This is a genomic window from Polymorphospora sp. NPDC050346 (assembly GCF_040655695.1).
Classification (GTDB): Bacteria; Actinomycetota; Actinomycetes; order Mycobacteriales; family Micromonosporaceae; genus Polymorphospora; species Polymorphospora lycopeni.
Map to the genome: position 1 here is coordinate 15,464 of NZ_JBFAKM010000014.1, position 189,615 is coordinate 205,078.

Consider the following 189,615-nt stretch of genomic DNA (forward strand, 5'->3'; position numbering starts at 1 on the left):
CCGGGAAGGAGAACCTTCCCGGGCGCCGCCGGTGGACCGAGGTGGGTCAGGAGATACGGATCTTCATCGAAGTGCCGTTCTCTTCCACGACCCGGATCTTGACACCGGTCGCCGGGAGCTTGACGCCGTGGTTCGGCAGCTCGTCGTAGAAGTACTTCTTGGTGTCGTCGAACAGCGGGGCCGCGGCCTGGCCACGGATGTACTGCGGCTGGCTGTTCAGGTGCAGCGTGAAGGAGTCGGCCTTCCGCAGGCTGAACGTCGCGTCGTAGACCTGGACCCGGGCCCGCCACGGCTGGCCGGTCAGATTGTAGATCGGCCGCGGGTGGGCGTCGATGTAGAGGTTACGACCCTCACCCGGGTGGGCGAAGGTGTCGTTGTCGGCCCACCGGGTGTTCCAGTACGAGATCAGGAGACCTTCCTGGTACGCGTAGTGGTCGACGTAGTCCGGCCGGGTGTTGGCGTAGCCGAAGAAGTACGGGCCGGTTTCGAGGTACTTGTCGTAACCGGTGTACGTCCGGTGGCCGGCGATGTAGAAGTTGTCGAACAGGCGGGTGTCGCTCTCGCTGACGATCGCCCACTCACCACCCAGGGTCCAGCCCGGGGCACCGCTCTCGGCGCCCTCGGTGGACAGCGTCGCGCCGTCGGCGGTCACGGTGATCGCGTCACCGAAGAAGCCACCGTCGGCCACCGCGGCGTCGGTCACGTAGCGGAACCGGAACGGAACGACCTTGCCGGCACCCTCGTTGAGCGGGATGTTGATGTTCGCCCACTCGCCGCCGGAGCTGCCGTCGAGCGCCGGCCGGCTGCCGCCGTCGGTGCCGCCCGGCGTGCCGTTGACCGTGAACGGCAGGGCCGTCCAGGTCGAGCCACCGTCGAACGAGGCCTCGAAGTAGAGGTAGTCGTAGCCCGCCTCGATGTCGTAGCGGCCCTTGAGCGACACGGACGCGGACGTCTTGCCGGTCAGGTCGATCGAGGTCGCCAGCGAGTCGTTGCGGTCGTTCTCGTTGCCCGAGAAGAACTGCTTCGTGCCCTCGAACGGTGCGCCGAGGTCGAAGGAGTATTCCCGCTGCGGGAGCACCACGACGACCGACTGCGCCTTGTTCGTGTTGTAGGCCTGTGGGCCGAGTTCCAGCGTGCGTTTCTGGCCGGCCACCACGACCTCGTAGTCGAGCCAGCCGAGCTGGAGCTTGTTCCACGCGCCGAGGTCACCGCCGCGCTCGCCGATGCCGCCGTCGCCCGGGGCGCCGAGGCGGCTCTGCGCCATCAGCGTCCAGTGCTCGTTGTTGTTGTCGCCGCCGCTGAGGACGTTGTAGTCGTCCGGCAGACCGAGGTCGTGCGCGTATTCGTGGTAGAAGACGCTTCGGCCACCGTTTTCCGGCTGGATCGTGTAGTCACCGATCCAGATCCCGGTGCTGCCGATCTGGGTGCCGCCGAGCGGGTTCGTCGCCGGGCCGTCGAGGCCGACGAGGTTGTTGTACGCGTACCAGCGGTGGCTCCAGATGGCGTCCTCGCCCTGCCAGGGGTCACCGTCGGCGGCGTCGCCACCGGCGTGGACGATCTGGAAGTGGTCGATGTAGCCGTCGGGCTCGTTGAAGTCGCCGTCGCCGTCGAAGTCGTAACGGTCCCACTTGTCGAACTCGCGCATGTCCGCGGCGATCTGCGCGTCGGTGCGGCCGGCGGCCTTCTGGTCGGCGACCCACTGGTTGGCGGCGTCCTTGACCAGCGCCCAGACGTTGGAGCAGACGTTGCTGCCACACAGGTCGCGGCCGTAACGGGCCTCGTTGTAGTTGACCTTGACCCAGTCGGTCACGGTGCCTTCGACGCTGTAGCGGCCGGAGGACTGCGCCTCGAAGTACTGCTTGACCGACTCGGTGCCCGCGCCCTCGCCGAAGTAGAGGTCGCGGAAGTAGTCGGCACTGAAGTCGGAGCGCCACACGGTCGAGTTGTCGACCGCCCGGTTGGGGGCGGGGATCTCGTTGTGGAGTGGACCGTCGAAACGGATCGGCCCCGGCACGTTGGGGTTGCTGTCGATGTCGGGGTAGCTGGGGTGCCGGTCGTTGCCGAACTCGGCCAGGATCACGAAGATCCGGTCGGTCTTCTCACGGGACAGCTCGACGTACTGATCGGTGGTCTGTGCTCCGGCCTTGCGGGCGCCGGCGCTGCGGCCGGCCGGCCCGTTGCCGGCGGTCTCGCCGACCTTGACGACGGTGCTGCCGTTGCGCTTCTCCGGCGTCGAGCGGCCGGTCAGAACGTCCGTGAGACCCTGCTGGCGCAGTTCACGGCGCTTGTCTTCGAGCGGGTTGGGCAACTCGTCGTGGAAGGGCGCGGGATCCGAAACCGACGGGGATGCGTCCGGCGTCTGTGCCGGGGGCGCGGCATAGGCCGGCGAGCTGAGCGCGAAGCTCGACGTCGCCGTCAGCGTGAGCCCGAGCAGCCCCACTGCGACTCTGCGCACGTGGTACCTCCGGTTTGAGGGAACCGACCCGACGGGGGTTAGAGGGGTCGGGGGACGGCCCTGTTTTATGGGGCCATTGAGAAACCTAAACACTGATGGGGATCGTGGGAAGTCACCGACGTCAGTTTGTTGCAGGAAATTCGCAGTCGCTGCCCCATATGTCACATCCATCGGATGTTCAGTTCCGTACGGCTGGCCCCCGGAGGTGTCTCTGCCTGCCAAAAGACCGACGGTGAGTGAGTCCTCAGTCAGGACCCACTCACCGTCGACGATGAAAATCAGTCTTCGTCGGACTTTCCGGACTGCATCCCGGAGGAAATCAGATCCATGACCGCCGAGTCCTGGAGCGTGGTGACGTCGCCGAGTGACCGGTTTTCCGCCACATCACGCAGCAGCCGGCGCATGATCTTGCCGGAGCGGGTTTTCGGCAGTTCCGGTACGAGCATGATCTGGCGCGGCTTTGCGATCGGGCCGAGGGTCTTCGCGACGTGATTGCGCAACTCCTGGATCAGGGCCTCGCCCGCGTCGCCGGAGGTGTCCACACTGCCCCGCGGGATCGTGAAGGCCACGATCGCCTGACCGGTCGTCGGGTCGGTCGCGCCGACCACCGCGGCCTCGGCGACCGAGGGGTGGCTGACCAGCGCCGATTCGACCTCCGTCGTGGAGATGTTGTGGCCGGACACCAGCATCACGTCGTCGACCCGGCCGAGCAGCCACAGGTGCCCGTCACTGTCCTTCTTGGCCCCGTCGCCGGCGAAGTACATCCCCTCGAACCGCGACCAGTACGTCTCGACGAACCGGTCGTCGTCGCCCCAGATGGTGCGCAGCATCGACGGCCACGGCTCGCGCAGCACCAGGTAGCCGCCGCCCCCGTTGGGCACCGACTGCCCCTGGTCGTCGACCACGTCGGCGGCGATTCCCGGCAGCGGGCTCATCGCGCTGCCCGGCTTGGTCGCGGTGACGCCGGGCAGCGGCGAGATCATGATCGCGCCGGTCTCGGTCTGCCACCAGGTGTCGACGATCGGGGTCCGGGCCCGGCCGATGTTCTCCCGGTACCACATCCACGCCTCGGGGTTGATCGGCTCACCGACGCTGCCGAGCACCCGCAGCGACGACAGGTCGAAGCCGGCCGGGATGTCGTCGCCCCACTTCATCATCGTGCGGATCAGGGTCGGCGCGGTGTAGAGGATGCTGACCTTGTAACGGTCGACGATCTCCCAGAAGCGGGCCTTCGACGGGGTGTCCGGGGTGCCCTCGTACATGATCTGGGTGGCGCCGTTGGCCAGCGGCCCGTAGACGATGTAGGAGTGGCCGGTCACCCAGCCGATGTCGGCGGTGCACCAGTAGACGTCGGTCTCCGGCTTGAGGTCGAAGACCGCGTGGTGCGTGTACGCCACCTGGGTCAGGTAGCCGCCGCTGGTGTGCAGGATGCCCTTGGGCTTGGCTGTCGTGCCGCTGGTGTAGAGGATGAACAGCGGCTGCTCGGCGTCGAACGGCTGCGCCTCGTGCTGGTCGCTGGCCGTCTCGACGGTCTCGTGCCACCACAGGTCCTTGTCCGTCCAGGCCACGTCCTGTCCCGTACGACGTACGACCAGCACGTGCTCCACCGTCGGCGACTTGGCGACCGCCTCGTCGACGGTCGGCTTCAGCGCCGACGGCTTGCCCCGGCGGTAGCCGCCGTCGGCGGTGATGACGACCTTGGCGCTGGCGTCGGCGATCCGGCTGGACAGCGCGTCGACCGAGAAGCCGCCGAAGACCACGCTGTGGGTCGCCCCGATCCGGGCACAGGCCAGCATCGCGACCGCTGCCTCGGGGACCATCGGCATGTAGATCGCCACCCGGTCGCCGGCGGTGACGCCCAGATCGGTCAGCGCGTTGGCGGCCTGGCTGGTCAGCCGGTGCAGTTCGGCGTACGTGATGGTGCGGGTGTCGCCCGGCTCGCCCTCCCAGTGGATCGCGACCCGGTCGCCCCGGCCGGCCTCGACGTGCCGGTCGAGGCAGTTGTAGGCGACGTTGAGTTGCCCGCCGACGAACCACTTCGCGAACGGTGGGTTCGACCAGTCGAGGATCTCGTCCCACTGTTTCGCCCAGTCGAGCCGACCGGCCTGGCGGGCCCAGAACGCGAGCCGGTCCTCGGCCGCCTCGTCGTAGGCGGCGGCGGTGACGTTTGCGGCGTCGGCGAGTGCCGCGGGGGGTTCGAACTGCCGCGTCTCCTGAAGCAGGTTCTCGAGAGTCTCGCTCATGCGTAAGGCTCCTCGTGCGTCACGTGATTTGCGTCTCCATCGCGAGGTTAGTTGCGATGTCCGGACCGGTGCGACAGCAGGCGGGGCCGGAGGCGGGACGGCGCGCCGAGTGGCCGCTGCCGCGCGCCGGCCGGTCCGCCGCTGCCGCCGACGTGGGGCGGGGTGGGTGTGGTCGTCGCGGTGGTCGATGTGGGCGGGGCCGGGCCGATGCGCGGGTGCTGCGCGCCGGTTGGCCACACCTGATCGAATCTTGCCACTTACGAGCGCAATCACGCAGCCCTTGTTTCGTACCCGAACCGCTGGCCACCGACGGACCCGGTTAGCGTGGCAGCGTGACCGCCGACCCGCTCGCCCCGCTTCTCGCCCTGGCCGACGTCGCGCCGGCCGTCGACCGGGCCCGCGAGCGGGTCGACCAGGCTCTGCGACACCGCGCCCTGCGCCGCCACGGCGGCCAGGTCGCGGCCGAGATCAGCCTGCGGTCCGCGGTCGCCAGCGCAGCTCTGGAGGGGTACGTCCACGAGCGGGAGGCCGTTCGCGCCGGCACCGTCACCGACCCCGTGGCGCAGGGGGCGCTCCGGGTCGCCGGCGCCCTGCCCGGTCTCGCCGACCTCTGGCCGAAGGCGCCCCGGCAGGTGCTCGCCCGCCTGCACGTGCTCGCGGCCCGCGGCGCCGTGGCCGAGGACGCCCTCGGCCGGCCGGCGGGCGGCGCCCCCGACGAGCCGGCGGCGGCGGCCCGGCTCGACGCCCTGTCCGCCCTGGTCACCGGCGGCACCTCGGTTTCTCCGTTGGTGCTGGCCGCCGTCGTACACGGGGAACTGCTCGCGCTGCGGCCGTTCGCCGGCCCGTCCGGCGTGGTCGCCCGGGCCGCCGCGCGCCTGACCCTGCTGTCCACCGGCTTCGACCCGCGTGGACTGGTCGCCGTCGACGTCGGCCACCGCGAGCGGGAACCCGAGTACGTCGGCGCGGCCGGCGCGTTCGCCACCGGGACGCCGGACGGGGTGCGCGCGTGGCTGCGGCACTACACCGCGGCGATCGAGGTCGGGGCCGACCAGCTCACCGTCGTCGGCGACGAGGTGCTCGCCGCCGGATAGCGGGCGGTGTGCGGCGGCCCCGGACGGGGTCAGGCCGAGGCGGTGCGGGTCCGGCGGTGGCGGCCGTACCAGGCGATGCCGATCGCCACCCCGACGCCGACCCCGATCGCCGCCGCGGCGACCGGTACGGCCGGCCGCTCACGCAACCGGCGGTGCAGCGGGATCGGGTGGCGGAACTCCAGCACCGGCCACGAGTTTTCCGACGCGAGCTTGCGCAGCGTCCGGTCGGGGTTGACCGCGGTCGGGTGGCCCACGCACTCCAGCAGCGGAATGTCGCTCGACGAGTCGGAATAGGCGAAGCACTCGGCCAGGTCGTAGCCGCGCGCCTTGGCCAGCTCACCGACCGCGTCGACCTTGGCCGGGCCGGCCGCGTAGAACTCGACCTCGCCGGTGTAACGCCCCTCGGAGATCATCATCCGGGTGGCGATGACGTCGGGCACCCCGAGCAGCTCGCCGATCGGCCGGACCATCTCCTCGCCGGAGGCGGACACGAGGACGACATCCCGGCCGGCCGCCTGGTGTTCCTCGATCAGCGCGGCCGCCTCGGCGTAGACGTAGGGGTTGATCAGCTCGTGCAGGGTCTCCGCGACGATCTGTCGGACCTGGTCGACCTGCCACCCCTTGCACAGGGTCGCCAGGTAGTCGCGGGTGCGCGCCATCGTCTGCTCGTCCGTGCCGCCCAACCGGAACATCAACTGGGCGTACGCGGACTTGACCACGTCTCGTCGCGTGATCAGGCCGTCGCGGTAGAACGGCCGACCGAACGCCAAGGCACTGGACTTGGCGATCACGGTCTTGTCGAGATCGAAAAACGCGGCACTTCGGCCCACGGCGCGCAAGTCTAGCCGGATGGTCTATGGTCTGCGGGTGCACGGGGGGCATGGTCGTCGCCCCGTCGGCCTGCGAATCCTGATACGCAGGTCAGCGATGTGGCGGCCGTCGATCCCGGGCCCGGTGTCAGCCGGTGCCGTGTGTTGGGGTAAACGCCACTCGACGCGCACCGGTCCACTCAGGCATGCTTGTAATCGCGACAGAGTTCTGTGTGATCGGCTCGTCCGACTGGCCCTCAGCGGTTGCACCCCCCGTGACCGCTGAGTGGGTTCGGCTCGACCCCCCCGGAGCCGAACCTCAAGACGACCCCCGTCTCCCCCCGACGGGGGTCGTCCCATTTCCCGGGGTAGCGCTCCCACGCCGCCTGACGCGGTGCCGAATCGGGTAGCGCAACATTGTCGATCATGAGTCTGGTGCGTCCCCCGAAGGGTACTTCGTCACCGCTCCGATAGCAGATCCACCATCGACCCTCGGCGTTGTCCACAGGCGGGTCGGTTATCCACAGGTACGCCATCGCAGGCCGCACCGGCCGCCCCCGCTCCGCCACGGTTGTGCCCTACCGCACCCGACCGTTGGAGGAGCGCGATGCCACCCCGTACGTCCGTCCGCCCCGCGCCGCGGCTCCCGCTCGTGGTGACCTCCGACACCGACCTTCTCGACGACCTGCTCCGGCTCGCCGCCGCCGGCGGCCGCGAGGTCGACGTGGCCACCGATCCCGCCGCCGCCCGGTCGCGCTGGAGCACCGCCCCGCTGGTGTTCGTCGGCCATGACCAGGTTCAGCCCTGCCTGCGCGCCCGGCTGCCCGGCCGCCCCCGGTTGGTGCTCGTCGGCCGCTCCGGCGCCGACAACACGGTCTTCGAGATCGCCCAACTGATCGGCGCCGAGCACGTGGCACTGCTCCCGGCGGCCGAACCCTGGCTGGTCGACCGGTTCGCCGAGCCCGTCGTCGAACGCGCCGCCGCCGGCCGGATCGTCGCCGTGGTCGGCGGCCGCGGTGGCGCGGGCGCCAGCGTGCTCGCCGGCGGCCTGGCGATCACCGCCTCCCGGGCCGGCCTGCGCACCCTCCTCGTCGACGCCGACCCCCTCGGCGGCGGCCTCGACCTGGTGCTCGGCTGGGAGCAACTGGAGGGACTGCGCTGGCCGGCGCTCACCCGCGCCGACGGCCGGGTCGACGTGCCCGCCCTGGTCCGGGCCCTGCCGAGCCGGGGTGACCTGGTGATGCTTTCCTGGGACCGCGGCGACCTGCTGGACCTGCCCGCCGAGGCGATGGCCGCCACCATCGACGCCGGCCGGCGGGGCCGCGACATCGTCGTGGTCGACCTGCCCAGGCAGTTCGACGACGCGGCCGTCGTCGCGCTCCAGGCCGCCGACCACGCCTTCGTGATCGTGCCCGCCGAACTGCGGGCCACCGCCGCCGCGGCCCGGGTCGCCGCCGCCGCGGCGGTGCACAGTGCCAACCTTGCCGCCATCGTGCGCGGCCCGGCACCCGGCCGGCTGAAGGGCCGGGAGATCGCCCGCGCCCTCGGAATGCCGCTGGCCGGGACGCTGCGCCCCGAGCCCGGCCTGTGCCGGGGGCTCGAACGCGGCGAGGCCCCCGCCGCCACCGGACGCGGCCCGCTGGCTGAACTGTGCCAGCGGATCGTCGCCGAGGTCACCGGCACCGACGCGGCGGCGGCATGACCGGCATCCGGCCCGCCCGGCCGTCCGCCCAGGGCACCGACCTCGCCGTACGGGTCCGGCGGCACTTCGTCACCCGGGGCGCCGACGTGACGCCCGCCGCCGTCGTCACCGCCGTACGCGAGGACGGCGGTGCGGCGGTCCTCGGCGACAACGCGCTGCTGCGCCTGGCCACCCGGGTGCACGACGATCTCGTCGGTGCCGGCCCGCTCGCCCCGCTGCTGGCCGACGCCGAGGTCACCGACATTCTCGTGAACGGAATCGACGTCTGGGTCGACCGGGGGCGAGGACTGCGCCGGGTGGCGGTGCCGCTCGGCGGGGTCGACGACGTACGGCGGCTGGCCCAGCGCCTCGCCGCCGCCTGCGGGCGCCGCCTCGACGACGGGGCGCCGTACGCCGACGCGCGGCTGCCCGACGGCACCCGGCTGCACGCCGTGCTGCCGCCGGTGGCGGTCGCCGGGCCGTACCTGTCGCTGCGTACCTTCCGGCAGCGCCCCTTCACCCTCGCCGAACTCGTCGGCTGCGGCACCGTGCCGGCCGAGGCCGAGCCGCTGCTCGCCGGGATCGTGGCCGGCCGGCTCGCCTACCTGGTGACCGGCGGGACCGGCTCGGGCAAGACGACGCTGCTGAACACGCTGCTCGGCATGGTGCCGTCGCACGAGCGGATCGTCCTGGTCGAAGATGCCGCCGAGCTGCGTCCGGTCCACCCGCACGTGGTCGCACTCCAGGCCCGCACGTCCAACGTGGAGGGAGTCGGGTCGGTCGGCCTCAGCGACCTCGTACGTCAGGCCCTGCGGATGCGCCCCGACCGGCTGGTCGTCGGTGAGTGTCGGGGCGCCGAAATCGTGGACCTGCTCGCCGCGTTGAACACCGGGCACGACGGCGGAGCGGGCACCCTGCACGCCAACGCACCCGCCGACGTACCCGCCCGGCTGGAGGCACTCGGCCTGCTCGGCGGCCTGCCCAGAGCGGCTTTGCACGCCCAGGTCGCCGCCGCGCTCCAGGTGCTGATCCAGGTACGCCGTACCCGCGACGGCCGGGTGCTGGAGGCGATCTGCCTGCTCCTGCCGGCCGGGCCGGACCGGCTGGTGACCGCCGTACCGGCCTGGCGCAACGGGCCGGGCGCAGGCCCGGGCGCACCCCTGCTGGCCCGGCTGTTCGCCCAGCGTGGCGTCGCCGCTCCCGCCACCATCGACGGTGACCGCGCATGAACGGATGGCTCACCGCCGTCAGCCTCCTCGCGGCCGCGACCGTGGTCGGCTGGCCCGCCAGGCAGGGACGGGTCCGCTGGGCCGGACTGGTCGGTCACCGGGCAGCCCCTGCGGCCCGGCGGCTCGGCCGCCACCTGACCCTCGACGCCCTGCCACCGGGGCGGGCGGCCCTGCTCGCCGCGGTGGTGGTGGCGGTGCCGGGCGGGCTCGCCGGCGGACCGGTCGCCGCGACGGTCGCGGCGGTCTACGGCTGGCTTGCCGCACGCACCGTGCTGCGCGGCCGGGCCGCCCGCGAAACCGCCCGGCGGCACCGGGAAGCCCTCGACGACCTGTGCGGGCTGGCCGCCGACCTGCGTGCCGGGCTGCCGGCCGCCACCCTGCTGGCCCCGGCCACCCCACCCACCCGCACGGCCGCGGCCGCCACCTCGCGTGAGCGGGCCACCCGCAGCGACGACCGGCTCTCCCGGCTGACCGGTGCCGCGGCCCGGCTCGCCGAGCAGACCGGTGCGCCCCTGGCCGAGCTGATCGAACGGATCGAGGCGGACGCACGGGCCATGGATCGTGCCCGGGCCGCCGCGGCGGCGCAGGCGGCGGGTGCCCGGGCCACCGGCTACCTCCTGGCCGGGTTACCCGTCGGCGGTATCGCTCTCGGCTACGGCATCGGCGTGGACCCGCTCGCCGTCCTTCTGCACACCCCGATCGGTGCCGCCTGCGCACTCGGCGCGGTCGCGCTCCAGTTCGCCGGACTGACCTGGACGGACCGGCTGGTGAACCCACCGGAGCGGACCAGCGGCCCTGGCACCGTGGAGCAAAGCGGCACTGCCGCCGCCGCGTCCGCCCCGGACGGTGCCCACGACACCCCGGTCCGGGCAACGGCCGGCGCGGCGGCACGCCCGACCACCCGTAACGGCATTCCCGGCCGGGTGCCCTGATGTCGGCACCGATCATCGCCGCCGGCTGCCTCGCCGTGATCGCCCTCCTGGTCGTGTTCCCCGGCCGGCCGGCCCGTACGGCGACCAGGCGCCGGCTCGTCCAGGTGCTCGGCGATCCTCACCCGCGGGCTCCACGGCGCCCCGATGTCGTCCGCGCCGGTGCCGTGCTCGGTGGGCTGGCCGCGGCGGTCGTACTCGGTGGCTGGGGCGGACTCGTGGCCGGTGTCGCCGTCGCCGTCGGGCTCGACCGGGCGCTGCGCCGCCTCGAACCGGCCGCGCAGCGGGCGAGACGGCTGCGCGAGCTGGCGGACCTGCCGCTGGCCGCCGATCTGCTCGCCGCGGCGCTGCGATCCGGTGCGCCGGTGGACCGGGCGGTCAGCGCCGTGGCGCAGGCCCTGGACGGTCCGCTCGGCGTCCGGCTGACGGCGGTCGCCCGGTCGCTGCGGCTCGGTGCCGAACCGGAAGAGGCGTGGGCGCACCTCGCCCCCGTGGCCGGTGCCGAGCGGCTGGCCGCCGCGGCGGTGCGATCGGCGGGCAGCGGCGGCGCCCTGGCCGGGGCGCTGACCCGGCTCGCCGACGACCTGCGGGCAGACCGGGCGGTCGCCGCCGAGGCGGCGGCCCGGCGGGCGGGCGTGCTCATCGTGTTGCCGCTCGGGCTGTGCTTCCTGCCCGCCTTCATTCTCGCCGGCCTGGTGCCGGTGATCGTCGCCGTGCTCGACGACGTGCTGTAACCCGACCGAGGAAAGGGAACCCGTCATGCGCAAACTCATCGCCCGGCTCCAGGGCGACGCCGGAATGAACACCGCCGAGTACGCCGTCGGCACTCTCGCCGCCGTGGCCTTCGCCGGCATCCTGCTCAAGGTGCTGACCTCCGGCAACGTCCAGTCCGCGCTCACCGCCGTGATCGACCGGGCGCTCAAGTGATCCGGCGCCGGTCAGGTGGCCGCGACCGAGGCTCGTTCACCGTCGAGGCCGCGGCCGGGCTGCCGGCGCTCCTGCTGTTGCTGCTGGTCGGACTCACCGCGGTCGACGCGGTGAGCGCGAAGGCGCAATGCGTCGACGCGGCGCGGGAGGCGGCGCTGGCCGCCTCCCGCGGCGAGCCGGGAACAGCGGCGGGGGAACGGGCCGCCCCGCCGGGCGGAGCGGTCTCGGTGTCCGTCCGGGGCGACACGGTCGTGGCGACGGTGCGGGCGCCGGTACGCACCCTCGGCGCACGCCTGCCACGCCTGACGGTGACCGCCACCGCTGTCGCCGCTGTCGAGCCCGACCTGCCGGAGCCGGCCCCATGACCGCCGCCGGTCCGCGGACGTACGCGGCCCCATCCGATCGGGGGAGTGCGTCGCTGTGGTTGCTGGCCGTCGGCCTGCTGCTCGTGGCGGCCGGCATCGCCGGTGCCGCGGTCGGCGCCGCCCGGGTCGCCGGCCGGCAGGCGAAGGTGGCGGCCGACCTGGGGGCGCTGGCCGGGGCCACCCGGACTCTCGACGGAGCCGGTCCGGCCTGTGCCCGCGCCGCGATGATCGTCGAGGCGAACGGCGCCCGACTCGTCTCGTGCACGCCCGACGGTCTCGACCTCCTCGTCACCGCCGACGTGGTCGTGCATCCGATGCCCGGCCTGGCCCGGACCGCCAGTGCCACGTCCCGGGCCGGCCCGGTCCGCGCCGGCCCGGGCGGCCCGCCATGAGGTGCGGGACGACCCGGCCACGGGACGGCCGACTGCGGTGGCCCGACGGTCTACTCCGGAAGGTGCGCCAGCACCACGTCGAGGACCTTCACCGCCTCGGCCTTCGCCAGCGGGTTGTTGCCGTTGCCGCACTTCGGCGACTGGACGCACGACGGGCAGCCGGTCTCGCAGCGGCATCCGGCGATCGCGTCACGGGTCGCCCGCAGCCACGAGGCCGCCGTCCCGTACGCCCGCTCGGCGAACCCGGCACCGCCCGGGTGTCCGTCGTAGACGAACACGGTCGGAGCCTCGGTGTCGGCGTGCGCCGCGGTCGACAACCCGCCGATGTCCCACCGGTCACAGGTGGCCACCAGCGGAAGCAGGCCGATGGCGGCGTGCTCGGCGGCGTGCAGCGCACCCGGTATGTCGGCCACGTCGACACCGGCCGCCGCGAGGGCCGGCGGGGAGAGGGTGAACCACACCGCGACGGTCCGCAGCTCGCGGGTCGGCAGATCCAGCGGGCGGGTGTCGATGACCTCGCCCGAGCCGATGCGCCGACGCTGGTACGACACGACCTGGCTGGTCACGTCGACCTCGCCGAGGAACAGTCCGACCGGTCCGGCGTCCACGTAGGACCGGACCGAGACCACGGAGAGGGAGGTGACGTCGCGGGCATGGGTCGACCAGTCGGGCTCCTCGGCGTGCACCAGCGCGCAGGCGTCGTCGAGGTCGAGTTCGTCGACGACGTACGACACGCCCTGGTGCAGATAGACCGCGCCGGGGTGGACCAGGAAGTGCGCCGACGCCGGGTCGACGGTGCCGAGCAGCCGTCCGGTCGCCGACTCGACCACGCACAGCGGTGCGCCCCCGGTGCCGCGCAGGTCGACTTCGGGTCGCCCGCTGTGCCGCCAGTACCAGCCCGTGGGCCGCTGCCGCAGGGCGCCGGCCTCGACGAGCGCCGTCACCGCGTCGTTCGCGCCGGGGCCGAAGAGTTCCAGGTCGGCCGGTGTCAACGGGGCCTCGACCGCGGCACAGCAGAGCTGCGGGCCGAGGACGTACGGGTTGGACGGGTCCAGCACGGTCGACTCGACCGGGCGTCCGAACACCGCTTCGGGGTGGTGCACCAGGTAGGTGTCGAGCGGGTCGTCACGGGCGACCAGCACGGCCAGCGCCTCACCACCGGCCCGCCCGGCCCGGCCGGCCTGCTGCCACAGCGAGGCCCTGGTGCCCGGATAGCCGCAGATCAGCACGGCGTCGAGGCCGATCAGGTCGACGCCCAGTTCCAGTGCGTTCGTCGAGGCCAGGCCGAGCAGTTCGCCGTCGAGCAGGGCGCGTTCCAGCGACCGCCGCTCCTCCTTGAGATAGCCGGCCCGGTAGGCCGCCACCCTGTCGCCGAGGCCCGGGACCGCCTCGTCGAGCGATCGCCGCGCCATCGTCGCCACCACCTCGGCGCCCTTGCGCGAGCGGACGAAGGCCAGCGTGCGTACCCCGGCGGCGACCGCGTCGGCGAGCAGGTCGGCTGTCTCCCGCAGCGCCGACCGGCGTATGGCGTCCGGGGCTGGTTCGTCGCCGTCGGCGGGCCGCCCGTCCCCCTCCCGCAGGGCCGGCCGCCGGGTCGCCGGCACCACGACCCCGTCCCCGTCCGGCCGGTCGGCGGGCAGGAGTGGCGGTTCCCACAGCGCGAAGGTCACCCCGCCACGGGGCGAGGTGTCCTCGACGACGGCCTCGACGGGCAGGCCGATGAGCCGCCCCGCCGCCGCGGCCGGATCGCCCGAGGTCGCCGACGCCAGCACGAAGACCGGGGTACGTCCGTACCGGGCGACCTGGCGGCGCAGCCGGCGCAGCACGTGTGCGACGTGCGAGCCGAAGACACCGCGGTAGGTGTGGCACTCGTCGACGACGACGAACGCCAGCCGGCGCAGGAAGCCGGCCCAGCGGGCGTGGCCGGGCAGGATGCTGTGGTGCAGCATGTCCGGGTTGGTCAGCACGAACCGGGAGTGTTGCCGGATCCACTCCCGTTCGGTGCGTGGCGTGTCGCCGTCGTACGCCGCCGGGCGTACCCCGGAAAGGGCCAGGCCGTCGACGGCGCGCAACTGGTCGGCGGCCAGCGCCTTGGTCGGTGCGAGGTAGAGCACGGTGGCTCGCGGGTCGGCGAGCAGCCGGGACAGGGCCGGCAGCTGGTAGGCCAGTGACTTACCCGACGCGGTGCCGGTGGCGACGACGACGTGGTGGCCGTCGTATGCGAGTTCGGCCGCCCGCGCCTGGTGCTGCCAGGGTGCGGCGACGCCCCGCCGGGTGAGGGTGTCCCGCAGTTCCTCCGGCACCCACCGGGGCCATTCGGCGGTGACGCCGGCCCGGGCCGGCATCCGCTCGACGTGGGTGACGGCGGAGTCCCCGGTGCCGCTGTCGGCCCGCGGTCGCAGGTGCCGCAGCAGGTCGGGCGGCGTCACGGCGGCCGTGACCGGCGGCCGATCCGGGCCGCCCGCCGCGGATAGTGTGGCTGCGGAGGTCACGCCCTGCACTCTCGCACTGGTGTGCGGATATGGGAAATGGTCGCGCGGGGTATATGACGCGACGGCACCGGGTTGAACCTCGTGCGGACCCGTCCGCCCACCCGATGGTTAGATGCCAGGAGCGTTCCTGGCGGAGGAGGATCCATGGACAGGCCGATGGACAGTGAGGGGCAGTCCAGAGATGCGATGTCGCTCACGACCCGCACCGTTGACGCGCATACGGTGTTGGAGGTCGGCGGCGAGGTCGATCTTGTCTCCGGCACCCGGCTGCGGGAGCGGTTCCTCCAGCTGATCGACGGCGGGTCACGCAGCATCGTGGTCGACCTGGGTGGGGTGACGTTCATCGACTCCACCGGGTTGGGGGTGCTGCTCGGCGGCCTGAAGCGACTGCGTGCCGTCGGGGGCACGTTCAGCCTGGTCTGTGACAAGGAGCCGCTGCTCAAGATCTTCCGGATCACCGCCCTCGACCAGGTCTTCCCGATCTTCGCCACTGCGGAGGAGGCCCTCAGCGCCGGTCAGGCCGGTCCGGCGGCGTGATGTCGACGGTTCGACTCTCGTTCTCGCCAGCCCCGGTGCACGTACGGACCGCGAGGCTGGTCGGTGTGGCCGTCGCCCGTCGGGCCGGGGTGGCCGAGGAACTGCTCGACGAGGTACGTCTCGCGATCGGCGAGGCGTGCACCCGGGCGGTCGCCCTGCACCGCCAGTACGGGCTGCCCGACCTGGTGTTGATGGAGATGTCCGACGACGTCTCCTACACCGTGCGGGTGATCGACCGGGCGCCGATCGAGGCTGGGCTGGGGCTGGCCGCGCTACCGCCGGACGAACTCGCCGACGAGTCGCTGACCGACGAGGCACTCACCGTCGGAGTGGGATTCGCCCTGCTGGCGGGCTTTGTCGAGGACCTTCAGGTGCGTCCGGTCGACGAAGGGATCGGCACCGAGGTCCGGATGGTGTGGCCGGTGGGGCGGTAACGCGGGACCCTCCGACCGACCGCCTCGGAAGCCGAAGCCGATGGCGCCGCTTCTCGCAACCGGTACTACAGCGAAAAACATCACCGTGTCACAGTGGGTGGACGGTGTGACCTCCACCACGGTCTGCCGCTACAGTACCCGGGGTTATCAGCAACAGCCTGGCCCGCAGCCCGCGATGCCGGGTGAGTCGATGCTCCACGCGTGGAGTCGCCGGGCCGGTTCGTCCGCCGGGTCGGCGCGAGCGTTCGGTACAGGAGGACATAGATGTCCGGGACCTTGGCCGCCGAGGGCGGCGGGTTGTCCCTTACCGGCGAGAATCTCTCGTACGTAATTGTCGCCGCGGTAATCGCGTTGGTGGCGCTCGGCTTTGCCGGTGCGCTCGTCAAGGCGGTTCTGGCGACCGGTAGGGGCACCACCAACATGCAGGAGATCGCCGGGGCCGTCCAGGAGGGCGCCTCGGCATACCTGTTCCGCCAGTTCAAAACCCTCGGCATTTTCGTCGTCATCGCCGTGGTGCTGCTTTTCCTGCTGCCGGTGCACGGCGCGGGCGACAACGAGACCCTGGTGAAGATCGGCCGGTCGGCCTTCTTCGTCGTCGGTGCGGCGTTCAGCGCCTTCATCGGTGGGGCCGGTATGGCGCTGGCGACCCGGGCCAACCTGCGGGTGGCCGCGGCGGCGCGGGAGAGCAGCGGTGGCCGCGAGGCGGCCATGCAGATCGCGTTCCGCACCGGTGGTGTGGTCGGCTTCCTCACCGTCGGCCTGGGCCTGCTCGGTGCCGCGGTGGTCGTGCTGATCTTCAAGGCCGACGCGGCGACCGTGCTGGAGGGCTTCGGCTTCGGTGCCGCGCTGTTGGCCATGTTCATGCGGGTCGGCGGCGGCATCTTCACCAAGGCGGCCGACGTCGGCGCCGACCTGGTGGGCAAGGTCGAGCAGGGCATCCCCGAGGACGACGCGCGTAACCCGGCGACGATCGCCGACAACGTGGGCGACAACGTCGGCGACTGCGCCGGCATGGCCGCCGACCTGTTCGAGTCGTACGCGGTGACCCTGGTCGCCGCGCTGATCCTGGGCCGGGCCGCGTTCGGCGAGCAGGGGCTGGTGTTCCCGCTCATCGTGTCCACCGTTGGTGTGATCATCGCGATCATCGGCGTCTTCATCACCCGCCTGCGGGCGTCCGACCGTAACGGGATGGTGGCGATCAACCGGGCGTTCTACGCCTCGGCGGTGCTGTCGGCGGTCCTGGTCGCGATCGTGTCGTGGCTCTACCTCCCGTCGACCTGGCCGGCGCTGCTCGGCGACGACTGGCGGTCGGTGCTGGACCTCGACGCCGACGAGAGCCTTCCGTTGAGCCCGCCGCTGGTGGCCATCGGGGCGGTCGTCATCGGCATCGTGCTGGCGGCGGCGATCCAGGCGCTCACCGGCTACTTCACCGAGACGCACCGGCGTCCGGTGCAGGACATCGGCAAGAGCTCGCTGACCGGGCCGGCGACCGTCGTGCTGGCCGGCATCAGCGTCGGGCTGGAGTCGGCCGTCTACTCGGCGCTGCTGGTCGGCGCCGGCGTCTACGGCGCGTTCCTGCTCGGCGGCGGCTCGCTGACCCTGTCGCTCTTCGCGGTGGCGCTGGCCGGCACCGGCCTGCTGACCACTGTCGGCGTCATCGTGGCGATGGACACCTTCGGCCCGATCTCCGACAACGCGCAGGGGATCGCGGAGATGTCCGGCGACATCGACGAGCAGGGGGCCCGTACGCTCACCGAACTCGACGCGGTGGGCAACACGACGAAGGCCATCACGAAGGGCATCGCGATCGCGACGGCCGTGCTGGCGGCGACCGCGCTCTTCGGCTCCTACACCAGCAGCGTGCGGACGGCGTTGGACTTCCCGACCCAGGAGGAGTTGGACGCCTTCGTCTCCGAGCTGCTCAACGTGGCCAACCCGGGCAACCTGGTCGGGCTGATCGTCGGCGCGGCCGTGGTCTTCCTCTTCTCCGGGCTGGCCATCAACGCGGTGTCCCGGTCGGCGGGCGCGGTGGTCATGGAGGTCCGCCGGCAGTTCCGCGAGTTCCCCGGCATCATGGACCGCACCCAGCGTCCGGAATACGGGCGGGTCGTCGACATCTGCACGCGGGACGCCCAGCGTGAGCTGCTGACCCCCGGTCTGTTGGCGATCATGGCACCCATCGCGGTCGGCTTCGGTCTCGGTGCCGGCGCGCTGGCGGCCTACCTGGCCGGCGCGATCGGTGCCGGCGTGCTGATGGCGGTGTTCCTGGCCAACTCCGGTGGCGCCTGGGACAACGCGAAGAAGCTGGTCGAGGACGGTGCGTACGGCGGCAAGGGTTCGGAGTCGCACTCCGCGACGGTCATCGGCGACACCGTGGGTGACCCGTTCAAGGACACCGCCGGCCCGGCGATCAACCCGCTGATCAAGGTGATGAACCTGGTCTCGCTGCTGATCGCCCCGGCGGTCGTGACCCTCAGCATCGGTGACGACGCCAACCACCCGGCACGGATCGCCATCGCCGCGGTCGCCGTGCTGGTCATCGTGGCGGCCGTGGTGTTCAGCAAGCGCAAGCCGATCGCCATCGGCGACAACGCGGGCGGGCCGGGCAGCACCGGTGACGGTGCTCCGGACCAGAAGCCGGAGACGGTCACCGCCTGAACGGATCGACGGTTGCGGGACCCCTTGCCGGATGCCGGCAGGGGGTCCTGTCGTCTCGCCCGGACGGCACCCGGTCGTCGTCCGGCCGTGATCACACTGCTCCTGGCTGGCCGTCAGGCCGTACGCTGCTTCGCATGCGTAGGTCCCGGGCGACGACCGTCGGTGTCTTCACGGCGGTGGTGGCCGCGTTCGCGGTCCTGGCCGGCTGCTCCTCCGCTCCGGCGCCCAGGGCCTGGGCGGCCGCCGTCTGCGACGCGCTCGGCCCGTGGCGAACGGAGATCCACAACCTCACCAGCCGGACCCAGCAGCAGATGACCGCGATGACCACGCCGGCACAGGCCAAAGAGAACCTGGTACGCCTGCTCGGCGGCGCCGAGCAGGCGAGCGAGACCGCCCGGTCCAAGGTCGAGCAGGCCGGGGTGCCCGACGTGGAGCAGGGCGAGGTGGTCGCCAGGGGCTTCGTCACGTCGCTCACCGCGGTTCGCGACGCCTACGGCCGGGCCAGGACGACGATCGACGCACTGGCCACCACCGGGGCGCCGGAGACCTTCTACGCCGGTGTCCGGGCCGCCGTCGACGTGCTCAACAAGGAGTACGACGAGAGCGCGCTGGACACCAGCAGGCTCAACTCCGAGGAGCTGACGCAGGCCTTCGACGAGGTCCCGGAGTGTCGCTGACGCCTCCTCCCGCGGGGATGCCGGGGTCGTCGGACCCGGTTCGGCAGCTCTCGCTGTTCGGGGTGGAGGCGGCGGAGCCGTCGCCGGCCGACCTGGCCGGCCTGCTGGCCGGGCCGGGCGAGGTGGTGCGGATGGGTGGCACGGCGCGGGTGTCGGTCGCCGTTGACGCGGCCTGGCGGGTGCACGTGCTGGTCGCCGAGTTCGCGGCCCGTGGGCTGGCGGCGACCTGGGAGCCAGCGCCGGACGACCGGCTCGTCGTGCGTACGTCGTACGCGACGACTCTCGCTCCGCTCGGGCGGGCCTGGCTGCGGGGTGCGGTGAAGCAGCCGCCGGGTGGCCTGCATCTCAACGGGCGGCGGCTGCGGCTGTGGGTGGCGGCGGCCGGCGCGGTCGAGCCGACCGGGTTCGTGCTGCGTCTGGGTGCCGGCGACGAGGGCTGCTGGGAGCCGGTGGGAGGTGCGCTGGCGGCGGTCGGCCTGCCGGCGGCCCTGATCGGTGGCGGGGGTGGTGGTCCGGCATACCGGATCACCGGGCGTCGGCGCCTGCGTCGGCTGGCGGAGATGGTCGGTGACCGCCCGCCAGCCGCCCCGGTGGCCGAGTGGCCCGACCCAACTGTCTAATTCACGACAGTAGATGGTTGTTGCGGGTCGGGGTGCGGTTACGCGGGATTCGGTGTCATCTGCCCTGATCGCGGGCGGTCCTCGAACACCAACCGCATCCGTACGGTGGCTTTCCGTAGCCTGGTGAGATCGGCCTACCTCCGGTGCGGTGGGCGCCGTCACGTTGTTCATAGGTGTACGGTGTCGCCGTCCGTCGGATGAGCCACGGGCGGCGCTCCACACCCGGTCAGGGGCGGTTTGTGAGGGAGGTTTGACCGCCCGCGCGGCCTCGGAACGGAACGCGGGTTACGTTGGACGTCTGCCTGCACGGCGGGTCAGCCGGGCGGCACACGAGGTCGAGGTCAGGGAGAGACGTGCCGAGTAACGACAGGAGCAACCGTCTGGTCATCGTCGAGTCCCCGGCGAAGGCCAAGACGATCTCGGGCTACCTGGGCCCGGGGTATGTCGTCGAGGCCAGCCTGGGCCACGTCCGTGACCTGCCCCGTAACGCCGCCGACGTGCCCGCCAGGTTCAAGAAGGAGCCGTGGGCGCGGCTCGGCGTCGACGTCGACAACGGCTTCACCGCGCTCTACGTCGTCTCCGCCGACCGGCGCCAGCAGATCGCGAAGCTGACCAAGCTGGCCAAGGAGGTCGACGAGGTCTTCCTCGCCACCGATGAGGACCGCGAGGGCGAGGCGATCGCCTGGCACCTGGTCGAGACCCTCAAGCCCAAGGTGCCGGTGAAGCGGATGGTCTTCCACGAGATCACCAAGCCGGCCATCCAGGCGGCCGTGGCCAACCCGAGGGAGATCGACCGCCACCTGGTCGACGCCCAGGAGGCCCGCCGGATCCTTGATCGGCTGTACGGATACGAGGTCTCCCCGGTCCTGTGGAAGAAGGTCATGCCGCGGCTGTCGGCCGGCCGGGTGCAGTCCGTGGCGACCCGGATCGTGGTCGAGCGGGAGCGCCAGCGGATGGCGTTCCGCAGCGCGGAATACTGGGACATCCTGGCTACCCTGGCGGTCGACGCGAAGGACGTCGGTGAGGGCCCACGCACCTTCCACGCCACCCTCGTCGCTCTCGGCGGCGACCGGATCGCCACCGGCAAGGACTTCGAGCCGACCACCGGCCGGGTCAAGCCCGGCGCGTCCGTGGTGCACCTCGACGGCGATGGCGCCCGCGGGCTGGCCGCCCGCCTCGACGGCCGCCCGTTCACCGTCACCCGGGTCGAGGAGAAGCCCTACCGGCGTCGGCCGTACGCGCCGTTCATCACCTCCACCCTGCAGCAGGAGGCGGCCCGCAAGCTGAGGTTCTCGTCACAGCAGACGATGCGTACGGCGCAGCGGCTCTACGAGAACGGCTACATCACCTACATGCGTACCGACTCGGTCAACCTGTCGGAGACCGCGATCGCCGCGGCCCGCCGGCAGATCACCGAGCTGTACGGCGCCGGCAGCGTTCCGCCGGAGCCGCGCCGCTACACGGGCAAGGTCAAGAACGCCCAGGAGGCGCACGAGGCGATCCGCCCGGCCGGCGACAACTTCCGCACCCCGGGTGAGGTGGCGAACGAGCTGTCGACCGAGGAGCGAAAGCTCTACGAGCTGATCTGGCGGCGGACGATCGCCTCGCAGATGACCGACGCGGTCGGCATGTCGGTGTCGGTGCGGATCCGCGCGGTGTCGACGGCCGGCGAGGAGGCCGACTTCGGCGCCACCGGCAAGACGATCACCGAGCCGGGCTTCCTGAAGGCATACGTCGAGTCCAGCGACGACGAGAGCGCCGAGGCCGAGGACGCCGAGCGCCGGCTGCCGAAGCTGGCCAAGGACCAGCCGCTCACCGCCGACGAACTGGCTCCGACCGGGCACCACACGTCGCCGCCGTCGCGTTACACCGAGGCGTCGCTGGTCAAGGCGCTGGAGGAGCTGGGCATCGGCCGCCCCTCGACGTACGCGTCGATCATGCAGACGATCCAGGACCGTGGTTACGTCGTCAAGCGCGGCCAGGCGCTGATCCCGTCGTTCCTGGCGTTCGCCGTGGTCGGGCTGCTGGAGCGGCACTACCCGCGGCTGGTCGACTACAACTTCACCGCGGCGATGGAGAACCAGCTCGACGAGATCGCCGGCGGCGACTCGGCGGCGGTGGACTTCCTCACCTCGTTCTACTTCGGCAGCGAGGTGGCCGGCGACGACTCGATCGCCCGGGCCGGCGGCCTGAAGCGGCTGGTCACCGAGAACCTCAGCGAGATCGACGCGCGTAGCGTCAACTCGATCCCGCTGTTCCGCGACGACGAGGGCCGCGACGTCGTGGTCCGGGTCGGCCGCTACGGGCCGTACCTGCAGCGGGCGTTGCCGGGTGCGGAGGCGGCGCCGGTCGTCGAGGGCGAGGGCGGCGAGGGGCCGACCGGTGACCGGGCGTCCATCCCCGAGGGGGTGGCACCGGACGAGCTGACCCCGGAGAAGGTCAACGAGCTGTTCCTCGGCGGGGGCGGCGAGCGGAAGCTGGGCGAGCACCCCGACACCGGTGAGCCGATCGTGCTCAAGTCCGGCCGGTTCGGGCCGTACGTCGCCAGCGGGGACCGCAAGGCCTCGCTGTTCAAGACGCAGTCGCCGGACGCGCTGACGCTCGACGAAGCGCTGCGCCTGCTGAGCCTGCCCCGGCTCGTCGGGGCGGACCCGGAGGGGGCGGAGGTGTTCGCCGCGTCCGGTCGCTACGGCCCGTACGTCAAGCGCGGCGACGACTACCGGTCGCTGGACTCCGAAGACAAGATCTTCACGGTCAGCCTCGACGAGGCGCTGGCCCTGCTGGCCGCGCCGAAGACCCGGCAGCGCCGGGCGGCCGCCCCGCCGCTGCGGGAGATGGGCGTCGACCCGCTGACCGACAAACCGCTGGTCATCAAGGACGGCCGGTTCGGGCCTTACGTGACCGACGGCGAGACCAACGCCTCGCTTCGCCGGGGGCAGACGCCGGAGGCGCTGACCATCGAGCAGGCGTCGGAGATGCTGTCGGAGAAGCGGGCGAAGGGGCCGGCGCCGAAGAAGGCCACGGCGAAGAAGACCGCCGCGAAGAAGGCGGCGGCCGACGGCGGCACGCCGGCGAAGAAGGCGGCACCGCGCAAGGCGGCCAAGAAGACCGCGGCGAAGAAGACGACGGCCAAGGCGGCACCGGCCAAGAAGGCGGCGCCGAAGAAGGCGGCCGCCGGGCAGCCGGCGGCGGAGTGACCGGGCGCCGTCAGGCGCCCAGCACCCGTGCCGTGTAGTCGTTGGCGAAGATGCGGCGCGGGTCGAGCCGGTCGCGTACGGCCAGGAAGTCGTCGAAGCGGGGATAGGCCGGCCGCAGCGACGCGGCGTCACGGTAGTGCAGTTTGCCCCAGTGCGGTCGACCGCCGAGTGCCTGCGCGACCTGTTCGAAGGCCCGGAAGTACGGCTCGTACGGCATGCCGACGTACTGGTGCACGGCGACGTACGCCGACTCACGCCCGTAGCCGTGCGACAGCCAGATGTCGTCGGCGGCGGTGAACCGCACCTCCACCGGGAAGAGCACCTTGAACGGCAGCCCGTCGACGATCTTCCGGAGGGCGGCCAGGGCCTCGGGCAGGGCGGCGCGGGGCAGGCCGTACTCCATCTCGGTGAACCGGACCCGGCGCGGGGTGCAGAAGACCCGGTCGGAGCGGGCGGTGTAGGTGCGGGCGGTCAACGCCCGGGCCGAGACGGAGCTGAGCGTCGGCGCGAGGTGGGGCACGGCACGGCCGAGCCGGCAGACGCCGGCGAACACGGTGTTGGACAGGAACTCGTCGTCGAGCCAGCCGCGCAGCCGGGGCAGCGGCTGATCGTCGGCCGGCACCCGGTTGTTCGTCTTGACCTGGACCCGGTCGGTGTACGGGAACCAGTACATCTCGAAGTGGTCGTTGCCGGTGACGTACGTCTCGAGTTCGGCGAGTACGGCCGGCAGCGGGGCGGGCCGTTCGTGGGCCCGGAGCACGAACGCGTCGGCGCAGCGCAGGGTGACCTCGACCAGCACCCCGACGGCGCCGAGGCCGACCCGGGCGGCGGCGAAGACGTCCGGGTTCTCCGTGGCCGAGCAGCGCAGCACCGCGCCGGTGCCGGTGACCAGGGTCAGCGCCTCGACGAAGGTGGACAGGCAGCCGTAGCCGGCGCCGGTGCCGTGGGTGCCGGTGGCCAGCGCGCCGGCTATCGTCTGTTCGTCGATGTCGCCGAGGTTGGGCATGGCGAGCCCGTGCTCGGCGAGCAGTTCGTTGAGCGCCCGCAGTCGGGTGCCGGCCCCTACGGTGACCAGCCGGGCCGACCGGTCGACCCCGACCAGGCCGGCGAGCCGGGTGAGGTCGACGCGGTGTGCGTCGGTGCGGGCGATGTCGGTGAACGAGTGTCCGGAGCCCACCGGCTTGATCCGCTGGCCGGCGACGGCGGCGGCATTGACGGCGGCGACTACATCATCGACGCTGCCCGGTATGAGTACCGAGGCGGCGGTGGCGTGCTGGTTGCCGGCCCAGTTCGACCAGGTGTTGCCGGTCGTGGACCCCGTTGTGGCGGTGCCTCGCATGGGACCCTCCGGAGTCCGCACAGAGAACGTGAGTAGCCTTCATATCAGGCCCACTGATATGAGTAAACACCGTCGATGCGGGTCGTTCGTTGATCCTGGTGACGTTCTCATCCGGAACGACCGACGACCGATCTTTGAAAGGGAGTGGCGACGAGTGGCGACATCTACCGTCACCGCCGGACCCCTGCGCCGGGTGCCGGTGCAGGGACGCAGCGTGGCCCGGGTCCAGCGGATGCTCGACGCCTGCGCCGTCCTGGTCGACGAGGTCGGCTACGACGGCCTGACCACGACCCTGCTCGCCGAGCGGGCCGGGGTCGCGATCGGGTCGGTCTACCAGTTCTTCCCCGACAAGCGGGCCATCGTGCAGGCGCTGACCCTGCGCAACATGGAGGCGTACCTCCAGCGGCTGTCCGCCAGATTCGGCCAGGGCGACCTCGAGAACTGGTGGGACGGCGTGGACGCCGGCATCGACGAATACATCTCGATGCACCGGTCGCTGCCCGGCTTCCGTACCCTGCACTTCGGCGACATCGTCGACGTGCACCTGCTCGACGACGAGCGCGACAACAACGCGGTCATCGCCGAGGAGTTGGCCCGGGTGCTGGTCGAGCAGTTCGGGGTGGCCGACGAGCCGCGCCTGCGCTTCGCGCTGGAGATCGCGGTCGAGTCCGCCGACGCCCTGATCAAGCTGGCGTTCCGGCGCGACCCCGAGGGCGACGACGAGGTGCTCGGCGAGGCCAAGGCGCTGATCAGGGAATACCTGCACCGGCACGTCGACGTCAGCACCACCTGACCGGCCGGCGGGCCGTGCCGCCCGCCCGGCCACCCGCTAGAGAAACGCCTGGTCCTCGCCCCGGTAGGTCGGGACCGTGTCCACGATCCGGTCGTCGTCGACCAGGTGCAGCTCGCGTACGTGCTCACTCAGCTCACCGGCCTTGGCGTGGCGGAACCACACCCGGTCGCCCACCCGCAGCGAGTCGGCGGCCGCCCCGGTCAGCGGCGTCTGCACCTCGCCGGCCCCCTCGGTGCCGGTCAGCCGCAGCCCGGCCGGCAGCCACGGTGTCGGCAGCCGGCTCGCCTCGGCCGGCCCGGACGCGATCCAGCCGCCGCCGAGCACGGTCGCCACCTTTGGCGCCGGGCGACGTACGACCGGCAGGGCGAAGAACGCGGCGGGCGCCGGCCGCCACGCCCGGTAGGCGTCGAACAGCGTGGGCCCGAAGAGGCCGGAGCCGGCGGCGACCTCGGTGACCGAGCTGTCGGCACCGGTCGCGGCGACGCTGCCGGTGCCACCGCCGTTGACGAACTCCAGGTCGGCGTGGTCGCGTACCGCCGCCACCGCGGCGGCCCGGCGCCGCACCAGTTCCCGGTACGACCGGCGCTGCACCGCCCGGATCGCCGTACCGCGCAGGGCCTGCCCCGGCGGCATGTCGCCCAGCCCGGCGATCTGCGCCTCGTACGCCATCAGCCCGACCAGCCGGAACCCGGGGCGGGCGGTGATCAGCGCGGCGAGCGTGCCGGCCGCCGCGGGCGTGTGCACCGGCGAACGGCGTACCCCCAGGTGCAGCCGCCCACCGAGCGGCCGCCAGGAGGCGTCGAGTTCGAGGCAGACCCGGATCTCCGGCCGGCGGGCCGGGGGAGCGGCGGCGTCGACCGCGTCGAGCTGCTCGGCACTGTCGACGGTGATCGTGACGGCGGCGGCGAGGTCGGCGTCGGCGGCCAGTTCGGCGAGCGCCTGCCGGTCCGCGCTCGGGTACGCCACCAGCACGTCCCTGGTGACGCCGGTGCGGACCAGCCAGATCGCCTCCGCCACCGTGTACGCCATCACCGTCTGCCAGCCCGGCGTGGCCAGCGCGCGGCTGAGCAGGGCCCGGCTGCGTACGGACTTGCTGGCCACCCGTAGCGGCTTGCCGGCCTGCCGGGCGAGCGTGGCGGCGTTGGCGTCGAAGGCCGATAGGTCGATCACCGCGATCGGCGGGTCGAGGTGCGCGGTCGCCCGGTCGAGCCGGTCGCGCAGCAGGTCACGTTCGGTGGGCACGACAGCACGCTAGCGGGCCGCCGATCAATGCGAAATACCTTCGTGTATTAATCATCGTCGCGCCGCTTCGGCCGGCCGATCAGGGGAATGTCGGGGACCGGCCTGATGGGCCCCGCCGTTAGAGTGTCATCCGGGGGAGCCCAGCGATGGGCCGGCACGCGGAGGTACGGCCATCGACACGCAGGCGAGCGGCTCGGCAGACGGCGATCAGACCGGAGACAACAGGTCGGCATCCACCGGGAAGGCGAAGTCCTCGGCCGGGATGGAGATGTCCGGTCTGCCGGCGTTACGGTCCGTGCTGCGGATCCGCCCGTTCCGCCGGCTCTGGGCCGTGCTGGGGGTCGCCTCCCTGGGCGACTGGCTCGGCCTGCTTGCCACCTCGGTCTTCGCCGCCACCCAGGTCGAGAGCGACGCCGCCAAGGGCCTCGCGTTCGGCGGCGTCATCGCCGTACGCCTGCTGCCGGCCCTCGTCCTCGGCCCGATCGCCGGCATCCTCGCCGACCGCTTCGACCGCCGCTACACGATGGTCATCTGTGACCTGCTGCGGTTCGTCCTGTTCGCCTCCATCCCGCTGGTGGCGCTCCTGGGCGCGAGCGGCGGCGTCACCGTCACCTGGGCGGCCGTCGCCACCTTCCTGATCGAGGCGGTCACGCTGATCTGGATCCCGGCCAAGGAGGCCGCGGTCCCCAACCTGATCCCGCGGGCCCGGCTGGAGGTCTCCAACCAGCTCACCCTGATCACCACGTACGGCATCACCCCGGTCCTGGCCGCCGCCGTCCTGGCCGCCCTCGACCGGACGGTCCGGGGCATCTCCTCCGGCGAGCCGCCAGCGTGGGTCGAACCCGCACAGCTGGCGCTCTACTTCAACTCGCTGTCCCGGCTCGCCACCGCGCTCGTCGTCTTCTTCGGCATCAAGGAGATCAGCGGCCGGGGCGGCCGGCCGGACGGCCCCGGCCAGAGCGTGATGAAGCAGTTCGTCGAGGGCTGGCGGTTCATCGGCAAGACCCCGCTGGTCCGCGGCCTCGTCCTCGGCATCTTCGGCGCCTTCGCCGGCGGCGGCATCGTCATCGGCACCGCCCGCTTCTTCACCAACTCGCTCAGCGCCGGTGACGCCGCCTTCTACCTGCTCTTCGGCTCGATCTTCGTCGGCCTGGCGATCGGCATCGGCCTCGGCCCGATGGTCATCCGGGAGCTGTCCCGGCGCCGCTGGTTCGGCATGAGCATCGTGCTCGCCAGCGCCTCGGTGCTCCTGCTCGCCGCGGCGATCCACCTGTCGATGGCCATCCTCGGCGCGATCCTGGTCGGCGCCGGCGCCGGCATGGCGTTCCTGGCCGGCACCACCCTGCTCGGCGGCGAGATCGCCGACGAGGTCCGGGGTCGCGTCTTCGCCGTCGTGCAGACCGGTACCCGGATCGTGCTGATGCTCGCCATCTCGCTCAGCAGCCTGCTCGTCGGGGTCGGCGGCTCCCGCGAACTGCGGATCGCCGATCTCGGGATCTCGATCTCGTCGACCCGCCTCCTCCTGCTCGCCGCCGGTGTCTTCGGCATCTTCGCCGGCATCAGCGCCTTCCGGCAGATGGACGACAAGCCCGGGGTGCCGGTGCTGCCCGACCTGTGGGGTTCGGTCCGGGGGCGGCCGCTGTCGGTCGGCGAGTCGTTCGCCCGCAGCGGCCTGTTCGTCGTCTTCGAGGGCGGCGAGGGTGCCGGCAAGTCGACCCAGGTCAACCGGCTGGCCGCCGCCGTGGGCGAGCACGGGCACGAGGTCGTGGTGACCCGGGAACCCGGCGCCACCGACATCGGCGTGCGGATCCGTACCCTGCTGCTCTCCGACGGGACCGGCCCGTCGGCCCCCTCGCCCCGCGCCGAGGCGCTGCTCTACGCCGCCGACCGGGCCCACCACGTCGCCACCGTCGTACGGCCCGCCCTCGCCCGGGGCGCCGTCGTCGTCAGCGACCGGTACGTCGACTCGTCACTCGCCTACCAGGGGGCCGGCCGTACCCTGCCGGTCGACGAGGTCTCCTGGCTGTCGTCGTGGGCGACCGGCGGGCTCAAGCCCGACCTGGTCGTCCTGCTCGACGTCGACCCGGCGGTGGGGCTGGCCCGCGCCGCCGGGCGGGGCACGGCCGCCGACCGCCTGGAAAGCGAGTCGGTCGCCTTCCACGAGCGGGTCCGGTACGCCTTCCTCGACCTGGCCGCCGCCGACCCGAAGCGCTACCTGGTGCTCGACGCCGCCCTGCCGGCCGACGACATCGCCCGGGCGGTCGCCGCCCGGGTCACCGAACTGCTCGCCGGTCACGGGACCGATCCCGGCGACCGGAGCCGCGCGGACGGCGAGACCGAACCCGCCCGGCCGCCGAAGCCGCCCCAGGACGATCGGATGTCGATGGCGGACAACGCGGTGGAGGCGGGCCGATGAGCCTCGGCGTGTTCGCCGAACTCGTCGGCCAGGACGAGGCCGTCGAAACCCTGCGCCGGGCCGCCGCCGACGCGGCCGGCATCGTCCGGGCCGCCCACGAGGACGGTGCCGACGGAAACGGCACGGCCGGCCCGGGCACCGGCGCGATGACCCACGCCTGGATCTTCACCGGGCCGCCCGGTTCGGGTCGCACAGTCGCCGCCCGGGCCTTCGCCGCCGCCCTCGAATGCGTCCACGGCACCGGCTGCGGCGACTGCACCGGCTGCCACACCACGCTCGCCGGCACCCACGCCGACGTACGGTTCGTGGTGCCCGAGGGGCTGTCGATCGGTGTCGGCGAGATGCGTGCCCTGGTGCTGCGCGCCGCGAGCACCCCGGCCGGCGGCCGCTGGCAGGTGGTCGTCGTCACCGACGCCGACCGGCTCACCGAAGCGGCCGGCAACGCCCTGCTCAAAGCGGTCGAGGAGCCGCCACCACGGACGGTGTTCCTGCTCTGCACGCCGTCCACCCACCCCGACGACATCTCCGTCACCATCCGCTCCCGGTGCCGGCTGGTCCCGCTGCGCCAGCCTCCCGCCGAAGCGGTCGCCGCGGTCCTCGGGGCCCGCGACGGGATCGACGCCGAGGTCGCGCGGTGGGCCGCCGCCGCGGCCCAGGGCGACGTGGGCCGGGCCCGGCTGCTGGCCCGCGACCCGGAGGCCCGCAAGCGCCGCGACGCCGTGCTCGCCGTACCCCGCCGGCTCAGCAGCGTCGGCGCCTGCTTCGACGCCGCCTCGGCACTCATCGAGGCCACCGAGGCCGAGGCGGCCGCCTCGGTCGCCGAGTCCGACGCCGCCGAACGGGCCGCACTGGAGACCGCGCTCGGTGCCGGTGGCACCGGCCGGGGCGCCGCCGGCGCGGCCCGTGGCTCCGCCGGGCAGATCAAGGAACTCGAACGCCGGCAGAAGTCGCGGGCCACCCGCGCCCAGCGCGACGCCCTCGACCGGGCCCTGGTCGACCTGGCCGGTTTCTACCGCGACGTGCTCACCACCCTGCTGCGCGCCCCGGTCTCCCCGGTGCACACCGACACCGCACCGCTTGCCGAGGCGGCCGCCGAGAAGTGGACCCCGGAGAGCACGCTGCGCCGCCTGGAGGCGGTGCTCGCCTGCCGGGAGGCAATCGGGGCCAACGTGAAACCCCGCATCGCCGTCGAGGCGATGATGCTCGCCCTCTGGCGCGGCTGACCGTCCGCCGGCCATCCCGGGCTCGACGGCCACGGGGTATCGCAACCGCAGCCCGACCGGTACGGTTCGGTGCCGTACCGCAACCGGAGCGGCACATCGGGTGAGGAGCCTGTGCATGGCGCGCGAGATCGACGAGGCATGGATCGAGGAGGCGGTCGAGCGGCACCGCCGCATCGAGTCACTCCGGGCCGAGTTCGACAAGGCGGTGCAGGGCGTCGAGGTGACCGTGCGCTCGCCCGACGGGCTGATCGAGGTCGTCGTCACCGCCGCCGGCGTCATCACCGATATCCGCATCCCCGGCACGCTGCACAACCGGGCCAACACCGAGGTCGCCCGCTCGATCCACGCGGCGGTCACCGCCGCGGCCGACGCCGCCCGCTGGGCCCGCGAGAAGCTGCACGCCGAGACGTTCACCGACTACCCGCCGCTCGGGAGGTCCTGAATGGACAGCCTGCGGCAGGCTGCCGACCGGTTCGACGCGGCGGCCGGCAACCTGACCGACGCGGCCCGCCGCATCGCCGTCACCGGAGCCACCGGCGCCGACCTCGGCCCGCCCGGCCCCGGCCGGCTCGGCGACCTCACCCGTGACCTGCGCGACCAGTGGCTCGTCGCGGCCGGCGCCCGCTGCGACGAGGCCACCACCGCCGCCACCCGCCTCGCCGAGGTCGCCGACACCCTGCGCCAACTCGCCGGCCACTACGCGGACACCGACGACGCCGCCCGCCGGCGGCAGCCCGAGGAGACCTGATGGACGCGCTCGACCAGCTCGTCCGGGCCGGCGCCGGACTGCTCGTCCGGGTCGACGACATCCTCGCCCGGTCCGGTGCCCCGGACGGCGACCCGGTCTGGCCACTGCTGCGCCGCCTACGGGCCCTGCCCGGTGAGGCGGTCCGCGCGGTCGCCGCGTTCGACCCGGCACCGCTGGCCACCGCCGGGTCCGCGCTGCACGACCTGCGCCCCGGCTACGCCCGCGGCCACGCCGCCGTCGCCCGCGGCATCGACTGGACGGGCGGCGGTGCCGACACCTTCGAGGCACACCGCATGGCGCTCGCCACCCACCTGTCCGACGACCCGGACGGGCTGGCCGGCCGGCTGGCGGCGACGGCGGCGTACGCCGAAGCGGTCGCCGAATGGCTGGCGCGGAGCAGGGCCACGCTGGCCCGTACCCTGGCTACCGTGCTGACCTGCGCCGAAGCGGTCACCCTGACGGCGCCGGCTCCGGCCGGATCCGGCCCGGACAGCGACGACGCGCTCGCCGCGGCGCGCGTCGGCACCGTCCTGCTCCAGGCCGTGGCCGACGTGTACGAAAGCGGCGAGGCCCTGCTCCGGCGGCACGCGTCCGGCCTGGCCGAAGTGCCCTACCGGGCCCCTGCGGACCCGCCGCCCGGCCACCACACCGACCTCCGCCTCCCGCTCTGATCCAGGTCCGGTCCGGCGGGGAGTCTCGACGCGTACGGTCGATCCGGCCAGTGGCGCGGACCTGCCGATAGAGTCGATGGGCGCCGGACGTGACCCGGTCGTGGGCGGAGGGGTTGGCGCTGTGTACGTCACGCGGGTGCGACTCACCAATGTTCGAGGTTTCCACGGCGAACGGGCGGTCGATCTCGATCTCAAGAGGCCGGACTCGACCCACGCCGGTTGGACGGTGGTCGCCGGCCGGAACGGATCGGGGAAGACCTCGCTTCTGCGTGGCATCGCGTTGGCGATCAGCGGACCGGCGGTCGCCCGGACCCTCGTACCCGGATTCGAAAACTGGATCTCGGTCGGCCGGAAGTCCGCCGAGGCCGCTGTGCGGCTGGTCTACGACCGCAATCTCGACCGGACCGGCGGCGCAGGGGATCGGCCGTCGGGGGAGGCGTTCTGGGCCGGCCTGGAATGGGTGGCGCCGGCCTCCAACGAACATGGCCCCCGGCGCGGCGCGCAGCCCGCGTTGAGCGAGTTCGAGGCGGAGGCGACCGCCGAACTGGCTCCCCGCGAGGGCCCCTGGCAGGACAACCCCACCGGCTGGTTCTGTGCCGCCTACGGTCCCTTCCGACGATTGGTCGGTGGCTCCGGCGACGCGCAGCGACTCATGCTGACGCCCGGTCCGGTGGCCCGGCTCGCGACGCTTTTCAACGAGGACGCATCGCTGGCCGAAGGCGTTTCCTGGCTGATCGAGCAGCATCTGCGCTCCTTGGAGGAACGACCGGGTGCCGAGGAGATAAAGAACGTGGCGCTCGAAATCCTGCGCGACGGTCTGCTGCCCGACGGATACGGAGTCGGGCGGGTCGATTCCGAAGGTCTCTGGGTGACCAAGGACGGAAACCGTTTCCCGCTGCGGGAGATGAGTGACGGTTACCGTACCGTCGCGGCTCTCGTCGTCGACCTGATCAAACAGATCCACGAAGCGTACGGCGAGCTGATGGCGAAGTCGACGGACGGCAAGGTGACGATCAACGCCCCCGGCGTGGTCATCATCGACGAGATCGACGCGCACCTGCACGTCTCCTGGCAGAAGCGGATCGGGGAGTGGCTGAAGGCGCACTTTCCCCGAGTGCAGTTCATCGTGACCACGCACAGCCCTTACATCTGCCAGGCGGCCGATCCGGGCGGTCTGATCAGGCTGCCCGGCCCCGACGAGATGCGTCCGCCGTGTGTCGTCGACCAGGACCTCTACGAGCGGGTCGTCTTCGGTAGCGGTGACGACGCGGTGCTGTCGGACCTGTTCGGCCTGGAGACGCCGTACTCCGAACGGGCGGAGGCCCTTCGGCGGGAGTTGGTCCGGCTCGAGATCGCGGTGCTCGCCGGAACGGCGGAAGCGGCGCAGGTCGAACGATATCGCGATCTTGCCAGGACGCTTACCAGTTCCCCGTCGGCGCGGGTCGACGAGGTGGCGGCGCGGCTTCGTCCGGCCGGTGAGCCGGAGGCATGATCAGGATTACCCGGCGCCGGCTGCCCGATGCGGTCGGCGGGCGGATGGCCGCGCTGAGCCAGGACATTCTCGCCGTCGAGCCGGCACGCCGGGTCGCCCGGGCACGGGAACTGTGGAAGGCGACGACGGTCCGCAACACCGTACGTCAGCCGCTGCGCGAAGTGCTGGCGGAAATGTCGCCCGGTCGCGAGCACTGCATGTACTGCGGCGACAACCACGGCACCGACATCGACCACTTCGAGCCGGTCTCGCGCAGTCCGCTGCGCACCTTCGACTGGCTGAACCATCTGCTGGCCTGCTCCACCTGCAACAGCCACGGGAAGCGGGACGCGTTTCCGATCGACGAAGCCGGCCGGCCGCTGTTGATCGACCCGACCACCGAGGACCCGTTCGAGCACCTGTTCCTGTCGCTCACCGTCGGCCTCTACAGCCCCTTGACGCCGAAGGGCGGCGCGACGATCGAGGTGTGTGGCCTCAACCGGCCGCTGCTGGCACGCGGCCGGATGCAGGCCCTGCGGGTCGTGATCCTCTGCCTGGAAAGGTGGGGGACCGCCTATGCCGCCGATGACCGGTCGGCGATGGATGAAGCGGTGCTGACCGTACGGGAGCAGCCGTTCGCCGATGTGTGCCAGGCGATGCTGCGCCAGGCGGTCGCGCCAGGCGCCGATAACGCCTTCTCGCTTCCGGCCCCGCTACTTCCGCTGCTACGCAGCCCCGAACTGAGGGCCGCGCTGCTGCTGATCTGACCCCCAGTAAGCCCTTCGGGCAGCACCTCCAGTAAGCCCTTCGGGCCGCACACCGGGGACGTGTGCGGCCCGAAGGCGGGGGAAGGAATCAGGTCGTACGGCGCCGCCGGGTGGCGACGAGCAGACCGCCGCCGCCGGCGAGCAGCAGCAGGCCGGCGCCCGCCACCACCCCGACGTTCACGCCGGTGACCGGCAGGCCGCCGCCACCACCGGCGTTCGGCGGGGGCGTGGACGGGCTCGGGCTGGCCGCAGGTACGGGGGCCACGGCCGCGGCTTGGAGCAGGCCGACCCCGACGTCGACGACGCTGCGCCGTTCGGTGTTTCCGTTCGTGTCCCGGCTCGGCGGGCCGCTCAGCACCTGCAGGCGCAGCGAGGCGGCGTTCGCGTGCACGGCCTGGTCGGTGATCCGCTGTTCGAGCTTGCCGACGGACAGGCGGACGAGCGCGAGGTCGCCGCCGAGCACGGGCAGCCGTTCCGGAATGCCACCGATGATCTCTCCGGCGGGGGGCAGGTCCGGCAGGCCGGGCAGCCCGGGTACGCCGGGCAGGGCGAGCGGTCCGGCGGCGGCGCCGGTGCGGGCCTGGTCGGGGTCGAGTTCCTTCAGCAGGCCGTCGAGCGGGTTGCTGCCGACCAGTGGCACGTCACCGGATTCGGCGGCCGCCCGTGCCCCGGGCAGTCCGAGGGTGCGGGCCGGCAGGGCCAGGTCGACGTATTCGCCGGGCGACTCGATCCGGGCCGAGGCGATGCCGGCGGCGGAGACCTCCAGGATGGGCGCGTCGTACTGCACGGTGGCGCTGTCCCGCGTACCGGCGGTGGTGACCCGCAGCGTCGGCGGCTTGATCACCTTGACCACGATCTCGGACGACGAGCCGGCGAAGAGCCGCACCTCGCTGACCCCGATCGAGGCGGCGCCGACCGAGCGGACCGCGCCGCCCTCTTCGGCGAGGCCGGTGGTGCTGGTGCTCGACAGGTTGTTCGGCACGCTGACCAGGGCCCGACCGAACGGGCCGGGCAGCACCTTGGCGCTGGCGATGCTGGCCGACGACAGTGTCGTCTGGCCGACCTTCTTTCCGCAGGCCATCGCTTCGTCCCACTGGGCGTGGGCCTTGAGTTCGCCGACGCCGAGCGACAGCACGCCGAGGTCGGCTCGGGCCAGTGAGCGGGTGGCCGGCTCGGCGTTGGTCGGCGGGGCCTGCTGGTGCAGCGGCCGGGTCAGCGGGCCGAGCGGCAGGTCGATGCCGAGCAGGTCGGCTTCGAGCAGCCGGGCCGCGGCACCCGAGTTGACTTCGGCCTGGGCGTTGAGCCCGGAGTTGGCCGAGGCCAGCCGTACGTCGGCGACCGGGCCGAGAGGCAGGCCGAGCGGACGCAGGTCGAGCAGGCCGAGCTTGACCAGTTCGGCGCTGGCGAGGGCGCCGTACGCGGCGGGAGTGGCGCACACGGGGTCCGCGGCCGCGGGCGTTATCGCCAGGGCGGGGCTGACCAGGGCGCCGGCGAGACCGGCGACGGTGAGTCCGGCGAGGCGCCGGCTGTGCTTGGGCAGGGTGGTACGGGCGGACTGGGCGTCCGTCATCGACATCCTCCGGTGACCGGGAACCAGGGGCGACGGCATACGGCGGTATGCCGTCGGCACCGCGTCAGACGGTGTCTACTGATCGATCCCAACGACGGCCCCGCCCTCGGGTTGCGGACAAAAAGTAAGTCCCATTCATACGGTCAGCACGGATAGTCCGAATGGTCAGTGTTCTCCGGTTGCCCGTGTCCGTCGTAGGGTGTGGTGCATGGGGATGCTCTGCGCCGTCAGCTTCAACCGATACGGGCGCCTCTACTACCTCGACCCCGGCGACCTGCACCCCGTCGTCGGTGACAAGGTGCTGGTCCCCACCGACGACGGCACCGAGGTCGCCGAGTGCGTCTGGGCCGCCCAGTGGGTCGACGAGGAGACCAGCGGGTTTCCCCGGCTGGCCGGCATGGCCACCGAGAGCGACCTGCGCCGCGACGAGACGCAGCGCAAGCGGAAGGCCGAGGCCAAGGTCGCCGCGAAGCGGCTGATCCGCGAGCACGGGCTGCCGATGAAGGTGGTGGCGGTCGACCACACGCTCGACCAGGCCGGCGGCCCGTCGGCGGGTGGTGGCGCCCGCACCACGATCTACTTCACCGCGCCGCACCGGGTCGACTTCCGGTCCCTGGTCCGCGACCTCGGCGCCACCCTGCACTGCCGGGTGGAACTGCGGCAGCTCTCCGCCCGCGACTCGGCCCGGGTCCAGGGCGGCATCGGGTCCTGCGGGCGCGACCTGTGCTGCGCCACCTTCCTCAACGACTTCGAGCCGGTGACCATCCGGATGGCGAAGGACCAGGACCTGCCGCTCAACCCGCTGCGGATCTCCGGCGCCTGCGGCCGGCTGATGTGCTGCCTGAAGTACGAACACCCGCTCTACCAGCAGTTCCAGGCTTCCGCACCGTCGATCGGGTCCCGGGTTTCGACGCCGGAGGGCGACGGGCGGGTGGTGGCGCACAGCGTGCCGCGCGACTCGGTCACGGTCCGGCTGGACGCCGACGGCTCCCGCTGCTCGTGCAGCCGCGCCTCGGTCTGCGGTCCTCGAAAGGCCCACGACGAGCACTACGGCTGAACCGGGCGCCGGGGCCGGTGATCAGCGGATCGTGAACGGCTCCTCGGCGAGCCGTACGGTGAGCGGGGTTTCCGGCTCCAGCCACGGCGCGTCGTACGGGCCGTCGGGGTTGGGCCGCCAGCGGCGGCAGACCTTGTCGACGGCGACCGGATAGCCGGTCAGCGTGCCGTCGGCCGCGATGTGCAGCCGCAGGAAGCTCTTGGCGTCCTCGATGCCCTGCCCGGCGAAGAGTTCGTTCAGGTTGACCTTGAACTTGCTGGCGACCAGCAGGTACGCCGCCGTCACCTGGCTGGCCACCAGCCCGGCCACCGGCGCGTAGAGCAGGGCGGCGACGAGCAGTGGCAGCGGCCACGCCCAGTCGTGGAACGGCAGCCGCAGCCACAGCAGGGTGCCGCCGATGGCGAGCGCGATGTGGGCCAGGCCGTGGGCGGTGCCGAGGATCCAGTGCGGCGTACGGCGGCTGCCGGACGCGCTCGGCGGCTTGGCGAACAGGGCCGCGCCGAGCAGAGTCGTGATCAGCACCAGGGCCAGCGGGATGCTGAAGAGCCGCTGTTCGGTGCCGCTGACCCGCTCTTCCGCGAAGCTGGTCATGGCGAGCAGCAGCAGGGCGTGGAGCACGCCGAGCAGGGTGGTGAAGCCGGGGTTGCGCAGCGGCAGCTTGCCGAAGATGCCCCAGCCGAGCCGGCGGGACTTCTGCGCGGTCGGGTAGCGGGCGGTGAGGTCGTACTCCTGCGTGGTGCTGGACCGGCGGGCGAGCGTGCGGCGCGGCGGCACCTCGATGCGTTCCGGCAGCTTATGGGTGGGGTAGAGGTAGGCGCCACCGCCGCCGCAGGTGACCAGTTCGCGGTCCGGGCCGGAGTAGCGGGCGTAGTGGTGCAGGTCGCCGGAGACGATCAGGCGGACCTGCGCCCCGGTCGGCTTGATGACGGTACGGATGAAGTAGTCGACCGCGTCGTACGCCTGCGGTTCCTCGACGGCCTTGACCCAGGTCGGTGCCGGCACGGCGAGGATGACCCGGTCGTCGGGGCCGAGCCGGGTGGCGGCCTTCTCGAAATAGCTGAGCTGCGGATCGTCGAGGTACGCCCCGAACTGCTCGTCGATGGCGAACAGCCACCAGTTGGCCGGCAGTTCGACGGCGAAGTACGAGCGGGACTGCTTGGTTTTCCAGCCGCCGATACTGGCGTCGCGGTGGCGGGTGAACAGGCGCAGGAAGGCGGTCAGCCCGTCGTACCAGTCGTGGTTGCCGGGCACCGCGTAGAGGCTCGGTCGGGGCTCGGCGCTGCCGGGCAGGGCCGCCTGGTACGGCCCCTTGCAGCGGTCCTCGTACGCCGACCCGCTCGCGGTCGGATAGACCTGGTCGCCACCCATCAGCAGCACCTGGCCGCGCGGCAGTCGCCGCCCGTCGATCTCCAACTCGGGACGGCCCAGCAGGTACGCCACCGAATAGGTGGCGTCGAAGCCGTCACCGAGGTCGGCGACGTAGTCGAGCCAGAGTTCGCCGTCGGTGCCGGCCTCTTCGAGCACGTCGCCGGGCAACGCGTTCTGGAGTTCACGCTTGTCGAGATAGGCGCCGAACAGGATCGCCAGCAGCGTACGCAGACCGGTGCTGAGCAGCAGGAACGGGCCGAGCCAGGGGACCGGCCCGCGCGGGGTGAAGCCGAGTTCGTGCGGGTCGAGGCTGCGCGGCCGGGGGCGCCCGTCGTGGTTCGGTTCGACCGGTGGGGGTGGTGTGGCGCGGTCATCCGTCACGGATCGGCAGCCTAGCCGCTGTCCGGGGTGCGGTGCGCCCGTCGGCCGCCGGGTCGCGTACACTGGTCCGGCGCGGTGCACCAGCATGCGCGCGTGCCGCCTTAGCTCAGTCGGTAGAGCACGATACTCGTAATATCGGGGTCAACGGTTCGATTCCGTTAGGCGGCTCCAGATAAAGCGCCCCACCGATCGGTGGGGCGCTTTTTGATGCCGCCGGACACCCGGTTCATGGCGCGTTGGCGTATCGTTCATCGCGCTCGCCGACCACGCATTCTTGTTACCAGTTAGTTATGAAGGTCACTGGTCGAGCGTGGACCGGGCGTGAGGCTGCCGGTTGGTCCGGCTTTCCGGTCGGATAGAACATGCCAAATGGGCATTGGTGCGCTATGTCGGCTCTGCCGGCCTTGAAAGCTTTGGTCGAGTATCGAAACCAGCCGTAACGCGCGTCCGTCTTGACGTGCGCGCCGAGATTCCCGATCGTGACGAGCGACGTCTTCACCCGCGACTCCCGGCTCCGCACCATCGGGGCCGCGTCACGCGCCGGCACCGGCGGCTGTCGATCCGGTGGACCGGCGCGGCAACAGGAGGATTCATGCGCAAGTCACCCCTGCGCGCGTTCGGCGCGGCGACCGGCGCCGCGCTGCTCGCCATGGGTGCGATGGCGACACCCGCGAGTGCCGCCCCGGCCACGACCGAGATCCAGATTCTCGGCTTCAACGACTTCCACGGCCGCCTGGAGGCCACCGGCACCCCGCCCGTCGGCGGCGCCGCCCAGCTCGCCGGCATGATCAATGCGAAGCGTGCGGAGAACCCGAACACCCTCGTGGTCTCCGCCGGCGACAACATCGGCGCCTCGCCGTTCATTTCCGCCGTGCAGCAGGACAAGCCGACGCTCGAGTTCCTCAACATGATCGAACTCGACGTGTCGGCGGTCGGCAACCACGAGTTCGACAAGGGCTTCGCCGACCTCGACGGCCGGGTCGACGACCTGGCCGACTTCCCGTACCTCGGCGCGAACGTCTACAAGGGCGGCTCGCCGGCCCTGGACGAGTCGTTCGTCGCGACGGTCGACGGCGTCAAGGTCGGCTTCGTCGGTGTGGTGACCGAGGAGACCCCGTCGCTGGTGTCGCCCGACGGCATCGCCGGAATCGAGTTCAAGGACCCCACGACCGAGGCCAACCGGGTCGCCGCCAAGCTCAAGGCCGAGGGGGCCGACCTCGTGGTGCTGCTCGCGCATGAGGGCTCCGAGGCGACCGACTGCGCGGCGGTGCGGAACCCGTCGACCGACTTCGGCAAGATCGTGAATGGTGCGAGCGCCGACATCAACGCCATCTTCTCGGCGCACACCCACCAGGCATACTCCTGCTCCTACCCGGTCACCGGGCTCGGACACGAGCGTGCGGTCCTGCAGTCCGGCCAGTACGGCGCGCTGCTCGGCCAGCTCAACATCACCCTCACCGACGGTGCGGTCACCGCGATCGAGGCCGAGAACCAGCCGGTGTCCGGCTTCACCCCGGACCCGGACGTCGCCGCGCTGGTCGCGAAGGCCAAGGACGAGGCCGACGTGGTCGGTTCGGTCAAGGTCGGCGAGATCACCGCCGACATCACCCGGGCCAAGAACGCCGACGGCTCGGAGAACCGTGGCGCCGAGTCGACGCTCGGCAACTTCATCGCCGACGTGCAGTTCGAGCAGACCAAAACCGCAGGCCGTGGCGGTGCCCAGATCGCCTTCATGAACCCGGGCGGCCTGCGGGACGACCTGCTCAAGGGCGACGACGGCGTGGTCACGTACGCCGACCTGGCGGCCGTCCAGCCGTTCGCCAACGACCTGGTCACGGTGACCCTGACCGGCGCGCAGATCAAGTCGGCGCTGGAGCAGCAGTGGCAGCCGGCCGGCTCCAGCCGCCCCTACCTGCACCTCGGCGTCTCGAAGGGATTCAGCTACGTCTTCGACCCGGACGCCGCCGCCGGCAGCCGGATCGTCCGGATGACGCTGAACGGCACCGCCATCGACCCGGCCGGCACCTACCGGGTGACGATCAACTCGTTCCTGGCGTCCGGCGGTGACAACTTCGCCGCGCTGGGCGAGGGCACCAACCGGACCACCACCGGTGACAACGACCTGACCATGCTGGTCGCCTACGTCGAGGCGAACAGCCCGATCACCGCAGACACCGCCAAGCGGGCCGTGCACGTCAAGGACGCGCCCCCGGTCGGTGGCGGCGGTGGCGGCGACGACCCGGGCCTGCCGGTCACCGGTGCCGCCACGACGGGCATCGTGACCGTCGGCCTGCTCCTGCTGATCGGTGGCGTCGTCGCGGCGTACTTCGCCCGGCGCCGGCGGGTCGTGCTCACCACCCCCGAGGACTGACCTCCCCGAGGGCCGAACGACCGTTTCGACACGCGGGTGGCCCGCTCTCCGACCGGAGAGCGGGCCACCTCCGCGTTTGTGCCTCCCCTCGCCGGGTACGGCAGTGGCCCACGCCGGGGCTGTCGCGGCCGCGCCGGCCGAGGCTGGGAGAACGACCAATGGAGAGCCGTCTCAAGGTGCTGGGCCATCCGGTCCATCCAATGCTGGTGACACTGCCGGTCGGGCTGTTCGTCACCGCCGTGATCTTCGATGTCATCGACGTGGCCGGCGGACCACGGATCCTCGGTGAGGTCGCGTACTGGAACATCAGTGTCGGCCTGATCGGCGGCATCCTCGCCGCCGGCGCCGGGGCGGTCGACCTGCGGGCCATCCCGCGCAACACCCGGGCCAAACGGATCGGGGTCATGCACGCCCTGGTCAACACGGCGATGATCCTGCTGTTCGCGGGCGTCTGGGTGGTCCGGACGGCCGCCGACCAGCGGGTGGCCGGCGGCGGACTGCTGGCCATCGAGATCGTGGCCATCGCCGGCACCGGGGTGGCCGCGTGGCTGGGCGGCGAACTCGTCGACCGGCTCGGCGTCGGCGTCGACCGGGAGGCCGACCTGAACGCCCCCAACTCGCTGTCCGCCACCCGGCTGGGGCGTGCCGGGGGCGACCGGTGAACCAGTCGTTGCTGAAGGCACGCCCCGAGTGGGGCTGGAATCCGGTCGAGGACCTGCGGACGCTGCGGTCCGGGCTGAACCGGGTGCTGGCGACGCTGACCGGTGGCCGGGTCGGCCGCTCGGACGCGGAGGTGACCCCGACCGACGGCGGCTACACGGTGGTCGTACGGCTGCCCGGTGTCGCGCCCGAGGAGGTCGCCGTCGAACTCGACGACCGGGCACTGTGCGTTCGCGCCCGGACGCCGGAGGAGGTCGACGCCGACAACGGCATCCCGGACGGCGCGGGCTCCACCCGGGCCTTCGAGCACCGGATCGACCTGCCCGCCGACGTGGACCTGTCCCGGGTCGACGCGGTGATGGACCACGGGCTGCTCACCGTCACGCTGCCCCGGGGCACCCGGGTGCTGCGCCGTACGATCGTCGTCGGCCGCCGGCAGTACGACCCGGAGCGGCCCGCCGGGGCGCGACCGGAGCCGGCGGCGCGGACACCGCCACCCGAGCCGAAGTCCCGACCCGGTCCGGTCACGATCCCCGATCCGGTCGCCGACCGGGAGATGCACCGGCCGGACGTGTCGTTTCCCACCGCCGGCGGGCAGATCGGCTGGTGACCGGCACCGGCCTCGTCGAGGGGGTACGCCGGATCGGTGTACTGCGGGCCAACGCCCTTGGCGACTTCATCTTCGTGCTGCCGGCCCTGGACGCGCTGCGGGCCGCGTACCCGGGGGCGGAGCTGGTGCTGCTCGGCGCCCCCTGGCACGCGGACTGGCTCACCGGCCGGCCCGGTCCGGTGGACCGGGTGGTCGTCGTGCCGCCGATCGGCGGCGTACGCGGGCCGGTCCCCGGTGAACCCGATCCGGCCGGGCAGGAGGCGCGCTTCGCGGCCCTTACCCGGCGGGAGGGTTTCGACCTGGTGCTGCAGCTGCACGGCGGCGGGCGTAACAGCAACCCGTTCGTCCGCCGGCTCGGCGCCGGGCTGACCGCCGGCCTGCGCGCGCCCGACGCGCCGCCGCTGGACCGCTGGCTCCGCTACGTCTACTACCAGCCGGAGGTCGTCCGCTATCTGGAGGCGGTCGCCCTGGTCGGCGCGGAGCCGGTCACGCTGACCCCGTCGATCGAGGTCACCACCGCCGACCGGGAGGAGGCGGCGGCGGTCGTCGGTGCTCCGACCGTCCCGCGGGCCGTGTTGCATCCGGGTGCCAGCGATTCCCGGCGCCGCTGGCCGCCGGACCGGTTCGCGCAGATCGGCGACCGGCTCGCGGCTGACGGGTTCGAGGTGCTGGTCACCGGTACGCCGGCCGAACGCGACGTGGTCGAGGCGGTCCGCGCTGCCGCGCGTGCCCCGGTCCGTCCGCTGGTCGGCGTGTTGTCGCTGGGCGGCCTCGCCGGCCTCTTCGCGGACTGTGCGGTGGTGGTCTCCAACGACACCGGCCCGGTGCACCTGGCGGCGGCGGTGGGGACGCCGACGGTCGGGATCTACTGGATCGGCAACCTGATCAACTGTGCGGCGGGGGTGCGTGGCCGGCACCGGGCGCTGGAGTCGTGGACCGTCCACTGCCCGGTCTGCGGGCTGGACTGCACCCGGGACCTCTACCCGGACCGGCCCGGCGGCGGCAGAACCTGCGACCACCGGGAGTCGTTCGTCGCCGAGATAACGGTGCGCGAGGTCCTCGACGCCGTGGAGGACCTGCTCCGGCACGCCCGGACTCAGCCGGCGCGGCTCGGCACGCCCGGCCCGGTCGCCGGCAAGCCGGTCGTCGGTGGGTAGTCCGCGCCGGTCCCGTCGCCGAGCACGACCTGCCAGCACTCCACGCCCCGGTCGGTGAGCGTGGTCGGCGACTCCAGGTGGAAGGCGCCGCTGGGCAGCACGCCCGCCGCGCCGTCGCGCTCCATCACCCGTAGCTGCGCGGCCACGTCCTCGCCCTGATGGTCGGCGGGCACCCGGGGCCAGAAGTCGAACCCGCCGGCGCGGACGAGCTTTGCCCGGTCGAAGAGGACGCAGCCGCCGATCCAGGCGACCTTGTAGGCCCGCCACTGCCCGGGGCCGAGGCCGAGCCGGTCGGCGATGTGCAGCAGGTTGGCGGCGGAATGCAGCCGCCACCGGTCCCAGCCGGGCCCGCCGGAACGGATCCGTTCGGGTTCCGGCCGGCCGGGCCACTCCTCGTACGTCGCCTGTTCCGCCGTCCGCAGGTCATCCAGATAGGACAGTCCCTGTACGGCGTTGCCGACGAAGCCGCAGCCGAGCCGCCCGATGGCGGTGACCAGCCGGTCCACCGCCCCGGGTTCGAGCCACACGTCGTCGTCGAGGAAGAGTACGTAGCGGGCCGCCGAACCGGCGAGCAGGAAGGCCCGCTGCTCGGCCATGCCCCGTGCCGGCAGGTGCCGGGCCAGCAGCACCGGGTGGCCACGGTGACGCAGCACCCGGGCCATCGCGGCGGCTGCCGGATGTGCCCACGACGGCTCGCCGTCGGACTGGTCGCTGACCAGCACGCCGAATCCGGCCGGGCCGGGCTGTCCGGCCAGCCCCGACAGCGTGGTGGCCAGTTCGGCGGGCCGGTTCCGGGTCGGGATGAGCACGTCGAGCAGCCGGCCGGCCCGGAAGGCGGCCGGCTCGCCGGGGTCAATCGGTCGGGTCAAGGCTGCCAACCCTGCTCCTGGACCGGATGCGCTCGATGATCGCCGAGGTGGAGCGGTCCGGCACGTATCCGAGGATCCGTACCTCGCCGCCGAGTCCACGGACCAGGGGGGCCTCGGGGACCAGGTCGGGCGGATAGTCGCCGCCCTTGACGTACACCTCGGGCCGGACCGCGCGCAGCAGGTCGGCCGGTGAGTCCGCGGCGAAGGTCACCACGTGGTCCACACAGGACAGCGCGGCGAGCACGGCGACCCGGTCCTCGACCGGGTTCACCGGCCGGTCGCGCCCCTTCAGCCGGCGGACGCTGTCGTCGGAGTTGACCGCCACCACGAGCACGTCGCCGAGTTCGGCCGCCTGTTCGAGGAACCGGACGTGGCCGCGGTGCAGCATGTCGAAGCAGCCGTTGGTGAAGACGATCCGGGCGCCGGCCGTCCGCTGCCGGTCGACCGCGGCGACCAGGGCGGCGGCGTCGACGACCGGACGCCGGGCGGTGCCGGTCGGGCCGGGCGTGGCGACCAGTCGGTCCCGGTCGCAGACGCAGGTGCCGGGGCCGTCCAGGGTGCGGCTGGCGGCCGACTGCGCGATCCCGGCGGCGACCCCGGCCGGCACCCCGGTGGTCAGGGCCAGGGTGATCGCGGCCAGGTAGACGTCGCCGGCACCGACCGCGTGGCTCGCCGGCACCGGGTCGGCATGGCTGCGGTACGGGCTCCCGACCCCGTCGCTGACCACGGACCCGTCGACGTCGAGAGTGAGTGCGACGACGTCGGCCCCGGTCCGTCGGCGCAGCTCCGGCAGGTACGACTCGGCCAGCGCGACCCGCTCCGGCGACCCGGCGGCCGGCCCCGGCGGGCTGCCGGGGGGTGGCCCGGAACCGGGCCGCAGCGCCGCGTGTGCCTCGCCGAGGCTCGGGGTCACCACCGTCGGGGCGAGGCCGCCCCAGGGGGTCAGATCGTGCGCGTCGAGCGCGACGGTGTCGAAGCGGTGCCGGTGGGCGAGCAGCCAGGCGCGTACCGGCCCGGGCAGCGCGCCCAGCCCGTAGTCGCAGATCACCAGGGCGGCGCCGGGGCCGGTGACCTCGACGGCATCGGTCAGCACGTCGAGGAGCAGCCGTACGGCGTCGTCCGGCAGCGGCCCGGCCGGCCCACCCTCGTCCTCGCGTACCAGGATCTGGTCGGCGGCGAGCAGGCGGCGCTTGACCGGGGTGGGGTGGCCGGGGCGGAGCAGGGTGTGGTCGCGTACCCCGGCCCGGTCCAGGCAGGCGCGGACCTCGCCGCCGGCGGTGTCCGCGCCGACGGGCGCGACGAGGGTGGCCCGGCCGCCGAGCGCGGCGACGTTGACGGCCGTGTTCGCCGCCCCGCCGGCGCTCGCCAGCCGGTGCCGCAGGGTGAGTACGGGGGCGGGCGCCTCGCGGCAGAGCCGGTCGGTGTCGGCGAACCGCCACTCGTCGAGCATGGCGTCGCCGACGACCAGCACCTCCCGGTCGGCCCAGTTGTCGACGACGGCGGCGACCTCTGACATGCCGCTGCGGATCCCCGGGGTGCCGCGGGTCAAACGTGAGGCGGGCGACGCGGGCCGGTGTTTGGGCCACCGACCTGCGGAGATTGAAAAAGGGAGCCACCGACGAGACGGGAGATCAACCATGGGTACGACACTTCAGGGCCGCCGGATCGCCTTCCTCGCCACCGACGGCGTCGAGGAGATCGAACTGACCGAGCCGCGGACGGCGGTCGAGGAGGCCGGTGCGACCGTCGACCTGATCTCGTTGAGTTCCGGCACCATCCAGGCGTTCGAGCACCTCGACAAGGGCGGCATTCACGGGGTCGACCGGGTGGTGGCCGACGCCGACGTCGCCGACTACGACGCCCTGGTGCTGCCCGGCGGCGTGGCGAACCCGGACTTCCTGCGTACGGACACCGACGTACGGCGGTTCGTCCGGGGGTTCTTCGACGCGGGCAAACCCGTCGCCGCCATCTGCCACGCGCCGTGGACGCTCATCGACGCCGGGGTGGTCGAGGGGCGCACGCTGACCTCGTGGCCGACCCTGCGTACGGATCTGACGAACGCCGGGGCCACCTGGGTCGACGAGGAGTGTTTCGTCGACCGGGGGCTGGTGACCAGCCGGAAGCCGGACGACCTGCCGGCCTTCTGCCGCACGATCGTCAAGGAGTTCGCCGGGGCACGTAGCTGAGCCTGCCGTGGGACGTCCCGGGGCGCCGGTCGGCTTCCCGGGGCGGCCTCGCCGGGTCAGGACGGGGCTGGGCCGCTGCCGGCCTTCGCCGCCCAGGCCGCGTCCTCGGCCTCCTTGCGGGCCCGTCCCTCGCGCCCGTCGTAGCGAAGGAACGACGGCATCAGGGCGGCCAGGGCCACGGTGCCGAGCACGCAGAGCACCCCGCCGGAGACGATCGAGCCGTTGATGCCGAGCCAGCGGGCGGACAGGCCGGAGCGGAGTTGCCCCAGCAGTGGGCCGGTCGTGTACGACAGCATCTCGATGCCGGCGAGCCGGCCGCGCAGGTGGTCGGGGATGCTCTGGTTCCAGATGATCATGCGGAAGAGGCCGGAGATCATGTCGGCGGCGCCGGCCAGGGCGAGGAAGAGCACCGCCAGCCAGAGCGTGTCGACCACCCCGAAGCCGATGATCGCCAGACCCCACGCCCCGGCCGCGAGCACGACCATCAGCCCGTGCCGGTCCACGTACCTGGTCCAGCCCGAGCTGACCGTGGCGACCAGCGAGCCCACCGCCGGGGCGGCGTAGAGCAGGCCCAGCACCGCCGGGCCGCCGAACTTCTCCGCCATGAACGGATACAGCGCCTGCGGCATGCCGAAGAACATCGCGTTGATGTCGACCAGGTAGGTGCCGAGCAGTTCGGGGCGGCTGCGGGCGTACCGCAGGCCGGTCACCACCGACCGCAGCGACGGCCGGTCGGCGTCCGGTGGCGGCGGCACCGCCCTGATCAGGGTCAGGAAGACCAGTGACACGGCCAGGGTGCCCATGGTGATGGCGTACACCCAGGTCAGGTCGACCGAGGCGATGAGGACGCCGGCGACACCCGGTCCGCCGAGTTGGGCCACCTGCATCCGTAGCGCGTTGAGCGAGCTGGCGGCCGGGATCTCCTCGGGCTTGACCAGCCGCGGCGTCAGGCTCTCCATCGCCGGGCGCTGCACGCCGTCGACCGCCGCGGTCAGCGCGGCGACCAGGTAGAGCAGCCACAGGTGCGGCTCGTCGGACAGCGAGTTGAGCAGCAGCACCCCGCAGAGCGCGGTGAAGGCGACCTCGCCGCCGATGACGATCAGCCGCCGGTCGAGGTAGTCGGCGAGCGCGCCGCCGACGAAGGCCATGAAGAGCAGCGGTACGAGTTCGAAGACGCCGATCAGGCCGACCAGCAGCGGATCGTCGGTGATCAGGAAGACCTGGTACGGGATCGTGACGTAGGCGATGAACGCCCCGAACGCCGAGATTCCGCTGGCGGCGAACTGGAACCGGTAGTCGCGCGAGGTCTTCAGCGGGGTGACGTCCAGCGCCACGCGCCGGAACAGTCCCCATTTCACGGACGAGATGTTGACCGACGACCGGGCGGCGTGTCGAGCGGGTTTTCCATGGGCCGTATCACAGCCCGTTCCGTGGGTAAGCCAGCGTCGCCGATGGCAGAGTGCTTGTAGCAAGCAAGCTTTTGGGGTGGCGATGCAGACGACACACGACCCGGACGCCGGATACGTCGAGATCGGCCGGTCGATCGGGCTGTTCTACCGGCGGGTCAACCTGCTCTACCAGCGACTGCGCCCCGACCAGGGCCTGGAGCGGTCCGCGTACACGCTGCTGAGCCGGCTCGGCTCCGCCGGCCCCGCCCGGCTCACCGCACTCGCCGAAGACCTCGAACTCGACCTGTCGACGGTCAGCCGGCAGGTCACCGCCCTGGAGACCAGAGGACTGGTGACCCGTAACCCCGATCCCGCCGACCGCCGGGCGAGCGTCATCACCGCCACCGCCACCGGCGTCGAGTCCTACCGGCGCTACCGCGCACAGTGGGTGGCCGCCCTGCGCGACGCCCTCGCCGACTGGACACCGGACGAGCGCGACGAGTTCGCCCGCCTGTTCGCCCGCCTCAACGAATCGATAGCCGTACCGCCCGCCGTGCCGGCGCCGGCGAACAACGGGGAGAACGCACCATGACCACCGTCGACCAGACCGCCACGCCGCGGCTGACCCACCGGCAGATCCTGCTGCTGATGGTCGGGCTGATGACCGGCATGCTGCTCGCCGCGCTCGACCAGACCATCGTCGGCACCGCCCTGCCGACCATCGTCGGCGAGTTGGGCGGGATCAACCACTACTCCTGGGTGGTGACCGCCTACCTGCTGGCCTCCACCGCCTCCACCCCGCTCTACGGCAAGATGGCCGACCTCTACGGCCGCCGGCCGGTCTTCCTCTTCTCCATCGGCACCTTCGTCCTCGGCTCGCTGCTCGCCGGCTTCGCCCAGGACATGACCCAGCTCATCATCACCCGGGGCATCCAGGGCATCGGCGCCGGCGGCCTGATGACGCTCGCCTTCACGATCATCTCCGACGTCGTGTCGCCCCGGGAGCGCGGCCGCTACCAGGGGCTGTTCGGCGCGGTCTTCGGCGTCTCCTCGGTCGCCGGCCCGCTGGTCGGCGGATACTTCGCCGAGACCGACTGGCGGTGGATCTTCTTCATCAACGTCCCGCTCGGCGTGGTCGCCATCCTCGTCTGCTATCAGGTCATGAAGTTGGTCCCGTTCCAGCGCCGCGACCACGCGGTCGACTGGCTCGGCGCCGCCCTCATGGTCGCCGCCGTGAGCTGCCTGCTGCTCGCCCTGAGCTGGGGCGGCAACGAATACGCCTGGGGTTCGCCGGTCATCATCGGCCTGTTCGTCGCCGGTGGCGTGCTGTCGCTGCTGTTCCTGTTCCAGGAGTCCCGGGTAGCCGAACCCATCCTCTCGTTGCGGTTCTTCCGCATCCCGACCTTCGCCCTGGCCAACGCCGCCGGCTTCGTGCTCGGCCTGGTGATGTTCGGGTCGATCATCTTCATCCCGCTCTACCTCCAGATCGTCAAGGGCGCCTCACCCACCCGCAGCGGCCTGCTGATGCTGCCGATGATGGCCGGCGTCATCGTCACCTCGGTGCTCTCCGGCCGCGCGATGAGCCGCCGGGGCCGCTACAAGTGGTTCCCGGTGGCCGGCTCCGTCGTACTGCTGGTCGGCATGCTGCTCTTCACCCGGCTTGAGGTCGACACCTCGCTCTGGCTCGCCTTCGGGTTCATGGTCGTGATCGGCGTCGGGCTGGGCCTGTGCATGCAGTCGCTGGTCCTCGCCGTACAGAACGGCGTACCACCCCGCGACCTCGGTGCCGGTACGTCCGCGGTCACCTTCTTCCGCTCGCTCGGCGGCTCGTTCGGCGTCGCGATTCTCGGCGCGGTGCTGTCCGCCCGGCTCACCACCGAACTGGCCGACCGGATGCCGAGGGCGATCGCCCAACTGCCGCCCGAGCAGGCGGCCGCCTTCGCCGGCGCCTCCAGCACGAGCTTCTCGGTCAACGAGCCCTCGGTGATCCTCGCCCTGCCGGACCCGATCCGGGCCGCCGTCCAGGAGTCGTTCGTCGACTCGCTGCACGTCGTCTTCCTGGTCGCCGGGCTGATCGCCATCATCGCCGTCGCGGTCACCGTCCTGCTGCCCGACCACGAGCTGCGCGGCGCCATGCCCGCGGCCAGCGACGACGCCCTGCGCAAGGAGCCGCACGACGACGCCGCCGCCGAGATGGAAGCCAAGTCGCAGACGATGATCTGACGCCTACTCGCTTTGCTCGTTCGTGCTGGCCGCTCACTTCATCAGCAGTTGGCCCGTCTCCTCGAACGTCGCCAGGTCGGCGAGGACCTCGGCCACCACCGGGGAGATCGGCGCGGGTACGGCGTCGGCGGCGAAGAAGCCGGCGTCGGTGCTCTCCGTCGTCACCCGGGCCAGCTCCCCCTCCCAGCGGTCGACCCGGAAGGCGACCACGAAGAGCTGGTAGTTGTGGCCGTACATGTTGGTGTGGGTGTAGTCCGGGCCGGTGTAGAACGCGAACGGCGTCACCCCGGTCGCGGTCAGCCCGGTCTCTTCCCACACCTCACGTATCACGCAGTCCGAAATCGACTCGCCCAGCTCCATCGCCCCGGCCGGCAACGCCCAGATCCCGTTGTCCGAACGCTCGATCAGCAGCACCCGGCCACCGTCGTCACGGACCACGGCCCGCGACCCGACGAACATCAGGGTGCGGTCGCCGGCAAGCGCGCGAAGCTGCCCCAGGTAGGACTCCGCCCACGGAAGGTACGCCATCAGATCACCTTAGAGGCGGCCGATGACCGCGCGGCGGCCCGCCGGACTGGGCAGTGGGCGGGGTGCGCGATCGGTAACGTGCGGGGCATGGGTGAGACCATGGTCGGGTTCGGTTACAAGCAGGCGTGGCTCGCGGTGCGGGACGGCGACCCGGCGGCGGTGGTCACCGTACTCGGACTGCGTGACCTGGGCACCGTGCCCTGGCGGGACGGCATCGACCTGGCCTACCTGACCGACGACCGGCTGGTGCTCACCCCGCCGCTGCCCGGCGCCCGTGGCTCACACTGGCTGCTGGCCACCGGACGCTGGCTGCTCGGCCCGCGCTCCGCCGTCGACGTCATCGAACTGTCGGCGATCATGCAGACCGAGGTGCAGTTCTTCGCCACCTACCGGGTGTCCGAGGTGCACCGCTGGGAACGCGCCGTCGACGGCGTGTCGGTCCGGGCGTTCGGCTACATCGGCGAGACCGGCGAGGTCACCGAGTGGCGCGGCGACCCCGACGACGCCGAACGGGCGATCGGCCTGCCACCGGAGGTCGACACCGACACCGACATCCTCGTCGCCGAGGACGACGTCATGCGGCTGGCCCGGGCCTGGAGCGTCGACCCGACCTCGCTGGACGGCCAGCCGGCACCGGGCCCGCTGCGCGCCACCGCCTGCCCCTGACCGGGCCGCGTCCGCTCAGTCGACGGTCAGGCGAACGCGTCGGTGTCGAGGGCAGCCCCGGAGCGGGCCGCGACCGCCTGGCGGGCCGACCCGTACGGCGTGTCCTGCACGCCGAGGTCGAGCACGGCGAGTGCGGCCGGGTCACCGCCGCCGGCCCGGTCGAGCCGCTGCGCCGCCACCCGGTAGGCGAGCACCCGCGACCGGGTGACCTTGATCGGCTGATCCGTCAACCGCCGTCGCCCTTCTCGCGGTCGCTGTAGATTCGGGTTCATGTCGATTCTGACCGAGGCCGATGTCGCCCTGCTCAACGAGCCACACCTCGCCCACGTCGCCACCATCGAGGCCGACGGCTCGCCGCACGTCACGCCGGTGTGGGTGGACACCGACGGGAACGGATCATCTTCAACACGGCCAAGGGCCGGGTGAAATACGACAACATCCTGCGGGACCCGCGGGTGGCGGTGTCGGTGGTGGACAAGAACAACGACTACCGGACGCTGTGGGTGAAGGGGACGGCCGAGTTCGTCGACGAGGGTGCCGACGAGCACATCGACAAGATGGCACAGAAATACCTGGGCCAGCCGACCTATCCGATGCGGAAGCCGGGCGAGCAGCGGGTGATCGTACGGATCACGCCGACCGAGCGCCTCGGTCAGGGCTGAGCCCTCCGGGCCGGGACGGCGGTCAGGCGGTCTTGCGGGTCGGGGTCCGGGCGGACCCCGCCTTCTTGGCCGCCGTCTTCTTCGCGGCCTTCCGGGGCGCCGCCTTCTTCGCCGCCTTCTTGGCCGGGGCCTTCTTCGGTGCCTCCTCGGCAGGTTCGCCCCGGGCGACCCTGGCCCGCTCGACCGAGGCCCGCAGCGCCGCCATCAGGTCGACGGCCGCAGCCGGCGCCTCCTCCACCTCTTCGGGCTGTACGACCTCGCGGCCCTCCACCTTGGCGTCGATGACCTCCTGCAACGCGGCGCGGTAGTCGTCGGTGAACGCGTCGGGTTCGAAGTCGCCGGCCATCGAGTCGATCAGCGAACTGGCCATCGCCAGTTCCGGCGGGCGGACCTGGATGTCGTCGTCGAGGAAACCGAACGACGGCTTACGGATCTCGTCCGGCCACAACATCGTGTTGAGCAGCAGTACGCCTTCGCGGACCCGTAGCGTGGCGAGCTGTTCGCGCTGCCGCAGCGCCACCTTGACGATCGCGACCCGGTCGGAGTCGGTCAGCGCGTCGCGCAGCAGCACGTACGGCTTGGTGGCCGCGCCCTCGGGTTCCAGGAAGTACGCCTTGTTGTAGAGGATCGGGTCGACCTGCTCGGCGGGCACGAACTCCATGACGTCGATGGCGTGCGAGGTGGTCAGCGGCAGGTCGGCGAAGTCCTCGTCGGTGAGGATCACCATCTCGCCACCGCCGATGTCATAGCCCTTGGCGATGTCGTCGTACTTGACCTCTTCCCCGCAGATCGAGCAGGTGCGCTTGTAGCGGATCCGGCCGCCGTCCTCGCGGTGCACCTGATGGAAGCGGATGTCCTTTTCCTCGGTGGCCGAGTAGAGCTTGACCGCGATCGAGACAAGACCGAACGAGACGGCACCCTTCCAGATAGCCCGCATGTCGCTCCTTACCCGGCTCCATTGCTGGAGATACCCGGCCTGACCTGTGGAAATCCGCCGTACCGGGGCCGGAGCAGCCCGGTATAGACCAGGATCGCACCGGGGGGCGTCCAGCGGGAGGGTTTCCCTCCGACGGCTGGCGGATGTATGGCCTGGCCAGGCCGGATTCGTCCTACGATGGGCAGGTGCCGGCCCCGCCGCGTAAGCCGATGCTCGCCGTCACCGGCGACCTGCCCGCCGGCCCCGGCTGGGGCTACGAGTTCAAGTGGGACGGCGTCCGGGCGCTGGCCGACGTCGCCGCCGGCGGCGGCCGGTTCTTCGCCCGGTCCGGGGTCGAGATCACCGTCGCCTACCCCGAGTTCACCGCCCTGACCAGGCTGTTCGACGACGTCCAGTTCGACGGCGAGATCGTCGTGCTCGACGAGGGTGGCGTGCCCTCGTTCACCGCGCTGGCCGAGCGGATGCACGTACGCGACCCGGGCCGGGCGGCGCGGCTGGCGGCGACCGTACCGGCCATGTACATGATCTTCGACCTGCTCCGGCTGCGGGGCGTGGACCTGACCGGACGGACCTATCGGGAGCGGCGCGCGGAACTGGACGGGCTGGAGCTCGTAGGACCACGCTGGGCGGTACCTCCGACGTTCACCGACGGCCCCGCGACCTACGCCGCCGCTCGCGAACACGGCCTGGAGGGAGTCGTCGCCAAACGGCTCGACTCCGCCTACCGTGCGGGGGTGCGTACCCCCGACTGGGTCAAGACCAAGGTCGAGGTGACCGCCGACTTCGTCGTCGGCGGCTGGCGACCCGGCGCCCGTCGGCTCGGCGGGCTGCTGGTCGGGGTGCCCGGTCCGGACGGGCGGCTCACCTACCGGGGCCGGGTCGGCGGCGGCATCGGGGCGGCCGCCGAGCGCGACCTGCTCGCCGAACTCGAACCACGCCGCGCCGACGCCTCACCGTTCGCCCCTGGGGTGTCGCGCGAGGACGCCCGGGGCGCCCACTGGGTACGCCCCGAGGTGGTCGTGGAGGTGAAGTACGGCCAGCGCACCCCCGACGGCCGGCTGCGCTTCCCCCGCTTCCTGCGGCGCCGCCCCGACCTGCGACCGGAGGACGTCGATGGCGAGTGGTGACCGGATCAGGGTCGAGGTCGGCGACCGCGAACTCGACCTGTCCAACCTCGACAAGGTGCTCTACCCGGCGAGCGGGTTCACCAAGGGTGAGGTGATCGACTACTACACCCGCGTCGCGCCGGTCCTGCTGCCACACCTGCGCGACCGCGCACTGACCCGCATCCGCTATCCCAACGGCGTCGACCAGCAGTTCTTCTTCGAGAAGAACGCCCCGGCGAGCACTCCGGACTGGGTGCGGACCGAGCGCCTGCCGGCACCCGGTTCGACCAAGAACCGGGAGAAAATCGACTACGTGGTCGCCGACGACCTGCCGACCCTGGTCTGGCTCGCCAACCTGGCCGCCCTGGAGTTGCACACCCCGCAGTGGCGGATCGGCACCCACCCCGACCTGATGGTGGTCGACCTCGACCCGGGTCGCCCGGCCGGCCTGCGCGAGTGCTGCGGCGTCGCGCTGCTGCTGCGCGAACGCCTCGCCGACGACGGCCTGGTCAGCCAGCCCAAGACGTCGGGCAAGAAGGGCATGCAACTGTGCTGCCCGATCTCCGCCGGGCAGTCCGCCGAGGTGGTCAGCGACTACGCCCGGCGGATCGCGGAGGAACTGGAACGGACGGCACCGAAGTCGATCACCTCGAAGATGGCCCGCAACCTGCGCCCCGGCAAGGTGTTCATCGACTGGAGCCAGAACAACGCGGCCAAGACGACCGTGGCGCCGTACTCGCTGCGCGCCGAACCGCAACCCTTCGTCTCCACCCCGCTGACCTGGGCCGAGGTCGAGGCGGCCGCCGACGGCGACGCTCGGGCCGTCCGCCCGTTCACCGCCGCCGAGGTCCTGGACCGCGTCGACCGGTACGGCGACCTGATGGCCGACCTCGTCACCCCCGGCCCGGCCCTGCCCACCTGATTGCCCCCACCCTGACCCCACCCGCGCCGGCCGATCGCCTAGTCCGGCCGATCGCCCAGTCCGGCCACCCGCGCCTGCCGACCGACCGCCCTATCCGGCCGATCGCCCGGACTGGCCGATTCCCGGACCGGCCGATTCCCGGACCGGCCGATCGTGCGGTCAGGGCGGCCCGGGCGGCGGGTCGGCCGTTGGTGAAGCCCGACTGCCTCGCGGTTGGGCTCTCCGGCCGGGCACGACATAGCTGTCCAAGACAACAGCGAATTCGCTGTGGCCCACATCAGCAATACCTGGCGCACGCCGTGCCGGAGTGCTCGGCGCCTGACACCCGCCTCGGCGCCGCCCGCCACCCACGCCCGCCCCGGCGATCCCCGGATCAGTCGGTCGACGGCAGCGGCGGGCCGAGCACGTCGTCGGCGTCGACGATCGTGTACGCATACCCCTGCTCGGCCAGGAACCGCTGCCGGTGCGCGGCGTACTCGGTGTCGATCGTGTCCCGGGACACCACCGTGTAGAAGTGCGCCTGCCGTCCGTCGGACTTCGGCCGCAGCACCCGGCCGAGCCGCTGCGCCTCTTCCTGCCGGGACCCGAACGTGCCGGACACCTGGATCGCCACCGCCGCCTCCGGCAGGTCGATGGAGAAGTTGCCCACCTTGGAGATCACCAGCGTCGACACCTCGCCGGAGCGGAACGCGTCGAAGAGCCGTTCCCGCTCCTTGTTGGTCGTCGACCCCTGCACGATCGGCGCGTCGAGGAACTCGCCGAGCTGGTGCAACTGCTCGATGTAGGCGCCGATGACCAGCACCTGGTCGCCGTGGTGCCGCTCGACCAGGCGGCGGACCACGGGCAGCTTCGTACGGGCCGTCGCCGCCACCCGGTAGCGCTCCTCCGGCTCGGCGACGGCGTACGCCATCCGTTCGGCGTCGGTCAGCGTGACCCGTACCTCGGTGCACTCGGCCGGGGCGATCCAGCCCTGCGCCTCGATGTCCTTCCAGGGCGCGTCGTAGCGCTTCGGCCCGATCAGGGAGAAGACGTCGCCCTCGCGGCCGTCCTCGCGGACCAGGGTCGCGGTCAGGCCGAGCCGGCGGCGGGCCTGCAGGTCGGCGGTGAACCGGAAGATCGGCGCCGGCAGCAGGTGCACCTCGTCGTAGATGACCAGGCCCCAGTCGCGGGCGTTGAAGAGGTCGAGGTGGGTGAAGGCGCCACCGCGCCGCGCGGTCAGCACCTGGTACGTCGCGATGGTGACCGGCCGGATCTCCTTGCGTTCGCCGGAGTATTCGCCGATCTCCTCCTCGGTCAGCGACGTCCGGGCGACCAGTTCCCGCTTCCACTGCCGGCCGGCGACGGTGTTCGTGACGAGGATCAGCGTGGTCGCCTTCGCCTCGGCCATCGCCGCCGCCCCGACCAGCGTCTTGCCGGCGCCACAGGGGAGGACTACCACGCCGGAGCCGCCGGCCCAGAAGGTGTCGACCGCCTCGCGCTGGTACGACCGCAGCGTCCAGGCCGGCCGGCCGTCCTTGCCGGCCTCGGCGAGGTCGATCTGATGCGCCTCGCCGTCGACGTAACCGGCCAGGTCCTCCGCCGGCCAGCCGAGCTTGAGCAGCGCCTGCTTGAGCCGTCCGCGTTCGGACGGGTGCACGACCAGGGTGTCGTCGTCGATCTTGGCACCGAGCATGCCGGCAAGCTTCTTGCTCTTGGCCACCTCGATCAGCACCATCCGGTCCAGGGCGCGTAGCACCAGACCGTGCGTGGGGTGGTTGGCCAGTTGCAGCCGGCCGTACCGGTCCATCGTCTCGGCGACGTCGACCAGCAACGCGTGCGGCACCGGATAGCGAGAGAACTTGATCAGGGCGTCGACCACGCCCTCGGCGTCGTGGCCGGCGGCCCGCGCGTTCCACAGCCCGAGCGGCGTGAGCCGGTAGGTGTGCACGTGCTCCGGCGAGCGCTCCAGTTCGGCGAACGGCGCGATCGCGATGCGGCAGGCCTGCGCGTCGGGGTGGTCGACCTCCAGCAGAAGAGTCTTGTCGGACTGGACGATCAGCGGACCGCTGTTCACGCCGGTTTTCCCCCTCGACCGCGCGGAAAGGACCCTCCAGTGTTGCACGCACGCGACGGTCCGGTGCCGGTCCGCGGCGGCCGCCCACCGGCCGTCCGACCTGCCCTGACGGGGCGAACCCGGAGCGGACTCCGGGGCGAAAACCCTGTCAGAAGCGCCGCACTGCTGCCAGTCTGGATGGAACCGGCTGGTGGAGACGGGGAGGGCGCATGTCAGTGGATGGTGAGACGGCCCGCCGAACCGAGCCGGGGTACGCCGCGTCCGACGATCCGGCGCCGGTGTCGCGCGCCACGATCGTCGCGTACGGCTGCGCCGCCGCACTGCTCTTCGGCTGGTTCCTCTTCGGCTGGCTGGTCCAGCAGCAGGGCTTCGTCGACTCGGTCGGCGAGGCGCTGGGCACCGCGTCCGCCCTGCTCCTGCTGGTGTCGATCGTCGGGATGGCCCGCCGCCACCGACGATGAGCGGGTCAGGTCACTCCTCGACGACCGCCGCGGTGATCCGGTGCAGGGCGAACGTGTGCAGCGTCTCCGTCCGGTCGTCCTCCGCGCGCAGGTAACCGCCACCGATCGACACCGGTCGCAGCAGCCGCGACGTGGTGCCGCCGTGCGCGTCGACGTATCCGACCCAGACCTGGGACCGGTCCCGGACCGCCTGCTGCAGCACCGCCAGCGCCTGGGTGTGGGCCTGCACGGTGGTCAGCCGCTCGCCGTTGCGCCCACCCGCTGTCCGCATCGTCGCCGGCGCCCGGCGAGCTGCCCGGGCGGCGGCGTCGCCGCGGCGGAGTTGTTCGACGATGCCCAGCACCCGGGGCTGGGTCAGGGCCGGCGCGGCCAGCGGGTCGGCGCCCCGGTCGGGCGTACGCAGCGGTGCCCGGCGGACCTTCGGCCGGGACAGCACGGCGGCGCCGCTCGCGTCCTCGGGCACGGGGGCGTAGCCGGCCTCCCGGAGCGTGGCGAGCAGCCGACCGGTCTGGTGCGGGGTCACCAGCACGGTCGGGGCCAACCGGCGCAGCGCCAGCACCGTCAGCCGCCGGTCGGCGAGTGCCTGGGTGAGCAGGGCCTCGTCGTCGCTGCGCAGGTATGACCCGGCCGGCCCGGCCCGCAGCCCGCCGTGCTTGCGGGCGGTGTCGTCGACGAGGTAACGCAGCGCCTGCGGCACCGGGGTACGCGACCGGCGGTCGAACAGTGCGTGCAGGTCGTCGGCGGAGTATCCGGCGTCGAGGGCGCGGCGGACGCTGGCCGGGGTGACCCGGTAGACGCTGGCTCCGCCGGCTGACTCGGGCTCGGCGACGACGTCCAGTTCGGCGGCGAGGGCCGGTTCCGGCGGACCGGGTACGACCACGGTCAGGTCGGCCTGCACCAGCAGGTGGTCGACCGGGGCGGGCAGCAGCCCGTCGAGTGTCCGGGCCACCGCCGGCAGGTCGGCCGGGCTGCCGACGGTCGACCGTACGCCCAGCGGGTCCTCCTCGACGGTGGACGTCCGGTCCGGTGTCGTCTCGGCGAGCAGCACCCGTCCGAAGCTGGTGAGCGCGCCGAGCCCGGTCACGCCGAGCCGGGCGGCCTCGGCCAGCGCGTCCCGGTAGGCCGACTCGCGGCCGCGGCTGCGGCGTGGTGCTTCCCAGGCGAGCAGGTCCAGCACCTCGTCGGCGGTCGGCGCGGCACCGGGGGCGAGGTCGGCGAGCACGCCGAGCGCGGCCCGCCGGGTGGCCGGTGCCGAACCGCGCCCGACCTCGGTGGACAGTACGGTGATCGGCCGGTCCCGGTCGTCGCGCTGGCCCACCAGGCCGGCCTGGCGGGGCATCCCGAGCCAGCCACGGGCCAACTGCTCCCAGCGGGCCGACAGGGGCATCACCCGCCACACGTCGTAGCCGGTGGTCGGCAGGATCTGGCTGTCGCCGCCGGCCCGGTTACCCGCTCCGGGCACGTCGGCCGGGCCGAGTAGCCCGGCCGCGTATCCGACCTCGATCAGCAGTGCGGCCGGCGCGTCGTCGAGGCCGGCGGCCTTCGCCAGCCGGCGCAGTTCGCGTACGCCGATCCCGCCGGACCGCAGCACCGGTGCCGGCTCGGCGGCCAGCGCCTCGGCCAGTGCCTCGACGTGCCGGATGACCTCCATGGCCTGGCCGGCGCCGGCCGAGTCGACGGCCTTGGGTTCCCGGCCGGCGGGGACCGGGACGGGTGGCCGGGGATGCAACGGCCCGAGCGCCCCGGTGTCGCGGCGCAGCAGCAGCCCGATCTCGCGGGGCAGTTCGACGGCGTCGGCGTCGACCGAGAACGCCCCGTCGGTGATCGTCACGAGCAGGTTGTTGTCGAGCAGCCAGCCGACGGCGGCACCGGTGGCGGGCGAGCCGACCGGCGGGCCGGCGGCGAGCCGGTCGAGGACCGCCCGCGCCGGCTGCGGGGCGGCCAGCACCGTGCGGCGCAGCCGGGCCGGGTCCGCGACCAGGGCCGCCGTCCGCGAGTCGAGGTCGGCGGCCGGTCGCCCCAACCCCGCCGGGTACGGCGAACTGACCTCGTCGACGGCGTCGACCAGGCGCAGGGCGGTCTCCGGGCCGTAGACGATGAACCGGGCCCGGAGCCGGTCGAGGGCGGCCCGGGCGGTGGCCGCGTCGACGCCCTGCGCCGGTACGGCGGCCAGCGCCAGCACGGACTCGACCGAGGTGGTGCCCTCGTCGGCGGTGCGGGCGAGGCGTACGGCGTCGAGGACCTGCAGCGTGAACCGGTCGAGCCCGTCGAGCGCCCGGGCCACCGAGACCCGCGACTGGGCGCGTGCGGCCAGCGCGCCGATGTCGGTCGGCACGGGTACGACGAGATCGGGGCGCAGGCGCAGCAGGGCGCCGAGCGCTTCGTCGGGCAGCGCCCGGAGTTGGTCGGCGAGGGTGGTGGTCATCGTCTTTCCACGCTATCCGGCCGGACGTGGATGATGGGCCTCGGTCGCCCGTGCGGGTGGCGTGCGACGATGATCAGGTAAGGAACGGCGGGGAGGGAGTTTCAGGATGGCTCGGGACGGCGGACGGCGGGTGCCGGAGCGTGACGCGGCGGGGACGGCGCGGGACACCAGGGTCAAGCCGGTGAAGCAGGGGCACCTGGCGGTCACCGAAATCACCTTCTCCCGGCCGGGTGGTCCCTCCCCGTTCGGCGACGACGTGCAGTTTCCGCTGCCGGTGGAAGACCTGAACTACACGCACGTCAGTCGCTGAGTCCGGCGGGGGAGTGATTGTCGTCACGTCCCCTGACCGGTCCGGGAAGCATCTGTCCCGGTGCGGGCGGCGACCGGTGGGGCGTCGGCCGGCCCGGGCGGATTCTCGGGCGCACTCGACGGGTTCCTACGGATAGCCTTGTCAGGTCCGTAATTTCGACGAAGCAGGGGTCATCGGTGCCGACGGGGCGAGTTAAGTGGTACGACGCGGCCAAGGGCTACGGGTTCGTCACCAGTGACGAGGGTGGCGACGTCTTCCTGCCGAAGGGCGCGCTGCCGGCGGGTGTGACGGAGCTCAAGGGTGGCCAGCGGATCGAGTTCGGGCTGATGGACAGCCGTCGGGGTGCGCAGGCGCACGGCGTGAAGCTGCTCGACGCCCCACCGTCCATGGCGGAACTTCGCCGGCGTCCGGCCGAGGAACTGCACGGGCTGGTCGAGGACATGATCAAGGTTCTCGAGGCCAAGGTGCAGCCCGACCTGCGGCGCGGCCGGTTCCCCGACCGCAAGACCGCCCAGAACGTCGCTCAGCTCGTCCACGCGGTGGCCCGCGAGCTGGAGATCTGAGGCGTCAGACCGGCGTCGGCGGCCCGGCGCAGCAGCGCGTCGACCGCCGCGTGCCCGTCGCGGCCCAGGTCGGCGGTGAAGTCGTTGACATACAGCGCGATGTGTCGGTCGGCGACGTCCGGCTCCATCTCCTGGGCGTGCGCCATCACGTAGTCGCGGCTGGCCGCCGGGTCGGCCCACGCCTGGCGGACCGACTCGCGGATCCAGCCGGCGGCGGCGACCGGGTCGACGGCCCCCCGCCGGGCCAGGATCGCGCCGAGCGGGATCGGTAGCCCGGTGTCGTTCTCCCACCATTCGCCGAGGTCGACCAGGGCGGTCAGGCCGTAGCGGGGATAGGTGAAGCGGGCCTCGTGGATGACGAGGCCGGCGTCGTACCGGCCGGCGGCCACGCCCGGCATGATCTCGTGGAAGGGCACGACCTCGATCCGGGCCGGCGGGTGGTCCGCCGCCCAGAGCCGGAAGAGCAGGTATGCCGTCGTCCGGTCGCCGGGTACGGCGACGGTCGCCCCGGTCAGGTCGGTGGTGCCGGCGCCGGTGCGGGCGAGCAGGAGCGGGCCGCAGCCCCGGCCGAGCGCACCGCCGCACGGCAGCAGCTCGTAGTCGTCGAGCAGCCAGGGCAGCGCGGCGTAGCTGACCTTGACGATGTCGTACGCACCCCGCTCGGCGGCGGTGTTGGTCACGTCGACGTCGGCGTAGGTGACGTCGACCGCCGGCGCCCCGGGCACCAGGCCGTGGACGAGCGCGTGGAAGACGAAGGTGTCGTTGGGGCACGGCGAGATGGCCAGCGAGATCGTCACGCCCCCACCGTATCCAGCGGCTGGCCAGCCCGGCGCGGCGGTTGTCAGGCGAGCCGGGTGGCGGCGGTGGTGAGGGCGTCGAACGCCTCCCGCATCCGCCACGCGGCCCGGTCGCGCGGCCCGATCGGGTTCGAGACCGTACGCAGCTCGGCGAAGGGAACACCGGCACCGGCGGCGGCACACGCGACGCCGTACCCCTCCATGGCCTCGGCCACGGCGTCGGGGTGCCGGGCGGCCAGGGCTTTCGCCGAGTCGGCGCTGCCGGTGACGGTCCCGACGGTGAGCACCGCGCCGGCGGCGGCGGCGGGCAGCGCCCGGCGCAGCGCCGCCAGCAGCGGCGGGTGGACCGGCGCGACGGTCTCGCCGAAGCCCAGTTCGTCGAGGGGGATGAAGCCGTCGGGCGACTCGGCGCCGAGGTCGGCGGCGATGCTGCGGTCGGCCAGTACGGTGCCGCCGACCTCGACCCGGTCGGTGAACCCGCCCGCGATCCCGGCGCAGATCACCGCCGTGTACGGCCGTCCGGCGCCCTCGGCGAGGGCGAGCAGCCGGGCGGTGCCCGCGGCGGCGGCCGCCGGCCCGACCCCGACCGGGGTGACGGTCACGGCGGCGTCGCCCAGCCCGGCGCGTACGGCGGCGGCCTCGGCCTCGACGGCGGTGACCACCAGCAGGCGGTCGGCGATCATGCCGGCCCCCGTGATTCGCGGCTGGTCTCGTCGTCGCCGGTGCCGGGCCGGGGAACGGCCGACGAGGGGCGGTAGATGTGGTAGCCGGGTGGGGCGGTGGCCTCGGGCCGCTCGACGGGGGTGGTCGGCCGGTCGCCGACGGACTGGGTCGGCGTCCGGGGCGTCTTCTCGAGCCGGGTGGGCGGATCGTCGGGCGCGCTCTTCGCCGGTTCCCTGGCGGCGGCCTTCTTGCGGATGAACATCCTCCTGATGCCGCTGGCTTTCTGGTTCGGCCCGGGGCTGTCCGGGTCCTTCCCGGCCGCCGGGCCGGTCGGGGCCGGTTTCTCGGCGTCACGGTCGGGGGCGGGTGGCGTCGGCGGGTCCGCGCTGTCGGTCGGCTCTTCGCCGTCGGCCGTCGGCCGGCCCTGCAGCCTCTCGGCCCGCAGTCGGCCGGCGACGAACACGGCGCGGGCGGCGGCGAGTACGCCGATCCCGGCGACCACGCCGATGCCGACCCGGCCGTCGAACGGGATCAGACCGACCGCGCCACCGGCGACGAAGGCGAGCATGAGCACGGTTTCGGAGTGGGCGAAGGCGCTGGCCCGCATCCGTTCCCGGACCCGTTCCTGGATCGAGGCGTCGACGGCGAGCTTGGCGATACCGCTCATCACGGCGCTGGTCAGGCACAGCAGGGCGACCATCAGCAGCGAAAACTTGATCGTGGCGAGGATCGCGACACCGGCGACGATGACCAGCCCGCTCGACTGCAGCGCGAGCGGGTGGTGGATGCGTAGCCGGGTCCCGATCGCGGTGGCCAGGAAGGTGCCGACGGCGAGCGCGGCACCGACCAGGCCGAGGGCGGCCTCGTCGCCGAGGTCGCGGCCGAACACCACCGTGGTCAGGTCACCGGCCTTGATCGCGAAGGCCAGGAAGAGGAGCAGGAAACCGTAGAGGGCACGCAGGCTGGCGCTGCCGATCAGGGCGGCGAGGACCAGCCGGCCGGACAGCACCCGTTCGCCCCGGCCCCGGCGGAAGCCGAGGATCTGCCAGGCCCGGGGCACCGTCTCCGGGGGATCGGAGTCGGCGCGCGGCGGCAGCCGCAGCGCGATCACCATACCGACGAGGAAGATCACCGAGGCGACCCGCAGTGGCCATTGTGGACCGAACCAGAACGCGGCCAGGCCGAGCGGGGCCACCACGGCGCCCGCGATCGTGCCGTAGACGCTGGCCCGGGCGCCGGCCTGGGACAGGCCGAGCTTCTCCGGCAGCAGCCGGGGCACGGCCGCCGACCGGGCGACGCCGTAGGCCCGGGACAGGGCGAGCACCCCGAAGGCGGCCGGATAGAGCCCGAAGCCGTGGATGTAGTCGGAGATCAACCAGGCGAGGAACGCCCGGCCGAGCATGGTCGCCGCCAGCGCGTAGCGCCGGCCGTGCCGGAAGTGGTCGAGCAGCGGACCGACCACCGGGGCGAGCAGCGCGAACGGGACCATGGTGACCAGCAGGTAGAGGGCGACCTTGCTGCGGGCCTCGCCGAGCGGCGCGTTGAAGAAGATCGTGCCGGCCAGTCCGATCGCGATGAGCGTGTCGCCGGCGCAGGACACGGCGTGCAGGTCGAAGAGGCGGACCATCCCGGGTTCGCCGCCGGCGCCCTTCTCGCGAATCCGGCCGACCCGGCGGGTCGCCCAGCGCCCGCCGCTGACCGAACCTCTGGCGAGCACGCGGGTGCCGCGGAACGCGGAACCGATGGTGCGCCCGAGCGACGGAAAGAGCGGCATGCCTCCCATCCTCGCCCATCCGATGGGTCTTCGTCCCATCCGGCAGCGGATCGGATCGGGGAGTGCCTGTCGACGATCGGCCGGCATGAGGAACAATGTTTGTGTGACCAGGACGACCACTCGCGCCGCCCGCCTCGACCAGGTCTGTGCCTCCGCCGTCGACGTGGCCCGCGCCGCCATCACCGAGGTCGAGCCGGAGGGCGTTGGCGTCCACCTGGAGGCGGTGGTCGAGGGTGACCGGCTGGTCACCCACCTGTTCGAGTGCCTGCTGCCCGGCTACCGGGGCTGGCGCTGGGCGGTCACCGTCACCCGGGTGGCCCGCAGCAAGCACGTGACGGTCTGCGACACCGTGCTGCTGCCCGGCACCGACGCGCTGCTCGCCCCCGGCTGGCTGCCCTGGCACGAGCGGCTTCAGCCCGGCGACCTGGGCGTCGGTGACCTGCTGCCGACCGCGCCCGACGACGAGCGGCTGGCCCCGGGCTATCTGGAGTCGGACGACCCCGCGGTCGAGGAGGTCTCCTGGGAGCTGGGCCTCGGCCGGGCGCGGGTGCTGTCCCGCGAGGGCCGCGCCGACACCGGCCAGCGCTGGTACGAGGGCGACCCCGGGCCGGAAGCGCCGATCTCGGTTGCCGCGCCCCGCACCGCCCGCTGCGGGTCGTGCGGGTTCTACCTGCCGCTGGCCGGTGCGATGCGGCTGCTGTTCGGAGCCTGCGCCAACGTCTACGCCCCCGACGACGGCCGGGTGGTCAGCGCCGACCACGGCTGCGGTGCCCACTCGGAGACGCTGACCGACGTCGCCCCGACGCCGGTCGACGAACTGCCGACCGTCTACGACGACAGCGAGGTCGAGGCGGTGCCGGTGCACGTGACCGCCGCTGCGGCCACGACCGGCGGTCCGGTCGCCGAGGACGAGCCGGCCGAGCCGTACGGGCACGGCTGACCGGAGCCGGCCGGCTGGGTCAGCCGGCCGCGGCGCGGCGGCGCCGCCGGTTGGCGTCGTGTTTCATCATCACCGCCAGGCCGGGAAAGCCCATCAGGAAGCCGGCGAGGCAGGTCCAGAGCCAGTCGGTGTGCCCCTGATCGGCCAGCCAGCCGCGGAAGAAGACCAGCAGGACCAGGCCGGCGACCGCCCACGCCACGATGCCGGCCACCGCGAAGGGGACCATCGGCGGGTCGAGCGGCTCGGGCTTGGGGCGGTCGGACACGAGGGTCAGCCTACTGCGCCGGCTCCCGGCTCCCTGGTCGCCGCGCGAATATCGAAGATCGTAACCAGCTGGAATTTCCCTGGAAACGCCTGATCTGCGATCATGCGCGCGGCATCATGTGACCAGTGCGGTGAGGACCAGATGGACAAACGCCCGACGGGCACCGGGACGACCGTTGCCCGCAACCGCTTCGACCGCTATTTCGAGATCTCCGCGCGTGGCTCGACGCTGAGCCGGGAGGTCCGTGGCGGTCTGGCGACCTTTTTCACGATGGGGTACATCGTCGTACTCAACCCGTTGATCCTCGGCAACGCGGTCGACGGTGACGGCCGGCGGCTCGCCATGGCGGCGATCGCGGCGGCGACCGCCCTGGTCGCCGGGGTGATGACGATCCTGATGGGGGTCGCCGCCCGCTTCCCGCTGGCGCTGGCCGCCGGTCTCGGTGTCAACGCGCTGGTCGCGTACGAGATCGCGCCGCAGATGACCTGGGCCGACGCGATGGGGCTGGTGGTCATCGAGGGGGTGCTGATCGGCATCCTGGTGCTGACCGGCCTGCGTACGGCGGTGTTCCGGTCGGTTCCGGTCCAGCTGAAGACCGCCATCGGGGTCGGCATCGGCCTGTTCCTGACCATCATCGGCCTGGTCGACTCCGGTTTCGTCCGGCGTGTTCCCGATGTCGCGAACACCACCGTCCCGGTCGGCCTCGGTATCAACGGCAGGTTGGTGAGCTGGCCGGCGCTGGTGTTCGTCCTCGGCCTGCTGCTGACCCTGGTGCTGGTCGTGCGCCGGGTCAAGGGCGCGATCCTGATCGGCATCTTCGCCACGACCCTGCTGGCGATCGTCGTCGAGGCCGTGGCGAAGGTGGGCCCGTCGGTCGTGGACGGCGTACCGAACCCGAAGGGCTGGTCGCTGAACGTGCCGGCGGTGCCGGAGACCGTGGTCGACGTTCCGGACCTGTCGCTGCTGGGGCACTTCAACGTGCTCGGCTCGTGGGAACGGGCCGGCTGGCTGGTCGCCCTGATGTTCGTCTTCACGCTCCTCATCACGGACTTCTTCGACACGATGGGGACGATGGTCGCGGTGGGACAGGAGGGCAACCTGCTCGACGACAAGGGCATGCCACCGCGTACCCGGGAGATCCTGCTGGTCGACTCGGTCGCCGCGGCGGCCGGTGGCGCGGCGAGCGTATCGAGCAACACGTCGTACATCGAGAGTGCGGCCGGTGTCGCGGAGGGGGCCCGGACCGGGGCCGCCAACCTGGTCACCGGCGGGCTGTTCCTGCTGGCGATGTTCTTCGCGCCGCTGGTGGTGGTCGTGCCGTTCGAGGCGGCGTCGACCGCGCTGATCGTGGTCGGCTTCCTGATGATGACGACGATCCGCACGATCGACTGGTCCGACTACGAGATCGCGATCCCGGCGTTCCTGACCATCGTGCTGATGCCGTTCACATACTCGATCTCCAACGGCATCGGCGCTGGCGTGATCACGTACGTCCTGCTCAAGGTCGTCCGTGGTAAGGCCCGCGAGGTGCATCCGCTGCTGTGCGGGGTGGCCGTGCTGTTCGTCGTGTACTTCATGCGGGGCCCGGTCGAGGCGCTGATCTACTAGCGGGTTTTCCGACGTACCGTGCCCGGTGGCCTCCGCCGGGCACGGTACGGTGACGGCTGTCATATCGAGTGGTCGTTAGCATCGCTCATTAGTTAGGCTAACGATCGTGACGGAGCGGACGGTGATGGCGAAGCGTTTGCCGCCGGCGCAGTTGGCGACTCTCCTGCGCGACGCGATCACCCGGCTCAACCGACGGGTCCGGCAGACCCGCCCGGTCGGCGACCTCACCGCGACCCAGCTCTCCGCCCTCATCAGTCTCGAACTGGGGGGCGCGCTGACGCCGCGTGAACTGGCCGACATCGAACGGGTCCAGCCGCCGACGATGACCAGGATCGTCGCCAAGCTGGAGGAGCGTGGCCTCGTCGGCCGCACCCCTCACCCGACCGACGGCCGGCAGGTCATCCTCGCGGTGACCGAGGCCGGGCGGGAGATGCTCGACCAGATCGAGCGGGCCCGCGACGAGTGGCTCGCCAGCAGGCTCGCGGAACTGACCGCGGCCGAGCGCGAGACGCTGTCGAGCGCCGCCGAGATCCTGCGGAGGATCGCGCGCGCCTGACGGCGCGTGGGGCCTCGGATCTGCTTCGTCCACTGTGGATGACGCGTACGATCTGAGGAGGCGCACCCCGAGTGCGGGCAAAGCTGAGCAGCACGTTCCAGTCCCTGACGGTCCGCAACTACCGGCTCTTCGCGATCGGTCAACTGATCAAGCTGATCGGCGTCTGGGTGATGTTCATCGCCCAGGACTGGCTGGTCCTCGAACTCTCCGGCGATTCGGCGACCGCCCTCGGCGTCGTGGTCGCCCTCCAGTTCGCGCCGGTGCTCCTGCTGACGCTGCTCTCCGGGCGGCTCGCCGACCGTTACGACAAGCGGATGCTGCTCCTGGTGGCCAACGCGACCTGGACGGTGCTCGCCCTGGCGATGAGCCTGCTGGTGGTCACCGGGGTCGTCCAGCTCTGGCACGTCTTCGTCTTCGCCGGCCTGCTCGGTGTGGCCAACGCGGTGGAGACCCCGGTCCGCCAGGCGTTCGTGTCCGAACTCGTCGGCACCACCCTGCTGCCGAACGCCCTCGCCCTCTCGTCGGCCACGTTCAACACGGCCCGGGTCCTCGGACCGGCGCTGGCCGGCGTGGCCATCGCGGTCTTCGACGTCGGCCCGGTCTTCCTGGTGAGCGCGGTCGCCACCGTCGCCCCGCTCGTCGGCCTGATGCGGATGCGCAGCGCCGAGCTGCACCGCGCCGACCTGCTGCCGATCGGCGAACGTGACAACGCCAAGGTGGTCGACGGGCTGCGGTACGTCGCCCGGCGACCCGACCTGCTGCTGCCGATGGCGCTCATGTCGATCATCGGGATGGTCCTGTTCAACTTCCAGATCACCCTGGCCGCCCTCGCCAAGACCGTCTTCAACACCGGTGCGGCCACCTTCGGCGTGTTCACCACCATGCTCGCGCTCGGCTCGCTGGCCGGTGCCCTGGCCGGCAGCACCCGCCGGGAGCGGCCGTCGGTGTGGCTGGTGCTCGGTGCCGCGGTCGGCTGTGCGGTCTTCGGCACCCTGGTCGGCCTGGCGCCGACGTACTGGCTGGTCGTGCTCCTGCTGCTGCCCGCGGGCTTCTTCATGATCTTCTTCGCGCAGGCGTCCAACCAGCGGGTCCAGCTCGGCGTCGACGCCGCCTTCCGGGGCCGGGTCATGGCCCTGTGGGTGCTGGTCTTCCTGGGCACCAACCCGGTCGGAGCCCCGCTGATCGGCTGGGTCGCCGAGACGTACGGCGCGGCGGCGAGCATCTGGCTCGGCGGTCTGATCTCCCTGGCCGTGGCGCTGCTGGCGCTCGCCTGGCAGCTGCACCGGACCGGTGCCCGCCTCCGGCTGCGGATCCGCCCGCTGCCCGCGTTCTACGTGGTGCCGGCGGCAAAATCCGAGCCGGCTGTCACACCCGTCTGATTGTCTGTCCCGATGCAGAACACCCGCTACCTGGAGTGCCTGGCGAGCGACTACCGCCGGCTGCGCGAGGTCGTCTCCGGCGGGCCGCTCGACGCGGTCGTACCGAGCTGCCCCGACTGGTCGATGGCCGATCTCGCCGGGCACGTCGCCCACGTCTACCTGCACAAGACCGAGTGCATACGGCACGGGGCGGAGCCCGATCCATGGCCGCCGGAGCTCTCCGGCGAGGAGCCGGTCGCGCTGCTCGACCGGTCCTACGCCGCGCTGACCCACGAGCTCACCACCCGACCGCCGGAGGCTCCGGCCGGCGGCTGGTACGAGCCGGACCAGACCGTCGGCTTCTGGATCCGCCGGATGGCGCAGGAGACCGTCGTGCACCGGATCGACGCCGAGCTGGCGGCCGGCGTGCCGTCCGTGACCGTCCCCGACGATCTCGCCGTCGACGGCATCGACGAGGTGCTCGAGGTGTTCCTGGCCTATGCGACCCGCGCCTGGCCGGAATACTTCACCGAACTGATGGTGGGTAACGACGGGCGTGGGGTCATCGTGGCAGGTGGCGGGAGCAGGTGGCTGGTCCGGCTCGACCGTGACGTCGTCACGGTGCGGCCGGCGGGCACCGACGAGGCGGACGCCCGGGTCAGCGGCGATCCCGCCGCCGTCCTACGGTGGTTGTGGCGACGGGTCGACGACGACGCCGTCCGGATCGAGGGTGAAAAGGACCTGGTCGTCCGGCTCCGTCAGCTTCTCGGAGTCGCCACCCTGTAACGGATGAAGCCGATCCGACGGTGGACGTCCGCTCCGCCGTCCCGTGCCGAAGGTTGTGGCCCCTCGTGGACGCCCTGGTGTTGCCACTGGCGCTGCTCTCCGTGCTGTGCCTGCCGGCGGCCGTGGCGGCGCTGATCTGCGCCGACGAGATGATCGACCGGCTGACCGCCCGGCTCGTCGCGCGCCGCCGGGCCCGGCGCGAGCGACGTACGGTCGCCCGGTTCGAACGGGACGCCGGCCCGGGCGCGATCACATCCGCCCGGGCGGTCGCCGGCCCCTCCCGGCAGGTGCCCATCGAGCAGCTCGCGGCCGACCTGCGCCGGCTCGCGGTGCAGCGGCGCTACCTGGGCAGCGAGAGCCTGCTGTGGCGCAGCGCGTTCGCGCAGGCATACGACGACCGGCTGCGGATGGCGAGCCAGAGCCTCGGCATCGCCCAGCACCTCGACGAACTCGCCGGCTTCGACCTCGACATCGAGCGGATCCGGGTGGAGGGCGAACTGGCGGCCGCCGGCCTGATGCTGCCGGCCGCCACCACCTGGCAGCGGCGTGAGCCGAGGTGAGACTCTTCGTCGCCCTCTATCCGCCGCCCGACGTGGTCACGCACATCGGCGCGTACGTCGACCGGCTGCGGGTCGGCCGGGCCACCGCCGACGGGGTGAACGTACGCCTCGCCAGCGCCGACAACCTGCACGTCACCCTTGCCTTCCTCGGCGATGTCGACGAGGGGCGGCTACCGGACGTACGGGCGGCGCTGGACCGGGCGGCACCGGGCTGGCGTACGCCGTCCCGCCGGCGTGGAGCCCGCCGGCCGGACCGGTCCGACCGCTGGCGCCACCCACCGGAGCCGGTGCCCGAGCCCGACCTGCTGGCGCCCGAGTCCGACCTGGCGGTGGGGCCGGTGCCGCCGGGTGGTGTGGCGGCGGTCGCCGGTGGGCCGGTGGCGCGACTGCGGCTGGCCGGCGGTGGCCGCTTCGGCCGTGGCCGATTCACCGTGCTGTGGGCCGGGCTGGATGGGGACGTCGATGCGTTGTACCTGGTCAGCGGCGCGGTCCGGAGCGAACTCAGGCGGTCCCGGCTGCCGTACGACCGGCGGCTGCTGCGGCCGCACCTGACCCTTGCCCGGCCGGGGGAGCGGCTGCCCCGGGCGGCCGTCGACGCCGACCTCGCCGACCTGGCCGAATACGTCGGCCCGTGGTGGCCGCTGGCCGAGATGGTGCTGATGGCTAGCCATCTCGGCCCGCGACCGACGTACGACCGGCTCGGTTCGTGGCCGCTGTGACCGGCGGCCGGGCGGTGTGACTACCAGGCCCACGCCTCCGGGCCGGGGCCGCCCTTGCCGACCGGCGGGAAGAGTTCGTCGAGCCGGGCCAGCACGTCGTCGGAGAGGCTGACGTCGAGCGCGCCGAGTGACTTGTCGAGCTGCTCGACCGTACGCGGCCCGATGATCGGTGCGGTGACGCCGGGGCGGGAGAGCAGCCAGGCCAGGGCCACGTCGGCGGGGTCGTGGCCGAGGTCGGCGCAGAGCTTCTCGTACGCCTCGACGGTGGGCCGGTGCTCGGCCAGCGTCTCGGCCGACCGGCCGCTCTTGGCCCGCTCCGCCCCACCCTCGGCCAGCTTGCGGATAGCACCGCCGAGCAGCCCGCCGTGCAGCGGCGACCACGGGATGACGCCGATGCCGTAGTGCTGGGCCGCCGGGATCACCTCCAGCTCGATGTGCCGGGTGAAGAGGTTGTAGATCGCCTGCTCGGAGACCAGACCGAGGAAGTTGCGGCGGGTGGCCGACTCCTGGGCGGCGGCGAGGTGCCAGCCGGCGAAGTTGGACGAACCGACGTAGAGCACCTTGCCCTGGTCGACCAGGGTCTGCATGGCCTGCCAGATCTCCTCCCACGGCGTGCTGCGGGAGACGTGGTGCATCTGGTAGAGGTCGATGGTGTCGGTCTGCAGCCGGCGCAGCGAGTCTTCGCAGGCCCGGATGATGTGCCGGGCGGACAGCCCCTGCTCGTTGGGCCAGTCGCCCATCCGGCCGTAGACCTTGGTGGCCAGCACGACCTTCTCACGCCGCCCGCCGCCCTGGGCCAACCAGCGGCCGATGATCTGCTCGGTGATGCCCTCACCGGTCTTCCAGCCGTAGACGTTGGCGGTGTCGTAGAAGTTGAGCCCGTGCTCCAGCGCCCGGTCCATGATGGCGAAGCTGTCGGGTTCGGTGGTCTGCGGTCCGAAGTTCATCGTGCCGAGGCAGAGCCGGCTCACGGACAGGCCGGTGCGTCCGAGGTTGGTGTAGTCCATGTCACTCACCCTGTCACGGGGGGACTTCGAGTGCCTAGCGCTCAGGCTCGGCGCCGATCAAGGCCCAATCGTGGCTGAGGCGGGGCGAGATGCCCGAAGTATCCCCTTGATCGGCGCGGACCTGGGCTGGTCGGCGCGACCCGGGCCCGCGAGTCCGGGGCGCGCCGCAGCGCGGTGGTCAGGAGCTTTCGCGGGCTGCCGGGCCGCTGCCGAACAGGACGTCGTCCCAGCTCGGCAGACGCTTGCGCGACTTGCCCGGAGCGTCGGTGGCCTCGCTCGCCGCAGCGGCACCGCCCGTGGTGCGGCGTGGCCGCAGCACCGCCAGCGACGGCACCGCGGGCACCTCCTTCGGCAGGTCGGCGTCGTCGTCGAAGGCGGAGCCGGCACCGCCGCCACCGAGCAGCGCCGCGGCACCGCCGGCCACCGGCCGTTGGCGGGGCTGGTCGGTGGCGGCCGCCGGGTCGAGCCCGCGCCCCGGGCTGGGGCTGAGCGGGCGGTCCAGGGAGGCGAGCAGCGCGTCGCGTCCGGCCCGGATCGGGTCCCGGGCCGGGCGGGTGTGGTCGGCGGGCGCCGCCGTCGGCAGGCCGTGCCCGCCCCGGCTCGGCTCGCCGCGCGACGGACCGGGCAGCGCGTGACCGCCCCGCTCGGTGGTCGGCTCGTGCCCCAGGATCTGGGTGGGCCGCTCGGCACACAGGTATTGCGCCATGTCGTCATGTGGTGCGACGACCTGGCGGGTCTTGTCGAGCTCCCAGATCGCCTGGGCGGTCGCCTTGCCCGACGGCCAGGTGGCGACGATCCGCCAGGTGCCGTCGTCGCGGCGGTAGGCGTCCCAGGAGATCTTCTCGGTGTCGATGCCGTGCTGGGCCAGCCGGCTGTCGACGACCTCGGCGAGCGGGGCGTTCTTGTCGGAGTTCTTCAGCCGGGTGCGGCGCGCGTGCTGGGCCAGCATCGCCCGCTCCTGGAGCACCGGGCCGGCGTAGCGCAGCACCCGGTCGACCGGCACCCCGGCGATGCGGGCGACGTCGTCGGCGGACTCACCGGACCGGATCCGGGCCTGGATGTCGCGTGGCGACAGCGAGGGCGTCAGGTCGCTCGGCGGCATCGCCACGGTGAGACTGGCGCCGCCACTGCCCGGGTCGGCGTGTAGGACCGTGGACACCCGCTCGTCGATGGGCAGCGCAAGAAGGCGACCCACCTCGTCGGCGAGCACCAGGGCCTGGCCGTCCTCGGAGAGGGCGACGAAGCGTACTGGGCGCATCGCGTTGCCTCCGTCCCGCTGCGCTGGCCGCTGCGACCCGGGCCGTCGCCCCGGTCGCCGACGCCCCGGGCCAGCCACGCCCGAGCGTCCTTGAAACAAGGTACGCCGGTCGGTCACCCGATGGGAGTAGGCCACGCCGACCGATGTGAGCTGGGTTTCCGTCAGAGCCGGCGGGCGGTGGGGGCACCAGCGTGGGTGCTCCCACCGCCGCGTACGGCGTCGTTCCGGTGCGGGAAGCGGGTCAGAGCCGCTCGACGACGTAGTCGATGCTCTTGGTCAGCGCCTCGACGTCGGCCGGGTCGACGGCCGGGAAGAGCGCCACCCGGAGCTGGTTGCGGCCCAGCTTGCGGTAGGGCTCGGTGTCGACGATGCCGTTGGCCCGCAGCGCCTTGGCCACCGCCGCCGCGTCGACGCCCTCGGCGAAGTCGATCGTGGCCACGACGTTGGAGCGCAGACCCGGGTCGGTGACGAACGGGGTGGCCACCGACGACCGCTCGGCCCAGCCGTACACGGTCGCCGCGCTCTCGGCGGTGCGCTTGGCCGCCCAGGACAACCCGCCCTGTGCGTTCATCCAGTCGGTCTGCTCCGCGGCCAGGAAGATCGTCGCCAGCGCGGGGGTGTTGTACGTCTGCTCCAGCCGCGAGTTGTCGATCGCGGTGACCAGGTCGAGGAAGGCCGGAATGTAGCGGCCGGATTCCTTGATCTCGGTGGCCCGGGCGAGTGCGGCCGGCGACATCAGCGCGATCCAGATGCCGCCGTCGGAGCCGAAGCACTTCTGCGGGGCGAAGTAGTAGACGTCGGTCTCGGCGACGTCGACGTCGAGACCGCCGGCGCCGGACGTGGCGTCGACCAGCAGCAGCGCGCCGTCGTCGGCACCGGCCACCCGCCGGATCGGCACCGCCACGCCGGTGGAGGTCTCGTTGTGCGGGGTCGCGTAGACGTCGACGCCCGCCTCGGCGGTCAGCGCCGGGGCCGAGCCCGGCTCGGCCTTGTGGACCGACGGGTCACCGAGGAACGGCGCGTCCTTGACCGCCTTGACGAACTTGGCCCCGAACTCGCCGAAGCTCGCGAACTGGGCCCGGTCGCGGACCAGTCCGAACGCCGCGACCTCCCAGAACGCGGTGGTGCCGCCGTTGCCGAGGACCACCTCGTAGCCCTCGGGCAGGCCGAAGAAGTCGGTGAGGCCGCGCCGCAGGCGGGCGACCTGGTCCCGGACCGTCTTCTGCCGGTGGGAGGTGCCGAGGTACGTCGTGGCCACGTCGGCGAGCGCCGAAACTGCCTCGGGACGCACCTTGGACGGCCCGCAGCCGAACCGGCCGTCGGCGGGCTTGATCTCGTCGGGGATCCGGATGGTCGAAACGTCAGCCACGGTTATCGAAGATCCTCTCGGGTGGGCGGCTAGCCCCATTTGAGCTGGCAGAAGCCTGTCGAGCTGGCGCGGGCCAGTCGGTCTGGCGGGAATACCCGGCGGCGTTGCCGAGCCCCCATCCTTCCACCTTCAAAGGTGCCGGCCAGGTGTGATCCCGCCGGTGGAGGTGAGTCGTCCAACACATCCGGTGAACACGGGTCGGGGCGCCCGCCGCCCGGCCGGTGGCCGGGCAGGGGCGCCCCGATGCGACGGATACGGTCAGACGCCGTGCGGGATGGCGTCCCAGCCCTCGACGTCGGTGGGCTTGCGCGGCCCCGGTCCGACGTACGTGGCCGACGGGCGGACCAGCCGGCCGAGCGCCTTCTGCTCCAGGATGTGCGCGCTCCAGCCGCCCATCCGGGCGCAGGTGAACATGGAGGTGAACATGTGCGCCGGCACCTCGGCGAAGTCGAGCACGACGGCCGACCAGAACTCGACGTTGGTGGCGAGCACCCGGTCGGGCTTGCGGTTGTGCAGCTCCTCCAGGGCGGCCTTCTCCAGCGCCTCGGCCACCTCGTAGCGGGGGGCGCCCAGCTCCTTCGCGGTCCGCCGCAGGACGCGCGCCCGGGGGTCCTCGGCCCGGTAGACCCGGTGGCCGAAGCCCATCAGCCGCTCGCCGCGGTCGAGCACGCCCTTGACGTAGCCGGCGGCGTCGCCGCTGCGCTCGACGCCCTCGATCATGTGCAGTACGCGCGACGGCGCGCCGCCGTGCAGCGGCCCGGACAGCGCGCCGATGCCCGACGAGATGCAGGCGGCGGCGTCGGCGCCGGTGGAGGCGACCACCCGGGTGGTGAACGTGGAGGCGTTCATGCCGTGCTCGGCGGCGGAGATGAAGTAGGCGTCGACCGCCTTGACGTGGCGGGGGTCGGGCTCGCCCCGCCAGCGCTTCATGAACCGCTCGACGATCGTGGACGCCTTGTCGATCTCCTTCTGCGGCACCGCCGGCAGGCCGAGGCCGCGGGCCGACTGGGCGACGAACGACAGCGCGGTGACGGAGACCCGGGCGAGGTCGGTGCGGGCCTGCTCGTCGGAGATGTCGAGAAGCTGGGAGAGCCCCCAGTACGGGGCGAGCATGGCGACCGCCGACTGCACGTCGACCCGGATGTCGCCGGAGTGCACCGGTACGGGGAACGGCTCGGCCGGCGGCAGGCCCGGACCGAACCGGCCGTCGACCAGGAGTGCCCACACGTTGCCGAAGGAGACCTGCCCGATCAGGTCCTCGATGTCGACGCCCCGGTAGCGCAGCGCCCCGCCTTCCTTGTCAGGCTCGGCGATCTGGGTCTCGAAGGCGATCACGCCCTCCAGACCCGGCTTGAAGTCAGACATTTCGTTCTCCTGATCTGTCTGTGCGAGCGGGTGCGGCGCTCTTCCGGCGGTGTCCGGTGGGGTCACGTCGACCCTCGGCGATGTGGTTCGTGACATCTTGCCTGGCGGGTAACTTCGGCGCGACCCACCGATGGTGTGCTGTGTGCGACATCCTCGCTGCTCACCGTGTCGTGGTGGGGTGGTTGGCGGGATCTGTCGGCCGATGGGGGACCATCCAGGCAGCTCAGTCGGGCTTCGGGAGAAGGTGGACGTGACGGGCGACACAGTATTGCCGGCCGGGATGCGGCAGGAGTACGCGGCCGAGAGAGGCCTTTCCCGTGCGGATCTGGCCGCCGACTGGCACACCCAGTTCGCCCGCTGGTTCGCCGACGCGGTCGCGTACGGCCTGCCCGAACCGAACGCGATGGTGGTCGCCACCGCCGACCCGGCGGCCCGGCCGAGTGCCCGTACGGTGCTGCTCAAGGCGTACGACGCGGCCGGACTGGTCTTCTACACCAACTACGAGTCGCGCAAGGGCGTCGAGGCGCTCGCCAACCCGTACGCGAGCCTGCTCTTCCCGTGGTTCGCCATGCAGCGGCAGGTGATCGTCTGCGGGCGGGTCGAGCCGGTCGACCGGGCCGAGACCGAGGAATATTTCGCCGCCCGGCCGCGCGGGTCGCAGCTCGGCGCGTGGGCCAGCCCGCAGTCGCGGGTGCTGGCCGACCGGGCCGAGCTGGACGCCGGCTACGCCACGGTCGTCGACCGCTTCGGCACCGGTCCGGTGCCGCCGCCACCGCACTGGGGCGGCCTGCGGGTGGTGCCCGACAGCGTGGAGTTCTGGCAGGGCCGGGCCAGCCGGCTGCACGACCGGCTGCGCTACCGGCGTACCGAGGGCGGGTCGTGGACCGTCGAACGGCTCGCGCCGTGACCCGGCCCGGGCGGGACGGGCGGCGCGGGGCCCGGCGATGACCAGCGTCGACGACGACCGGCCGGTCAAGGACGCCGACGACGGCCCGCCGCCGTCCCGGTGGGCGATCGACATCCGACCGCTGCGCATCCCGGCCTACCGCCGGATGTGGGTCGGCAACGCCGTCTCGATGTTCGGCTTCCAGTTCACCGCGGTCGCCGTCCCGGTGGAGATGTTCGCGCTCACCGGCGGATCGTTCTGGGTGGGGCTGCTGGGCGTCGCCGGCCTGGTGCCGCTGCTGGTCTTTGGCCTGTGGGGCGGTGCGGTCGCCGACGTGGTCGACCGCCGCAAGCTGCTGCTGGCCAGCTCGGCGCTGATGTGGCTGTCGACGCTCGGGCTGTTCGGTCAGGCGCTGCTCGGGGTCCGCAGCCCGGTCCTGCTGCTGGTCCTGGTCGCGTTGCAGACCAGTGCCTTCGCGGTCAGCTCGCCGACCCGGCAGGCGATCGTGCCGCGGCTGGTGGCGAAGTCGCTGGTGCCGGCCGCCAACACGCTGCACTTCACCACCTTCCAGGCCACCATGGTCCTCGGCCCGCTCACCGCCGGGGTGATCTTCGCGAGCTGGGACGCCGACCTCGCGCTCCCGATCGCGTACGCCGTCGACGCGGTGCTCTTCACCGTCTCCATGTGGGCCACCCTGCGGCTGCCACCGGTGCCCCCGGAACCCGACGACAGCCCGGGGCCGCGTACGGCCGGACTGCGCAGCATCGCCGTCGGGATCAGATACCTGGCCACCACGCCGGTACTACTGCTCTCCTTTGCGATCGACGTCATCGCGATGATGCTGGCCATGCCACGGGCGCTGTTCCCCGAGATCGCCGAGGTGCGGTTCGGTGGCGGCGCGGCCATCGGCTGGCTCTTCGCCGCCATCGCCATCGGATCGGTCCTCGGCGGGCTCACCTCCGGCTGGATCGGCCGGGTACGCCGCCAGGGCGTCGCCCTCGTGGTCGCCGTGGTCGGTTGGGGCGTGGCCGTGGCCCTGGCCGGACTGGCCGGCCAGTTGTGGCTGATGGTGCTGCTGCTGGCGGTCGCCGGGGCCGCCGACCTGGTCAGTGCCGTCTTCCGGCAGTCGATGCTCCAGGTCTACGCGCCGGACAAGCTGCGCGGCCGGCTCCAGGGGGTCAACACGGTGGTGGTCGCCGGCGGCCCGCGCCTGGGCGACCTGCGGGCCGGGATGATGGCCGCCGCGTTCGGGGTCAGCTTCTCCTGGGTGGCCGGCGGAGTGCTGGCGGCGGTGCTGGCCCTCGCGCTGGCGCTGGTGTTCCCGACGTTGCTGCGCTACCGGACCACCGGGTGACGGGCCGCCCGCGGCCGGTGGTGCCGGCAGCACCGGCCGCGGGCGGCTATCGTCCCGGCATGGAAAACGTCGATACCGGCCCGCGGCCACCGTCGGGTGCACAGTGGACGATCGCTGCGGACGGGCACGAGGCGGTCGTGGTCGAGGTGGGCGGCGGCCTGCGCGCCTACCGGTCCGCCGGGGTGGACCACCTGGACGGGTACGCCGTCGACGAGCTGTGCGTCGGCGGTGCCGGGCAGGTGCTGGCCCCCTGGCCGAACCGGATCCGGGACGGCCGCTACACCTTCGACGGCGTGGTCCACCAGCTTCCGATCACCGAACCGGTGCGGCACAACGCCCTGCACGGCCTGGCCAACTGGGCCCGGTGGCGGCGGGTCGACGAGGCGCCCGGCGCGGTGACCGTGGAGTACGAGCTGCCCGCCCAGCCGGGCTATCCGTGGCCGCTGCTGCTACGTACCCGCTGGCAGGTCGGTGCCGACGGGCTGCGGGCCACCCACGAGGCGACCAACCTCGGTGCCGGGAACGCGCCGTTCGGCCTGGCCACGCACCCCTACCTGCGGCTGCCCGGGGTCGCCGTGGACGACATGCTGCTGCGGGTGCCGGCCCGCACCCGGGTGCTGGTCGACGGCCGGCTGCTGCCGATCGGCGCGGCGAAGGTGGCCGGCGGCGAGTACGACTTCACCGCGCCCCGGCGGATCGGGTCGGCGCAGCTCGACACCGCGTTCGGCGACCTCGCGACCGAGGCCGACGGCGGGTCGGCGGTCACGCTCGCCGGCCCCGCCGGTACGGCGTCGGTGACGATCTGGGCCGACCGGTCCTTCGGCTGGTGGCAGGTGTTCACCGGGGACACCCTGTCCGGCGAGCGGCACCGTCGCTCGGTGGCGATCGAGCCGATGACCTGCCCGCCGGACGCGTTCCGGTCCGGGCACGGCCTGGTCGTCCTCGCCCCGGGGGAGACGTTCACCGCGAGCTGGGGCATCCGCCCGGCCTGATCCACCCGATCGGAGTACGTGATGGAGTTCCGTGACGTCGTCCGGCGGCGCCGGATGGTGCGCAGCTTCGACCCCGACCGGCCGGTGCCGGCGGCGGTGGTGGACCGGCTGCTCGACCATGCCGTACGCGCCCCGTCGGCCGGGTTCTCGCAGGGCTGGGGGTTCCTGGTGCTCGAGAGCCCGGCGGACCGGGAGCGGTTCTGGGCGTCGACCACGCCGGAGGGGGCTCCGGCGAGCAATTGGCTGACCGGGATGCGCCGGGCGCCGCTGATCGTCGTACCGCACTCCAACCGGTCGGTCTATCTCGACCGGTACGCCGAGCCGGACAAGGGCTGGGCGGATCGGGACGAGGCACGCTGGCCGGTGCCGTACTGGCACATCGACACCGGATTCGCCGCGATGTTGATGTTGCTGACCGTCGTCGACGAAGAGCTTGGTGCCTGTTTCTTCGGAATTCCGCCGGAACGCACCGCCAGTTATCGGGATGCTTTCGGCGTACCCGATGAATTTACCCCGATCGGTGCGCTAAGCATCGGGTATCCGGCGCCGGACCGCCGCTCCCCGTCCCTGCGGCGCGGCCGCCGACCGGTCGACCAGGTGGTGCATCGTGGCCGGTGGGAGGCGAAAGGATCATCATCTGATGCGGGAGAGCAATGAAACTGACATCGGGTAACAAACCGCGATGTCAGCGATGCTCGCTACGCTGGCAGCGGTATCGGCGGGTCGGTTCGCGGGCCTGATCCGATGGATTTGTTCCGAGATGGGGGGAGCGCACCGTGATCTTCAAAGCGGTTCGGGACGGGCGTCCCTACCCGGATCACGGACTCACCCTGAAACAGTGGGCCGAGATCCCGCCCCGGCCGTTGCGGCTCGACCAACTGGTGACCACGAAGCGTGAGCTGGCGCTCGACAAGCTGCTCGCCGAGGACTCCACCTTCTACGGCGACCTCTTCCCGCACGTCGTGCAGTGGCAGAACTCGCTCTTCCTGGAGGACGGTCTGCACCGCGCGCTGCGGGCGGCGCTGCAACAGCGCAACCAGATCCACGCCCGGGTCCTGGTGCTGGCCGGCTGATCGACCGTTAGGGTGGCGGCGTGAGCGAGAAGCTGTCATGAGTCGGGTCGCCCCGCTCGACCTGCTCGACCTGGACGCGTCGCTCACCGACGAGGAGCGGCAGATCCGGGCCGTCGTGCGCCAGGTCGTCGACGACCGGGTCCGGCCGCACGTGGCCGGCTGGTACGAGCGCGGCAGTGCCCCGGTCCGCGAACTGGCCACCGAGTTTGGCCGGCTCGGCCTGCTCGGCATGCACCTCACCGACTACGGCTGCGCCGGCTCCTCCGCGGTCGCCTACGGGCTGGCCTGCCTGGAACTGGAGGCCGGCGACTCCGGCGTACGGTCCCTGGTGTCGGTCCAGGGCTCGCTGGCGATGTTCGCCATCTGGCGCTACGGCGGCGAGGAGCAGAAACAGCGCTGGCTGCCGGCGATGGCCGCCGGCGAGGTGATCGGCTGCTTCGGCCTGACCGAACCTGACCACGGCTCCGACCCGTCGTCGATGCGGACCCGGGCCCGGCGGGACGGCGACGACTGGGTGCTCACCGGCGGAAAGATGTGGATCACCAACGCGCCGGTCGCGGACGTCGCCGTGGTCTGGGCCCAGACCGACGAGGGGGTCCGGGGCTTCGTCGTGCCGATGGACACGCCCGGTGTCACCGCCACCGAGATCCGCAACAAGATGTCACTGCGCGCCTCCTCGACCGGTGAGGTCGTGCTCGACGACGTACGGCTGCCGGCCGACGCCCGGCTCCCGCTCGCGATCGGGCTGAAGGCGCCGCTGTCCTGCCTCACCGAGGCCCGGCAGGGGATCGCCTGGGGCAGCCTCGGCGCGGCCCGCGACTGCCTCCAGACGGCGATCGACTACGCCGGCAGCCGGACGCAGTTCGGCCGGCCGATCGCCGGCTTCCAGCTCACCCAGGCGAAGCTCGCCGACATGGCCGTCGAGCTGCAGAAGGGCTACCTGCTCGCATTGCACCTGGCCCGGCTGGCCGACGCCGGCACACTGCGGCCGGAGCAGGTGAGCGTGGGCAAGCTCAACAACGTACGGGAGGCGCTGGGCATCGCCCGCCAGTGCCGGACGATCCTCGGCGCTAACGGGGTCAGCGGCGAATATCCGGTGCTCCGGCACGCCAACAACCTGGAGAGCGTGCTGACATACGAGGGCACCTCGGAGATCCACCAGCTCGTCATCGGGCAGAAGCTCACCGGGCTGTCGGCGTTCGCCTGACCGCCGGCCGGCTCCTCGCGGTGGGCGATTTCGCTGGTCGGCGCGGTCGGATCCGGCCCGAGTCGCGGGTGTCGTACCGGAGCCGTACCGTCTGCGGTAGGGAGTGGACTCCCGGCGGATTCTGATCACGTTCGATCCGACCGCGGGTCCGCTCAGGGCGGCAGGTCTGCTGAGGACGGTGAGTCGATGTCCAGCAACGGAGACACGCACCAGCCCACCCGGGAGTTCCCGGAATACCCGAAAGGCCGGGCGACAGCGCCCGAAGCCCCGTCGCCGTGGTCCGACGACTCGGCCGAGGCGGTCGAGCCGGGCGACCGCGGTCCGACCGGCGAACCGCCGGCCGCCGGTGCCACCTCGCCGGCCGCCGATCCCACCTTGCCAGCCGGCCGCAACCGGGGCCTGCTCTGGTTCGCCGGCATCGCCGGCGTGGTGCTCCTGCTCTTCCTGGGGGTGCAGGCGACCGGTCTGCTGCCCAGCTGGCGGAACCCCTTCGCCGAGGAGAAGACCGACCGCAGCCAGCCGGCGTTGCTCAAGTCGATCCAGGACCTGAGCCGCTACGTCGCCGCCGAGGGCAACTTCCAGGTCGTCATCGATCTTGAGCGTGACCGGAAATACGTGCCGGACTTTCTGCTGCGTGAGCGAACCCTGTTCGTGGGGGCCGGCAGCGTCGAGGCGTACGTCGATTTCGCGCAGATCTCCGAAGGTGCCGTGGTGGCGTCGGACGACGGCCGGACGGTCGAGATCAGGCTGCCCGCGCCGCAACTCGGCAAGACCAACCTTGATCTTGAAAACAGCTACGTGTTCGCCGAGGAGCGCGGTCTGCTCAACCGGCTCGGCGAGGTGTTCGGGGGCGACCCCAACCGGCAGCGCGAGGTCTACCAACTGGCCGAAGAGCGGATCGCCGCGGCCGCCCGCGACACCGGGCTGGCCGAACGGGCACAGGAGAACACCCGGAAGATGCTCGAGGGCCTACTGCGATCGCTGGGCTACGAAACGGTGACGGTCACCTATACGGCTGGTTGACAGTGACCTCGGACGCGCCAAGGGAGCGCGACAGCGTCATCGACCGGGTACGCTCCTCGATCGTGCCGTCGCTACAGTTCGACGGTACGCGTCATCACACTCTACGGCTGGCCCGGCTACAGCTTGCTCAACGACGACCCGGGCCTCGTGATCGCCGAATCCGGGAGATACGCCTGTGTCAGAGCTTGTCGCCAGTGACGACGTCGAGCTGACCGTCCTGCTACCTTGCCTCAACGAGGCCGAGACCCTGGAAGTCTGTGTCACAAAGGCCCTCCGGGCGATGGAAGAGCTCGGAGTGGTCGGCGAGGTGCTCGTCAGCGACAACGGCTCGACCGACGGATCCCAGGAGATCGCCACCAAGGCCGGCGCCCGGGTGGTGCACGCGCCGATCCGCGGCTACGGCGGTGCCCTGCTCAACGGCATCGCGCACGCGCGCGGCCGCTACGTGATCATGGGTGACGCGGACGACTCGTACGACCTGTCCAACCTCGGACCGTTCGTCGAGGCGCTGCGCGCCGGGCACGACGTCGTCATGGGCAACCGCTTCAAGGGCGGGATCGCCCCAGGCGCCATGCCGCCGCTGCACCGCTACCTGGGCAACCCGGTGCTGTCCTGGCTCGGCCGCCGCCTCTTCGGCCTGCGCAACGTCGGTGACTTCCACTGCGGTCTGCGCGGCTTCAACCGCGACCGGATCCGTGATCTCGAGCTGTGCATGCCGGGCATGGAGTTCGCGTCCGAGCTGGTGGTCCGGGCCGCGCTGAACGGCTACGACATCGTCGAGGTGCCGACCACCCTGCAGCCCGACGGCCGGAGCCGGCCGCCGCACCTGCGTACCTGGCGGGACGGCTGGCGGCACCTGCGCTTCCTGCTGGTCTTCGCACCACGCAAGACGCTGATCTGGCCCGGCCTGACGATGTTCGTGCTGGGCATGATCGGCACCACGATCCTGTCGTTCGGGCAGGTCCAGATCGCCGGGGTCGGGTTCGACATCAGCACCATGGTCTACACGTGCCTGGCCATGCTGGTCGGTGCCCAACTGCTGCTCTTCGGGGTGTTCGCCCTGCTCTACGGCCACAACGAGGGCATCACCGACCAGCACCAGGTCGCCCGGTGGAGTCGCTTCGTACGGTTCGAGACCTGCACCGCGGTCGGGGTGCTGCTGACCCTGGTCGGCCTCGCCGGAACGATCCTCGCCGTGACCGCCTGGGGCCGTACCGGCTTCGGCCCGCAGGAACTCGGTGAGACGTTGCGGGTCGTGTTGCCGTCCTCGACCGCCATCGGGGTCGGGATCACCGTGCTCTTCTCCGGGCTGTTCGCCAGCCTGCTGAGCCTGCGCCGGATCAGCACGCCGGTCTCGGCGAGCCCGGTCCCCACCGACGAGCTGACGGCCACCCGTGGCTGACCCGGTTGCCGTGGTACGCGACGGCGCCGAGCAGGACGGGACCACGACCACCGAACCGCGCCAGTCGGACGTTGCCGACGCCGGCGCCGGGGAGCCGGTCGCGGAGAGCGACCGGGCCACCGACGGGCCGGTCACCGGCACCGACCGGCCGGTCACGGCCACCGACGGCCCGGCCACCGGCACCGACGGCCCAGCCACGGGCACCGACGGCCCGGTCACCGGCGCCGACGAACCGTCGGCGGATGCCGAGACGCCGGCACCCGGCGACCAGCCGGCGTCGCCCGGCAAGGCGGCACCCGCGCCGCGGGACCGGCGCACCCCGCGCCGGTGGCTGACCAACAGCGGCACGATCGCGTTGCTCACCTGGCTGGTGGCGATGCCGATCGCCTACTACATCCCGGCCTGGGCCGACCCCGATCCGTTCGCCGTCGGCGCGTCGGTGGCGCCGATCGCCGGCGCGTTCGCGTTGATCATCGTTCTCTTCGCGGTCGCGACCCGGTGGTCGGGGGAATTGGTCGTCGGTGTGGCCGCTGGTCTTGCCGCCGCCTGGCCGGTCCTGATGCTGCGCACCGCGCTCGCGGGTACGCCGTTCGGGTTCGGCGGCCTGGTGGGCGACATGGGCCGGATGTCGGCCTCCATCACCCGCTACACGACCACGGTCACCAGCTCCGACACGCTCATCCCCAGCCTGCCCTCGGAATATCCGCCGTTCTTCGCGTGGCTGGTCGGCCGGGTGGCGGTGCTGCTCGACGAGCCGGCCTGGACCCTGCTCGGCAGCGCCCAGGTGCTCTTCATGTCGGCCTCGGTGCTCGCCGCGTTCCTCATGTGGCGCCGGCACGTCAACCCGTGGGTGGCGCTGGCCATCTCGGCGGTGTCGCTGATGGCCTGGTCCGACCCGCGCAAGGCGTTCGAGGTCATCACCCTGGCGCTGTTCGTGCCCTGGGCGCTCGAGGTCTTCGCGCGTCCGGTCCGCAAGCGGATGCACTGGCTGTGGGCCGGACTCATCGGTGGGTTCATCGTGATGACCTACCAGGCCTGGATCGTCTACGCCGCCGCCGGCATGATCGTGCTCGGCGTGGTGACCCTGCGCCGGGAGAAGCGGCGGGCGGCATACCTGGGCCGGATCGGGTTGATCATCGCGGTGGCGTTCGCGGTGTCCGCCTGGTACGTCGTGCCGTTCGTGTGGTTGACCCTGACCAGGGGTGGCGAGTCGATCTCCGATCTCTTCCTGACCGCGTCGGTCAACGACGGCCTGTTCCCGTTCCTGGAGCCGACCCCGATGGGCGTCCTCCAGTTGATCGGGCTGGTCGGCCTGGTCTGGTTCTGGCGTTCGACCTGGTGGGCGCAGCCGCTGCTGCTGCTGATCCTGGGCACCTACGCCTACCGGTTCGTGTCGATGCTGAGGTTCGTCGCGACCGGGCACACCGGGTTCATGCACTACACCGTTCGCCTCTACGGTGTCCTGTTCGCCATCGCCGGCGTACTGGTGCTGGTCCACGTGGCGCCGATCGTGCTGCACCGGCTGCGGGTGACTCCACCGCGGCTGGCCGGCGCGGCCCTGCTCGCGGTCGTCCTCGCCTGGGTCGGCGCGAACTTCACGCTGAACTGGATGCCGGAGACGGAGAACCGGTACGCGGTGGCGGCACACAGCGAGCCGTTGCCCGACGGTCGCTACACCCGGTGGGCGCCCAAGGACACCGAGGTGCGCCGGGACTGGTTCCCTGTCGAAGCGGTCGAAGCCGCGGTGGAGCAGGTGACCGGACCTGATCCGCAGCGTCCGACGCTGGCGGTCGACGACCGGATCTTCTCCTATCTGCCCTGGCCCGGATATCTCGACAACGACCGTACCGCCGGCAGCACGTTGTCCCGGTGGGACCAGAGGTTCGCCGAGGTGAAGCGGATCGCCGACGTGACCGACCCGGCCGAGTTCGCCGCGGAGTCGCGCAGTACGGCCTTCGGGCCGATCGACATCTTCGTCCTGCGGACCGACGAGGGCCAGTGGTCGTGGCTGCGCGGGGTGTCGTTCAGCCCGGACCAGTTCGCGCCTGAGCACTTCACCGTCGTCGAGGGACTGCCGAACAACGTCGTGGTGGCGATCCGCAAGTGACCGCCGGCTGACCCACGCAGATCCGGAAAGGCCCGGACGGCATCGCCGTCCGGGCCTTCGTGGTGGTCAGGGTGACGGATCAGTAGGCGAGTTGCCGGTCCTCGTTCGGCATGATGATCCACAGGGCCAGGTAGATGATCACCTGAGTGCCCGGCAGCAGCAGCGACAGGAGGAAGAGGAGCCGGACCAGTCCGGTCGACATGCCGAAGCGGCGGGCGAGTCCGGCGCACACGCCGGCCAACATGCGGTTGTCGCGGGGACGTACGAGTTTGCGACTCATGGTCGTCTGCTTCCTCTCCGGGCGGCGATGCGCCGCTCCACATCCAACGGTACGAACGGCCGATGTCGGCACCCTCCGTCCGGAGGTGGATTCCGGCCGCCGCTCCCGTAGGTGGTCAACCCTTACGCCCGCTCGCGCGGGGACCCCGGGTAACGGTCCATGCCGAAAACGCTGATTGTCTGCTTCTGGCTGTTCGTTGGGATGGACAGTTGCTACCCGGCGGGCGCACTGTGGAACCGTGATCAGCGTCTTCGACCTCTTCAGCATCGGGATCGGCCCCTCCAGTTCGCACACCGTCGGCCCGATGCGCGCCGCGCGTACCTTCGTGTCCGGCCTCAAGGCCGACGGGCTGCTGTCGGACACGGCACGGGTCCATGCGGAGCTGTTCGGCTCGCTGGGGGCCACCGGGCACGGCCACGGCAGCGACCGGGCGGTGCTGCTCGGACTCAGCGGCGAGTCGCCGGAGACCGTCGACACCGACCAGGTGGGGCCGCTCGTCGAGGAGGTGCGCGGCACCGGCCGCCTGGCGTTGCTCGGCGCGCACCCGATCGACTTCGCCGTCGACGGTGACCTGGTGCTGCACCGCCGGCGCTCGTTGCCGTACCACCCGAACGGCATGACGTTCACCGCGTACGACGGAACCGGCCGGTCGATCCGGGCCAGGACGTACTACTCGGTGGGCGGCGGGTTCGTCGTCGACGAAGCGGCGGCCGGGGCGGACCGGATCAAGCCGGACACCACTACGGTGGCGCACCCGTTCAGCACCGGTGCGGAACTGCTGGCGGTGACCCGGTCGACCGGCCTGTCGGTCAGTGAGGTGATGCTCGCCAACGAGCGCGCCTGGCGGTCCGAGGCGGACATCCGGGCCGGCCTGCTGGAGATCTGGCGGGTGATGCGCGAGTGCGTGACGGCCGGCTGTACGCGTACCGGGGTGCTGCCCGGCGGGCTGCGGGTCCGGCGGCGTGCGGCGGAGCTGTTGCGGAGCCTGGAGGGCGATCCGGACGCCTCCGCCGACCCGTTGCGGGTCATGGACTGGGTCACGCTGTTCGCGCTCGCCGTGAACGAGGAGAACGCGGCCGGCGGCCGGGTGGTGACAGCACCCACGAATGGAGCCGCCGGAATCATTCCGGCAGTTTTGCACTATTACCACCGCTTTGTTCCGTCAGCTTCAGATGACGGTATCGTCCGTTTTCTTCTTGCGGCGGGTGCGATCGGTGTGCTCTTCAAGGAGAACGCCTCGATCTCCGGCGCCGAGGTCGGCTGCCAGGGCGAGGTCGGCTCGGCCTGCTCGATGGCCGCGGCCGGGCTCGCCGAGGCTCTCGGCGGCACGCCGGCCCAGGTGGAGAACGCCGCCGAGATCGGGATGGAGCACAATCTCGGCCTCACGTGCGACCCGGTCGGTGGCCTCGTGCAGATCCCGTGCATCGAACGCAACGCCGTGGCCAGCATAAAGGCGATCACCGCGGCCCGGCTCGCGCTGCGCGGCGACGGCGAACACGCGGTGTCGTTGGACAAGGTGATCAAAACGATGCGCGAGACGGGTGCCGACATGAAAGTCAAGTACAAGGAAACGGCGCGAGGTGGGTTGGCCGTCAATGTAATCGAGTGCTGAACGTGGCTACCTCGGCCGCCTACCCCCGCCTATTACGGACTGCTAACCTATGGCGCGTCAGCGGCCCCGCGCCGGCGATCTTGCCGCCACCGCGTGCGCGCCGCCGGGGTTGCTCACGGGTGGTGCCGGCCATCGACGCACCCGGTTACTGATTCCTCTCCCTGATAGCTGGAGGCGGCTTTGACGTCGAGCGTCCACGCGGTGTGGTCCAGTCGCAACGCGTTGCGGCTGTTGGTCCGGCGGGATCTTGCCGTCAAGTACCAGCAGTCGTTCCTGGGCTATCTGTGGTCGTTGATCGAACCGCTCGGCATGGGGGCCATCTACTGGTTCGTGTTCGGCCTGCTCTACGGCACCGACACCAACCGGCACCTGGGCGACGCGTCGAGTTCCTACCCGCTGTTCCTGGTCACCGGCATCTTCGCCTGGATGTGGACCAACTCGGCGATCGGTGAGGCGACCAACGCGCTCACCGGCCAGGCCCGGCTGATCACGACGATGCGGATGCCGCGCGAGGTGTTCCCGATCGGTCGGGTGACCGGCCGGTTCGCCGAATACCTGGCCGGTCTGCCGATCCTGTTCGGGCTCGCGATCTTCTTCGCCTTGACCACCGACGGCGTGACGTTCGGATTCAACCTGCTCGCGTTGCCGCTCGCCGTGCTGATCCAGGCCGTCCTGCTGGTCGGCCTCTCGCTGCTGCTCTCGTCGATGAACGTGCTGATGCGCGACGTGGAGCGCTTCATGCGGCTGGTCACCCGGATCCTGTTCTACGCGACGCCGATCATCTACCCGCTGTCGTTGGTCAAGGACTCGGACATGCCGTCCTGGGTCAAGGTGCTCTACGAAATCAACCCGCTCGTCGGCATCTTCCAGCTGCACCACGCGGCCTGGTACCCCGACGAGTTCCCCGACGCGTTCCTGCTCAGCACGTCCATCGGCGGCAGCCTCGTGGTCTTCCTCGGTGGCTGGTGGGTGTTCCGCCGTCTCGAGCCCGCCGTCCTCAAGGAGCTGTAGTGGTTCAGCCGATCATCGAGGCGAACAAGCTTGGTATCGAGTTCGTTCGCAACCGCCGTCGACAGCTCCGGCTGCGCGAGATGTTCATCTACAAGGGCGGGCGGTCGCCGGAGTCCGGGGTCTTCTGGCCGCTGCGTGACGTGTCCTTCGGGGTGCAGCCGGGCGAGGCGGTCGGCATCATCGGGAAGAACGGCACCGGCAAGAGCACCCTGCTGCGGCTGATCGCGGGCGTACTGATCCCCGACGAGGGCTCGATCACCGTGCGCGGGGCGGTCGCCCCGCTGCTGGAGCTGTCGGCCGGGTTCTCCAACGACCTCACCGGCCGGGAGAACGTACACCTGGTGGGCTCCCTGCACGGGCTGAGCGCCCGGACGATGAAGCAGAAGTTCGACGAGATTCTGGACTTCGCCGGCGAGCAGGTGCAGAAGGGGATCGACACCCCGGTGCGGCACTTCTCGTCCGGTATGAAGGTCCGGCTCGGCTTCTCCGTCATCGCCCAGCTCCCGCACCCGATCCTGCTGGTCGACGAGGTGCTCGCGGTCGGCGACGCCGAGTTCAAGAAGAAGTGCTACGCCACGATCGAGCGACTTCTCGCCGAGGGCCGGACCCTGGTGCTAGTTTCACATAACGAGAACGACCTCACCCGGTTCTGCACCCGTGGCCTCTACTTCAACAACGGCCTGCTCACGGTGGACGGCACAGTCCGGGAAGCGCTTGACGGATACAACAACGTGGTACGGACGTGACGCTGGCGATCCTGCTCACCCAACCCACTGACGAGGCGCCGCTGGCCGTTGCCGGCGGCCGCCGGCTCACCACACACCTGCTCGACCAGCTACGGGCGGCCGGTACGCGTGAGGTCGTATCGGTGACCAGCCTGGTGCACCTGGCCGAGCTTGCCCGGTCGGCACGCGAGCCGGTGCTGCTGGTCGGCGACGACGTCGTCGCGCACACCGCCGTCCTCCGGCACGTGGCCACCGTGCCGGGCACCGCAAGCGTCGCGCTCGTCCTCACCGACGAGCCCGACGCCGGGCCACGCGCCACGGTGATCGAAGACCGGGGCCAGGTCGTCGCGGCCGGGTTGGAGGGGATCACCCGGCTCGACGGTGCCGCCAGCGACCCGATCGGGGTCTTCGGCGCCGTCCTGCGGGTCGGCCCGGCCGACCTGCCCGCCCTGGCCGAGTCCGCGCTGGCCGAAGCGGGCCGGGACGAGGCCGCCGAGGCCGGACCGGGCCGGGCGGTTCCGCCGCTCGACCGGCTGCTCACCCGGCTCACCGCCCGGCCGACCATGATCCTCGCGCACCGGGCCCGGTTGCTGGTGGCCCGGCGGGTGACCAGCCAGCCGGCCGCCGACGCGGCGGTCCGGACGGTGGCCGCGGTCGACTCCGACCGGGCCGAACTGCGGCTGGCGGTCAAGGAGCGGGACGACCTCTTCACCACCTACGCGGTCAGCACCTGGTCGCCGTACGTGACCCGGCTGGCCGCTCGGCTCGGCCTCAGCCCGACCGGCGTCACCGTGCTGTCGATCGTCTTCGCGGCCGGTGCCGCCGCGCTCTTCGCCCTCGGCGGCAACCGGATCGCCCTCGTCGCCGGAGCGCTCCTGCTCTACCTCGGCTTCGTACTCGACTGCGTCGACGGTCAGCTCGCCCGCTACACCCGTAACTTCAGCGCCTGGGGCGGCTGGCTCGACACGATGGCCGACCGGGCCAAGGAATACCTCGTCTACGCCGGTCTCGCCGTCGGCGTCGAGCGGGCCGGACTCGGCAACGGGTGGGCGCTGGCGATCGCCGCGATCCTGTTGCAGACCGTCCGGCACATGACCGACACCTGGTACGGCGCCCTGCACGACGAGGCGGCCCGCCGCCCGAAGCCGGCGGCGGCAGGTGGGCTCGGCGCCCGGCTCAGCCAGGCGTCGACCCGGGTGCAGGCCGACACCGGCTCGGTGTCGTACTGGCTGAAGCGGACCGTGGTCTTCCCGATCGGGGAGCGGTGGGCGCTGATCGCACTGACGGTCGCGCTGTTCAACCCGCTGGTCAGCCTGATCGCCGTCCTGGTCTGGGGCGGCCTCGCCGCGGCGTACACGCTGGCGCTGCGTACCCTGCGGTCGGCGTCGATGCGGGTGCCGGTGCTGTCGACGGTCGACGCGGTCCTGCACCGCGACGACGGGTTGCTGGCCCGCCCGCTGGGCCGGTTCACCGCCCGGCTGCCGGTTCCCGCCCTCCCGGCGGCGGTGCTGGCCGGCCTCGCCGCGCTCGGCCTGCTCGGTGCCGCCGTGTTCGGCGGTCCGGCCCGCTGGACGGTCCTGCCGGTGGCGCTCGTCGTGCTGCTCGCCGCCCTGCCCTCGGCCCGACCGCACGCGGGCGCGCTGGACTGGCTCGTCCCGGCCGCGCTGCGGGCCGCCGAATACCTATTGGTCGTCGCCGTCGGGCTGGTCGGCGACGTGCCGCCGCCGCTGACGTTCGCGCTGCTCTTCGCACTGGCGATGCACCACTACGACCTGACGGCGCGGCTGGAGAAGCGGGCCGCGGCTCCACCGCTGCACGCGCTCAACCTCGGCTGGGACGGTCGGGTCGTCGTGCTCGCCGCCGGCACCGCCCTCGGGGCGGCCACCACCGTGGTCGGTGTGCTCGCCGGCCTGCTCTTCCTGATCTTCGTACTGAGCGCGGTCATCGGCTGGACCTCGACCGGAAACCGGCCCGGCAGGACCCGGGGCGGTGACATCGACGTGATCCCGGCCCTGGCCACCGTGGGCCGGGCAACCGAGGAACGGAGCCGCTGATCTGATCAGTTTCGTCGTACCGGTCTACCAGGTGCAGGACTACCTGCGACGGTGCCTGGACTCGATCCTCGAACAGTCGTACACCGACGTCGAGGTGATAGCGGTCGACGACTGTTCGCCCGACGACAGCGGCACGATCCTGGCCGGCTACGCCGCCCGCGACCCGCGGGTCCGGGTGATCCGGTCGGCCGGCAACGAGGGGCCGGGGCCGGCCCGGGAACGCGGCCTCGCCGCCGCCACCGGCGACCATGTCTGGTTCCTCGACGGTGACGACTGGCTGGCTCCCGGCGCGGTGCGGGCGGTCGCCGACCGGCTGCGGCACACCGCCGCCGAGGTGCTGATCGTCGGCCACGCCGACGCCGCCCCGGACGGCGCCACCTGGCGGACCGGGCGCGGGCCGGCCCTGCACCGCGCACCGGAGGTGTTCGCGCTTCGGGACTGGCCGGCGGCGATCGACGTCCTGCACGTGCCGTGGAACAAGGTCGTCCGCCGGTCGCTGCTCGACCGGCTCGACTTCCGCTTCCGGCCCGGCTGGTACGAGGACGTCCCGTTCACGTACGCGCTGCTGCTGGCCGCCGAGCGGATCTCGACCCTGGACCGGGTCTGTGTGTTCTACCGGCAGCGGGCCGGGGCGGCGACCGCCACCGCCGGCGGCGGCCACTTCGGGATCTTCCCCAACTGGGCGCGGGTCTTCGACAGCCTCGACGACTCCCGGCCGGAAACCGCGCGACTGCGCCCGCTGCTGTTCCGCCGGATGGTGTGGCACTTCATCCGGGTACGCGGCAACGACGACCGGCTGGAGTCCGCGTTGCGGCCCGGCTTCTTCACCGAGATGACCGCCATGTACCACCGCTACCTGCCGCCCGGCGGCTACCCCGTGCCGGGCGGCCTGGAGGGGATCAGGCACCGCCTCGTGGCCGGTGGCCGGCACGGCACGTTCCTGGCACTGCGCCGTACGCTCCGGGGCGTCCGGATGGTCCGCCGAGGGGGCCGGCGTGGCGTCGTCGCCCTCGCCGACGCCGCCCGGCGCCTGCGGGACCTGGCCCTGGCCGGCTACTACCGGCTCCAGTTGCGCCGGCCGGTCGACCCGGCGCTGGCCGTCTACGCGGCGTACTGGTACCGCGGGTACGCCTGCAACCCGGCCGCGGTCTACGAGAAGGCCCGCGAACTGGCTCCCGCCGTACGCGGGGTGTGGGTGGTGCGCCGGGACCGGGCCGGGACGCTGCCGGCCGGGGTCGAGCACGTGGTGGCCGGCTCGCCCGGCTACTACCGTGTGCTGGCCCGCGCCAAGTGGCTGATCAACAATGTCAACTGGCCGAACCCGGTGGTGAAACGACCCGGCGCGGTGCACGTGATGACCCATCACGGCACGCCGCTGAAGGTGATGGGACTCGACCAGCGCGCCTACCCCGACGGCGTGCAGGACCCCGATTTCGACGCGCAGATCCGACGCGCCGGGCGGTGGGACTTCAGCGTCACCGCCAACCCGCACACCACCCGGATGTGGCGGACCGCCTATCCGTGCCGGCACACGACGCTGGAGACCGGGTATCCGCGGAATGACCGGCTCGCCACCGCGACCGCCGGTGACGTCGCGCGGGCCCGCACCGCGCTCGGCCTGACCGCCGCCGACCGGGTGGTCCTCTACGCGCCGACCCATCGTGAGCACCGGCCGGGCCGGGAGCCGTACTTCGAACCGGAGACGTTCGTCGAGGCGCTGGGCCCCACGGGCCGGCTGCTGGTCCGCAGCCACTACTTCCACGACCGGTCGGCGCCCACCGCCGGGCCGGACCACGCCGACCGGGTACGCGACGTGTCGGCTCATCCGAGCGTCGAGGAGCTCTGCCTGGCCGCCGACGTGCTGGTGACCGACTACTCGTCGGTGATGTTCGACTATGCCGTGCTGGACCGGCCGATCGTGGTGTACGCCCCGGACTGGCCGGCCTACCGGGCCGAGCGCGGCGTCTACTTCGACGTCATGGCGGAGCCGCCCGGGGTGGTGGCGGACACCTTCGCCGAACTGCTCGACCTGGTACGCGCCGACGCGCTGGACGGCGCCGCGGCCCGCTCGGCGCGGGCCGCGTTCCGTGCGCGGTTCTGTGCCCTGGAGGACGGCCGGGCCGCCGAGCGGGTGGTCCGGCGGGTGTTCCTCGACTCCGGGCCGGGCCGCCCGCCCGGCTAATGGGTCGGCTGACTCCGCCGCCGGGCCAGCCGGCCGGGCTAGTGGGCCGGTCGGGAAGGCCGCTTCAGGCGTAGCTTGACCTGCTGGGCCGCCTCGCGGGCGACCCGGTTGCCGACCAGTTTGGTGGCGGCGGCCAGTGAGCGCACCCCGCCGACCGGGATCACCTCGACGTCGCTGGCGCTGGCCCGGCCCTTGTCGGAGCCGGTGACCAGGCGCGGCTTGGGGGAGACCAGCTTGGTCGGCGGCAGCGTCGACAGGTCGCTCAGGGTGAACTCCTTGCCGCTGGCCCAGCGTTCGCCGGCGACCTCGGCGACGACCTTGTCGAGTTGCTCGTCGGGCCGGCGTACCCGCAGCGCGCGGCTGAGCGCGGAGGTGCGCCACAGCGCGACCGCGCCGTCCGACGACCGGGCGCCGGTCGGCAGCAGCCGGACCAGACCGACCTGCCAGTCGTCGGCCATCTTGATCATGCGGCGGACGGTCGGCGGGTCGACGCCGAGATGGGCCGGTACGTGCAGCAGGTAGGGCGACGGGAAGACCGTCTCGGGCACCTCCTGCACCAGCTCCACGCGGGAGTCCGACCGGTAGGTCACCATGATCAGCCGGCGGTCGAGCAGCGGGTCGGCGAGGATCGACCGGCGCTCGTCGGTGACGGCCGCCCAGTCGGCGACGAGCAGGACCTTCAGATCGGTCTGGTCGCTGGCCAGCAGCCGGTCGACGCAGGTGCGGACCATCTCGAAGCTGCCCTCGGCCTCCACCACCGCGGTGACCAGCGGCACCGCCCACGTCCGGTTGCCGGCCGGACGCAGGTAGCGCGGGTGCGGCATGAGTTCGGCGAGGTGGGGGTGGTTGTAGCGGCGCAGCGCGTCGCCCTTGGTCATCATGTGGGTCGGGCCCATGTGCCAGCTTCGGGCCAGCGGCTCGGGGATGTAGACCGCGCCGGTCTGGGTGAGCCGGTAGCCGAACTCGGTGTCCTCGCCGAGCCGGAGTTCGGTGTTGAGGCCGCCGGACCGTTCGTAGAGCGAGCGGGTCAGGGCCGCGGTGGCGCCGACGTGGGCGCGGAAGTTGAGGTGGTCGCCGGCGCGGAGCCGGTCGGTCTCGTTGATCAGCTTCTCGACGTAGTCGTGCGGCTCGGTCTCCTCGAGCCGGAAGAGCCGGTCCAGTCGGCCTTCGGCCGCCTGCTCCGACACCTCCTCCGGGGTCGCCCAGCCGGTGACGAACCGCTTGTAGCCGAGGGTGACCACCTCGTCGGACACGTGGTGCCAGCGGACCTGGGCCTCGACGTGCTCGTGGAAGACCACCATGTCGGCGTCGAGCCAGTGGATGATCTCGCCGGTGCTCTGCGTGGCCCCGACGTGCAGGGCGTTGGCCCGGCCCCACCCGGTGGAGTGGTCCGGGACCCGCACGATGCGGCAGTTGGTCGGCCGGATCTTGGGAAGCTCCAGCGGCGGTTCGCTGCCGTCGTCGGCGACGATCACCTCCAGCAGCTCTTCCGGATACGTTTGGTGACGAAGTGACGCCAGGGTGAGGTCGAGCGACTCCTGGCAGTTGTAGGCCGGGATGACCACCGACACCGATTTCGTCGGCCGCCAGTTGCCGACCTGCGGCGGCGTCAGGGCACTCCAGTCGTTGCGGAAGAGTCTGATGTGCTGCTGGTCGTGGGCGTGGGCGTTGGCGCGATTGCGGCTCGACACGACCGACAGTCTAACGACCGTCACTGGGAGAGCCCCCCGTTCGCGTTTGGCGTGGAGCGGTCGGCGGCGGTATTGATTAGGTCTGGGTCGCCCGGCGCGGCTTTACGGTGAGTTAAGTGACGCAGGCATAACCTGTGGTGACGACCGACGACGCGTCGACGGCGCGGGAGGGACTGGCTTTGTCCAGCGAAGGCACGCCGCACAGATACCTACGCTGGCGGATATCCGTAGGCGAGCGACAGGGACCACGGCGTCGGCAGTGGCCGGCCAGCCAGTGGGGATCGCCGATCACCCAGCTACCGAGGGACGGCGAGGACGTCTTCGTCCCCGACCAGGGCTCGCACATCGGCCGGGTGATGGTCGCCGCCCGTTCGGTCGGCTGGTTGCGGCACCTGCTCGACGACCCCGCGTCGCTGCTGCGGGTGCGCCGGGTCACGGTCGTCGTCGACTCCTGGCAGGTGCCGGCCAGCGGCTGGTCCGGGCGCGTCGGCCCGCTGCCGCACCTGCTGTCGCACCAGATCCGCGTACCGCGCTCCGGCAAGGGCAAAGCGGTGATCGAACTTAGGCTGCGCCACCCCGTGTCGCTGCGCGACGCGGTCGCCGCGGTGCTGCCGGTCCTCTCCCCGATCCGCCCGATCCCGGCCCCGGCCAGCGCCGACATCACGGCCCAGAACGTCTTCCCGGCCTGGGTCGGCGCCGGCCCCAACGTCACGGTGCTCACCGGCGACCTGCCCGGCAACGACGACATCCGGGCCCACGACGTGCTGCTCACCACGACCGGTGTGCCGGAGCCGCCGGTCGAACCCGACCTGCCGGCCGAGACCGAACAGAGCAGCACCGCACCGGCCGACCTCTACGCCACCGTCCTCGCCGCCGACAGCGCCGGGTCCGGTGCCGGCACCCGGCCCGACACCGTGCTGGTCGACCTCGAACGGACCGTCGTCACCGGCAAGTACGGCCCGTTCGGCCCCGACGTGTCGCGGGCGGAGTTGCGCTTCGGTGGGGGCAGCGACGGCCGGGGCTGGCGGATCGTCGGCCCGCGGGGACCGATCTGGAGCGGCCGGGTCGACCGGCCGTGGCTGTCGGAGGACGCGCTGGAGGCACTTGCCCAGCTCGGCGTCGTGGAGTGCCCCACCGTGCCGGCCCGGCACCCGATGGAGGAAGCCGCGCTGCTGGTGCACCTGGCGATGGCGGGAGTGCTGCTGCACGCGCCGAGCCTGCCGCCGGCCTGCCGGTCGGTGCTCGCCGACGAACTGGCCGACCTGATCACCGCGCCCCTGCCCGGCCGCGCCGAGAGCGAGCTGGAGTGGGAGGTACGCACCGTACGGCAGCGCCGGGCGGCACTGCGCCAGCACGCCACCCCGTTCGCCCTGCCGAAGATCGTCTCGGCGACCTTCCCGGCCCTGCCGGCCCTGCCGTCGGTGAGCGCACTGCTGGTCACCAAGCGGCTCGAGCACCTGCCGACCGTGATCGCCGCGCTCGAGGCGCAGACCTATCCCAACCTGGAGATCGTGCTCTGCACGCACGGCATCGAGCTGCCGGCCGAGTACAAGGCCCGGCTGGCCCGCTCCCACCGGCCGATCGAGACGCTGGCCGTACCCGCCGAGCACGGCTTCGGCGAGGCGATCGGCGCGGCCACCGCGCACGCCCGGGGCAGCCTGGTCACCAAGATCGACGACGACGACACGTACGGGCCCGAGCACGTCTGGGACCTCGTCCTGGCCCGGCACTACTCCGGGGCGACGATGGTCGGCAAGGGTGCCGAGTTCGTCCACCTGGAGACCCTCGACATGACCGTGCGCCGGGAGGCCGGCCAGGTCGAGGCGTTCGCGGCCGTGGTCGCCGGTGGCACGATGCTGATCAGCCGGGGTGACCTGGAGCAGGTCGGCGGCTGGCGGCCGGTGCCGAGGTCGATCGACCGCGGCCTGATCGACCGGGTGCGCCGGGCCGGGGGACTGGTCTACCGCACCCACCCGCTCGGCTACGTCTACCACCGCCGTTCCGGGGGCCACACCTGGGATCCGGGCCTAGAATATTTCCTACGCGGTAACGGTATGCAGTGGTCGGGGCTGCCCCGGCACAGCGAGTTCGGCACGCTCGCCCCGACCGGGGCGGCCCTGCTGGACGCGCTCGCCGGAAGCGGGTCGGTCGCCGAGCGGGCCGCCGCCGAGGAGGAGCGCCCGGCACCCGTGCCGCCCGGCCAGGTCCAGCGGTCCGCCGGGATGACCGGCGACTCGGAGGCACCGCTCGCGCAGATCTGAGGCCACCGGCCCTGCCCGGGAGAAGGAGAGCCTTGCGTGCGGGTGGCGGGCGGTGGATCCGGGGCGGTGACCGGCGGCTCCGTCCCTGAGACCGGCGCCGGGCCGGCCCCCGATCCCGTCCCGCCGGCCCGACCCGGCCGCGCCCCGTTGCCCTACCTCGTCCTGTCGACGCTCGCCGTGCTGTTCGCGGTCGCGCTGGTCGTACGCCAGCCGTGGGGCGCCGACTTCGGGCTGCACGCGGCCGTGGTCGGCCGGCTGCGGGACGACCTGTGGCACCCGGCCGATCCGATGGTCGAGGCTGCCTCGCCCAGCCCCTACTTCACGCCGTACCCGCTGCTGCTCGCCGTGATCGCCAAGGTGACCGGGCTCGGGCCGGCGACCGTGGTCAGCGCCGCCGCCCCGGTCAACCTGGCCCTGCTGCTCTACGGCCTGTGGCGCTTCGTCCGCGTGTTCACCGCCAACCGGTGGGCGCCGGTGCTGGCACTGCTGTTCGTGCCGCTGCTGTGGGGCCCGGCCGTCCCCCAGTGGGGCGGCTTTCCGGCCCTGCGCGGGCTGGTGCTCATCCTGCCGTACCCCAGCACGCTCGCGTTCGGTCTGATGCTGCTCTGCTGGGTCGCGGTGGCCGGCGCGCTGCGTACGCCGTCATGGTCGCGCTGGCTTGTCGCCGGTCTGCTCGGCGGCCTGGTGATCCTGATCCACCCGTTCACCGCGGTCAACACGGCGATCGGCGTGGTCGCCCTTGTCGCGGGGCGGGCGACCTGGCTCGTCCGGGCCCGCCCGCTCGGCGTGCTGGTCGGTGCCGCCGCCGCTCTGCTGCCGGTCTTCGGCTGGCCCTACTTCCGGGTCACCGCCATCGCCTCGTCGGCATCCGACCTGAACGCCATCCACGAGACGCTCTATCTCGACGTGGCCGGCCGCTACGGGCTGGCGTTCCTCGTCGGGGTGCCGGCCCTGGTGCTGCGGCTGCGCCGGGACCGGCTCGACCCGTTGGTGCTGCTCTGCGGGTTGTCCGGTGCGGTGGTGCTCGCCGGCTGGCTCACCGGCGCGTACGCGCTCGGCCGGGTGTGGCCGGTCTTGCTACTCGGCCTCCAGGTCGCCGCCGCGGTCGAACTCGCCACGGCGGTGGCCACGGCGTTCGGTCGGCGATCGGTCGCCGGCCAGCCGCCGGGCGGTGCGCAGGAGGTCGGAACCGGCCCGGCACCTCGGCGGCCCGGAAACGGCACCCGGCTGCTGGCCGGGCTGTGGGCGGCGGTCGCCACGGTCGCCTGCCTGGCCGGATTCGCCACCCAGTACGGCAACCTGCTGCTCGTGCTGCCCGCCGACCAGCTCAGCGCGCCCCGGCGGGCGGCGCACGGGGTCACCAGCCGGCCCGATCTCGGCTGGGTGGGCCGGGCGGTCGAACCCGGTGCCGTGGTGCTGACCGGGAACGTGCCCGCCGGCCGGGCCCTGCTGGCGTACGAGATCCGGTCGGTGGCACCGCCCTGGCCCGACCCGTTGCTCGACGACGAGGAGCGCCGCCGGGCGGAACAGGCCGAGCTGGTGAACCCCGGGACCCCCGAGCCGCGCCGCCGTGAGCTGCTGGTCGCGTACGGCGTGGACTGGATATTCGACCCGGACGGCAGCTACGGCTGGGCCGACGGATACGCCTCGGTCGTCGTCGAAGGACCCGGCGGATCGCGGCTCCTGAAGGTCGAGCAACCCAGGTAACTGGCCTGTCACACGACGAACATGGAACGTTTACCCGATAGTCGGACCTGATGACGCTCGTCACAGTCATTCGGAGGCCGGCATCGAGGCTTGGGGAGGTGGCGGTGACAACCGTCGCGCTCAAAGACGTCACAAAGGTGTTCCACGACGGCACGATCGCGGTCGACAACGTCAATCTGGACGTTAACGACGGCGAGTTCATGGTGCTGCTCGGCCCGTCGGGCTGCGGCAAGTCCACCGTGCTGCGGATGGTCGCCGGGCTGGAGGACCCGAGTTCGGGGGCCATCCTGCTCGACGGTGAGCTGGCCAACGACCTGCCACCTCGCGACCGCCGGATCGCCATGGTCTTCCAGGACTTCGCCCTTTATCCGCACATGACGGTCGGCGACAACATCGCCTTCCCGCTGCGGCTGTCCGGGGTGGAGCCCGCTCCGCGCGGTGAGCGGGTGGCCGACGTCGCCAGCGCCCTCGGCATCGGCGACGTGCTCGGCCGCAAACCGAACCAGCTCTCCGGTGGCCAGCGCCAGCGGGTCGCGATGGGGCGCGCGATCGTACGCCGCCCCGGACTGTTCCTGATGGACGAACCGCTGTCCAACCTGGACAGCGGTCTGCGGGCGGAGCTGCGGGCCGAGATCTCCGGACTGGTGCGCGAGCTGAAGGTCAGCACCATCTACGTCACCCACGACCAGGCCGAGGCGCTGACCATGGCCGACCGGGTGGCGATCATGCGTAAGGGGGTGCTCCAGGACGTCGGCACCCCCACCCAGGTCTACGGGCGGCCGGCGACCCTCTACGTCGCCGCCTTCCTCGGCAGCCCCCGGATGAACCTGCTCGAGGCGTCGGTCTACGTGCACCTGGACCGCTACGTCACGCTCAACCTCGGTGACCAGGCGCTCTACCTGCCGTGGGACGACATCCGGGCGCGGGCCGTGGCGCACTACCACGGTGAGCGGATCGTGGTCGGGATGCGGGCCGAGGCGCTGACCCCGGTCGCACCCGACACCCAGGGTGACGTGCTCCAGGGCCGGATCCGCTACCTGGAGCACCACGGCCACGAGTCGCTGGCCTACCTCGACATCGGGGCGACCGCCGTGGTCGTCGACGACATCAGCGGCGCGGTCCCCGGCCAGGCCGCCGAGCCGGGGCCGATCAAGCGGCTCGGTAATGCCGTCCAGCGGCTGACCGGGCGCGGCGCGGACGCCGGCCGCTCGATCCCACGGCAGCGGCAGGCCGGCGGCCGGACCAGTGTGCTCAGCGACCCCGGCCGGCACCACCGGCGGCCGGCGGAACTGGCCGTACGGCTGGCGCCGTACCCGGGGGTGTCGGCGGGCCATCCGCTGGCGATCTCGGTACGCCTGGACGCCCTGCACTTCTTCGACGAGCGCGGCGACCGGATCGACGTGGGCTGGCGCTGACGCCTCACCTGTAGCCGATGAGCGGACCGGTCGGACCGGTCCGCTTTCCGGAGTGGACGGCCGCGCCGCTCGGGTGGTGCCGCTGGTCGTAGAACCCGAGGTCCTTGTCGCCGCGGACCCTGCCGGTCGCGGTCACCAGGAGCGCGGACGCGTCCACGTCGGGTACGCCGGCGCCGGCGGTCCAACTCGGCACGAGCCGTACCCGGGTCGACGTGAGCGCTGTGTTGGCTCCTTCGACCAGCGGTGACACGGGTGGCTCCCCGTGCTCGGGTCGTTCGACCGTATTGCGCACCGTGCCGCGAAGAGTATTCATCTAGATCATCTTTGGCCGTTGGGCAGCTCGGTCGGTTCATCCGGTCCGCCCGCAACCGGCCGTGCGGCGCGGCCCGGCGGCGTCTTCCCGCCGGATGACCTCGGCCGGTGCCGTCGTGCGCCCCGCGTATGCCCGGGGCCCGATCCCTTGCGCTGGCCGACGGGATAGGTTAGTAAAGTTTATTAAAAGATGGCTGTCTACGTCTGCTGTAACGAGGAGAGTGATTAGGTGTCCAGAAAACGCACGATCGCGTCGCTGGCCGCACTCGCGGTCGCGGTCGCCCTGGCCGTCGTCGTACCGATGTCGTCCGCGTCCGCCGCGACCTGCGCGACCGCCTGGAACTCCTCGGCGGTCTACACCGGGGGCATGACCGCCTCCCACAACGGCCGTAACTGGCAGGCCAAGTGGTGGACGCAGGGCGAGGCGCCCAGCACCGGTGGCTCCGGCGTCTGGGCCGACCAGGGCACCTGCGGAGGCGGCACCCAGCCGCCGCCGGGCACCAACTGCAACCACCCCGCCTGGGTCGCCGGCCAGTGGTACCCGGCCGGCTCGATCGTCCGCTACACCAACGGCCAGTACTACCGGGCCAAGCACGAGAACCCGGGGTACGACCCGATCATCAGCACCTGGTACTGGGAGCCCTACTCCTGCGGCGGGCAGCCGCCCACCACTCCGCCGGGCGGCAACACCGGCTTCGTGGTCAGCCAGGCGCAGTTCAACCAGATGTTCCCGAGCCGGAACGGCTTCTACACCTACAGCGGGCTGACCGCCGCGCTGAGCGCGTACCCGGGCTTCGCCAAGACCGGTGACGAGACCACCCGGCGGCGCGAGGCGGCGGCCTTCCTGGCCAACGTCAACCACGAGACCGGCGGGCTGGTCCACATCGTCGAGCAGAACCAGGCCAACTACCCGCACTACTGCGACACCAGCCAGCCGTACGGCTGCCCGGCCGGCCAGGCCGCCTACTACGGTCGCGGCCCCGTGCAGTTGAGCTGGAACTTCAACTACAAGGCGGCCGGCGACGCGCTCGGCCTGCCGCTGCTCACCAACCCGTGGCTGGTGCAGAACGACGCGGCCGTGGCCTGGAAGACGGCGCTGTGGTACTGGAACACCCAGTCGGGTCCGGGCACGATGACCCCGCACCACGCGATGGTCAACGGGATCGGTTTCGGTGAGACGATCCGCAGCATCAACGGCGCGCTGGAGTGCAACGGCCGCAACCCGGCCACGGTGCAGAGTCGGGTGAACGCCTACCAGCGGTTCGTCCAGATCCTCGGCACGACCCCCGGCAACAACCTCTACTGCTGAGACCGCGCGGGCCGGCGGCGGACAGGTCCGCCGCCGGCCCGCGACCCGGCGGGTGCCGGGCTCCGGTCAGCGTCCGCCGCGTCCCGGCCCCGGCCCGAAGCCGCCGCCCTTGCCCCCGAGCACGCCGGCCTCGGCGCCCGCGATGATCGCGTCGGCCTGCTCCCGGGTCAGCTCGCCTTCCTCGACCGCCGCGTCGAGCCGCTCCTTGAGCTTCGCCTGCCGCTCCTGCTCAGCCCCGGTGCGCAGGTCACCCTGCACCTTCTCCAGCGCGGCGGTGACCTTCTCCACGTCGACGCCGAGTTCGGCGGCCAGCCCCTCGGCGAGCTGCCGGTTGTGCTCGGCCCGCCGTTCCTCGTGCTGCTCCGTCCGGGACGGCGCGCTGGAGGACGACGTTGACGGCGCGGGTGTCGGATCCTCGGCGAGGGCCACGGTCGGTACGGCCACCGCCAGAGCGAGCACTCCGGCCGCACCGAGGCCGACGAGTGCCGCCTTCCTGGGGACGATCTGCATGATCACTTTCCTCCGATTGGTAACGGTTGGACGGATTACCGGGATTCACCATGAGTCGTGCTGCTGGGCGCCGGCCATGTGGAACCTGTCAGCAAGCTGGCAAGTCACCGCCCGGCAGCCGCCGGCGGCCGGCTCGGCCGACCAGCAGACATCACCGAAAGTCGTTGTCCTGTAACGCATCCGCCCTGGTAGTGGCTCGGTGGTTCCGGAGCGACGGAACCGAACCATCCGGTAGGCTGGCCCGCGGTCTCCGCCCGGCGGCGCCCATCGGCGCCGGTGGTGACCGCCGCCCAATCGCCGCGAGGCGAGCCGGGGAACCAGGTGTCCCGGGGTGAATCCGCGCCAGCGGTAGGGATCCTTCCGTCCCGAACCCGTCAGCTAACCCGGTCGGCGGCAGATGGGAGGAACGGTAGATGACGTCATTCCAGCGTCGGCGGCAGTCGCTGCCCGTCACGCTCGTGACCGCCGTAGCCGTGCTCATCGGCTTGGCGGTCGCCCCCGGCACGGCACACGCCGAGCCAACTTCCGCACCGACGACGCCCGGCGACGAGGGTGAGAACCCGTTGCTGCGCGACGTGATGGAAGCCACCAGCCGTGGCTACGTCGAGGCGAAGACGGCGGTCGACAACTCACGCAAGCGCCAACTGCAGCTCACCCTCGAACTGCAGAAGGTCGAAAAGCAGATCGAGGTGCTCCAGCCCGAGATCGGCCAGGTGGCGGCCAACGCCTACCGGATGGGCCGCATCGGGCCGATGATGATGCTGCTCAACAGCGCGTCGCCCGAGGACTTCCTCGACCGCGCCGAGAGCCTCGACGCCCTCGCCCAGCACGACAACCGGAAGATGCGCGAACTCAACGCCGCGCTCGACCAGGCCAACCGGGCCAAGGCCGCGATCGACCAGGCCGTCACCGAGGAGCAGCAGCAACTCGAGGTCATGGCGAAGAAGAAGGCCGAGACCGAGAAGGCGCTCCGGCTGGCCGGCGGCGCCTCGACCGGCGGGTTCGTCAACGCGACCTCGCCGATCGCCGCGCAGGCCCCGCGCAACCGCGACGGATCGTGGCCGGCACAGTCGTGCAACCAGAACGACCCGACGACCTCGGGATGCATCACCGCGCGTACCCTGCACGCGCTCAAGGAGACCCAGAAGGCCGGGTTCAACTGGTTCGTCTCCTGCTACCGCCCCGGTGGGCCGTACGAGCACCCCAAGGGACGCGCCTGCGACTTCTCGTCCCAGAAGAAGGGCTTCGGCGGCGTCGCGCAGGGTGAGAACAGGTTGTACGGCAACAACCTGGCCGCGTTCCTGGTCCGCAACGCCGACCGGCTCGGCATCCTCTACGTCATCTGGTTCAAACAGGTCTGGCTACCGGCGATCGGCTGGAAGTCGTACAGCGGCGCCTACGGCGACCCGAACACCGACCACACGAACCACGTGCACCTGTCCCTGCTGTAGGGACACTCACGCCGGAGCCGGGTCGCCTGCGCGACCCGGCTCCGGCGTATCCGTCACAGCTCGCCCAGCGCCGACCGGCGGGCCGGGGCACGCCCCGGCGGCTGGCGGGGTGCCGGCCCCGCCGGCGGAGCCGGCGGGATCGGCAGGGTCACCGGATCGTCACAGGTCACCGTGACCTCCTCACCGTGGTGCCGCAACTCCAGCCGGGTGTCGTCGTCGCCGTCCCGCAGCGCGTACGTCACCTCGTGCGGCCGCACGTCGACCCGCAGCCGCCGGCCGTGCCACATCAACGAGAACTCCAGCCGGCCGATCCGGCTCGGCAGCCGGGGCGCGAACGACAACCGGCCGTCGTGGTCACGCATCCCGCCGAGCCCGGCCACCAGCGCGATCCACGCCCCCGCCAGCGACGCCACATGCACCCCGTCGCGGGTGTTCTGGTGGATGTCGTGCAGATCCATCAGGGCGGCCTCGCCCAGATAGTCGTGGGCGAGTTCGAGATGGCCCGTCTCGGCGGCCAGCACCGACTGGGTGCACGCCGACAGCGACGAGTCGCGAACCGTACGACGCTCGTAGTAGACGAAGTTGCGCGCCTTCTCCTCGGCGGTGAACGCGTCGCCGCGCAGGTGCATCGCCATCACCAGGTCGGCCTGCTTGACCACCTGCTTGCGGTAGAGGTCGAAGTACGGATGGTTGAGCAGCAGCGGGTACTTGTCCGGCGGGGTCGCGGCGAAGTCCCACTCCTGGTAGCGGGTGAAGCCCTCCACCTGCGGGTGCACGCCCAGTTCCTCGTCGTACGGCACGTACATCGACCCGGCCGCGTCCCGCCACGCGGCGGTCTCCTCGTCGTCGACGCCGAGCCGCCACGCCTCCTCGCTGTGCCGCTGCACCGCCTCCGCGGCGGCCAGCAGGTTCCGCTGCGCCATCAGGTTCGTGTAGACGTTGTCGTCCTTCACCGCCGTGTACTCGTCCGGCCCGGTGACCCCGTCGATGTGGAACCGGCCGTGCCGGTCGTGGTGGCCCAGCGAGCGCCACAACCGCGCCGTCTCCACCAGCAGTTCCAGGCCGATCTCGCGCTCGAACTCGGCGTCCCCGGTCGCCTGCACGTAGCGGCGGACGGCGTCGGCGATGTCGGCGCCGATGTGGAAGCCGGCGGTACCCGCCGGCCAGTACGCCGAACACTCGTGGCCCCGGATCGTCCGCCACGGGAACGCCGCCCCGTGCAGGTCGAGGGTCCGGGCCCGGTCCCGGGCCAGGTCCAGGGTGGCGTGCCGCCAGCGCAGGGCGTGCGCCACCGCGGTCGGCTGGGTGTACGTCAGCACCGGCAGCACGAACGTCTCGGTGTCCCAGAAGACGTGGCCGTCGTAGCCCGGGCCGGTCAGGCCCTTCGCGGCGATCGGCCGTGACTCGGCCCGCGCGCCGGCCTGCAACACGTGGAACAGCCCGAACCGCACCGCCTGCTGCACCTCGGGATCACCCTCGACCCGCACGTCGGACGCGTCCCAGAAGTCGTCGAGGTATTCGCGCTGCTCGCGGACCAGGCCCTCCCAACCGGAGTAGCGGGCCCCGGCCAGCGCACCGCCGACCTGGTCCCGCAGCGCGGGCCGGGACCGCCGGCTGGACCAGCCGTACGTCAGGTACTTGACCATCCGCAGCCGCTGGCCCGGACGGAGCGCCACAGCGACCGTCGTACGGGCCCAGTCCTCGTACGCCTCGGTGGTCACCTTGGTGCGGTCCGGCCCGTCGACCTCGTGCCCCATCGCGGCGGCCAGCCGCAGCCCGCTCCGCTTGGTCCGGTGGATCAGCAGGCCACCGTCCTCGTAGACCAGCCGCTCCTCGGCCTGCAACGGCGACTCCAGCACGGCGGCGACCCGCGGGTCCTTCGCCTGCGCCGGCAGTTCCTCGTTGGCGACCAACTCGGACTGCACGATCAGCCGCACCGGTTCGTCGACCGGCTCGATCTCGTAGCAGATCGCCGCGACCGCCCGTTGCGTGAACGACACCAGCCGGGTGCTGCGGATGCGGACCTCGTCGCCGGCCGGCGAACGCCAGTGCACGTTGCGTTCCAGGGTGCCGGCGCGCAGGTCGAGCACCCGCTCGTGGCCGAGCAGTTCGCCGTAGCGGACGTCGAACGGTTCGTCGTCGACCAGCAGCCGGATCAGCTTGCCGTTCGTGATGTTGACGATCGTCTGGCCCGACTCGGGAAAACCGAACCCGGCCTCGGCGTACGGCAGCGGGCGCAGCTCGTAGAAGGAGTTGAGGTAGCTGCCGGGCAGTCCGTGCGGCTCACCCTCGTCGAGGTTGCCGCGCAGCCCGACATGCCCGTTGGCCAGCGCGAACACCGACTCCGACTGGGCCAGGACGTCCAGGTCGAGGCCGGTCTCCCGCACGTGCCACGGCTCGACCGGATAAGCCCGCTCACGGATCATGACACCGCCTCGCTTCGCTCGCCGTCGTCATGACTGGTACCGAGCTTGTTGGTTCGCTCGCTCACGGCCTCTCGCGTGGTGAGCAGTTCGGACAGATCGGTGACGACGACGTCGGCGCCGTGGACGCGCAGCGCCTCGGCCTGGCCGGCCCGGTCGACGCCGACCACCAGGCCGAACCCGCCGGCCCGGCCGGCCTCGACCCCGGCGAGCGCGTCTTCGAAGACCGCGGCCCGGGCCGGCTCGACCCCCAGCATCCGGGCCGCGGCCAGGAAGGTGTCCGGCGCCGGTTTGCCGGGCAGTCCCTGTTCGCGCGCGACGATGCCGTCGACGCGTACCTCGAACAGGTCCTCGATGCCGGCGGCGGCGAGCACCTGGCGGCAGTTCGCGCTGGCGGAGACGACCGCCCGGCGGATTCCGGCCCGGGCGACCGCGTGCAGGTAGTCGACCGATCCGTCGAAGACCTCCACGTCACCGGCGGCGATCCGGCGCAGCACGATGGCGTTCTTGCTGTTGCCGATCCCGTTGACCGTGTCGGCGGTCGGCGGGTCGTCCGGCGTCCCCTCCGGCAGCGTGATGCCGCGCGAGGCGAGGAAGTTGCGTACGCCGTCGAGGCGGGGCCGGCCGTCGACGTACAGGTGGTAGTCGGGGCCGGGGTCGAACGGCCGGAACGGCTCGCCGGTGGCGGCTGATCGGCGGCGCAGGTAGGCGTCGAAGGTCTCCGCCCAGGCCGCGTTGTGCACGCGTGCGGTCTGGGTCAGGACACCGTCGAGGTCGAACAGGCAGGCGGTGACGTCAGCGGGTAGACCGAGCACCAGGTCAATCTAACCGCGTCGAGGGCTGCTGAAACCCTGCCGCGCGGAGCGCCGCGGTCACTGTCCGTGTGAGTGTCCCGCCCCGCCGCGCGGCGGGGTGCCCGCCGACTGGCCCGGTTCGACCACCACGAACTGGCCCATCATTCCCTGGTCCTCGTGGTAGAGCAGATGACAGTGGTACATGTACGGCACGTTCGGGTCGGCGTGGTCGCCGAACCGCATGATGATCCGTACGGTGTCGTCGTCGGGCAGGAGGATGGTGTCCTTCCAGCCGGCGAGGTGCGGCGGTGGCGGCTCGCCGCCGATCGTCAGCACCTGGAACTGCACGTCGTGCACGTGCAGGTTGTGCGGGGTGCCGTCGAGCTTGGTGACCTCCCAGATCTCGACGCTGCCCCGGACGACGGCGGCGTCGATCCGGCCCATGTCCATGCTCTTGCCGTTGATCCCCCGGCCGGCGAAGTCGAGCGACCGGGTCGTGACGGCCGACGCCGGATCGATGCGCTCGACCGGGACGAGCTGGTCCGGCAGGTCGGGTGCTGCCGCGAGGGTGCCGGCGGCCCGCAGTTCGAGGACGTCGAAGGTGTCCTCGCCGCCGGCGAACCGGTCGGAGAAGACGTTGCCGAGTGCCGGCGGGAAGCTGCGTACGGCGACCCGCTCGCCGGCCCGCATCTCGACGACGATCTCGGCCCGTTCACCCGGCGACAGGGTGATCCGCCGGGTGGTGTGCGGGGCGGGCAGCAGGCCGCCGTCGGTGCCGATGAGCGCGAACGGCCGGTCGTCGGCGAGGCCGAAGTCGTACGTCCGGGCGGTGGAGCCGTTGAGCAGCCGGAGCCGTACCCGTTCGGTGGTGACGTCCAGGTAGGGCGCGACGGTGCCGTTGACCAGCAGGGTGTCGCCGAGCGTCCCGATGTCGGAGAACATGTTGCGGGTGACCCGCAGTTGTCCGTCCCGGTCGAAGTTCTTGTCCTGGACGATCACCGGGAAGTCGTCGACGCCGTAGTCGCGGGGGAGCGGTAGTGCCGATTCCCGCTCGTCGTCGATGATGAACATGCCGGCGAGGCCGCGGTAGACGTGCTCCTCGGTCTTGCCGTGCGGGTGCGGGTGGTACCAGAGGGTGGCCGCCGGCTGGTCGACCGTCCAGGTGGGTGACCAGGTGGCGCCGGGGCGTACCTCCTGGTGTGGGCCGCCGTCCATGACCGCGGGCAGGCGCATGCCGTGCCAGTGCACGCTGGTCGGCTCGGGCAGTCCGTTGACGACGTCGACGACGACCCGTTCGCCGCGCGTGGCGCGCAGGGTCGGTCCGAGGTAGTCGCCCTCGAAGCCCCAGGTCCGGGTGGCCGTGCCCCGGCCGAAGTCGCGCTGGCCGGCCTGCGCCCGCAGGTCGAACACCCGTCGTCCCTCGTCGTCGATGCGGGACGGGGCCAGCGGTGGTACGGCGAGCGGGTTGCGGAAGTCGACCTTTCCGGCGGTGTCGATCCCCGGCCGCAGCAGCAGCCACCCGGTGACGCCGGCGCTGCCGCAGCAGCAGAGCACGACGACCGCGACGAGTATGCCGACGAGCAGGCGGAGCGGTCGGCGGGGACGGGGACCGGTGGTGGTCACCGAGAACCTCCTCGATAGGTCTGACAGCTACATGTAGCCTGTCTTCCTATCGAGGAGGTGTCCAGGTCCGCCGGCCGGATTCAGGGGCGGATCAGGGAAGACCCGGGGATCACTGCGGGCGCAGCGTCCAGACCACGGTCAACAGGGCCGTGACCCGCGCGCTCTCGCCCTCGGTGGAGATCTCCACCAGGACCGGGAACTCCGGTCGGGTGCCGGCGGCGAGTTCGGCCTCGACCTCGGCGACCGGCCGGCCGAGGCGGGCCGTCGCCCGTACCGGGCCCATGGCGAGCTTCTTGTACGCGATCTCGGCGCGTACGGCCAGTGGCACGGCGCGGTCGAGCAGGTGGCCGAAGCCGGCAAGCACGACCGCGCCGGAGGCGGTCTCGCCGAGGGTGAACATGGCGCCGGCGTGCGGCCCGCCGACGTGGTTGTGGGTCGCTCCGGAGTCCGGCAGGCGCACGATCGCGTGCAGCCCCTCGGAGTCTTCCGCGACGTCGATGAATTCGATTCCGAGGGTGCGGGCGAACGGGACGGCCTGCAGCATTCCGGCGGCCACCTGCCGCGAGTCGATGGACATGGCGGTATGTTACTTGCTGGTAACTTGCTTGGGCAATCGGCCCTCCGGCGGCCGGCGGGACGCGCCGGACGCCCTATCCACGCCCGCGTCAGGACAGCGCTAGGGTCAGGTGGGCTTCGCGCCGCCGTACCGGCCGGCATCTCACGTGGGGGGAGAAACCTGTGGCTGACCAGTTCGTCCATCTGCATGTGCATTCCGAGTACTCGATGCTGGACGGAGCGGCCCGCCTCAAGGAGATGTTCGGCGAAGCGGCCCGGCTCGGGATGCCCGCGGTGGCCGTCACCGACCACGGCAACATGCACGGGGCGTACGACTTCTTCCAGCAGGCCAAGGCGACCGGCATCACCCCGGTCATCGGGATCGAGGCATACCTCGCACCGGCCTCCCGGTTCGACAAGAAGCGGATCAACTGGGGTAACCCGGACCAGAAGCGCGACGACGTCTCCGGTAACGGCGCCTTCACCCACATGACGATGTGGGCCCGTAACGCCGAGGGGCTGCACAACCTCTTCCGGCTCAACTCGCGGGGGTCGATCGAGGGGCACTACGTCAAGGGCCGGATGGACGCCGACCTGATCTCCGAGCACGCCGCCGGGATCATGGCCACCACCGGCTGCCCGTCCGGCGAGGTGCAGACCCGGCTGCGGCTGGGGCACGTCAAGGAGGCCGAGGCGGCGGCCGCCAAATACCAGGACATCTTCGGCAAGGAAAACTTCTTCCTCGAACTCATGGACCACGGTCTGGAGATCGAGAAGCGGGTCCGCGACGGACTGCTGGAGATCGGCCGCCGGCTCGGCATCCCCCCGGTGGTCACCAACGACTCGCACTACACCTTCGCCTCCCAGGTCGAGGCGCACGACGCGCTGCTCTGCGTGCAGACCGGCAGTAACCTGTCCGACCCCAACCGGTTCCGGTTCGACGGCGGCGGCTACTACATCAAGTCCGCGGAGGAGATGTACGCCGTCGACCTGTCCGAGGCGTGGCAGGAGGGCTGCCGCAACACCCTGCTCATCGCCTCCCGGGTCGAGACCGACGGGATGTTCAAGTTCCGGAACCTGATGCCGAAGTTCCCGGTCCCCGAGGGCGAGACCGAGTCGACCTGGTTCCGCAAGGAGGTCTGGGCCGGCATGGACCGCCGGTGGCCGGACGGCTACGACGAGGCCCGCCGCAAGCAGGCCGAGTACGAGCTCGACGTCATCTGCGAGATGGGCTTCCCGGCCTACTTCCTCGTGGTCTCCGACTTCATCATGTGGGCGAAGAACAACGGCATCTCGGTCGGACCGGGGCGTGGTTCGGCGGCGGGCAGCATCGTCGCGTACGCGCTCGGCATCACCGACCTGGACCCGCTTCAGCACGGCCTGATCTTCGAGCGGTTCCTCAACCCCGAACGCGTCCAGATGCCCGATATCGACATCGACTTCGATGAGCGTGGGCGCGGTGACGTGATCCGCTACGTCACGGAGAAGTGGGGTTCGGACCGGGTCGCGCAGATCGCCACCTTCGGCACCATCAAGGCGAAGGCCGCGATCAAGGACGGCTGCCGGGTGCTCGGGTTCCCGTACGCCCTCGGCGACAAGATCACCAAGGCGATGCCGCCGGCGGTGCTGGGCAAGGACATCCCGCTGTCCGGCATCTTCGACCCGAAGCACCCCCGGTACGCCGAGGCCGCCGCGGTCCGTGACCTGACCGCCAACGAGGCCGACGTCGCCAAGGTGATGGAGGTCGCCAAGGGCCTCGAAGGACTGGTCCGCCAGCTCGGCGTGCACGCCGCCGGCGTCATCATGTCGGCCGAGCCGCTGATCGACCACGTGCCGCTGGTCCAGCGCGACGCCGACGGCACCATCATCACGCAGTTCGACTATCCGACCTGTGAGTCGCTCGGTCTGCTGAAGATGGACTTCCTCGGCCTGCGCAACCTGACGATCATCGACGACGCGCTGAAGAACATCGAGGCGACCGCCGGACTCAAGATCGACCTGCTCAAGCTGCCGCTCGACGACAAGCCCACCTTCGACCTGCTCGGCCGGGGCGACACGCTCGGCGTCTTCCAGTTCGACGGCGGGCCGATGCGGTCCCTGCTGCGGCTGATGAAGCCGGACAACTTCGAGGACATCTCCGCCGTCGGCGCCCTCTACCGCCCCGGCCCGATGGGCGTCAACTCGCACATCAACTACGCGCTGCGCAAGAACGGCCAGCAGGAGATCACCCCGATCCACCCGGAGCTGGCCGAACCGCTCAAGGACATCCTGGCCGACACCTACGGTCTGATCGTCTACCAGGAGCAGGTGCAGCGCGCCGCGCAGAAGCTGGCCGGCTACACGCTCGGCCAGGCCGACCTGCTCCGCCGCGCGATGGGCAAGAAGAAGAAGGAGATCCTCGACAAGGAGTTCGTGCCGTTCCAGCAGGGCATGCTCGACCACGGCTTCTCCAAGGAGGCGTGTCAGGCGGTCTGGGACGTACTGGTGCCGTTCGCCGGCTACGCCTTCAACAAGGCGCACTCCGCCGCGTACGGCCTGATCAGCTACTGGACCGCATACCTGAAGGCGAACTATCCGGCCGAGTACATGGCGGGCCTGCTGACCTCGGTCGGCGACAAGAAGGACACCATGGCGCTCTACCTGGCCGAGTGCCGCAGCATGGGGATCAAGGTGCTGCCGCCGGACGTCAACGAGTCGGCCCTGGCCTTCACCCCGGTCGGCCGCGACATCCGCTTCGGCCTCGGCGCCGTACGCAACGTCGGCGCGAACGTGGTGTCGTCGATCGTGAAGTCCCGGCAGGAGAAGGGGGCGTACACGTCGTTCTCCGACTTCCTGTCAAAGGTCGAGCTGGTCGTCTGCAACAAGCGCACGGTGGAATCGCTGATCAAGGCGGGCGGCTTCGACGAGATGGGCCACACCCGGCGCGACCTCGTCATCCACCACGAGACGGCGATCGACGCCGTCGTAGGCCTCAAGCGGCAGGAGGCCGCCGGCCAGTTCGACCTGTTCGGCGGGCTGACCGACACGCCGAGCGAGTCGTCCGTCGTCGGTCTCGACCTGGCCTTCAGCGGGCAGGAGTGGCACAAGAAGGAGAAGCTCGCCTTCGAACGCGACATGCTCGGCCTGTACGTCTCCGACCACCCGCTGGCCGGCACCGAGCGGATCCTCAAGGCCAACAGCGAGCAGATGATCAGCGAGATCCTCGGCGAGGACACCCCGGACCGCAAGCCGGTGGTGCTCGCCGGCATGATCTCCGGCGTCACCCGGAAGATCACCAAGCAGGGCGCCTCCTGGGCGATTGTGCACCTGGAGGACCTCAGCGGTAGCGTCGAGGTGCTGTTCTTCCCCAAGTCCTACGAAGTGCTCGGGCAGTACATGATCGAGGACACCGTTGTGAAGATCTCCGGGCACGTCAGCCGGCGCGACGGTGAGGTCAGCGTGTTCGGCCAGGACATGGCGATCCTCGACGTGTCCAGTGTGGTCGAGGGCGGCGAGCCGCCGATCGTGCTGGTCACCACCATGGACAAGGTGACCGCCGAGTTCGCGCAGGAGTTGAAGCGGGTGCTGCTCGCCCACCCCGGCGACGTACCGGTGCAGATGCGGCTGCGCAAGCCGGCCGGTTCCGGCGCCGACCTCCGCCTGGCCCTCGGCGCGGAGATCAAGGTGGCCAACGACGTCGCGTTCCGTTCCGAGATCAAGGTGTTGCTCGGGGCGGGCGGCATCGAGTGAGCCGGCCGGCGCGGTGGCCCGAAGACCTCGATCTGGCGGCGCTGCGCCGGACCGGCTTCCGGCCGGCACCGTTCCGGCAGTTCGTCGTCAAGGTGCACGCCCGCTGCAACCTGGCCTGCGACTACTGCTACGTCTACACGATGGCCGACCAGAGCTGGCGGTCGCGGCCGAAGGTCATGTCGGCGGCGGTGCACGCCCGGGTCTGCGAGCGGATCGCCGAGCACGCCCGGACCCACGCCCTCGCCGAGGTGGCCGTGGTGCTGCACGGCGGGGAGCCGTTGCTCGCCGGCGCCGGGGCGGTGGAGCGCACCGCCGAACTCCTGCGGACGCTGTTGCCGGCGGGCACCGCGATGTCGCTGAGCGTGCAGACCAACGGCATCCTGCTCGACCGGCCGATGCTGTCGGCGTTGCGTCGGCACGGCTACCGGGTCGGGGTGAGCCTGGACGGTGACGCGGTCGGCAACGACCGGCACCGCCGGTTCGCCGACGGGCGCGGCAGTTACGCGCAGGTCCGGGCCGGTCTCGACCTGCTCACCGGCGCTGACTTCCGGGAGATGTTCGCCGGTCTGCTGTGTACGGTCGACCTGGCCAACGATCCGGTCGGCACGTACGAGGCGCTGCTGTCGTTCGCGCCACCGACGATCGACCTGCTGCTGCCGCACGGCAACTGGTCGGATCCGCCGCCGGGCCGGCCGCCGACCGACGCCACCCCGTACGCCGACTGGCTGATCGCGGTCTTCGACCGGTGGTACGGCGCGCCGCGGCGGGAGACCGGGATCCGGCTCTTCGAGGAGATCATCCACCTGCTGCTGGGGGGTCCGGGCCGGTCGGAGTCGGTCGGCCTGAGCCCGTACGTGACCGCGGTCGTCGACACCGACGGGGCGGTGGAGCAGGTGGACACGCTCAAGTCGGCTTACCCGGGGGCGCCCGCGACCGGCCGCAACGTCGACACCGACGCGTTCGACGCGGCACTCTGGCATCCCGCGGTGGTGGCCCGCCAGTTGGGGGCGGCTGCCCTGTCCGACGAGTGTGGCCGGTGCGACGTCGTACGCACCTGTGGCGGCGGCTGTTTCCCGCACCGCTACCGCGCCGGCTCCGGGTTCCGTAACCCGTCCGTCTACTGTGTCGATCTCTATCGGTTGATCGACCACGTACGGCGACGGCTGTCGGCGGATCTTCGGCAACGGGTGCCGGCGGTTCCCTCCATCGAGTGATGATCGACAATTGTCGGTCCAATTTATCCCAATCGGCTATCCCGGAAGATCGGGACCCATTCCGCCTGGAAGCGCGCGGATATACTCGCTGCACAGCATGCGTGTTACCGGCTGTCTGAATGCCTTTCGGCGGGTCGGAGGACGTGGTGGGACAGTATTTCTTTCTCAGTTACGCCCGTGGCGACGACGACCCGTGGAAGAAGAAGTTCTTCGACCTTCTCAGCGCCGAGGTACGCGCCCACGCCGGACTGGGCCGCCACGAACGCGTCGGCTTCTTCGACACCAGCACCATCGAGCCGGGCACCGAATGGCCCGACGAGCTGGCGACCGCACTGTCCCAGGCGCACACCTTCATCGCGCTGATGGCGCCGCGATACTTCAAGAGCGTCAACTGCGGCCAGGAATGGTCGGTCTTCGACGGCCGGCTCGACCAGCACCGGACCGCGCAGGGCAGCCGCCCGCCGTCGCTGATCCCGGTCATGTGGATGGCCGGCACCGAGGTGCACCCGGTCGCCGCCAGGCTGCAATACCCGCAGATCGGCCTCGACCAGAACGACCGTCCGATCGGATTGCGGGACCTGATGCGGCAGGGCCGCTACCGGGACCGGAAATACCAGTTCATCGCCGAACTGGCCCGCACGATCGTGTCGTTGCACGACGACCATCCGCTGCCGCCCCCGGTCGAGAAGCCGGTCCTGCGCCTGGTGCCCAACGCGTTCGCCGTCCCGGCGGCGCCGACCCCACGTGAGTCGGTCGAGGCCCGGCAGGCGGTCAAGCACGTGCACTTCGTGGTCTCCGCCGGCAACCGGGAGGAGATGTCGCCGGTCCGGTCCGAACTCGGCGCCTACGGCAACCACGACCACTCCTGGGCGCCGTACCATCCCGATCCGCGGACATCGGTCTCCGACCTGGCCAGCGGCCTGGCGATGCAGCGTGACTTCGGGGCCGAGGTGGCCTCCACCGACGGCATCACCGACCGGCTGGAATCGGCGGTGCGCAACAACCAGATCGTGGTGCTGCTCCTCGACGCCTGGTCCAGCCAGTTGCAGGACCAGCGCCTGGCCCTGCAGCGCTACGACGAGAACAGCGGCCCGACCACGGCCGTGCTCGCGCCCTGGAACCCGGCCATCGCCGAGAACCAGTCGCACTGGGCGCAGCTCGACCTGGAGTGCAGACGTCTGCTGCCCCGAAACGTCACCCGGCCCGACCAGGAGATGTTCCGGTTCGGCATTCCCAGCCCGGAAAGCTTCGGCCAGTGCCTGGAAGAGGTGCTCGAAGAAGCCTGGAGCCGGGTCATCACCAGGGGGCACATCTACCGGATTCCGCAGGGGAAGATCCGGTTCGACCGTCCCTTCCTCGAAAACCCGTAACCGGGTACGGACGCCCGACGTCACGACCGGATCAGGAGCGGACCATGACGGTCAGACAGACGCCCACGAGTACGGCCACCCCGGCCACCGAGGCCGCACCGGCGATCGAGCCCGCGCCGGCCACCGGGGCGGAACCCGCCGCCGGTCCCGAGCCCGGCGGCGAGATCATCACGTTCTACTCGTACAAGGGTGGCACCGGTCGCACGATGGCGGTGGCGAACGTCGCGTGGATCCTCGCCAGCAACGGCAAGCGGGTCCTGGTCATCGACTGGGACCTGGAGTCACCGGGCCTGCACCGCTACCTGCACCCGTTCCTGGTCGACAAGCAACTGCGCTCCTCGCCCGGCATCATCGACATGATCCGGTCGTTCTCCGAGGCGACCCTGGATCCCAACGGCCCCAGCCAGCCGGGCTGGCACCGGGACCACGCCCGGATCCTCGACTACGCGTCGACCATCGAGTGGGACCACTTCCCCGACGACGGCATGCTCGACTTCGTCCCCGCCGGCCGCCAGGACCGGCACTACTCGCGGGCGGTGACCACCTTCGACTGGAACGGCTTCTTCGAGCGGCTGCACGGCGGGGTCTTCCTCCAGGCACTGCGCGACGACCTGAAGGCCAACTACGACTACGTGCTCATCGACAGCCGCACCGGCCTCAGCGACGCCGCCGGCATCTGCACGGTGCTGCTGCCCGACACCGTCGTCAACTGCTTCACGATGAACACCCAGAGCATCGAGGGCGCGGCGGCGGTGGCGTACTCGATCCAGACCCAGCGGGGCGACCGGCCGGTGCGGATGCTGCCGGCGCCGATGCGGGTCGAGGACGGCGAGCAGGGCAAGGTCGAGGCCGGCCGGGACTTCGCCCGGCTGCGGTTCCGGCCGATGCTCGCCCATCTCGACGCCGCCCAGGCCGACCGCTACTGGGGCAACGTCGAGATCCCCTACCGGGCCTACTACGCGTACGAGGAGATCCTTTCCACCTTCGGTGACCGGCCCTACCAGGACAACTCGCTGCTCGGGGCGTACGAGCGGCTGACCACGGTGCTGACGAACGGAGAGGTGCAGCACAACGGCTCGATCGAGGAGCGGGAGCGGCTGCGGCGGCTGGCCGACTTCGAGCGGCAGCGGCTGCGCCCGTCGGAGATCTCCGAGGTGTTCCTCACCTACTCGGCGGTGGACCGGCTGTGGGCCGAGTGGATCGCCGCCGAACTCGCCGACGCGGGCATGCAGGCGGTGCTGCACGAGATCGACGCCCGGCCGGGCGGCGGCCGGATGGCCGAGGCCGAGCGGCTGGTGCGTACGACCAGCGCCGCGCTGGTGCTGCTCTCCCGCGACTTCCTGGCCGCGCCGGGCGCCACCGACCTGTGGAAGCGGCTGGTCGGGGCCGGCAGCGGGCCGGTGCCCCGTTCGGTCGTGGTGGCCCGGCTCGACGCCACCCGGCCGCCGGCGCCCTACCTGGACCGCACCCAGGTCGACCTGTCCGACCGCACCGAGCAGCAGGCCAGCGAACTTCTGCTGGACGCGCTGGGCCTGGAGGCCGCGCCCCCGGACGGTGACCCGCGCGCCGAGTCGGCCGGCGGCCGGCGGCCCCGGTTCCCGACCGGGCAGCCCCGGGTACGCAACATCCAGCCCCGCTACAGCACGTTCACCGGTCGGGTCGGCATCCTCGACGACCTGCGGGACCGGCTCGCGACCAGGGCCAGCCGCACCCTGCCGCAGGCGTTGCACGGCATGGCCGGCGTCGGCAAGACCCAGGTCGCCCGCGAGTACGCCAACCGGTTCGCCGCCGACTACGACGTGGTCTGGTGGATCTCGGCGGAGCAGGAGAGCGTCGTGCGGGACCGGCTCGTCGAGCTGGGCCGGGAACTCGGGCTGCCGGCCGGCAACGACGCCGACGAGGCCGTACGCACCGTGCTGACCGCGCTCCAGCAGGGCCGGCCGTACGCCCGCTGGCTGATCATCTACGACAACGTCGACGACCCGGCCAGCGTCGACGGGCTGATCCCGCACGGGCCGGGGCACGTGCTGCTGACGTCCCGTGACCCGGCGTGGGCGACCCGGGCGGAGGGGGTGTCGGTCGGCGTCTTCCACCGCGAGGAGAGCATCGCGCTGCTGCGCCGGCACGTCGAGTCGATCACGGACGACGAGGCGGAACTGGTCGCGGAGAAGATGGGCGATCTCCCGCTGGCCCTGGAACAGGCCGCGGCCTGGCTGGCCGAGACGCTGATCCCGGTGCCGGAACTGCTCCGCCAGATCGAGCGCCAGCTCGTCCGCGTGCTGTCCGCGCCGGTGCCCGGCGGCTATTCCAAGACCGTCGCCGCGATGTGGCAGCTCGCCCTGGAGAAGGTGCGCGAGCGCCAGCCGGCCGCCGCCCGGCTGATGGAGCTGTGCGCGTTCTTCTCGGCCGAACCGATCCCGACGTCGCTGATCTACAGCGACCGGTGTCTGCAGGTGCTCACCGAGTACGACCCGTCGCTGACCGACCCGCTGATGATGGGACCGGTGATCCGCGAGATCAACCGGTACGCGCTGGCCCAGGTCGGTCCGGGGCAGAGCAGCATCCAGGTGCACCGGCTGATCCAGTTGATGATCCGCGAGGAGTTGTCGCCGGAGAAGCGCGACGAGAACCGGCGCCACGTGCACGAGATCCTGGCCGGCGCGCAGCCCAGCCCGAAGGACCCCGACAACCCCGACAACTGGTCCCGCTACGCCGAACTCTGGCCGCACCTGCTGCCGTCGAAGGCCGTCGAGTCCAGGTCCACCGAGGTCCGGCAGCTCATCATCGACGTCGTCCGCTACCTGCACAAGCGCAACGACTACGCGGGCAGCCGGCTGCTCGCGGAGCGGGCCCGGGCCAGGTGGGAGGAGGTCTTCGGCGCCGACGACCGGTTGACCCTGCTGGTGCGGTTCCACCGGGCCAACGTGCTGCGGGCCCAGGGGCACGACCGCGATGCGCACGACGAGAACCACGACGTGTACGACCGGTTCAAGGCCACCGTCGGCGAGACCAACCCGTACACGCTGATGGCCGCCCGCAGCCTCGCCGCCGACCACCGGATGACCGGCGACTACGTCGGCGCCCGGGAACTCGACGAACGCACCCTGCGGCAGTTGCGCTCGACGCTGTCCGACGAGCACCCGCACAGCCTGATGGTCGCCAACAACCTGGCCGTTTCGCTGCGCCTGGTCGGCGACTACCAGGCGGCCGCCGCACTCGACCTGGACACCCTGGAGAAGCGGCGGCGGGTGCTCGGCGAACGTCACCCGTACACCCTGTTCTCCGCCGGGAACTACGGCCGTGACCTGCGGGAGATCGGTGACTTCCCGGCCGCCCGGCGGACCCTGGAACGGACCCTGCGGACCTACGAGGAGGTGCTCGGCGAGAGCCACACCGAGACCCTGCGTACGGCGAAGAGCCTGGCCGTGACACTGCGCAAGCTCGGCGACTACGCGGCCGCCCGCCGGCTCACCGACAGCTCGTTGCAGCATTACCTGCACGGCCCCGGCCGTAACCACCCGGACACCGTCACCTGCCTGCTCAACCTGGCCAGCGACGACTGGGCGGTCCGTGACCTGCGGTCGGCGCTGGACCGGGCCGAGGAGGCCCGGGCGGAATACCAGCGGATCATTCCCGCCAACCGCACGTTCAGCCTGATCTGCACCAACAACATCGCGGTGTTCACCCGTGCGCTCGGTGACCACGAGCGGGCCCGGGCGCTGTCCGCGGAGGTGGCCGACGAGTTCGGTGCCCGGCTCAACGACAACCACCCGTACACGCTGACGGCCCGGCTCAATCTCGCCAACAGCCTGTTCTCCCTCGGTGACGTGGCGCGGGCCCGGGAGATTGACGAGGACGTGCATCGCCGGCTGGCCGACGTGTTCGGGCCGGGGCATCCGGAGACGCTCACCGCGGAGGCCAACCTGGCCCTGTCGCTGGGTGCGGTCGGGGAGGTCGAGCAGGGGCGCCGGGTCGGTGAGTCGGTGCTGGCCAAGTTCGGCGCGCTGCTCGGCCACGAGCATCCGACGACGAAGGTGGTGCGGGCCGGAGAACGGCTCAGCTCCGATCTGGAGCCGCCGCTGCTCTGAATCCGGTCATGTGGATCTCCCGGAAGGGTTGGCGCTCGTGTGTGGAGAGTGCTAAAAAAGTTGGTGTCGGACCTGCCCGGGGCGGTGAAGACCACCGCTCCACCGTGGGTGCGATCTCGATTATCGAGCGCCACTGACCTGCCGGAGACTCCGGCGGGCAGGACCTAGGAGGTGGTTGGTGTGGTGCTGACTTTCGACTCTTTGCGCGAGTTCGACCGGCTTGCCGGCCAGGTGTTCGGCAGCGTCGCCGCGGGCGGCGCGGCGACCATGGCGATGCCGATGGATCTCTACCGGTCGGGTGACCACTTCGTACTGCACTGTGACCTGGCCGGTGTCGACCCCGGCTCGGTCGAGGTCGACGTCGATGGCCGGATGCTGACGATCCGGGCCGAGCGCAGTGCCCGTACCGACGCCGACGTGCACTGGGTGCGCCGGGAGCGGGTCACCGGCACGTTCGAGCGCCGGCTCACGCTGGGCGACGGCCTCGACCTCGACCGTATCGACGCGACCTGGCAGGACGGGGTCCTGACGCTGACCCTTCCGGTCGCCGAGCAGGCCCAGCCCCGCCGGATCCAGATCAACCAAGCCGGTGCGCGGACCGTGGAGGGAACGCCCACGGACACGCCGGCACTCGGTTCCTCCTGACCCCGGTCGCCCGGCCGGCCAAGGCCGGGTGACCCTCGTCGGCCCCGCGGGCGGTTCGCCCGCGGGGCCGACGCCGTCCCGGGCGTGCTCAGCCGTCGAGGCCACCGCCGATCCAGGCGGCCAGCCCCGACGGTTCGGCGGGACCGGTGTCTGGGTGGGAGTACAGCGCCCGGACCAGGTCCGGGCGGGTGGTCAGACCGCGTACGGCGACCGGGTCCACCGGGCGCAGCGCGACCGCGAGTCCGATCCAGGCCTCGACGTCGTCGGGGTCGGTGGCCAGCCGGCGCGACCAGTCGTCGGCGCCGGGCGGTCCACTGTGCTCGCTGATGAGGTGGTCGCGGATCGCCGACTCGATTCCGGAAACCGGTGCCGGGCCGGCGGGCGGCGCCGGCCCCCAGTGGGCGGCCGGCAGGTCCGGGCGGCGGGCCCCGGCCAGCCACTGCGCGACGAGCGCGTCCACCGCCGTGCCCGTCGGGCGCAGGTTGCGCAGGTGCCACGAGACGGCGGCGGCGACCGACAGGTCGGCCACCGCCTGCCCCACCCCGGAAGGCACCTCCTCGGTGGTGTGCCAGCCGTCGAGCGTCCCGGCGAGCCCGGCGACGAAGGTGGCGCCGGGGCCGGTCAGTTCGCCGGAGGCAGCCAAGGTGGCGGCTGACTGGCGGCTCTGCGCGAGCCAGTACGCGTACTCCAGGTGCGCGGTGGGTCCGGCGGCCCGGTGCCGGTGCCGTCGCCAGAAGTCCGCCACGGCGAGATGGGCGTACGTTCCCTGGAGCAGGGCTCCGACCGGCCGCGGGTCGATCCGCCAGGGGGCGCGGTGTCTCGCCGGCCCGCCGGCGGAATGCAGGTCGACGAGGTCGAGCAGCGCGTGCAGCTTCATGTGCTGGAACTCGTGCAACATCAGCAGGGCGAGGCCGGTCGCGTCGGGAGGTGTCGCGAGGGCGATCGAGCCACCCGCCCGGCGGGACGCCGCGCTGACGTTGCCGGCGGCCGGCGACAGCGGCACCATCGACCACAGTAGACATCGCATGGCCTCGGCATGGCGGGGATGATCAGCCACGATCAGCCGCCAGGCGTCGCCGAGCAGCGCGGCGAGGTCGGCCAGACCGCCGTCGTCGAGCCGGCCGGCGGGCGGCCACTGGTAGCAGTCCCGCTCCGGGTCCACGTCGTCGACGGCGATGGTGAGCCGCTGCCCGGACGCCTCGACGGCCAGCCGGCGCAGTGGCCACCAGTCCGGCGTACCGGTGTCGAACGGCGCCGGTACGGACACCGTGCCGGCGCTGCCGGTGACGGTGACCCCGGCATCCGTCCCGCGTACGGTGGCCGGCCCGGGGCCGACCCCGACGGCCGTGCCGAGCGCCGGCAGGTGCAGGTGTCCGGCGTCGGTGGGGACCCGGATGGTGAACCGCAACCCGGCCCGGGCGGCGCCGGCGGCGGCGTACCGGCACAGCAGGTCGTCGGGGTTGCCGCGGCGGAGCCGGGCGGCCGCCGCCGCGTCGAGGTGGGGTTGCGCGAGCACGGTCCGGACTGCCTCGGGAGCCCGCCGGTCGGCGGCCGACAGCAGGTCGAGCGCGGCGGTTCCCGCCGCCCCGGCCGTGTCGGCGAGCGCCCGCAGCAGCAGGCGGCGTTTGGTGAGCTGCCCGTCGCGCAGGACCGCGACGGCGGTCGGGTCGCCGTAGCCGGCGGCCAGGGTGCCGAACTGGGCCGCCGTCAGGCGAAGGGCCCGGACGGCCGGGTCAGATGCTGGAGTTGAAGGCAGAGACCGCGTCGGACCCGGCACCGGCCATCGCCTCCTCGGCAACGCGGCGCAGCGAGTGTCCGAGAACGGTGTCCTCCATGGTCAGCAACAGGTGCAGCGGCAAATCGGCAAGCTGGATGACGTCGGTGTCGATGTCCTGCCTGTGGTCTTCCACAACAACCCCTCTGGGCAAAAAGGTGCGGCGTTGTCGGCTTGGCGGGCCGACCGCGTCGGTGTCAGTTCCGGTTGAGCGTGAGCCATGATGTCGCGAACTCGACCGCCGGCCGCATCGGCAGGAACCGGCATTCCGCCGCGCCGACCCGGCCGACGGTGACCTGCCCGGACGTGCCCTCGAAGGCCGCACCGAGCCGGCCGAAGTCGCCGTCGTCGAGCGCGACGGTCGGATACTCGATCCAACGTCGGCCGGCACCGTCGGCCACCGCGCACGCGGCGATCCGGCGCGGCGGCGACGGCAGCCGGTATTCGGCGAGATGGAAGGCGGTGCAGCGGTTGAAGCCGACGCCGAGCAGCAGGATGTTGGCGTCGGCCTTTTCCAGCCGGGCCAGTGGCGACTCGTCGCCCAGCGGCGACTCGAGCAGGTGGTGCTCCATCAACTCGGCGGCGCGCGGGCCGATGGCGGCGAAGGAGGTCTGTGGGTGGTTGCTGCGTACGGCACCCGGCCAGGTCCGTACCCGCTCGGGGACCACGCCGACGGCGGTGCTGGGCGTGAGCGCGGCGTCGAACCCGGGCAGGTGGTCCCGGATGGTCTGCCACCACGACTCCGGCACCGGATTGTCGGTCCAGGTCGACGGGTCGCGGTTGTCCGGCGACTGGGCGGTGACCACGAGGTTGCCGGTTGGTCCGAGCACGTCGAGCAGGGCGTGCACGACGGTGGTGGCGCCCCCGCAGACCCAGCCCAGCGCACTCAACGACGTGTGTACCAGGACCGTTTCGCCGCGCGCCACGCCCAGCCGGGCGAGATCGGTCGCGAGGGAAACCCTGGTTTGCGGGCCGGACGCGGGTGCCGTCACGAGGCGTGATTCTCGCACCTGTCGGGGCTCGCGTACGTCCGACATGAGGTTCCATCCCCCAGATTTCGTCCAGACCGTACTGCCGGGTCGTGGTGCCGGTTGACCACCGCGGCCGGGCCACGGTGTCGACGGTCGACCGGCTCGCGACGGACCTGCGGACCGATCGGCCACTTCCGATGTTGGTGGTGAGTATCGAGAATTCTCGTTATGACGGCAACGACGTCGGCCGAGGTGCTCGCCGTTCGCTGGCGGCGGCAGAGCGTCTGGTCCCAGGGCGCCAACCAGCTCAAGACACAGATCCAACGGGCCCGGCTCGGGGCCATGCTCCTGACCGTCGGCGGCGCCCTGTTCAGTGCCGTCTCCGTCCAGTTGATCAGCTCGGTGCCGACCGGCGCCAAGGTCTTCGCCGGCCTCGCCGCGGTGTCGCTGGGGCTGGTGCCGGTGCTCGGCAAGGGCGCCGGATCCACAGTGGTCCGGGACTGGACCCGGGCGCGGTCGGTCTCCGAGGCGCTCAAGACCGAGATCTACACCTATCTCGCCGGGGTCGCGCCCTATCGGGGAGACGACCGCGCCACCGTCCTCGTCGACCGCCTGGACGCCCTGATGACCGGCACCGAGGATCTGGAGCAGTACGTGGCGGGGATCGCCCCGGTGCCACGTTCCCTGCCCGACGTGCACGACGTCGACTCGTACGTCCAGGGCCGGGCCCGGGCCCAGATCGACGGTTACTACCGGCGCCGGGCGGCCGAGCTGCGGCGCCGGGTCAGCCTGGTGCGGCGGATCGAGTTTGGTCTCGCCATGCTCGGGGCCGTTCTCGCCGCCGTCGCCGGATTCGTGCCGGGCGCCGGGCTGACCGCCTGGGTCGGCCTGGTCACCACGGTCAGCACCGCCGTCGTCGCGCACGCCGCCGCGGAACGCTACGAATACCAGCAGATCGAGTTCACCCGTACGGCGGACGGCCTGGAGGATCTGCTCGCGCGGTACGCCGACGGGCCGGGAGGCGACGACGCCGACGACGCGCTCGTGGCCAGTTGCGAGCGGGTGATCTCCATCCAGAACGAGGGTTGGATGGCCAAGCTCAACAGCGAGGATCTTGCCGTCTGACACCGGTCCGGCGCGGAGAGTGGGTAGGGGACCGATAGGGGTTCGGGCCGGCCGCCGCCGGCTCTAGCCTCGTTTCCGTCTGCTGGTGGCAGGCGGTGATAAAGATCATGAGCGGGCGGCGTGAACGGGTCGGTCGGGGGTGTCGGTCGCGTCGGTCCGGCCGGTGACCATTGCCTTTCGGCAACCATGTGCGGGGCTGCGGGTGCGGAGCGTGTCGGCGGCGTGGTTTTCCCGCGGTGATAATCCGAGAAGTGATCACATCGGCGGGCGAAAGCCGCATCGGCTGACATTGCTTCGATTGTCACAAAATTAACGACAAGTTGAATGTCTGGTCGCTTGCTCGTTTCCAGCGCCGTTGCCGGTCGCCGCTGTTACCGCCGCGTGATCTAAGTCGGCTTGCTGGCCTTGACCACATGGCGTTTTATAAGCCGGTGGTCGTCTTTCGGATGCCCACTTGGACGCCGAAAGCCTGGTGTAGCAGCTCGTTCACGCTTTGACGTAGTGAAAGGTCTTCATTTCCGGCTTCGCCGGCGTCCGGTCGGCGGTATGCGGCCACCGCGGTACCGATGGTGACGGCGGGTGGCACGGATGCCGGTGCCGACGACCTCGGGTCTGTCATGCGCTATTGGGGGGCGAATGCTGGTCGAGCGTGATATGGAATCGGCGCTTCTGGACGGGGCCCTGACCGAATGCGCGAGCGGAAACGGCGGCGCGGTCACGATCACCGGGCCGGTCGGTTCCGGCAAGACCGCGCTGCTGCGGCTGGTTGCCCAGCGGGCCGTGGACGCCGGCTTCACGTTCCTGATCGGCAAGGGCTCCCGGGCCGAGCGTGACCTTCCGATGGGACTGATGGGCCAGGTCTTCGCCGGGGCCGGCCTGCCCGAGGACGCCACGGCCGAGATCGCCCGACTGCTCGACTCCCAGGCGACGACCACCGGGACGGGGGACGGGCCGGTCGCCGAACACCCCGACGTGCGGGCGTGGCGCGGGCTGACCCGGGTCCTGCTCGAACTCGCCGACCGTACGCCGCTCCTGATCGGCATCGACGACGCCCACCTCGCCGACACCGAATCCATGCAATACCTGCTCTACCTCCTGCGCCGCATCGACCGGGCCCGGATGCTCATCGTGATCAACGAGTCCGGGGGACTGCGCCGCTCGTGGCCCATGCTGGCCGCGGAGTTGCAGAGCCAGGCGAACTCCCGGCAACTGCGGCTCAACCTGCTCTCGCCGGCCGGCGTGGCCACCGCCCTGGCCGGGCACCCGGACCTGGGCGCGGTCGGCCCGACCGCCTGGCACCGGGTCAGTGGCGGGAACCCACTGCTACTCAACGCCCTGATCGAAGACCACCGGGTCGGCCGCCCCGGCACGCCGGAACCGGCGGCCGGCGAGGCGTACGCGCAGGCCGTGCTGACCTGCCTCTACCGGGGCGACGAGTCGATGCTGCCGGTCGCCCGCGGGCTGGCCGTGCTCGACGGGCCGGCGACCCCCAGACTGCTCGACGAACTGGTCCGCGACATCTGCGCCGCGCCGACCGGTGGACTGACCGCCATCACCGAGGTCGGGATCCTGGCCGACGGCCGGTTCCGGCATCCGCGCGCCGCCGCCGCCGTACTCGACGCCATGAGCCCGGACGACCGGGCCGACCTGCACGAGCGGGTCGCGAAGCTGCTGTACCGCAACGGCGCGCCGGCGCTGACGGTCGCCCGGCACAAGCTCGCCGCCCGCCGGGCCGGTGCACCGTGGTCGGTGCCGTTGCTGCACGAGGCCGCCGAGCAGGCCCTCGCCGCCGACGACACCACCGTGGCGCTGGACTGCCTCCGGCTCGCCGAGCGTGGCCGGGACGGAATCACCGAGTGCGTACGGATCCAGGCCGCCCTGTTGCGTACCAGTTGGCGCCTCGACCCGGCCACCGCCGAGCGCTACACCCCGTCCCTGCTCAAGGCCGGCCTGGCCGGAGAGCTGCCGGTCATGGCGGCGGCGATGCTGGTCAACCACCTGATGTGGTTCGGCCGGCCGGCGCAGGCGGCAGCGGTCCTGGCCGCCGCCGTCGACGCTGTCGACCCCGACGACCCCGAAGCGGCGATCACCCTCTACCCGGTCGAGTCACGGTTCGCGTACGTCTATCCCGAACTGGCCGGGCAGCTACCGTGCGACCGGATCCGTCCACCGGCGGTGGCGCTGGCCACGTCGACCGGCAAGCTGCGGATCCAGACGGCCGCGATCATCGACGCGCTCCGGCACGGCCGGATCACCGAGGACGCGGTGGACGACGCACAGGCGATCCTGCAGCAGTACCGGATCGACGACCACACCTACGACGGGGTCCTCGCCGCGCTGGAGATCCTGGTCGCCGCCGAACACCTGGAGACGGCGGCGTTCTGGTGCGACTCGTTGCTGACCCAGGCTGACGAGCGGCACATTCCGACCTGGAGCGCCCTGCTCTCCTCGATACGTGCGGTAATCAGTTTCCGGCAGGGCGACATGCTGGAAGCGGAACGGCACGCCAGCACCGCGATGTGTCGCGTCCAGCCCGGTGGACTGGGCATCTTCGTCGGCATTCCGTTGTCGGTGCTCCTGCTTTCGGCGACCCGTCGCGGGCAATTCGAGAAAGCCCTCCGGTTGTTTGCCGTGCCGGTTCCGGACGTCATGTTCCGGACCCCTTTCGGATTGCAGTACCTGCGCGCCCGGGGTCGTTTCCACCTGGCCCGGGGCAGCTACAAGGCCGCGATGGAGGACTTCGGAACGTGCGGAGAACTGGTCGCCAAATGGGGCGGCGACCTGCCGGCGATTCTGCCGTGGCGCACCGACCTGGCGCAGGCGCGCCTCGCCCTCGGGCTGCCGGGCGAGGACCTGGTCACCGACCAACTCGCCCGGCTGGGCCCGGCCAACCGTCGTACCCGGGGGATAACCCTGCGCGTCCTGGCGGCGGCGACCGACCCGGCGCAACGGGTCCCGATCCTGCGTGAGGCCGTCGACGAGCTACAGGCCGGCGGTGACCAGACGGAACTTATCGAGGCGTTGACCGAACTCGGCGCGGCGCAGCGTGCGCTCGGCGAGCACACCAAGGCCAGGACGACCCATCGCCGGGCGCAGCAGGTGGCGACCAAACACGATCTCAACGACCTGGTCCCGGCCCGGCCGGTGAGCCACCTGAGGGCCGAGCCGGCCGGCGATTCCATGATCGAGGAGCTGAGCGACGCCGAGCGGCGGGTGGCGGCGCTCGCTGCCCGGGGGCACTCCAACCAGCAGATCGCCCGCAAGCTCTTCATCACGGTCAGCACCGTCGAGCAGCACCTGACCCGCGTCTACCGGAAGCTGCGGATCAACCGCCGCTCGGACCTGCCGTTCAGCCTGGCCGGGGATCTACGCAACACCGCGTAGTGCACGCCCGTGCCCGAACCGGTGCTGGCGCTCCGGTCGCGGTGACTGATCAACTGTGTACGTGACGGACGTGAATCGCACCCTGCGGCTCCGGCCGCCTCGTAATCCGGTCGAACGCCGGGCGATCGGTTGGTGGGCGGTGCAGGCGGTCGTCGTCTCCATCCCGGTCCTGGCCCCTCTGGTGGTCGTCGGGCTGCTGGTCCGGCCGGCACGGCAGTGGCTGCTGCTGGCCGCCGCGTTGATCGGTGTCGTGACGCTTTTCTACGCCCTGGTCGTGCCGTGGATCCGTTACCGGGTGCACAGGTGGGAGGTCACGAAGGACGCGGTCTACACCCGCCGGGGGTGGTTTCTCCAGCAGTGGCGGATCGCGCCGATCTCGCGTATCCAGACGGTCGACACCGTCCGTGGCCCGATCGAACAGGGCTTCGCGCTGTCGACCGTGACCGTCACCACGGCGTCCGCCAAGGGCGCGATCAAGATCGAGGGACTGGACCGGGAGAGCGCCGAGACCCTGGCCCACCAGTTGACCGAGGTCACCCAGGCCACCCCCGGGGACGCGACGTGACCGGTGCCGAGGAACACCCGGGCGGACCAGGCGAAGAGGCGGCCTGGCACCGGCTCGACGGCCGGACGCTGGTGGTCACCGCGATCTACCTGATCGGGTGGGTGCTCGCCGCCGGCGGCACGACCGCCTTCTTCCTGCTCCGGGGCGGTGTCTCCACGACGGTGGTGCTGACCTTCGTCGGCGGGCCGGCGTTGCTGATCGTGGTCGGTGGCGTTCTGGTCGATCTGGTCAATTGGCGGTATGAGTTCCACCGGGTCACCGATCAGCGGATCGAGAAGAAGTTCGACTTCGTGTTCCGTACCCACAAGTCGGTCGCGCGGGACCGGGTCCGCAGCGTCGACGTCAACGCCAACGTCATCTACCGGATGCTGGGTGTGGCGAGGGTCAAGGTCGGCACCGGGCAGCAGGACTCCTTCGGCGAGGTCGTCATCAGCTTCGACCCGGTGGACCGCACCGTCGCCGAACAGATGCGGCGCGAACTGCTGCGCAAGTCTCCGGAAGACACCGAACAGGACGACGCCGCGCCACTGGCCCGGTTCCGCTGGGCGTGGCTGAGATACGCCCCGCTGTCGATCGCCACCCCGATCCTGGGCGCCTCGGCCTTCGGCGCGGTGATGCAGGCCGCCGAGTGGTTCTCCGCCGAAGCCGCCGTGATCTCCTGGGTCGGCGACCTGTTCGACGGTGTTCCGCTGATCGTGATGATCGCGGCGCTGGCCGGCATCGGCATGGTGGTCGGCTCGATCGGCGCGCTCGCCCTCTGGATCGAACTGTGGTGGTCCTACCGGCTGACCCGGGAGTCCGGCACGCTGCTGGTCCGGCGCGGACTGGTCACTTCCCGGTCGTTGACCCTGGAGGAGCGCCGGCTACGCGGCATCGAACTGGTGGAGCCGATCGGGGCCCGGCTGTCCGGCGGTGCCCGGCTCGACGCGGTCGCCACCGGGTTGGCGCTGCGCGCCGACGACCAGCGCAGCGACCCGCGTACGTTGCTCCCGACAGCCCCGCGTGCGCTGGCGCACCGGGTGGCCGCCGCCATCCTGCGTGAGCCGGTGAACCCGACCGAAGCGGTCCAGCTCACCGGCCATCCGCCCGTGGCGCGGCGCCGGCGCCTCGGTTGGGCGGTGGCCGCGGTCGCCGGCTTCTCCGGGCTGCTCGCCCTGCTGGGTGCGCTGCTGACCGACGTACTGGTGGAACTGGCCTGGATCTCCGCCGTCCTGCTGCTGCCGGTCGGGATCGGGCTGGCGCTCGACGCCTATCGCAACCTCGGGCACGGCATCACCGGCGGATACCTGGTCGCCCGCCGGGGCACGATCCGCCGCAGCACGGTGGCCCTGCTCCGCGACGGGGTGGTCGGCTGGCAGGTCACCAGCTCGCCGATGCAGCGCCGGGTCGGCCTCGTCACCCTGACGGCGACCACGGCGGCGAACCACGGGGCGTACCGGATTCCCGACATCGGACAGGCCCAGGGGCTCGCGTTCGCCGACACCGCCGTGCCGGGGCTGCTGGGTCAGTTCCTGGAGTCCGACGATGACGACGAGGTCACTTGACGAAGTCGGGTGAGACCTGCGGTGGCCAGGTGCCGGCGTTCAGCACACCCATCGAGTACGCCCGGGACACCAGCGCGGCCCGGTTGGGCGCCTTCAGCTTCTTCATCATCGTCGCCACGTGGTATTCGACGCCCTGCCGGCTCAGGTAGAGCTCGCCCGCCAGGTTGACCGTCGACATGCCCATCGCGACGCCCTGCAGGATCCGGGCGTCGAGTTCGGTGAGGACCTTGTGCCGGGCGGTACGGATCGCCGTCTCGGCGGCCGACTCGTCCCACTGCAGCGTCACGACGATGCTGGCCATCAGCGGCGACCGGCCGCGTACGGGGACGGCGGTGAGCTGGCCGGGGAAGAGGTGGTCGTCGGCCCGTACGCCGACGATCCGTTCGCTGACCCGTTCGCTGCGGCCTTCGATGAGGCGGACGAACTGGCGGCGTAGTTGGGTCTGGGGGCCCAGCCGCAGGAAGTCGAAGAGGTCGCGGCCGACGACGTCGCCGGAACCGCCGAGATCGCGGCGGAACTGTTCGTTCGCTTCCTGGATCTTGAGCGTGAGGTCGACACTGGCCATGCAGATCCCGGACCGCTCGAGCAGTGACCGGTAGGCGTCCGCGTGCCTGTGCAGCTGTGCGAGCCGGGCCCGGTCGACGATCTCCTGCGGCGCAAGGTCCATCAATGCCTGTGACACGCGAACTCGTTTCCTCTCCATGGCGCGGTAAGCGGCGATCACGTGTGGTGATGACCTCGTCCACCGGAAGGGGCGAAGAACCTGTCGGACGCCAACGATCATGGTGGCGGGGGCGGCGAATGTGAAACCCGTATCCGCCCCCTATCGGCAGGGGACGAGCAGGGGGTCGCCACCTAGGGGTTGGTGATGCCGTGCCCCTAGGGGTGCCCGCGGAGGCGTCCTCGCGTGGCGGTCTCTACGGATCTTCCAACGGTTGCCACTGGCGTTACCTCAGAGTTTGCCCAGGGTGGCGGAATCGAGGTATGCCTGCCGAGGTCCGGCCGGGCATCGGACGACGGTGCCGAGGCATGCTTCTGTCATGACCGACGACACGGGCCGGGTGCTGGGCGATGCGGAGCGGGAGATCCTCGGGGCGATGCTGGAGTTGCCGATCCGGCACGGGTGGCGGTTGCGGGCCGAGGCGACCCGGCTCCGGGTGCGGGCGGTGTGCGGCTGCGGCTGCCCCACCGTCTACTTCACCGCCGGCCCCGTCGCCGGCACCGAACTGGTCGCCGAGGCGGAGGTGGCTGGAACCGAAGGCGACGTCGTGCTGCTCTTCGCGTCCGAAGCCGGCGTGGACTCCCTGGAGTACGTCTGGCTCGGCGAGATTCCGCCGGCCGGCTGGCCACCGGCCGGTTCGCTGGTCAATCTGCGGGTCCGCTGACCCGGCCGGGTTGCCCGGGCCCCGCGCGGTGGTCGGGGCCCGGGCGGGCCGTCAATAGGTGTAGGTGACGGTCAGTTCGTAACTGCTGCTGTGTTTCGGGGGAGTGAGTACGTAGGTCGTCGGGGCGCCGATTCCGACCACGTACTGGAAGGTGGTGTTGGCCGGGAAGCCGGCGAATGCCGTTGTCGTGCCGCTCCACGACTGTGTCGAGAGGTTGGGGTTGACGAGTAGGCATTGGGTGCCGTTCGGGCCGGCGCACAGATAGACGGTGTAGATGCGCTGCGGCGGCGGAATCTCCATGAAGATCCAGCGGTAGTAGACCGTGGTGATCACGGCGCCCGGCGGGGTCGCCGGTGCGGTGAACGCGTTTCCGTAGTAGAGCCAGTTGGTCTGGTAGATCGTCGGGTAGGACGTCCCCTGGTGCTGGTTCCAGGACGCGGTCGCGGCCTGTGCCGGGGTGGTGATCGACAGGGCCGCGAGTACGCCGACGAGCAGGCCGGCGATCGTCGCGACGATTCTCGTCCGGATCCTCTTGGCGGGGGCGGTCGGGGCAGGGGCGTTCGACCTACGGAGCATCGAGTCTCCACGGGAATGGGATGGGCCTGCCGTGGCCCGTGTGCACCAATGATTACGTGCTGAAAGAGGTCAACTCGACCGACGGAAAACGCGGTATTCGGAAAATGGGCAGGCTGCGTCCAGTCCATTTATGTATTGACAATCGCGCATCTCCGACGGTTTCCGAACCGGCGGCGGTGTGGGTCGGGTTGCGCGAGGGTGAGGTAGTGGTCACGCGAGGGTTGCGGGTACCCCCGGGGGGTATATGGTGAGGGTGGGAGGTGCCGACATGCGACACGACACGACAGCGCACGACGAACACGCCGGGCACGAGCAGCACGACGGCCACGGCGGTCACCAGGGGCACGACAAGCACGCCGGACACGACCCGGAGATCTTCCGCCGCAAGTTCTGGCTCAGCCTGGCACTGACCGTGCCGATCGTCGTGACCAGCCACATGGTGATGGACTGGTTCGGCTACACGCTGGACTTCCCCGGCATGCCCCTGATCGGGCCGGTGCTCGGCTCGGTGGTGTTCCTCTACGGCGGCTGGCCGTTCCTGGCCGGCGCCGTACACGAGGTCCGCGACCGGGCCCCGGGCATGATGCTGCTGATCGCGATGGCGATCACGGTCGCGTACGCCGCCTCGCTCGCCACCACCTTCGGCGCGTTCGACCTCGACTTCTGGTGGGAACTGGCGGCCCTGGTCACCATCATGCTGCTCGGGCACTGGCAGGAGATGAAGGCGATCGGCCAGGCGCAGGGCGCCCTCTCCGCCCTCGCCGCACTGCTGCCCGACGACGCCGAACGGGTCGGCGACGGCCGTGCCGAGCGGGTCCCGGTGGCCGACCTGCACGTCGACGACGTGGTGCTGGTCCGGCCGGGCGCGCGGGTGCCGGCCGACGGCCGGATCGTCGACGGCGGCGCCGAACTCGACGAGTCGATGATCACCGGCGAGTCCCGGCCGGTCGCCCGGTCGGTCGGCGACCGGGTCGTCGCCGGCACCGTCGCCACCGACTCCGCGATCCGGGTACGCGTCGAAGCCGTCGGCGACGACACCGCCCTGGCCGGAATCCAGCGGCTCGTGGCACAGGCGCAGCGGTCCAGCGGCCGCGCCCAGGTGCTGGCCGACCGGTTCGCCGCCTGGCTGTTCTACATCGCGATCGCGACCGCCGTGGCCACCTTCACGGCGTGGGCGCTGCTCGGCAACGTCGACGAGGCGGTGGTGCGTACCGTCACCGTGCTGGTGATCGCCTGCCCGCACGCCCTCGGGCTCGCCATTCCCCTGGTGATCGCGCTGTCCACCGCCGTCGCGGCCAAGGCCGGAATCCTGGTCAAGGACCGGCTGGCGCTGGAGCGGATGCGTACGGTCGACGCGGTGCTCTTCGACAAGACCGGCACCCTCACCCGGGGCGAGCACGTCGTCACCGCCATCGCCGGCACCCCCGGCACCGAGGGCGACGAGGTGCTGCGCCTGGCGGCCGGCGTCGAGGCCGACAGCGAGCACCCGCTCGCCAGGGCCATCGTCGCCGCCGCCACCGACCGGGGGCGACCGGCACCGGCCACCGACTTCCGGTCGCTGACCGGGCGCGGCGTGCGGGCCAGCATCGACGGCACCGGGTACGCCGTCGGCGGGCCGGCGCTGCTGCGGGAACTGGACGCCGACGTACCGGCCGAACTGGCCGCCGAGACGGCGGACTGGGCGCGGCGGGGAGCCGCCGTGCTGCACCTGCTCCGCCTCGACGAGGCAGGGCCGGCCCAGGTGCTCGGCGCGCTTGCCCTGGCCGACGAGGTGCGCCCCGAAGCCCGGCAGGCCATCGCCGACCTGCGGGAACAGGGCATCTCGAAGATCGTGATGATCACCGGGGACGCCCGCCCGGTCGCCGACGCGGTCGCCGCCGAACTCGGGCTCGACGAGGTCTTCGCCGAGGTCCTGCCGGCCGACAAGGACGACGCCGTGGGCGAGTTGCAGCGGCGCGGCCTACGGGTGGCGATGGTCGGCGACGGCGTCAACGACGCGCCCGCCCTGGCCCGGGCCGACGTCGGCATCGCCATCGGGGCCGGCACCGACGTCGCCATCGAGTCCGCCGGTGTCGTACTGGCCTCGTCGGACCCGCGCGGCGTGACCGGGGTGATCCGGCTGTCCCGCGCCTCCTACCGCAAGATGATCCAGAATCTGGGCTGGGCGGCCGGCTACAACGTGGTGGCGCTGCCACTGGCCGCCGGGGTGCTGGCCTGGGCCGGGGTGGCGCTCAGCCCGGCCGCCGGAGCCCTGCTGATGTCGGCCTCGACCATCGTGGTGGCCCTCAACGCCCAACTCCTGCGCCGGGTCCGCCTCGGCGGATAGCGCTCAGGTCAGCCGCCCGGGGTGACCAGGCCGGTCTCGTAGCCGAACACCACCGCCTGCACCCGGTCACGCAGACCCAGCTTCTGCAGGATGCGGCTGACGTGGGTCTTGGTGGTCTGCTCGGCGATGAACAGCGACGCGGCGATCTCGGCGTTGGACATGCCGAGCGCCACCAGCCGCAACACCTCCCGTTCCCGGTCGGTCAGCGCGTTGAGCGCCGTGGTGCCCGCCGGCCGCTTCGGCTGCGCGTCGACGAAGTTCTCGATGAGCCGGCGGGTGATGCTCGGCGCCAGCAGCGCCTCGCCACCGGCCACCACCCGTACGGCGCGCATCAGCTCGTCGGGTTCGCTGTCCTTGAGCAGGAAGCCGCTGGCCCCGATCCGCAGCGCCTCGTAGATGTAGTCGTCGATGTCGAACGTGGTCAGCATCAGCACCCGGGGGTGGTGTCCCTCGGTGCGTTCCGGGCCGAGGATCGCCCGGGTGGCGGCGAGCCCGTCCAGCACCGGCATCCGTACGTCCATCAGCACGACGTCGGGGCGCAGGCTGCGGCAGCGGTCGACGCCGGCGCGCCCGTTCTCGGCCTCGCCGACCACGGTCATGTCGTCCTGCGAGTCGAGGATCGCCCGGATGCCGACCCGGATCATCGACTGGTCGTCCACGATCAGAATCCGGATCACCCGTTGCTCCCGTCGGCTGCCTGGTCCCACCGTATCGGCAGCCGGGCGGCGACCCGGTAGCCGCCGTCCGCGAGCGGAGCCGTCTCCAGGGTGCCGCCGACCAGGCGGACCCGTTCCCGCATCCCGTGCAGCCCGTGGCCGGCCCGGCCGACATCCTCGGGCGGGCCGGTGGGGCCGGTCGGGGCGTCGTTGGTGACGACGACGGCGAGCACGTCGCCGGGTTCGAGGTCGACCCGTACGACGGTAGGGGCGCCGGCCGCGTGCCGGACGACGTTGCTCAGCGACTCCTGCACGATCCGGTACGCGGCCAGGGCGATCGCGTCCGACACCGTCGTGGCACGTACGGCGTCGGAGACCCACAGGTCGACGGGTACGCCGCCACGGCGTACCGACTCGGCCAGTTCGTCGAGCCGGTCCAGGTTGGGTACCGGCCGCAGGTCGACGGCGGCGTCCTCGTCGCGGAGCACGGCCAGCAGTTGCCGCATCTCGCGCAGCGCACCCCGGGCACCGGCGGCGATCTGCGCGAACTCGTCCCGCGACTCGTCGTCGATGTTCTTGATCCGGTACGCCGCCGACGTCGCCTGCATGTGGATCACCGACATGCTGTGCGCGACGACGTCGTGCAGCTCCCGGGCGATCCGGGTCCGTTCCTCGACCACCGCCCGCTGCGCCTGTTCGAGGGCCACGTCGCGGCGGGCGTCGACGAGCTGGCGCCGGATCACGGCCCGCTGCCGGAAGGCGATCGCACCGAGCGTGATCAGGGCCGAGTTCGTGGCGTAGATGACGAGCAACGGCTCGGCCTCGGCGAACGTATGGCCGGCCCGTAGGTCGAGCACCACCAGCAGGACGCACAGCAGCACGCTCGCCCACCAGGCCGTCGCCGCCGCCCGCCACTCGTGGAAGAGGCCGACCAGGGCCACGTGGGCGATCAGGGCGATCAGGCCCGGAATCGTCAGCGGCCAGGTCGGGCCGGCGTCGAAGGACAGCATGACCGCCAGGGCGGTCACCCCGGCGAACTGCACCGCGGTCGCCTGGACCGGCCACCACAGGGTCAGCGGCAGGGCCACCCCCTGTGCGATGCCGGCGCCGAACGCCACGACCAGCGGCACCTCGTATATCTCGGCCGCGACCGGAATGTTGACCGCCATCAACACCACGGCCAGCGCGCCGACCACCAGCCACGACCACGGTCCGAGCGGCTCGGCCGGGCGTACCGGCGCCCACAGCCTGGTTTCCACGATTCCTCCCCGTGCCCTGCTCAGGGCGACGGTACCGGGGTGGGAGTCAGGGTGACGTCAGGCCGCGGCGGTACGCCACCCCCTACCGCGGAGGTACGCGCGGGGTCGGCGAACTACCTCCGCCGTCCGGGCCGGAACGCCTCCGCGGGGCGACGACCGGCGCGGTGTCCCGTACCTAGTTTTCTCCCGTCGCCGGCGGAACCGCCGCCGGAGACGGCGGTGTGGAGGGGGCGGCATGGATCCGGCGCAGGTGCTGTGGACGGGGGTGACCGACCATCCGTACCTGCTGCTCGGGCCGCTGGTGCTGATCGAGGGTCCGGCGGCGACGGTCGTCGCCGGGGCACTGGTCGGTGCCGGAATGGCCCGGTTCTGGCCGATCTGGCTGATCGTCGTCGTCGCCGACGTCCTCGCCGACAGCGGCCTCTACCTGCTCGGCCGGTTCGGCAACCACCGGCGGGTCGCGCCGCTGCTGGGCCGGCTCGGCCTGCCGCCACACCGGCGGCAACGGCTCACCACGGCGGTCCGCCGCGCCCTGCCCCGCGTCGTGCTCGGCGCGAAGGTCGTCGACGTCGCCGCCGTACCCGCGTTCCTGGCCGCCGGGCTGGCCCGGGCCCCGTACCGCAGGTTCCTGGCCTGGGTGGCCGGGGCCAGCACGGTACGCGCCGCACTGCTGATCGGTGCCGGCGTGCTCTTCGGCCAGGAGGTCGCCCACCTGCTCACCTCGCCCGGCACCGGGCTCGCCGTCGCCGCCGGGCTGGCCCTGGCGGTCGTGGCCACCCACCTGATCACCCGGCGGCTCGCCGGAACCCGATTCGATCCCGTCAAGGAGAAACCATGAAGATCCTCATCGGTGCCGACACGTACGCGCCCGACGTCAACGGCGCGTCGTACTTCGCACAGCGGCTGGCGACCGCCCTGGCCGGCCGGCACGAGGTGCACGTCGTCTGCCCGTCGACCGGGTACGCCAGCCGCAGCACCGCCACCGAATCGGGGATCGTCGAGCACCGGGTCCGGTCGCTGCCCGTACTGCGCCGCAGAGGTTTCCGGTTCTGCGCCCCGGTGCGCCTGGTCGCCGCCGCCCGCCGGATCCTCACCGAGGTACGCCCCGACGTGGTGCACGTGCAGAGCCACTTCCCGCTCTGCCGGGCGCTGATCGAGGCCGCGGCCGGGCTCGGCATCCCGGTCGTCGCCACCAACCACTTCATGCCGGAGAACCTGACCCACTACGTGCCGGTCGGCGACCTCGGCCGGCGCCGGCTGCACGAGTGGGCGTGGCGGGACCTGGCCGGCGTCTACGGCCGGGCCGCGGTGGTGACCGCGCCGACGCCGTACGCGGCCGCACTCGCCGAGCGTGCCGGGGTGCCCGGGCCGGTCCTGCCGATCTCGTGCGGGATGGACCTGTCCCGCTTCGGCACCGGCCACAACTCCGCCGGGTTCCGGCTGCGCTACGGGGTGCCGGCCCGCCCGACGATCGGATACGTCGGCCGGCTCGACAAGGAGAAGAACATCGACGTCGTGGTCCGCGCCCTGGCCCGGGTACGTCGGCACGTCGACGCCCAGCTCATGCTCGTCGGAACCGGGGCCGAGCGCGGCCGGCTGGCGGCCCTGGCCGCCGACCTCGGCGTCGCCGACGCACTCGTCTTCACCGGATTCGTCGCCGACGCCGACCTGCCCGCCGCGTACGCCGCCACCGACGTCTTCGTCAACGCCGGCACCGCCGAACTGCAGAGCCTGGTGACGCTGGAGGCGATGGCGTGCGGCGTACCGGTCGTCGGCGCGGACGCGTCCGCGCTGCCGCACCTGGTGCGGCCCGGCGACAACGGCCTGCTCTTCCCGCCCGGTGACGACGCGGCACTGGCCGACCGGCTGCTGGCGATCCTGGCCGACCCCGCCCGGGCGGCGGCCATGGGCCGGCGGAGCCGGACCCTCGCCGAGGAACACGACGAGGCCCGGACCATCGCCGCCTTCGAGGAGATCTACGCCCGGGTCGGCGGCCAGCGGTCGACGGTCCCGGCTGCCACGGTCCCGGCGCTGCGGGTGTCGGCGTGACGACCGGAAGTGGCCTGCTGGCCGACACCCGCCCTCCCGTCACCGTCGACGCTCCCGCCGGGCAGCGGCCCGGCGGACCGTCGGCCCCGGCTGCCGGCTGGTACCGGTACGCGCTCGGTGCGGTCACCGTCGCACTGGTCGCCGGACTGGCACTGCACGCGGTCGACGGGGTCCACCCGTTGCACCAGATGCTGAGCGAGACCGTCGCCTCGCCGACGGGCGTACTGCTGCTCGGTGTCGCGGCCGCCGCCCTCGTCACCGTCGCCGCCTGCCTGGGGATCGGCATCCGGCGGGCCGGGCTGCGCCGAAGTGGCCCGCTCACCCTGCTGCTCACGTTGTGGGCGGCGGGACTGGTGGCGCTGGCCGTGTTCCCGATGGACCTATCCGGGGAGCCGACCTCCTACGCCGGGCTGCTGCACCGCTACGGGGCAGGTGTCGCGGTCGCCGTACCCCCACTGCTCGGCCTGGTCGTCGCCGGTGCCGGCCGGGACGACGGTGCCCGGCAGCTCAGGGCGGCGGCGGTGGTCACCGCGGTGGCGGGTGTCGGGTTCGCCGCCGCCCACGGGCCGACGATCCTGCTCGACGCCGACTCGCTGCCGTACATCGGACTGCTCGAGCGGATTCTGCTCGCGCTGGTCCTGGTGGTCCTGGTCCGGGTCGCCCGGGTGCTGCGAGACGCCGGGACCGGGCCGTGAGCCCGCGGGCCGTCGGTTACGCGCTGGCGGGGCTGCTCGCCGGTGCGCTGCTCGTCAACGCCCTGCCGCACCTCGTGCACGGCGGCCTGGGCCAGCCGTTTCCGACCCCGTTCGAGGTGGCCTGGTCGCCGGCCGCGAACATCGGCTGGGGCCTGGTGAACCTGCTGCTCGGGGTCACGCTCGCCGTCGTGGTCTGGAACGGTCTGCGGACGTTGCCGTTCCTCGCCGGTGCCGGTGTCGGCAGCCTCGCGGCGGCCACCGTACTGCTGGTCGTCATGGGGTGATCTCGTGCAGCAACATGTCCCAGTTCCACTTCGGACTCCGCGGGCCATCGGGCTGACGTCCGCCCGGCAGGCCGGCCGCTACGGGGCGGTCAGCCGCCGGCTCGCGATGTGGCCGGCGAGGGCCGCCGTGGCTGCGCAGCCGGTGGCCAGGGCGAAGGCCGCCGTCGTGCCTCCGCTGTCGACCAGCGCCCCGGCCGTGGCCGAGCCGACCGAGATGCCGATGCCGGCGGCCGTCGTGAGCCAGGTCAGGCCCTCGGTACGGTGGCGGACGGCAACGGCCCGAGCGGCGATCGAGAAGCCGTCGATGAAGGCCGGTGCCAGCGTCAGACCGAGCATGAACGCGGCCGGGAACAGCCATCCGGTCGCTGGTACGGCGATGAACGGCACGGTGCCCACCGTCAGCAGCGGCAGTACGACGGCCAGGCGTCGGTGCGGTGGGCGGGACCAGTCGCGGGCGCCGTACCAGAGCCCGGACACGGCACTGCCGGCGGCGATCGTCGCCAGTATCCAGCCGCTGAGGGCTTCGGCGTCGTGCTGTCGGGCGTAGGCGACGACGGCGACGTCCAGCACGATGAGCACCATGCTGACCAGCGCGGATGTGAGTAGCAGCAAGGGAAGTCCGGGCGTGCGCAGGGCGGTTCCGGAGGCGGGCCGACCGGTGGGGGCGCCCGGGGGTTCGGTGCGGTGCTGCAGCGCGAGCGCGATCGAGCCCCCGGCGGCGAGCGGAACCGCCAGGATCAGGGCGGCCGCGGGATGCAGGTACACGACCACTGTGGACACCACGATCGGACCGATGACCAGAAGCAGTTCGTCCACGACCGACTCGAAGGACGTTGCCGCGTGTAGCCGTGGTGTGCCGGTCAGCAGATGGGCCCAGCGGGCCCTGACGAACGGCCCGATCGCCGGCATGCTGGCACCACTGGTCGCGGACAGGACGACGAGGACCCAGGCCGGCGCACCGGACGCGGCTGCGACGAGAAACCCGGTCCTGGTGATGGTGGTGGCGATGGCGGCGGCCATGAGAACCGGGCCCTGCCGGTGGCGGTCGGCGAGGCGACCGACCAGTGGGGCGACGAGCGAATACGCGAGGGCGTACGCACCGGAGACCAGTCCGCCGAGGCCGTAGGAGCCGCTGAGTTCCGAGATGAGGAAGACGATGCCCAGGACGGTCGTCAGGTGGGCCAGGCGGGCCGCGAGCCCGGCCGCGACGAAGGCGGCGGCGCCCGGCAGGGCAAGGAGTCCCCGATAGGGGCTGGTCAACAACACTCGCTCGCAGGCTCCACCCGGCATAAGCTAAACCAGGTTTCGTAGATTGTAAACGAGGTTTCGCATGTCGGATTGGGATCCGGCCGACGACGTCGGCACCGCACACCTCGGCCGGCTGCTGTTGCGGGCGCTGCGCCAGGTCCAGGCCAACGCGGTCGCCAGACTCCACGCACGCGGCCACCCCGGCATCCGTACCGGGCACTTGCCGGTTTTCGGCTACATCGACGACGCAGGCACCCGCATCACCGACCTTGCCGCCCGGGCCGGCATGACCCGCCAGATGATGGGCCGTCTGGTACGCGAACTGGAGGAGTTGGGGTACGTCACGACCCGGACCGACCCCGACGACCAACGCGCGGTGGTGGTCACTCTCACCGCTCAGGGGTACGGCTTCGGCGCGGACGGTGAGGCGGTGAAGGCGAGTCTCGAGCGGGAGTACGAGGAGCTTCTCGGCCCCGGGGAGCCGGCCCGACTCCGCCGGTCGCTCGCGCTACTGGCGAACCTGGGCTCCGGGGAGCGGGCGGATGGGTAGCGGTAAGGAGTACGAGGAGCTTGAGGAGGTTCCGGACGAGTTCCGGACCTTCGCCGCCCGGCACGCGCTCGAATACCGCAACACCCTGCCCGGCATCGCCCTCTACCTGGGAGGCGCGGCGCTGTTCGCCGGCGGCCTCCTGGTGACCACTCCCGAGGACCGCCGGGTCGGGCTCTGGCTGATCCTGCTGGGACTGGTGCTGCTCGTCGCCTGGATCGTGCTGCACCGCCGGAAGCTGCGCAGGGAGCGGGAGTTGCACCGCCGATACCTGCACTGGAAGCGGAAGCAGAACGAGCCCGGCGACCCGAACGAGTAGCCGCTATCCGGCCGGCTGGCTCCACCTGCCCCGGTGCACGACATCGGCGGTCGGCCGACGCCGGCCGCGCAGGTCGCGGGGCGGCTCCTCGCTGTAGCCGATCGAGACCGCACCGATCGGCGCGTAGTGCGCGGGCACCCCGAACGCCTCGCGGTACGCGTCGATGCGGGCGGCCGCGATGCCGAAGAAGCAGGCACCGAGGCCGGCGTCGACCGCGGTCAGCAGCATCATCAGCGAGGCCATGCCGGTGTCGATGTCCCAGTACGGCGCCGGCCACCAGGCTTCCGACCGGTCACTCTGTCCCTTGTCGGGCTGCGCGTACCGGTCGAGGTAGGCGTCCTTGTTGGAGTGCGCCACGATCAGCAGCGGCGCCTGGACGTTGGCCGCGAACCAGTTCTCCGGGTCCTGCTCCGGCCGGGCCGCGTCGCGGAAGCGCGCGATGTCGTCGGCGTTGTCGAGCACCAGGAAACCCCAGCCCTGGGAGAAACCGGCCGACGGTGCCCGGAGCGCGTTGTGCACGATCCAGTCGACGACATCGGGCGGGACCGGCCGGTCGGTGTAGGTGCGGACCATGCGCCGGCGCCGGACGACATCCTGGAACTCCATGGCCAGGAGTCTAGGAAAGATCCGGTTCGGTGAGAATCGGCCGCAGGGCTTCCCGTTGATACGGTGGGCCCGGCTCTTTCACCCGGGGAGGGGAGTCGGCCGTGGCAGATCGCGGAGCGACCGGTCCGGCGACGCCCGATCCGCGACAGTTCCACGTTCGGGCGGCCAGGGAACTCGAACAGATCCGCGCCCTCATCGAGGGCTTTCCGCTCTACGGGCTGGCGAACTGGACCGGTCTCCGGACGGTCAGCCGCTGGCAGACCCGCGACGGCGGGCTGGAGGTGGTCGGCCTCGGCCACGGCACTTCCCCCGGCCCAGGGCCCTACGCCGAGGTGCTGGTCAACGCCGCGGACGGGGCGGACCTGGCCCTCCACCGTCGCCGCGAGGTCCGGTACGAGACCGAACCGCCGCGCGACGAGGAGACCTTCCGGCGGATCGACCGCGAACTGCTGGCCGACGACCCGGACGAGGTGGTCATCCCGGTCGAGGGCGCACCGACCCGCTTCCAGGTCTGGCGGCTGCCCCAGGGCTGGGTCGCCACCACCGCCCACGGAGATCACCGCTGCACCGTGTCGGCGAGCCGGATCGAGCCGGGCGACGTCGAACTGTGCCGGGTGCACGACATCAAGCCCTATTGGGACGGCCGCCGGGTCTTCCCGCCCGGCAGTTGACCAAGCAGCAGCGCCCGGACGCCTTCACCCCCTTTCTGACCTGCGGGTTAGTCTGGTGCTGATGTAGAGATCCGGATTTCGAGGAGGGGCGGTGCCGGATTCCGAGAGCGCGTGCTGCGCACCGGGTCGCAGTACGGCCCCGCCGGTGGTCGGGCTACCGCGCAGCCGCCCACCGCAGGCGCCGGCCCGCGACGCCCGCCAGGTGCGGCGTGGCATGGTCACGGTGCCCGGTGGCGACTTCTGGATGGGCAGCGACCACCCCGACGCCTTCGCCGACGACGGTGAGGGGCCGGTCCGCCGGGTCGACGTACCGACCTTCCTCATCGACCCGAAGGCGGTGACGAACGCCCAGTTCGCCGCGTTCGTCAAGGCGACGGGACACGTCACCGAGGCCGAGCACTACGGCTGGTCGTACGTCTTCCACCTGTTCGTCTCGGGCGCCGCGCGGGCACACCTTCTCGACGGTGTCGTGCCGCAGGCACCCTGGTGGCTGCCGGTACGGGGGGCGGCGTGGCGTACCCCGGAGGGGCCGGGGTCGTCGATCGGTGACCGGCAGAACCACCCTGTCGTCCACGTGTCCTGGAACGACGCCTCCGCGTACGCCGAGTGGGCCGGTAAGCGGCTGCCGACCGAGGCCGAATGGGAGAAGGCCGCCCGGGGTGGGCTCGACCGGGCGCAGTATCCGTGGGGCGACGAACTGACCCCGCGCGGGCAGCACCGCTGCAACATCTGGCAGGGCACCTTCCCGACGTCGAACACCGCGGCGGACGGCTACGTCGGCACCGCGCCGGTGGACGCCTACCGCCCCAACGCGTACGGCATCTTCAACACGTCGGGCAACGTGTGGGAGTGGTGTGCCGACTGGTTCAGCCGGGACTGGCACGCGGCCGAACGTCCCGAGACGAGGAACGATCCGCGCGGGCCGGCGGAGGGCACCGACCGGGTCATGCGCGGCGGTTCGTACCTGTGCCACCACTCCTACTGCAACCGCTACCGGGTCGCGGCCCGGACCATGAGCCCGCCGGACAGCACCACCGGGCATCTCGGCTTCCGCTGCGCCGCCGACCCGGAGCCGGCCGGAAGCCGGTGACTCAGCCGAGCAGGCCGGCGAGGACCAGCAGCCCGCAGAGCATGACGAGCCCGGCGAGCAGGCGCAGTTGCGGGGCCGGTGGCCGGCGTTGCCGCACGGTGGAGGCCGATGCGAACCGGTGCCGCCGGTAGCCCCACAAGCCGACGGTCAGCAGCATCAGCAGGGCCGCCGCTCCGAAGAGGACGGTGGCGCCGGAACCCGCCGCCGCCCGTAGCAGCAGGGCCGCGTTGACCGCCGCGACCGCGCCGGTACGCGCCCAGGCCAGCGCCGTGCGCTCGGCCTGCAGACCCGCGTCGGTCACGGTATCGCCTCACCGCGTCCGCTCACGGTGCCGCCGGTGCGCTCGCCCACGGTAGGACGGCCAGCAGGATGACGCCGACGCCGACGACGGCGGCCCCGACCGCCATGACGGCCAGCAGCGGGGTGAACGGCAGCCCTCGGCCCAGCCGCATCGCCTTCTGGACCCGTACCCACCGCAGGTAGGCCGCCGCCGGCAGGGCGCTGCCGGCGGCGGCGAGTACCGCCGCCAGCAGGTCCCGCATGCCGGACAGGGCCGACGGCGGCAGGAACTGGACCACGGCGACGGAGCCGGCGAGCAGGGCCAGCGCGGTCCGGATCCAGGCGAGGAAGGTCCGCTCGTTGGCCAGCGAGAACCGGTAGTCGGGTTCGTCGCCCGCGCGGTACCAGGCCGGTTCACGCACCGCGGCCGGCCTCCGACCGGTTCAGAACCCGCACAACGGGTCCCAGGGGTCGTCGTCGGTGCCGCGGATCCACTGGTGGGCCGCGTTGACCTGCGGCTCGTACGCCCACGAGGTGTGCCGGCCCTTGCCCAGCGCCTCGCCGAGGAACGCCCGCATCCGCTGGCTCGTCACGATCTCCTGCTCGGCGTGGTCGGGGTCCCAGCCGTCCAGCACCCGCTGCCGCAGCCGGGTCCGGGTCGACCCGTGTTCCGGTTCGGTGGCGAGGTTGTGCAGTTCCCGGGGGTCCTTCTCCAGGTCGTAGAGCTGGTCGGGTAGGTCGCGGGCGTAGACGAGCTTGTGCCGGCCGTCGACGGCGGCGCGTACCGGGCGCAGCGTGCCCTCGGCGGAGTTCTCGATGATGACGCCCGGATGCCCGGCCACCTCGTCGGTGCGGTCGCGCAGCGCCCCGGCCAGGCTGGCGCCGGCGAACCGGCCGGTGACCCAGTCGGGTAGCCGGGCCTGCGCCAGGTCGGCGAAGGTCGGGTGCAGGTCGACGAGAGAGACCGGGGTGTCGATGCGGTGTCCGGCCGGTATGCCGGCGCCGGCCATCAGCAACGGCACCCGGACCGACCACTCGCGCAGCGTGCGTTTGAAGTACATGCCGTGCTCGCCGAGCTGGTCGCCGTGGTCGCTGGTGAAGACGACGACGGTGTCGTCCAGCAGGCCGAAGCGTTCCAGTTCGGCGGTGAACGACCCGACGACGTCGTCGATGTAGCTGGTCATCGCGTAGTAGCCGCGCCGGGCCAGGTAGGTGGTCTCGTCGGTGACGGTGCCCCGGTCGACGCCGTGGAACGAGTTGACCCAGCGGTCGAGCGGGTGGGCTGCCGTGCCGGCGGGTACGGGTTCGGGCAGGCCGATGTGCCGGCCCTCGTACCGGTTCCAGTACTCCGGCGGTGCGACGTACGGGTCGTGGGGCTGGGTGAACGAGGCCACCATGAGCCACGGCTCGTCGGCGCGGTCGTCGGTGGCCAGCGCCAGTTCCCGGATCCGCTGCAGGGCGTTGAACCGGACCTCTTCGTCGTAGTGCATCTGGTACGTCCACGGCAGCGGGCCGGAGGAACGCAGGATGTCGAGGTATTCCCGGCCGCCGTTCTGCTGCTCGCCGGAGAGCCGCGGCGGGTCGCCCTGCTCTTCCCAGGGCCGGGTCCAGGTCAGGTCGGGCGGGAAGATGTCGGTGGTGAGCCGTTCCTCGAAGCCGTGCAGCTGGTCGGGGCCGACGAAGTGCATCTTGCCGGCGAGGATGGTGCGGTAGCCGGCCCGGCGCAGCGTGTGGGCGAAGGTGGGCACCGAGGCCGGGAACTCCTCGGCGTTGTCGTTGGAGGGGACCTCGCTCGGCAGCCGGCCGGTCATCATCGCGGCCCGCGACGGCACACACAGCGGCGCGTTGCAGTAGGCGTTGGCCAGTACGGTGCCGCGGGCGGCGAGGGCGTCGAGGTTGGGGGTCAGGACGTCCTCGTTGCCGTACGGTCCGGTGCCGAACGCGCTGAGCTGGTCGGCCATGAGCAGGAGGATGTTGGGCCGGCTGCCGGGCGTGGTCAAGCTGTCTCCTAGGCGAGGGGCGCCGGGGGCGCCTACTTGTTGGCGTCGGTGAAGACGGTGGTGTCGAGGAACTGGTCGGGGTCGACGAAGGCCGGCAGCGCGCCGATGTCGACGAAGACCTGTTCCATCCGGCCGACCCAGTCGGCGACGGTGCCGTCGGCGTAGTAGGTGGCCCATTCGGTGTTGGGGTAGCTGCGGGCCTGCTGGTAGATCTGGGTGCAGACCTCGGTGGTCATGAACTCCGACAGGCTGGGGCAGCCGGCGGCCAAGGCGCCGGCCTGGTCGGTGACGATGTCGTCGTTGGCCTTCAGCCAGGCCTGGGCGATCTTGACCAGGGCGTCGCGGTTCTCGGCGTGGAACTTGTTGTTGGCGACCCAGCCGCCGGTGATCGCGGACTTCGGCTGGAACTGCTCGGCGGTGCCGATCATGCGGGCCTGGGGCAGGCGTTCCTTGATCTGGTTGTCGAACGGGGCCCACAGCGCGGCGGCCGGTACGCCGCCGGTGACGAACGTGTTGGCGACGGCCGGCATGTCCAGGTTGACCAGTTCGATGTCGTCGGTGGTCATGCCGTTCTCGGCGAGCGCGACGTGGAGCAGCAGGTGGGCGGCGGTGCCGGTGGTGGTGGCCACCTTCTTGCCGCGCAGGTCGGCGATGGAGTTGATGCCGCTGTCCGGAGCCGCCCAGATCTGCTGGATGTTGGCTTCGAGGTTGTTGAGCAGGAAGACCTTGCCCTGTCCGCGGGCCGGGAAGTTGGCGATGACGGCACCCATCACACCGACGTCGACGCTGCCACCGGTGAGCGCGTTCGACAGTGAGATGCCGGTCTGGAACGGCACCGTCTCGACGTCGAGGCCGGCCTCGGCGAAGTAGCCGCGTTCCTTGGCGAGCAGCAGGTGCATGCCGGGGGCGGGGCCGGCGATGTAGCCGACCTTCACCTTCTGGGTGCCGCCGTCACCGGTGGCGTCGTCGTCGGTTCCGCACGCGGTGATGGACAGGGCGAGCGCGAGTCCGGTCACCGCCGCGAGAATTCGTCGGTTCATGTCGTCTCTTTCCGGGGTGTGGGGGTGCCGCCGCGCAGCATCGTCTCGATGTGCCGGCGTAGTTCGATGAATTCCGGGTTGGTCTTCAGCTCGTGGTTGCGCGGGCCGCGCCAGGGCACCGGCACGATCTCCTGCACGCGGGCGGGACGGGCGGACATGACCACGACCCGGTCGGCGAGGAAGATCGCCTCTTCCACCTGGTGGGTGACGAACAGGACGGTGCGCCGCTCCTTCTGGTTGATCTCCAGGAGGGCTTCCTGCATGGTTTCCCGGGTCTGCGCGTCGAGTGCCGCGAAGGGTTCGTCCATGAGCAGGATCTCCGGGTCGACCGCGTAGGCGCGGGCGAGCGCGACCCGTTGGCGCATGCCGCCGGAGAGGGTCTTCGGCAGCGCGTCGGCGAAGGCGGTCAGGCCCATGAGTTCGAGGTACCGGTCGGTGATCTCGCGGCGCTGTGCGGCGGGCCGGCGGCGGGCCCGCAGGCGCATCCCGAACTCGATGTTCTTGCGTACGGTCAGCCAGGGGAAGATCGCGTACTCCTGGAAGACCACGCACCGCGACGGGCCGGGGCCGGTGACCGGCTTGCCGTTGACCAGGATCTGGCCGGCGTCGGGGTCGACGAAGCCGGCGACGGTGTTGAGCAGCGTCGTCTTGCCGGAGCCGCTCGGGCCGACGACGGCGACGAACTCACCTTCGGGCACGTCGAACGCGACGTCGTCGAGTACGGTGACCGCCGCCGCGCCGCGTCCGAAGCGTTTGCTGACCCGGTCGAGGGTCAGTCCGCCGCTGTTGACCGTTGTCGTCACCGGGTCCCCCTGTCCTGCCAGCGCACGAGCCGTACCGAGATGAACCGCAGTACCGCGTCCATGACCAGCGCGCACAGGCCGATCAGGATGATCCCGGCGTAGACCCGGGGGATGTCGAGGAAGTTGCCGGCGTTCTGGATGACGGCGCCGAGGCCGTCCTGTGCGGCGACGAGTTCGGCGGCGACCAGCGACGCCCAGCCGATGCCGAGCGAGACCCGGGCGGCGGTGAGGATGTGCGGTACGGAGAACGGCAGTACGACCCGGGTCAGCACCTCGATGCGGTTGGCGCCGAGGGTCTGCGCGGCCCGTACGTACTTGTCCTCGATGCCGGCGATGCCCTCGAAGACGATGACGACGGTGGCGAAGAAGGCGGCGTACATCAGGATGATGCCGCGGGCCAGTTCGCCGATGCCGAAGTAGACGATGACCAGTGGCACGAGGGCGATCGGTGGCAGTGCCCGGAAGAAGTTGACCAGCGGGTTGAGCGCGGCGCGGGCGATGGGGAACCAGCCGAGCAGGAAGCCGACCGGCACTGCGGCGGCGATGCCGACGGAGACCCACACGACGACCCGGCGGCTGCTGATGAGGACGTCGTTGGCGAGGCCGTTGCCCAGCCCGGTCCAGATGACCTCGAACACCGTGCCGGGGGTGGGCAGCAGGCCGTTGCCGACGACCTCGGCGGCGGCGGTGATCTGCCAGACCAGGACGAGGCCGAGGAAGCCGGCGAGGCCGAGCAGGCCGCCGCGCAGCCGGGCCAGGCCCCGGCGTGGGCCGCCGCGCTTCGCCGGGCCGGCGGGCGGCCCCGGCGGTGGCGGTGGTCCGGTGTCCGGTCGTTGCCGGCCGGAGGCGATGACGACTTCGGGCATGTTCTCTCCTGTCACCAGCGAGGCAGGTGGGGGTCCGGAACTCAACTCGTGGCGTGTTGCAGCGCGGCCAGTTCGTGCGCGAGGTCACGGGTGGCCGGGTAGGCGGCGCGGTAGACGCGGTAGAGGCGGTCGTAGACCTCGGCGTGCTCGGCCCGGGGCGCCACCACCCGCGCGGTACGGGCCCAGGGGGCGTCGGGTTCGACGAGGCCGGCCGCCTCGCCGGCCAGGCGCGCGTCGCCGTAGCTGGCGCCGATGGTCTGCTCGGGTAGTTCCTGGGGGCGGCCGGTGACGTCGGAGACGATCTGGGTCCACAGTCCGCCGCGTACGCCGCCGCCGACGGCGACCAGGCGGCCGGGTGCGGCACCGGCCTCGGTGAAGGCGTCGAGGTGGTGCCGGACGGCGTAGGCGGTCGCCTCCAGCGCGGCCCGGTAGAGGTGGCCGCGCCCGTGGCGCAGGGTCAGGCCGAGGATCGTGCCGCGGGCGTCCGGGTCGAACAGCGGGGTCCGTTCGCCGGCGAAGTAGGGGAGCGTCACCAGGCCGTCGGCGCCGGGCGGGGTCGCCGCCGCGTCGGCGACGAGCTGGTCGAAGCCGTCCTCGCCGGTGATGCGACGCCACCAGTCGGTGACGGCGCCGGAGGTGGCCGTGCCGCCGGCCAGGCTGGCGCTGCCCGGGGTGACGCCCCGGGTGGCCCACAGGCGGGCGTCGGTGAGCGGCCGGGCCAGCATCTGGACCAGGAACATGGTGGTGCCGTACATGAGCATGGTGTCGCCGGGTTCGCGTACGCCGACGCTGAGTGCCTCGGCCCAGGCGTCGATGGTGCCGGCGGCGACCGGGGTGCCGGCGGGGATGCCGGTCTGTGCGGCGGCGCCGGGGGTGGTCACGCCGACGATCTCGCCCGGCCAGGCGAGCCGGGGCAGTGCCAGTCCGGGGGCCACGATGTCGCACCACGGCTCGTACCACCGACTCGCGGCGAGGTCGTACATGGGCTGGCACTGGCTGGCGGAGTGGTGGTCGAGCACGTACTCGCCGGTGAGCCGGGCGACGGCGAGTGAGCTGGCCATCAGCAAGTGGCGTGTCCGGGCCCAGACGTCGGGCTCGTGCCGGCTCAGCCAGGACAATTTCGGGCCGGCTGACTGGCTGGTCAGCAGCGAGCCGGCGCGGTCGAGCAGGGCCGCCGTACCGAGCCGGTCGGTCAGTTCCCGCACCTCGGCGGTGGCCCGGGTGTCGACGCCGTAGAGGATCGCCGGGCGCAGTGGCCGGTACGCCTCGTCGGCGGCCAGGACGCAGGGGCCGATCCCGCTCACACAGACGGCGGCCGGCCGTTCGGGGCGGTCGGCGAGCAGCCGGTGGGAGAGTTCGACGACGGCCTGCCACCAGTCGTGTTCGGCGTCGTGCTCGACCCAGCCGGGGCGCGGCATCGAGGTGCGGTGGGGGCGGACGGCGGTGGCGAGCACGGTTCCGTCGGGGTGGGCGAGTACGCCCTTGGCGCTCGACGTGCCGATGTCGATGCCCAGCAGGACCTCGGTCATCTGGCACCTCCTCGCCCCCGACCTGCGCGTACGTGTTTCCGTCGCGTTAAGTCCGATCAATTAGGCGGTAAGATATGACCAATGCTGGCCCAGTGTCAAGAGTCGCGTTTTCCCTGCTCGTTGGGCGGATTGCGGGCGGCGGGTGTACGCCGATAAGGTATGACCATTCGAGGGAGGGCCTATGCAGACGCGGTCGACCGAAGTGGACACTCCGGGCCGACGGAGCCGGGTGGACGAAGCCGAGGTGAAGCTGCGGGCGCTGATCGCGGAGTACCAGCGCACCGGGGTCACCCGCCTGCCCCCCGAACAGCGGCTCTGCGAACTGGTCGGCGCGTCCCGCAGCACCCTGCGCGACGCCCTCAGCCGGCTGGAGGCCGCCGGTGAGATCGTGCGCCGGCGCCGCGTCGGCACCCTCATCACCGCGCCGGCCCGGGCCGCCCACGCCGGTTCGCTGGCCTATCCGGTCGACCTCATCCTGTCCCTGTCCGACTTCCTCGCCGAGGCCGGCGCCGACTACGCCGTACGGGCCGTCAACATCGCGCGGGAGACCGCCGACGATGACGACGCCGCCCTGCTCGGCGTGGCCCGCGGCGAAGCGGTCTACCGGGCGGTGCGCCTCTACGAGGTCGAGGGGCGGGCCGCCGCCCGGCTCGAACACCGGCTGCCCGGGGCGTTCGACGGGCAGCCGGTGCGGATAAACGCGCTGACCGACGGCATCACCACGTTCCTGCGGGAGACGGAGAACATCCGTCTGACCCGCAGCGACCACACCATCACCGCCGAGGCTGCGACCGAAACCCTCGCCGGGGAACTGGACGTCGCGGTCGGGGCGCCACTACTGGTGATCGACTGTCAGCTCTACGCGGCGGGGCCGTACGCGGTGGCCACCGGGCGCCTCGTCTTCCGCCCGGACGTCCTGTGCCTGACCGCCTCCGCCGATCCGGCGCTGTCGGCCCACCGGCAGTCCGGCACCTTCGGCCTGACTGCGCTGACCGCCGGTCGCTAGTGCTCTGACCATCGGTCACGGTGTTGGTCAGGTGGCTCGGGTGGGGGAACCCGGTGAGATTGGAACACGCTCACCGGGTCCGCCCTGCCCGCCGCCCATCGGCCGTCAGGTTTTTGGCGTACGGTATCGACCGCCGCTGCTCGGGAAACTGCCAAAACGATCACAGGGCATCTGAGGCGGATATCTTGATCGATCGATCATCCGCCCGCCGTGGACGGGTGGGCGTCGTGTACCGCGTGAACGCGGGTTCGATCTGTGCGTCGGACTGCACTGCTTCAGGAGTATCCGTGGGCAACTATGTCACCCGACTGTTCAGCATCTGGAGTACCTGCATGGTTGTCGTACGTCGCGCATAGCATGCGTGACGAACGCGACGCCTTTGGGGAGGTCCGATGGCGCTTCGGCGCGTAAGCCTGTCGGTCGTTGTTGTCCTGCTGGCGTCGGTCAGCCTCGTGGCAAGTACGGGGCCGGAGCCGACGCGGCTGCGAGTGGAGATTACTGGGCTGCCGCCTGACGTGGCGGCGCATGTGGGGATTGTTGGGCCGGACGGAGTCGACTATACGATCACGACTACCGACGAGCGGCCAGTGTCTCCTGGTGCATACAGGGTGAAGATCGGGTCGGTGAAGGGCTCGGGCATCACATTTCATCCGGCTGATGACCAGTATGAGGTGGTGGTGAAGCCGGAGCGAACCACGATGACTGCCGCACCTTACCGGGTCGCGATCCCGGACACGACCGAGGTTCTCGATCCGGATGACCCCACCATCGTGCGGGTGCGCGATCTGGAGATCGTGTTCACCGCCAAGTCGCCGCAGGCGGCGGATCTGCAGCCAGGTGATCATCTAATTTCCGGCGAAGGCGAACGCGTACCCCACCTCTTGGTTCGCCGGATAGCAGCGGTAACCCCGCGTGGGGACGAGATCGTCGTGGACACCGAGCCTGCGACCTTTGATGCGGCACTACCCGCCGGGGTTGTCAGGTTCGACACGGTCGAAGGGCTCACAATCCTGCGTCCGGCTTCCTTCACGCCGGACGCCAAGCCCGACCCGCTCGTGGAGTTCAATCATTCGCTCAACCTTGAAGAAGATCATGGTTGCACCAGAGGCGAAGTCTCACCAGGCGAATCCGAGGACGGACGGTTGCCGGGCGAGAGGCGCACCGTGGGCAACATTCAATACCGGCTCGACGATATCGACCTTGAACTCGATGGTGAGTTTTCGTGGGACGGCATTGTCCGCCCGACAGTATCGGTCTCTGCGGGTGCGACGCTGACGGTCAAGGAGAGCGTGGAAGCCAAGTTCGAGATGGCTCTCAGATGTGCTGTCACGGCCGAGCGCAAGGTTGGGCTGGGCTGCGAAAGCGTGCTAGCCCGAATCGTCAGGATTGGCCCGATCCGACTAGGTTGCGAGTTCAAGATCGCTGGAGAAGCGTTCGTGGAGTCGAAGGGGAGTTGGAGAACCGCTGCCATCGAGACGCAGACCTCGCTCGGGTTCGAGGTGGGCTATCGCTCCAATGAAGGCGGATTTCACGGGGACCGGTTCCTGACCAGCAAAGAAACCAGAGAAGCGCCGGCGATACCCGAGGTCGAGGTCTCGTTCGGTGCCAGTGCCCAGTTTCAAGCGGAACTGACAGGTCAGGATCCCGTCGGCGTCGCAAAGCTCGCGATCGCCTTGAATATTAAGGCCGGCCCGACGCTCATCAGCAATTTGACCGAGTTTCGCGGCGACTTCAAGGCGGCTCCGACAGTCGAGTTCAGTGCGAGACTTGGCCGCGGATTCCTTAAATGGAAAGACACCGCAAAGATAGATCTCCCCGCGGTGGAGGTCAATCTGTGGCGCATCGCCAGACCCGCGCCTGAACCATCGGCTTCGCTGTCGCCTACGTCGCCCTCGCCGACGATGTCGGCCGAGGAGCAACTGTCGCAAGCGCAGCAGCAGAAAGCATTCGAGGAATGGTATACCGCAAGGTATCTCAATGCTGCTCGGAGTTGGGGAGGCGAGTTGGATGACCTCGACTTCCAGGTTCTCGTGATCGACGATCTTAACGACGACACCCTGATTGACTTTGTTGTTGTCGATCGAACGCCAGGATATTGTGGTTCTGGCGGGTGCTGGACCACGACGTATCTGACGAGATCACTGGGTAACTATGACGATGTGGCGATGTTCGGCTCGGCAGATGCCATGCCGGGGGCAATGGTGGCGACGCGTCCTGGCAGGGACGGCTTCAAGGAGATCATCGCCACGGAGCAATTCGTCAGCCATGAGCCGCTTTACTCTGTATATGTGATGGGGCGAGAAGGGTACACGCATTCCCATTGGGAGTACTGCGGCGGGAACGCCTTCGAGATGTGCGAGCCCGTCGAAATTGCACCGCTGCAGCCGGGCCATGGTCTAGAGGTTGCTCCAGGCACGGTGGTTCGGGAACGACCTGATCATGGCGCGCAGAGCATAACTGTCGGATCAGGCGAAGGCGTCCCCTATAGCGGAGTCGAACATCCTCACCCTCCTGTGGGTGTCCTGCTGGACGGCGAGTGGTACCTGCTCGACGTATGGAAGGGCTTCAGCGGCTTTGTTCCCGCTTCGGCAGTCACACGCTAGCCGGGTTGCGTTACTCGATCGGCAGGTGTGTGACGACCTGCGCTGACAGTGCGGGGTGTTGACGGACGGCGGCTTCGTCGGTGACGGCGTCATATTGGTAGTGGCTCGGCCGTCCACTGCGTTGCGTACCTCCGGCTTGCCCGAAGGCTGTGCGGCAAGGTATGCCGGTCATCGGTACGGTGGTGCCAATTGTTCCCAGGCCTGGAAATATTGGGTGGCAGATGACCGACCAGCCGTTGAACGACGTGCTGCATCCGGTGTGGTGGCGGACCGTGCGGGCCTACCCTGGCCGGGAGCTGACCACCGGCCAGCTCCGTGAACTGATCGTCGATGTGCCGGTCGCTCCCCTGTATCACCCTGTCGGCATCCTCGCCAAGGCAGGCGTGCTGCGGGTCGTCGCCGAACGGCAGGTACGCGGCGCGGTCGAGCGGCCGCACCGGCTCGATGAGTCCCAGCATCACGTCGACGTGGCCGGGGCGCGGTGAGCGCCGTCGGGCAGGTCGCCGGCCGGGTCGCCGAACACTTCGGGATCGAGCTGACCGACGTCCGCGCCGTCGAGACCGGTGCCGACCGAGGCGCCGACCTCTTCCGGGGCACCGACGTCGCCGGGACCGACTTCGCCGTGAAGTGGTCGGCGAACGACTCCGCGGCCGGCCTGGTGATCCCGGGAGGGCTCGCGGTCGTGGCACCCGGCACGGTCGCCGACGTCGTGCGTACCCGCGACGGTCGACTGTGGACCGAGGTCGCCGGACGGCGCCTGTCGGTCACCCGCTGGGTCACCGGCACGCCGGCCCTGCAAGGTCCGCTGCGACGGGAGCAGTGGACCGCGTACGGCCGGTTGCTCGCCCGCCTGCACCGGCTCCCGGTCGACGACGATCTGCGGGCGGCGGTGCCGGCGGAGACGTACGACCCGAGCCGCTGGGTGCGTGCCTTCGACGCCGCCGACCACGCCGTGACCGGTGTCGGACGGGGAGCCGACGAGATCCAGGAACGGCTGGCCGACGGGTGGGCGGCCGGTCGTGGCAAGCTGGTCGAGGTGCGGGACCGGGCCGTGCGGCTGGCCGCCGAATTGCGCCGCCGCACCGACCTGCCGGCGCCGGTGCCGTGCCACGCCGACCCGCACCTCGGCAACGTCATCGCGACCGGGGACCAGTCCGTCGTCCTGATCGACTTCGACGACGCCGTACTCGCCCCGCCGGAACGTGACCTGATGTTCGTGCTCGGCGGGGGAGTGCTGCCGTTCGCGCCCGCCACGGCCGTGCAGCAGGGCTGGTTCCTCGACGGCTACGGGGCCGTGGAGCCCGATGCGGACCTGCTGGCCTACTACCGCTGCACCCGCGCTCTCGAAGACGTCACCGACCTGGCCCTGGTCGCCCTCGACCCGACCCTCGACCCGCCGGAGCGGGCCGAGAACCTCGGCTACGTCGAGGGCGTGCTCGGGCCGTACGGGCTGCCGGCCCAGGCGCTGCGGGACGGGTAGCCCGCCGTTCGCCTGCCCGGGCGCGCCGATGGCGGCGAGAATGGGCGGCGAAGGGCTACGCGGAGGGGGCGGCAGTTGGGACCGGTGGGCCACCGCAGCGTGCCGCACACCGCCGACGTACGCGTCGAGGCGTGGGCGCCGGCCCGCGAGCGCTGCGTGGCGGAGGCCGTCGCCGGCATGGTCGCCAGCTTCGCCGAGGTGCCGGCGGATTCGGCGGGGCCGGTCGTGGAGTTCCGGGTCGACCCGGGCACCGACGAGGACATGCTGGTCGCCGTACTCGACGAGGTGATCTTCCGGATGGACACCGAGGGCCGGCTGCCGGCGTCCGCCGACGTGGCCGCCGTCGACGGCGGGTTCGAGGTACGGCTGCGGATGGCCGACCCCGACCGGGTCGAGGTGGTGGGCGCGGTGCCGAAGGCGGTGTCGCTGCACGAACTGAGGTTCGCCCCGGGCGCCGACGGCTGGTCGTGCGCGGTGACCCTCGACGTGTGACGGCGGCCGGATGGCCACCGACGGCATGACCAGCGCCGTCAGCCCTTGACCACGCCGACCGGGACCAGCCGGGCCACCCGCCGGCACAGGCCGCCGCCCTCGGCCGACCCGACGACCGCGGACACGTCCTTGTACGCCTGCGGCGTCTCCTCGGCGAGCCCGCGCATCGACGCGCCGCGTACCGAGATGTCCTGGGCCTCCAGTTGGTCGCGCAGGTCCTTGCCGCGCACCGACTTGGCGGCCTGCGTGCGGCTCTGCGCCCGGCCGGCGCCGTGGCAGGTGGAGGCGAATGCCGGGGCGCCCGCGACCCCGGTCAGCACGTAGGACGGGGTGCCCATCGAGCCGGGGATGAGCACCGGCTGCCCGACGCCTGCCAGGTCGGCGGGCAGGTCGGGGTGGCCGGGCGGCAGGGCCCGGGTGGCGCCCTTGCGGTGTACGCAGAGCTGCCTGTCGGTGCCGTCGACCCGATGCGACTCGATCTTGGCGAGGTTGTGCGAGACGTCGTACACCAGGTCGAGGCGGCGGCCGACGGTCCGTTCGAACACCCGGCGGGCGGCCTCGCCGAGCAGCTGCCGGTTGGCCCGCGCGTAGTTGGCGGCGGCGGCCATCGCACCCAGGTAGGCGCGGCCCTCGGGCGAGGAGACCGGCGCGCAGGCGAGCTGCCGGTCCGGTACGTCGATCCCGTAGCGGGGCATCACCCGCTCCATGACCCGTACGTGGTCGGTGCAGATCTGGTGTCCCATGCCGCGCGAACCGCTGTGGACCATGACGCAGATCTGGCCGGGCCGCAGCCCGAACGCCTCCGCCGCGTCGTCGTCGTAGACGTGGTCGACCGCCTGCACCTCCAGGAAGTGGTTGCCGGAGCCGAGGCTGCCGACCTGGCCCTGCCCGCGCTGTACGGCCCGGTCGCTGACCTGGTCGGGATCGGCGTCCGACACGGCGCCGTGGTCCTCGCAGCGGGTGAGGTCGCGTTCGACGCCGTGGCCCTGCTCGACGGCGTACCGCGAACCGCCGAGCAGCACCTCGTTCAGTTGGGCGCGGTCGTCGATCTTCCAGACGGCGCCCCTGGCCATGCCGCGCGGGACGGCCCTGTCGAGGCCGTCCATCAGCCGTTCCCGCACCCGGGGCAACTCGGCGCGGTCCAGGTCGGCGGCGAGCAGCCGTACGCCACAGGAGATGTCGAACCCGACGCCGCCGGGCGACACGACGCCGTCCGTCGCGACGTCGGTCGCGGCGACCCCGCCGATCGGGAACCCGTAGCCCCAGTGCACGTCGGGCATGGCGTACGACGCCTCCACGATGCCCGGCAGCGTCGCGACGTTGGCGACCTGTTCGATCGCCTTGTCGGCGGTGACGTCGGGCAGCAGGGACCGGGAGGCGAAGACGACGCCGGGTACCCGCATGTCGCCGTGCGGGTCGATGCGGAACCGGTACGGCGACTCCTCGACCAGTTCCATGGCACCACCTCCCAGGGTGTCGGCGCGGGCTAGGCCAGGCCGGCGGCGGCCTCGTCGATGGCGTCGTTGATCAGCGCCGCGAGGTCGACGTCGAGTGCGGTCACCGCGCGGGCGTTCGTGGTCTGTACGACCAACTGGGCGGTCCAGTCGTCGGGCCGGCTGATCCGTGGGCCGCGCCCACTGTCGATCTTGAGCTGGTCGAGGCGGGCCAGGACCCGGTCGAGCTGGTCGGGTGGCAGGGTCAGGGTGCGGGTCAGCGCACTGACGTTGCCGGTCCAGCCGGGTAGCCGGCGCAGCGCGGCGATCAGTTCGTCCTCGTCGAGCGGGGCGGTGTGCCGGTTCGTGCCGACCAGGCCGCCGCCGGGTGCCGGTGGGTGGGTGAGGTCGGTGAGGAAGTCCGGCAGTTCGAGCGAGTCGAGCAGGTGTCCGTCCTGGGCGGCGATGGCGCCGAGCACCGCCTGTGTCTGGAGCAGCGCCTGTTCGGGCGGGCGTTGGGCGAGGCCGGCGACCTGCTGGACGAACCCGGACAGGCCACGGCCGTAGTACGGCTCGCTGACGTCCTGTCCGTCGGTCAGTTCGGCCGGCAGGGCGTCGAGCAGCCGCTGCTTGTCGTTCTCGGGCAGCGCGCGGGCGAGCACGCCCACGGTGGCGCGGGCGGCGCCCTTGGCCTGGTCGAACCCGACGCCGGTGCGGTCGCCGACCTCGCTGACGAGTTCGCGGTAGCGCAGGCGCAGGACGCCGGGGTCGGCGACCGTGTCGCCGTACGGCGGCGAGTGCGGCGGGCGGGGTGTCTGCGGGCCCGGCGGCAGGTCCGGCCTCGGTGCCCGTGGGCCGGGTTTGCGGGCGCCGGCCGGTTGCGGGCCGGCCCGTTCGTTGCGTCGGGCGTGTTCGCGCTGCTTGGAGCCGCCGAGGCTGGCCCCGGCCCCGCTGGCGGTGCGGCCCTGTTCGCGGGCGGCGGCGGCGAGCGTGCGTCGCTTCTGGTTGTCGCCTTCCATCTCCTTGGCCATACCGCCGACTGCCCGTCCCGCCCGGACATATGCGTCCGGGTAGTGGGGGACGGCGTGCGTGGCTCAGTGTGTGCCGGGTTGAGCCAACCTGCTTGCAGTCTGAGCCAGAGTGGTGCCATAGTGGCTCACATGGAACTCACGCCGTACGTCGACCTGCTCCGGCGGGAACTCGCGGTCGCCGCCGACGCCGGCGGTGACGACGCGCGCGCCCTCGCCGAACGCCTCACCGCCCCGCTCGAATCCGCGATCCGGCTCACCCTGCTGGAAGCGCTGTCCGCCGCCACCGCCGAGATCACCCGCGACCTCGCGCCGGGCTCGGTCCACCTGCGGCTGCGCGGCCGGGACCCGGACTTCGTCGTCACACCGGCCCGCCCCGCCCCCGGGGCGCCGGAGGAGCCCGTGCCCGCCCCACCGGCGCCCACCTTCGACGAAAGCGGCGGCGGCGGGACGTCCCGGATCAACGTCCGCCTGCCCGACGAGCTGAAGGCCCGGATCGAGGAGGCCGCGGGGCAGGAACGGCTCTCGGTCAACGCCTGGCTCGTCCGGGCCGCCGCCGCCGCGCTCGAACCCGGCCGCAACGCGACATCCGGCCACCGCGCCACCGGTCACGGCCAGCGGTTCACCGGCTGGGTGCGCTGACCCGCCAGCCCTTTCCGTTCGGACCAGTCCACCCACCACGTAGGGGACCAGCCATGCCGACCTTCGACACACCGCAACCGATCTCCGTCACCGTGAACCTCGGCTTCGTCGTCGGCAACGTGCGACTCGTCGCCGGCACCCGCACCGACACGACCGTCGACGTACGCCCCGTCGACCCGTCGAGCAAGGTCGACCGCAAGGTCGCCGAACAGACCCGCGTCGAGTACGCCGACGGCAAGCTGCTGGTCCGCGGCCCCCGGCTCGGGACGCTGTTCACCCGTAGCGGCGCGGTCGACGTCACGATCGAACTGCCCGAGGGCTCCCACCTCGACGGCGAGACCGGCATGGGCGAGGTGCGGCTCGAAGGCCGCCTCGGCGAGTGCCGCTTCAAGAACGGTTACGGCGACATCCAGCTCGACCGGGCCGGCCCGGTACGCCTCAACAGCGGCAGCGGCGCCGTCATCGCCGACCACGTCGAAGGCGGCGAGGTCACCGCCGGCAACGGGTCGGTGCGGATCCGCCGGATCGACGGGCCGGCGACGGTCAAGAACTCCAACGGCGACAGCTGGATCGGCGAGGCCGGCGGCGACCTGCGACTCAGGGCGGCCAACGGGTCGATCACCGTCGACCGGGCGCACGCCGACGTCACCGCGAGGACCGCGAACGGCGGCATACACGTCAGCGAGGTGATCCGCGGCACGGTGGTGCTGGAGACGGCCGCCGGGGTCGTCGGCATCGGTATCCGCGCCGGCACCGCCGCCTGGCTCGACCTCGACACCACCTTCGGACGTGTCCACAACGAACTGGCGTCGTCGCCCGCGCCGGACACCACCGACGACACCGTCCGGGTGCGGGCGAGCACCTCCGTCGGCGACATCACCGTCCGCCGCAGCGTGACCTCGAAGACCTGAAGGAGAAGCGATGCCCATTCCCGCGATCACGGCCACCGGGCTGCGCAAGGCGTACGGCGGCAAGGTGGTGCTCGACGGCGTGGACCTGACCGTGCCGGCCGGCACCGTCTTCGCGCTGCTCGGGCCGAACGGCGCCGGCAAGACCACCACCGTGAAGATCCTGTCCACGCTGGTCCGCGCCGACGCCGGCGAAATCCGGATCGCCGGCCGGGACCTGGCCCGCGAACCCGACGCCGTACGTGACGCGATCGGCGTCACCGGGCAGTTCTCCGCCGTCGACAACCTGCTCACCGGCGAGGAGAACCTGCGCCTCATGGCGGACCTGCGGCACCTGGACCGGGCCACCGTCCGGCGCCGGACCGCCGAACTGCTCGACCGCTTCGATCTCGTCGACGCGGCCGGCAAGCCGGTGGCCACCTACTCCGGCGGGATGCGGCGCCGCCTCGACCTGGCGATGACCCTGGTCGGTGAGCCGAGCATCATCTTCCTCGACGAGCCGACCACCGGCCTCGACCCGCGCAGCCGGCGCACCATGTGGGAGATCATTCGCGGTCTCGTCCGGTCCGGGGTGACGCTCTTCCTCACCACCCAGTACCTCGCCGAGGCCGACGAACTCGCCGACCGGATCGCGCTGCTCGACCACGGCCGGCTGATCGCCGAAGGCACCCCCGACGAACTCAAGCGCCTCGTCCCCGGCGGCCACGTCAGCCTGCGGTTCGCCGACCTGTCCGGGCTGGAGTCCGCCGCCCGTACCTTCCCCGGGGCGACCCGCGACGACGAGACCCTGACCCTGCGGGTGCCCGGCGACGGCGGGGTTTCCTCGCTGCGTGCCCTGCTCGACCGGCTCGACCGCGCCTCGATCGAGGTCGACGGCCTCGACGTGCGCACCCCCGACCTCGACGACGTCTTCCTCGCCCTCACCGGCCGCCCCGAAAGGGAATCCGTGCGATGAGCACCCTCACCTACGCCGTACGCGACTCGACCACCATGCTGCGGCGCAACCTGCGGCGGATGCAGCGGTATCCGGGGTTGACCCTGATGCTGGTCGGCATCCCGGTGATCCTCCTGCTGCTGTTCGTCTACGTCTTCGGCGGCACGATGGGGGCCGGGCTGGGCGGGGCCGGCGGCCGGGCCGAGTACGCCAACTACATCACCCCCGGAATCCTGCTGATAGCGATCGCCGGCACCGCCCAGGGAACGGCGATCTCGGTCGCGATGGACATGACCGAGGGCATCATCGACCGGTTCCGTACCCTGTCGATCTTCCGGCCGTCGGTGCTGGCCGGCCACGTCCTCGGCAGCATGATCCAGACGATGCTCGGCCTGGCGGCCGTCACCGGGGTCGCCCTGCTGGTCGGCTTCCGGCCCACCGCGAACCCGGTCGAGTGGCTCGCCGCGATCGGGCTGCTCGTCGCCGTGACCTTCGCCGTCACCTGGCTGTCGGTCGCCTGCGGCCTGGTCAGCAAGAGCGTCGAGACGGCCAGCAACCTGCCGATGCCGCTGATCCTGCTGCCGTTCCTCGGCAGCGGCTTCGTCCCGACCGAGTCGATGCCGGCGGGCGTGCGCTGGTTCGCCGAGCACCAGCCGTTCACCCCGATCATGGAGACGCTGCGCGGCCTGCTGATGGGCACCGGAATCGGCAACGACGGCTGGATCGCGCTCGCCTGGACCATCGTGATCACCGTGGTCAGCTACGTCTGGGCCAAGCGGCTCTACAACCGGGACACGTCCCGCTGACACCGGTCGGGTCGGGCGGCAGCGTTTGCCGGTCGACCGTGCTGGGCATCTGTCCTGATGTAGGCCGATATGGGGCTGCCGAACCGATGGGTGGACAGCCTCGCTGTCACAAACCCTGACGGAGGGGAGCCGGTCATGCCCGCGGGATCCAGCCCGAAGAGGGAACGTCAGTACAAGCACATCAAGGCCAGCGCGAAGCGGCGGGGCGTCTCCGAATCACGCGCCGAGGAGATCGCCGCCCGCACGGTGAACAAGGAACGCGCCCGCGCCGGCGAATCCAGGACCGCGAGCCGGTCCTCGGTCAAGGACATCTCGTCCGGACGCCGGGGCGGCCTGCGGTCGCACAGCGGCGCCGAGGGGCGCACCAAGGAACAGCTCTACAACGAGGTCAGACAGCGCAACATCAAGGGCCGCTCCACGATGACCAAGGCCCAACTCGAAAAGGCCCTGTCGAAGTAGCCCGGAGTGTGTGGGCCGGACAAGACGGGGGACCTGCCCGGCCGACACGTGGCTGCAACGGTACGGCGCCCACCCCGTGCCCCGGCATCGGTCGATCAGATGACACCAGGATGACGTCGAAGGCCGGGTGCGGCGGGCTGACCCACCACACCCGGCCCCGGCTACGCGGCCGTTCCCGCTCAGTCGTAGAGCGCGTCCTGTTTGTGCCACTGCCAGCCGGACGCGGTCCGTACGCCGATCGTGATCGAGTCGGTCTCGCCGCCCTCGGGCCCGGGCCACCAGGCGGCCCACCAGCCCAGGTTCGTGCTCGCCTGGATCCGCCGCCCGTCGGGCAGGGCGAGCTCGACGCCGGTGACCGCCGGGTCGATCCGCCCCACCACGTTCGAGTACTGCGAGTCGCCGGAGCCGAGCGAACTCATCGACTCGATGGTGATCCGGGCGGCGCCCGGCTGCCTCGGGCCGGTGGTCGCGTCCGCCAGCAGCATGGCCGCGGTGGCGCGGCCGGGCTCCAGGGACAGGCATTCCACCACCGTCGCCCCACTCATCTTCACGATGGCCAGCGTCGCCTGCCCGCGCTGCTCGGCGAGCAGCACGTCCGACGTGAAGACCGCCGGATCACGCTCCATCGACCTGGCGCAGGCCCGGGCCACCGGCAGCGCGCGGGCCGCGGACAACATCTGCGGTTCCGGCGTCCAGGACGCGTACGCGTTTCCGCCTCCGCTCGGCAGTAGCGAGGGTACGGCCACCAGTGCGGCGGCGGCGACGGCCGCACCGGCGAGACCGACGGCGAGCCGGCGACCGCGCCGCCGTACCACCGGCACCGCCTCGGCCGTACCGGCCAGAATCCGTTCCACGTGCGCGTTCGCCCGCGACCACTCCTCGGCATCCGGCTCGCGACGGCGGACCGGGTCCAGCACCGCCAGTTGGTCGAGGTCCCTGTCGTCGATCATCTTGACGCTCCCGTCCACAGCCGCTCGTCGCCCAGTGAGTTCCGCGTTGTCCTGCCCGGCGCCGCCGCCGGGGCGCCCGGCTCCAGTGCCTTGCGTAGCCGCTGCCTCGCCCGGCCCAGCCGCATGGCGAAGGTCGAACGGCGGCAGCCGAGCACCGTCGCGGCCTGCTCGGCCGTCAGGCCGTCGAACGCGACCAGCGCCAGCACCTCGCGGTCGCCGGCGCTCAGCGTCCGCCAGGCCCGGACCAGATCCAGCCGTACGGCGGCGGCCGTCGATCCGTCGGCCTGCGCGTGCTCGGGTTCCGACGCCAGGCGTAGGTCGAGTACGCGGCGGCGCAGCCATCCGCGCGTCTGGTTGGCGATGGTCCGGCGGGCCACCCCGAACAGCCACGGCCGCGTGTCGTCGGGTATCTCGTCCAGGCGTCGCCAGGCGACGAGGAAGACCGTCGACACGATGTCCTCGGCTTCGCTGGACGGGACCCGCCGTTCGACGAACCGCAGCAGGTCCGGGTATGTCTCGGTGTGCAGTGCCCGGAAGCGCCGCTCCCGCGCGGTCCGCTCCGTGGCGGGGCCCCCGGCGCTCACCGGGGATTCTCGTTCACCGTCATGCCCCCTACCTGTCCGGCTGGCCGGCGACTGCCACACCGTGGTTCGTGACCGTTGCTTCGTCCGCCGCGCCGTCATCAGGTTCACATACCGTCGAAAGTCAGCGAATCGATTGACTTTCGATAGGTAGCGAGTGATAGTCGATGTATGTTGGCGGAGCATCGGGCCGTAGCCCCACTCAGAGTCTTCCTCGTGTTGTTGTTCGGGATCCTGGTCGTCTTCCAGACCCTCTCGCTGCCCGGACAGTTCAGGCACATGGCGCAGGAGGCCCCCGAGGACGCCTACCTGCGGTGGCCGATGACCGCCATCGCGGTCTTCCTGGTGCTGTGCGTCCAGGTGGTGATCGTGGCCACCTGGAAGTTGCTCAGCCTGGTCAAGAACGACCGCATCTTCACCAAGGCGTCCCTGGTGTGGGTCGACACGATCGTGTGGGCCATCGTCGCCGCGTGGGTGGTGCTCGTGGGACTTCTCCTCTACGTCGGATTCACCGGGGACGACCCCGGGATGCCGATGCTGCTGTTCCTGACGTCGGTAGGGGTCGCCGTCGTGGGGCTGCTGATGATCGTGATGCGTGCGCTGCTGCGCCAGGCGACCACCCTGCGGACCGACATGGAAGCGGTGATCTGATGCCCATCGTCGTCCGCATCGACGTCGAGTTGGCCAAGCGCAAGATGAGCGTCGGCGAGTTCGCCGAGCGGGTGGGGCTCACCCCGGCGAACGTGGCCGTGCTGAAGAACGGGCGGGCCAAGGCCGTCAGATTCAGCACCCTGGAAGCGATGTGCCGGGTGCTCGGCTGCCAGCCCGGCGACCTGCTCGAGTGGGTCGACGAGTGATGAAATGGCTCCTCGCCGTCGTCGCCGTCGTGATCGGGGTCGCCGGAATCGTGCACGGGGAGGCCGACGACTCGCCGGGCCTGCAGATCCTCGGCGTTGCGTTCGTCGTCGGGGCGGTCACGTTCGGCGTACGGAGCATCCGCCGCGGCAGATAGCACCGGACACGCGGTCGTCGGCTATTGCGTTGCCAGCCGGCGGCCGCGCTGCCTAGCCTGCCCTTCGTGCAATGCTGTGATCTTCAGGTCCGACCGTGAGCGGCCGGCTACGGGAAATCGCCCGACAGACGGTCGAGATCGCCGAAGTCGGCCGCTACCTCGACAGCGCCGGCGGCAAGGTCGTCATCGCCGATGCCGTACGGGCCGCCGTCGCCGGAACCCGCCACTACCCGCCCGACGCCGCCCTGTCCGTCCCCGACGGCAAGCCCGGTGCGGGCTCGGTCGAGGTGACGCACGAGTCGACCCTGGCCGCCGCCCGCCGCCTCGGACCCGCGGCGGCGTGCCTGGTGTTCGCGTCGGCGAAGAACCCCGGCGGCGGCTTCCTCGGCGGGGCGAAGGCGCAGGAGGAGAGCATCGCCCGCTCGTCCGCGCTGTACCCGTGCCTGCTCACCGCGCCGGACTTCTACACCTTCCACCGCGAGCAGCGCGACCTGCGCTACAGCGACCGGGTCATCTACAGCCCCGGCGTGCCGGTGTTCCGCGACGACAAGGGCAACCTGCTCGACCAGCCGTACCGGACGTCGTTCCTGACGGCGGCGGCACCGAACCTCGGCGCGATCGCGCGCAACCAGCCCGGACACGTCGGCGACGTGCCGGCGGTGCTGGCCGCCCGCGCCCGTCGGGTACTCGAGGTCGCCGCCGCCCACGGGCACCGGACGCTCGTGCTGGGCGCGTGGGGCTGCGGGGTGTTCCGCAACGACCCGGCGACGGTCGCCGACGCGTTCGCCACCGCGCTGCGGGCCGTCGACCGGTTCGACCACGTCGTCTTCGCCATCCACGACAACCTTCCGGGTACGCCGGTCTACGCCACGTTCAGGAGGCACCTCGGGACATGACCGACACCCTGGAGACACTGATCCGGTCGAACGACTGGCTGATGCGGGTGCTCACCGTCGTCCGCGACGAACGGATCCCGGACGCCTGGGTCGGCGCGGGGGCGCTGCGCGACCTGGTCTGGGGCGAGCGGTACGGGTCCGGGTTCCGCCCCGCCGAGGTGCGCGACGTCGACGTCGCCTTCTTCGACGACAGCGACCTCAGCCGTGAGTACGACGACCGGGTGACCGCCCGCCTGGGTGAGCGGATGCCCGGCGTCCCGTGGGAGGCCCGCAACCAGGCGGCGGTCCACACCTGGTACGCCACCAAGTTCGGCGGCGACCCGGTCGAGCCGCTGACGTCGATCGCGGACGCGATCGGCACCTGGCCCGAGACGGCCACCGCCGTCGTGGTGCGGCTCGACCGCGACGACCGGATCGAGGTGTGCGCGCCGTACGGGGTGGCGGATCTCCTCGACGGAGTGTGGCGACACAATCCGCGACAGGTCACAGTGGACCGTTCGCTGGCCAGGCTCGCCCGGCACCGGCCCGCACAGCGGTGGCCGGGCGTGACCGTGATCCCGCCGGCCTGAGTCGTTCCGGGCGCTGTCGACGGGGCGTCGCCACGCCGGTTCGACACGACGTGACCGACACGATGTCTACAGTGGTCCGATGGTGCTGACGAGGGGATGGTTCGGTACGGATCTCGGGCCGTACCGGCGCGACGACGGGACGTACGACTACTTCCCGCCCGACAGCCTGCCACCGCTGCCGGAGCCGCTGTTCGACGGCCGGTTCGCCTGGCTGGCCGGGGCCCGCGATCCGCGGGGCGCGTACATGCGGCCGATCGACGTGCGGGCGGACGGGGCGTTTCTCGGTACGGGGTTGCCGGATCCGTTCGTGGAGTTCATGAGGCGGCCGGAGCTGTCGGGCGCGGTGCCGTCGTGCACGGCTTGCTGGTGGCAGCCGCCGGCGCCGCCGGTGCCGAGCCCGGTCGGTGCCGGCGCGAGGCTCCTGCGGTTCCTCAACGACCAGCAGGACTGCCTGTTCTGGTACCTGTACCTGGAACCGGACGGCGGACACCGGGTGGTGGCCGGCGGGATCAACTACGACACCTGGGTCGAGGACGGCGTCGACGAGGTGGACGCGGCCGGCGATCTGGTGGAGGTGGCGCCGGACTTCGAACGGTTCGTCTACCGGTTCTGGGTGGAGAACCTGGCCTGGTTCGAGGTGGTCGGCCAGGAACGGGACTGGGACGCCCTGTCGCCGCCGGTACGGGACTACCTCGCCCACTACCGGGCCGCCGCTGTCGGCTCGTAGTGCTCCGCGGCGACAGTAATCCGGGCGGGGGCTGTTCGATGATTCCGCCAGGCTGAGGCGTCAGCCACCTGCCGGCCGGTGCCGTCGTCGGGGAGCGACTCACCGCCGGCCGGCTGTGACCTGCGCGAGTTCCTGGTTGATCCCCTCGAGGTCGAAGTGGGCGGGGTCGAATTCGGCCGCTGAGGACAGCCCGAGCCATTCGAGGCGTTCGGCGTGTTCCTCGTGGGTCGGGTCGGCCAGGATCTCGATGAGGTCCTCGTAGCCCCAGATGCCGCCGCAGTCCTCCGGTGGCGCGGTCCGGCGGCCGGCGAGACAACGGGGATAGCTGATGCCCGCCTCCGTGGCCCGGACCTCTTCCACCACGATGCTGTGTTCCCAGTTGTCGCCGAAGTCGTAGGTGTAGTCCAGGCGGCTGCCCTTACGGGCCGCGACGTCGCGGATCTTCCTGGTCGCGGCGGACCTGATGTCGAGTTCCCGGTCCGGGATCCCGTACCGGCCGGTGGCGTTTTCGAACATCCACATGTGGTAGTTCTCCCAGCCGAAAGCAGCCTGGATGACCAGATGCAATTCGTGCAGGCTGGTGTCGGAGGGCACCTCGATCCGTCGCCAGATGGGCGGCCTGGCTCCGTGCAGCGACACCTTCAGCCGGTGCACCGTTGCGGTCGACGACGCTTTTCGGGATACGCGCTGCCGTGTTGACAGGTTCCGGTACGGGCCGGCGTCGGGCAGCAGCGCGGCCCGGCTTCGGACCAGGTCCAGGAACATGTCGACGTCCTCGACCTGATCGGGTTCCACCGGACAGGGCGGTTGCTCCAGCGCCCCGTGCAGGATCGCCCGGGCTTCGGCCGGCTGGTAGTCCGCGAAGCGGAGCCCCTCTTCTGCTGCGGAGGCGCGGTAGGCGGCACGGATCTGGTCGGGTTCGTCGGTGGGCCAGCAGTCCTTGACCCCACCGCCGAGGTCATGGTCGATCAGTACGGCGATGGCGTGCTCTCGTCGCCCGTAGCGGAACGTGACCGCGACCGTCTCCTGCGCCCCCAGGTCGTCCCTGTAGCCGAAGCAGGTTCCGACCTTCGGGTTCCCGAGATCCTTGACCCACGGCCGGTCGGTCAACCCGCCGGCGACGAGCCGGTCGGCGGCCTCAGCGGCTGTGGGCCGTACCGTTGCCGGCCCGACCGCCGCCATCGTTCGCAGGAACGCCAACGCGGCGGCGCCGCCGTATGCGGCCGTGTCTTCGACGAGTGCGGTCAGCATTCCGGCAAACCGGTCCGGGTCGGGTTCCGCGGAGCGGAAGGCGGCGACGAACTCCAGCCCGGATATCTCGGCGGTCAAGGGGTCGACGCCGCGTGCCAGCAGCGGCGTCCACTGAGCGATCAGATTGGGTAGCGCATCGTCGGGGGTCGGCAGCGCGTCGGCCTCGGCCAGGCGGGCGAAGATCTCATCCGGGCCGCCGGCGTCCAGCATCCGTAGCACCTCGTCCGGGGCGCCGGCTGCCGCCAGTGCCTGTCGCAGCAGGCCGACCTCGTCGGCCGTCCCGCTGGCGGCATCCACGTCGCTGGTGTTCTCGGCCCGGGTGGTACGTCGCTTCGCCATGGGCTGCCATCCTGCCATCTCGGCCCCTGGCAGCGAGCGTCGCCAGCGGTGATCGCCGAGGCCTGTGACCGACGCCGGTAGGGGTGCCCGACGCACCTCGCGTCGACCAACGATGCATACCCGGTATGCTCTCTGGTCATGGCCCCTGATCATCGTCGTGTGGCGCTCGCCGCGGTGGTGGGCGGCTTCCTGCTGGGGTTCCTCGACTTCGTGTGGATCAAGTGGGTGCCGTACCCTTTCGCCGACCTGGGCAACTCCAGCGCCGTGTGGGCGGTGGCGGCCTTCGGCTTCGGCTACTGGGTGCGGTCGGGCTGGCTGCGCGCGGCGCTGGGCGCCGCCGTCGGACTCGTCGTCGCGGTGCCCAGCTACTACCTTGCGGCGACCCTGATCCAGGGCGACGACCTGGCCGTGCTGTGGGCGCCGACGTCGCTGCTCTGGATGTCCTTCGGTGTCGTCGCGGGGATCGTCTTCGGCATCGGTGGGACGTGGGCGCGCGGGTCGGGGTGGCGGCAGGTGGTGGGGACCGCGCTGCCGGGCGCGGTGCTCTTCGCCGAGGCGGGGCTGCTGGCCAGGGACATCGGACACCCGAGCTACGGGATCGATCCGCTGTGGACCGCCCTGATCAACGTCGTGCTCGGTGTCCTGGTCGTCGTCCTGGTCGGCGGGACGAACCGGCGGCGGGCACTCGCCCTGGCCACAGCTGTGCCCTTGGCCGTGGTCGGGTTCGGGGCGTTCCTGGTCGCGGGATTCCGCTGACGGCCGGGCCGGGGTCCGGTCCGGGCGAACCGGTACGCGGGCGGGTGTCGGACGCGGCGGTTAGCATGCCGGCATGGCCGTCGATTTGTTCGCGGGAATACCGGTCAGCGACTACGCGACGTCGCTGGCCTGGTACGAGCGCCTGCTCGGCTCCCCACCGACATTCCTCCCCAATGACATCGAAGCAGTCTGGGAACTCGCGGAACACCGGTACGTGTACATCGAGCAGCGGCCCGACCACGCCGGCCACGCCATGCACACCCTCTTCGTCGACGACTTCGACACCCGCGTGGCGGAGATAGTGGGGCGGGGACTGGAGCCGGCGAAGCGGGAAACCTACGACAACGGCGTACGGAAGACGACCTTCCACGACCCCGACGGCAACGAGATCGGGTTCGGCGGCGCCCCGCTGTGACCGGGCGCCCGCCGCACCCGGTGGGCGTGATCAGGGCCGCCGTTTCCGCTGCGTCGAGCGCCGGTGGGCGTACGCCAGCAGCCGTTCCACCTCCGCCCACGTCCCGGGGCCGGGGTTGCTGACGCTCACCCAGCCCTGCACCGCGTACGCCGGGTGCGGCACGATCACGTCCATGGCGGTGAAGTCGATCGTGTCCCTGTGTTCGGCGAACTGCTCGGGCCCGTAGCCGAACAGCCGCCGGAACTCGTCGCGGCCCGCCTCGATGTTGAGCCGGAACACTCCGGCGCGGTCCAGCCGCGACCGGTCGTCGAAGCCGGGGATGTCGTGGGCGACGATGGTGGCGAACGGCCGGTGCCGGTCCGGTCCGGCGAAGAAGAACCGGTCGTCCCAGCCGAGTTCGGGTGCGCCGAGGTCCGGGCCGGCCCGCATCTCGGCGACGTCGGGCAGCTCCAGGATCCGGGCGGCGAGGGCCGCCGCGGCCGGCGAGAACCGCTCGACGTGCCACACCGCGTCACAGTGCGAGACCGTCTCGGCGTCGAGCGGGAAGTATCCCTGCTCGGGTGTCACGTCGGTGCGGACCCGCGCGCCTTCGACGAGCGCGGCCAGCGGGGCGGCGGCGAAGAGCGGACCCTGCCCGGTGGCGGCACCGATCCTGCCCTCGTACGTGTCCTCAGCCGGTGCGTCGAGTTTCAGGGCGACGCTGGCGCCGAGGCTGCCCAGGACGACGGCGTAGCGGTCGCCGAGCAGCGCCGACACGATCGAGCCGGCGCTGGACCATTCGAGGTCCATGTCGGCGAGCCGCCACTGGCTGGGGTGCCGCTGAAGGTGCCGGTTGTTGGCGAAGACCAGGGTCGGGCCGCGGCCCTGTTCCGTCGTACGGATGTCGAGCAGGTTCTCGGCCATCAGGGCGTCCCGTACGGCGAGCAGCCGGGAGGTGCGGTCGGCGGCTGGGGCCGGGTCGGCGGCGACGGCGTGGTAGCGCAGCAGGCCGAGGGCGGTCGTGCCGTGCAGCCGGGCACACCGCCAGTCGTCGCGGGTCGAGGCGGCGACCAGCCGGGGTGCGTGCGCGTACAGGGCGGTCAGCAGGTCGTCGGTGAGGATCCGCAGTGTGCCGGCCGCCTCGGACCGGCCGATCGACTTCGCGGCCTCCATCAGCGCGGCCGGGTCGCTCCACCGGGTGTCGTCGCCCAGCAGCCGCTCCAGGTCGTCGACGCCGGCCGGCAGCGGCTCGGTGCCGAGGTGGTTGACGAGATAGTCGCAAAGATGCCGCAGGTAGGGGCCGGGCCCGACGGCGTGGGTCATCTCCAGGGGCGCATCGAAGCCGTGGAACGCCAGCCGCTCCGCCGGCGGTACCGACCCGTTGTACGTCCGCATCCACTCCACGAGTTCGCGGGTGGCGGCGCATGCGCCCAGGCCGTGGGTGAAGCCGTCGGCGAGCACGTCGTCGATGGTCCCGCCGGCACCCCGGACGTAGGTGTCGACGGCCAGCGCGGCGACCCGGTCGGATTCGACGGCGATGGATCGGAAACCCAGCTCGGCGAGGACCTTGACCGCCTCGTTGCGCAGGCGTGGGAAGGCCGGTTCCCCGTGGGTCGGCTCGCCCAGGGCGAGGAGTTCGACGGGGCGGGTACGGGATTCGAGGAAGGACCGGAGGTCGGTAGCCATGACCTCGACCGTATCCTTGAACCTGCTGTCGAGACTTTTCCGATGACTCAGGCTTGGGAGATCCGCTGAAGTCTCAAAACGTGGGGCATGGCCGTCCGGCCGATCTGGGGCGGGCGTACGGCATCTCGGCGCAGACGGTCCGCAACTACGAGCACGCCGGGGTGATCCCGGCCGCGCGTCGTACCCCGAGCGGCTACCGCGTCTACACGCCCGTGCACGCCGGCGCGCTCGGCGCCTATCTGGCGCTGATTCCGGCGTACGGGTACGCGACCGCCGGAACGATCATGCGGGCGGTTCTCCGGGGTGACCTCGACGCCGCCTTCCAGGTGATCGACGCCGGCCACGCCCAGCTGGCCGGGGACCGGGAAACGCTCGACTCCGTCGAGGCTGCCATCGACGTACTCGTCGGCACCCCGGCCGCGCGGCGCCCGGACCGGCCGCTTCCGGTCGGCGCGGTCGCGCACCGGCTCGGGGTCACCGCGGCGACCCTGCGCAAGTGGGAACGCGCCGGCATCCTCACCCCGCAGCGGGACCGGGCCACCCGGCACCGGGTGTACCAGGCCGACGACGTACGCGACGCCGAACTCGCCCACCTGCTGCGACGCGGCGGCTATCCACTGGCCCACATCGCCACCGTGCTGGGGCACGTACGCGGCGCCGGTGGCGCCGAACCGTTGGCCAGTTCGCTCGCGGACTGGCGGCGGCGGCTCGCCGGCCGGGGCCGGGCGATGCTGACCGCCGCCGCCCGCCTCGACGCTTTCCTGCGCCTGCCCGACGAGCCGACCACATAGGCCGTGACCGGCCGGAGTGCCGTCAGCCGGCCGGTGCGGCGATCCGGTAGAGGACGTGGCGGCGTACCGGGCCGTCGGGAATGTTCGGGTGGTCGAAGTCCCCGTCGGGATCGCGGGTCATCCCGATCCGCCGCATGACGGCCTCCGACCGCTGGTTGCCGACCGCGGTGAACGCCACGATCTCCGGCAGGGCCAGGGTCCCGAATCCGTACGCCAGGCAGGCGCGGGCGGCCTCGCTGGCGTATCCGTGTCCCCACGCTGTACGGCGCAGCCGCCAGCCGGTCTCGACGCCGGTGAACGGCATGTTGGCACCGATCGGGTTCAGGCCGGTGAACCCGATGAACTCACCGGTCGCGGCGACCTCGACCGCCCACCAGCCCCAGCCGCGCTCTTCCAGGCCGGCCTGGAAGAGCGCCACCGCGGCCGTGCTCTTCTCGCGGGTCTCCACGTTCGGGAAGAACTCACGCACCTGCGGGTCGGCGTTCATTTCCGCCCACGGGTCCAGGTCGGAGTCGCGCCAGTGCCGTAGCAGCAGCCGTTGAGTTCTCAGTTCTCCCATGCCGGCACTTTAGCTTCCGTGATCGCGACAAACCGGGTGGCGCGGCCGCACCGGTCCCGCGATCCTGGTGACGTCGCTCGATGCCGTGCCCACCCTCGACCCGCAGGAGGCGCCCGTGACCGACGAGGCGGCCGCCCCGCCGGCACCGGCCCGCCACGGCGGCCGGGAACCGGTGACGACCTCGGACCGGCGCGGCCGGGCCGGCATCGGTGTCCTTGTCACCGCCGCCGGCGCCGACGCCGTCGCGATCGGCGTGATCCTGCCCGCCCTGCCGTTCATCGTCATCGCGATGCACGGCGGCGCGTTCGGGCTCGGCATACTGCTCGCCGCCGCCAGCGTCGCCGCCCTGGTCGCCGCCCCGGTCTGGGGCGCCCTCGCCGACCGGTACGGCACCCGACGGCTACTCCTGATCGCCCCACTCGTCGCCGCCGCCGGCCATGTCGTCTTCGCCTTCTCCACGAACTATCCGACCCTGTTCGTCGGCCGGGTCGTCGCCGGCCTCGGCGCGGCGGTGGCGCTGCTCGCGCAGACGCACGCCGCCCGGATCGTCGCCGACGCCGACCGGACCGGCGTCATCGGACGGGTCACCGCCGCACAGGGCGTCGGCAACATCGTCGGCCCGGCGCTGGGCGGCCTCGTCCTGTCGTACGGAACCATCGCCGTCGGACTCACGGCCGCGGCCGGACCCCTGGTCGCCTGGCTGCTCACCGTCTTCCTGCTGCCGGCCGCCGAGCCTCGGCCGGTCGCCCGACCCGGCCGGCAGCGCCGGCTGACCGCCCGACCCGGCCGGCAGCGCCGGCTGACAGCCATGGTCACGGCCCTGCGCCAGCGGCGGCTGCGTCGGACCGCCACCGCAATCCTCGTCGGGTGGCTCTGCTTCACCGGATACGCCACGGTCCTGCCGGTCGAACTCGCCGACCGGCTGGCGATCACCGCCGCCACGTACGGGGTGATCATCGCGATCAGCGGCGTGGTCGCGGTCGTCGTCCGTGGCCTGCTGCTCGGCCGCCTGGTCAGGGCGTTCGGCGAAACCCGGCTGATGGTCGGCGGCGCGGCGCTGATCGCCGCGTCGATGCTGCTGGCACCGGTGGTGCCGGCCGGGTGGGCGGTTCCGGTGCTGCCGCTGACCTGGGCGCTGGGTGCCTCGGTGCTGTTCCCGTGCGCGGTCGCCGAGATGAGCCGGATCGCCGGCCCCGACTCGGTCGGGCTGGCCATGGGGGCGGCGGCGATGCTCGCCGGAATCGGTTCGGTCGCCGGCCCGCTCGTCGCCGGAACCGTCCGGACATTCCTGTGGGCGCCGGGGCCGTTCGTCGCCGGTGCGGCGCTGATGCTTGCCGTCGCAGTACTGGTCGGAACCCGGGCACACGGTCCGGGCGCCGCCGGCGGCTCAGTAGAGTCACCGGGTGGCGCGGGTGCTGGTGACAGGGATGTCGGGCGCAGGCAAGAGCACGCTGCTGGCTGAGCTGTCGCGGCGCGGCCACCAGGTCGTCGACACCGACTACGGCGACTGGACACTGCCGGACGGCGACTGGGACGAGCCGCGTATGGCAGCTCTGCTCGCGGGGCGGGCCGAGGTCGTCGTGTCGGGAACCGTGGCGAACCAGGGCCGCTTCTACGACCGGTTCGACCACGTCGTCCTGCTGACCGCACCGCTCGAGGTCCTTCTCGACCGCGTCGCGGCGCGTGCGAGCAATCCGTACGGGAAGACGGCCGAGCAGCGGGCGGAGATCGAGCGTTACGTGGGTGAGGTGGAGCCTTTGCTCCGTCGTGGTGCCAGCATGGAACTCGACGGCCGCCGTCCCGTCACGGAACTGGCCGACATCGTCGGGCGGCTGCTCACCACGACGTCCTGAACGGGCACCGGCAATTCGGCAGCGGCGCTCGCGGAGCGGGGCCGAATCTTCTGGCGCCCAATGTGTCAGCTTTTGTCATTGGCCTTTCGGATGATCTGTTGCACAGCGGATCGACTGTAACCGGTTTCCGAGGGCCTTTGGTACCTGACGGAAGAACACCGACGGCCGTGGGTCGCCGGCAGTCTCCGCCCTCGCCAGTACCTGGGAGGCGGCCCCTCGGGGGCTGCCGGTGCGGGCGGAGGCGGGAAGGGAACTGAATGAGACGTAGATACAAGGTCGCGGCGGGGGAGGACGCGTGGTGTCCGCCCGCCCGCAGGCCGGTGTCGCCCGACGGGCGCGGGTTGACGGCGCGGCACTGGGTGTTGCTGGAGACGCTCGCGCTGCGGGGAGTGTTGGACACCGCCCAGGCGGCGGTGCTGATGTCCGTGAGTCGCCCGTCGGCGTCGCGTTATCTCGGTGTGCTGGTACGCGCAGGGCTGGTGTGGCGGTTCGTGTACGAAAAGGACCCGTCGCACCTGGCGCACTACGAGGCCAGCACCGACGGCATCCGTCTGCTGAAAGCCCGACTCGAGCGACAGGGCAGACCGGTGCCGGCGGCACTCGGGCACGGCCCGGACGAGTTCGTGGTCAACGACTTCTTCGTCCGGCTCACCGCGCACGCAGTCCGCACAGGGGCGGGGTACCTGTACCAGTGGTGGCGTGCGCTGGAGGCAACGGACTGGTTGCACCGCCACGGTGTGCCGGGCACCAGCCCGCACGGGTTGGGTGTCTGGGTCGAGGGTGACGTGGTGGTCCGGTTCCTGCTGCACCTCGACCACCAACGGAGTGGGCCGCTCATCGGCACCCCGACCTCGCCGCCGTCGCAGGGGGTCGCCGGCTACCGGAATGCCGTGGCGGGTGTTCCCGCCAGCGCGGTCCTGGTCGTCACCGCCGACGACGGGCGGGAGCGGCTCCTGCACGACGAGGTCGGTGCCGCGCCGATGCCGGTGACGGTCGCCTCGACCACCCGTTCACGCCTGTACGCGACGACCAGCCCGGCCGACGCGATCTGGTCGGTCGCCACCGACAGTTCGGGCCGGCTGGTCCGGCTGGTCGATGTCCCACCCCGGCGAACCCGCAAGGCCGGCGGCCCGTCGGTGGCTGCCCCCGGTGCCGGTTAGGGGTCCGGCCGGGGCTCCGGTGGCCGCCCGTGAGGGGGTCCGCTTCGATACCGACCCCCGGACCGACCCCAACCAGCAGCCAACCGTGCAGGTCACGGCCGCTTTCGGGGCGATCGGCCGTGTCGCGAGAGACCCTGCCAAGGGGGTCTCCCGACGGGGAAGCACACGACATACCAGTGACATTCCTCCACAGAGCGGAGTTCCCTATTGCAAGAGCAGTTCATGCGGGTACAGGCCCGCCTCACCGACCGAGACCACACCCTGCTGGGCTGGCTCGCCGACCACGGCGTGCTGACCAGCTTCCAGATCGCCCACGCCCTGTACAGCTCACTCGACTTTGCCCAACGCCGCCTCCGTACGCTCACCGACGTCGGTTTGCTGGCCCGGTTCCGGCCGTTCCGCGCTGAAGGCGGCACCCACCCCTACCACTACGTCCTCGGCCAACTCGGCACCGAGATCGTCGCCGCCCACCGTGGCGAGGACCTGCCCCGTAGGGACCAGGCCCGCCGGCGGCGCTGGCACCTGACCAACCGGGCCAACCTGCCCCACCTGCTCGGCGTCAACCAGTTCTTCACCGACCTGGCCGGCCACGCCCGCACCCATCCCGACGCCGCCCTGGAACTCTGGCTGCCGGAGTCCCGGTTTCGGTCCGCCGCGGTCCCCGAACTCAGGGATCTACACGCAGTGGTCTACTACGCCCGGATCCGCCCGGACGGGTACGGGACCTGGACCGAACACGGCCATCGCGTGTCGTTCTTCCTCGAGCACGACAACGGCACCGAACCCCAGCACACCCTTGTCAGCAAGGTCCACGCCTACGCCGAACTCGCCCGCGAAACCGGCCGGGCCTGGCCGGTGCTGTTCTGGCTGCCCACCGCCGTCAGAGAGCGCCACCTCCATCGACACCTGGCCAAGGCCGGTACCAGCTATCCCGTCGCGACCGCAGCCCGCGACAGCGCCGCACAGCGGGCCGCAAGCCCCGCCGACGACGTGTGGTGGCTACACCGCCACGACGGCCCCCGACAACGCCTCGCTCACCTTCACCGCGACGATCATCCATCCGACCCGTGAACGACCAACTCGGCCGGTCACCTGTGGAGACGCACGGGTGGGCCGCTCCTCCAGCCCAGTTGGCCTCAGTTGAGTCGCGGTTGGCGCGCTGTTGGGCTCGCCCTGTGGGCGACGTATCACAGGTGGCCCACTGGTTGGGCCCGGCTGGCCAACGGGTTGGGTCACCGTTGGTCCCGGCCGGGGCGTGGTCGGCCCGGTTGGGGTCCGCTATTCCCGGCCGGGGCACGGTTGGTCAACGGCCGTGACCCAACGGTGGCCCAGCCCGTACCCGCAGCCGACCATCCGACCTCTGCCGTGCGCCGACGCGCCGCCGCAGTTGTGGGCCGAGCCGTGGCTCATCGCGGGCCCGGTCCGCTGGTTGTCATCTCGTCTGGCGCCGTAGACCGACGCTAACTACACCCCCACGATCAAGGAGTTTCGATGCTCTTTCACGTACCTTCTGTCGCTGCTATCGGCAGCGCCCGACCTCAGTCTGACCAAGGTTCGAGGGTCCATCCTGATGACCGCATTGCGCCCAGTCCCCGGTTGCCTTCCTGTTCTTGCTTGCCCATCAGCGGCCGCAGCGCCACCGACCGCCCCCTTCCCGCGTATCAGACAGGAAATGCTGTCCTTGCCATGCGCGATCCGTCCGAACACAAGGCGACCGCAGCGGACGGCAGTCCCAGCCGGACCGGGACCGGACCGGACCGGGCTACCTCATGGTCGACGTCCGGTCCGCGGCCGGCGGCCGGACCACCGGTGTACCGCCGGGAACCGCACTACGGGACGGTCCGCCACGCTGGTCCATCCGCCACGGCGGACGGACCGGCGTATGTCCTGGACCGGACCAGGGAGGTGGTCCGCCACGTCCGCCTCCACAGCTGACAACCGGGACGCTCGCCGGCGGACCAACCGGATCGAGGGCACGGTCCAGATCGTGATCATGCTCGCGATCGGTGGCGCGGCCGGCGCGGCGTCGTTCACCCACGTCCACAACGTCGCCGCAGCACACGGCCAACCAGGCTGGCTGGCCTGGGCAGACGCCATCGTCCTCGAGCTGATGTCGATCGCCTCCGGACTCGAGCTCCGCCGCCGCAAACGTGCCGGTACCTCGACCAGGTTCCCTGCGACCGTGCTGGCCTGCGCCGTCACACTTTCCCTGGCCGCGCAGGTCGTCGAAGCCGAGCCATCACCCATCGGCTGGATCGCTGCCGCCGTACCGGCCCTCGGCTTCCTTGTCATGGTCAAAATCGCCCTCGGCTACGCGGATACGGCTTCCGCCACCGACCGGACCAGCACCGCCCAGCCCGCACCGGGCCCGGTGGACCAATCCGCCACCAGCGCCCCGATGCAAAGCGGACCGGACCACCAGAACCGGCCCACGACACCCGACACGGACCGGACCGTCCCCGTGCCAACCGCCCATGCAAACGGACCAGACCGCGCTGTGCGTCGCGGATCGGACCAGCGAATCGCTAGCGGACCGGATCGCCGTGCTAACGGAAGGTCGGACCGTCCGCGTAGGGCACGACGGCGTGGACCAGCGGCAGGGGTGGCCAGTATCGATGACCTGCTTCCAGCGGCACGAGAGGTCAGCGGGCACCTCGCTGCCGAGGGACGGCCACTGACCAGGGCCACCCTGGCCGCAGCGCTGCGCGCCGCCGGGCACACGATGTCCAACACCAGAGCGTCCCACCTATTGAAGGCTTTAATACGGCAGCCGTCGTTCGGGATCATGGCTTGTGTTCGGGGTTGAGGCGGCGTGTGTAGTGGGATCGTCGGGCTCGGGCTTGATGGCGTCGGCGCCAGTGTGACCAGTGCAGTCGGTGGGCGGGGTCGCGGATCGGTGTGATGATCAGGGCGTTGATCAGGCGGCGGATTTCGTTGACGGTCAGTTTGATCAGTCCGGTGTCGGTCTTGTCGGTGGCATCGGCGGCGCAGATCGTCAGGACCGCGAGGGCGGCCAGGGCGAGGGTGGTGAACCGGTGCCAGGAGTCCCAGCGGCGGACCTGGTGCTGGTCGAGGCCGACCTGGCTTTTGGCGGTCTGGAAGGCTTCCTCGACGGTCCAGCGGATCCCGGCGACCCGCACGAGTTGGGCCAGGGTGGCCGGTCGTGGGGTCCAGCAGCGGTAGAACGCGAGTTCTCCGCTGGTGGTGTTGCGTCGGATCAGGAGGCTGTGTCGGCCGTTGTCGTCGGGATCGGCGTCGGTGCACACGTCGTCGAGCCAGGCCCAGTCGTAGTAGCGGGGTCCTTTCGACCCGGCCCCGGCACTGCGGCGCTGCCACGCCGAGGCGGGCAGTCCGGCGGCGACCCGGTCGGCGCGAATGGTGGCCTTGCCGCCGTCGAGCGGGACGAGGTGACTGCGGGATACCGCCAGCACGTAGCCCAGTCGCTGGGAGCGTAGGTGGGCGCGGAAGGCGCCGCTGTTGCCGTATACCTCGTCCGCGGCTGCCCAGGCGGCGGGGACGTCGGCGTCGCGGGCGGCGGTGATCATCTGCGCGGCCAGTTCGGATCGGGTGGCGAATCCGACCTCGTCCGGGACGCCTGCCGCCCGGCATCGGTCCCGGTCGTCGATCCAGGACGCCGGCAGGTAGACCCTGCGGTCGATCAGGGTGTGGCCGTGCCGGCCGGCGTAGTTCAGGAAGACGCCGACCTGCGCGTTCTCGATCCTGCCGGCGGTGCCGGTGTACTGGCGTTGTACCCCGACGGTGTGCACACCTTTCTTCAGGTCTCCGGTCTCGTCGACGACCAGGACCGCGTCGGGATCACCGAGCCGACCCGCGACGTGTTCGCGCAGGTCGTCACGGACGGCATCAGCGTCCCAGACCGCGCGGTACAACAGTTGCTGCATCGCGTCCGGCCGGGTGCGTCCGGCGTTCTCGGCCAGCTGCCAGCAGGTTTTGACCTCGAGTTCGGTCAGCAACCCGGTCACGAACGCCGCCGCCGTCCGGCGCGGCTCGACCCGGCCGAAGCGGCCCGCGAACGAGGCGAGGACCCCGGTCAGGACCCGCTGCCACCGGGCAGGGTCTACGCTGTGGCACGCGGCCACCGCCAGATCTGAAGTTATGTCCACAACGTACAGACGATCACGCGGTGGCCGCACCACGTCCAGCCGCCCCGACCAGCGACATCTCAAACGACGGCTGCCGTATTAAGAGCGGACAATTCGGCACCGCGCCATGCGGACCCAGCGGCCGACAACACCCGTGCACCATGAGAGTCAATGGCTGTCCCTGCTGCTGTCCTACCTGCACAGCATCTACCTGCAGCTCCTCGAAACGGCGGATGTCTGGAACGACAATGGAGCGCTTGAGTCTCGCTCGGCAGATGCGACTGGTCATGGTCACGGTTGGCTGCCCTGTGCTGCCGCGTGTGGCTTGCCGAGGCGGTGGTTGGCCCAGGCGCGGGCGGCGTCGGCGAGTGGCTGGCGGTGTGGGGCGGGGGCCTGGCGGGCGAGTTCGTCGCTGCGGTCGGCGACGGCTTGGGCGAACGCGGTGACGGCGTGGGGTGGGGCGGCAGTCCAGGCGGGGATCTGTTGGGCCCATGTTTCGGCCTGGGTGGGGGTGTGGCCGGCGCGGATGAGGCGGACGGTCATCAGGGCGGTGTCGATCCAGGCGGCGCCGCGGCAGGGCATGGACCAGTCGATGACGTGGGTGTGCCGGTCGATGAGGAAGTTGTACGGGGTGACGTCGGTGTGTACGAGGGTGTCGCCGTCGAGGGTTTTGCGGGGGAGACGGTGGCACCATCGGGTGGCGGCCGTCTGGACCTTGACTGGGGTAAGGAGTCATCCGGGCACGCGCGGGGCACAAGGCAGCGTGAAACGTCGGCAAGAAGCGGCGAGTGATGTGAGGCGAAGGGGGCGGCGCGGACAGTCGGCGGATCTGCTTCACGCTGATCCGCGCTCCCCCCGGAGCCTACTTGCGCTTCTCGTAGCAGTAGAGACAGTCGATGTCGCACGTTTCGCCCCGGAGCCTGAGGATGATGGAGACCGCAGTCTCGTCGTCGCTGTCAGCAAGGCTCTGATAGAGCCCTTCGAACTCGGTACGTTCCTCGCCAGTACGGATCATCGGCTGCCTCCCTGCCGCTGAGCCGGAGATGGTTAGTCGAAGAGCCGGCCCAGGAGCGCGCCCTGACCCGACTGCAGAATGTGCGCCGCCTCCAGCGGCACCCAGAAGCACTCGAAGTGGGTGGGCTCCTGCTCGCCGTCGTGGTCTTCCTGGCTCGCCCACCGCTCGGGCGCGGACTCGGCGAGCTCCAGGTGGAAAACGTGACGCTTCTGGATCTCGAACCGGTACGGGCTGATGTCGTACTCGACCTCGCCCAACTTGCGGACGACCTTGAACTCCGTGAGCCCGGTCTCCTCGCGGGCCTCGCGCAGAGCCGCGTCCTCCGGGGTCTCACCAGCGCGGACGCTACCCGCCGGCACCTGGATGCCCACTTCTTCATAGCTGTAGTCGGTGTGCCGGAAGACGAGCAGCCGCCCGTCCCGCACGATGTAGCAGAGCACCTTGTCCTTGACGACCTTCTCGGGCATGACGTCCTCTCGTTGTTATCGGAGCGTGAGGCCAGGTCGGCCTCGCCGCCCTGAAGCGAGACGGATCCTACGGTGCGCGATCTTCTAGACACTCCCGGCAACCCGAGTGGAGAACTCGCTGCGTCATCGGTTGTGCGCTTCAGGCGACCAGGGTGGCCCGGCGGCAGCGCGCGTGAAAGCGCCCGGTGCTGCCCTCCCGCTGAACCGGCGCTGACCCTCGCCCGGGCGCGAACCGTCGGGCGGGGACGTGGCCACCGTCAGGTGCCACGATGGTGCCCATTATGGAACTGGATGGCGTATCCGTTACGGTCGACGACCTCAGCGTGCTCGCGTTGGTCAACTACGGGCATTTCACGTCGATGCGGATCGAGGGCAACCGCGTTCGCGGGCTCGACTGCACCTGAATCGGCTGGCCGACGACAGCCAAATGATCTTCGGAGTGAGCCTCGACACCGATAGAGGCTGGACACTGCCGGACGGCGGCTCGGACGAGCCACGGATGACGGCTCTGCTCGCGGTGCGGACGGCCGCACACTGGGCAGAGATCGAGCGCTACGTCGGCGAGGTGGAGCCGTTGCTCCGCCGGACCGCCAGCGTGGAACTCGACGGCCGCGGCCGGTGGGAGTACTGGCTGACATCGTCGAACGTCTGCTTGCCGCGACATCCTGAACGACTGCCACCGGCGCCGCTCGACGGCACCCGTGGCGTGTCGCATGCTTGATTTCTGGAACATCATCTGGGGCATCGGCTAAATTTCTCGCCATGGGTCTGCTGGGTGATGCGGTGGCGGTACTGGACGACCGGGGCGTGCTCAAGCCGCTGGGTGAACTGATCCGCCAGGTGTACCGGCGAGCCGCCGACCGGCACGAGCCGGAACTCGGCGACGACGCGATGAGCTTCGGCACCACCGTATGGCGGAACCTGGCCAACCTCGGCAAGGCCACCTTCGACGGCGTCGAGGGCGTACGGGTCCGGCTGGAGGACAACTCGCTGGAGATCCTCTGCGCCGGCTATGTCGTCCGGCTCTACTCCATGCAGGGCGGAATCGAGTCGGTCCGCTGGGAGGGCAGCGAGGTCCGGCTCGGCGGCGCGGTGGAGAACAGCCGCGACCGGCAGCTCGCCTTCGACGACGAGGGACAGAACCCGGAGGTGTTCGCCGGGGTGGTCCCGCCGAAGCGGCACATCCGCATCGCCCACACCGGGGACATCACGACCGGGGAGGCGACCGCGTACGTCGGGCTGCCGAGAGACAACCGGGACGGCGGTTCGCCGTGGTTCGAGGTGACGCTCTGGTTCGGTGAGGCCCCGACCGTCGGCACCCCGCTGCCGCTCGTCGTCGCGCAGGACGCGGTGCCGGGGCAGAGCTACGACGAGTTGCCGCTCCCTGAGCTGTCGATCGAGGCCCTGCGGCCGGCCGGCGTGGCCGGCCGTACCGCCGGTCGGCTGGCGTGACGGACGGACCGCGACCACCGGTACCCGCCACCGTGGCCGTCGCGGCGTTCGAGCCGCACGCCCTCGGGCTGGCCCGCCGCTGGCGACGGATGCGCAAGAACGAACTGGCCCGGCAGATCGGCGTCACCGCCGCCGCGGTCAGCCAGTACGAGCTCGGCCAGGCCCGCCCGTCGTCGGCGGTGCTGGCCCGGCTGGCCCTGGCACTGGGGATGCCGGTCGAGTTCTTCGCCGCCGGCATCCCGACCCCGGCCACCGCCGGGCACGCGCACTTCCGCAGCCTGCGGGCGACCAGCCAGGCCGAGCGGGACCAGGCGGAGGCGTTCGGCGAGATCGCCTGGCGCGTCGTCGAGGTCGTCGGCCGGCACCTGCGGCTACCCCCGCTGCGGCTGCCGCATTTGGACCTGCCGGAGCCGACGCGGGCGGAGGACGTACGGGCGGCGGCCGCGGCGGCCCGGGAGGCGTTCGACCTCGGCGCCGCGCCGGTGCCGCACGTGGTCCGGCTGCTGGAGGCGTACGGGGTGATCGTGCTGGCCCTGCCGGACGTGTCCGAACGCGTCGACGCCTTCTCACACTGGTACGGCCAGCGGCCGTTCGTCTTTCTCAACCCGGCGAAGAACGACAAGGCCCGGTCCAGGATGGACGCCGCACACGAACTGGGACACCTGCTGCTGCACCATGACGCCGAGCCGGGCAGCCAGATCCTGGAGCGGGAGGCGACCGCGTTCGCCTCGGAGTTCCTGGCCCCGAGCCCGGTGCTGGCGGAGGAACTACCGGCCCGGCTCGACTTCGACCGGCTGCACGAGTTGAAGCGTCGCTGGGGGATCAGCCTGAAGGCGCTGGTCTACCGGGGGCACGACCTGGGCGTGTACCGAGAGCACACCTACCGGCGGGGGATGGGCCTGCTCGCCCAGTGGGGCTATCCGGAGCCGGGCGACCTCGGCCCCCGCGAACAGCCGTCACTGCTCGGCAGAGCCGCCGAGATGCTCGAACGGCAGAAGGTCACGGCCGAGAGCCTGGCGGCGCGGGCGGGTCTGCCACCGGCACTCGCCCGTACGGTCTTCGACGCCGCCACTGAACACGTACCCGAACTGCAGCTCACCCCGGGATGAGCCTGAACGCCGGTGGCCGCCCACGGACAAGCTGAATCGGAGCGACGGCTGGTGCCGAATGTCCGTAGACGGCAGGGGACGTCGATGCCGAGGACGGGTGCGGCACGTGATGTCCGTCAAGTTCCGACCGCTACGGGCGGGCAAGCAACTTCCTGCCCGCACTCCAGGCGACGATGTCCAACGCGCGCAGCGGCGTGATCCTCGGTGTCGTCGACAGGCCGACCACGGCGGACCAGAAGTCGGGGGCCGCGTTCAGATCGTCGCGCATTGCGCTGGCCAGCAGGGTCATGAACTCGCTCCATGTCCGACTCTTCGCGCGACGGATGCGAGGCTCTTCTGCATCCTGGTAGCAACGCCGAACGTATTCGTCGTAGAGCGGAATGAATCCCGGCCGCTTGCGGTGCAAGATCTTGGCCAGTGTCGTCCCAGAGACGTCAGGGATGCCGGGTGCGTCGAGCACCGAGAACAGCTTGCCGATCAGTGACGGATCCGCCCCGGGCACAGCGATGTCGTTTGAGTCGATCTCGGCGAGGGCGGTCTGCAATCGGTCGCGTTGGGCCTGCAATCCGTAATAGCCACGCAGCTTCACCCGTACGTTGAGCAGCGTTGGCGCGAGCAGATCCGCATCATCGAGCCTGTTCGGGTCGCCGCCTCCCGCAAAGGCGTCATACGCTGGATACGCCCACTCGTGGACCCGGTCCACGAGGTAGGTCTTCGCGTCGGCCCACGCGTCGACCTCCCGAATCCAAACTCCACCTACTCTGATGTCCGCCACCCGGCCAACGATACGAACATCGGTAGGTTCGCGCGAGAACGAGACCGGCCTCCCGATCGCCACGGCCCGCGTCGATGCATTCGGGGCATTCCCCGTTCCGACTGCCAGCCAGGCACGGGAAGCGTCCGACCATATGGAGGCCGGTGACCGACCAACGCCGATCACCGGCCTTCACCTGATCAGAGTTTGCCTGCCCCCGCACCCGCGGTGACGGATGCCTTCACGGTTTCGACGTTGTCGGCGGTGTAGCCGTACGGGAGGGCGGCCACGGAGCCGTTGGTCTCGCACGGTCCGGAGTTGGTGAGCGAGTTGTCGCGCGCGACCAATCGACCCGCGTCGGAGTCCGCGTACCCGCTCGCCGACCAGCACGCCTGCTGCACGTTCTCGAAGACGTTCGCCTCGACGAGCAGTCCGGCGTTTTCGAGTGCGGCGATGGCGTACGAGTCGGCGTTGTTGTTGACGTTCGAGTAGTAGTTGTTGAAGACGTGGACGGTCTCGCCGAACCGTACCCGGGGGCTGCGTTCGAAGGTCCGGTCGAACCAGTTGTGGTGGTACGTGACCCGCAGGTGGCCGATGTCCTGGCCGCCGTTGCCGTCGGAGTGGCCGACCAGTGAGGTTTTCCAGTGGTCGCGGATGACGTTCCACGAGACGGTGATGTAGTCGCTGCCCCGGGTGATGTCGATCATGCCGTCGTAGAAGTCGGGGTGGTTCTCGATGGTGCTGGACAGGGTGTTGTGGTCGATCCAGACGTGGGTGGCGCTCTCGATTCCGATCGCGTCGCGGCCGGGTACGCCGCGGATGTTCATGTTCTGGATGATCACGTTCGCCGGGGACATGTCCTCGATGGCGAGGGTGGTGCCGGAGATGCCGGAGTTCGCGCCGACGCCCCGGATCGTCTTGTTGGCGGTGATCTCGACGGTGCCGGAGCCGGTGAGCATTCCGTTGACGAGGATGGTCCTGGTGCCCTCGGTCTGTGCCTGGGTCCGGAAGTCGGCGAAGGTGCTCACGGTGACGGTGGGGCCGCCCGCTCCGCCGGTGGTGCCACCGGCCTGTGTGGCCCATCCGATGATTCCGCTGGGCGAAGGCGGCGGGGTGGTCGGCGGTGGGGTGGTGGGTGGTGGCGTCGTGGGTGGCGGGGTCGTCGGCGGGACGGTCGTGGGCGAGGTGGTCGGGCTTGGTCCGGCCGCGTCGGTCGCCAGCACGTCGTCGAAGGAACCTGCGGCGTAGTTGGCGACGAGCCCGGCCCGCCCGGTGGAGTAGGAACCGTCCGATGCGGACACGACCGGGGTTCCGTTGACCGACCCGACCAGCGAACCGCCGGTCGCGCTCAGCGACAGCGTGTACCAGGCGCCGGTGGACGTCGGGAACGACGCCGAGGCCAACGTGGTTGCCGCTCCCTTGCGGATCTGAACGGAGTTGGGGGTGAGCACGAGCGCGTAGAAGTTCGACGCGCTCTGTACGCGGGCCGCCACGCCGATCCCGCGTGAGGTCGCGCTGCCGAAGGTATTGGCCCGGACGTTGGCCGTCACCGTGGCGGTCGACCACGAGGTGGAGCCGCTCAGTGCCTTGGCGCTGGCGCTGGTGCTGGACTGCGAGTAGGCGCCGGACGATACGGACCAGGTTCCGCCCGAGGTGCTCCAGCCGTTGGCGTTGCCGTCGTCGAAGTCGTCCGACAACAGGGTGGCCGCGTTCGCGGTTGCGCTGACGGTCAGGACGAGTGCCGTGACGGCGGCGCTGGCGCCCGCCGCCAGGGCGATCCGGGTACGCCTACCCGGTCGGTGGGGTGTGTGTCGCGCTTCCTGCACTGTGAGCCTCCCTGCGATGGAATGCGCTTTCCCGCCAACATAGAAAGGCATACTCAAAACCGTCAATGGGTGCCATTTGCAGCTTTGTTGCATTGAATTGGCTGAAATGCCAAAAGCCGGCTCGTTGGCCGGCTGTCATATGGGAAGCTATCGCCGGGTTTGGGACGGTCCCCGGACTCTCCGCATTCGCAGGATTGGCGCCGATCCTATGGCAGCCACTACCCGTCCACCAGTCGCATCCGGAACGCGGGCCGCCAGCCCGATGTCGCCCCAGACCTCGCCCCGGCCACCGGAAACGGCGTTGATCCACCCGCCCGGCCAGCGGATGCTGGTTGTGCCCCCGGCCGCGCGGGTACGTGACGTACGCCCTGACCCGGCCGGGCGGCCGGCAGAGCATGGACCGTGAAGGAGACGTACCGGTGACGCCCGACCCGACGACCGTCCACCCGCTCCCGGCGCACCAACGTGTCGTGTTCCTCAAGCCGCTGGTCACCACACCGAAGATCGTCGTGGGGGAGTTCACGTACTACGACGACCCGGACGGTGCGACGGAGTTCGAGCACCGCAACGTGCTGTACGGCTACGGGCCGGAGAGACTGGTCATCGGGAAATACTGCGCGATCGCCGCCGGTACCCGGTTCCTGATGGCCGGAGCCGACCATCCCACGATCGGCGTTTCGACCTTCCCGTTCACCATGTTCGGCGGCGAGTGGGCCGAGAAGACCCTCGACATCATCACCGGCATGCCCAGCCGGGGCGACACCGTGGTCGGCAACGACGTCTGGATCGGTTACCAGGCCATCGTCATGCCGGGTGTGCGGATCGGCGACGGGGCGATCGTCGCGGCCGGTGCCGTGGTCACCGCCGACGTGCCGCCGTACACGATCGTCGGCGGCAACCCGGCCCGAACGATCCGGCAACGCTTCGACGACGCCGACGTCGACCGGTTGCGGCGCGCCGCCTGGTGGGACTGGCCCGTCGAGCTCGTCACCGAGCACGCCCGCACCATCATGGCCGGGACGCCGGCCGACATCGAACGCGTCGACGTCGAGCGGCGTCAGCGGTCCAGCGGATGACCCGCCGGGAGTACGGTCCGTCTCGAGGCCGGGCGATTGCCGGCGATCAGTGCCAGCCCGTGCATCCGTCGGTGCGGTAACTGTCGTCCGTGGTCCAGATGATGAAGCAGGCCCGTACGTACTGCCGGAAGGACCACATGTTGGTCCACTTCTGCCCGCCGCCCGGACCGCCGCCGAGTTGTTCGGTGCCACCCTGCACCTGGAGCACGAAGCCGCACGGCCGCCACATCGGCAGGCAGTCGAGGCCGGTGGTCCGGGCCCAGGCGGCGTCGCAGTTTCTCGACCGGCGCAGTTCCAGCAGCACGCCGGCGAGGTACGGGTCGGAACCGTTGTAGTAGAACGAGGCGAGATTCCCCGACGACGCGTCGTTGCACTGTTTGGCGCCGGGATCCTGGCCGTTGCAGCTGGACTGGTGGCACAGCGCCGCCTGCGCCGGGACGGCGATGCCGATGCTCATGAGTAGGCCGGCGAGAATGGCCGCCAGCAGTCTGCGGTTCATCGCTTCTCCTTGGGGCCGTCGATGTGGGCCAAGGCCGACGGTACGGTCGTTCGCCCCGCCAGCGGAGATCGCTTGCAATCCTTGTCGCGGCCCGCAATCGAGCACCGGGCGCCGTCGTGGCGATCTCCGTGCAGATATCGTCAAACGTCTATGTTGACGGAGGGGTGCGGGCTCCCTACCTTCGGTCAGTGCGGGGTGCCGCCAGACCTGCTGGCGACAAAAGACTGACTGCTCCGAAACGAAGGAGGCAGGCGGAATGCGAATCAGTCCAACCGGTCCAGGCCCGAACAGGGCCGCCACGAGACCCAAGACCTGGCGGCGGGTGGTCGGCCTGGCCACCGCGGCGCTGCTGGGGGCCCTGTCGATCGTGGCCACGCAGCAGAGCGCGAACGCCTACGCGTTCATCGGATGCAAGTGGAACACCTCCGCGGTCCGGTACTACGTACCGTCACCCCTGTTGTCGTTCCCGACCTGGCTCAACGCCGGCGACTCCTGGGCCGGCCTCGACGCGACACTGACCTGGATCAACTCGAACGTGCACATCCACGCGACGAACGAGAGCCGTGGCAACACCGTCGTCTGGACCGGGGTGACCCGCAACCGGGGCACCGTGCAGGACCCGCCGCCCTGCCCCGGCGGCATCTTCACCACCGGCCAGGTCGAGGTCGTCCTCAACTGGACGGCGATCAGCGGCTACAGCAACGCCCAGAAGCAGGGCGTGGCCGCCCATGAGTTCGGACACGCGCTCGGCCTGGCCCACACGACGACGCTGCCGGTCAAGCTCATGTACCCGTACGACAGCAACCGGCACAGCGCCGGCGTCACGACCCCGCAAAGCGACGACAGGGCAGGCATCAATGCGCTCTACTGACCGGCCGCGAATCGGCGTACTCGCCACCGCCGTACTGATCGCCGCCTCCCTCACGGCCTGCGGCACCCCGGAGCGGGCGGACTCCCAACTGCCCCGGTTCGACATCGAAGGCACCCGGGCGCACATGTACACGTCCGTCCAGGAACTCGCCGACAAGGCCAGCGCGATCATCGTCGCCACACCCACGGGCAAGTCACACAGCCGGCCACTACCGCCCGAGCACGGCGAGCCCGACTCAGCGCCGACCCGCTACGTCAAGATGACCGTCACCAAGGTCGTCCAGGGCACCCTCGACGCCCGCGAGATCGACCTCGTCAGCCCCGGCGTCGACCAGAGCACCGGCGACCTCGGCCTGCTCTCCGGCGGCCCCTTCCTGCTCTTCGTCACCCCCGCCATGTACGGCCCCGACGACCCCGCCGGCGGCTACGTCGTGGTCGGCGGCCCGGCCGGCGTCTACGCCAAGGCGACCGGCGCCACCGCGTTCCAGAAGGTCGACGTGGCCAGCGGGTCCCTGCCGGCCACCCTGCGCGACACCCCGCAGGACCTGCCCGCCATCACCAAGACCGAGGCCCAGCTCCTGCGCGAAGGGCCGTAGCGACCGACCACGGGTGCCGCCCGCCGGGCCGACGTACGGTCGGGCACGGCCGGGCGGCACCACGGCATCCGGCCGCGCGCCGTCGGCTCCAGCCGTACCCCATCGCCGTCTCTCCGACCACGGGTCAGTCACGGTAGGCGAACGTGATCTCCAGTTCGACGCAGATGTTGTGCGGCAGTCGAGGGTGTGAGAAGGCCGTCCGGGTATGCCCACCGCGCTCGCCGAGGACGTCGGTGAAAAGCAGGGAGGCCCCGTCGAGGACCATGGGCTGATCCCAGAACGTGTCGGCGGAGGCCACATGCCCGGCCACGTGCAGCAGGCATTCCAGCCGTTCGAAGCCGTCGAGGGCCTGATACAGGCGGGCCAGGGCGTTCAGCCCGGCGGCGCGGGCGGCCTGCTGGCCGTGCCGGGCGCTCAACTCCGCACCGACGCGCCCGGTCAAGGCGTCAGGTCCCGACCCGGAGACCTGGGCGGCCAGAAACCCCATGCCGTTGTGCAGCCGGTACGGCAGGTACGCCCCGGCCGGCGGCGGTGGATCCGCGGGAAGGCGCAGCCCCAGTTCGGTCAGCCGGGCAAGGGCTTCCTCGGTGAACGTCACTGTCTGATCTCCCTGGGTGCGCGACGACGCGGCGGAAGCCGTGCAAGGTCATCGTCTCGAACGGGTGACCCGCACCCTGCGCGACAGGCTCGCCAGTCCCGATCGTCCCTGACCGCGTCAAGCGGCCGTGCTGGGCGGTACGGCGTGGCGCGCCCGGAACGCCACGCCGTACCGAACCGCCGGCTACAGGCCGATGTTGGCCTGTGGTCCGGCGTGGGTGCGGAGCAGGTTCGGTACGTCGGCGGCGGGGTGGAGTTGGTAGGAGTAGAAGCTGGACGGGTTGAACGCCGAGCCGCTGCTCTCCCGGCGGCCGCTGCTGTTGACCACGACGTTGCCGCTCTGTCGTAGTTCGGCGCCGGAGTCGCGGTAGTAGGGGTTGGTGACGCGGTCGTAGTAGCTGTTCTCCAGGACCATCTTGGTGCGGCCGCGGGAGTG

Annotated in this window: 172 protein-coding genes, 1 tRNA gene, 6 pseudogenes and 1 riboswitch; of the genes and pseudogenes, 115 read left to right on the top strand and 64 right to left on the bottom strand. The window is 71.5% G+C overall.

Translation table 11 applies throughout. The annotated features are described in order from the left end of the window. Window positions 1–46: 46 nt before the first annotated feature. Both AB0I42_RS16545 and acs read right to left on the bottom strand, forming a co-directional pair. Window positions 47–2,440, bottom strand: coding sequence for an immune inhibitor A domain-containing protein (locus AB0I42_RS16545; RefSeq protein WP_357538474.1), 2,394 nt, complete (start codon window positions 2,438–2,440; stop codon window positions 47–49). A gap of 293 nt (window positions 2,441–2,733) precedes the next feature. Next, a complete protein-coding gene (acs, locus tag AB0I42_RS16550) occupies window positions 2,734–4,698 on the bottom strand; it encodes an acetate--CoA ligase (RefSeq protein ID WP_357538181.1) in 1,965 nt (654 codons plus the stop codon). A gap of 332 nt (window positions 4,699–5,030) precedes the next feature. Here acs and AB0I42_RS16555 point away from each other — a divergent pair, with 332 nt between their 5' ends. After that, entirely contained in the window at window positions 5,031–5,789 is a 759-nt protein-coding gene (locus AB0I42_RS16555) for an oxidoreductase (protein ID WP_357538183.1), read from the top strand. Window positions 5,790–5,818: 29 nt separating this feature from the next. Here AB0I42_RS16555 and AB0I42_RS16560 read toward each other — a convergent pair whose 3' ends face one another. Next, the gene (locus AB0I42_RS16560) at window positions 5,819–6,619 is read right to left on the bottom strand and encodes an HAD-IB family hydrolase (RefSeq protein ID WP_357538185.1); all 801 of its coding nucleotides are present in this window, start codon (window positions 6,617–6,619) and stop codon (window positions 5,819–5,821) included. A gap of 634 nt (window positions 6,620–7,253) precedes the next feature. Between AB0I42_RS16560 and ssd the strand changes: the two genes are divergently transcribed. Genes ssd through AB0I42_RS16595 form a run of 7 tightly spaced genes read left to right on the top strand, consistent with a single transcriptional unit; the run spans window position 7,254 to window position 12,121 of the window. Further along, the gene (gene ssd / locus AB0I42_RS16565; RefSeq protein ID WP_357538476.1) at window positions 7,254–8,300 is read left to right on the top strand and encodes a septum site-determining protein Ssd; all 1,047 of its coding nucleotides are present in this window, start codon (window positions 7,254–7,256) and stop codon (window positions 8,298–8,300) included. After that, window positions 8,297–9,508, top strand: a complete 1,212-nt coding sequence (locus AB0I42_RS16570; protein ID WP_357538187.1) for a TadA family conjugal transfer-associated ATPase — start codon at window positions 8,297–8,299, stop codon at window positions 9,506–9,508. Before ssd ends, AB0I42_RS16570 begins: the two co-directional genes overlap by 4 nt. Next, window positions 9,505–10,440, top strand: a complete 936-nt coding sequence (locus AB0I42_RS16575) for a hypothetical protein (RefSeq protein WP_357538188.1) — start codon at window positions 9,505–9,507, stop codon at window positions 10,438–10,440. Before AB0I42_RS16570 ends, AB0I42_RS16575 begins: the two co-directional genes overlap by 4 nt. Continuing rightward, window positions 10,440–11,171: a type II secretion system F family protein gene (locus AB0I42_RS16580; RefSeq protein ID WP_357538189.1), complete on the top strand. Its 732-nt coding sequence runs from the start codon at window positions 10,440–10,442 to the stop codon at window positions 11,169–11,171. The genes AB0I42_RS16575 and AB0I42_RS16580 overlap by 1 nt, the downstream gene beginning before the upstream one ends. A 25-nt stretch (window positions 11,172–11,196) precedes the next feature. Further along, on the top strand, window positions 11,197–11,364 hold the full coding sequence (locus AB0I42_RS16585; RefSeq protein WP_212824267.1) for a DUF4244 domain-containing protein: 168 nt from the start codon (window positions 11,197–11,199) through the stop codon (window positions 11,362–11,364). Continuing rightward, window positions 11,364–11,729 (top strand): TadE family type IV pilus minor pilin, encoded by a 366-nt coding sequence (locus AB0I42_RS16590; RefSeq protein ID WP_357538478.1) that lies wholly within the window; start codon window positions 11,364–11,366, stop codon window positions 11,727–11,729. The genes AB0I42_RS16585 and AB0I42_RS16590 overlap by 1 nt, the downstream gene beginning before the upstream one ends. After that, window positions 11,726–12,121, top strand: a complete 396-nt coding sequence (locus tag AB0I42_RS16595) for an Rv3654c family TadE-like protein (RefSeq protein ID WP_357538191.1) — start codon at window positions 11,726–11,728, stop codon at window positions 12,119–12,121. Before AB0I42_RS16590 ends, AB0I42_RS16595 begins: the two co-directional genes overlap by 4 nt. A 50-nt stretch (window positions 12,122–12,171) precedes the next feature. On the opposite strand, the gene AB0I42_RS16600 is transcribed toward AB0I42_RS16595, so the two are convergent. Next, window positions 12,172–14,535: a DEAD/DEAH box helicase gene (locus AB0I42_RS16600; RefSeq protein WP_357538480.1), complete on the bottom strand. Its 2,364-nt coding sequence runs from the start codon at window positions 14,533–14,535 to the stop codon at window positions 12,172–12,174. 222 nt (window positions 14,536–14,757) lie between these two features. Between AB0I42_RS16600 and AB0I42_RS16605 the strand changes: the two genes are divergently transcribed. The 6 genes from AB0I42_RS16605 (at window position 14,758) to topA (ending at window position 22,736) form a co-directional block, all read left to right on the top strand. Continuing rightward, complete coding sequence (locus tag AB0I42_RS16605) at window positions 14,758–15,150, top strand: STAS domain-containing protein (RefSeq protein WP_357538192.1); 393 nt, start codon at window positions 14,758–14,760, stop codon at window positions 15,148–15,150. Further along, entirely contained in the window at window positions 15,147–15,584 is a 438-nt protein-coding gene (locus AB0I42_RS16610; protein ID WP_357538193.1) for an ATP-binding protein, read from the top strand. The genes AB0I42_RS16605 and AB0I42_RS16610 overlap by 4 nt, the downstream gene beginning before the upstream one ends. A 264-nt stretch (window positions 15,585–15,848) precedes the next feature. Then, window positions 15,849–18,242, top strand: coding sequence for a sodium-translocating pyrophosphatase (locus AB0I42_RS16615; RefSeq protein ID WP_357538195.1), 2,394 nt, complete (start codon window positions 15,849–15,851; stop codon window positions 18,240–18,242). Between the two features lie 134 nt (window positions 18,243–18,376). Continuing rightward, complete coding sequence (locus tag AB0I42_RS16620) at window positions 18,377–18,919, top strand: hypothetical protein (protein WP_357538197.1); 543 nt, start codon at window positions 18,377–18,379, stop codon at window positions 18,917–18,919. A 17-nt stretch (window positions 18,920–18,936) separates the two neighbouring features. Then, complete coding sequence (locus AB0I42_RS16625) at window positions 18,937–19,539, top strand: hypothetical protein (RefSeq protein ID WP_357538199.1); 603 nt, start codon at window positions 18,937–18,939, stop codon at window positions 19,537–19,539. A gap of 353 nt (window positions 19,540–19,892) precedes the next feature. Continuing rightward, entirely contained in the window at window positions 19,893–22,736 is a 2,844-nt protein-coding gene (topA, locus tag AB0I42_RS16630) for a type I DNA topoisomerase (RefSeq protein WP_357538200.1), read from the top strand. Window positions 22,737–22,746: 10 nt separating this feature from the next. On the opposite strand, the gene AB0I42_RS16635 is transcribed toward topA, so the two are convergent. Next, window positions 22,747–24,075 (bottom strand): D-arabinono-1,4-lactone oxidase, encoded by a 1,329-nt coding sequence (locus AB0I42_RS16635; RefSeq protein ID WP_357538202.1) that lies wholly within the window; start codon window positions 24,073–24,075, stop codon window positions 22,747–22,749. Window positions 24,076–24,229: 154 nt separating this feature from the next. Between AB0I42_RS16635 and AB0I42_RS16640 the strand changes: the two genes are divergently transcribed. Then, window positions 24,230–24,868 carry a TetR family transcriptional regulator gene (locus AB0I42_RS16640; RefSeq protein WP_357538204.1) on the top strand — a complete coding sequence of 213 codons (639 nt, stop codon included), beginning with the start codon at window positions 24,230–24,232 and terminating at the stop codon, window positions 24,866–24,868. A 36-nt stretch (window positions 24,869–24,904) separates the two neighbouring features. Here AB0I42_RS16640 and AB0I42_RS16645 read toward each other — a convergent pair whose 3' ends face one another. Further along, a complete protein-coding gene (locus AB0I42_RS16645; protein WP_357538206.1) occupies window positions 24,905–26,110 on the bottom strand; it encodes an amino acid deaminase/aldolase in 1,206 nt (401 codons plus the stop codon). Window positions 26,111–26,441: 331 nt separating this feature from the next. Between AB0I42_RS16645 and tmk the strand changes: the two genes are divergently transcribed. From tmk to AB0I42_RS16685, 8 genes and pseudogenes are all read left to right on the top strand, one after another. Then, a complete protein-coding gene (tmk, locus tag AB0I42_RS16650) occupies window positions 26,442–28,526 on the top strand; it encodes a dTMP kinase (RefSeq protein WP_357538482.1) in 2,085 nt (694 codons plus the stop codon). After that, window positions 28,523–29,749 carry a DNA polymerase III subunit delta' gene (locus tag AB0I42_RS16655; protein WP_357538208.1) on the top strand — a complete coding sequence of 409 codons (1,227 nt, stop codon included), beginning with the start codon at window positions 28,523–28,525 and terminating at the stop codon, window positions 29,747–29,749. Before tmk ends, AB0I42_RS16655 begins: the two co-directional genes overlap by 4 nt. A 115-nt stretch (window positions 29,750–29,864) precedes the next feature. Then, window positions 29,865–30,191, top strand: coding sequence for a YbaB/EbfC family nucleoid-associated protein (locus tag AB0I42_RS16660; RefSeq protein WP_357538209.1), 327 nt, complete (start codon window positions 29,865–29,867; stop codon window positions 30,189–30,191). Beyond that, window positions 30,192–30,497: a hypothetical protein gene (locus AB0I42_RS16665; protein ID WP_357538210.1), complete on the top strand. Its 306-nt coding sequence runs from the start codon at window positions 30,192–30,194 to the stop codon at window positions 30,495–30,497. Then, on the top strand, window positions 30,497–31,168 hold the full coding sequence (locus AB0I42_RS16670; RefSeq protein WP_357538212.1) for a hypothetical protein: 672 nt from the start codon (window positions 30,497–30,499) through the stop codon (window positions 31,166–31,168). The genes AB0I42_RS16665 and AB0I42_RS16670 overlap by 1 nt, the downstream gene beginning before the upstream one ends. 76 nt (window positions 31,169–31,244) lie before the next feature. After that, window positions 31,245–31,457 (top strand): annotated as a pseudogene (locus AB0I42_RS16675) (AAA family ATPase); the annotation flags it as partial. 81 nt (window positions 31,458–31,538) lie between these two features. After that, window positions 31,539–32,660, top strand: a complete 1,122-nt coding sequence (locus AB0I42_RS16680) for an AAA family ATPase (RefSeq protein ID WP_357538484.1) — start codon at window positions 31,539–31,541, stop codon at window positions 32,658–32,660. After that, the gene (locus AB0I42_RS16685; RefSeq protein ID WP_357538214.1) at window positions 32,657–33,406 is read left to right on the top strand and encodes an HNH endonuclease; all 750 of its coding nucleotides are present in this window, start codon (window positions 32,657–32,659) and stop codon (window positions 33,404–33,406) included. The genes AB0I42_RS16680 and AB0I42_RS16685 overlap by 4 nt, the downstream gene beginning before the upstream one ends. Window positions 33,407–33,494: 88 nt before the next feature. Here the strand turns inward: AB0I42_RS16685 and AB0I42_RS16690 are convergent, their stop codons facing one another. Continuing rightward, window positions 33,495–34,976 (bottom strand): hypothetical protein, encoded by a 1,482-nt coding sequence (locus tag AB0I42_RS16690; protein ID WP_357538215.1) that lies wholly within the window; start codon window positions 34,974–34,976, stop codon window positions 33,495–33,497. 208 nt (window positions 34,977–35,184) lie between these two features. Here AB0I42_RS16690 and ricT point away from each other — a divergent pair, with 208 nt between their 5' ends. After that, a complete protein-coding gene (gene ricT, locus AB0I42_RS16695) occupies window positions 35,185–36,033 on the top strand; it encodes a regulatory iron-sulfur-containing complex subunit RicT (RefSeq protein WP_357538217.1) in 849 nt (282 codons plus the stop codon). A 21-nt stretch (window positions 36,034–36,054) separates the two neighbouring features. Here ricT and AB0I42_RS16700 read toward each other — a convergent pair whose 3' ends face one another. Further along, on the bottom strand, window positions 36,055–37,782 hold the full coding sequence (locus AB0I42_RS16700) for a metallophosphoesterase (protein ID WP_357538219.1): 1,728 nt from the start codon (window positions 37,780–37,782) through the stop codon (window positions 36,055–36,057). Between the two features lie 95 nt (window positions 37,783–37,877). On the opposite strand from AB0I42_RS16700, the gene AB0I42_RS16705 reads away from it, so the two are divergent. The 5 genes from AB0I42_RS16705 (at window position 37,878) to AB0I42_RS16725 (ending at window position 42,580) form a co-directional block, all read left to right on the top strand. Further along, window positions 37,878–37,953 (top strand) — tRNA-Thr (locus AB0I42_RS16705). A 421-nt stretch (window positions 37,954–38,374) separates the two neighbouring features. Next, the gene (locus AB0I42_RS16710; RefSeq protein ID WP_357538221.1) at window positions 38,375–40,153 is read left to right on the top strand and encodes a bifunctional UDP-sugar hydrolase/5'-nucleotidase; all 1,779 of its coding nucleotides are present in this window, start codon (window positions 38,375–38,377) and stop codon (window positions 40,151–40,153) included. A 158-nt stretch (window positions 40,154–40,311) separates the two neighbouring features. Further along, complete coding sequence (locus tag AB0I42_RS16715) at window positions 40,312–40,815, top strand: DUF2231 domain-containing protein (RefSeq protein ID WP_357538223.1); 504 nt, start codon at window positions 40,312–40,314, stop codon at window positions 40,813–40,815. Next, the gene (locus tag AB0I42_RS16720; RefSeq protein WP_357538225.1) at window positions 40,812–41,423 is read left to right on the top strand and encodes an Hsp20/alpha crystallin family protein; all 612 of its coding nucleotides are present in this window, start codon (window positions 40,812–40,814) and stop codon (window positions 41,421–41,423) included. Before AB0I42_RS16715 ends, AB0I42_RS16720 begins: the two co-directional genes overlap by 4 nt. Next, a complete protein-coding gene (locus AB0I42_RS16725; RefSeq protein ID WP_357538226.1) occupies window positions 41,420–42,580 on the top strand; it encodes a glycosyltransferase family 9 protein in 1,161 nt (386 codons plus the stop codon). Before AB0I42_RS16720 ends, AB0I42_RS16725 begins: the two co-directional genes overlap by 4 nt. On the opposite strand, the gene AB0I42_RS16730 is transcribed toward AB0I42_RS16725, so the two are convergent. Both AB0I42_RS16730 and rfaE2 read right to left on the bottom strand, forming a co-directional pair. Further along, window positions 42,520–43,449, bottom strand: a complete 930-nt coding sequence (locus AB0I42_RS16730; RefSeq protein ID WP_357538228.1) for a glycosyltransferase — start codon at window positions 43,447–43,449, stop codon at window positions 42,520–42,522. The two genes, AB0I42_RS16725 and AB0I42_RS16730, sit on opposite strands and share 61 nt — an antisense overlap. Further along, complete coding sequence (gene rfaE2 / locus AB0I42_RS16735; protein ID WP_357538230.1) at window positions 43,433–44,965, bottom strand: D-glycero-beta-D-manno-heptose 1-phosphate adenylyltransferase; 1,533 nt, start codon at window positions 44,963–44,965, stop codon at window positions 43,433–43,435. The genes AB0I42_RS16730 and rfaE2 overlap by 17 nt, the downstream gene beginning before the upstream one ends. A gap of 121 nt (window positions 44,966–45,086) precedes the next feature. On the opposite strand from rfaE2, the gene AB0I42_RS16740 reads away from it, so the two are divergent. Continuing rightward, window positions 45,087–45,635: a type 1 glutamine amidotransferase domain-containing protein gene (locus AB0I42_RS16740; RefSeq protein ID WP_357538232.1), complete on the top strand. Its 549-nt coding sequence runs from the start codon at window positions 45,087–45,089 to the stop codon at window positions 45,633–45,635. Between the two features lie 56 nt (window positions 45,636–45,691). On the opposite strand, the gene AB0I42_RS16745 is transcribed toward AB0I42_RS16740, so the two are convergent. Beyond that, the gene (locus AB0I42_RS16745; RefSeq protein WP_357538234.1) at window positions 45,692–46,993 is read right to left on the bottom strand and encodes an MFS transporter; all 1,302 of its coding nucleotides are present in this window, start codon (window positions 46,991–46,993) and stop codon (window positions 45,692–45,694) included. A 133-nt stretch (window positions 46,994–47,126) separates the two neighbouring features. Here AB0I42_RS16745 and AB0I42_RS16750 point away from each other — a divergent pair, with 133 nt between their 5' ends. Together AB0I42_RS16750 and AB0I42_RS16755 are read left to right on the top strand one after the other, a co-directional pair. Then, a complete protein-coding gene (locus AB0I42_RS16750; RefSeq protein WP_357538235.1) occupies window positions 47,127–47,615 on the top strand; it encodes a MarR family winged helix-turn-helix transcriptional regulator in 489 nt (162 codons plus the stop codon). Beyond that, complete coding sequence (locus AB0I42_RS16755) at window positions 47,612–49,246, top strand: MDR family MFS transporter (protein ID WP_357538237.1); 1,635 nt, start codon at window positions 47,612–47,614, stop codon at window positions 49,244–49,246. The genes AB0I42_RS16750 and AB0I42_RS16755 overlap by 4 nt, the downstream gene beginning before the upstream one ends. 33 nt (window positions 49,247–49,279) lie before the next feature. Here AB0I42_RS16755 and AB0I42_RS16760 read toward each other — a convergent pair whose 3' ends face one another. Next, complete coding sequence (locus AB0I42_RS16760) at window positions 49,280–49,774, bottom strand: NUDIX domain-containing protein (RefSeq protein ID WP_357538239.1); 495 nt, start codon at window positions 49,772–49,774, stop codon at window positions 49,280–49,282. Between the two features lie 87 nt (window positions 49,775–49,861). Here AB0I42_RS16760 and AB0I42_RS16765 point away from each other — a divergent pair, with 87 nt between their 5' ends. Further along, window positions 49,862–50,440 (top strand): hypothetical protein, encoded by a 579-nt coding sequence (locus AB0I42_RS16765; protein ID WP_357538241.1) that lies wholly within the window; start codon window positions 49,862–49,864, stop codon window positions 50,438–50,440. Window positions 50,441–50,466: 26 nt separating this feature from the next. Here the strand turns inward: AB0I42_RS16765 and AB0I42_RS16770 are convergent, their stop codons facing one another. Next, complete coding sequence (locus AB0I42_RS16770; protein WP_357538242.1) at window positions 50,467–50,670, bottom strand: hypothetical protein; 204 nt, start codon at window positions 50,668–50,670, stop codon at window positions 50,467–50,469. A 40-nt stretch (window positions 50,671–50,710) separates the two neighbouring features. Between AB0I42_RS16770 and AB0I42_RS16775 the strand changes: the two are divergent. Continuing rightward, window positions 50,711–51,102 (top strand): annotated as a pseudogene (locus AB0I42_RS16775) (PPOX class F420-dependent oxidoreductase). Window positions 51,103–51,124: 22 nt separating this feature from the next. On the opposite strand, the gene AB0I42_RS16780 reads toward AB0I42_RS16775, so the two are convergent. Beyond that, window positions 51,125–52,039 carry a Ku protein gene (locus AB0I42_RS16780; RefSeq protein WP_357538244.1) on the bottom strand — a complete coding sequence of 305 codons (915 nt, stop codon included), beginning with the start codon at window positions 52,037–52,039 and terminating at the stop codon, window positions 51,125–51,127. 185 nt (window positions 52,040–52,224) lie between these two features. On the opposite strand from AB0I42_RS16780, the gene ligD (AB0I42_RS16785) reads away from it, so the two are divergent. Both ligD (AB0I42_RS16785) and ligD (AB0I42_RS16790) read left to right on the top strand, forming a co-directional pair. Further along, window positions 52,225–53,166 carry a non-homologous end-joining DNA ligase gene (ligD, locus tag AB0I42_RS16785; RefSeq protein WP_357538246.1) on the top strand — a complete coding sequence of 314 codons (942 nt, stop codon included), beginning with the start codon at window positions 52,225–52,227 and terminating at the stop codon, window positions 53,164–53,166. Further along, complete coding sequence (gene ligD / locus AB0I42_RS16790; RefSeq protein WP_357538248.1) at window positions 53,153–54,067, top strand: non-homologous end-joining DNA ligase; 915 nt, start codon at window positions 53,153–53,155, stop codon at window positions 54,065–54,067. Before ligD (AB0I42_RS16785) ends, ligD (AB0I42_RS16790) begins: the two co-directional genes overlap by 14 nt. A gap of 373 nt (window positions 54,068–54,440) precedes the next feature. Here the strand turns inward: ligD (AB0I42_RS16790) and AB0I42_RS16795 are convergent, their stop codons facing one another. Continuing rightward, complete coding sequence (locus AB0I42_RS16795; RefSeq protein WP_357538250.1) at window positions 54,441–56,120, bottom strand: DNA repair helicase XPB; 1,680 nt, start codon at window positions 56,118–56,120, stop codon at window positions 54,441–54,443. Window positions 56,121–56,329: 209 nt separating this feature from the next. Here AB0I42_RS16795 and AB0I42_RS16800 point away from each other — a divergent pair, with 209 nt between their 5' ends. Next, window positions 56,330–56,581 (top strand): hypothetical protein, encoded by a 252-nt coding sequence (locus tag AB0I42_RS16800; RefSeq protein ID WP_357538252.1) that lies wholly within the window; start codon window positions 56,330–56,332, stop codon window positions 56,579–56,581. A gap of 10 nt (window positions 56,582–56,591) precedes the next feature. Here the strand turns inward: AB0I42_RS16800 and AB0I42_RS16805 are convergent, their stop codons facing one another. Beyond that, window positions 56,592–59,006, bottom strand: a complete 2,415-nt coding sequence (locus AB0I42_RS16805; protein ID WP_357538254.1) for a helicase-associated domain-containing protein — start codon at window positions 59,004–59,006, stop codon at window positions 56,592–56,594. Between the two features lie 184 nt (window positions 59,007–59,190). Here AB0I42_RS16805 and AB0I42_RS16810 point away from each other — a divergent pair. Both AB0I42_RS16810 and AB0I42_RS16815 read left to right on the top strand, forming a co-directional pair. After that, window positions 59,191–59,316: pseudogene (locus tag AB0I42_RS16810) on the top strand (succinate dehydrogenase/fumarate reductase iron-sulfur subunit); the annotation flags it as partial. 176 nt (window positions 59,317–59,492) lie between these two features. Next, window positions 59,493–59,879: a cold shock domain-containing protein gene (locus tag AB0I42_RS16815; RefSeq protein WP_357538256.1), complete on the top strand. Its 387-nt coding sequence runs from the start codon at window positions 59,493–59,495 to the stop codon at window positions 59,877–59,879. On the opposite strand, the gene AB0I42_RS16820 is transcribed toward AB0I42_RS16815, so the two are convergent. From AB0I42_RS16820 to AB0I42_RS16830, 3 genes and pseudogenes are all read right to left on the bottom strand, one after another. After that, the gene (locus AB0I42_RS16820; protein WP_357538257.1) at window positions 59,840–60,676 is read right to left on the bottom strand and encodes a 1,4-dihydroxy-6-naphthoate synthase; all 837 of its coding nucleotides are present in this window, start codon (window positions 60,674–60,676) and stop codon (window positions 59,840–59,842) included. The genes AB0I42_RS16815 and AB0I42_RS16820 overlap by 40 nt on opposite strands. A gap of 44 nt (window positions 60,677–60,720) precedes the next feature. After that, on the bottom strand, window positions 60,721–61,359 hold the full coding sequence (locus tag AB0I42_RS16825; RefSeq protein WP_357538259.1) for a futalosine hydrolase: 639 nt from the start codon (window positions 61,357–61,359) through the stop codon (window positions 60,721–60,723). After that, a pseudogene (locus tag AB0I42_RS16830) lies at window positions 61,356–63,122 on the bottom strand (MFS transporter). The gene AB0I42_RS16825 and the pseudogene AB0I42_RS16830 overlap by 4 nt, the downstream one beginning before the upstream one ends. On the opposite strand from AB0I42_RS16830, the gene AB0I42_RS16835 reads away from it, so the two are divergent. Then, the gene (locus AB0I42_RS16835) at window positions 63,112–64,053 is read left to right on the top strand and encodes a DUF3027 domain-containing protein (RefSeq protein ID WP_357538261.1); all 942 of its coding nucleotides are present in this window, start codon (window positions 63,112–63,114) and stop codon (window positions 64,051–64,053) included. The pseudogene AB0I42_RS16830 and the gene AB0I42_RS16835 sit on opposite strands and share 11 nt — an antisense overlap. A 19-nt stretch (window positions 64,054–64,072) precedes the next feature. On the opposite strand, the gene AB0I42_RS16840 is transcribed toward AB0I42_RS16835, so the two are convergent. Next, the gene (locus AB0I42_RS16840) at window positions 64,073–64,279 is read right to left on the bottom strand and encodes a DUF2530 domain-containing protein (protein WP_357538486.1); all 207 of its coding nucleotides are present in this window, start codon (window positions 64,277–64,279) and stop codon (window positions 64,073–64,075) included. A 180-nt stretch (window positions 64,280–64,459) separates the two neighbouring features. Between AB0I42_RS16840 and AB0I42_RS16845 the strand changes: the two genes are divergently transcribed. The 6 genes from AB0I42_RS16845 to AB0I42_RS16870 all read left to right on the top strand — a co-directional run bounded on the left by AB0I42_RS16845 (window position 64,460) and on the right by AB0I42_RS16870 (window position 69,905). Next, window positions 64,460–65,926 (top strand): NCS2 family permease, encoded by a 1,467-nt coding sequence (locus AB0I42_RS16845; RefSeq protein WP_357538263.1) that lies wholly within the window; start codon window positions 64,460–64,462, stop codon window positions 65,924–65,926. Between the two features lie 106 nt (window positions 65,927–66,032). Then, window positions 66,033–66,482, top strand: coding sequence for a MarR family transcriptional regulator (locus AB0I42_RS16850; protein WP_357538264.1), 450 nt, complete (start codon window positions 66,033–66,035; stop codon window positions 66,480–66,482). Window positions 66,483–66,553: 71 nt separating this feature from the next. Continuing rightward, window positions 66,554–67,861 (top strand): MFS transporter, encoded by a 1,308-nt coding sequence (locus AB0I42_RS16855; protein WP_357538265.1) that lies wholly within the window; start codon window positions 66,554–66,556, stop codon window positions 67,859–67,861. Window positions 67,862–67,873: 12 nt separating this feature from the next. Then, on the top strand, window positions 67,874–68,626 hold the full coding sequence (locus AB0I42_RS16860; RefSeq protein ID WP_357538267.1) for a maleylpyruvate isomerase family mycothiol-dependent enzyme: 753 nt from the start codon (window positions 67,874–67,876) through the stop codon (window positions 68,624–68,626). A 65-nt stretch (window positions 68,627–68,691) separates the two neighbouring features. Further along, complete coding sequence (locus tag AB0I42_RS16865) at window positions 68,692–69,186, top strand: hypothetical protein (RefSeq protein ID WP_357538269.1); 495 nt, start codon at window positions 68,692–68,694, stop codon at window positions 69,184–69,186. Next, window positions 69,183–69,905, top strand: coding sequence for a 2'-5' RNA ligase family protein (locus AB0I42_RS16870; protein WP_357538270.1), 723 nt, complete (start codon window positions 69,183–69,185; stop codon window positions 69,903–69,905). The genes AB0I42_RS16865 and AB0I42_RS16870 overlap by 4 nt, the downstream gene beginning before the upstream one ends. Before the next feature lie 20 nt (window positions 69,906–69,925). On the opposite strand, the gene AB0I42_RS16875 is transcribed toward AB0I42_RS16870, so the two are convergent. The 4 genes from AB0I42_RS16875 to AB0I42_RS16890 all read right to left on the bottom strand — a co-directional run bounded on the left by AB0I42_RS16875 (window position 69,926) and on the right by AB0I42_RS16890 (window position 74,904). Beyond that, the gene (locus tag AB0I42_RS16875; RefSeq protein ID WP_357538272.1) at window positions 69,926–70,912 is read right to left on the bottom strand and encodes an aldo/keto reductase; all 987 of its coding nucleotides are present in this window, start codon (window positions 70,910–70,912) and stop codon (window positions 69,926–69,928) included. 178 nt (window positions 70,913–71,090) lie between these two features. After that, complete coding sequence (sepH, locus tag AB0I42_RS16880; protein WP_357538274.1) at window positions 71,091–72,170, bottom strand: septation protein SepH; 1,080 nt, start codon at window positions 72,168–72,170, stop codon at window positions 71,091–71,093. 241 nt (window positions 72,171–72,411) lie between these two features. Next, window positions 72,412–73,539, bottom strand: coding sequence for a phosphoserine transaminase (gene serC / locus AB0I42_RS16885; protein WP_357538276.1), 1,128 nt, complete (start codon window positions 73,537–73,539; stop codon window positions 72,412–72,414). Window positions 73,540–73,797: 258 nt separating this feature from the next. After that, on the bottom strand, window positions 73,798–74,904 hold the full coding sequence (locus AB0I42_RS16890; RefSeq protein WP_357538278.1) for a citrate synthase 2: 1,107 nt from the start codon (window positions 74,902–74,904) through the stop codon (window positions 73,798–73,800). A 244-nt stretch (window positions 74,905–75,148) separates the two neighbouring features. Between AB0I42_RS16890 and pdxH the strand changes: the two genes are divergently transcribed. The 9 genes from pdxH to AB0I42_RS16935 all read left to right on the top strand — a co-directional run bounded on the left by pdxH (window position 75,149) and on the right by AB0I42_RS16935 (window position 84,948). Then, window positions 75,149–75,811 carry a pyridoxamine 5'-phosphate oxidase gene (gene pdxH / locus AB0I42_RS16895; RefSeq protein ID WP_357538280.1) on the top strand — a complete coding sequence of 221 codons (663 nt, stop codon included), beginning with the start codon at window positions 75,149–75,151 and terminating at the stop codon, window positions 75,809–75,811. Between the two features lie 37 nt (window positions 75,812–75,848). Further along, complete coding sequence (locus AB0I42_RS16900; RefSeq protein WP_357538281.1) at window positions 75,849–77,144, top strand: MFS transporter; 1,296 nt, start codon at window positions 75,849–75,851, stop codon at window positions 77,142–77,144. Between the two features lie 59 nt (window positions 77,145–77,203). Continuing rightward, window positions 77,204–78,136: an aldose 1-epimerase family protein gene (locus AB0I42_RS16905; RefSeq protein ID WP_357538283.1), complete on the top strand. Its 933-nt coding sequence runs from the start codon at window positions 77,204–77,206 to the stop codon at window positions 78,134–78,136. A 21-nt stretch (window positions 78,137–78,157) separates the two neighbouring features. Next, a complete protein-coding gene (locus AB0I42_RS16910) occupies window positions 78,158–78,793 on the top strand; it encodes a nitroreductase family protein (RefSeq protein WP_357538285.1) in 636 nt (211 codons plus the stop codon). Window positions 78,794–78,912: 119 nt separating this feature from the next. Next, complete coding sequence (locus AB0I42_RS16915; RefSeq protein ID WP_357538287.1) at window positions 78,913–79,209, top strand: type II toxin-antitoxin system VapB family antitoxin; 297 nt, start codon at window positions 78,913–78,915, stop codon at window positions 79,207–79,209. Between the two features lie 37 nt (window positions 79,210–79,246). Then, complete coding sequence (locus AB0I42_RS16920) at window positions 79,247–80,416, top strand: acyl-CoA dehydrogenase family protein (RefSeq protein WP_357538289.1); 1,170 nt, start codon at window positions 79,247–79,249, stop codon at window positions 80,414–80,416. 186 nt (window positions 80,417–80,602) lie between these two features. Then, a complete protein-coding gene (locus tag AB0I42_RS16925) occupies window positions 80,603–81,439 on the top strand; it encodes a DUF4230 domain-containing protein (protein ID WP_357538291.1) in 837 nt (278 codons plus the stop codon). Window positions 81,440–81,614: 175 nt separating this feature from the next. Continuing rightward, window positions 81,615–82,841 carry a glycosyltransferase family 2 protein gene (locus AB0I42_RS16930; RefSeq protein WP_357538293.1) on the top strand — a complete coding sequence of 409 codons (1,227 nt, stop codon included), beginning with the start codon at window positions 81,615–81,617 and terminating at the stop codon, window positions 82,839–82,841. Then, on the top strand, window positions 82,834–84,948 hold the full coding sequence (locus AB0I42_RS16935; protein WP_357538295.1) for an arabinofuranosyltransferase: 2,115 nt from the start codon (window positions 82,834–82,836) through the stop codon (window positions 84,946–84,948). The genes AB0I42_RS16930 and AB0I42_RS16935 overlap by 8 nt, the downstream gene beginning before the upstream one ends. A gap of 79 nt (window positions 84,949–85,027) precedes the next feature. Here AB0I42_RS16935 and AB0I42_RS16940 read toward each other — a convergent pair whose 3' ends face one another. Then, complete coding sequence (locus AB0I42_RS16940) at window positions 85,028–85,228, bottom strand: PspC domain-containing protein (protein WP_357538296.1); 201 nt, start codon at window positions 85,226–85,228, stop codon at window positions 85,028–85,030. 238 nt (window positions 85,229–85,466) lie between these two features. On the opposite strand from AB0I42_RS16940, the gene AB0I42_RS16945 reads away from it, so the two are divergent. The 5 genes from AB0I42_RS16945 (at window position 85,467) to AB0I42_RS16965 (ending at window position 92,812) form a co-directional block, all read left to right on the top strand. Beyond that, on the top strand, window positions 85,467–86,840 hold the full coding sequence (locus AB0I42_RS16945; RefSeq protein ID WP_357538298.1) for an L-serine ammonia-lyase: 1,374 nt from the start codon (window positions 85,467–85,469) through the stop codon (window positions 86,838–86,840). A 180-nt stretch (window positions 86,841–87,020) separates the two neighbouring features. Next, entirely contained in the window at window positions 87,021–87,851 is an 831-nt protein-coding gene (locus AB0I42_RS16950) for an ABC transporter permease (protein WP_357538299.1), read from the top strand. Next, window positions 87,851–88,597 (top strand): ABC transporter ATP-binding protein, encoded by a 747-nt coding sequence (locus tag AB0I42_RS16955; protein WP_357538300.1) that lies wholly within the window; start codon window positions 87,851–87,853, stop codon window positions 88,595–88,597. Before AB0I42_RS16950 ends, AB0I42_RS16955 begins: the two co-directional genes overlap by 1 nt. Before the next feature lie 41 nt (window positions 88,598–88,638). After that, entirely contained in the window at window positions 88,639–90,630 is a 1,992-nt protein-coding gene (locus tag AB0I42_RS16960; RefSeq protein WP_357538488.1) for a DUF5941 domain-containing protein, read from the top strand. A 1-nt stretch (window position 90,631) separates the two neighbouring features. Further along, window positions 90,632–92,812 (top strand): bifunctional glycosyltransferase family 2 protein/CDP-glycerol:glycerophosphate glycerophosphotransferase, encoded by a 2,181-nt coding sequence (locus AB0I42_RS16965; RefSeq protein ID WP_357538490.1) that lies wholly within the window; start codon window positions 90,632–90,634, stop codon window positions 92,810–92,812. A 38-nt stretch (window positions 92,813–92,850) separates the two neighbouring features. Here AB0I42_RS16965 and AB0I42_RS16970 read toward each other — a convergent pair whose 3' ends face one another. Further along, window positions 92,851–94,503, bottom strand: a complete 1,653-nt coding sequence (locus AB0I42_RS16970) for a glycosyltransferase (protein ID WP_357538302.1) — start codon at window positions 94,501–94,503, stop codon at window positions 92,851–92,853. A 137-nt stretch (window positions 94,504–94,640) separates the two neighbouring features. Between AB0I42_RS16970 and AB0I42_RS16975 the strand changes: the two genes are divergently transcribed. The 3 genes from AB0I42_RS16975 (at window position 94,641) to AB0I42_RS16985 (ending at window position 99,886) form a co-directional block, all read left to right on the top strand. After that, a complete protein-coding gene (locus AB0I42_RS16975; RefSeq protein ID WP_357538304.1) occupies window positions 94,641–96,764 on the top strand; it encodes a glycosyltransferase in 2,124 nt (707 codons plus the stop codon). Between the two features lie 36 nt (window positions 96,765–96,800). Further along, window positions 96,801–98,471 (top strand): hypothetical protein, encoded by a 1,671-nt coding sequence (locus AB0I42_RS16980; protein WP_357538305.1) that lies wholly within the window; start codon window positions 96,801–96,803, stop codon window positions 98,469–98,471. Window positions 98,472–98,575: 104 nt separating this feature from the next. Next, window positions 98,576–99,886 carry an ABC transporter ATP-binding protein gene (locus AB0I42_RS16985; RefSeq protein WP_357538308.1) on the top strand — a complete coding sequence of 437 codons (1,311 nt, stop codon included), beginning with the start codon at window positions 98,576–98,578 and terminating at the stop codon, window positions 99,884–99,886. 4 nt (window positions 99,887–99,890) lie between these two features. On the opposite strand, the gene AB0I42_RS16990 is transcribed toward AB0I42_RS16985, so the two are convergent. Next, entirely contained in the window at window positions 99,891–100,136 is a 246-nt protein-coding gene (locus tag AB0I42_RS16990; protein ID WP_357538310.1) for a TerD family protein, read from the bottom strand. A 291-nt stretch (window positions 100,137–100,427) separates the two neighbouring features. Here AB0I42_RS16990 and AB0I42_RS16995 point away from each other — a divergent pair, with 291 nt between their 5' ends. After that, complete coding sequence (locus tag AB0I42_RS16995) at window positions 100,428–101,507, top strand: glycoside hydrolase family 19 protein (RefSeq protein ID WP_357538312.1); 1,080 nt, start codon at window positions 100,428–100,430, stop codon at window positions 101,505–101,507. Window positions 101,508–101,573: 66 nt separating this feature from the next. Here AB0I42_RS16995 and AB0I42_RS17000 read toward each other — a convergent pair whose 3' ends face one another. Then, a complete protein-coding gene (locus AB0I42_RS17000) occupies window positions 101,574–102,017 on the bottom strand; it encodes a hypothetical protein (RefSeq protein WP_357538314.1) in 444 nt (147 codons plus the stop codon). Window positions 102,018–102,294: 277 nt separating this feature from the next. Continuing rightward, window positions 102,295–102,426, top strand: a riboswitch (cyclic di-AMP (ydaO/yuaA leader). Between the two features lie 4 nt (window positions 102,427–102,430). Between AB0I42_RS17000 and AB0I42_RS17005 the strand changes: the two genes are divergently transcribed. After that, the gene (locus AB0I42_RS17005; RefSeq protein WP_357538316.1) at window positions 102,431–103,468 is read left to right on the top strand and encodes a hypothetical protein; all 1,038 of its coding nucleotides are present in this window, start codon (window positions 102,431–102,433) and stop codon (window positions 103,466–103,468) included. A 53-nt stretch (window positions 103,469–103,521) separates the two neighbouring features. Here the strand turns inward: AB0I42_RS17005 and AB0I42_RS17010 are convergent, their stop codons facing one another. The 4 genes from AB0I42_RS17010 to AB0I42_RS17025 form a co-directional block, all read right to left on the bottom strand. Beyond that, complete coding sequence (locus tag AB0I42_RS17010; protein ID WP_357538317.1) at window positions 103,522–105,894, bottom strand: glycoside hydrolase family 65 protein; 2,373 nt, start codon at window positions 105,892–105,894, stop codon at window positions 103,522–103,524. Further along, window positions 105,891–106,706 carry a beta-phosphoglucomutase family hydrolase gene (locus AB0I42_RS17015; RefSeq protein ID WP_357538319.1) on the bottom strand — a complete coding sequence of 272 codons (816 nt, stop codon included), beginning with the start codon at window positions 106,704–106,706 and terminating at the stop codon, window positions 105,891–105,893. Before AB0I42_RS17015 ends, AB0I42_RS17010 begins: the two co-directional genes overlap by 4 nt. A gap of 57 nt (window positions 106,707–106,763) precedes the next feature. Beyond that, the gene (locus AB0I42_RS17020) at window positions 106,764–108,308 is read right to left on the bottom strand and encodes a multicopper oxidase domain-containing protein (protein WP_357538321.1); all 1,545 of its coding nucleotides are present in this window, start codon (window positions 108,306–108,308) and stop codon (window positions 106,764–106,766) included. A gap of 109 nt (window positions 108,309–108,417) precedes the next feature. Next, window positions 108,418–108,885, bottom strand: a complete 468-nt coding sequence (locus AB0I42_RS17025; RefSeq protein WP_357538322.1) for a DUF4442 domain-containing protein — start codon at window positions 108,883–108,885, stop codon at window positions 108,418–108,420. A gap of 161 nt (window positions 108,886–109,046) precedes the next feature. On the opposite strand from AB0I42_RS17025, the gene dnaE reads away from it, so the two are divergent. The 5 genes from dnaE (at window position 109,047) to AB0I42_RS17050 (ending at window position 119,909) form a co-directional block, all read left to right on the top strand. Continuing rightward, window positions 109,047–112,592 carry a DNA polymerase III subunit alpha gene (gene dnaE, locus AB0I42_RS17030; RefSeq protein WP_357538324.1) on the top strand — a complete coding sequence of 1,182 codons (3,546 nt, stop codon included), beginning with the start codon at window positions 109,047–109,049 and terminating at the stop codon, window positions 112,590–112,592. Next, window positions 112,589–113,806, top strand: a complete 1,218-nt coding sequence (locus AB0I42_RS17035; protein ID WP_357538326.1) for an FxsB family cyclophane-forming radical SAM/SPASM peptide maturase — start codon at window positions 112,589–112,591, stop codon at window positions 113,804–113,806. Before dnaE ends, AB0I42_RS17035 begins: the two co-directional genes overlap by 4 nt. Window positions 113,807–113,952: 146 nt before the next feature. Beyond that, window positions 113,953–115,176 carry a TIR-like protein FxsC gene (locus AB0I42_RS17040; protein WP_357538328.1) on the top strand — a complete coding sequence of 408 codons (1,224 nt, stop codon included), beginning with the start codon at window positions 113,953–113,955 and terminating at the stop codon, window positions 115,174–115,176. A 44-nt stretch (window positions 115,177–115,220) separates the two neighbouring features. Beyond that, window positions 115,221–119,264, top strand: a complete 4,044-nt coding sequence (gene fxsT, locus AB0I42_RS17045) for an FxSxx-COOH system tetratricopeptide repeat protein (protein ID WP_357538329.1) — start codon at window positions 115,221–115,223, stop codon at window positions 119,262–119,264. Between the two features lie 180 nt (window positions 119,265–119,444). After that, entirely contained in the window at window positions 119,445–119,909 is a 465-nt protein-coding gene (locus tag AB0I42_RS17050) for an HSP20 family small heat-shock protein (RefSeq protein ID WP_357538331.1), read from the top strand. Window positions 119,910–119,997: 88 nt separating this feature from the next. On the opposite strand, the gene AB0I42_RS17055 is transcribed toward AB0I42_RS17050, so the two are convergent. The 3 genes from AB0I42_RS17055 to AB0I42_RS17065 form a co-directional block, all read right to left on the bottom strand. Further along, a complete protein-coding gene (locus AB0I42_RS17055; RefSeq protein ID WP_357538333.1) occupies window positions 119,998–121,686 on the bottom strand; it encodes an HEXXH motif domain-containing protein in 1,689 nt (562 codons plus the stop codon). Next, window positions 121,643–121,819 carry an FxSxx-COOH cyclophane-containing RiPP peptide gene (gene fxsA / locus AB0I42_RS17060; RefSeq protein WP_357538335.1) on the bottom strand — a complete coding sequence of 59 codons (177 nt, stop codon included), beginning with the start codon at window positions 121,817–121,819 and terminating at the stop codon, window positions 121,643–121,645. Before fxsA ends, AB0I42_RS17055 begins: the two co-directional genes overlap by 44 nt. A gap of 61 nt (window positions 121,820–121,880) precedes the next feature. Beyond that, window positions 121,881–122,675 carry an AAC(3) family N-acetyltransferase gene (locus tag AB0I42_RS17065; RefSeq protein ID WP_357538336.1) on the bottom strand — a complete coding sequence of 265 codons (795 nt, stop codon included), beginning with the start codon at window positions 122,673–122,675 and terminating at the stop codon, window positions 121,881–121,883. 207 nt (window positions 122,676–122,882) lie between these two features. Between AB0I42_RS17065 and AB0I42_RS17070 the strand changes: the two genes are divergently transcribed. The 4 genes from AB0I42_RS17070 to AB0I42_RS17085 all read left to right on the top strand — a co-directional run bounded on the left by AB0I42_RS17070 (window position 122,883) and on the right by AB0I42_RS17085 (window position 129,272). Continuing rightward, the gene (locus AB0I42_RS17070; protein ID WP_357538338.1) at window positions 122,883–123,779 is read left to right on the top strand and encodes a DUF4231 domain-containing protein; all 897 of its coding nucleotides are present in this window, start codon (window positions 122,883–122,885) and stop codon (window positions 123,777–123,779) included. A 636-nt stretch (window positions 123,780–124,415) separates the two neighbouring features. After that, window positions 124,416–127,163: an AAA family ATPase gene (locus tag AB0I42_RS17075; protein ID WP_357538339.1), complete on the top strand. Its 2,748-nt coding sequence runs from the start codon at window positions 124,416–124,418 to the stop codon at window positions 127,161–127,163. A 61-nt stretch (window positions 127,164–127,224) separates the two neighbouring features. Beyond that, window positions 127,225–127,728, top strand: coding sequence for a PH domain-containing protein (locus tag AB0I42_RS17080; RefSeq protein WP_357538341.1), 504 nt, complete (start codon window positions 127,225–127,227; stop codon window positions 127,726–127,728). After that, window positions 127,725–129,272, top strand: coding sequence for a PH domain-containing protein (locus AB0I42_RS17085; RefSeq protein ID WP_357538342.1), 1,548 nt, complete (start codon window positions 127,725–127,727; stop codon window positions 129,270–129,272). The genes AB0I42_RS17080 and AB0I42_RS17085 overlap by 4 nt, the downstream gene beginning before the upstream one ends. Here the strand turns inward: AB0I42_RS17085 and AB0I42_RS17090 are convergent. After that, window positions 129,265–129,954, bottom strand: coding sequence for a LuxR C-terminal-related transcriptional regulator (locus AB0I42_RS17090; protein WP_357538344.1), 690 nt, complete (start codon window positions 129,952–129,954; stop codon window positions 129,265–129,267). The two genes, AB0I42_RS17085 and AB0I42_RS17090, sit on opposite strands and share 8 nt — an antisense overlap. A gap of 358 nt (window positions 129,955–130,312) precedes the next feature. Between AB0I42_RS17090 and AB0I42_RS17095 the strand changes: the two genes are divergently transcribed. Continuing rightward, window positions 130,313–130,657 (top strand): hypothetical protein, encoded by a 345-nt coding sequence (locus tag AB0I42_RS17095; RefSeq protein WP_357538346.1) that lies wholly within the window; start codon window positions 130,313–130,315, stop codon window positions 130,655–130,657. A gap of 51 nt (window positions 130,658–130,708) precedes the next feature. On the opposite strand, the gene AB0I42_RS17100 is transcribed toward AB0I42_RS17095, so the two are convergent. Further along, a complete protein-coding gene (locus AB0I42_RS17100) occupies window positions 130,709–131,233 on the bottom strand; it encodes a hypothetical protein (RefSeq protein ID WP_357538348.1) in 525 nt (174 codons plus the stop codon). A gap of 268 nt (window positions 131,234–131,501) precedes the next feature. Here AB0I42_RS17100 and AB0I42_RS17105 point away from each other — a divergent pair, with 268 nt between their 5' ends. Continuing rightward, window positions 131,502–133,559, top strand: coding sequence for a heavy metal translocating P-type ATPase (locus tag AB0I42_RS17105; protein ID WP_357538350.1), 2,058 nt, complete (start codon window positions 131,502–131,504; stop codon window positions 133,557–133,559). A gap of 8 nt (window positions 133,560–133,567) precedes the next feature. On the opposite strand, the gene AB0I42_RS17110 is transcribed toward AB0I42_RS17105, so the two are convergent. Beyond that, window positions 133,568–134,236: a response regulator transcription factor gene (locus tag AB0I42_RS17110; protein WP_357538352.1), complete on the bottom strand. Its 669-nt coding sequence runs from the start codon at window positions 134,234–134,236 to the stop codon at window positions 133,568–133,570. Continuing rightward, window positions 134,233–135,474, bottom strand: a complete 1,242-nt coding sequence (locus AB0I42_RS17115) for a histidine kinase (RefSeq protein WP_357538354.1) — start codon at window positions 135,472–135,474, stop codon at window positions 134,233–134,235. Before AB0I42_RS17115 ends, AB0I42_RS17110 begins: the two co-directional genes overlap by 4 nt. A gap of 235 nt (window positions 135,475–135,709) precedes the next feature. Between AB0I42_RS17115 and AB0I42_RS17120 the strand changes: the two genes are divergently transcribed. From AB0I42_RS17120 to AB0I42_RS17135, 4 genes are read left to right on the top strand one after another with little or no spacing between them, the layout of a single operon-like run. Beyond that, on the top strand, window positions 135,710–136,312 hold the full coding sequence (locus AB0I42_RS17120) for a VTT domain-containing protein (protein ID WP_357538356.1): 603 nt from the start codon (window positions 135,710–135,712) through the stop codon (window positions 136,310–136,312). Then, on the top strand, window positions 136,309–137,523 hold the full coding sequence (locus tag AB0I42_RS17125; RefSeq protein ID WP_357538359.1) for a glycosyltransferase: 1,215 nt from the start codon (window positions 136,309–136,311) through the stop codon (window positions 137,521–137,523). The genes AB0I42_RS17120 and AB0I42_RS17125 overlap by 4 nt, the downstream gene beginning before the upstream one ends. Continuing rightward, on the top strand, window positions 137,520–138,218 hold the full coding sequence (locus tag AB0I42_RS17130) for a DUF998 domain-containing protein (protein WP_357538361.1): 699 nt from the start codon (window positions 137,520–137,522) through the stop codon (window positions 138,216–138,218). Before AB0I42_RS17125 ends, AB0I42_RS17130 begins: the two co-directional genes overlap by 4 nt. Continuing rightward, a complete protein-coding gene (locus tag AB0I42_RS17135) occupies window positions 138,215–138,502 on the top strand; it encodes a hypothetical protein (protein WP_357538363.1) in 288 nt (95 codons plus the stop codon). Before AB0I42_RS17130 ends, AB0I42_RS17135 begins: the two co-directional genes overlap by 4 nt. 78 nt (window positions 138,503–138,580) lie before the next feature. On the opposite strand, the gene AB0I42_RS17140 is transcribed toward AB0I42_RS17135, so the two are convergent. After that, window positions 138,581–139,762, bottom strand: a complete 1,182-nt coding sequence (locus AB0I42_RS17140) for an MFS transporter (protein ID WP_357538365.1) — start codon at window positions 139,760–139,762, stop codon at window positions 138,581–138,583. A gap of 70 nt (window positions 139,763–139,832) precedes the next feature. Between AB0I42_RS17140 and AB0I42_RS17145 the strand changes: the two genes are divergently transcribed. Together AB0I42_RS17145 and AB0I42_RS17150 are read left to right on the top strand one after the other, a co-directional pair. After that, window positions 139,833–140,300, top strand: coding sequence for a MarR family winged helix-turn-helix transcriptional regulator (locus AB0I42_RS17145; RefSeq protein ID WP_357538367.1), 468 nt, complete (start codon window positions 139,833–139,835; stop codon window positions 140,298–140,300). Beyond that, on the top strand, window positions 140,293–140,616 hold the full coding sequence (locus tag AB0I42_RS17150) for a hypothetical protein (protein ID WP_357538369.1): 324 nt from the start codon (window positions 140,293–140,295) through the stop codon (window positions 140,614–140,616). The genes AB0I42_RS17145 and AB0I42_RS17150 overlap by 8 nt, the downstream gene beginning before the upstream one ends. Window positions 140,617–140,619: 3 nt before the next feature. On the opposite strand, the gene AB0I42_RS17155 is transcribed toward AB0I42_RS17150, so the two are convergent. Continuing rightward, entirely contained in the window at window positions 140,620–141,222 is a 603-nt protein-coding gene (locus AB0I42_RS17155; RefSeq protein WP_357538371.1) for a nitroreductase family protein, read from the bottom strand. A gap of 101 nt (window positions 141,223–141,323) precedes the next feature. Here AB0I42_RS17155 and AB0I42_RS17160 point away from each other — a divergent pair, with 101 nt between their 5' ends. Both AB0I42_RS17160 and AB0I42_RS17165 read left to right on the top strand, forming a co-directional pair. Continuing rightward, the gene (locus AB0I42_RS17160) at window positions 141,324–141,893 is read left to right on the top strand and encodes a hypothetical protein (RefSeq protein WP_357538373.1); all 570 of its coding nucleotides are present in this window, start codon (window positions 141,324–141,326) and stop codon (window positions 141,891–141,893) included. Between the two features lie 145 nt (window positions 141,894–142,038). Continuing rightward, window positions 142,039–142,983, top strand: coding sequence for a formylglycine-generating enzyme family protein (locus AB0I42_RS17165; RefSeq protein WP_357538375.1), 945 nt, complete (start codon window positions 142,039–142,041; stop codon window positions 142,981–142,983). 1 nt (window position 142,984) lies between these two features. Here the strand turns inward: AB0I42_RS17165 and AB0I42_RS17170 are convergent, their stop codons facing one another. From AB0I42_RS17170 to AB0I42_RS17200, 7 genes are read right to left on the bottom strand one after another with little or no spacing between them, the layout of a single operon-like run. Next, a complete protein-coding gene (locus tag AB0I42_RS17170) occupies window positions 142,985–143,284 on the bottom strand; it encodes a DUF202 domain-containing protein (RefSeq protein WP_357538376.1) in 300 nt (99 codons plus the stop codon). 22 nt (window positions 143,285–143,306) lie between these two features. Further along, the gene (locus AB0I42_RS17175) at window positions 143,307–143,684 is read right to left on the bottom strand and encodes a DUF202 domain-containing protein (protein ID WP_357538378.1); all 378 of its coding nucleotides are present in this window, start codon (window positions 143,682–143,684) and stop codon (window positions 143,307–143,309) included. Between the two features lie 21 nt (window positions 143,685–143,705). Further along, on the bottom strand, window positions 143,706–145,262 hold the full coding sequence (gene betC / locus AB0I42_RS17180) for a choline-sulfatase (RefSeq protein ID WP_357538380.1): 1,557 nt from the start codon (window positions 145,260–145,262) through the stop codon (window positions 143,706–143,708). 32 nt (window positions 145,263–145,294) lie between these two features. After that, window positions 145,295–146,302, bottom strand: a complete 1,008-nt coding sequence (locus tag AB0I42_RS17185; RefSeq protein WP_357538382.1) for an ABC transporter substrate-binding protein — start codon at window positions 146,300–146,302, stop codon at window positions 145,295–145,297. Then, entirely contained in the window at window positions 146,299–147,105 is an 807-nt protein-coding gene (locus AB0I42_RS17190) for an ABC transporter ATP-binding protein (protein WP_357538384.1), read from the bottom strand. Before AB0I42_RS17190 ends, AB0I42_RS17185 begins: the two co-directional genes overlap by 4 nt. After that, window positions 147,102–147,971, bottom strand: a complete 870-nt coding sequence (locus AB0I42_RS17195) for an ABC transporter permease (protein WP_357538386.1) — start codon at window positions 147,969–147,971, stop codon at window positions 147,102–147,104. Before AB0I42_RS17195 ends, AB0I42_RS17190 begins: the two co-directional genes overlap by 4 nt. Before the next feature lie 41 nt (window positions 147,972–148,012). After that, window positions 148,013–149,500 (bottom strand): FGGY-family carbohydrate kinase, encoded by a 1,488-nt coding sequence (locus tag AB0I42_RS17200; RefSeq protein ID WP_357538388.1) that lies wholly within the window; start codon window positions 149,498–149,500, stop codon window positions 148,013–148,015. Between the two features lie 229 nt (window positions 149,501–149,729). Here AB0I42_RS17200 and AB0I42_RS17205 point away from each other — a divergent pair, with 229 nt between their 5' ends. From AB0I42_RS17205 to AB0I42_RS17225, 5 genes are all read left to right on the top strand, one after another. Further along, window positions 149,730–150,506 (top strand): GntR family transcriptional regulator, encoded by a 777-nt coding sequence (locus AB0I42_RS17205; RefSeq protein WP_357538391.1) that lies wholly within the window; start codon window positions 149,730–149,732, stop codon window positions 150,504–150,506. 392 nt (window positions 150,507–150,898) lie between these two features. Next, the gene (locus AB0I42_RS17210) at window positions 150,899–153,109 is read left to right on the top strand and encodes a hypothetical protein (RefSeq protein WP_357538393.1); all 2,211 of its coding nucleotides are present in this window, start codon (window positions 150,899–150,901) and stop codon (window positions 153,107–153,109) included. A 221-nt stretch (window positions 153,110–153,330) separates the two neighbouring features. Next, window positions 153,331–153,594, top strand: coding sequence for a hypothetical protein (locus AB0I42_RS17215; protein WP_357538394.1), 264 nt, complete (start codon window positions 153,331–153,333; stop codon window positions 153,592–153,594). Beyond that, window positions 153,591–154,589 carry a phosphotransferase gene (locus AB0I42_RS17220; RefSeq protein WP_357538396.1) on the top strand — a complete coding sequence of 333 codons (999 nt, stop codon included), beginning with the start codon at window positions 153,591–153,593 and terminating at the stop codon, window positions 154,587–154,589. Before AB0I42_RS17215 ends, AB0I42_RS17220 begins: the two co-directional genes overlap by 4 nt. An 84-nt stretch (window positions 154,590–154,673) precedes the next feature. Beyond that, complete coding sequence (locus AB0I42_RS17225) at window positions 154,674–155,081, top strand: archease (protein ID WP_357538398.1); 408 nt, start codon at window positions 154,674–154,676, stop codon at window positions 155,079–155,081. Between the two features lie 38 nt (window positions 155,082–155,119). On the opposite strand, the gene AB0I42_RS17230 is transcribed toward AB0I42_RS17225, so the two are convergent. Together AB0I42_RS17230 and AB0I42_RS17235 are read right to left on the bottom strand one after the other, a co-directional pair. Next, complete coding sequence (locus AB0I42_RS17230) at window positions 155,120–156,538, bottom strand: RtcB family protein (protein WP_357538400.1); 1,419 nt, start codon at window positions 156,536–156,538, stop codon at window positions 155,120–155,122. Window positions 156,539–156,567: 29 nt separating this feature from the next. Next, a complete protein-coding gene (locus AB0I42_RS17235; protein ID WP_357538402.1) occupies window positions 156,568–157,533 on the bottom strand; it encodes a DUF2267 domain-containing protein in 966 nt (321 codons plus the stop codon). Window positions 157,534–157,674: 141 nt separating this feature from the next. Here AB0I42_RS17235 and AB0I42_RS17240 point away from each other — a divergent pair, with 141 nt between their 5' ends. The 5 genes from AB0I42_RS17240 to AB0I42_RS17260 all read left to right on the top strand — a co-directional run bounded on the left by AB0I42_RS17240 (window position 157,675) and on the right by AB0I42_RS17260 (window position 161,291). Next, complete coding sequence (locus AB0I42_RS17240; protein WP_357538403.1) at window positions 157,675–158,184, top strand: toxin-antitoxin system HicB family antitoxin; 510 nt, start codon at window positions 157,675–157,677, stop codon at window positions 158,182–158,184. A gap of 53 nt (window positions 158,185–158,237) precedes the next feature. Next, the gene (locus AB0I42_RS17245; RefSeq protein ID WP_357538405.1) at window positions 158,238–159,095 is read left to right on the top strand and encodes a DUF4097 family beta strand repeat-containing protein; all 858 of its coding nucleotides are present in this window, start codon (window positions 158,238–158,240) and stop codon (window positions 159,093–159,095) included. A 10-nt stretch (window positions 159,096–159,105) separates the two neighbouring features. Beyond that, window positions 159,106–160,047, top strand: a complete 942-nt coding sequence (locus AB0I42_RS17250; RefSeq protein WP_357538406.1) for an ATP-binding cassette domain-containing protein — start codon at window positions 159,106–159,108, stop codon at window positions 160,045–160,047. Continuing rightward, on the top strand, window positions 160,044–160,832 hold the full coding sequence (locus AB0I42_RS17255) for an ABC transporter permease (RefSeq protein ID WP_357538408.1): 789 nt from the start codon (window positions 160,044–160,046) through the stop codon (window positions 160,830–160,832). Before AB0I42_RS17250 ends, AB0I42_RS17255 begins: the two co-directional genes overlap by 4 nt. A gap of 135 nt (window positions 160,833–160,967) precedes the next feature. Beyond that, window positions 160,968–161,291 carry a plasmid stabilization protein gene (locus AB0I42_RS17260; RefSeq protein WP_357538410.1) on the top strand — a complete coding sequence of 108 codons (324 nt, stop codon included), beginning with the start codon at window positions 160,968–160,970 and terminating at the stop codon, window positions 161,289–161,291. A gap of 179 nt (window positions 161,292–161,470) precedes the next feature. Here the strand turns inward: AB0I42_RS17260 and AB0I42_RS17265 are convergent, their stop codons facing one another. Then, a complete protein-coding gene (locus AB0I42_RS17265; protein ID WP_357538412.1) occupies window positions 161,471–162,241 on the bottom strand; it encodes a hypothetical protein in 771 nt (256 codons plus the stop codon). Beyond that, complete coding sequence (locus AB0I42_RS17270; RefSeq protein ID WP_357538414.1) at window positions 162,238–162,825, bottom strand: sigma-70 family RNA polymerase sigma factor; 588 nt, start codon at window positions 162,823–162,825, stop codon at window positions 162,238–162,240. Before AB0I42_RS17270 ends, AB0I42_RS17265 begins: the two co-directional genes overlap by 4 nt. Window positions 162,826–163,038: 213 nt before the next feature. Between AB0I42_RS17270 and AB0I42_RS17275 the strand changes: the two genes are divergently transcribed. The 6 genes from AB0I42_RS17275 (at window position 163,039) to AB0I42_RS17300 (ending at window position 166,026) form a co-directional block, all read left to right on the top strand. Beyond that, the gene (locus AB0I42_RS17275; protein WP_357538415.1) at window positions 163,039–163,473 is read left to right on the top strand and encodes a DUF2975 domain-containing protein; all 435 of its coding nucleotides are present in this window, start codon (window positions 163,039–163,041) and stop codon (window positions 163,471–163,473) included. Further along, a complete protein-coding gene (locus AB0I42_RS17280; protein WP_101365704.1) occupies window positions 163,473–163,679 on the top strand; it encodes a helix-turn-helix transcriptional regulator in 207 nt (68 codons plus the stop codon). The genes AB0I42_RS17275 and AB0I42_RS17280 overlap by 1 nt, the downstream gene beginning before the upstream one ends. Further along, on the top strand, window positions 163,679–163,834 hold the full coding sequence (locus AB0I42_RS17285) for a hypothetical protein (RefSeq protein WP_357538417.1): 156 nt from the start codon (window positions 163,679–163,681) through the stop codon (window positions 163,832–163,834). The genes AB0I42_RS17280 and AB0I42_RS17285 overlap by 1 nt, the downstream gene beginning before the upstream one ends. Window positions 163,835–163,929: 95 nt before the next feature. Beyond that, complete coding sequence (locus tag AB0I42_RS17290) at window positions 163,930–164,730, top strand: TIGR02452 family protein (protein WP_357538419.1); 801 nt, start codon at window positions 163,930–163,932, stop codon at window positions 164,728–164,730. Further along, on the top strand, window positions 164,727–165,299 hold the full coding sequence (locus tag AB0I42_RS17295) for a nucleotidyltransferase family protein (RefSeq protein WP_357538421.1): 573 nt from the start codon (window positions 164,727–164,729) through the stop codon (window positions 165,297–165,299). The genes AB0I42_RS17290 and AB0I42_RS17295 overlap by 4 nt, the downstream gene beginning before the upstream one ends. Before the next feature lie 79 nt (window positions 165,300–165,378). Then, window positions 165,379–166,026: a hypothetical protein gene (locus tag AB0I42_RS17300; RefSeq protein ID WP_357538422.1), complete on the top strand. Its 648-nt coding sequence runs from the start codon at window positions 165,379–165,381 to the stop codon at window positions 166,024–166,026. A 99-nt stretch (window positions 166,027–166,125) separates the two neighbouring features. Here the strand turns inward: AB0I42_RS17300 and AB0I42_RS17305 are convergent, their stop codons facing one another. Continuing rightward, window positions 166,126–167,616 carry a plasmid pRiA4b ORF-3 family protein gene (locus AB0I42_RS17305; protein ID WP_357538424.1) on the bottom strand — a complete coding sequence of 497 codons (1,491 nt, stop codon included), beginning with the start codon at window positions 167,614–167,616 and terminating at the stop codon, window positions 166,126–166,128. Between the two features lie 138 nt (window positions 167,617–167,754). On the opposite strand from AB0I42_RS17305, the gene AB0I42_RS17310 reads away from it, so the two are divergent. After that, the gene (locus AB0I42_RS17310) at window positions 167,755–168,372 is read left to right on the top strand and encodes a DUF6518 family protein (protein WP_357538426.1); all 618 of its coding nucleotides are present in this window, start codon (window positions 167,755–167,757) and stop codon (window positions 168,370–168,372) included. Between the two features lie 73 nt (window positions 168,373–168,445). Next, window positions 168,446–168,787 (top strand): VOC family protein, encoded by a 342-nt coding sequence (locus AB0I42_RS17315; RefSeq protein WP_357538428.1) that lies wholly within the window; start codon window positions 168,446–168,448, stop codon window positions 168,785–168,787. Between the two features lie 30 nt (window positions 168,788–168,817). On the opposite strand, the gene AB0I42_RS17320 is transcribed toward AB0I42_RS17315, so the two are convergent. Further along, a complete protein-coding gene (locus tag AB0I42_RS17320) occupies window positions 168,818–170,452 on the bottom strand; it encodes a DUF6194 family protein (RefSeq protein WP_357538430.1) in 1,635 nt (544 codons plus the stop codon). Between the two features lie 80 nt (window positions 170,453–170,532). Here AB0I42_RS17320 and AB0I42_RS17325 point away from each other — a divergent pair, with 80 nt between their 5' ends. Beyond that, on the top strand, window positions 170,533–171,243 hold the full coding sequence (locus AB0I42_RS17325) for a MerR family DNA-binding transcriptional regulator (protein WP_357538432.1): 711 nt from the start codon (window positions 170,533–170,535) through the stop codon (window positions 171,241–171,243). A 22-nt stretch (window positions 171,244–171,265) separates the two neighbouring features. On the opposite strand, the gene AB0I42_RS17330 is transcribed toward AB0I42_RS17325, so the two are convergent. Beyond that, on the bottom strand, window positions 171,266–171,802 hold the full coding sequence (locus AB0I42_RS17330; RefSeq protein ID WP_357538434.1) for a GNAT family N-acetyltransferase: 537 nt from the start codon (window positions 171,800–171,802) through the stop codon (window positions 171,266–171,268). Between the two features lie 67 nt (window positions 171,803–171,869). Between AB0I42_RS17330 and AB0I42_RS17335 the strand changes: the two genes are divergently transcribed. From AB0I42_RS17335 to AB0I42_RS17355, 5 genes are all read left to right on the top strand, one after another. Beyond that, complete coding sequence (locus tag AB0I42_RS17335) at window positions 171,870–173,264, top strand: MFS transporter (protein WP_357538435.1); 1,395 nt, start codon at window positions 171,870–171,872, stop codon at window positions 173,262–173,264. Beyond that, complete coding sequence (locus tag AB0I42_RS17340) at window positions 173,206–173,655, top strand: AAA family ATPase (RefSeq protein ID WP_357538437.1); 450 nt, start codon at window positions 173,206–173,208, stop codon at window positions 173,653–173,655. The genes AB0I42_RS17335 and AB0I42_RS17340 overlap by 59 nt, the downstream gene beginning before the upstream one ends. A 257-nt stretch (window positions 173,656–173,912) precedes the next feature. After that, on the top strand, window positions 173,913–174,815 hold the full coding sequence (locus AB0I42_RS17345) for a replication-relaxation family protein (protein WP_357538439.1): 903 nt from the start codon (window positions 173,913–173,915) through the stop codon (window positions 174,813–174,815). A gap of 222 nt (window positions 174,816–175,037) precedes the next feature. Then, window positions 175,038–175,886, top strand: a complete 849-nt coding sequence (locus AB0I42_RS17350) for a replication-relaxation family protein (protein WP_357538441.1) — start codon at window positions 175,038–175,040, stop codon at window positions 175,884–175,886. Between the two features lie 895 nt (window positions 175,887–176,781). Then, window positions 176,782–177,621 carry a DUF2637 domain-containing protein gene (locus tag AB0I42_RS17355; RefSeq protein ID WP_357538492.1) on the top strand — a complete coding sequence of 280 codons (840 nt, stop codon included), beginning with the start codon at window positions 176,782–176,784 and terminating at the stop codon, window positions 177,619–177,621. On the opposite strand, the gene AB0I42_RS17360 is transcribed toward AB0I42_RS17355, so the two are convergent. From AB0I42_RS17360 to AB0I42_RS17375, 4 genes and pseudogenes are all read right to left on the bottom strand, one after another. Further along, a complete protein-coding gene (locus tag AB0I42_RS17360) occupies window positions 177,599–178,870 on the bottom strand; it encodes an IS701 family transposase (RefSeq protein ID WP_357538493.1) in 1,272 nt (423 codons plus the stop codon). The two genes, AB0I42_RS17355 and AB0I42_RS17360, sit on opposite strands and share 23 nt — an antisense overlap. A 339-nt stretch (window positions 178,871–179,209) precedes the next feature. Then, a pseudogene (locus AB0I42_RS17365) lies at window positions 179,210–179,602 on the bottom strand (phosphotransferase); the annotation flags it as partial. Window positions 179,603–179,780: 178 nt separating this feature from the next. Beyond that, a complete protein-coding gene (locus AB0I42_RS17370; protein WP_357538443.1) occupies window positions 179,781–179,933 on the bottom strand; it encodes a hypothetical protein in 153 nt (50 codons plus the stop codon). Between the two features lie 32 nt (window positions 179,934–179,965). Continuing rightward, window positions 179,966–180,400, bottom strand: coding sequence for an NUDIX domain-containing protein (locus AB0I42_RS17375; RefSeq protein WP_357538445.1), 435 nt, complete (start codon window positions 180,398–180,400; stop codon window positions 179,966–179,968). 281 nt (window positions 180,401–180,681) lie between these two features. On the opposite strand from AB0I42_RS17375, the gene AB0I42_RS17380 reads away from it, so the two are divergent. Genes AB0I42_RS17380 through AB0I42_RS17395 form a run of 4 tightly spaced genes read left to right on the top strand, consistent with a single transcriptional unit; the run spans window position 180,682 to window position 182,961 of the window. After that, window positions 180,682–180,804, top strand: a complete 123-nt coding sequence (locus AB0I42_RS17380; RefSeq protein WP_357538447.1) for a hypothetical protein — start codon at window positions 180,682–180,684, stop codon at window positions 180,802–180,804. Between the two features lie 35 nt (window positions 180,805–180,839). Further along, a complete protein-coding gene (locus AB0I42_RS17385) occupies window positions 180,840–181,121 on the top strand; it encodes a hypothetical protein (protein ID WP_357538449.1) in 282 nt (93 codons plus the stop codon). A gap of 41 nt (window positions 181,122–181,162) precedes the next feature. After that, a complete protein-coding gene (locus tag AB0I42_RS17390) occupies window positions 181,163–181,852 on the top strand; it encodes a hypothetical protein (RefSeq protein WP_357538451.1) in 690 nt (229 codons plus the stop codon). Beyond that, complete coding sequence (locus AB0I42_RS17395; RefSeq protein ID WP_357538453.1) at window positions 181,849–182,961, top strand: XRE family transcriptional regulator; 1,113 nt, start codon at window positions 181,849–181,851, stop codon at window positions 182,959–182,961. The genes AB0I42_RS17390 and AB0I42_RS17395 overlap by 4 nt, the downstream gene beginning before the upstream one ends. Window positions 182,962–183,091: 130 nt before the next feature. Here AB0I42_RS17395 and AB0I42_RS17400 read toward each other — a convergent pair whose 3' ends face one another. Together AB0I42_RS17400 and AB0I42_RS17405 are read right to left on the bottom strand one after the other, a co-directional pair. Then, the gene (locus AB0I42_RS17400; RefSeq protein WP_357538455.1) at window positions 183,092–183,736 is read right to left on the bottom strand and encodes a DUF6308 family protein; all 645 of its coding nucleotides are present in this window, start codon (window positions 183,734–183,736) and stop codon (window positions 183,092–183,094) included. Between the two features lie 179 nt (window positions 183,737–183,915). Further along, window positions 183,916–185,541 carry a pectate lyase gene (locus AB0I42_RS17405; RefSeq protein WP_357538457.1) on the bottom strand — a complete coding sequence of 542 codons (1,626 nt, stop codon included), beginning with the start codon at window positions 185,539–185,541 and terminating at the stop codon, window positions 183,916–183,918. A 395-nt stretch (window positions 185,542–185,936) separates the two neighbouring features. On the opposite strand from AB0I42_RS17405, the gene AB0I42_RS17410 reads away from it, so the two are divergent. Then, window positions 185,937–186,617 (top strand): CatB-related O-acetyltransferase, encoded by a 681-nt coding sequence (locus AB0I42_RS17410; protein ID WP_357538494.1) that lies wholly within the window; start codon window positions 185,937–185,939, stop codon window positions 186,615–186,617. A 46-nt stretch (window positions 186,618–186,663) separates the two neighbouring features. Here the strand turns inward: AB0I42_RS17410 and AB0I42_RS17415 are convergent, their stop codons facing one another. Then, the gene (locus AB0I42_RS17415; protein ID WP_357538459.1) at window positions 186,664–187,116 is read right to left on the bottom strand and encodes a DUF2690 domain-containing protein; all 453 of its coding nucleotides are present in this window, start codon (window positions 187,114–187,116) and stop codon (window positions 186,664–186,666) included. Between the two features lie 256 nt (window positions 187,117–187,372). Between AB0I42_RS17415 and AB0I42_RS17420 the strand changes: the two genes are divergently transcribed. Continuing rightward, complete coding sequence (locus AB0I42_RS17420; protein WP_357538461.1) at window positions 187,373–187,987, top strand: matrixin family metalloprotease; 615 nt, start codon at window positions 187,373–187,375, stop codon at window positions 187,985–187,987. Then, window positions 187,974–188,582, top strand: a complete 609-nt coding sequence (locus tag AB0I42_RS17425) for a hypothetical protein (protein ID WP_357538463.1) — start codon at window positions 187,974–187,976, stop codon at window positions 188,580–188,582. The genes AB0I42_RS17420 and AB0I42_RS17425 overlap by 14 nt, the downstream gene beginning before the upstream one ends. A gap of 124 nt (window positions 188,583–188,706) precedes the next feature. Here AB0I42_RS17425 and AB0I42_RS17430 read toward each other — a convergent pair whose 3' ends face one another. Next, window positions 188,707–189,180 carry a RidA family protein gene (locus AB0I42_RS17430; protein WP_357538465.1) on the bottom strand — a complete coding sequence of 158 codons (474 nt, stop codon included), beginning with the start codon at window positions 189,178–189,180 and terminating at the stop codon, window positions 188,707–188,709. A gap of 183 nt (window positions 189,181–189,363) precedes the next feature. Next, a pseudogene (locus tag AB0I42_RS17435) lies at window positions 189,364–189,615 on the bottom strand (hypothetical protein); the annotation flags it as partial.

Bases quoted from the DNA above. Each gene is read 5' to 3' on its own strand.
- AB0I42_RS17350 (WP_357538441.1), top strand. From the start codon at position 175,038: ATGCGGGTACAGGCCCGCCTCACCGACCGAGACCACACCCTGCTGGGC.
- AB0I42_RS16710 (WP_357538221.1), top strand. From the start codon at position 38,375: ATGCGCAAGTCACCCCTGCGCGCGTTCGGCGCGGCGACCGGCGCCGCG.
- AB0I42_RS17390 (WP_357538451.1), top strand. From the start codon at position 181,163: ATGGGTCTGCTGGGTGATGCGGTGGCGGTACTGGACGACCGGGGCGTG.
- AB0I42_RS17265 (WP_357538412.1), bottom strand. From the start codon at position 162,241: ATGATCGACGACAGGGACCTCGACCAACTGGCGGTGCTGGACCCGGTC.
- AB0I42_RS17230 (WP_357538400.1), bottom strand. From the start codon at position 156,538: ATGGAACTGGTCGAGGAGTCGCCGTACCGGTTCCGCATCGACCCGCAC.
- AB0I42_RS16835 (WP_357538261.1), top strand. From the start codon at position 63,112: ATGCCTCCCATCCTCGCCCATCCGATGGGTCTTCGTCCCATCCGGCAG.
- AB0I42_RS16900 (WP_357538281.1), top strand. From the start codon at position 75,849: ATGACCAGCGTCGACGACGACCGGCCGGTCAAGGACGCCGACGACGGC.
- AB0I42_RS17150 (WP_357538369.1), top strand. From the start codon at position 140,293: ATGGGTAGCGGTAAGGAGTACGAGGAGCTTGAGGAGGTTCCGGACGAG.
- AB0I42_RS16755 (WP_357538237.1), top strand. From the start codon at position 47,612: ATGACCACCGTCGACCAGACCGCCACGCCGCGGCTGACCCACCGGCAG.
- AB0I42_RS17320 (WP_357538430.1), bottom strand. From the start codon at position 170,452: ATGGCTACCGACCTCCGGTCCTTCCTCGAATCCCGTACCCGCCCCGTC.
- sepH (WP_357538274.1), bottom strand. From the start codon at position 72,170: ATGCGCCCAGTACGCTTCGTCGCCCTCTCCGAGGACGGCCAGGCCCTG.
- AB0I42_RS17000 (WP_357538314.1), bottom strand. From the start codon at position 102,017: ATGCAGATCGTCCCCAGGAAGGCGGCACTCGTCGGCCTCGGTGCGGCC.
- AB0I42_RS16595 (WP_357538191.1), top strand. From the start codon at position 11,726: ATGACCGCCGCCGGTCCGCGGACGTACGCGGCCCCATCCGATCGGGGG.
- AB0I42_RS16825 (WP_357538259.1), bottom strand. From the start codon at position 61,359: ATGATCGCCGACCGCCTGCTGGTGGTCACCGCCGTCGAGGCCGAGGCC.
- AB0I42_RS17285 (WP_357538417.1), top strand. From the start codon at position 163,679: ATGAAATGGCTCCTCGCCGTCGTCGCCGTCGTGATCGGGGTCGCCGGA.
- AB0I42_RS17330 (WP_357538434.1), bottom strand. From the start codon at position 171,802: ATGGGAGAACTGAGAACTCAACGGCTGCTGCTACGGCACTGGCGCGAC.
- AB0I42_RS16670 (WP_357538212.1), top strand. From the start codon at position 30,497: ATGGACGCGCTCGACCAGCTCGTCCGGGCCGGCGCCGGACTGCTCGTC.
- AB0I42_RS17425 (WP_357538463.1), top strand. From the start codon at position 187,974: ATGCGCTCTACTGACCGGCCGCGAATCGGCGTACTCGCCACCGCCGTA.
- AB0I42_RS17305 (WP_357538424.1), bottom strand. From the start codon at position 167,616: ATGGCGAAGCGACGTACCACCCGGGCCGAGAACACCAGCGACGTGGAT.
- AB0I42_RS17420 (WP_357538461.1), top strand. From the start codon at position 187,373: ATGCGAATCAGTCCAACCGGTCCAGGCCCGAACAGGGCCGCCACGAGA.
- AB0I42_RS17025 (WP_357538322.1), bottom strand. From the start codon at position 108,885: ATGTCCATCGACTCGCGGCAGGTGGCCGCCGGAATGCTGCAGGCCGTC.
- AB0I42_RS16580 (WP_357538189.1), top strand. From the start codon at position 10,440: ATGTCGGCACCGATCATCGCCGCCGGCTGCCTCGCCGTGATCGCCCTC.
- AB0I42_RS16665 (WP_357538210.1), top strand. From the start codon at position 30,192: ATGGACAGCCTGCGGCAGGCTGCCGACCGGTTCGACGCGGCGGCCGGC.
- AB0I42_RS17120 (WP_357538356.1), top strand. From the start codon at position 135,710: ATGGATCCGGCGCAGGTGCTGTGGACGGGGGTGACCGACCATCCGTAC.
- AB0I42_RS17005 (WP_357538316.1), top strand. From the start codon at position 102,431: ATGACGTCATTCCAGCGTCGGCGGCAGTCGCTGCCCGTCACGCTCGTG.
- AB0I42_RS16660 (WP_357538209.1), top strand. From the start codon at position 29,865: ATGGCGCGCGAGATCGACGAGGCATGGATCGAGGAGGCGGTCGAGCGG.
- AB0I42_RS17280 (WP_101365704.1), top strand. From the start codon at position 163,473: ATGCCCATCGTCGTCCGCATCGACGTCGAGTTGGCCAAGCGCAAGATG.
- AB0I42_RS16890 (WP_357538278.1), bottom strand. From the start codon at position 74,904: ATGTCTGACTTCAAGCCGGGTCTGGAGGGCGTGATCGCCTTCGAGACC.
- AB0I42_RS16800 (WP_357538252.1), top strand. From the start codon at position 56,330: ATGTCAGTGGATGGTGAGACGGCCCGCCGAACCGAGCCGGGGTACGCC.
- AB0I42_RS17010 (WP_357538317.1), bottom strand. From the start codon at position 105,894: ATGATCCGTGAGCGGGCTTATCCGGTCGAGCCGTGGCACGTGCGGGAG.
- AB0I42_RS16625 (WP_357538199.1), top strand. From the start codon at position 18,937: ATGCCGGGGTCGTCGGACCCGGTTCGGCAGCTCTCGCTGTTCGGGGTG.
- AB0I42_RS17410 (WP_357538494.1), top strand. From the start codon at position 185,937: ATGGACCGTGAAGGAGACGTACCGGTGACGCCCGACCCGACGACCGTC.
- AB0I42_RS16875 (WP_357538272.1), bottom strand. From the start codon at position 70,912: ATGGACTACACCAACCTCGGACGCACCGGCCTGTCCGTGAGCCGGCTC.
- AB0I42_RS17380 (WP_357538447.1), top strand. From the start codon at position 180,682: ATGGAACTGGATGGCGTATCCGTTACGGTCGACGACCTCAGCGTGCTC.
- AB0I42_RS16575 (WP_357538188.1), top strand. From the start codon at position 9,505: ATGAACGGATGGCTCACCGCCGTCAGCCTCCTCGCGGCCGCGACCGTG.
- AB0I42_RS16910 (WP_357538285.1), top strand. From the start codon at position 78,158: ATGGAGTTCCGTGACGTCGTCCGGCGGCGCCGGATGGTGCGCAGCTTC.
- AB0I42_RS16715 (WP_357538223.1), top strand. From the start codon at position 40,312: ATGGAGAGCCGTCTCAAGGTGCTGGGCCATCCGGTCCATCCAATGCTG.
- AB0I42_RS17095 (WP_357538346.1), top strand. From the start codon at position 130,313: ATGACCGACGACACGGGCCGGGTGCTGGGCGATGCGGAGCGGGAGATC.
- AB0I42_RS17250 (WP_357538406.1), top strand. From the start codon at position 159,106: ATGCCCATTCCCGCGATCACGGCCACCGGGCTGCGCAAGGCGTACGGC.
- AB0I42_RS17070 (WP_357538338.1), top strand. From the start codon at position 122,883: ATGACGGCAACGACGTCGGCCGAGGTGCTCGCCGTTCGCTGGCGGCGG.
- AB0I42_RS16685 (WP_357538214.1), top strand. From the start codon at position 32,657: ATGATCAGGATTACCCGGCGCCGGCTGCCCGATGCGGTCGGCGGGCGG.
- AB0I42_RS16635 (WP_357538202.1), bottom strand. From the start codon at position 24,075: ATGCGAGGCACCGCCACAACGGGGTCCACGACCGGCAACACCTGGTCG.
- AB0I42_RS17075 (WP_357538339.1), top strand. From the start codon at position 124,416: ATGCTGGTCGAGCGTGATATGGAATCGGCGCTTCTGGACGGGGCCCTG.
- AB0I42_RS17240 (WP_357538403.1), top strand. From the start codon at position 157,675: ATGGAACTCACGCCGTACGTCGACCTGCTCCGGCGGGAACTCGCGGTC.
- AB0I42_RS16765 (WP_357538241.1), top strand. From the start codon at position 49,862: ATGGGTGAGACCATGGTCGGGTTCGGTTACAAGCAGGCGTGGCTCGCG.
- AB0I42_RS17125 (WP_357538359.1), top strand. From the start codon at position 136,309: ATGAAGATCCTCATCGGTGCCGACACGTACGCGCCCGACGTCAACGGC.
- AB0I42_RS17260 (WP_357538410.1), top strand. From the start codon at position 160,968: ATGCCCGCGGGATCCAGCCCGAAGAGGGAACGTCAGTACAAGCACATC.
- AB0I42_RS17155 (WP_357538371.1), bottom strand. From the start codon at position 141,222: ATGGAGTTCCAGGATGTCGTCCGGCGCCGGCGCATGGTCCGCACCTAC.
- AB0I42_RS16860 (WP_357538267.1), top strand. From the start codon at position 67,874: ATGCAGAACACCCGCTACCTGGAGTGCCTGGCGAGCGACTACCGCCGG.
- rfaE2 (WP_357538230.1), bottom strand. From the start codon at position 44,965: ATGTCAGAGGTCGCCGCCGTCGTCGACAACTGGGCCGACCGGGAGGTG.
- AB0I42_RS17370 (WP_357538443.1), bottom strand. From the start codon at position 179,933: ATGATCCGTACTGGCGAGGAACGTACCGAGTTCGAAGGGCTCTATCAG.
- ligD (WP_357538248.1), top strand. From the start codon at position 53,153: ATGGCGAGTGGTGACCGGATCAGGGTCGAGGTCGGCGACCGCGAACTC.
- AB0I42_RS17300 (WP_357538422.1), top strand. From the start codon at position 165,379: ATGGTGCTGACGAGGGGATGGTTCGGTACGGATCTCGGGCCGTACCGG.
- AB0I42_RS17105 (WP_357538350.1), top strand. From the start codon at position 131,502: ATGCGACACGACACGACAGCGCACGACGAACACGCCGGGCACGAGCAG.
- AB0I42_RS17315 (WP_357538428.1), top strand. From the start codon at position 168,446: ATGGCCGTCGATTTGTTCGCGGGAATACCGGTCAGCGACTACGCGACG.
- AB0I42_RS16805 (WP_357538254.1), bottom strand. From the start codon at position 59,006: ATGACCACCACCCTCGCCGACCAACTCCGGGCGCTGCCCGACGAAGCG.
- AB0I42_RS17215 (WP_357538394.1), top strand. From the start codon at position 153,331: ATGACCGACCAGCCGTTGAACGACGTGCTGCATCCGGTGTGGTGGCGG.
- AB0I42_RS16920 (WP_357538289.1), top strand. From the start codon at position 79,247: ATGAGTCGGGTCGCCCCGCTCGACCTGCTCGACCTGGACGCGTCGCTC.
- AB0I42_RS16605 (WP_357538192.1), top strand. From the start codon at position 14,758: ATGGACAGGCCGATGGACAGTGAGGGGCAGTCCAGAGATGCGATGTCG.
- AB0I42_RS17345 (WP_357538439.1), top strand. From the start codon at position 173,913: ATGAGACGTAGATACAAGGTCGCGGCGGGGGAGGACGCGTGGTGTCCG.
- AB0I42_RS16690 (WP_357538215.1), bottom strand. From the start codon at position 34,976: ATGACGGACGCCCAGTCCGCCCGTACCACCCTGCCCAAGCACAGCCGG.
- AB0I42_RS17295 (WP_357538421.1), top strand. From the start codon at position 164,727: ATGACCGACACCCTGGAGACACTGATCCGGTCGAACGACTGGCTGATG.
- AB0I42_RS17210 (WP_357538393.1), top strand. From the start codon at position 150,899: ATGGCGCTTCGGCGCGTAAGCCTGTCGGTCGTTGTTGTCCTGCTGGCG.
- AB0I42_RS17200 (WP_357538388.1), bottom strand. From the start codon at position 149,500: ATGACCGAGGTCCTGCTGGGCATCGACATCGGCACGTCGAGCGCCAAG.
- AB0I42_RS17185 (WP_357538382.1), bottom strand. From the start codon at position 146,302: ATGAACCGACGAATTCTCGCGGCGGTGACCGGACTCGCGCTCGCCCTG.
- AB0I42_RS16570 (WP_357538187.1), top strand. From the start codon at position 8,297: ATGACCGGCATCCGGCCCGCCCGGCCGTCCGCCCAGGGCACCGACCTC.
- AB0I42_RS16615 (WP_357538195.1), top strand. From the start codon at position 15,849: ATGTCCGGGACCTTGGCCGCCGAGGGCGGCGGGTTGTCCCTTACCGGC.
- AB0I42_RS16760 (WP_357538239.1), bottom strand. From the start codon at position 49,774: ATGGCGTACCTTCCGTGGGCGGAGTCCTACCTGGGGCAGCTTCGCGCG.
- acs (WP_357538181.1), bottom strand. From the start codon at position 4,698: ATGAGCGAGACTCTCGAGAACCTGCTTCAGGAGACGCGGCAGTTCGAA.
- AB0I42_RS17375 (WP_357538445.1), bottom strand. From the start codon at position 180,400: ATGCCCGAGAAGGTCGTCAAGGACAAGGTGCTCTGCTACATCGTGCGG.
- AB0I42_RS16840 (WP_357538486.1), bottom strand. From the start codon at position 64,279: ATGGTCCCCTTCGCGGTGGCCGGCATCGTGGCGTGGGCGGTCGCCGGC.
- AB0I42_RS16780 (WP_357538244.1), bottom strand. From the start codon at position 52,039: ATGCGGGCTATCTGGAAGGGTGCCGTCTCGTTCGGTCTTGTCTCGATC.
- AB0I42_RS17310 (WP_357538426.1), top strand. From the start codon at position 167,755: ATGGCCCCTGATCATCGTCGTGTGGCGCTCGCCGCGGTGGTGGGCGGC.
- AB0I42_RS16940 (WP_357538296.1), bottom strand. From the start codon at position 85,228: ATGAGTCGCAAACTCGTACGTCCCCGCGACAACCGCATGTTGGCCGGC.
- AB0I42_RS17145 (WP_357538367.1), top strand. From the start codon at position 139,833: ATGTCGGATTGGGATCCGGCCGACGACGTCGGCACCGCACACCTCGGC.
- AB0I42_RS17255 (WP_357538408.1), top strand. From the start codon at position 160,044: ATGAGCACCCTCACCTACGCCGTACGCGACTCGACCACCATGCTGCGG.
- AB0I42_RS16845 (WP_357538263.1), top strand. From the start codon at position 64,460: ATGGACAAACGCCCGACGGGCACCGGGACGACCGTTGCCCGCAACCGC.
- ricT (WP_357538217.1), top strand. From the start codon at position 35,185: ATGGGGATGCTCTGCGCCGTCAGCTTCAACCGATACGGGCGCCTCTAC.
- AB0I42_RS17235 (WP_357538402.1), bottom strand. From the start codon at position 157,533: ATGGAAGGCGACAACCAGAAGCGACGCACGCTCGCCGCCGCCGCCCGC.
- fxsT (WP_357538329.1), top strand. From the start codon at position 115,221: ATGACGGTCAGACAGACGCCCACGAGTACGGCCACCCCGGCCACCGAG.
- AB0I42_RS17195 (WP_357538386.1), bottom strand. From the start codon at position 147,971: ATGCCCGAAGTCGTCATCGCCTCCGGCCGGCAACGACCGGACACCGGA.
- AB0I42_RS16750 (WP_357538235.1), top strand. From the start codon at position 47,127: ATGCAGACGACACACGACCCGGACGCCGGATACGTCGAGATCGGCCGG.
- AB0I42_RS16740 (WP_357538232.1), top strand. From the start codon at position 45,087: ATGGGTACGACACTTCAGGGCCGCCGGATCGCCTTCCTCGCCACCGAC.
- AB0I42_RS17245 (WP_357538405.1), top strand. From the start codon at position 158,238: ATGCCGACCTTCGACACACCGCAACCGATCTCCGTCACCGTGAACCTC.
- AB0I42_RS17100 (WP_357538348.1), bottom strand. From the start codon at position 131,233: ATGCTCCGTAGGTCGAACGCCCCTGCCCCGACCGCCCCCGCCAAGAGG.
- AB0I42_RS16905 (WP_357538283.1), top strand. From the start codon at position 77,204: ATGGAAAACGTCGATACCGGCCCGCGGCCACCGTCGGGTGCACAGTGG.
- AB0I42_RS16585 (WP_212824267.1), top strand. From the start codon at position 11,197: ATGCGCAAACTCATCGCCCGGCTCCAGGGCGACGCCGGAATGAACACC.
- AB0I42_RS16655 (WP_357538208.1), top strand. From the start codon at position 28,523: ATGAGCCTCGGCGTGTTCGCCGAACTCGTCGGCCAGGACGAGGCCGTC.
- AB0I42_RS17415 (WP_357538459.1), bottom strand. From the start codon at position 187,116: ATGAACCGCAGACTGCTGGCGGCCATTCTCGCCGGCCTACTCATGAGC.
- AB0I42_RS16620 (WP_357538197.1), top strand. From the start codon at position 18,377: ATGCGTAGGTCCCGGGCGACGACCGTCGGTGTCTTCACGGCGGTGGTG.
- AB0I42_RS16925 (WP_357538291.1), top strand. From the start codon at position 80,603: ATGTCCAGCAACGGAGACACGCACCAGCCCACCCGGGAGTTCCCGGAA.